This window comes from Nocardia sp. AB354 (assembly GCF_049538315.1).
GTDB classification, from domain to species: Bacteria; Actinomycetota; Actinomycetes; order Mycobacteriales; family Mycobacteriaceae; genus Nocardia; species Nocardia nova.
Genome location: NZ_JBMVFU010000012.1, coordinates 57478 through 226375 on the forward strand (window position 1 = coordinate 57478; position 168898 = coordinate 226375).

The 168898-nt window shown below is 68.4% G+C and carries 153 protein-coding genes and 5 pseudogenes (1 of these 158 cut by a window edge); 97 read left to right on the forward strand and 61 right to left on the reverse strand.

Annotation, left to right across the window (positions count from 1 at the left end; genetic code table 11):
• Nucleotides 1-677, forward strand: the final stretch of a protein-coding gene (locus tag ACPCUW_RS18870; RefSeq protein ID WP_030513940.1) for a type IV secretory system conjugative DNA transfer family protein. Its footprint begins 1159 nt before the window's first position; 677 of the gene's 1836 nt are visible here — the last part of the coding sequence; its start codon lies beyond the left edge, outside the window; it ends in the stop codon at nt 675-677.
• Nucleotides 674-1060, forward strand: coding sequence for a DUF4913 domain-containing protein (locus ACPCUW_RS18875; RefSeq protein WP_227463134.1), 387 nt, complete (start codon nt 674-676; stop codon nt 1058-1060). The genes ACPCUW_RS18870 and ACPCUW_RS18875 overlap by 4 nt, the downstream gene beginning before the upstream one ends.
• Before the next feature lie 91 nt (nt 1061-1151).
• On the opposite strand, the gene ACPCUW_RS18880 is transcribed toward ACPCUW_RS18875, so the two are convergent.
• Together ACPCUW_RS18880 and ACPCUW_RS18885 are read right to left on the reverse strand one after the other, a co-directional pair.
• A complete protein-coding gene (locus ACPCUW_RS18880; RefSeq protein WP_063019267.1) occupies nt 1152-1724 on the reverse strand; it encodes a hypothetical protein in 573 nt (190 codons plus the stop codon).
• Between the two features lie 198 nt (nt 1725-1922).
• Nucleotides 1923-2789, reverse strand: coding sequence for a peptidylprolyl isomerase (locus ACPCUW_RS18885; protein ID WP_030513943.1), 867 nt, complete (start codon nt 2787-2789; stop codon nt 1923-1925).
• Between the two features lie 165 nt (nt 2790-2954).
• Here ACPCUW_RS18885 and hisS point away from each other — a divergent pair, with 165 nt between their 5' ends.
• The 3 genes from hisS (at nt 2955) to ACPCUW_RS18900 (ending at nt 6614) form a co-directional block, all read left to right on the forward strand.
• Nucleotides 2955-4232: a histidine--tRNA ligase gene (gene hisS, locus ACPCUW_RS18890; RefSeq protein WP_064902610.1), complete on the forward strand. Its 1278-nt coding sequence runs from the start codon at nt 2955-2957 to the stop codon at nt 4230-4232.
• A 14-nt stretch (nt 4233-4246) separates the two neighbouring features.
• Nucleotides 4247-4903: a hypothetical protein gene (locus ACPCUW_RS18895; RefSeq protein WP_423426187.1), complete on the forward strand. Its 657-nt coding sequence runs from the start codon at nt 4247-4249 to the stop codon at nt 4901-4903.
• A 703-nt stretch (nt 4904-5606) separates the two neighbouring features.
• Nucleotides 5607-6614 (forward strand): malate dehydrogenase, encoded by a 1008-nt coding sequence (locus ACPCUW_RS18900; RefSeq protein ID WP_063019259.1) that lies wholly within the window; start codon nt 5607-5609, stop codon nt 6612-6614.
• Between the two features lie 25 nt (nt 6615-6639).
• Here the strand turns inward: ACPCUW_RS18900 and ACPCUW_RS18905 are convergent, their stop codons facing one another.
• From ACPCUW_RS18905 to ACPCUW_RS18915, 3 genes are all read right to left on the reverse strand, one after another.
• Nucleotides 6640-7509, reverse strand: a complete 870-nt coding sequence (locus ACPCUW_RS18905; RefSeq protein WP_063014369.1) for a TIGR03619 family F420-dependent LLM class oxidoreductase — start codon at nt 7507-7509, stop codon at nt 6640-6642.
• Nucleotides 7510-7717: 208 nt separating this feature from the next.
• A complete protein-coding gene (locus tag ACPCUW_RS18910; RefSeq protein ID WP_423426189.1) occupies nt 7718-9391 on the reverse strand; it encodes a hypothetical protein in 1674 nt (557 codons plus the stop codon).
• A 3-nt stretch (nt 9392-9394) separates the two neighbouring features.
• Complete coding sequence (locus ACPCUW_RS18915; protein ID WP_030513950.1) at nt 9395-9718, reverse strand: type VII secretion target; 324 nt, start codon at nt 9716-9718, stop codon at nt 9395-9397.
• A 175-nt stretch (nt 9719-9893) separates the two neighbouring features.
• Between ACPCUW_RS18915 and ACPCUW_RS18920 the strand changes: the two genes are divergently transcribed.
• The 4 genes from ACPCUW_RS18920 to ACPCUW_RS18935 all read left to right on the forward strand — a co-directional run bounded on the left by ACPCUW_RS18920 (nt 9894) and on the right by ACPCUW_RS18935 (nt 15220).
• Nucleotides 9894-10886, forward strand: coding sequence for an NAD-dependent epimerase/dehydratase family protein (locus tag ACPCUW_RS18920; protein ID WP_064908893.1), 993 nt, complete (start codon nt 9894-9896; stop codon nt 10884-10886).
• 90 nt (nt 10887-10976) lie between these two features.
• Nucleotides 10977-12020 carry an Rv2578c family radical SAM protein gene (locus ACPCUW_RS18925; protein WP_423426190.1) on the forward strand — a complete coding sequence of 348 codons (1044 nt, stop codon included), beginning with the start codon at nt 10977-10979 and terminating at the stop codon, nt 12018-12020.
• Nucleotides 12021-12191: 171 nt separating this feature from the next.
• Nucleotides 12192-14144 (forward strand): 2-oxoacid:acceptor oxidoreductase subunit alpha, encoded by a 1953-nt coding sequence (locus tag ACPCUW_RS18930; RefSeq protein ID WP_064906034.1) that lies wholly within the window; start codon nt 12192-12194, stop codon nt 14142-14144.
• Entirely contained in the window at nt 14141-15220 is a 1080-nt protein-coding gene (locus ACPCUW_RS18935; RefSeq protein ID WP_423426191.1) for a 2-oxoacid:ferredoxin oxidoreductase subunit beta, read from the forward strand. Before ACPCUW_RS18930 ends, ACPCUW_RS18935 begins: the two co-directional genes overlap by 4 nt.
• A 15-nt stretch (nt 15221-15235) precedes the next feature.
• Here the strand turns inward: ACPCUW_RS18935 and ACPCUW_RS18940 are convergent, their stop codons facing one another.
• Nucleotides 15236-15784 carry a hypothetical protein gene (locus ACPCUW_RS18940; protein ID WP_423426193.1) on the reverse strand — a complete coding sequence of 183 codons (549 nt, stop codon included), beginning with the start codon at nt 15782-15784 and terminating at the stop codon, nt 15236-15238.
• Between the two features lie 98 nt (nt 15785-15882).
• The gene (gene ypfJ / locus ACPCUW_RS18945) at nt 15883-16782 is read right to left on the reverse strand and encodes a KPN_02809 family neutral zinc metallopeptidase (RefSeq protein ID WP_423426194.1); all 900 of its coding nucleotides are present in this window, start codon (nt 16780-16782) and stop codon (nt 15883-15885) included.
• 306 nt (nt 16783-17088) lie between these two features.
• On the opposite strand from ypfJ, the gene aspS reads away from it, so the two are divergent.
• On the forward strand, nt 17089-18873 hold the full coding sequence (aspS, locus tag ACPCUW_RS18950) for an aspartate--tRNA ligase (RefSeq protein WP_423426195.1): 1785 nt from the start codon (nt 17089-17091) through the stop codon (nt 18871-18873).
• 138 nt (nt 18874-19011) lie between these two features.
• Nucleotides 19012-19986, forward strand: a complete 975-nt coding sequence (locus ACPCUW_RS18955; RefSeq protein ID WP_064906038.1) for a DUF389 domain-containing protein — start codon at nt 19012-19014, stop codon at nt 19984-19986.
• 13 nt (nt 19987-19999) lie between these two features.
• On the opposite strand, the gene ACPCUW_RS18960 is transcribed toward ACPCUW_RS18955, so the two are convergent.
• Complete coding sequence (locus tag ACPCUW_RS18960) at nt 20000-21067, reverse strand: hypothetical protein (RefSeq protein WP_423426196.1); 1068 nt, start codon at nt 21065-21067, stop codon at nt 20000-20002.
• 249 nt (nt 21068-21316) lie between these two features.
• Between ACPCUW_RS18960 and ACPCUW_RS18965 the strand changes: the two genes are divergently transcribed.
• Nucleotides 21317-22486 carry a phosphotransferase family protein gene (locus tag ACPCUW_RS18965; protein ID WP_030513960.1) on the forward strand — a complete coding sequence of 390 codons (1170 nt, stop codon included), beginning with the start codon at nt 21317-21319 and terminating at the stop codon, nt 22484-22486.
• Nucleotide 22487: 1 nt separating this feature from the next.
• On the opposite strand, the gene ACPCUW_RS18970 is transcribed toward ACPCUW_RS18965, so the two are convergent.
• Nucleotides 22488-23447, reverse strand: coding sequence for a TauD/TfdA dioxygenase family protein (locus ACPCUW_RS18970; protein WP_423426197.1), 960 nt, complete (start codon nt 23445-23447; stop codon nt 22488-22490).
• A 67-nt stretch (nt 23448-23514) separates the two neighbouring features.
• Here ACPCUW_RS18970 and ACPCUW_RS18975 point away from each other — a divergent pair, with 67 nt between their 5' ends.
• The 7 genes from ACPCUW_RS18975 to ACPCUW_RS19005 all read left to right on the forward strand — a co-directional run bounded on the left by ACPCUW_RS18975 (nt 23515) and on the right by ACPCUW_RS19005 (nt 31911).
• Nucleotides 23515-24105: a helix-turn-helix domain-containing protein gene (locus ACPCUW_RS18975; RefSeq protein ID WP_030513962.1), complete on the forward strand. Its 591-nt coding sequence runs from the start codon at nt 23515-23517 to the stop codon at nt 24103-24105.
• Between the two features lie 29 nt (nt 24106-24134).
• A complete protein-coding gene (locus tag ACPCUW_RS18980; protein WP_423426200.1) occupies nt 24135-25478 on the forward strand; it encodes a replication-associated recombination protein A in 1344 nt (447 codons plus the stop codon).
• Nucleotides 25479-25541: 63 nt separating this feature from the next.
• Nucleotides 25542-28208 (forward strand): alanine--tRNA ligase, encoded by a 2667-nt coding sequence (gene alaS, locus ACPCUW_RS18985; RefSeq protein ID WP_423426202.1) that lies wholly within the window; start codon nt 25542-25544, stop codon nt 28206-28208.
• Nucleotides 28208-28816: a Holliday junction resolvase RuvX gene (ruvX, locus tag ACPCUW_RS18990; protein ID WP_423426204.1), complete on the forward strand. Its 609-nt coding sequence runs from the start codon at nt 28208-28210 to the stop codon at nt 28814-28816. Before alaS ends, ruvX begins: the two co-directional genes overlap by 1 nt.
• Nucleotides 28809-30557, forward strand: coding sequence for an endolytic transglycosylase MltG (locus ACPCUW_RS18995; protein ID WP_423426205.1), 1749 nt, complete (start codon nt 28809-28811; stop codon nt 30555-30557). Before ruvX ends, ACPCUW_RS18995 begins: the two co-directional genes overlap by 8 nt.
• Nucleotides 30547-31389 (forward strand): shikimate dehydrogenase, encoded by an 843-nt coding sequence (locus ACPCUW_RS19000; RefSeq protein WP_305780914.1) that lies wholly within the window; start codon nt 30547-30549, stop codon nt 31387-31389. Before ACPCUW_RS18995 ends, ACPCUW_RS19000 begins: the two co-directional genes overlap by 11 nt.
• A 48-nt stretch (nt 31390-31437) precedes the next feature.
• Nucleotides 31438-31911 (forward strand): B-4DMT family transporter, encoded by a 474-nt coding sequence (locus ACPCUW_RS19005; protein WP_030513968.1) that lies wholly within the window; start codon nt 31438-31440, stop codon nt 31909-31911.
• A gap of 60 nt (nt 31912-31971) precedes the next feature.
• Here the strand turns inward: ACPCUW_RS19005 and aroB are convergent, their stop codons facing one another.
• The 4 genes and pseudogenes from aroB to ACPCUW_RS19025 all read right to left on the reverse strand — a co-directional run bounded on the left by aroB (nt 31972) and on the right by ACPCUW_RS19025 (nt 36177).
• Nucleotides 31972-33108: a 3-dehydroquinate synthase gene (aroB, locus tag ACPCUW_RS19010; protein ID WP_063019644.1), complete on the reverse strand. Its 1137-nt coding sequence runs from the start codon at nt 33106-33108 to the stop codon at nt 31972-31974.
• A 659-nt stretch (nt 33109-33767) separates the two neighbouring features.
• Nucleotides 33768-34283: pseudogene (locus ACPCUW_RS19015) on the reverse strand (shikimate kinase); the annotation flags it as partial.
• Between the two features lie 56 nt (nt 34284-34339).
• A complete protein-coding gene (gene aroC, locus ACPCUW_RS19020) occupies nt 34340-35560 on the reverse strand; it encodes a chorismate synthase (RefSeq protein WP_063019646.1) in 1221 nt (406 codons plus the stop codon).
• Nucleotides 35561-35604: 44 nt separating this feature from the next.
• Entirely contained in the window at nt 35605-36177 is a 573-nt protein-coding gene (locus ACPCUW_RS19025; protein WP_423426208.1) for a prepilin peptidase, read from the reverse strand.
• 172 nt (nt 36178-36349) lie between these two features.
• Here ACPCUW_RS19025 and ACPCUW_RS19030 point away from each other — a divergent pair, with 172 nt between their 5' ends.
• The 5 genes from ACPCUW_RS19030 (at nt 36350) to ACPCUW_RS19050 (ending at nt 39663) form a co-directional block, all read left to right on the forward strand.
• Nucleotides 36350-37486: a M24 family metallopeptidase gene (locus ACPCUW_RS19030; RefSeq protein ID WP_063013415.1), complete on the forward strand. Its 1137-nt coding sequence runs from the start codon at nt 36350-36352 to the stop codon at nt 37484-37486.
• An 80-nt stretch (nt 37487-37566) separates the two neighbouring features.
• Complete coding sequence (efp, locus tag ACPCUW_RS19035; RefSeq protein ID WP_063013413.1) at nt 37567-38130, forward strand: elongation factor P; 564 nt, start codon at nt 37567-37569, stop codon at nt 38128-38130.
• 99 nt (nt 38131-38229) lie between these two features.
• Entirely contained in the window at nt 38230-38739 is a 510-nt protein-coding gene (gene nusB / locus ACPCUW_RS19040) for a transcription antitermination factor NusB (protein ID WP_063013411.1), read from the forward strand.
• A complete protein-coding gene (locus ACPCUW_RS19045; RefSeq protein WP_063013409.1) occupies nt 38739-38996 on the forward strand; it encodes a YciI family protein in 258 nt (85 codons plus the stop codon). Before nusB ends, ACPCUW_RS19045 begins: the two co-directional genes overlap by 1 nt.
• A gap of 109 nt (nt 38997-39105) precedes the next feature.
• Nucleotides 39106-39663 carry an LppU/SCO3897 family protein gene (locus tag ACPCUW_RS19050; protein ID WP_104364371.1) on the forward strand — a complete coding sequence of 186 codons (558 nt, stop codon included), beginning with the start codon at nt 39106-39108 and terminating at the stop codon, nt 39661-39663.
• A gap of 14 nt (nt 39664-39677) precedes the next feature.
• On the opposite strand, the gene ACPCUW_RS19055 is transcribed toward ACPCUW_RS19050, so the two are convergent.
• Nucleotides 39678-40655 (reverse strand): quinone oxidoreductase family protein, encoded by a 978-nt coding sequence (locus ACPCUW_RS19055; protein WP_423426210.1) that lies wholly within the window; start codon nt 40653-40655, stop codon nt 39678-39680.
• Between the two features lie 91 nt (nt 40656-40746).
• On the opposite strand from ACPCUW_RS19055, the gene ACPCUW_RS19060 reads away from it, so the two are divergent.
• Complete coding sequence (locus ACPCUW_RS19060) at nt 40747-41319, forward strand: TetR/AcrR family transcriptional regulator (RefSeq protein WP_030513979.1); 573 nt, start codon at nt 40747-40749, stop codon at nt 41317-41319.
• On the opposite strand, the gene ACPCUW_RS19065 is transcribed toward ACPCUW_RS19060, so the two are convergent.
• The gene (locus ACPCUW_RS19065; RefSeq protein ID WP_423426213.1) at nt 41309-42553 is read right to left on the reverse strand and encodes an SLC13 family permease; all 1245 of its coding nucleotides are present in this window, start codon (nt 42551-42553) and stop codon (nt 41309-41311) included. The two genes, ACPCUW_RS19060 and ACPCUW_RS19065, sit on opposite strands and share 11 nt — an antisense overlap.
• A 62-nt stretch (nt 42554-42615) precedes the next feature.
• Nucleotides 42616-43758, reverse strand: coding sequence for a hypothetical protein (locus tag ACPCUW_RS19070; RefSeq protein ID WP_423426215.1), 1143 nt, complete (start codon nt 43756-43758; stop codon nt 42616-42618).
• Nucleotides 43759-44051: 293 nt separating this feature from the next.
• Between ACPCUW_RS19070 and ACPCUW_RS19075 the strand changes: the two genes are divergently transcribed.
• Nucleotides 44052-44603, forward strand: coding sequence for a DUF4334 domain-containing protein (locus ACPCUW_RS19075; protein WP_423426217.1), 552 nt, complete (start codon nt 44052-44054; stop codon nt 44601-44603).
• Nucleotides 44604-44607: 4 nt separating this feature from the next.
• On the opposite strand, the gene ACPCUW_RS19080 is transcribed toward ACPCUW_RS19075, so the two are convergent.
• The 3 genes from ACPCUW_RS19080 to ACPCUW_RS19090 form a co-directional block, all read right to left on the reverse strand.
• A complete protein-coding gene (locus ACPCUW_RS19080) occupies nt 44608-45348 on the reverse strand; it encodes an HD domain-containing protein (RefSeq protein ID WP_423426219.1) in 741 nt (246 codons plus the stop codon).
• Nucleotides 45349-45395: 47 nt separating this feature from the next.
• Nucleotides 45396-46022, reverse strand: coding sequence for an alpha-ketoglutarate-dependent dioxygenase AlkB (locus ACPCUW_RS19085; protein WP_423426220.1), 627 nt, complete (start codon nt 46020-46022; stop codon nt 45396-45398).
• Nucleotides 46023-46103: 81 nt separating this feature from the next.
• A complete protein-coding gene (locus ACPCUW_RS19090; protein ID WP_423426221.1) occupies nt 46104-46970 on the reverse strand; it encodes an alpha/beta fold hydrolase in 867 nt (288 codons plus the stop codon).
• Between the two features lie 210 nt (nt 46971-47180).
• Here ACPCUW_RS19090 and pyrR point away from each other — a divergent pair, with 210 nt between their 5' ends.
• The 15 genes from pyrR (at nt 47181) to ACPCUW_RS19165 (ending at nt 63554) form a co-directional block, all read left to right on the forward strand.
• Nucleotides 47181-47843, forward strand: a complete 663-nt coding sequence (gene pyrR, locus ACPCUW_RS19095) for a bifunctional pyr operon transcriptional regulator/uracil phosphoribosyltransferase PyrR (protein WP_082856957.1) — start codon at nt 47181-47183, stop codon at nt 47841-47843.
• Entirely contained in the window at nt 47840-48805 is a 966-nt protein-coding gene (locus tag ACPCUW_RS19100; protein WP_064909762.1) for an aspartate carbamoyltransferase catalytic subunit, read from the forward strand. The genes pyrR and ACPCUW_RS19100 overlap by 4 nt, the downstream gene beginning before the upstream one ends.
• Nucleotides 48806-48914: 109 nt before the next feature.
• On the forward strand, nt 48915-50255 hold the full coding sequence (locus ACPCUW_RS19105) for a dihydroorotase (protein ID WP_064906072.1): 1341 nt from the start codon (nt 48915-48917) through the stop codon (nt 50253-50255).
• Complete coding sequence (locus ACPCUW_RS19110) at nt 50255-50770, forward strand: hypothetical protein (RefSeq protein WP_063013389.1); 516 nt, start codon at nt 50255-50257, stop codon at nt 50768-50770. The genes ACPCUW_RS19105 and ACPCUW_RS19110 overlap by 1 nt, the downstream gene beginning before the upstream one ends.
• 37 nt (nt 50771-50807) lie before the next feature.
• A complete protein-coding gene (gene carA, locus ACPCUW_RS19115) occupies nt 50808-51926 on the forward strand; it encodes a glutamine-hydrolyzing carbamoyl-phosphate synthase small subunit (RefSeq protein WP_423426223.1) in 1119 nt (372 codons plus the stop codon).
• Nucleotides 51926-55252, forward strand: a complete 3327-nt coding sequence (gene carB / locus ACPCUW_RS19120; RefSeq protein ID WP_423426224.1) for a carbamoyl-phosphate synthase large subunit — start codon at nt 51926-51928, stop codon at nt 55250-55252. Before carA ends, carB begins: the two co-directional genes overlap by 1 nt.
• Nucleotides 55253-55266: 14 nt before the next feature.
• The gene (locus ACPCUW_RS19125) at nt 55267-55656 is read left to right on the forward strand and encodes a hypothetical protein (RefSeq protein ID WP_063013383.1); all 390 of its coding nucleotides are present in this window, start codon (nt 55267-55269) and stop codon (nt 55654-55656) included.
• Nucleotides 55653-56477 carry an orotidine-5'-phosphate decarboxylase gene (pyrF, locus tag ACPCUW_RS19130; protein WP_423426226.1) on the forward strand — a complete coding sequence of 275 codons (825 nt, stop codon included), beginning with the start codon at nt 55653-55655 and terminating at the stop codon, nt 56475-56477. The genes ACPCUW_RS19125 and pyrF overlap by 4 nt, the downstream gene beginning before the upstream one ends.
• 241 nt (nt 56478-56718) lie before the next feature.
• On the forward strand, nt 56719-56985 hold the full coding sequence (locus tag ACPCUW_RS19135) for a hypothetical protein (RefSeq protein ID WP_423426228.1): 267 nt from the start codon (nt 56719-56721) through the stop codon (nt 56983-56985).
• 103 nt (nt 56986-57088) lie between these two features.
• Nucleotides 57089-57409: an integration host factor, actinobacterial type gene (mihF, locus tag ACPCUW_RS19140; RefSeq protein ID WP_030513994.1), complete on the forward strand. Its 321-nt coding sequence runs from the start codon at nt 57089-57091 to the stop codon at nt 57407-57409.
• A 7-nt stretch (nt 57410-57416) separates the two neighbouring features.
• On the forward strand, nt 57417-57998 hold the full coding sequence (gmk, locus tag ACPCUW_RS19145) for a guanylate kinase (protein ID WP_063013381.1): 582 nt from the start codon (nt 57417-57419) through the stop codon (nt 57996-57998).
• A gap of 64 nt (nt 57999-58062) precedes the next feature.
• Nucleotides 58063-58338: a DNA-directed RNA polymerase subunit omega gene (gene rpoZ / locus ACPCUW_RS19150; RefSeq protein WP_025350704.1), complete on the forward strand. Its 276-nt coding sequence runs from the start codon at nt 58063-58065 to the stop codon at nt 58336-58338.
• A 53-nt stretch (nt 58339-58391) separates the two neighbouring features.
• The gene (gene coaBC, locus ACPCUW_RS19155) at nt 58392-59609 is read left to right on the forward strand and encodes a bifunctional phosphopantothenoylcysteine decarboxylase/phosphopantothenate--cysteine ligase CoaBC (RefSeq protein WP_423426230.1); all 1218 of its coding nucleotides are present in this window, start codon (nt 58392-58394) and stop codon (nt 59607-59609) included.
• Nucleotides 59610-59808: 199 nt separating this feature from the next.
• On the forward strand, nt 59809-61023 hold the full coding sequence (gene metK, locus ACPCUW_RS19160) for a methionine adenosyltransferase (protein WP_063013377.1): 1215 nt from the start codon (nt 59809-59811) through the stop codon (nt 61021-61023).
• 74 nt (nt 61024-61097) lie between these two features.
• Complete coding sequence (locus tag ACPCUW_RS19165) at nt 61098-63554, forward strand: primosomal protein N' (protein WP_423426232.1); 2457 nt, start codon at nt 61098-61100, stop codon at nt 63552-63554.
• Between the two features lie 47 nt (nt 63555-63601).
• Here the strand turns inward: ACPCUW_RS19165 and ACPCUW_RS19170 are convergent, their stop codons facing one another.
• Entirely contained in the window at nt 63602-64441 is an 840-nt protein-coding gene (locus ACPCUW_RS19170; protein ID WP_423426234.1) for an NAD(P)H-binding protein, read from the reverse strand.
• Nucleotides 64442-64514: 73 nt separating this feature from the next.
• On the opposite strand from ACPCUW_RS19170, the gene ACPCUW_RS19175 reads away from it, so the two are divergent.
• The 6 genes from ACPCUW_RS19175 (at nt 64515) to ACPCUW_RS19200 (ending at nt 70242) form a co-directional block, all read left to right on the forward strand.
• Nucleotides 64515-65096, forward strand: a complete 582-nt coding sequence (locus ACPCUW_RS19175; RefSeq protein WP_423426235.1) for a TetR/AcrR family transcriptional regulator — start codon at nt 64515-64517, stop codon at nt 65094-65096.
• 99 nt (nt 65097-65195) lie between these two features.
• Nucleotides 65196-65852: a PadR family transcriptional regulator gene (locus tag ACPCUW_RS19180; protein ID WP_369817501.1), complete on the forward strand. Its 657-nt coding sequence runs from the start codon at nt 65196-65198 to the stop codon at nt 65850-65852.
• Between the two features lie 55 nt (nt 65853-65907).
• Nucleotides 65908-66930 (forward strand): esterase/lipase family protein, encoded by a 1023-nt coding sequence (locus tag ACPCUW_RS19185; protein ID WP_423426236.1) that lies wholly within the window; start codon nt 65908-65910, stop codon nt 66928-66930.
• 67 nt (nt 66931-66997) lie between these two features.
• Entirely contained in the window at nt 66998-67558 is a 561-nt protein-coding gene (gene def, locus ACPCUW_RS19190; RefSeq protein ID WP_036523470.1) for a peptide deformylase, read from the forward strand.
• Nucleotides 67559-68482: a methionyl-tRNA formyltransferase gene (gene fmt, locus ACPCUW_RS19195; RefSeq protein ID WP_423426238.1), complete on the forward strand. Its 924-nt coding sequence runs from the start codon at nt 67559-67561 to the stop codon at nt 68480-68482.
• Nucleotides 68483-68910: 428 nt separating this feature from the next.
• Nucleotides 68911-70242 carry an RsmB/NOP family class I SAM-dependent RNA methyltransferase gene (locus ACPCUW_RS19200; RefSeq protein ID WP_423426240.1) on the forward strand — a complete coding sequence of 444 codons (1332 nt, stop codon included), beginning with the start codon at nt 68911-68913 and terminating at the stop codon, nt 70240-70242.
• Nucleotides 70243-70255: 13 nt separating this feature from the next.
• On the opposite strand, the gene ACPCUW_RS19205 is transcribed toward ACPCUW_RS19200, so the two are convergent.
• A complete protein-coding gene (locus tag ACPCUW_RS19205; RefSeq protein ID WP_082976879.1) occupies nt 70256-71461 on the reverse strand; it encodes a YeiH family protein in 1206 nt (401 codons plus the stop codon).
• 103 nt (nt 71462-71564) lie between these two features.
• Between ACPCUW_RS19205 and ACPCUW_RS19210 the strand changes: the two genes are divergently transcribed.
• Nucleotides 71565-72494: a LysR family transcriptional regulator gene (locus tag ACPCUW_RS19210; RefSeq protein WP_423426241.1), complete on the forward strand. Its 930-nt coding sequence runs from the start codon at nt 71565-71567 to the stop codon at nt 72492-72494.
• Nucleotides 72495-72503: 9 nt separating this feature from the next.
• Here ACPCUW_RS19210 and ACPCUW_RS19215 read toward each other — a convergent pair whose 3' ends face one another.
• Nucleotides 72504-73235, reverse strand: coding sequence for an RNA polymerase sigma factor SigF (locus ACPCUW_RS19215; protein WP_063013420.1), 732 nt, complete (start codon nt 73233-73235; stop codon nt 72504-72506).
• A 194-nt stretch (nt 73236-73429) separates the two neighbouring features.
• On the reverse strand, nt 73430-73843 hold the full coding sequence (locus ACPCUW_RS19220; protein ID WP_227462764.1) for an ATP-binding protein: 414 nt from the start codon (nt 73841-73843) through the stop codon (nt 73430-73432).
• Nucleotides 73844-73975: 132 nt separating this feature from the next.
• Between ACPCUW_RS19220 and rpe the strand changes: the two genes are divergently transcribed.
• On the forward strand, nt 73976-74641 hold the full coding sequence (rpe, locus tag ACPCUW_RS19225; protein WP_030514010.1) for a ribulose-phosphate 3-epimerase: 666 nt from the start codon (nt 73976-73978) through the stop codon (nt 74639-74641).
• Here the strand turns inward: rpe and ACPCUW_RS19230 are convergent.
• The gene (locus ACPCUW_RS19230; RefSeq protein WP_030514011.1) at nt 74610-75080 is read right to left on the reverse strand and encodes a hypothetical protein; all 471 of its coding nucleotides are present in this window, start codon (nt 75078-75080) and stop codon (nt 74610-74612) included. The genes rpe and ACPCUW_RS19230 overlap by 32 nt on opposite strands.
• 506 nt (nt 75081-75586) lie before the next feature.
• Between ACPCUW_RS19230 and ACPCUW_RS19235 the strand changes: the two genes are divergently transcribed.
• From ACPCUW_RS19235 to ACPCUW_RS19250, 4 genes are all read left to right on the forward strand, one after another.
• Nucleotides 75587-76207, forward strand: a complete 621-nt coding sequence (locus tag ACPCUW_RS19235; protein WP_063013367.1) for a riboflavin synthase — start codon at nt 75587-75589, stop codon at nt 76205-76207.
• Between the two features lie 81 nt (nt 76208-76288).
• Complete coding sequence (locus ACPCUW_RS19240; RefSeq protein ID WP_063013364.1) at nt 76289-77539, forward strand: bifunctional 3,4-dihydroxy-2-butanone-4-phosphate synthase/GTP cyclohydrolase II; 1251 nt, start codon at nt 76289-76291, stop codon at nt 77537-77539.
• A gap of 27 nt (nt 77540-77566) precedes the next feature.
• Entirely contained in the window at nt 77567-78046 is a 480-nt protein-coding gene (gene ribH / locus ACPCUW_RS19245) for a 6,7-dimethyl-8-ribityllumazine synthase (RefSeq protein WP_423426242.1), read from the forward strand.
• A gap of 4 nt (nt 78047-78050) precedes the next feature.
• On the forward strand, nt 78051-78554 hold the full coding sequence (locus tag ACPCUW_RS19250; RefSeq protein WP_082940439.1) for a PH domain-containing protein: 504 nt from the start codon (nt 78051-78053) through the stop codon (nt 78552-78554).
• 4 nt (nt 78555-78558) lie between these two features.
• Here ACPCUW_RS19250 and ggt read toward each other — a convergent pair whose 3' ends face one another.
• Nucleotides 78559-80502, reverse strand: coding sequence for a gamma-glutamyltransferase (gene ggt, locus ACPCUW_RS19255; protein ID WP_423426244.1), 1944 nt, complete (start codon nt 80500-80502; stop codon nt 78559-78561).
• Between the two features lie 100 nt (nt 80503-80602).
• On the opposite strand from ggt, the gene ACPCUW_RS19260 reads away from it, so the two are divergent.
• A complete protein-coding gene (locus ACPCUW_RS19260; protein WP_423426245.1) occupies nt 80603-82072 on the forward strand; it encodes an amino acid permease in 1470 nt (489 codons plus the stop codon).
• A gap of 40 nt (nt 82073-82112) precedes the next feature.
• Here ACPCUW_RS19260 and ACPCUW_RS19265 read toward each other — a convergent pair whose 3' ends face one another.
• The gene (locus tag ACPCUW_RS19265; RefSeq protein WP_063013358.1) at nt 82113-82526 is read right to left on the reverse strand and encodes a DUF3291 domain-containing protein; all 414 of its coding nucleotides are present in this window, start codon (nt 82524-82526) and stop codon (nt 82113-82115) included.
• 100 nt (nt 82527-82626) lie between these two features.
• Nucleotides 82627-83430 (reverse strand): ABC transporter ATP-binding protein, encoded by an 804-nt coding sequence (locus ACPCUW_RS19270; RefSeq protein WP_423426247.1) that lies wholly within the window; start codon nt 83428-83430, stop codon nt 82627-82629.
• A 246-nt stretch (nt 83431-83676) separates the two neighbouring features.
• Between ACPCUW_RS19270 and ACPCUW_RS19275 the strand changes: the two genes are divergently transcribed.
• Complete coding sequence (locus ACPCUW_RS19275) at nt 83677-85689, forward strand: MFS transporter (protein WP_423426249.1); 2013 nt, start codon at nt 83677-83679, stop codon at nt 85687-85689.
• A 97-nt stretch (nt 85690-85786) separates the two neighbouring features.
• On the opposite strand, the gene ACPCUW_RS19280 is transcribed toward ACPCUW_RS19275, so the two are convergent.
• The gene (locus ACPCUW_RS19280) at nt 85787-86485 is read right to left on the reverse strand and encodes a haloacid dehalogenase type II (protein ID WP_423426251.1); all 699 of its coding nucleotides are present in this window, start codon (nt 86483-86485) and stop codon (nt 85787-85789) included.
• Nucleotides 86486-86654: 169 nt separating this feature from the next.
• Between ACPCUW_RS19280 and ACPCUW_RS19285 the strand changes: the two genes are divergently transcribed.
• Both ACPCUW_RS19285 and ACPCUW_RS19290 read left to right on the forward strand, forming a co-directional pair.
• Nucleotides 86655-87374, forward strand: coding sequence for a hypothetical protein (locus ACPCUW_RS19285; RefSeq protein ID WP_064902661.1), 720 nt, complete (start codon nt 86655-86657; stop codon nt 87372-87374).
• Between the two features lie 137 nt (nt 87375-87511).
• Entirely contained in the window at nt 87512-88102 is a 591-nt protein-coding gene (locus ACPCUW_RS19290; RefSeq protein WP_063013352.1) for a DUF6069 family protein, read from the forward strand.
• Here ACPCUW_RS19290 and ACPCUW_RS19295 read toward each other — a convergent pair.
• A complete protein-coding gene (locus tag ACPCUW_RS19295) occupies nt 88099-89769 on the reverse strand; it encodes an FAD-binding dehydrogenase (RefSeq protein ID WP_423426254.1) in 1671 nt (556 codons plus the stop codon). The two genes, ACPCUW_RS19290 and ACPCUW_RS19295, sit on opposite strands and share 4 nt — an antisense overlap.
• A 126-nt stretch (nt 89770-89895) precedes the next feature.
• On the opposite strand from ACPCUW_RS19295, the gene ACPCUW_RS19300 reads away from it, so the two are divergent.
• On the forward strand, nt 89896-91185 hold the full coding sequence (locus ACPCUW_RS19300) for a winged helix-turn-helix domain-containing protein (RefSeq protein WP_423426255.1): 1290 nt from the start codon (nt 89896-89898) through the stop codon (nt 91183-91185).
• On the opposite strand, the gene ACPCUW_RS19305 is transcribed toward ACPCUW_RS19300, so the two are convergent.
• Nucleotides 91163-92203, reverse strand: a complete 1041-nt coding sequence (locus tag ACPCUW_RS19305; RefSeq protein ID WP_104365120.1) for a bile acid:sodium symporter family protein — start codon at nt 92201-92203, stop codon at nt 91163-91165. The genes ACPCUW_RS19300 and ACPCUW_RS19305 overlap by 23 nt on opposite strands.
• 71 nt (nt 92204-92274) lie before the next feature.
• Between ACPCUW_RS19305 and ACPCUW_RS19310 the strand changes: the two genes are divergently transcribed.
• From ACPCUW_RS19310 to tpiA, 8 genes are all read left to right on the forward strand, one after another.
• Entirely contained in the window at nt 92275-93129 is an 855-nt protein-coding gene (locus ACPCUW_RS19310; protein WP_423426257.1) for a LysR substrate-binding domain-containing protein, read from the forward strand.
• A gap of 86 nt (nt 93130-93215) precedes the next feature.
• Nucleotides 93216-95336: an excinuclease ABC subunit UvrC gene (gene uvrC / locus ACPCUW_RS19315; protein ID WP_423426259.1), complete on the forward strand. Its 2121-nt coding sequence runs from the start codon at nt 93216-93218 to the stop codon at nt 95334-95336.
• A 104-nt stretch (nt 95337-95440) separates the two neighbouring features.
• Complete coding sequence (gene rapZ, locus ACPCUW_RS19320) at nt 95441-96382, forward strand: RNase adapter RapZ (protein WP_051042714.1); 942 nt, start codon at nt 95441-95443, stop codon at nt 96380-96382.
• Nucleotides 96379-97467 carry a gluconeogenesis factor YvcK family protein gene (locus tag ACPCUW_RS19325; protein ID WP_423426261.1) on the forward strand — a complete coding sequence of 363 codons (1089 nt, stop codon included), beginning with the start codon at nt 96379-96381 and terminating at the stop codon, nt 97465-97467. Before rapZ ends, ACPCUW_RS19325 begins: the two co-directional genes overlap by 4 nt.
• Nucleotides 97458-98441, forward strand: a complete 984-nt coding sequence (gene whiA / locus ACPCUW_RS19330; protein WP_030514031.1) for a DNA-binding protein WhiA — start codon at nt 97458-97460, stop codon at nt 98439-98441. The genes ACPCUW_RS19325 and whiA overlap by 10 nt, the downstream gene beginning before the upstream one ends.
• Nucleotides 98442-98908: 467 nt before the next feature.
• Nucleotides 98909-99928 carry a type I glyceraldehyde-3-phosphate dehydrogenase gene (gene gap, locus ACPCUW_RS19335; protein WP_030514032.1) on the forward strand — a complete coding sequence of 340 codons (1020 nt, stop codon included), beginning with the start codon at nt 98909-98911 and terminating at the stop codon, nt 99926-99928.
• Between the two features lie 4 nt (nt 99929-99932).
• A complete protein-coding gene (locus ACPCUW_RS19340; protein WP_030514033.1) occupies nt 99933-101153 on the forward strand; it encodes a phosphoglycerate kinase in 1221 nt (406 codons plus the stop codon).
• 2 nt (nt 101154-101155) lie between these two features.
• Nucleotides 101156-101941, forward strand: coding sequence for a triose-phosphate isomerase (tpiA, locus tag ACPCUW_RS19345; protein ID WP_423426264.1), 786 nt, complete (start codon nt 101156-101158; stop codon nt 101939-101941).
• A gap of 94 nt (nt 101942-102035) precedes the next feature.
• Here tpiA and ACPCUW_RS19350 read toward each other — a convergent pair whose 3' ends face one another.
• Nucleotides 102036-102878 carry an SAM-dependent methyltransferase gene (locus ACPCUW_RS19350; protein WP_036523471.1) on the reverse strand — a complete coding sequence of 281 codons (843 nt, stop codon included), beginning with the start codon at nt 102876-102878 and terminating at the stop codon, nt 102036-102038.
• Between the two features lie 110 nt (nt 102879-102988).
• On the opposite strand from ACPCUW_RS19350, the gene ACPCUW_RS19355 reads away from it, so the two are divergent.
• Complete coding sequence (locus ACPCUW_RS19355) at nt 102989-104164, forward strand: cytochrome P450 (protein ID WP_423426265.1); 1176 nt, start codon at nt 102989-102991, stop codon at nt 104162-104164.
• A 13-nt stretch (nt 104165-104177) separates the two neighbouring features.
• Here ACPCUW_RS19355 and ACPCUW_RS19360 read toward each other — a convergent pair whose 3' ends face one another.
• From ACPCUW_RS19360 to ACPCUW_RS19370, 3 genes are all read right to left on the reverse strand, one after another.
• Nucleotides 104178-106610, reverse strand: a complete 2433-nt coding sequence (locus ACPCUW_RS19360; RefSeq protein WP_423426266.1) for a thiamine pyrophosphate-dependent enzyme — start codon at nt 106608-106610, stop codon at nt 104178-104180.
• Between the two features lie 136 nt (nt 106611-106746).
• Entirely contained in the window at nt 106747-107427 is a 681-nt protein-coding gene (locus ACPCUW_RS19365; RefSeq protein ID WP_030514038.1) for an FMN reductase, read from the reverse strand.
• Between the two features lie 51 nt (nt 107428-107478).
• Entirely contained in the window at nt 107479-108618 is a 1140-nt protein-coding gene (locus ACPCUW_RS19370; protein ID WP_423426325.1) for an LLM class flavin-dependent oxidoreductase, read from the reverse strand.
• A 166-nt stretch (nt 108619-108784) separates the two neighbouring features.
• Between ACPCUW_RS19370 and ACPCUW_RS19375 the strand changes: the two genes are divergently transcribed.
• The 4 genes from ACPCUW_RS19375 to secG are packed head-to-tail and all read left to right on the forward strand — an operon-like array spanning nt 108785 to nt 111634.
• On the forward strand, nt 108785-109414 hold the full coding sequence (locus ACPCUW_RS19375) for a TetR/AcrR family transcriptional regulator (protein WP_423426268.1): 630 nt from the start codon (nt 108785-108787) through the stop codon (nt 109412-109414).
• A 2-nt stretch (nt 109415-109416) separates the two neighbouring features.
• Nucleotides 109417-110601 (forward strand): NADH:flavin oxidoreductase, encoded by a 1185-nt coding sequence (locus tag ACPCUW_RS19380; RefSeq protein WP_104406917.1) that lies wholly within the window; start codon nt 109417-109419, stop codon nt 110599-110601.
• 32 nt (nt 110602-110633) lie between these two features.
• Nucleotides 110634-111380 (forward strand): SDR family oxidoreductase, encoded by a 747-nt coding sequence (locus ACPCUW_RS19385; protein ID WP_104406916.1) that lies wholly within the window; start codon nt 110634-110636, stop codon nt 111378-111380.
• Nucleotides 111381-111400: 20 nt separating this feature from the next.
• A complete protein-coding gene (gene secG, locus ACPCUW_RS19390) occupies nt 111401-111634 on the forward strand; it encodes a preprotein translocase subunit SecG (RefSeq protein ID WP_030518417.1) in 234 nt (77 codons plus the stop codon).
• On the opposite strand, the gene ACPCUW_RS19395 is transcribed toward secG, so the two are convergent.
• Nucleotides 111621-112772 carry a YbfB/YjiJ family MFS transporter gene (locus tag ACPCUW_RS19395; RefSeq protein WP_423426271.1) on the reverse strand — a complete coding sequence of 384 codons (1152 nt, stop codon included), beginning with the start codon at nt 112770-112772 and terminating at the stop codon, nt 111621-111623. The two genes, secG and ACPCUW_RS19395, sit on opposite strands and share 14 nt — an antisense overlap.
• Nucleotides 112773-112842: 70 nt before the next feature.
• Here ACPCUW_RS19395 and ACPCUW_RS19400 point away from each other — a divergent pair, with 70 nt between their 5' ends.
• Nucleotides 112843-113685: a LysR family transcriptional regulator gene (locus ACPCUW_RS19400; protein WP_064911094.1), complete on the forward strand. Its 843-nt coding sequence runs from the start codon at nt 112843-112845 to the stop codon at nt 113683-113685.
• Nucleotides 113686-113718: 33 nt separating this feature from the next.
• Here ACPCUW_RS19400 and ACPCUW_RS19405 read toward each other — a convergent pair whose 3' ends face one another.
• Both ACPCUW_RS19405 and ACPCUW_RS19410 read right to left on the reverse strand, forming a co-directional pair.
• Nucleotides 113719-114210, reverse strand: a complete 492-nt coding sequence (locus ACPCUW_RS19405; protein ID WP_063013320.1) for a flavin reductase family protein — start codon at nt 114208-114210, stop codon at nt 113719-113721.
• Nucleotides 114211-114276: 66 nt separating this feature from the next.
• Entirely contained in the window at nt 114277-115113 is an 837-nt protein-coding gene (locus tag ACPCUW_RS19410; RefSeq protein WP_423426272.1) for an SDR family NAD(P)-dependent oxidoreductase, read from the reverse strand.
• A 54-nt stretch (nt 115114-115167) separates the two neighbouring features.
• Between ACPCUW_RS19410 and ACPCUW_RS19415 the strand changes: the two genes are divergently transcribed.
• The gene (locus ACPCUW_RS19415; protein WP_063013316.1) at nt 115168-116160 is read left to right on the forward strand and encodes an alpha/beta fold hydrolase; all 993 of its coding nucleotides are present in this window, start codon (nt 115168-115170) and stop codon (nt 116158-116160) included.
• 24 nt (nt 116161-116184) lie between these two features.
• Entirely contained in the window at nt 116185-116322 is a 138-nt protein-coding gene (locus ACPCUW_RS19420; RefSeq protein ID WP_423426275.1) for a hypothetical protein, read from the forward strand.
• An 18-nt stretch (nt 116323-116340) separates the two neighbouring features.
• Here ACPCUW_RS19420 and pgl read toward each other — a convergent pair whose 3' ends face one another.
• From pgl to tkt, 5 genes are read right to left on the reverse strand one after another with little or no spacing between them, the layout of a single operon-like run.
• On the reverse strand, nt 116341-117072 hold the full coding sequence (gene pgl, locus ACPCUW_RS19425) for a 6-phosphogluconolactonase (RefSeq protein WP_423426277.1): 732 nt from the start codon (nt 117070-117072) through the stop codon (nt 116341-116343).
• A complete protein-coding gene (gene opcA, locus ACPCUW_RS19430; RefSeq protein WP_174554966.1) occupies nt 117065-117973 on the reverse strand; it encodes a glucose-6-phosphate dehydrogenase assembly protein OpcA in 909 nt (302 codons plus the stop codon). The genes pgl and opcA overlap by 8 nt, the downstream gene beginning before the upstream one ends.
• Nucleotides 117970-119532: a glucose-6-phosphate dehydrogenase gene (gene zwf / locus ACPCUW_RS19435; RefSeq protein WP_063013310.1), complete on the reverse strand. Its 1563-nt coding sequence runs from the start codon at nt 119530-119532 to the stop codon at nt 117970-117972. Before zwf ends, opcA begins: the two co-directional genes overlap by 4 nt.
• A 5-nt stretch (nt 119533-119537) precedes the next feature.
• The gene (gene tal, locus ACPCUW_RS19440; RefSeq protein WP_063013308.1) at nt 119538-120668 is read right to left on the reverse strand and encodes a transaldolase; all 1131 of its coding nucleotides are present in this window, start codon (nt 120666-120668) and stop codon (nt 119538-119540) included.
• Between the two features lie 3 nt (nt 120669-120671).
• Entirely contained in the window at nt 120672-122816 is a 2145-nt protein-coding gene (gene tkt / locus ACPCUW_RS19445) for a transketolase (protein ID WP_063013306.1), read from the reverse strand.
• A 438-nt stretch (nt 122817-123254) separates the two neighbouring features.
• Between tkt and ACPCUW_RS19450 the strand changes: the two genes are divergently transcribed.
• The gene (locus ACPCUW_RS19450; RefSeq protein ID WP_423426280.1) at nt 123255-124241 is read left to right on the forward strand and encodes a heme o synthase; all 987 of its coding nucleotides are present in this window, start codon (nt 123255-123257) and stop codon (nt 124239-124241) included.
• 170 nt (nt 124242-124411) lie between these two features.
• Here ACPCUW_RS19450 and ACPCUW_RS19455 read toward each other — a convergent pair whose 3' ends face one another.
• Together ACPCUW_RS19455 and ACPCUW_RS19460 are read right to left on the reverse strand one after the other, a co-directional pair.
• On the reverse strand, nt 124412-125566 hold the full coding sequence (locus ACPCUW_RS19455; protein ID WP_423426282.1) for a hypothetical protein: 1155 nt from the start codon (nt 125564-125566) through the stop codon (nt 124412-124414).
• A gap of 145 nt (nt 125567-125711) precedes the next feature.
• Nucleotides 125712-126887, reverse strand: a complete 1176-nt coding sequence (locus ACPCUW_RS19460; RefSeq protein WP_423426284.1) for an FAD-dependent monooxygenase — start codon at nt 126885-126887, stop codon at nt 125712-125714.
• Here ACPCUW_RS19460 and ACPCUW_RS19465 point away from each other — a divergent pair.
• Nucleotides 126825-127049 (forward strand): annotated as a pseudogene (locus ACPCUW_RS19465) (TetR family transcriptional regulator); the annotation flags it as partial. The gene ACPCUW_RS19460 and the pseudogene ACPCUW_RS19465 overlap by 63 nt on opposite strands.
• Nucleotides 127050-127094: 45 nt before the next feature.
• Here ACPCUW_RS19465 and ACPCUW_RS19470 read toward each other — a convergent pair.
• The gene (locus tag ACPCUW_RS19470; RefSeq protein ID WP_423426336.1) at nt 127095-127337 is read right to left on the reverse strand and encodes a hypothetical protein; all 243 of its coding nucleotides are present in this window, start codon (nt 127335-127337) and stop codon (nt 127095-127097) included.
• 193 nt (nt 127338-127530) lie between these two features.
• On the reverse strand, nt 127531-128496 hold the full coding sequence (locus ACPCUW_RS19475) for a quinone oxidoreductase family protein (protein ID WP_218402434.1): 966 nt from the start codon (nt 128494-128496) through the stop codon (nt 127531-127533).
• A gap of 82 nt (nt 128497-128578) precedes the next feature.
• Here ACPCUW_RS19475 and ACPCUW_RS19480 point away from each other — a divergent pair, with 82 nt between their 5' ends.
• Genes ACPCUW_RS19480 through ACPCUW_RS19490 form a run of 3 tightly spaced genes read left to right on the forward strand, consistent with a single transcriptional unit; the run spans nt 128579 to nt 130608 of the window.
• Complete coding sequence (locus ACPCUW_RS19480) at nt 128579-128929, forward strand: hypothetical protein (RefSeq protein ID WP_063013300.1); 351 nt, start codon at nt 128579-128581, stop codon at nt 128927-128929.
• Between the two features lies 1 nt (nt 128930).
• On the forward strand, nt 128931-129710 hold the full coding sequence (locus tag ACPCUW_RS19485; protein ID WP_423426287.1) for a transporter substrate-binding domain-containing protein: 780 nt from the start codon (nt 128931-128933) through the stop codon (nt 129708-129710).
• 25 nt (nt 129711-129735) lie between these two features.
• Complete coding sequence (locus ACPCUW_RS19490; protein ID WP_423426289.1) at nt 129736-130608, forward strand: class I SAM-dependent methyltransferase; 873 nt, start codon at nt 129736-129738, stop codon at nt 130606-130608.
• Between the two features lie 6 nt (nt 130609-130614).
• Here the strand turns inward: ACPCUW_RS19490 and ACPCUW_RS19495 are convergent, their stop codons facing one another.
• On the reverse strand, nt 130615-130833 hold the full coding sequence (locus tag ACPCUW_RS19495; RefSeq protein ID WP_030518435.1) for an FmdB family zinc ribbon protein: 219 nt from the start codon (nt 130831-130833) through the stop codon (nt 130615-130617).
• A 209-nt stretch (nt 130834-131042) separates the two neighbouring features.
• Here ACPCUW_RS19495 and ACPCUW_RS19500 point away from each other — a divergent pair, with 209 nt between their 5' ends.
• Complete coding sequence (locus ACPCUW_RS19500) at nt 131043-132095, forward strand: ecdysteroid 22-kinase family protein (protein WP_245007797.1); 1053 nt, start codon at nt 131043-131045, stop codon at nt 132093-132095.
• Between the two features lie 64 nt (nt 132096-132159).
• Here ACPCUW_RS19500 and ACPCUW_RS19505 read toward each other — a convergent pair whose 3' ends face one another.
• The 4 genes from ACPCUW_RS19505 to mptB form a co-directional block, all read right to left on the reverse strand.
• Nucleotides 132160-133134, reverse strand: a complete 975-nt coding sequence (locus tag ACPCUW_RS19505) for a COX15/CtaA family protein (RefSeq protein ID WP_423426292.1) — start codon at nt 133132-133134, stop codon at nt 132160-132162.
• Nucleotides 133135-133223: 89 nt separating this feature from the next.
• Nucleotides 133224-134012 (reverse strand): ABC transporter permease, encoded by a 789-nt coding sequence (locus tag ACPCUW_RS19510; protein ID WP_063013293.1) that lies wholly within the window; start codon nt 134010-134012, stop codon nt 133224-133226.
• Complete coding sequence (locus tag ACPCUW_RS19515; RefSeq protein WP_423426294.1) at nt 134009-134941, reverse strand: ABC transporter ATP-binding protein; 933 nt, start codon at nt 134939-134941, stop codon at nt 134009-134011. Before ACPCUW_RS19515 ends, ACPCUW_RS19510 begins: the two co-directional genes overlap by 4 nt.
• Nucleotides 134938-136635, reverse strand: coding sequence for a polyprenol phosphomannose-dependent alpha 1,6 mannosyltransferase MptB (gene mptB, locus ACPCUW_RS19520; protein WP_063013336.1), 1698 nt, complete (start codon nt 136633-136635; stop codon nt 134938-134940). Before mptB ends, ACPCUW_RS19515 begins: the two co-directional genes overlap by 4 nt.
• Before the next feature lie 172 nt (nt 136636-136807).
• Here mptB and ACPCUW_RS19525 point away from each other — a divergent pair, with 172 nt between their 5' ends.
• The 9 genes from ACPCUW_RS19525 to ACPCUW_RS19565 all read left to right on the forward strand — a co-directional run bounded on the left by ACPCUW_RS19525 (nt 136808) and on the right by ACPCUW_RS19565 (nt 145263).
• Nucleotides 136808-137620: a helix-turn-helix transcriptional regulator gene (locus ACPCUW_RS19525; protein ID WP_423426327.1), complete on the forward strand. Its 813-nt coding sequence runs from the start codon at nt 136808-136810 to the stop codon at nt 137618-137620.
• Nucleotides 137617-139077, forward strand: a complete 1461-nt coding sequence (gene sufB / locus ACPCUW_RS19530) for a Fe-S cluster assembly protein SufB (RefSeq protein WP_423426296.1) — start codon at nt 137617-137619, stop codon at nt 139075-139077. The genes ACPCUW_RS19525 and sufB overlap by 4 nt, the downstream gene beginning before the upstream one ends.
• The gene (gene sufD / locus ACPCUW_RS19535) at nt 139077-140345 is read left to right on the forward strand and encodes a Fe-S cluster assembly protein SufD (RefSeq protein WP_305780885.1); all 1269 of its coding nucleotides are present in this window, start codon (nt 139077-139079) and stop codon (nt 140343-140345) included. The genes sufB and sufD overlap by 1 nt, the downstream gene beginning before the upstream one ends.
• Before the next feature lie 51 nt (nt 140346-140396).
• Nucleotides 140397-141173 (forward strand): Fe-S cluster assembly ATPase SufC, encoded by a 777-nt coding sequence (sufC, locus tag ACPCUW_RS19540; protein WP_036502483.1) that lies wholly within the window; start codon nt 140397-140399, stop codon nt 141171-141173.
• Nucleotide 141174: 1 nt separating this feature from the next.
• Nucleotides 141175-142434 (forward strand): cysteine desulfurase, encoded by a 1260-nt coding sequence (locus ACPCUW_RS19545; RefSeq protein ID WP_063013286.1) that lies wholly within the window; start codon nt 141175-141177, stop codon nt 142432-142434.
• A gap of 46 nt (nt 142435-142480) precedes the next feature.
• On the forward strand, nt 142481-142978 hold the full coding sequence (gene sufU / locus ACPCUW_RS19550) for a Fe-S cluster assembly sulfur transfer protein SufU (protein ID WP_064902642.1): 498 nt from the start codon (nt 142481-142483) through the stop codon (nt 142976-142978).
• Complete coding sequence (locus ACPCUW_RS19555) at nt 142971-143342, forward strand: metal-sulfur cluster assembly factor (RefSeq protein ID WP_423426299.1); 372 nt, start codon at nt 142971-142973, stop codon at nt 143340-143342. Before sufU ends, ACPCUW_RS19555 begins: the two co-directional genes overlap by 8 nt.
• 108 nt (nt 143343-143450) lie before the next feature.
• Nucleotides 143451-143876, forward strand: coding sequence for a DUF4189 domain-containing protein (locus ACPCUW_RS19560; protein WP_063013279.1), 426 nt, complete (start codon nt 143451-143453; stop codon nt 143874-143876).
• A gap of 124 nt (nt 143877-144000) precedes the next feature.
• The gene (locus ACPCUW_RS19565; protein WP_423426301.1) at nt 144001-145263 is read left to right on the forward strand and encodes an acyl-CoA dehydrogenase family protein; all 1263 of its coding nucleotides are present in this window, start codon (nt 144001-144003) and stop codon (nt 145261-145263) included.
• 66 nt (nt 145264-145329) lie between these two features.
• Here the strand turns inward: ACPCUW_RS19565 and ACPCUW_RS19570 are convergent, their stop codons facing one another.
• The 3 genes from ACPCUW_RS19570 to ACPCUW_RS19580 form a co-directional block, all read right to left on the reverse strand.
• Entirely contained in the window at nt 145330-146082 is a 753-nt protein-coding gene (locus ACPCUW_RS19570; protein ID WP_030518450.1) for an RDD family protein, read from the reverse strand.
• Between the two features lie 194 nt (nt 146083-146276).
• Nucleotides 146277-147233 (reverse strand): Ku protein, encoded by a 957-nt coding sequence (locus tag ACPCUW_RS19575; RefSeq protein WP_064906495.1) that lies wholly within the window; start codon nt 147231-147233, stop codon nt 146277-146279.
• A gap of 1488 nt (nt 147234-148721) precedes the next feature.
• The gene (locus ACPCUW_RS19580) at nt 148722-149033 is read right to left on the reverse strand and encodes a MerR family transcriptional regulator (RefSeq protein ID WP_423426329.1); all 312 of its coding nucleotides are present in this window, start codon (nt 149031-149033) and stop codon (nt 148722-148724) included.
• A gap of 458 nt (nt 149034-149491) precedes the next feature.
• Between ACPCUW_RS19580 and ACPCUW_RS19585 the strand changes: the two are divergent.
• Together ACPCUW_RS19585 and ACPCUW_RS19590 are read left to right on the forward strand one after the other, a co-directional pair.
• Nucleotides 149492-149589: pseudogene (locus ACPCUW_RS19585) on the forward strand (cold-shock protein); the annotation flags it as partial.
• A gap of 1457 nt (nt 149590-151046) precedes the next feature.
• The gene (locus tag ACPCUW_RS19590) at nt 151047-151973 is read left to right on the forward strand and encodes a class I SAM-dependent methyltransferase (RefSeq protein ID WP_423426303.1); all 927 of its coding nucleotides are present in this window, start codon (nt 151047-151049) and stop codon (nt 151971-151973) included.
• A gap of 245 nt (nt 151974-152218) precedes the next feature.
• Here ACPCUW_RS19590 and ACPCUW_RS19595 read toward each other — a convergent pair whose 3' ends face one another.
• Complete coding sequence (locus ACPCUW_RS19595; RefSeq protein ID WP_423426305.1) at nt 152219-154033, reverse strand: glycoside hydrolase family 15 protein; 1815 nt, start codon at nt 154031-154033, stop codon at nt 152219-152221.
• 248 nt (nt 154034-154281) lie between these two features.
• Between ACPCUW_RS19595 and ACPCUW_RS19600 the strand changes: the two genes are divergently transcribed.
• The 4 genes from ACPCUW_RS19600 (at nt 154282) to ACPCUW_RS19615 (ending at nt 159740) form a co-directional block, all read left to right on the forward strand.
• Nucleotides 154282-157206 (forward strand): FAD-binding and (Fe-S)-binding domain-containing protein, encoded by a 2925-nt coding sequence (locus ACPCUW_RS19600; RefSeq protein ID WP_423426331.1) that lies wholly within the window; start codon nt 154282-154284, stop codon nt 157204-157206.
• 75 nt (nt 157207-157281) lie between these two features.
• Nucleotides 157282-158376, forward strand: coding sequence for an enolase C-terminal domain-like protein (locus ACPCUW_RS19605; protein ID WP_423426307.1), 1095 nt, complete (start codon nt 157282-157284; stop codon nt 158374-158376).
• A gap of 381 nt (nt 158377-158757) precedes the next feature.
• Entirely contained in the window at nt 158758-159171 is a 414-nt protein-coding gene (locus ACPCUW_RS19610; protein ID WP_423426308.1) for an SDR family NAD(P)-dependent oxidoreductase, read from the forward strand.
• Between the two features lie 167 nt (nt 159172-159338).
• Nucleotides 159339-159740 (forward strand): DUF421 domain-containing protein, encoded by a 402-nt coding sequence (locus ACPCUW_RS19615; RefSeq protein ID WP_423426332.1) that lies wholly within the window; start codon nt 159339-159341, stop codon nt 159738-159740.
• Nucleotides 159741-160028: 288 nt separating this feature from the next.
• On the opposite strand, the pseudogene ACPCUW_RS19620 reads toward ACPCUW_RS19615, so the two are convergent.
• Nucleotides 160029-160931 (reverse strand): annotated as a pseudogene (locus ACPCUW_RS19620) (phosphatidylserine decarboxylase); the annotation flags it as partial.
• A gap of 296 nt (nt 160932-161227) precedes the next feature.
• On the opposite strand from ACPCUW_RS19620, the gene ACPCUW_RS19625 reads away from it, so the two are divergent.
• Nucleotides 161228-161476, forward strand: coding sequence for a DUF998 domain-containing protein (locus tag ACPCUW_RS19625; RefSeq protein WP_423426333.1), 249 nt, complete (start codon nt 161228-161230; stop codon nt 161474-161476).
• A 439-nt stretch (nt 161477-161915) separates the two neighbouring features.
• On the opposite strand, the gene ACPCUW_RS19630 is transcribed toward ACPCUW_RS19625, so the two are convergent.
• From ACPCUW_RS19630 to ACPCUW_RS19645, 4 genes are all read right to left on the reverse strand, one after another.
• Complete coding sequence (locus tag ACPCUW_RS19630) at nt 161916-162611, reverse strand: DUF4396 domain-containing protein (protein WP_423426310.1); 696 nt, start codon at nt 162609-162611, stop codon at nt 161916-161918.
• A gap of 104 nt (nt 162612-162715) precedes the next feature.
• Nucleotides 162716-163660 (reverse strand): sodium:calcium antiporter, encoded by a 945-nt coding sequence (locus ACPCUW_RS19635; protein ID WP_423426312.1) that lies wholly within the window; start codon nt 163658-163660, stop codon nt 162716-162718.
• Nucleotides 163661-163725: 65 nt separating this feature from the next.
• Complete coding sequence (locus ACPCUW_RS19640) at nt 163726-165018, reverse strand: ArsB/NhaD family transporter (RefSeq protein ID WP_423426313.1); 1293 nt, start codon at nt 165016-165018, stop codon at nt 163726-163728.
• A gap of 28 nt (nt 165019-165046) precedes the next feature.
• Nucleotides 165047-165493: a CBS domain-containing protein gene (locus ACPCUW_RS19645; RefSeq protein ID WP_423426315.1), complete on the reverse strand. Its 447-nt coding sequence runs from the start codon at nt 165491-165493 to the stop codon at nt 165047-165049.
• 445 nt (nt 165494-165938) lie between these two features.
• Between ACPCUW_RS19645 and ACPCUW_RS19650 the strand changes: the two genes are divergently transcribed.
• Entirely contained in the window at nt 165939-168383 is a 2445-nt protein-coding gene (locus ACPCUW_RS19650; RefSeq protein WP_423426334.1) for a plasma-membrane proton-efflux P-type ATPase, read from the forward strand.
• A gap of 319 nt (nt 168384-168702) precedes the next feature.
• Here ACPCUW_RS19650 and ACPCUW_RS19655 read toward each other — a convergent pair.
• A pseudogene (locus tag ACPCUW_RS19655) lies at nt 168703-168898 on the reverse strand (hypothetical protein); the annotation flags it as partial.

Sequence of the window (168898 nt, forward strand, 5' to 3'; positions counted from 1 at the left end):
CCGGCCCGCTGGTCAGTGCCCTCACCGAAGCGGTCGTCGACGTCGCGATGCGTAAGGCGACCCATGAACACATGGGCCGGCTCTCCATTCCGCTGCTCGCGGTGCTCGACGAGGCGGCCAACATCGTGCGCTGGAAGGATCTGCCGAAGCAGTACAGCCACTTCGGATCTCGCGGCATCGTCGTGATGACCGTCCTGCAGTCGTGGGCGCAGGGCGTGCGGTGCTGGGGTCAGGCCGGTATGGAGGCGCTGTGGGCGGCGGCCAATATCAAGGTCCTCGGCCCCGGCGTCGACGATATGGCATTCCTGGCGGCCCGTTCGGAGGCGATCGGCGACTACGACTCCATCTCGTCGTCGGTCTCGGAATCCAAAGGCGGCAAGAGTTATTCGCGTTCGCTGGGCTCCTCGCGGACCCTCAACGCGAACGCGCTGGCAACCCTGCCGCGCGGGCGGGCCGTGGTGTTCTCCTCGGGTGCGCCCGCGGTGCTCGTCCGGACCGTGCCGTGGTGGGAAGGGGAGTACGCTGCCGAGGTGCGCAAGTCGATCGAACAGCATGATCCGCAGCGTCGCACCACGATGAGCGACCTCGTGGGTGAGCGGACCGTCCTCGACGGCGGATCGATGCCCGGTGAGCCGCCCGAGACCTACGGACAGCCCGAGGAGGTTCGCCCGCTGTGAACGACCAGCCCCAGGACATGATCTACTCGAACGTGGTCGAGTTCGTGGAGAACTACCTCAGCCTCGTCTACCGGCGTCAGGTCACCGACCTCACCGATACGGTGTGGTGCCCCGAGTGGTGGAAGCACGCCGAGGCGGCCATGCGCCTCGAAGCACTCTGGCGCGCATGGGAGTACCTGCGCCAGGATCCGCAGACGGGGATGAGTGTGTGGTTCCTCGACCACGCGGACCCGCATATGGGGCGGTTGTTCGATCCGCGCGGGCCGTTCAAATACTGCAGTGTCCGCAACGGCCACAAGGATATGCTCAGCCCCCTCCCGCTCACCCCGCCGCAGCAGGGCATGTTCGGCGAACCCAGCAAGGCCGACCCGAACAAGGGCTGATCCGCGACCCGTCTCCGCGAGAACGACCGTCGCCGAAAACGACTGTGCCGCCACCCGTTCCGGGTCGGCGGCACAGTCGTGAGCGGGTTCGTCAGCGAGAACGATCGCGGCCGCGTTCGCGTTCGCGCATCCGCTCGTCGTGTTCACGCGCGCGGGTGACCCGCGGCGGTTCCTCCGGCCGGGTGCGGACCGCGGCCTGCGGCGGCTGCGCCTGACTGACGTCCATGAGCATGCGCACGGCCGCCAATTCCGGCGCCACCCCGACGCGGGACAGATGAGCGGCCAAGGCCTGGCGCCGCTCGGGGGAGTCGTAGCGGGTCAGTTCGCGTTCACGCGCCTTCTGCCGCTCGGCGGTGCGGGCGCCGCGCGCCACCCGGGAATGTTCCAGGCGGTCCTTCTCCAGCGAGATACCGCGTTCCAGGGCGGGCCGCTCGAGCATCCGGGCCAATTCCAGGTTGCGCGGATCCTTCGCCTTGGCTTCGCGAGCCTCGCGCAGCAACCGCTCCCGGGTCTCCTTGACCCGCTCCTGGGTGACCTTCACGCGCGCTTCGGCTTCTCGCTGACCACGTTCGCGGGTGCGCAGTGCGACCAGTGTCGCAAGCTGCAACATTTGCCTCATCAAAGCCGCTGTCTCGCGGCCGATGTCGTCGAGTTCCTCGGCCATTGCCTGCTCCCCGATGCTGCAGTTGTCTCTGTGGACGATTGTGGTGCTTCGTATCGGACTCCGCCACACGAACGCTCGATCCGTGGTGGCGGCGCCCCACCTTCAGCGCTGTCCGTTCTATGAGGTTACCAGCGCGGAGCAGGGCAGCCTAACCCCGGATCCGGTCCATCGCAGGCGGATCCGGGCCCGCGCCGGGGATCAGCTCAGCTGCATCGTCTTCACCGTGACCGGCTGCTTCGGCGCGCCGTCGCCGGTCGACGGGTCCTCGACGCCGTCCTTGGCGATGGCGTCGAGGGTCTTCAGCCCGGCCTCGTCGACGGTGCCGAAGATGGTGTACTGCGGCGGCAGCTGGGAATCGCCGTAGACGAGGAAGAACTGGCTGCCGTTGGTGTCGGGGCCGCTGTTGGCCATCGCCACCACACCACGCTTGTACTGCACCGGAACCCGCTGGGCGTTGGGGTCGCCGGGCGCGAATTGGTCGGTCGGGTACTCGTTGGGGAAGGCATAACCCGGCCCACCGTTGCCCTGACCGCTCGGATCACCGCACTGCAGCACCTTCAGTCCCTCGCCGGTGGTCAGGCGGTGGCAGGGGGTGCCGTCGTAGAACTTCTGCTGCACCAGGCTGACGAAACTGTTGACCGTGCAGGGCGATTCACCGGCGTTGAGCGAAATGCCGATCGGCCCCCGGTTGGTGTCGACGGCGACCTTCGGCGAGTCCGCGGTCGAGACCTCCGCCTGCTCGGGCTTGTGCACCGGTTTGGCGGCCTGGCCGGCATCGGTGTAGGCGCAGCTCACCGTCGCGGTCTTGGGCTTGGCCTCCGGCGGGGGAGCGGCCTGCGGGGTGGACGAGAGCGAGGCGTCGGGGGTCTTGGCCGCGGCGTTCGCGGTGTCGTCGCCGCGGGTCAGGTAGTAGATCCCGACGCCGGCCGCGACGACCACGACCACACCGAGCGCCGATCCGGCGATCGCCAGCTGCTTACGCTTGCGCGCACGCTGCGCCTGTCGCTCCAGTCGGCGTTCCAGCTTGCGCTTGGCCGCCGCTCGTCGCTGTTCGTTGGTCGGCACTACCCGGTCCTCCCGTGTCGGTTGCGTATCGGCATAAGAGTGTGCCATCACTTCCTGAGACGACCCCTAACTTCCCCGGATCGTTCCGTACAATCGCGCTGCTCGGCCTCGTGCTGGGTGAACCGGTTGGACTTGCCGCGTCCGGGTGGGGGAAACTGGACCATTGTGACCAAGACCAGCAGCTTCACCGCCCCGAAAGGGATTCCGGATTATGTGCCGCCCACCTCGGCGGAGTTCGTCGCCGTACGGGACGGGCTCGTGCACGCCGCGCGACTGGCCGGATACGGACATGTGGAGTTGCCGATCTTCGAGGACACCGCGCTGTTCGCGCGCGGTGTGGGCGAATCGACCGATGTGGTCACCAAGGAGATGTACACCTTCGCCGACCGCGGTGAACGCAGTGTGACCCTGCGGCCGGAGGGTACGGCCGGGGTCATGCGGGCGGTGATCGAACACGGCCTCGACCGCGGTCAGCTGCCGGTCAAGCTGTGCTATTCCGGCCCGTTCTTCCGCTACGAGCGGCCCCAGGCCGGACGTTACCGGCAGTTGCAGCAGGTGGGCGTGGAAGCGATCGGCGTCGACGATCCGGCGCTGGACGCCGAGGTGATCGCCATCGCCGACGCGGGCTTCCGGTCGCTGGGGCTCGAGGGCTTCCGGCTCGAGATCACCTCGCTCGGCGATGAGACCTGCCGGCCGCAGTATCGCGAACTTCTCCAGGAGTTCCTGTTCGCCCTGCCGCTGGACGAGGAGACCCGCCGCCGCGCCGAGATCAACCCGCTGCGGGTGCTCGACGACAAGCGCAAGGAGGTCCGCGCCCTCACCGGCGAGGCGCCGCTGATGCTCGACCACCTCTCCGACTCGGCGAAGGCGCACTTCGAGCAGGTGCTGGGCCACCTGGACGCGCTCGGCGTGCCGTATGTGGTCAACCCCCGCATGGTGCGCGGCCTGGACTACTACACCAAAACCACGTTCGAATTCGTGCACGACGGCCTGGGCGCGCAGTCGGGTATCGGCGGCGGTGGGCGCTACGACGGGCTGATGGCGGAACTGGGCGGCCAGCCGCTGTCCGGGATCGGGTTCGGACTCGGTGTCGACCGCACCATGCTGGCGTTGCAGGCCGAGGGTAAGGCCGCGGGCGAACCCGCGCGGGTCGATGTGTTCGGGGTGCCGCTCGGGGAGGCGGCGATGGCCCGGCTGGTGGTGCTCGCGGCCGACCTGCGCGCGGCCGGGATCCGGGTCGACCTGGCCTATGGCGGGCGTGGCGTGAAGGGCGCGATGAAGGCCGCCGACCGGTCCGGTGCGGCGTTCGCGCTGGTCCTCGGCGACCGGGACCTGGCCGACGAACAGGTGGGCTTGAAGGATCTCGGCTCCGGTGAGCAGCGCCAGATCCCGCTCGCCGAGGTGGTGGCGCAGGTGTCGGCGGCGCTGGGCGCGCAGCGGTAGTACGGCGCGGCCTCGTGAACGACGCGAATTCCGCGGCGCAGCAGCCGGTCGGCCTCGACCTCATCGCACCGGAGCTGTACGCGCCGATGCTGCGGCGGCTGGCGCTGGGTGCCATCGGTGCGGGTGTCGTCGTCGGCGTGGTGGTCGGGCTGGTCGTGAGCTGGCCGGCCGGTGTCGTGGTCGGCGCGGTGCTCGGCGCGCCGACGGCGATCTACGCGCTGGCGGTGCGGCGACGGCGAATGTGGTTGTCGGGCAGCGTGATCGAGGCTCGGACGCTGGTGGGGCGACGGCGACTCGACGTCGCCGCGGCGACGGGTGTCGAGGTGCTCGTGTATCCGGGACGGCTGAGCCGGATAGCGCTGCGGATCACCGCGGGCGGCCGGACCCAGACCGTGCCGCTGGCTATGTACACCGACGCCGGCAGCGGACGTGAACTGCACATCCTGGGATTGCGGAAGCTCGCCGACGCGCTTTCCTCCACCGAGTTGGCCGCCGCGCTGGCGCTGTCCGGATTGCTGGTCGGACAGTTGCGGGCCGAGGCTCGGGACGCCGGACTGGAGGAGCGGCCGCTGTATCGGGCGGTGCAGCTGGTGCGGGCGCGCGATATCGTGCAGCCGGTGCGGCTGAGCGACAGTGACATCGCCACACTGAGCCGAGATATCGCTTCCTGAGCGGCGATCGGTATGAAACGGACATAATTCGTCGGCTCGGAGCGCCGCGCGAACGATATGCCGTCACGGTTCGATAACGAGGTTCCGATCGGGAGCAGCGCGGGGCGAATCGGCATTTGCCCCGGTGGGCAACCTCTCGGCTTACTCCGCCGATTGTGATTCGCAGCTCCAGACCGGGGCTGTGACCACACCGGTATCCGGCAAGTCCGGGGTTTGACTCTTTCATGTCTGGAAATACTTATGCGCGCAGCGAACACTGAGAGTCGCAAGTCTTTCAGGATCGGAAGAGTTCGAACGAAGGGTTCGCCATGCATACCATCAAATTCCGCAAAGCAGCCGCGGTTGCCGCCATTGCAGTGGCCCTCGGTGCTGTCGTCGCCCCCGCCGCGTCTGCCGCGACCCCATCGGGCACCTCTCCGACGGCGAGCGACATCGACGGTTCCGTCGCGATCTGCGTCCCCTTGGGCAGTGTCGTATTCTGCATCTGAGCTACCGCGAGAAGGGGGGCCGCCGGAGGGGCGGCGCCCCTTCTCCGTGCTGTGAGTGGCGGGCGAGACCGCCGGCGGATCATCGAAATCGGTTGCGGGACGGTACCGATGCGCTAGCGCTGTCTGGTTGCTCACGGTGCCGGCTTTCGGCCGGTGAGGGTCGTTAGGGTGAAGATCGAAGCCGACCGTCGAGTTCTCGTGAACAAGGAGTTGTCGTGAGCAATGCCACCCGCACGCCCGTGACCGTCACCGTCACCGGAGCCGCCGGTCAGATCGCCTACGGGTTGCTGTTCCGCATCGCCTCCGGCGCCATGCTCGGCCCGCAGACGCCGGTGCGGCTGCGGTTGCTCGAGATTCCGGCGGCGGTCGGCGCCGTCGAGGGGGTGGCGATGGAGCTCGAGGACGGCGCCTTCCCGCTGCTCGATTCGATCGATATCAGCGACGATCCGTGGGTGGGATTCGACGGCGCCTCGGTCGCCGTTCTGGTCGGCGCCCGCCCGCGCACCGCGGGGATGGAGCGTTCGGATCTGCTGGCGGCCAACGGGCCGATCTTCACCGATCAGGGCGCGGCGATCAATGCCAGCGCGGCCGGCGACGTGAAGGTGCTGGTGGTCGGAAATCCGGCCAACACCAACGCCTTCATCGCGATGAGCAACGCACCCGACGTCCCGGCCGCGCGCTTCACGGCGTTGACCCGGCTCGACCACAACCGGGCCATCGCCCAGCTCGCCGCGCGCAGTGGCGCCCCGGCCGCCTCGATCACGCGAATGACGGTGTGGGGCAACCACTCCGCGACGCAGTATCCGGATATCAGCCACACACTGATCGGCGGCCAGCCCGCCGATCGCGTGGTCGATGATCCGGCCTGGGTGCGCGAGAGCTTCATTCCCACCGTCCAGCAGCGCGGTACGGCGATCATCGCCGCGCGCGGGGCGTCCTCGGCGGCCAGTGCGGCGAGTGCGGCCATCGACCACATTCACGATTGGGTGCTGGGCACGCCGGCCGGTGACTGGGTGTCGATGGCGGTGCCCTCCGACGGCTCGTACGGGGTGCCGGAGGGGCTCATCAGTTCGTTCCCCGTGACGTGCGCCGGCGGCGAGTACTCGATCGTGCCGGATCTCGAGATCGACGAATTCTCGCGCGAGCGTATCGATCTCAGCGTTGCCGAGCTGGCGGCCGAGCGCGAGGCGGTGATCGATCTCGGCTTCGCCAAGCGCGGCTGAGCCGATCGACCGCTCGCGCCGCCGATCACACCTTGGCGATGACCTTCTCCGCGTACTTCTCCAGATGCGCGATCTTGTCCGCGAGCGGCTCGGTGTCGTCGCCGGCGACGTAGGGGTAGCGGAAGCCGACGATCACGTCGGTGACGCCCTTGTCCTCGAGCCGCTTGATGCCGTCGGTGGTGTAGGCGTCCAGCGAGGCCGCATGAATCTCGAACGGCGTGGACGCGTCACGCTCGGAACGCAATTCGTTCAGCCGGGCGAGCATGCGGTCGAGATCCTCCGGATCGCCCCCGGCATGCATCCAGCCGTCGCACAGGCGCACGGCGCGCCGCAACGCGGCATCGCTGTGGCCGCCGACCAGGATCGGCAGCGGTTCGGTGGCACCCGGGGTGATCTTGATCTTCGGGATGTCGTAGAACTCGCCGTGGTATTCGAAGTACTCGCCCCGCGAGAGGCCGCGCACGATTTCGATGCATTCGTCCATGCGCTTGCCGCGCCGCTCGAACGGCACCCCCATGATCTGGAAGTCCTCGGGCCACGGGCTGATGCCGACCCCGAGCGAGAAGCGGTTGCCGCTGAGGTAGGCGAGGGACGCGGCCTGTTTGGCCACCAGCACCGGCGGGCGGATCGGCAGTTTCACCACGAAGGGGGTGAACCGCAGCGTGGTGGTCACCGCCGCCAGCGCGGCGGAGAGGATGAACGCCTCGATGAACGGTTTGCCGTCGAGGAATTCCCGGTTGCCGTCCGGGGTGTACGGGTAGGTCGAATCCGACTCCGCGGGATAGGCGACGCTGTCGGCGATGGTCATACTGTGGAATCCGGCCGCCTCGGCGGCCTGTGCCAGCGGTACGTAGTGCGCCGGATCGGTCATCGCCTCCGCGTAGGTGAAACGCATCGGTGGTCCTCTCGGGTGTTGCCGATATGAAACTAGAACAGATTCTAGTTGTGCTGGCGATCCTAGTGGGATAGGCAGTGCGTTGTCCCGAGTTCGGCCACTGATCGGGCTAATGAACCTGTTCTAAGTACGGCTCCCGACGACGAATGGCCCGGACCGTACGGTCCGGGCCATTCCGGGTGATGATTCGGCCGACGCGCCGCGGCGATCAGAGCTGGTCGTTCTCGTAATCGCTGATGAGCTCGTCGGAGTGGGTCTGGCCGATGACCTCGGGCGCGGTCTCTCCCAGCGGGCCGGTGAGGTCGGTGTTGCCGGTGAGGCTCTGGTAGTTCTGCACCGTGCGGCCGCGCTCGTCATCGGAGTTGCGCTGCCCGGCGGCCGGTGTGCCGCCGCCCATGAAACCCGAACCGGGCGTGCCCTGGCCGGGCATTCCGGGCATGCCCGGACCGAACGGCATCCCGGGGATTCCCGGCCGGGCGCCCGGAACCGAGGAGCCCAGGCCCGGTTTGGCCGCTGCGCCGCCACCGGACGCGGTGCCGCCGAGCCCGCCCATGAGACCGCTCAGCCCGCCGCCGGCACCGCTGCCGCTCATCGAACCCGGGTGCGCGCCGTTACCGCCGAAGGCGCTGGCATGCGTCGAAGCCCCGGGCAGGCCGGAACCGGTCAGGTCACCGAGACCGGCGGCCTGGGTGTCCGCGCTGCCGCCCGACAGCAGATTCTGGGCCTGCTCCACGATCGGCTGCCCGACGTTCTGCGCGACCGCCTGGGCGGCATCGGCCGCCTGCGGCGCGTACTGGCCGGCGAGCTGGTTGACCACATTCGCCAATTGGCCGGTGTAGCCGCCCAATTCGCCGCGGGTGGCGTTGACGATCGTGACCGCCTGGCCGAGATATTCGGTGGCCGTGGCGATCAGCGTGGCCTGACCGGGTGGAGTCAGGGCAACCGGCGCGAGCGCGGTGGCCTGGGTCGCGAACGACTGGGCGACCTGAGTGAGCTGGACGTTGCCGCGCTGCACCACCGACGCTGCCTCGTCGGTGAGTTTCGAGATGTCGAAGCCGCGCTGGCTGGCGTCCTCACCGTGCGCCTGGACCTGTTGGCCCGCCGCCTGGGCGCTACCGGCCGACTGGCCCTGCCAGACCTGCTCGACCGACTTCATCGCGCCCATGCCGATCTGCATGGCGCTCTGGATGACCTGCGAGGACTGGCTGAGCAGATCGGCCGGATTCAGGGCCCCCATCACACCGGTGCCGAAACTCGACAGCAGGTCGAGGAACGGTTTGAACAGCACGTCGAGACCCGGCAGCGCGGGCAGGGCCATACCGTTCATCAGCGCGGCCACCGGATCGGCGGGCATCGGCGGCAGATTCGCCGGCAATGCCGCGGCGACCGGGGCGCCGGCCTGCTGGACCGCGCCGGCGGCACCGTCGAGTGCGGCCGGCGCCTGGTTCAGCGCGGCCTGGGCCCCCTCGAGCACGTGCTGCGCGCCGGGCATTGCGCCGAGCGCTCCGGCGGCCTGATGCAGCGCCTCGTGGCCCGCGCCGAGCAGCGGCGACGCGGCGTCGCCCAGCACACCGGTATGGGCGTCGCCGGCATCGGGGGTGCCGGAACCTCCGCCGGGCAGGTGCGGAGCGCCGATTCCGTGGGAACCGTTGTCCTCGAACTCTTTCCGTGCGGTGGTGAAGGCCGGCGCCGATGCGGGCGCCGTATCCGGCGGCAGCTGTGGCAGCGGGATATCGGTGATCGGGCCCTGCTGTGCGGCCGAGGCCAGCACGGGATCCGGGGTGGATACAGGTGCGGCGGGCGCGATCGGTGAGGTGTCGGCGGCGGGTGCGGCCGGGGCGGCGATGACGCCGGAGTCGGTTCCGGAACCGATGGTGTGCACCGATCAGCCTCCGATCGCGTTGCCGATGGCGCCCAGGGCGCCGGCGGCGGCTCCGTCGTTGTCGCCGAGGATCGCGACGGTGCCGAATGCGGACTGTCCCAAGTGATTACATTTGGCCGACAGGTCGTTGACATCGCTGCAATGCAGTACCTGCGCGGCGGCGAACATCGCCAGATAGTCGGCGCCGATGAGCCCGAAAACGGGCGTCATCGCGGCTACATGCGTCGCGGTGTCCATATCGGCCGCTCCCGCGATTTCGGTTCCGATGCTCTGATGTGTCGCCCCGAACGCGCTGATCGCGCTCTGGTCGGCGGTGAGATCGCTCATCGAACTGCCCCCCAATCATCGTTGGTCAACTGAGTCGTCAACGTCGAACAAGCCTCGCGACCGGGCTTCGACCGGAGGCTGGGCTGGGCTCAATATAACCGACCCGGCCGACGCGATTCGAGTCCGACAAACTAGAACATGTTGCAAATTAGAACGGGTTCTATATTCTCGTCGCATGAAGGTCGCAGTCACCGGCGCAGCCGGCTTCCTTGGCACGAATCTGCTCCACCAGCTGGTGGAGCGCGGTCACGAGGTGACCGCCATCGACCGGGTAAGGCCCTCCGGCGCAACGGATCCGAGTGTGACTTGGGTGAGTGGCGACGTGCTGGATCCGGTGTCGATGCGTTCGGCACTGGCCGGGGCCGAGGTGGTCTACCACCTCGTCGCCGTGATCACCCTCGCGCATCGCAACGATCTGGCCTGGCGGGTGAACACCGAGGGAGTGCGGGTGGTGGCCGAAGCGGCACTCGCGGTCGGCGCCCGGCGCATGGTGCACGCGAGTTCGATCCACGCGTTCGATCAGTACACCTGCGGCGGCCGCATCGACGAGAACGCGCCGCGCTCGGTCGATCCGGGGTTGCCGGTCTACGACCGCTCCAAATTCCAGGGCGAGGTCGAATTGCGCGCGGTCGTCGACCGGGGGCTCGACGCCGTGATCTGCAATCCGACCGGTGTCTACGGCCCGGTCGACCACTCCGACTCCAGGATCAACACGACGCTGTGGGACGCCGCGCGCGGCCGGGTGCCGGTGATGATCGGCGGAGGATTCGATCTGGTCGACGTGCGTGACGTCGCCACCGGCCTGATTCTCGCGGGCGAGCGCGGGCGTACCGGCGAGAACTATCTGCTCTCGGGCGCGATGGTGACGATGCTCGAGGTCACCCAGCTCGCCGCCCAGGTCAACGGAAAGCGGGGCCCGCGCTTCGCCATCCCGGCCAAGGTGATCTCCGGTGCGCTGCCCGTGCTGGAACCGATCGGGAAGATGCTGGGCAGCGATCGGGTGTCGCGGGCGGCGATGGGCGCATTGCTGTCGGCGCCCGTGATCGACGGAACCAAGGCGCGGACCGAACTCGGATACCTGCCTCGGCCGACCGAGGAAACCGTGCGTGACCTGGTGGCTTTCTATAAGGGTGAGTCCGTGCGCACGGTCGCGAGCAGTATGGCCTGAGATCGTTGCGGGGCCGGCGCCGCGGCGTGCGCGGGGTGCGTCCGCGGCGCGGTCCTTGACATCGTATCGAACGGGTGTTCGACTGGATGGGTGCGATGGCAGAACCAGAACCCGGCAGCCGACGACGGCGCGCTTCCAGGGCTGGAGCGTGCCGGTTTCGTCCGCAGCGTGCAGACGCCGGAATTCGAGGGCGTCACCTTTCACGAGGTGCTGTGCAAGAGCGCGCTGAACAAGGTGCCGCAGCGTTCGGCGGTGCCGTTCGAATGGACGATCAATCCGATGCGCGGCTGTTCACACGCTTGCAGATACTGCTTCGCCCGGCCCACCCACGAATATCTGGACCTGGACGCCGGCCGTGATTTCGACACCCAGATCGTGGTCAAGACGAATGTGGCCGCGGTGCTGCGCCAGGAACTGCGCCGTCGCTCGTGGCGGCGCGAGCCGGTCGCGCTGGGCACCAATACCGATCCCTATCAACGGGCCGAGGGGCGCTATCGCCTGATGCCGGGGATCATCGCCGCCCTCACCGACGCGGGTACGCCGTTCTCGATTCTCACCAAGGGCACGTTGTTGCGGCGGGACCTGCCGCTGCTCGTGCAATCGGCCCAGGTGGTCCCGGTGAGTCTGGCAGTGTCGATCGCGACGGTCGATGAAGAACTGCACCGCGCGGTCGAGCCGGGTACGCCCGGCCCGCGGGCGCGGTTGGAACTGGTGCGCGCGCTGGCCGAGGCCGGATTCGACGTGAACGTGATGGTGGCTCCCGTCATTCCGTATCTCACCGACGACGTCGCCCACCTGGACCGGTTGCTCGGCGCGATCGCGGCGTCCGGCGGGGCGCGGGCCACCGTGCTGCCCATGCATCTGCGCGGCAGTACCCGGGGCTGGTTCCTGCAGTGGCTGGCCGACCATCACCCGGCGCTCCTGCGGCGATACCGGCAGTTGTACGGTCGTGGGGCGTACGTCACACCGGAGTATTCTGCGTGGTTACGGCAGCGGGTGGACCCGCTGCTCACCCGGTATCGGCTCGACCGGCACCGGGAACGACCGGCGCGGGGCCGGGCCGCGGGGCCCTCCGAGCCGGGCGATGACATACAGGCAGTACGGTCCGACCCGCAGTTGGCGTTGTTCGGTTGATCGCTCCGCCGGATACCGGCGGACCCACCGGCCCCTGGGGGCCCGGCCGCGTGCGGCCGAAATTCGTTGTACCGCATGCTCGCCGGGTTGTTCGTTCCACGGATTCTCCGGCGAGCCGCGGAGTAACTTGGCGTGTGGTACCTCATCCCTACGAGGAAGTGATGCAGGCGCATGGTGTCGAATCAGGGCGTTGACGGCCCCACCGGCAGCGAAAAATTGGAGAAGGTCGTCATCCGCTTCGCCGGTGATTCCGGCGACGGTATGCAGCTGACCGGAGACCGATTCACCCACGAGGCGGCCGCCTTCGGCAACGACCTCGCCACCCAGCCGAACTTTCCGGCCGAGATCCGAGCACCCCAGGGCACGCTCCCCGGGGTGTCGTCGTTCCAGATCCAGATCGCCGACTACGACATTCTCACCGCGGGCGATCAGCCCGACGTACTGGTCGCCATGAACCCGGCCGCGCTGAAGGCGAACGTCGACGATCTCGCACGGGGCGCGACGGTCATCGTCAATACCGACGAGTTCACCAAACGCACCCTCGCGAAAGTCGGCTACGAGCGAGATCCGCTGACCGACGACAGCCTCGGTGACTTCGTGGTGCACCGGGTGCCGATGACGTCGCTGACACTGGCCGCCACCGAACCGGCCGGAGTCGGCAAGAAGGACGGCCAGCGCGCGAAGAACATGTTCGCCCTGGGGCTGCTGTCGTGGATGTACGGCCGGCCGCTAGGCGGTACCGAGGCCTTCATGCGCGAGAAGTTCGCCGCCACGCCGGAAATCGGCGAGGCGAACGTGCTGGCGTTCCGGGCCGGCTGGAACTACGGCGAAACGACCGAAACCTTCGCCACCACATACGAAGTCGCGCCCGCCGCGTTGCCGCCGGGGACCTACCGGCAGGTCACGGGCAATACCGCCCTGGCCTACGGCGTGATCGCGGCCGGGCAGCTGTCCGGGCTACCGGTATTCCTGGGCACCTATCCGATCACGCCGGCCTCCGACATCCTGCACGAGCTGAGCAAGCACAAGAACTTCGGCGTGACCACCTTCCAGGCCGAGGACGAGATCGCGGGAATCGGTGCGGCACTGGGAGCTTCGATCGGCGGCGCACTCGGCGTGACCAGCACCTCGGGTCCCGGGCTGGCGCTCAAGAGCGAGACCATCGGGCTGGCGGTGATGACGGAACTGCCGCTGGTGATCATCGACGTCCAGCGCGGCGGGCCCTCGACCGGTCTGCCCACCAAGACCGAACAGGCCGATCTGCTGCAGGCGCTGTACGGGCGCAACGGCGAATCGCCCGTCGCCGTCGTGGCTCCCCGCTCACCGGCGGACTGTTTCGCCGCCGCGGTGGACGCGGCGCGGATCGCGCTCACCTATCGCACTCCGGTGCTGCTGCTGTCCGACGGCGCCATCGCCAACGGATCCGAACCCTGGTCGATTCCGCGGGTGTCCGACCTCGAGCCGATCGACCCGGCATTCGAGCCACCGGTGGACGACGGCGCCGCGGCCGGGGCACCGTTCCAGCCCTACGCGCGCGACCCCGAAACCCTCGCCAGGCCGCTGGCCAGGCCCGGCACCGGCGGCCTGGCCCACCGGATCGGTGGGCTCGAGAAGGCGGACGGCAGTGGCAACATCTCCTACGATCCGGCCAACCACGAACTGATGGTCCGCCTGCGTCAGGCGAAGATCGACGGCATCGCGGTGCCCGATCTCGAGGTCGACGACCCCGACGGCACCGCCGAATTGCTGCTGATCGGCTGGGGCAGTTCCTACGGCCCGATCGGTGAGGCGTGCCGGCGGGCGCGCCGCCGCGGCGTGCCGGTCGCGCAAGCACATCTGCGGCACCTCAATCCGCTCCCCGCCAATACCGGCGACGTGTTGCGGCGCTATCGCCGGGTAGTGGCGCCGGAGATGAACGGCGGCCAGCTCGCGCTGCTGCTGCGCGGCAAATACCTGGTCGACGTGCAGCCGTGGACGAAGGTGGCCGGGACCGCCTTCTCCGCCCAGGAGCTGGTCGGCGTCATCGATGCAGCACTGGACGGATCCATCGGCGAGCTGGAACAGAACAAGGCCTTCGATGCCCGGGCCCGGGCGACCTACCGCACGACAGGGGGATACCGATGACCATCCTCGACACCTCGCTCATCGGCGCCGATCTCGGCCTGACCGGCGTGTCCGGAGTACCCGGCGCCGAGGGGCCGCAGAAGGTCAAGGACTTCACGTCCGATCAGGAGGTGCGCTGGTGCCCGGGATGCGGTGACTACGTCATTCTCGCGACCGTCCGCGGCTTCCTCGCCGAGCTGGGTCTGCGGCGGGAAAACCTGATGTTCGTCTCGGGAATCGGATGTTCCAGCCGATTCCCCTACTACCTGGACGCCTACGGCATCCACTCCATCCACGGTCGCGCCCCGGCCATCGCCACCGGACTCGCGGTGACCAGGCCGGATCTGTCGGTCTGGGTGGTCACCGGCGACGGCGACGCCCTCTCGATCGGCGGCAATCACCTGATCCACGCGCTGCGCCGCAACGTGAACATGACGATCCTGCTGTTCAACAACCGGATCTACGGCCTGACCAAGGGCCAGTACTCACCGACCTCCGAATTGGGGAAGGTGACCAAGTCGACGCCGCTCGGTTCGATCGACCATCCGTTCAACACATTGTCGGTGGCGCTGGGAGCGGAGGCGAGTTTCGCCGCGCGCGCCCTCGACTCCGATCGCGCCGGCCTCACCGAGGTGCTGCGCGCCGCGGCCGAACACCGCGGGACTTCGTTCGTGGAGATCCTCCAGGATTGCCCGATCTTCAACGACGGCTCCTTCGACGCGCTGCGCCGCGACAACGCCGAATCGCACCTCATCCGCTTGCGGCACGGGGAACCGATCCGGTTCGGCGCCGACGGTGAATTCGCGGTGGTACGCAACGGTTTCGGGCTCGAGGTCGTCGCGACCGCGGAGGTTGCCGAGAGCGAGATCGTGGTGCACGACGCCCACTGCGAACGATCCGAATACGCCTATGCGCTCTCGCGGTTGACCTCCCAGGACCTGACTCACGTCCCGATCGGCATCTTCCGCGACGTCACCCGCCCCACCTACGACGACGGGGTCCGTGCGCAAACCGCGATGGCCGTCGAGCGCAAACCGGTTGGGCCGCAGTCGCTTCAGGACCTGTTGAACGGCAGGGAAACCTGGACGGTCGGCTGAGCCGGCCGGGCCGGCTCAGCGGTCGGCGACGAAGGCGTCGACCAATTTCTTGCACAGGTCTGCGAAACGGCTGCGGTCGGCCTTCTGTGCGTCGGTGAGTCCGTCGGTGCCGCCGGGGGAGTACACCACCAGATGCACATCCTGGTCGGGTGTGGCTCCCAGGAAGTCGAGCAGGGTGGTTCCGCCGTTGCCGTCCTTGGGCATGCCCAGATCCGCTGCCGCCAGCTTCTTGGCGTCCTCGGCGGCGGCGTGGACGGCGTCGAGGGAGACGTGTCCGTTGCGCTGCCGCGGTGCCTTGTCGGCCGGACGATCCGGATCGGCGGCGTCGGGGCTGTCGACCGCATGCCCGTCGGAATAGACGAGCAGGGTCGGGACCGGGGTCACCCCGGCGTGCTCCCCGCCCGGGATCGTGGTCAGAGCCACCGACAGTCCGGCCGCGGGTTCGTCGGCCACGGCGGTCATCGCGCCGCCGGCGATCGTCAGCGCCGCGGCGCATACCGCCACGGCCGCCCGCACACCCGGCAATCCTCGTCTCGCACCGCCGAATTCCCGCACAGTGTTCACTTCTGCCCTCCACCCGTCTCGGTCTCGCCGACCATTGTGAACCGCACCGCTACCGACATCCGAGCGACCCGCCCGCTCGAAGAGCTGGCCGCCCACGCTCAGCGCAGGGCCGGCGGATTGTTCAGATCCGCTGCCGAGAAGGTGTCACACGCCGCGACCTGGCCGTTCCGGTAGCCGGTCAGGAACCATTTCTGCCGTTCGGTGGACGAACCGTGCGTCCATCCTTCCGGATTCACCCGCCCGGTGGCAGCCTTCTGGATCCGATCGTCGCCGACCGCCGCCGCGGCGGAGAGCGCGTCTTGGATATCGTTGTCGGACAACGGCTTCAGCAGCGGCTGGGATCCGCCGGGCGCCGGTGTCTTGTCCGCGTAGCTCGCCCACAGGCCCGCGTAGCAATCGGCCTGCAATTCCAGGCGAACCGATCCCGAGTCGGGGCCTTTGGGATCGCGCTGGGCACGGCCGCTGTCGCCCAGCAGGTTCTGGATGTGGTGCCCGAACTCGTGCGCCACCACGTACTCCTCGGCCAGCGGACCACCCGCCGCACCGAACTTGTCCCGCAGCTCCTGGAAGAACCCGGTATCGAAATAGGCCTTGCGGTCCGCCGGGCAGTAAAAGGGTCCGACAGCGCTGGTCGCATTGCCGCATCGAGTGTTGACCGAGCCGGTGAACAGCGTCACACCGGGCTTCGTGTACTGCACCCGGGTCTGACGCGGCAGCACCCCGCCCCAGACGCCGTCGAGACTCTGCGCGGTCAGCACCACCCGGCACTGCGCATACCGGTTCGCGTCACCGTTGGTTTTGCAGACGGAGGTGTCGACACCGCCGGTCTGCGTTCCCGATGTCCCGCTGCCGACCAGATTGCCCGGATTCACGCCGAACAGAACCGCCAGAATCAGCACGATCAGGCCACCGCCACCGCCCAGGGCGAGTTTGGGACCCATTCCGCCTCCGGTGGAGACCCGGTCCGGATCGATATCCATACCTTCGTTGAAGGTCATCGTTGCTGCTCCTGTGGATCGAGTGGGCTGCTCGGCGCTCGGTCAGCCGAAACAACCTTTACAGCTTTACATGAGCGCCCGCGGCTCGAGGGCCGAGTGGCTTTCGTGTCCGCCGAGTGCCCCGACGGCGAACCCCGCGGACGCGACGGCGGATCCGCGGGTGCCCGCCGTCGGGGCCGAGGCGTGCGCGACCCGGCGGGACGCGGGAGCCGGATATCGGTTTCCGTCCGCCGAACCTGTCTCACTACCATGGGGGCGCACCAGGTCATCCCGCGCCCGGTGCACCGTGTCGTCGAAAGGAATCCCGTGCTGCGCACCCACTTGGCTGGTTCGCTGCGAAGCGAGCACGCCGGTCTGACCGTCACCCTCACCGGCTGGGTGGCCCGGCGGCGAGACCACGGTGGCGTGATCTTCATCGATCTGCGCGATGCGTCGGGGGTCGCGCAGGTGGTCTTCCGCGAGGGTGAGCCGGCCGAGCAGGCCCACAGGCTGCGCGCGGAGTACTGCGTGCGGGTCACCGGTGTGGTCGAGGCGCGTCCGGACGGCAGTGAGAACCCGAACCTGCCCACGGGTGCGATCGAGGTGAACGTCACCGAACTCGAGGTGCTCAACGAGGCCGCGCCGCTGCCGTTCCAGCTCGACGATCAGCCCGGTGAGGAGGCGCGCCTGAAGTATCGCTACCTCGATCTGCGCCGCGAGGGCCCCGCCCACGCCATCCGGCTGCGGTCGAAGGTCAACGCCGCGGCCCGCGAGGTGCTGGCCCAGCACGCGTTCGTGGAGGTCGAGACTCCGACGATGACGCGGTCCACCCCCGAGGGCGCGCGTGACTTCGTGGTGCCCGCACGCCTGCAGCCCGGCAAGTTCTACGCCCTGCCGCAGAGCCCGCAGCTGTTCAAGCAGTTGCTGATGGTCTCCGGTGTGGAGCGCTACTACCAGATCGCCCGCTGCTACCGCGACGAGGATTTCCGCGCCGACCGCCAGCCCGAGTTCACCCAGCTCGACCTGGAGATGAGCTTCGTGACGCAGGAGGATGTGATCCTGCTGGCCGAGGACATCCTGGTCGCGCTGTGGAAGCTGATCGGCCACGAGATCCCGACCCCTATTCCGCACATGACCTACGCCGAGTCGATGCGCCGCTACGGCACCGACAAGCCCGACCTGCGCTTCGGCATCGAGATCACCGAATGTGCCGAGTACTTCAAGGACACGCCCTTCCGGGTCTTCCAGGCGCCGTATGTCGGCGCGGTGGTGATGCCGGGTGGGGCCAGCCAGCCGAGGCGCCAGCTCGACGCCTGGCAGGAGTGGGCCAAGCAGCGCGGGGCCAAGGGCCTGGCCTATATCCTGGTCGGCGAAGACGGCACCCTCGGCGGCCCGGTCGCCAAGAACCTGTCCGACGCCGAACGCGAGGGGCTGGCAAAGCACGTCGGTGCCGCGCCGGGCGACTGCATCTTCTTCGGCGCCGGAGAGGAGAAGTCGAGCCGGGCGCTGCTGGGCGCGGCGCGTGGCGAGATCGCGCGCAAGTGCGGCCTGATCGACGAGGACGCCTGGGCGTTCGTGTGGATCGTGGACGCGCCGATGTTCGAACCCGCCGCCGACGCCACCGCGAGCGGTGATGTGGCCCTTGGGCATTCGGCCTGGACCGCGGTGCACCATGCGTTCACCTCGCCGAAGCCGGAGTCCATCGACACCTTCGACACCGATCCCGGCTCGGCGCTGGCCTACGCCTACGACATCGTCTGCAACGGCAACGAGATCGGCGGCGGCAGCATCCGCATCCATCGCCGCGACGTGCAGGAGCGGGTGTTCGAGGTCATGGGCATCAGCCACGACGAGGCGCAGGAGAAATTCGGATTCCTGTTGGACGCCTTCGCTTTCGGCGCGCCGCCGCACGGTGGTATCGCCTTCGGCTGGGACCGCATCACCGCACTGCTGGCCGGAGTGGATTCGATCCGCGAGGTCATCGCGTTCCCGAAGTCCGGCGGCGGTGTGGACCCGCTGACCGACGCGCCGGCCCCGATCACCGCGCAGCAGCGCAAGGAAGCCGGGCTCGACGTGGTGCTCGACGAGCACGGCAAGCCGAAGACCACGTAGGTCCGATCCGCGAACCGCTTCGATCCGAACCCGTGAGCGCCGCCGTGGTTGGGGGCAGCCGCGGCCGCGCACCGGTTAGTCTGCAGATCGTCCGGCGCCACTCGGTGCCGGACGATCTGCCGACGACAGGGGATTGAGGTGCTGCACCTGCGGGCGGTGTGCCCACCGGAGTCGACCGACGCCGCGGTGACCGCGCTGCGGTCAGAGCCCGGCGCCACGCTCATCACCGTGCAGCGCGGCGCCTCGGTCGAACCGCCCGGTGATCTCGTCCAAGCCGATATCGCGCGCGAGTCGGCCAACGACGTGCTGGCCGGTCTGCGCGGGCTGGGCATCAACGACTACGGCGGCATCATGCTCTCCCCGGTGGAAACGGTGCTGTCGACCCCGGCCGACCGCGCGGTCGAGGCGGCGCCGGGCGATCCGTCGGATGCGATCGTCTGGGAGGAGCTGCTCGCCCAGACCCACGAGGAATCGACGCTCAGCCCCACATTCCTGTCGTTCATCACGATCGCGTGCCTGCTGGCCGTCGTCGGTGTGGCCACCGATTCGCCGGTGACGGTCGTCGGCGCCATGGTGGTCGGCCCCGAGTTCGGGCCGCTGGCCGCCATCGCGGTCGCGGTGGTGCGCAGGAACTTTCGCCTCGCCCGCCGCTCGATCCTGGCCTTGCTGATCGGCTTCCCGGTGGCGATGGGGATCGCGGCACTGGCCTCACTGGTGTGGGAACAGTTCGGCTGGATCACCGTCGATCGCATCCACGCCATCCGCAACGTGGACTTCATCTACGAGGTGGGGCCGTTTTCACTGGTGGTGGCCCTGCTCGCGGGTGCGGCGGGGATGATGTCGCTGGTGACCGCGAAGTCGGCGGCGCTGGTCGGGGTGTTCATCTCGGTGACGACGATTCCGGCCGCGGGTTTCGCCGCGGTCGCCGCCACCGTCGGCGAATGGCACAAGGCCTTCGAGTCGATCGGCCAGCTGGGCGTGAACATGGTCGGCATCGTCGTGGCGGGCATCATCGTGCTGCAACTGCGTCCCCACCACGGGCACGCGCTGGGCCCGCCACGTCCGAAGCGGCTGAATGTGCTGGCGCGCTGGTGGTCCGGCGACGACCGCTGAGCCGGCGGCCGACTCAGGCGATCAATCCGCCGGTGAGCATCCGGTAGGAGTAGGTGACCGCGATAACAGTGAGCGGTCCCACCACCAGCAGGCCGATGCCGCACAGTGCGGTGGCGACGATGGTCAGCGCGGCGACGGTCAGGGCCAGCAGCAGCGTCGGGACGAAATTCGAGACCACCAGTTGCACACTGGCTTTGATCGCGCTGAACGGATCGAGGTCCTGGTCGATGACGTAGTGCAGCGAGAACATGCACAGATAGCCGACGATGAGTGCCGGCACGATGCACAACACCGCGCCGACGCAGGCCGCCACGAAGACGAGCAGCGCGGTGATCAGCACGTTGCCGGCGTTGACGAAGCCGAAGAACGAGGCGAAATCCGGTGGTGTGCCGTCGGTTTCGTACAACGCGCCGCGAATCATCGCCGCCTGCAGCAGCCAGACCACGACCGCCGCGAGCAAGCCGATCAGCATCACCGGCATCAGCGAGTTCATATGCGTGACGTTCACCACCACCGTCACCATCAGATAGGCGACGAATCCGACGAGCGTGATCGCGACCCAGGGAATCGGATTGGCGCGGAAGCGATCCCACGCGAAGCTGAGCGCCCGGCCGATATTGAGACCCGGTGCCGCGGCGTAGCCCGGTCCGCCGGGGTATCCCTGCGGCGCGCCGTAACCGGGCGCGCCCTGTGGCGGCATGCCGTTATCCGGTGCGCCCCAGGTCGGATCGGCGGGCGGCGGATAGGCGCCCGGCGGGACGCTGCCGGGCGGACCGTAGGTGGGCCCGGGTTGTCCCTGTGCTCCGGACGCCACCGGGGGCACCCCGCCCGGAGTGACCGGCGGCGGCTCGCCCGGCGCCCCGCCGTACCGGGAGGCGCCGTACTGCGGGGCCCCGGTGCCCTCGAACTGCGGATATCCCGTGGCTCCGGCCATTTCGGGCCCGCCCGGCGTTGCGGGATGTTCGCCTGTCCCGGCGCCGGGTCGTCCTGGACCGGTGGGATGCTGCCCGGGCCGGCTCTCCGGTCGCCGTTCACCGCCTTCGCCGGTGTCGCGGGGTGCGGACTGCGGGGAGTCGGTCATCGTCGGACCTTTCGAATCACCTGGGTTCTGGTGCGGCACACTGCAGTTGAGATTTCGACACAACCGGACACGGCCGGGCGTGTCAAGCGACGGGCCGCGGTATCCGGCCGGATCCGCGACCCGGCCGACGATGAGCGTAATGAGCATCTCGGTCCGGTCGCAGCCGCTCGGCGGGGACACGCCGACGACGCGCGAAAGGTTGCCGAACCGCTCGCTGAAAGTGACCTGGAGCGAGTAACTTGGTTGGCGATGACCGCACTATTGGCCGAACGCGCCGCCGAAGTCGTGTCCGCGGCACAACAGTTGCTCACGAAGCGCATGGGTGCTGCGGTGAAGCTGAGCGATCCCATCGAACTCAGCGGCAGTGGCAGGACGACGGTGCTGCGCGTACGCGTAGCGGAGAACTCGTTCTCACTTCCCCGTACCCTGATCGTCAAGCAGGTCCGTGGCGCCGCCCAGGAGCGCCGGATCGGTGGTTTGGCACCCGGGGTCGCGAGTATCGATTCGGCGTTTCTGCGTGAGGCGGTGTCCTATCAGTTCACCACCGCGCTCAGCAGCGAGCACCGTCCCGGCGCCTATCTGCTGGCGCACAGCCTGCCGGATCGGCTGCTGATTCTCAGCGATCTGGGCGAGAACATGTCGCTCACCTCGGTGCTGCAAACCGGCGCCGAACCCGCCACCCGCAACGCCCAGATGGCGTTCGCGCAGGCACTGGGCCGCATGCACGCCGCAACGGTCGGCCGGGAGGCCGATTTCGTGGCGCTGCTGCGGCGGGTGGAGGTGGTGCACCGGGTCGACGGGATCGCCCAGCAGGCCGAGGCCGCGATCGGTGAGGTCCCCGGAATGCTGGCCCGTGAGGTCGGCATCGACGTGCCGGGCGAGATCGCGGAGCGCATCGTGCGGGGCAATCGCCTCTTCTCCGCGGGCCGCTTCCGCGCGTTCAGCCCCTCCGACCTGTGCCCCGACAACGTGATCCTCAACGACGAGGGCGCTCGGTTCCTCGACTACGAATGGGGCGGTTTCCGCGACGCCACGCTTGATATCGCCTACGCGCTGGTGTCGTTCCCCGGCTGCCTGTGCGACTTCGAACTCTCCCGCGAGCGGGCGCATCAGATGGTCGAGGCCTGGCGCTCGGAGGTCGTGGGCGTGTGGCCGGCCCTCGCCGACGACGATCTGCTCGCCGAACGCATCCTCGAGGCCCGGCTCATCTGGGTCTGGCTGACGACGTTCTGGTTCCTGCCCGCCGATCACACCCGCATCGCCGCGGCCCGCGAACACGGACTGTCGGTGCCGCGCTCGGCCGCCCTGATCAATCGCTGGGCAGCCCTCGCCGAGGATGCGCGCTGCACCGGCGACGACACGCTCGGCGACTTCGCCGAGCATGTCTCCGCCACCCTCGAGGAACTCTGGGAAGAGTGACTCAGCGGGCCGGGCGCGGCCCGACGATCGAGGCTCGTTCCATGATCCGGGTCTGCGGCCAATAGTCGCTGGCGGCATAGTGCTGCACGGCCCGGTTGTCCCAGAAGGCGATGGTGTCGGGCTCCCAGTGCAGCCGCACCTGGTGTTCGGGATAGTCGGCCTGGCGGCAGAGCCGGTCCAGCAACTCGCGGCTCGCCTCGGGATCCATGCCGTCGATGCGGTCCACGAAGATCCGGTTGACGTAGAGGTGGCGGCGTCCGGTCGCCTCGTGCGTGCACACCACCGGGTGGCTGACCGGCGGATGCTGTGCTCGCATCGCCTCCTGCGCTTCGGTCGTCTGCCCGCGGCCGAATGCCCGGGTGTAGTCGTGGGTCGCGGTGAGGTCGTCGATCTCGGCGCGGGTGGCGGCATCGAGCGCCTCGTAGGCGGCGTACATATCCGAGAACAGGGTGTCGCCACCGATCTCGGGAACGGCGACGGCGTGCAGGATCGCACCCATGGACGGCTGCGGCCGCCACGTCACGTCGTGATGCCAGATGTTCTCGACCCCCGCGATGGTCGGCGTCTTCTCGAAGCGGACCAGTTCCGGCTGTTCGGTGCTGGACGGAATGAACGGATGCACCTCGAGCGTGCCGAAGCGCGCCGCGAACGCGACATGCTGCCCGGCGGTCAGCGGCTGATCGCGGAAGAACAGCACCTTGTACTCGTGCAGTGCCCGGCGCAGTTCCGCGATCACCTCCGCGGGCAGCTCCCGGGTCAGGTCCACGCCGCTGATCTCCGCGCCGAGGGTGACGCCGGCCTGCCGCGCGTCGAAATGCTGCCAGCGCAGCGCGGCCAGTCGGTCACGCTCGGCGACCAGATGGGTGAACGGGCCCGCGATCAGCGGAAATTCGGGCAGTGGGAACGAGCTCACGCCGTAGTGGGCGACCGGTTCGGTCTCCGCGGCGGTGGTGTGCGTCATGGCGTTTCCTTCGGCGATCGGGCGACTGTAGTCAATTGACTACACCGGTATTCGCTACTGTAGCCCGATGTCCGAGAACCCGCCATCGACTCCGCGTCGCGACGACTCCGGCGCCGGACCGGTCGGTCGTGCGGCGGTCGTCGCGGCGGTCACGGAGGCCGCCGCCGACCTGTTCGCCGAGCGCGGCCCGGCCGCGACCTCGATCCGGGATATCGCCGACCGTGCGGGGGTGAACCACGGCCTGGTGTTCCGGCATCTCGGTGCGAAGGACAAGCTGGTCGGAGCCGTGCTGAGCTATCTCGGCGAACAATCGGGCGCACTGGCCGCCGCCGGACAGCTCACCGCCACCGATCCCCGGCTGCGCCGGCATCTGACCGTGCTGGCCCGCTGCATCCTGGACGGCTATCCGGTCGGTGAGCTGCAAGAACAGTTCCCGGTGATGGCGATGCTGATCGAGAACCTGCGGCCGCAGATGGACAGCGACCGCGCCGCCGGACTGGCGGTGGCACATCTGGCCGCGTTCGCCATGGGCTGGCAACTGCTCGAGCCGTTCCTGCGCAGCGCCGCGGGCCTGCGCGAGCTGACCGACGCCGAACTGCGCGCGTCGATCGAGGCGCAGGCCGCGCGGATTCTGCGTCCCGACCCCACCTCGTCCTGAATGTCGGTGCTCATCGGTACCGTCGAGGCGTGAGCGAAGGGTTGTTCGAGGCGCCGGAGGTGGAGGAGTCGTCCGGCATATCCACCGCACTACCGCCGGCGGGCCGGATGTCCCCGCTGGCGGTGCGCATGCGGCCGGCGAGCCTGGACGAGGTGGTCGGTCAGCAACATCTGCTCGGCCCCGGATCACCGCTGCGCCGGCTGATCGAAGGATCCGGCGCGGCATCGGTGCTGCTCTACGGCCCGCCCGGGACAGGCAAGACGACGTTGGCCGCCCTCATCTCGACCGCCACCGGCCGTCGCTTCGAGGCGCTGTCGGCGTTGTCGGCGGGCGTGAAGGAAGTGCGGGCGGTCATCGAGCTGGCGCGACGGCGGCTGCTCGCGGGGGAGCAGACCGTGCTGTTCATCGACGAGGTGCACCGGTTCTCGAAAACCCAGCAGGACGCCCTGCTGGCCGCGGTGGAGAACCGGGTGGTGCTGCTGGTCGGGGCGACGACGGAGAACCCGTCTTTCTCGGTGGTGTCGCCGCTGCTGTCGCGATCGCTGGTGCTGCAGCTGAAGTCGTTGTCGGACAACGATATTCGCACCGTGCTGCGTCGCGCGATCGACGACGAGCGAGGCTTGGGCGGGCAGTACACCGTCACCGAGGCGGCGCTCGACCACATCGTCCGCATCGCCGGCGGCGACGCGCGCCGATCGCTCACCGCCCTGGAGGCCTCGGCGGAATCGTCGCTCGACGGCACGGTGGACGTGGATCTGGTCGAGGCCAGTGTCGACAAGGCCGCGGTACGCTACGACCGCGCCGGCGACCAGCACTACGACGTGATCAGCGCGTTCATCAAATCGCTGCGCGGGTCGGATGTCGACGCGGCGCTGCACTATCTGGCCCGGATGATCAGCGCGGGGGAGGATCCGCGCTTCATCGCGCGGCGATTGATGATCCAGGCCTCCGAGGACGTCGGCATGGCCGATCCGACCGCCCTGCAGACCGCGGTCGCCGCCGCGCAGGTGGTCCAGCTGGTCGGTATGCCGGAGGCGCAGCTGGCGCTCGCGCACGCGACCATCCACGTCGCTACCGCACCCAAGTCGGGTGCGGTCGCGGCGGCCATCGGCGCGGCCATGTCCGACATCGCGGTGGGTAAGGCCGGCGCGGTGCCGCCCCACCTGCGCGACGGGCATTACGCGGGCGCGGCGAAACTCGGCAACGCGCAGGGCTACAAATACCCGCACGACCACCCGGACGGGATCCTCGCGCAGCAGTACCCGCCCGACGAACTGGTCGGCGCCGACTACTACACCGCGACCGATCACGGCTACGAGCGCGAGATCGGGCCGCGGGTCACCAAGTTGCGCCGCATCGTCCGAGGTCGCTGAGCCGGGTGCGCGCCGCACGACCGCTGAAAACCGGCTGGACCGCGCCCGGTAGGCTGGATATTCGTGCAGACCCACGAGATCCGACGGCGTTTCCTGGACCACTTCGTCCGTGCCGGCCACACCGAGGTACCGAGTGCCTCGTTGATCCTGCCGGACCCGAACCTGCTGTTCGTCAATGCGGGCATGGTGCAGTTCAAGCCGTATTTCCTGGGCCAGGAGGCGCCGCCGTTCTCGCGCGCGACCAGCGTGCAGAAGTGCGTGCGCACCGGCGATATCGAAGAGGTGGGCGTCACCACCCGCCACAACACGTTCTTCCAGATGGCGGGCAACTTCTCCTTCGGTGACTACTTCAAGGAAGGCGCGATCACCTTCGCCTGGGAGCTGATCAGCAGATCTCAGGAAGAAGGCGGATTCGGCTTCGATCCGGAGCGGATCTGGGTCACCGCCTACGAGAGTGATCCCGAGGCCGCCGAGATCTGGCATCGCGTCGCCGGAATCCCGACCGAGCGCATCCAGTTCCGCGACGGCAAGGACAACTACTGGGATATGGGTGTGCCGGGTCCCGGCGGGCCGTGCTCGGAGATCTACTACGACCGCGGGCCGGAATACGGCGCCGAGGGCGGCCCGGTCGCCGACGAGGATCGCTACCTCGAGATCTGGAATCTCGTGTTCATGCAGGACATCCGCGGCGAGCAGAGCCCCAAGCTGGGCTATGCGCCGGTCGGATCGCTGCCGAAGAAGAACATCGACACCGGCATGGGCATCGAACGCGTGGCGATGCTGCTGCAGGGCGTGGACAACGTCTACGAAACCGATCTGCTGCGCCCCATCATCTCCAAGGCCGAGGAGTTGACCGGCAAGAGCTACGGCGTCGAACACGCCGACGATGTGCGCTTCCGGGTCATCGCCGACCACGCCCGCACCTCGGCGATGCTGATCGCCGACGGCGTCAATCCCGGCAACGACGGCCGCGGCTACGTGCTGCGCCGGCTGCTGCGCCGGATCGTGCGCTCGGCCCGGCTGCTGGGTGCCGAGAAGCCGGTGATCGGCGAATTCATGAAGGTCGTCAGCGAGCTGATGTCGCCCTCGTACCCGGAACTGGCCACCGATTTCACCCGCATCGAGACCGTCGCCGTCGGCGAGGAGACCGCCTTCCTCAAGACGCTGAGCACCGGGTCGAAGCTGTTCGACGACGCGGTCGCCGAGGTGAAGGCCACCGGTGGGCGCACGATCGCGGGCAGTGAGGCGTTCACCCTGCACGACACCTACGGTTTCCCGATCGATCTGACCCTGGAGATGGCCGCCGAGGCCGGGCTCGAGGTCGACGAGTCGGGCTTCCGCACGCTCATGGCCGAGCAACGGCAGCGAGCCAAGGACGATGCGCAGGCGCGCAAGCACGCACACGCCGATCTGTCGATCTACAAGGAACTGGTCGACCGCGGCGCCACCGAATTCACCGGCTTCGACGAGCTCGCCACCGAGGCGCGGGTTCTCGCCCTCATCGCCGATGGTGTCCGGGTCCCCACCGCGACCGCCGGGCAGGACGTCGAGGTCATCCTCGATCGCAGTCCCCTCTATGCCGAATCCGGTGGTCAGATCGCCGACCGCGGCACCCTCACGGCGTCGGGCACGGAGTTGCGCGTCAACGACGTGCAGAAGATCGCCAAGAAGCTGTGGGTGCACAAGACCACCGTCGAGCGCGGTCGGATCACCGAGGGCGATGCCGTCCTCGCCCAGGTCGATCCGGCGTGGCGGCGTGGCGCCACCCAGGGACACTCCGGCACGCACATGGTGCATGCCGCGCTGCGGCAGGTGCTGGGCCCGAACGCGGTGCAGGCCGGTTCGCTGAACAAGCCCGGCTATCTGCGCTTCGACTTCAACTGGCAGGGCCAGCTCTCCGAGTCGCAGAAGGCCGATATCGAGGCCGTGTCCAACGATGCGGTGGGCTCGGACTTCCCGGTGAACACCTTCGTCACCGATCTGCCCAAGGCCAAGGCGATGGGCGCGCTGGCGCTGTTCGGCGAGAACTACGGATCCGAGGTGCGCGTCGTCGAGATCGGCGGGCCGTTCTCGATGGAACTGTGCGGCGGTACCCACGTCGAACACTCGTCGCAGATCGGGCCGATCACACTGCTCGGCGAATCGTCGGTCGGTTCCGGCGTGCGCCGCGTGGAGGCTTTCGTCGGGCTGGATTCCTACAAGTACCTGGCCAAGGAGCGAGCCCTGCTGGCCGGTGTAGCCGCCTCGCTCAAGGTGCCGTCCGAAGATGTGCCGGCTCGGGTCGAGCAACTGGTGGAACGGTTGAAGGTCGCCGAGAAGGAACTCGAGCGCACGAAGGCCGCGGCCGTGCTCTCGCAGGCGGGTGCCTACGTCGAGCAGGCGCAGCGGGTCGGCAAGGTGCTGCTGGTCGCGGCCGCCGCCCCCAAGGGCGTCGGCGCGGGCGATCTGCGGACCCTGGCCACCGATATCCGCGGCCGATTCGGCAGTGAGCCGGCGGTGGTCGTTCTGCTCGGCAATGCCGACGGCAAGGTGCCGTTCGTGGTCGCGGTGAACAAGCCCGCCCAGGAGCTCGGCGTCAAGGCCGGTGAGCTGGTCGGCAGTTTCGGCCCGAGTATCGCGGGCCGCGGCGGAGGTAAGCCGGAGATGGCGCAGGGCGCCGGCTCCGACCCGTCCGGTATCGAGGCCGGCCTGGCCGGCGTGCGCGCACGGGTGGCCGAGATCGCCGCCTGATGGACCATTCCGAGAATTCGGAGCCTTCGGAACCGGAGCCGTCCCGATCGGGGGCGGCTCCGGAAGCCGGGGCCGCCCGGCCGGACGACATCCCGGCCGAACGCCCCGACGCGCGGACCGATCCCGGCCGCGGCCGGCGGATCGGCATCGACGTGGGGACCGTGCGCATCGGAGTCGCCGCGAGTGACCCGGACGGGATTCTGGCGACCCCGGTGGAGACGGTGCCGACCGTCAAGGGTGGAAAACGCGGTCCGGCAACCGATCTGCTCCGAGTAGCCGAGATTGTGCGGGAATACGAAGCGGTCGAGGTAATCGTCGGTCTACCACGGACATTACGGGGGGCCAGCGGCTCGTCGGCACACCTGGCCGCGCGGTTCGCGCGACGTTTGCGGAACATGATTCCTGGTGTGCCGATACGACTTTCCGACGAACGTTTGACTACGGTGTCAGCTGCACGTGCATTGCGGGACAGTGGAGTTCGCGCGCGCGGCCGGCGGCAGGTGATCGACCAGGCGGCCGCCGTGTCGATCCTGCAAGGGTGGTTGGACGAACGGAGTGCGGTGTTGAACTCGGCCGGTGCAGACGAGGCCAGGTGGTCGGATGAGTGACCGCTGGTCGCGGGCCGGAGAACGCTCGCGCCGGCGCGCCGACGAGCAGCAGCGGCGCTACCGGCGTGGTGGTGCGCATCGCAGCGCCACCGACGAGTGGGACGACTACGAGGACGACGACACCGCCGTCATCCCGCGCTACGTCGACGAGGACGAGCCGGCCGCGCACTACGCCGACACCGCCGCCGGGTACGGCGCTCACTATGACCACGAGCTCGCCGGCGCCGGATACGCGGATCCCGACTACCCCGACCCCGACTACCCCGACCCCGACTACCCCGACCCCGACTACGCCGAACCGGGGTACGAGCGGACCGGCGGCAGCGGCCATCGGTATCGCCGCGACGAGTACGACTCCGAAACCGATATCGAACCGATCGCCGACGACGAGCCGGAACCCGCGCCCGCGGCCGCCAGGCGCGGTGCCCGGGCGAGCGCGGCCTCGCCGCAGGAGGCGCAGCGGGGAAGCCGCCGCGGTTCCGGCGGCAAGTCCGCGGGGAGAGCGCAGGCTCGTGCCTCGGGCCGACCGGCACGGTCGGGCTCGTCCGGTGGGCGTAGCCGCCGCACTCGCGTGGCCTCCCGCAAGGCGGCCGAGCGGCAGCGTCGCCGCCGGAATCTGCTCGTCCTGGGGTGCGTGTTCGTCGTCCTGTTCGTGGTGGCCGGTGGTTACGCCGGATACAAATTCATCCGCTCGATGGGCGGACCCGAGGATTTCGACGGACCGCCCGGCCCGCTGGCCGTGGTCCAGGTGCACACCGGTGACACCGCCGAACAGATCTCGCAGACCATGGTCGAAAGGGGTGTCGTCCGTAGCAGCGGGGCCTTCTACCAAGCGGCCGTGCGGAATTCGGGCATCACCTCGGTGCAGCCGGGCTATTACGCGGTGCCGACGCACAGCAAGGGTGCCGACGCGGTCGCGGCCCTGCTGAAGAAGACCTCCCGGGTGGGCAACGTGGTGGTCTCCGAAGGACGGCGGCTGCACGATTCCACGGATGTGAACACCGGCGCCCGTAACGAGGGCATCTACCGCAAGATCGCCGACGCCAGCTGCGTCGGGACCGGTGCGGACAAGAAATGCGTCACCTACGAACAACTCGATGCCGCCGGGGCCACGGCCGACGCGACCGCGCTGGGCGTTCCGGCCTGGGCCGTCGACGCGGTGCGCAAGGTCCCCGATCGCACCCGCCAGCTCGAGGGCATGATCGCCGCGGGCACCTGGGATTTCGATCCTTCCGGCACGCCCGAGCAGATTCTGGCGCAGCTGGTGAGCGAGAGTGCCGCCGGCTACGAGACGACCGGACTGCTGCAGTCGGGGGCGACCAACAAACTGAATCCCTATCAGACGCTGATCGCGGCCTCACTGGTCGAACGGGAAGCGCTGCCCCAGGACATGTCGAAGGTGGCCCGGGTGATCGTGAATCGGCTCGCGGTCGATCAGCCGTTGCAGCTGGATTCCACGGTCAACTACACCCTCGACCGCACCGAGGTCGCCACCACGGATGCCGACCGGGCGCGCAAGACACCGTGGAACACCTACGCCATGCCGGGGCTGCCGGCCACGCCGATCTCCTCGCCGTCGCTGGATGCCATGCGCGCGGTGGAGAATCCGGCGCCGGGACCGTGGCTGTACTTCGTCACCGTCGACAAGCAGGGCACCACCATGTTCGCCGAAAGCTACAGCGAACATCTGCGCAATATCCAACGGGCCCAGCAGAGCGGAATTCTCGACAGTGGCCGATAACGGAGCGGGATCGCCGGAATCGGGACGCAAGGCAGCGGTACTGGGCAGTCCGATCGCGCATTCGCGGTCCCCGCAATTGCATCTGGCCGCCTATCGTGCGCTGGGGCTGGACTGGACCTACGAGCGCATCGAATGCACCGGCGAGCAACTGCCCGCCCTCGTCGACGGCTTGGATTCGTCCTGGGTCGGGCTGTCGGTGACGATGCCCGGCAAGGTCGCGGCCCTGAACTACGCCGGCGAACGGACCGAGCGCGCCGTTCTGGCCGGCTCCGCCAACACCTTGGTGCGCACCGCGACCGGGTGGCGAGCCGATTGCACCGATGTGGACGGCGTGCGTGGCGCGCTACAGGGCGGCGGCGTGGAAACGGTGCGCCGATCGGTCGTGCTCGGGGCGGGCGGTACCGCGCGACCGGCACTGCTGGCGCTGGCCGAACTCGGCGCCGAGACGGTCACCGTGGTCGCCCGTGACGCCGAGCGGGCCGAGCCGACCCTCGCGCTGGCTCGCCGGCTGGGAATGGCGACCGAGTTCTCCGACTTCGACGCCGATCGGGTGCACGCGGCATGTGCGCGCGCCGACGCGGTGGTCAGCACGGTGCCGGCCGCCGGTGCGGCGGCGGTGGCCGACGCGGTCGCGGCGGCGCCGGTGGTGCTGGACGCGATCTACGATCCGTGGCCGACGCCGCTCGCGACCGCCGTGCGGCGTGCGGGGCATACCGTCGTCAGCGGATTGCAGATGCTGCTGAATCAGGCCTACGGCCAGGTCGAACAGTTCACGGGCCGGCCCGCGCCACGGGCGGCGATGGCGGCGGCTCTGGATCTCCGTGACTTCTAGAACCGGTTCCAATTCGATGACGTCACAACACAGGCTAAGGTGATCGACATGAATTCGTGGGTGTTGCGCGCCATAGTCCTCGGTGCGCTGACCGTCGTACTGCGAACCCTGCTGGGTTTCGGCATGATCTACTGGCCGACCAACGGCTCGTGGATGCGCATCGTGTGCTTGATCGTGCTGGTCGTCGCGGGCGTCGCCTGGGGGCTGATCGATGGTCGCAGTGATCGGCGGGCCAATCCCGATCCGGAGCGCGGCGGTGCCGACCTCACCATGCGCTGGCTGAAGGCCGGTGTGGTCGGTGGTGTGGGCAGCGGGCTGGTGGCGTGGCTTCTGGATTTCGTGCCGAAGTTCGATCTCGGCGACAACGGTCTGCTGTTCGAACTGACCGCTGGTGCCTCGTTCATCGTGCTGATGATCTTCATTCCGGCGATGGTCGGCGTGGCGATCGGCCGTTTCCTGGTGGGCCGGGATCGGCGCAAGAGCGAATCCTCGGTACCCCCGGCGGCGGCCTCCCCGGCCTGATCGCCGAATGATCCGCTCATCCGGGCCGCGGATCCTGTCCGTGGCCCGGATTTTCGTGTGCTAGAGCAGGATTCCGCCGGCGGGGCTGTCCTCGCGAGCGATGGTCGCATACGCCGCCGCCAGCAGCGACGGATCGGGACCCTCCAGCCGGCCCGGCTTGGCCAGACCGTCGAGAACGACGAATCGAACGATGCCCGAGCGGGTCTTCTTGTCGGTCTGCATGGTTTCGAGCAACTGCGGCAGCGCATCGGCGTCATAGGTGGTCGGCAGGCCGACGCTCTCCAGAATCGCGCGGTGCCGGTCGGCGGTCGCGTCGTCGAGGCGCCCGGCCAGCCGGCCGAGTTCGGCCGCGAAGACGAGGCCGACCGAGACCGCCGCACCGTGGCGCCACCGGTAGCGTTCCCGCCGTTCGATCGCGTGCCCGAGGGTGTGACCGTAGTTGAGGATCTCGCGCAGGCTCGCCTCCTTGAGATCGGCGGCCACCACGTCGGCCTTCACCTGGATCGCCCGGCGGACCAACTCCGGCAACACGTCGCCCTTCGGGTCCAGCGCGGCGGCGGGGTCGCGTTCGATCAGGTCGAGGATCACCGGGTCGGCGATGAATCCGGCCTTGATGATCTCGGCCATTCCGGCGACGATCTCGTTGGGCGGCACCGTTTCGAGGGTGACCAGATCCACCAGCACGGCCGACGGTTCGTGGAAGCAGCCGACCAGGTTCTTCCCGGCCTCGGTGTTGATTCCGGTTTTGCCCCCGACCGCCGCGTCGACCATCGCGAGCAGCGTGGTGGGCACGTGTACGACCTTCACGCCGCGCATCCAGGTGGCGGCGACGAACCCGGCCAGATCGGTGGCCGCACCCCCGCCGAGGCTGATCACGACGTCCTGGCGGGTGAGGCCGATGCGGCCGAGCACCTCCCAGCAGAAGCCGGCGACCGGCAGGTCCTTCCCGGCCTCGGCATCCGGGATTTCGATGCGGTGCGCGTCGAGGGTGTCACCGTGCGAGCCGACGGCCTGCTCGGCGAGCGCCTGCCGCACCACCTCCGCGGTCTCGGTCAGCGGCGGCTGATGGAAGATCGCCACGGTCCGCACGCCGGGATGGCGGGCGACCTGCTCGACCAGTTCGCCCAGCAGCCCCCGGCCGATGATCACCGGATACGGATCGGCGGTTCGGACGTCGATGCGGGTGGGCTCGCTCATGTGTGCTGCTCCGATTCCTCTAGTGCTCGTCGTAGGCGTGCCCGGCGGGCGCGGGCGCGGCGGGACCGACCGGCCCCGGGTGCCGCTTCGTGCGCGGTCTGCGCGGCGTCACCCGCGAGACGTCCAGCGGGCGAAGGTGTTTCGTCGGGTGCGGGCACCGGCAGCGGCTCCGGTCCGGAGCCGACCGGGCGCACCGGCTCCGGATGGGGCGCCGCCGCCGGGCCGGGGTTCCGACTCGCGGCGGGAGGGCCGGCGGCGCGGGTGGCGGTACGCCGGATTCGTCCCGGTCGTGCATTCTGCTGTGCGGCGGATGGTTTCGCGTCGGCGTCGGCCGCCGCCGGTTCGGGCGTGCGGGCGGGACGCTCGGCGGCGGGGTCGATGGGCGGGGTGTCGGCCGAGGTGCCGGTCCGATTGCGGGAGTGACGGCGGCCGCCGCGGCGGGACCGCCGGGCACGGCGGCGCGGCTGGGTACGGTCCGTCTCGATCGAATCCGGTTGCGCGGCTTCGGTTTCACCGGGCTCGGGTGCGGTCCGGGCGGCGCTGTCGGCCGCGGCGCGGGTGCGGCGACGACGCCCACGCGGGCGGGAACGACGGGTGCCCGTGGGTTCGGCACTCGTCGAATCCGGTTGCGGCGCCGGTGTTTCGGCCGGTTCGACGCCGAGTTTGGCGAGGATGGCACGGACGACGCGGCCGGGACTGCGGCCGTCGGTGCGGATCCGGATGGAGGCCACCTCGCGATACAGCGGTCGGCGCACGCGCATGAGTTCGCGATATTTCGCGCTCGGATCGTCGCCGTTGAGCAGCGGCCGATTCGTCGACGCCCCGGTCCGGCGCAGTCCCTCGGACACGCTGATCTCCAGGTACACCACCGTGCGCCCGCGCAACAACTCCCGGGTCGCCGCGGACAGGATCGCGCCGCCGCCGAGGGATACGACCCCGTGTTCGGCGAGGATCGCGCGGCGCACCACGCGTTCCTCGATGCGCCGGAATTCCGGCTCGCCGTCGGTGGCGAAGATGTCGGGGATGCTGCGACCGGTGTCCTGTTCGATCCCGGCGTCGGTGTCGTAGAGCGAGACGCCGAGTTCGCGAGCGAGCTTGCGCCCGATCGTCGACTTACCGGCCCCGGGCGGGCCGATGAGGATCACGCTGGGCCGGCCGGGGTCGCTGCGGACGATCACGACGGCTGTCCCGGGCGCCGGACCCGGGCGGTGCCGCGCGCGGGATCAGCCATTCATGCCTCCGACGCCACGACGCCCGGGATGTGCGGGCGGGTCTGGATGCGCTTCTGGTACGTCGTGAGGTTGTCGACGGTCTCGGCGAGGGAATCGCCGCCGAACTTCTCCAGCACCGCCTGCGCGACGACGAGCGCGACCATGGCCTCGGCGACCACACCGGCGGCAGGGACCGCGCAGACGTCGGAGCGCTGATGGATGGCCACCGCCTCGTCGCCGGTGGCCATATCCACGGTGGACAGCGCGCGCGGAACGGTGGAGATGGGCTTCATCGCCGCGCGCACGCGCAGGGCTTCGCCGTTGGTCATACCGCCCTCGAGGCCGCCGGCGCGGTTGGTGGAGCGCAGCACCCCGTCGGGACCAGGGCGCATTTCGTCGTGGGCGGCGCTGCCGCGCCGCCGCGCGGTCTCGAATCCGTCGCCGACCTCGACACCCTTGATGGCCTGGATCCCCATCAAGGCAGCGGCCAGCCGGGAATCCAGACGCTGTTCACCGCTGACGAACGATCCCAGTCCGACCGGCAGTCCGGTGACCACCACCTCGACGACCCCGCCGAGCGTGTCGCCGTCCTTCTTGGCGGCCTCGATCTCGGCGATCATCGCGGTTTCGGCCTCGGGGTCGAATGCGCGGACCGGGCTGGCGTCGACGGCCTCCAGATCCGCGGCGGACGGCACGAAACCCGGACGCGCGGCCGCGGTGCCGATCGAGACCACGTGGGAGACGACCTCGACGCCGAGGGCCTGGCGCAGGAACTGCCGCGCTACGGTGCCCGCGGCGACCCGAGCGGCGGTTTCGCGGGCACTGGCGCGTTCGAGCACGTTGCGGGCGTCGTCGAAGCCGTATTTGAGCATCCCCGAGTAGTCGGCGTGGCCGGGACGGGGGCGCGTCAGCGGAGCGTTGCGGGCCAGCTCGGCCAGTTCGGCCTCGTCGACCGGGTCGGCGGCCATGACCTCGGTCCACTTCGGCCATTCGGAATTGGCGATCTCGATCGCGACGGGGCCACCCATGGTGCGGCCGTGGCGGATCCCGCCGATCACGGTGACCTTGTCGGCCTCGAACTTCATCCGCGCGCCGCGGCCGTAGCCCAGTCGTCGCCGCGCCAGTTGCGCGGCGATATCGGCCGAGGTCACCTCGACACCGGCCACCATCCCCTCGACGATGGCGACAAGAGCGGGACCATGAGACTCACCAGCAGTAATCCAGCGCAACACGACCTCCATCTTTCCACGTCACAACGCTTCCCCGGACATCGGTGTCCGCGCGGCTACACCGTGGGCCACAGTGCCGCAACGGTAGCCAGGCACATCGCGGGCCCGTGTGGCACCGTGATCGAGGCGCCGAACACACCATGGCGACGGTTCGAATCTCCGGCCGCGGCCGGACGGTCACCGGGATGCGCGGCACGGATCGCGGTGCCGTCTCGGACGTGCGCGATCGGCCTGCCGCCGGCGCCGGCCGCGCCGGAGACGCGGGCGGCGACCTGCATCGCGACCAGCGCACCGAGTCCGGCCGAAGCGGTCAGCAGGGGTGCGCCGATCGCGGCCCACACCCAGCAGGACGGCCCGCCCACCGCCGCGGCGGCGCCGGTGCCGAGCGCCAGCTTCACATCTCCCGCCCCGCACGCCGCCGGCTCGACGAGATGCACCAGTAGGTACGGCACGGCGAGCAGCAGCGCACCGGCGATCGCCGGGCCGGCACGGCCGGTCGATGCCGCGAGCACCGGCACCACCGCCGCACCCGGCAGGGTGAGCACGTCGGGCAGTCGCCCGGTCCGAATGTCGATCACGCTGAGTGCGACGCACCAGACGATCAGTGCGAGATAGGCGGTGGTGGTCATGCACTCATCGTCGCTCGCGGCACGTGCCCGCCCGGCCCCGCGAACCTGAAATGTGGACAACCGCAACAGTTGTGAACACGCGACGAGTAACACCGGCCCGCCGCCGGTCGTGGACGGGGTCGCGGGTGACTGCGTGACGGCCTCGCAATACGACAGCGGTAGCGTGGCAGCCATGTCTGCTGATGACGGTGCCCGGCGCCCCGACCACGCTGCGCGTCGGGCCGGGTTGCGAGACCTGTTGGTGGAGAACGGGGTCGATGCCCTGCTGGTGACCGATCTGGTGAATATCCGGTACCTGACCGGCTTCACCGGCTCCAACGCCGCCCTGCTCGTGCACTCCTGGGACGGCAGCCAGGTGGGCGAGGACGGCGAGCGGACGGTCATCTGCACCGACGGCCGCTACATCACCCAGGTCGGCGACCAGGTACCCGACGTGCACGCCGAGATCGCTCGCGCCAGTGCGCGCCGGTTGGTCGAACTGGCCGGGGAATGGCAGATCGGCCGCGTCGGCTTCGAAAGTCACGTCGTGACCGTCGACCAGCACCGCGGCTTCGTCGAGCAGGGCAGCGGCCTCCAATTCGTCCCCGCGCCCGGTCTGGTCGAACAATTGCGAACGGTCAAAGACGACTACGAGATCGAGCAGCTGCGGGCGGCGTGCGCGGCCGCCGACGCCGCGCTGGCCACCCTGCTGGAACGAGGGGGACTGCGTCCGGGCCGCACCGAGCGCCAGGTCGCCCGCGAGCTGGAATGGCTGATGTTCGAGCACGGCGCCGACGCGATCGCCTTCGAGACCATCGTGGCCGCCGGTGCCAATTCCGCAGTGCCGCATCATCGCCCGACCGACGCGGTGCTGGCCGCGGGCGATTTCGTGAAGCTCGATTTCGGCGCGGTGGTCGGCGGCTACCACTCGGATATGACGCGCACCCTGGTGCTGGGCGAGCCGACAGATTGGCAGCGCGAGATCTATCAGCTCGTATACGAGGCGCAGCGGGCCGGCCGCGAGGCGCTGGCACCCGGTGTGCCGTGCGCGGCGGTCGATGCTGCGGCCCGCTCGGTGATCGCGTCGGCCGGGCACGGCGACCTGTTCGTGCACGGCCTCGGACACGGCGTCGGACTGCAGATCCACGAAGCGCCTCCGGTCGCCAAAACCGCGACCGGTACACTTCTGGATGGCGTGGCGGTGACCGTCGAGCCAGGTGTGTATTTCCCCGGCCGCGGCGGAGTTCGCATCGAGGACACGCTCGTGGTTCGTGCGGGGGGTCCGGAGTTGCTCACCCACACCACCAAAGACCTCACCGTGGTCGACTGACCCCGGCTGCCCCAACGGGCCGGTCCCTACGGCCCGGCCTACAGAACGTCGAACAGTACTAACAAGGAGATCCGAGGACAGTGGCGGACACCAGCGACTTCAAGAACGGCCTCGTGCTGAAGATCGACGGTCAGCTCCAGCAGATCGTCGAGTTCCAGCACGTCAAGCCGGGTAAAGGTCCCGCGTTCGTGCGGACCAAGCTGAAGAACGTGCTGTCCGGCAAGGTGGTCGACAAGACGTTCAACGCCGGCGTGAAGGTGGAGACCGCCACCGTGGACCGCCGGGACATGACCTACCTGTACCACGACGGGTCGGACTACATCTTCATGGACGGCCAGACCTTCGACCAGATCGGTATCGACGAGCAGACCATCGGTAAGGGCGCCGGCTTCCTGCTGGAGAACATGACCGTGCAGGTCGCCACGCACGAGGGCGCGCCGCTGTACGTCGAGCTCCCGGTCACCGTCGAACTCGAGGTCACCCACACCGAGCCCGGCCTGCAGGGCGACCGCTCCAGCGCCGGCACCAAGCCCGCGACGCTGGAGACCGGTGCCGAGGTGCAGGTGCCGCTGTTCATCAACGTCGGCGACAAGCTGAAGATCGACTCGCGCGACGGCGGCTATCTGGGCCGGGTCAACGCCTGATCCTCCGGATCCACCGGCCCGGCGCCGGAACCATGGGCGGCGCGCGCGTATCGGCTTTCCGGTATCGCTCGCGCCGCCGTCGACACTGCGAACGGGATAATGGTGATCGTGGCTGATCAGCCCGTGGACAAGAAGTCCACCCACAAGAAACTCGGAGCCCGGCACAAGGCCCGCCGCCGGGCTGTGGATCTGCTCTTCGAGGCCGAGGCGCGCGACATCGACCCGGCCGACCTGGTCGCGGAGCGCCTGGACCTGGCCGGTCGCGACGAACAGGTCGCCCCGGTGAATCCCTACACCCGCACCCTCGTCGAAGGCGTCGCCGACGATCTGGATCGCGTCGACGGCACCATCGAGTCCTATCTGCAGGACTGGACCCTGGGGCGGCTGCCCGCGGTGGACCGCGCCATTCTGCGGGTGGCGGTGTGGGAGTTGTTCCACGCCAACGATGTTCCGCCGGTGGTGGCGGTCGACGAGGCCGTCGAGCTGGCGAAGGAACTGTCGACCGACGATTCGCCCGCGTTCGTCAACGGCGTCCTCGGCCGCATCGTGACGCTGGCCGACCAGGTGCGCGCCGCCGCGGCCGCCACCCGCCGCGACAGCGGGGCGTGATGATCAAATACCTCGTCCTCGCGATGCGCACCTCGGCGTGGACCGACGCGGTCATCGAACCGCACCGCGAATGGCTGGCCGATGTGCGCGCGCGAGGACAGCTGGACTGCACCGGCCGATTCACCGACGGCAGCGGCGGCGCCTATCTGGTGCTGGCCGAGAACCTCTCGGCCGCACGGGAATTGGTGTTCACCGATCCCATTCACACCACCGGCGCCTCCGAGCTGACGATCCACGAATGGGAGATCACGGGCTGAGTCGTATTCGCGACATGCCCGTCAGATTCGGACAAATCCGTTAAATTTCCCGGATGCCCGCCGCGCCCGCATACTGTTCCGGTCACTTGACCTAGAAAAGGTGGAACGGATGCGGTTCAATTCGGCGACAGTGCGTACGGCACTGCGTCTCGCCCCGGCGATCGTCGCGGCGGCGACCCTGGCCACGACCGGTTGCTCGGCGGTGGAAAAAGGTGTCGACAAGGGTGTTCAGGTCGCCAAGGACCACAACAAATCCGACACCGCACGGGCGAAGGTGGGCGACTGCATCAACGTGATCAACGCCTCGGCCGTCGATTCCGATACCGCACCGGTCGCCTGCACCTCCGACAAAGCCGTCTACAAGGTGGCGCAGGTGCACGACGCCAAGGTCGAGTGCGGGGCAGATTTCACCTCGTACGAGGAAACCCTCAACGGCGGCACGCTGGCGTATCTGTGCCTGGCGCCGAATTTCAAAACGGGACTGTGCTATGCGGATTCGCCGCTCAGCGGCTACAAGTACGCCGACTGCACATCCTCGGAGGCGAGTTTCCGGGTCGCCCAGCGCATCGACGGACAGGCCGACGACACGCTGTGCGGCCCGGAGTCCGACAGTGTGATCACATTGTCGGACCCGCAGACGACATTCTGTCTGGCACAACCGAAGTGAGCCGGGTCCTCCGCTCAGACGGTCCCGGGGCGCAAGACGATCGTGCCGAAGGTCGTGCGCTCGTCGACCCGTCGATGGGCCTCGGCCGCATCCGCCAGCGGTAGCACACTGTCGATCAGCACGGTGAGATCACCGGCGGCGGCGAGTTCGAACGCCGCCGCCCGCTTCGCCGCCACCCCGGCCAGCCACTGCGGCCCGGAGCATCCGGTGAACGTGAGCCCGCGCATGATCAGGTCCATCGTCGTGACCTGGGCGGGTGCGCCGGACAGCCAGCCGTATCCGAGCATACGGCCCCGCAACGGGGTCATGACATCGAGGACGGCCGCGGCGCTCTCGCCGCCGATCGAGTCGAAAACCACGTCCACCGTGGCATTTTCGAGGCGTTCGCCGAGCCGGCGCGGCCAATCCGGATCGCGGTGATCGACGACCGTGTGCGCGCCGAGTTCGCGGGCGCGCTCGGTTTTGGCCGCGCCGCCGGCGGTGGCGATGATGTGTGCGGCGCCGGATCGGGCGGCCAATTGGGTGAGGTAGCCGCCGATTCCGGTGGCCGCGGCTTCGATCAGAACGGTGTCGGTACCGGTGAGTGCCGCGGCCTCGAGCAGGGCCAGTGCCACCGATCCGCTCATCGCCACGGCCGCGGCGGCATCGCTCGCCAATCCGTCCGGTACGCGGACCGCGGATTCGGCGGGGGCGCACATCCATTCCGCGTAACTGCCGAAGTCGTTGCGCGCCACCAGGACCCGCTGCCCTTTCCATTCCGGGTCGACGTCTTCGGCCACGGCGGTGACGACCCCGACCGCCTGGGTTCCGAAGACCGCCGGGGTCGGCGTCGGTGTCGGGAACATGCCCGACCGCAACATCGTCTCCGGGTACAGCACCGGGACCGCCTCCACCCGGATCAGCACCTCGCCGGGCTGGGGGCTGGGCTCGCCCACCTCGCGCGCGACGAGGACCTCCGGTCCACCGACCCCGGTCATTACGATTGCCTGCATATCGACCTCATAACTTGACTAACGGTCCAGATACTTCGTCCGGAAGAATATGGACCGTCGGTCAAGTTTGTCAACGGGACTGGAGTGCACAGTGGCGCAGCAGCGCAGAGAACGAGCCGATGCGGCGCGCAACCGTCGCGCGATCCTCGATGCGACGCGGGCGCTGCTGGCCGAAGGTGGGGCCGAGGCGGTGACCATGGACCGGGTGGCCGCCGCGGCGGGAGTCGGCAAGGGCACGGTATTTCATCGTTTCGGCTCGCGCGCGGGACTGTTGCACGCGATGGTCGCCGAACCGGCCGAAACACTGCGGGCGGCGATCACCGACGGCCCGCCGCCGCTGGGCCCCGGCGCGCCCGCGGGGGAGCGGCTGCTCGCCTTCTTCGATGCGATGGCCACGATGGTCGCCGACAACGTCGAACTGATGGTCGCGGCCTACCGCAGCGTGCCCCCGCATCCGCGCACGTCCGAATTCCACGCCACCTGGGCGGAGCACATCACGAAGCTGCTGACCGAGGCGCGTCCGGATCTCGACGCCGAGGGGGTCGGCCACCTGCTGTTCGGCATGCTGGGCAGCGATTACGCCCTTGCCGCGGTGCGCGAAGGGCAGAGCGAAAGGTTGCGAGAATCCGTGCGGCAGGTGGTGCTCGCGGTGGTCAGCCCGTGAGCAGAACGCCGCCCACCGCACCCGCGGTCGCGATCACGGCCAGCGCCAGCCCGGTGCACACGAACCGGACCGGCGGCACCCGGACCGCGTGGGAACGGCAGAACTCCAGGCACAGCAGCGTGGCCAGCGAGGCCCACGGCGTGGCTATCGCGCCGACGTTCGTGCCGATCAGCAAGGACAGCAACTGGTTTCGGTGGTCGGGCGGTATCACCGCCTCACCGGCGGTGTAGGCGGGCAGGTTGTTGACGATATTCGACAGGCCGAGGCCCGCACCGGCAGCGCGATAGGCCCCGGCCGTGCCGGAATCGGTGCCGATGAGCGCGGCCATCAGATCCGAGAGCCCGTACCGGCCCAGGGTCGGGATGACCAGGAACAGTCCGATCACGAAGATCAGCAGCTGCCACGGGATCAGCGACGGGCGCAGCGCGCTGCGGTCGAACACGGCGAATCCGGCGATCGCGAGGACCGCCGCGGCGAGTGCGGCGTAGCCGATGTGGTCGCCGACGAAGGGAATCGCCAGGACGAACAGCGCGCAGGCGCCCCCGGCCGTCGCGAACAGCGCCCGGTCCCGGGTGTTGCGCAGCCGGATCGGGGCGGGCGCCAGATAGCGATCGGTGCCGCGCCGGCCGCGTCGCCAGTACCAGATCCACAGCGCCGCCATGGTCGCGATGAGCGAGATCAACTGCGGCAGCCACATTCTGGCCGCGAAGCCGGTGGCATCGAGGCCGATCCGGTCGGCGGCGAGCAGATTGGTGAGGTTGGATACGGGCAGCAGCAGACTGGCGGTGTTGGCCAGCCACAATGTGGTCATCGCCAGCGGCAGCGGTGGGATGCGCGCGGGCTTGGCCAGGGCCAGCATGACCGGTGTCAGCAGGACCGCGGTGGTGTCGAGGTTGAGCACCATCGTCGTCAGGGCCGCGAAACCGACGCAGAGCACGAACAGCGCCGGATAGCGTCCCCGCCCGGCGATCGCGATTCGATGGGCGATGACGTCGAAAACCTGTGCGCGCCGGGCCAGGTGGGCCAGCACGATCACACTGCCGAGAAACAGTAGCAGCGGTCCGATCCGGCGCATATTCGCCTCGGCGTCGGCCCGCGGCAGCCATCCGGTCAGCACGCACAGCACCCCGGCCGCGAGGACGGCGATGCGGATCCAGTCCAGCAGACGCGGTGCGACGGCTTCTTCCGGCTCCGTCTCGTGCGCGCTGCGTTCGGGCGCCACCGGTTCGGACATCCGGCCATCATCGCACCGTGGCGCAGACCCGCGCGTGCCGGACCGCCCGCATCTGGGCCGGTTCACGGCGTGGGGGTGGCGACCCAACCGGCCACGATCGCCAGTCCGGTGGGACGGTGGACGCCGAGGAAGCCGAAGGGCCGGTCGAAGTTCACTGCGATCATCAGGGCATCGGCCGGCGCCGGTGGCATGCCGGTCGGTTCCATCAGAACCCCGGTGACGGCTGCGGCCGCGAAGCCGTCGGCGGTGAATCGGGCGCAGACGTCCTGGGCCGCCGCGGTCACCCGGAGCGCGACCGGTGAGAGGCCGGGGAAGGGATTGTCCGTCGCGGTGGTCGCCTCGGTCAGTCCGAACAACTCCGGATCGCGCAGCAGGTCGTGGGTGGATCGAACAGCGAAGGGCGGCACCTGGATTCGCAGGGTGTCCGATACGGCGGTCACCGTCCGCACCTCGAGCCCAGGGGCGGTGGTGCCCAGGCCGGGCCGGTGGGTTTCCACCGAACCGTCGAGTGCCCCCAGCCCCGCGGCCAGTACCACCGGAGCGGTGTCCCCCTCCTCGCCGAGCAGCAGATGCACATCCAGATCGGACGCACCACGCACCACGACGCGTGAAACGGGGGTGCCGGCCGTCAGCACTGCGGCGTCGCCGAGGCCGGTGCTGTACCGGGCGAGGGCAGGCCCGCGGTGTCCACGCCACGGGCCGCTCGGCGGTTCCAGCACATCGGCGTGAAAGCTCTGCCGCCAGGCGGTGCGGGCGACGACGGCGGTCGCCAGCGCGAGCGCCGTCGCCGCGCCGATCCGGGCGGGGAAGCGATCGATCAGGCCGTCGGTATGGCGACGTGCCCACTCGTCGAGTCCGTCCTGTCCGCGCAGCGCGGCGATCGTGCCCGGAGGCAGCGCCCGGATCCACTCGTCGCGCAGCGCGATATCGTCGCGCACCCACACGCCGAGTGCCGCGCGCATTGATTCGGCGGCCTCGATCCGGCGCAGCAGGGTGACCGCGGCGGCGTGAGCGGATGCGGCGGGAAGGCCGGTCGCCGCGGTGAGTTCGCCGCGGGCCGGTTCGCCGGCCGCCGCGGCCAGTAGTGCGAGCAGCGGCCAGATTCCGCATCCGGACAGGACGAAATCCCCCGAACCCGCTGCGGCACACCATTTTCCGGTGAGAGTGTTGGCGGCGGCCACATCGGGTGCGAGGCTCGGCTGCATGGGCGAAAGCCTACCGACGGGTGCCGACAGCAGTGCGCCCCTGCCGGGGTGTACGTGGGCGGCAGGGGCGCGTCCGGATCCTGTGGCCCGGACGATCGGCCGGAACCGATCTGCCGACGAGTCTGGTTCCTCAACCGCACTCGAGGTCCAGGCATGCGGTGCGTGGTCTGCGTCACGCCGGCGCGAACACTGGCCGAAACTACGTCTTCGTGGCCGAACGTGTTGAGGCGTCGCGGCCGGTGTGTGTCATCCTTCCGAGGCGGAACGGTCCGCGAGAGGTCCAGGAGGTAGGGATGGCTGGTGCCGGTACGGCCCGTCTGGCGGAACTGCGCGCGGGTCGCACGACCCCGGAGCAGGCGTGGCAGCTGTACGACAGCCTGCCCGAGGTCGCGGTCACCGAGATCACCACCGGCCGCTGGACCGGCGACGAACTGGACACCGGACATCCGTGGGCCGGTGTGCTGGTCGAATCGGGTTGGTACGGAAAGCAATTCGATTCACCGGACGAGGTGCAGCCGCTGCTGTTCGCCGGGCCGGACGGCCGGGTATTTCCGGTCGACCCCCGCCGGGTGCCGCTGGCGCTGGCCGGAACGCTGCCGTCGGCGGGATTCCGGGCCGCGCGGCGCATGCTGCCGGCGTTGCGCCCGCTGCTGCGGACCCGCACCGCTCGTGCGCGCCTGCGCGAGATCGAATTCCGCGGCAAGGTCAGCGCGGCCATGATCTACGACCACCTGCCCATCATCGACATCTTCCGCCGGGTCGACGAGGACACCCTGCTCGGTGTGATGGATATGCGCGGGCTGGCCGACCCCTACTTCTTCATCCTGCGCCGCGACCGCTCCTGATCGCTCAGTCGTCCCCGGCGGCGAGGATCACCTCGAAGCGGGCGTCGGCAGTGTCGAGTTGCTCGAGAATGTGCTGCTTGACATGCGGCGCCAGCGGCGTATCCGGGCGGGTGATCAGTTCGCGGTAGACCGCGGTGAGCGGCCGGTATTTGGTGGCGAGTTTCGACATGACGGCTTGCTCGTCGGCGTAGAGGATGCCGACGCCGTTGTCGGTGAAATCGGAGATCTTCACCACCCGGGCCCACGGATCGCGGTCCAGGCTCGCGGCGACGTGGTCGCGGTATCGGAGGTGCCGGTCCTCGTCCGAATCGTGTGCCGGGTTGGTCACCGCCGCAACGAGATTCGATACGCGTTCGCCGAACCGCTGGGTGAGCACCGCCAGCGCTGCCGCGGTCAGGTCCTCGTCCGGCTCGGGCACGCCGCGGAGGGTGACCAGGTCGGCGGCGTGATCCTCGACGGCGTCGTGCAGGAGGCCGGCGAGCACCAGGTCCGTGTCGTGCACCTCGTAGTGACTCACGATGCGGATCGCCACCCGCAGTAGATGATTCAGGTACGGCTCGCGGCCGTAGTTGTCGCGACGGTGCAGGTCGGCCACCAATTCGAGTGCCGCCTCGACCCGTTCGGGGTCGGGCAGTTTGCGCTGCGACTCCAGCAGCAGTCGTTGCCGCAGCCCTTCCTCGCCGTGCACATCGCTGAGTGTGTGCAACGGCATGGCCGCCAGAATTCCCGCCCCGATGGACTCCATCCGCCCAATCTAGCGGGACGAGGTGACAATCCGCCGTCGCCGGGTTTTCAGCGAACCCCGCGCGGGCGGAATTGGATGCTGATCCGCGGGCCCACGGGCCGCCGCGTCTTCGGCACCGCATGTTCCCAGGTGCGCTGGCAGGAGCCGCCCATCACGAGAAGATCGCCGTGCCCCACGTGAAAGCGAATGCTCGCGCCGCCGCCGCGCGGACGCAGCAGCAGGGCCCGCGGCGCGCCGATCGACAGGATCGCGACCATGGTGTCGTGGGTGGAACCACGGCCCCCGGTATCACCGTGCCAGGCCACACTGTCCTCGCCGTCGCGGTAGTAACACAGTCCGGCCGTGCGGAACGGTTCGCCGAGTTCCGGGCCGTAATGGCCGCTCAGGGCCGCGCGGGCGTCCTCCAGGATCGGGTCCGGCCAGGCCTCGTTCTCGCCGTAATGGCGCAGCAGTCGCGGTACGTCCACCACGCGGTCGTACATCGGGCGACGGTCGGCTCGCCACGGGACGCGAGTGGCCAGCCGTTCGAACAGTTCGTCGGCCCCGCGCAACCACCCCGGAAGCAGGTCGACCCACGCGCCCTCGGTCAGCTGGGTGCGGCGCACGCCGTCCAACGACCCCAGTTCGATGTCGCCGAAGCCGTCGAACAGCGATCTCTGCAGCGGTGTCGACATGCGTTCGAATCTACGTTCTATCGAACATATGTTCAAGCATCGGGTCGCGATGCTACTCGGGGCCGATCCGGGCGGTTCGGATCAGCTCAGGTGCGCACGCACGAAATCGACCACCGCGTCGGAGAATTCGTCGTTGACATCGCTGGCCGCGGTATGGGCGGCGCCGGAGATCTCGACGTATTCCATCTGCGGCACCAGCGCGCGGAAGTCGGCGACCCCCTGTTCGCTGACCACGTCCGACAACCGTCCGCGCACCAGCAGGACCGGGATCTCCAGCGCGCGGGCGGCATCCTCGAGGTCGCTGGTCTGCAGTTCGATGTCCTCCGGCCGGCTCGACATCATCGCCGGATCCCAATGCCAGTACCAGCGCCCGTCCTCGCGCAGCCGCAGATTGCGCCGCAGGCCCTCCGGGTTGCGGGGCCGGCGGCGGTGCGGCAGGTATTCGGCCACCGCATCGGCGGCTTCCTCGAGGGAGGCGAAGCCCTCGGGATGGCCGCCGAGGAAGTTCATGACCCGTTCCACGCCCTTGTGCTCCGGGCGCGGCACGACGTCGACCAGGACCAGTCCGGCGATGCGCTCCCGGCCGGGACGGGCGGTGGCCAGCAGTGCGGTCAATCCGCCCATGCTCGCACCGACCACGATGGCGGGCCGGTCGAGTTCGGCGAGAATGTCGAGGAGGTCGGCGGTCATCGACGTGCGCGAGTAGTCGCCGTCCGGTGCCCAGTCGCTCTCGCCGTGCCCGCGGGCGTCCAGCAAAATGGCGTGCATTCCCACCTTCGCCAGAGCGGCGCCCGATTCCTTCCACGAGTGCCGGGTCTGGCCGCCGCCGTGCAGGAAGACCGCCAGCGGGCCGTCGGCCGGCCCCCAGCTCTCCCCGGCCAGGGCGATGCCGCCGTGGCCGCGGAAGGTGATCCGGCGGGGCTCGGTGAAGTCGGCTTCGTTGCTCACCCTCCGAGCATCCCACATCCGGTTTACGCTGTATGAAACAGTCCCGGCCAACGGTTGTGTGCCGTTCGCGTGATGTGTCGGCATAGCCGCAGGTGGCGGGGCTCACAGCCGGACCCCCGCCGTCGGGAGGCCACGGCGGCGCTGCTACGCTCAGGCATCGAAAAGACATCCTTTAACGGACCGTCCGGTGAGGCGGGGAAGGAGGTCGGCATGGCCGTGCCCGAAGAGCGCGGCGGCCGCGTCGCGCCCGAAGAACGGGCCGCCAGGTCGAGCGCTGCCGAATATTCGCAGCGGCACGACCCCGAGTGGGTCCGCGCCGGGCGTGAACTGTTGTCCGCCTCCGATGTCGGCCGGACCATCGCGCGCATGGCGCATCAGATCATCGAGAAGACCGCGCTGGATTCGTCGGATCCCGAGGCGCCCCGGGTGGTGCTGATCGGCATTCCCACCCGCGGCACCACCCTCGCCGCGCGGCTGACCGATCGCATCGAGGAATTCTCCGGCGTGCGTCCCGCGCTCGGTTCGCTCGACATCACGCTGTATCGCGACGATCTGCGCAACCGTCCGCATCGCCCGCTGGAACGGACCTCGGTCCCCGAGGGTGGCATCGATGACGCGCTCGTCGTACTTGTCGACGACGTGCTGTTCTCCGGTCGCAGCGTGCGCTCGGCGCTGGACGGCCTGCGCGATCTGGGCCGGCCGCGCGCGGTGCAGCTGGCGGTACTGGTCGATCGCGGCCATCGCGAACTGCCCATCCGCGCCGACTACGTCGGCAAGAACGTGCCGACCTCGCGCAGTGAGGACGTCTCCGTACTGCTCAGCGAACACGACGGTCACGACGGCGTCTATCTGCATCAGGGGGATGAGCGGTGAGGCATCTGCTCTCGGTCACCGATCTCGACCGCACCGCCGCCACCGAACTGCTCGACGACGCCCAGCGCTTCGAACAGGCGCTGCTCGGCCGCGAAGTCCGCAAACTGCCCACGCTGCGCGGCCGCACAGTGATGACGGTGTTCTTCGAGAACTCCACCCGGACCCGGGTCTCGTTCGAGGTCGCCGGCAAATGGATGAGCGCCGACGTGATCAACGTGAGCGCCTCGAGCTCCTCGGTATCGAAGGGCGAATCGCTGCGCGATACCGCGCTGACCCTGCATGCCGCGGGCGCCGACGCGCTGATCGTGCGGCATCCGGCCTCCGGGGCGGCCCATCAGATCGCGCGCTGGTTCGGCGAACTGGACGCCGGCTCGGGTGGATACACCGGAACCGGGCCCGCGATCGTCAATGCCGGCGACGGCACGCACGAACATCCCACCCAGGCCCTGCTGGACGCGCTGACGCTGCGGCAGCGACTGGGTGAGCTGACGGGCAAGCGCATCGTGATCGTCGGCGACATCCTGCACAGCCGCGTCGCGCGGTCCAATGCCTTCCTGCTCGACACCCTCGGCGCCGAAGTGGTGCTGGTCGCGCCGCGCACCCTGCTGCCGGTCGGGGTCGAGCAGTGGCCGGTGCAGGTCTCGCATTCGCTCGACGCCGCGCTGCCCGGCGCGGACGCGGTGATGATGCTGCGCGTGCAGGCCGAGCGGATGAACGGCGGCTTCTTCCCGTCGGCCCGCGAATACTCCATCGCCTATGGACTGAACGAGCGGCGCATGGCGCTGCTCGACGACGACGCGGTCGTCCTGCATCCGGGCCCGATGCTGCGCGGTATGGAAATCGCGTCGGCGGTGGCCGATTCCCCGAAAGCCGCAGTGCTGCAACAGGTCACCAACGGTGTGCACATGCGCATGGCGGTGCTGTTCCGCCTGCTCGTCGGTGCGGGGGAGGCCGTCGCATGAGCGGAACACGGCCAGAGGCGGCAGCCTGCGTAACCCCCCAGGCCCCCGTTCATGCGCGTCGACACCGCATGAGGGTGAGCATGAGCTTCTTCGTGGAAGGTGAGGGCGCGTGAGCGATCTGGTTATCCGGGGCGTGCGGCCCTACGGCGAGGGTGAGCCGGTCGACGTGCTGGTGCGCGACGGCGTGATCGTGGCCCTCGGCGCGCGATCCGGCGACACCGTCGACGGCGTCGAGGTCGCCGCCGATGCCGAGGTGCTGGAGGCAGACGGCCGGATCCTGCTCCCCGGTTTCGTCGATCTGCACACCCACCTGCGCGAGCCCGGCCGTGAGGACACCGAGACCATCGAAAGCGGTTCGGCCGCAGCGGCATTGGGTGGCTACACCGCGGTGTTCGCGATGGCCAACACCAATCCCGTGGCCGACACCTCGGTCGTCACCGATCATGTGTGGCGGCGCGGGCAGGAGGTGGGGCTGGTCGATGTGCATCCGGTCGGCGCGGTGACCGTCGGCTTGGCCGGCAAGCAACTGGCCGAGATGGGCACCATGGCCGCCGGCGAGGGCCGGGTGCGGATCTTCTCCGACGACGGGCACTGCGTCTACGACCCGCTGATCATGCGCCGCGCCCTCGAGTACGCGAAATCGCTCGACGTCCTGATCGCTCAGCACGCCGAGGAGCCGCGGCTCACCCAGGGCGCCGTCGCGCACGAGGGGCCGAACGCCGCCCGTCTGGGCCTGGCCGGCTGGCCGCGCGCGGCCGAGGAGTCGATCGTCGCTCGCGACGCGCTGCTGGCCCGCGACGCCGGAGCCCGGGTGCACATCTGCCACGCGTCCACCGCCGGCACCGTCGAGCTGGTGAAATGGGCCAAGGCGCAAGGGATTTCGATCACCGCCGAGGTCACTCCGCATCATCTGCTGCTCGACGATTCGCGGCTCGAGACCTACGACGCGGTGAACAAGGTCAATCCGCCGCTGCGCGAGGCATCCGACGCCCAGGCGCTGCGCAAGGCCCTGGCCGACGGAGTGATCGACTGTGTGGCCACCGACCACGCCCCGCACGCCGAACAGGAGAAATGCTGCGAGTTCGCCGCCGCCCGTCCCGGCATGCTGGGATTGGAGACCGCGCTGTCGATCATCGTCGAGACCCTGGTGGCTCCGGGCCTGCTCGACTGGCGTGGCGTGGCGAAGGTGATGAGCGAGAATCCGGCCCGCATCGCCGGACTCGACGATCAGGGCCGCCCGATCGCGGTCGGCGAGCCGGCCAACCTGACCCTGATCGACCCGGACGCGTCGTGGACCGTGCGGGCGCGGGAGCTGGCGAGCATTTCCGACAACACGCCGTACGAGGCGATGACCCTGCCCGCCAAGGTCGCCGCCACGATGCTGCGCGGACGGATCACCGCCCGCGACGGCGTGGTGACGACCGCCCTGGCGGGGAGAGTGGGGCAATAATGGAGCGAACACTGTGGGTGATCGGGCTGGCGGCCCTGTTCGTCCTGTTCCTGTGGTTGATGTATCGCTCCTGGCTCGTGCGGGCCAGGAAGCAGGCCTCCTCGGTCGGGGAGTTGCCCACGGTGCCGGCGGATCTGGGCGCGCAGGTGCTCGAGCCGACGACCGGGTTGTACACGGGGACCACGCTGGCTCCGAGCTGGCAGAACCGCATCGTGGTCGGAGATCTGGGTTTCCGGGCCACAGCGGAGCTGACCCGCTTCGAACGCGGGATCCTGCTGGAACGCGACGGCGCGGAGGTGATCTGGATTCCGCAGGAGTCCATCACCGCGGTCCGCACCGAACGCGGCCACGCGGGCAAGGTGATGACCGACAATGGTGTGCTGGTTATTCGCTGGAAACTGCCGACGGGAACCGAAGTCGATACCGGGTTCCGCGGCGACGACAAGACGGTGTATCCGGCCTGGACGGCCATATCCGCGACGGGACAGACCGGCGCGGCGACGGGAGACGAATAAACGTGAAGGCTGGATTTTTCGTGAACGAGGTGAGCGAATGAGCGACCGCGCCGCGGTGATGGTGCTCGAGGACGGACGGGTATTCCGGGGCCGGCGGTTCGGCGCCGAGGGTGAGACGCTGGGCGAAGCGGTGTTCTGCACCGCGATGACCGGCTATCAGGAGACCCTGACCGACCCCAGCTACCACCGCCAGATCGTGGTGGCCACCGCCCCGCAGATCGGCAACACCGGCTGGAACGACGAGGACGACGAGTCGAATCGGATCTGGGTGGCCGGATACGCGGTGCGCGACCCCGCCAAGCGGGCCTCGAACTGGCGCGCCACCACCACCCTGCAGGACGAACTGGAGCGCCAGCACATCGTCGGCATCGCCGGCATCGACACCCGCGCGCTGGTGCGTCATCTGCGCACCCGCGGGTCGATGAAGGCGGGCATCTTCAGCGGTGACGCCGCCGCGGCCTCGACCGAGGAATTGCTGAGCCGGGTCACCGGTCAGGCCTCGATGCTCGGCGCCGATCTGGCCGGCGAGGTCTCCACCGACGGCGTGTACACCATCGAGCCCGCCGGTGAGCATCGGTTCACCGTGGTCGCGGTCGACCTGGGTATCAAGACCAACACCCCGCGCATGTTCGCCGAGCGCGGCATCCGGGTGCACGTGGTGCCCTCCGGCGTCACGCTGGACCAGATCAGGGAGCTGAAGCCGGACGGCGTCTTCCTGTCCAACGGCCCCGGTGACCCGGCCACCCAGGACGACGCGGTCGAGCTGACCAAATCCGTTCTGGGCGAAGGACTTCCGCTGTTCGGAATCTGCTTCGGCAACCAGATCCTGGGCCGCGCGCTGGGCCTGGGCACGTACAAGATGAAGTTCGGCCACCGCGGCATCAACGTCCCGGTCATCGATCACGCCACCGGCGCGGTCTCGATCACCGCGCAGAACCATGGCTTCGCGCTCGAGGGGGAGGCCGGACAGCGCTTCGAGACCCCGTTCGGCACCGCCGAGGTCAGCCACACCTGCGCCAACGACGGCACCGTCGAGGGCGTGCGCCTGGTGGACGGTCGCGCGTTCTCGGTGCAGTACCACCCGGAGGCCGCCGCGGGGCCGCACGATGCCGCCTACCTGTTCGACCGCTTCGCGGGTTTGATGGAGGAAGCCTGATGCCACGTCGTAACGACCTGCACCACATCCTGGTCATCGGCTCCGGGCCGATCGTCATCGGCCAGGCCTGCGAGTTCGACTACTCCGGCACCCAGGCGTGCCGGGTGCTGCGGTCCGAGGGCCTGCGGGTGTCGCTGGTGAACTCCAACCCGGCCACGATCATGACCGACCCGGAATTCGCCGACTCCACCTACGTCGAGCCGATCACCCCGGAATTCGTCGAGAAGGTCATCGCCAAGGAGCGCCCCGACGCCATCCTCGCGACCCTGGGCGGCCAGACCGCGCTCAACACCGCGGTGGCGCTGCACGAGAACGGTGTGCTGGAGAAGTACAACGTCGAATTGATCGGCGCCGACTTCGAGGCCATCCAGCGCGGTGAGGACCGGCAGAAGTTCAAGGACATCGTCGCCAAGGTCGGCGGCGAGTCGGCCCGCTCCAAGGTCTGCTACACCATGGACGAGGTGCGCGAAACCGTTGCCGAACTGGGCTTCCCGGTGGTCGTGCGGCCGTCGTTCACCATGGGTGGCCTGGGCTCGGGCATGGCCTACAACGACGAGGACCTCGACCGCATCGCCGGCGGCGGCCTGGCCGCCTCGCCCACCGCCAACGTCCTCATCGAGGAATCGATCCTCGGGTGGAAGGAATACGAACTCGAGCTGATGCGCGACGGCCGCGACAACGTGGTCATCGTCTGCTCGATCGAGAACGTGGACCCGATGGGCGTGCACACCGGCGATTCGGTGACCGTCGCCCCGGCCATGACCCTCACCGACCGCGAATATCAGAAGATGCGCGATCTGGGTATCGCGATTCTGCGCGAGGTCGGCGTCGACACCGGCGGCTGCAACATCCAGTTCGCGGTGGATCCGCGCGACGGACGCCTGATCGTCATCGAGATGAATCCGCGTGTCTCGCGCTCCTCCGCACTGGCCTCCAAGGCAACCGGTTTCCCGATCGCCAAGATCGCGGCGAAGCTGGCCATCGGCTACACGCTCGACGAGATCGTCAACGACATCACCAAGGAAACCCCGGCCTGTTTCGAGCCCACGCTCGACTACGTGGTCGTGAAGGCGCCGCGGTTCGCGTTCGAGAAGTTCCCGGGCGCCGACCCGACCCTCACCACCACCATGAAGTCGGTCGGTGAGGCGATGAGCCTGGGCCGCAACTTCTCCGAGGCGCTCGGCAAGGTGCTGCGCTCGCTGGAGACCAAGGCGGCCGGGTTCTGGACCCAGCCCGACGGCCGCTGGACCGACGTCGCCGAGATCCTCGACGACCTGCGCGTGCCGACCGAGGGCCGGCTCTACCAGGTGGAGCGGGCGCTGCGCCTGGGCGCGAGCGTCGAAGACGTCGCACAGGCCTCGGGCATCGACCCGTGGTTCGTCGCCGAGATCGCCGGACTCGTCGAGTTGCGCGCCGAGATCGCGCAGGCGCCGGTACTGGACGAGCCGCTGCTGCGCTACGCCAAGCACAACGGCCTGTCCGATCGCCAGATCTCCGCGCTGCGACCGGAACTGGCCGGCGAGAACGGGGTGCGCGAGCTGCGTCACCGCCTCGGCATCCGGCCGGTGTACAAGACGGTCGACACCTGTGCGGCCGAATTCGAGGCCAAGACGCCGTACCACTACTCGAGCTACGAACTCGATCCGGCCGCCGAGTCGGAGGTCGCGCCGCAACCCGAGCGCGAGAAGGTGATCATCCTCGGCTCCGGGCCCAACCGCATCGGCCAGGGCATCGAATTCGACTACTCCTGCGTGCACGCCGCGCAGACGCTGTCGCAGGCCGGGTACGAGACCGTCATGGTCAACTGCAACCCCGAGACCGTATCCACCGACTACGACACCGCCGACCGCCTGTACTTCGAGCCGCTGACCTTCGAGGACGTGCTCGAGGTGTACCACGCCGAATCGGAATCGGGCCGGGTGGCCGGAGTGATCGTGCAGCTCGGCGGCCAGACGCCGCTCGGTCTGGCGCAGCGGCTCACCGATGCCGGAGTGCCCGTGGTCGGCACCTCCGCGGCGGCGATCGACCTGGCCGAGGACCGCGGCGAATTCGGGCACGTGCTGGTCTCGGCCGGACTGCCCGCGCCGAAGTACGGCACGGCCACCACGTTCGAGCAGGCCAAGGAGATCGCGGCCGGAATCGGCTATCCGGTGCTGGTCCGCCCGTCCTACGTGCTGGGCGGGCGCGGTATGGAGATCGTCTACGACGAGAGCTCGCTCGAGGGCTACATCTCCCGCGCCACCGAACTCAGCCCCGAACATCCGGTGCTGGTCGACCGCTTCCTGGAAGACGCCATCGAGATCGATGTCGACGCGCTGTGCGACGGCGAGGAGGTCTACCTCGGCGGCGTGATGGAGCACATCGAGGAGGCGGGTATCCACTCCGGCGACTCGGCGTGCGCGCTGCCGCCGATCACCCTGGGCCGCAGCGATATCGAGGCGGTGCGCCGCTCGACCACCGCACTGGCCAAGGGCATCGGCGTCAAGGGCCTGCTGAATGTGCAGTACGCGCTCAAGGACGACGTGCTGTACGTGCTCGAGGCCAATCCGCGCGCCAGCCGGACCGTACCGTTCGTCTCCAAGGCGACCGGCGTGCAGCTGGCCAAGGCCGCCGCGCGGGTGATGCTGGGGACGAGCATCGCCGAATTGCGCAAGGAGGGCATCCTGCCCGCCGAGGGCGACGGCGGTCACGCGCCGATGGACGCGCCGGTCGCGGTGAAGGAAGCGGTGCTGCCCTTCCACCGGTTCCGCCGTCCGGACGGCACCGGTATCGATTCGCTGCTGTCGCCGGAGATGAAGTCCACCGGCGAGGTGATGGGTATCGACGCCGATTTCGGTACCGCCTTCGCCAAGAGCCAGTCCGCGGCCTACGGTTCGCTGCCGGTCGCGGGCACGGTGTTCGTCTCGATCGCCAACCGCGACAAGCGGGCCATGGTGTTCCCGGTCAAGCGGCTGCACGATCTGGGCTTCCGGATCCTCGCCACCGACGGCACCGCGGAGATGTTGCGGCGCAACGGGATTCCGTGCGAGCGGGTGCGCAAACAGTCCGATCCGGTGCCCGCGTCCGCCAACGGCGACCCGATCGAGCCCTCGATCGTCGATCAGATCAAGGACGGCGAGATCGACATCGTGTTCAACACGCCTTACGGTAACTCCGGGCCCCGCGTGGACGGCTACGAGATTCGTACCGCCGCGGTGGGCGCCAACATTCCGTGCATCACGACGGTTCAGGGTGCGGCTGCAGCCGTACAGGGCATCGAAGCAACCATCAACGGCGGTATCGGGGTGCGCTCGCTGCAGGAGCTGCACGCCGTATTGCGCGGCTAAGAGGAGAGATAACGGTGGGAGCCATCGGTTTCGGCGCGGGAGTCCGGCCCCCGGGGGCCGGACGGGCGACGACTCGGCGGATTCGGGGATTCGGTGCGGCGGAGGCCGCGCCGCCCGGAGGCGGTGACATCCGCCGGATGCGCAACGTCGGCGGCTACAGCACGGTCGGTTTCCGGGCGATCCCGCCGATCGGCCGCAAGCCGGCGCCCGACGCCGAGGCCGAGGCCGAGGCGGACGCGCTGACCGACGCGGTGCTCGCCCGGGCGGACGAGGTGCTCGCCCAGGCCGACGAACTGCTCGCTTACGCCGGTGAGGAGGCATACGCCGAATCCGGGTCCGCCGGTGCGCAGACACCGCCCGCCCATACCGGGGACGAACTGGCGGGCGCCGGGGCGAGCCGGTGACGCCGTTCGGCCTGCGGCTGGCCGACGCGATGGGCCGGCTTGGCCCGTTGTGCGCCGGCATCGACCCCCACCCGCAGTTGCTGCGTGCCTGGGGGCTCAGCGAGGACGTCGAAGGCCTGAAACGGTTCTCCGACATCTGCGTCGAGGTGTTCGCGGGCCGGGTGGCGCTGGTGAAACCCCAGGTGGCGTTCTTCGAGGAGTACGGCTCCGGCGGCATCGTGGTGCTCGAGGACACCATCGCCGCGCTGCGCGCGGCCGGCACGCTGGTGCTGGCCGACGCCAAGCGCGGCGATATCGGCTCCACGATGGCCGCCTACGCGCGGGCCTGGCTGGGCGACGGTCCGCTGGCCAGTGATGCGGTGACGGTATCGCCGTACCTCGGCTTCGGTGCGCTGTCTCCCGCCCTCGATGCCGCGCGCTCGGCCGGTCGCGGCGTCTTCGTGCTGGCAGCCACCTCGAATCCGGAGGCGGCCCAGGTGCAACGCATCACCGCGGCCGACGGTCGCAGTGTCGCGCAGATCATGATCGACGAGGCCGCCTGCTGCAACGCCGGGGCGGAATTCGGATCGGTCGGCGTCGTGGTCGGCGCGACCCTCACCGAACCCGTCGACGTGAGCAAACTCAACGGTCCCGTCCTGATGCCCGGCGTCGGCGCGCAGGGCGGGGGAGCGGAATCGATCCGTGCGCTGATCCCGTCCGACCGGTTCGCGGCGGTGGTACCCAACGTATCCCGGGATCTGCTCGACACCGGGCCTTCAGTGGCGGCGATGCGCACCAAGATGCACAAGCTCGCCGACGAATTCGCCTTCCTGCAGGCCTGATTCATTCCGTCCGGGTTCGCGAGCCGTCGCACCCGGGCGGGATTCGCTCATGTCCACCACGCGCGTCGCGCGGGAGCCGGCCGCCTCTCGGAAAACGACCGGTCTGTTTGCGTTTGCGGCCCGTTCGCGCGCATCCGTGCTCGTTCCCGGGTGGAAGTTACACGCGCGTGTTTTTCCGGCTCAGCGGCCCTTCCGGGCCGTCTTACGGCCCCGTCGCGCACATCGCCGACCGGTGCCGAGAGTGCTCGCCACGCCGCGCCACGCCGCGACACGCTGGGGAAAAATTCGCGACACGCGGAGAATTTTCAGAAAGTTCCAGGTCGCGCGATTACGGGTCGGTTACGGTCGCATCCGGCCGGACTCGAATCCGGCGGGGAAGCCGTCGGAATCGGGATATGCCCAGGTCACCGGCATGGTGAAGAAAATCTCCGGACCGGTGCCACGACGTGGCGCAATCAGCCGCGTGACCTGCCCGGTAACGGGCTCGAATGCCCGAATCGGGCGCTGACCTGGGGGGTGGGTTCGCAATCGGCGCGCCGCGTGGGTACGGTCGCTGAGACCACCGGGTTACCGGAGGTAGATCTAGCAATGAACGATGAGACGGAGGAACCGTGGCCCTTCCCCAGCTGACTGACGAGCAGCGCGCCGCTGCTTTGGAGAAGGCGGCTGCCGCTCGCCGCGCTCGGGCAGAGCTCAAGGAGCGCTTGAAGCGTGGCGGCACTGACCTGAAGACGGTCCTGAAGGACGCCGAGACCGACGAGGTCCTCGGCAAGATGAAGGTATCCGCGCTGCTGGAGGCCCTGCCCAAGGTCGGCAAGGTCAAGGCGGCCGAGATCATGAGCGAGCTGGAGATCGCGCCGACCCGCCGCCTGCGGGGCCTGGGCGACCGGCAGCGCAAGGCGCTGCTGGCGAAGTTCGACTTCGAAGCCTGATCCGAGGGTGGTCGAACACACTCAGAAGGGTCGGCTGGTAGTACTGGTCGGCCCCTCGGCCGTCGGCAAGTCCACCGTGGTCCGTTGCGTCCGGGAACGGCTGCCGGAACTGGTGTTCAGTGTGTCGGCCACCACCCGGGCCCCCCGGCCCGGGGAGGTCGACGGCCGCGACTACCGGTTCGTGACCCGCGCCGACTTCGACGCCATGATCGAAGAAGGCGAACTACTCGAATGGGCCGACATTCACGGCGGCCTGCAACGGTCGGGAACCCCGGCCGCACCGGTGAAGGCGGCACTGGCCGCCGGGAAACCGGTCCTGGTGGAGGTGGACCTCGCCGGCGCCCGCTCGGTCCGAGCGGCGATGCCCGAGGCGCTGCTGGTCTTTCTGGCCCCGCCCAGCTGGGAGGAACTCGTGGCCCGGCTGACCGGCCGCGGCACCGAATCACCCGAGGTGATCGAGCGCCGGCTCGCCACCGCGAAGACCGAACTCGCCGCCTGTGACGAGTTCGACATCGTGATCGTGAACGACGACGTGACCACTGCCTGTGAGCAGTTGGTATCGTTGTTCGTTAGCACAAATTCGAGATGACCGCGGGCGATCCGCGAACTCCTCTCGAACAGCAACTCCCCATCGACCCGCAGGAGCCTCCCTAGTGAGCGACACCAAGACCGTGCCCGCCTACGACACCCCGGTCGGCCTCACCAACCCGCCGATCGACGAGTTGCTCGAGCGCACGTCGTCCAAGTACGCGCTGGTCATCTACGCGGCCAAGCGGGCGCGTCAGATCAACGACTACTACAACCAGCTCGGCGACGGCATCCTCGAGTACGTGGGTCCGCTGGTCGAGCCGGGCCTGCAGGAGAAGCCGCTCTCGGTCGCCATGCGCGAGATCCACTCCGACCTGCTCGAACACACCGAGGGCGAGTGACCCTGCGGTCGTAACCCGCTGTCTCTCCACCGGACCGAAGAGGCTTGATTCAGATGCGAATCGTTGTCGGCGTGGGCGGCGGGATCGCCGCCTACAAGGCGTGCTCGCTGGTGCGCAAGTTCACCGAGACCGGGCACCACGTCCGAGTCATTCCCACCGAGTCCGCGCTGCAGTTCGTCGGTAAGGCCACCTTCGAGGCACTGTCGGGCAATCCGGTGCAGACCGGGGTGTTCGCCGACGTGCCCGAGGTGCCGCATGTGCGCCTCGGCCAGGAGGCCGATCTGGTGGTCATCGCCCCGGCCACCGCCGATCTGATGGCGCGCGCCGCCTCCGGCCGCGCCGACGATCTGCTCACCGCCACACTGCTCACCGCCCGATGTCCGGTGCTGTTCGCTCCCGCGATGCATACCGAAATGTGGGAGCATCCGGCCACGATCGCGAATGTCGCCACGCTGCGCGCCCACGGTTCGACCGTGATGGAACCGGCCTCCGGGCGCCTCACCGGCGCCGACACCGGTCCGGGCCGGCTGCCCGAGCCGGAGGAGATCTTCGCGCTGGCCTCGCTGCTGCTCGAGCGCTCCGACGCGCTGCCGCGCGATCTGGAGGGCCGCCGCGTCGTCGTCTCCGCCGGTGGCACGCGCGAACCGCTGGATCCGGTCCGGTTCCTCGGCAACCGTAGTTCCGGCAAACAGGGCTATGCGATGGCCCGCGTGGCCGCTCAGCGCGGCGCCCAGGTCACCCTGATCGCCGGCAACACCATCGGCCTGGAGCCGCCCGCCGCGGTCGAGGTCGTGCACGTGACGACCGCCGAGCAGATGGGCACGGCCGTCGACAAGCACTCCGTGGGCGCCGACGCGGTCATCATGGCCGCCGCGGTCGCCGATTTCCGGCCGGTCAACGTGGCCGCCGCGAAAATTAAAAAGGGTGCGCACGAGCCGAATTCGATCGAACTGACCAAGAATCGCGACATCCTGGCCGGGCTGGTGCAGGCGCGCCGCGACGGGCAGCTCGGCGGCCTGGCGATCGTCGGTTTCGCCGCCGAGACCGGCGACGAACACGGCGACGTCCTGACCCACGCGCGGGCGAAACTGGCTCGTAAGGGTTGTGACCTGTTGGTGGTCAATGCCGTCGGCGAGGGTAAGGCGTTCGAAGTCGACAACAACGACGGCTGGCTGCTCGGCGCCGACGGCACCGAACAGTCGCTCGATCACGGTTCCAAGGCGCTGCTCGCCAGCCGGGTGCTCGATGCGCTGGGCCCACTGTTGCGTTGAGCCCCAAATGATTCGGCCGCGCCGCCGTGGTGGCGACGCGGTCCGCACAGCCGTGGCGGCCGCCGCGGAGGCCGAACGCCGGTGCTCCGCCCGGCCGTGGCAAGTTTGGAATAGTCTGAGGTAAAGGGTTGTGCGGTGACGCGATGCCGCTACTGTCGCATCCCGACATGAGAAACCCGTTGAGGGAGAGGGAACAACTGTGCGCACGTCCGGTAGCCGGCTATTCACGAGTGAGTCCGTCACAGAGGGTCACCCGGACAAGATCTGTGACGCGATCAGCGATTCCATCCTCGACGCGCTGCTCACCGAGGACCCGCACAGCCGGGTGGCGGTCGAGACCCTGGTGACCACCGGTCAGGTGCACGTCGCCGGTGAGGTCACCACCGAGGCCTATGCCGATATTCCGACCATCGTCCGCGAGAAGGTGCTCGAGATCGGTTACGATTCGTCGGCGAAGGGCTTCGACGGCGCCTCCTGCGGCGTGAACGTCGCCATCGGCGCGCAGTCGCCCGATATCGCCCAGGGTGTCGACCACTCGCACGAGGCGCGTGTCGGCGGCTCCGACGACGAGATCGAACGCCAGGGCGCCGGTGACCAGGGCCTGATGTTCGGGTACGCCACCAAGGAGACCCCCGAGCTGATGCCGCTGCCGATCGCGCTGGCGCACCGGCTCTCGCGGCGGCTGACCGAGGTCCGCAAGTCCGGCGTGCTGCCATACCTGCGCCCGGACGGCAAGACCCAGGTCACCATCGAATACGAGGGCGACCGTCCGGTCCGGCTGGACACGGTCGTGCTCTCGACCCAGCATGCGGCGGATATCGACCTGGACAACCTGCTCGCGCCCGATATCCGCGAGAAGGTCGTCGACGCGGTCCTGGCCGATCTGGAACTGCCCAACCCGCTCGACACCTCCGATATCCGGCTGCTGGTCAACCCCACCGGCAAGTTCGTCCTCGGCGGACCGATGGGCGATGCCGGCCTGACCGGGCGCAAGATCATCGTCGACACCTACGGCGGTATGGCCCGTCACGGTGGTGGCGCCTTCTCCGGTAAGGATCCGTCGAAGGTGGACCGCTCGGCGGCCTACGCCATGCGCTGGGTGGCCAAGAACGTCGTCGCCGCCGGCCTGTCCGACCGGGTCGAGGTCCAGGTGGCCTATGCGATCGGCAAGGCCGCCCCGGTGGGCCTGTTCGTCGAGACCTTCGGCACCGAGCAGGTCGGTCCGGCGCAGATCTCGAAGGCGATCAGCGAGGTCTTCGACCTGCGCCCGGGTGCGATCATCCGTGATCTGGATCTGCTGCGGCCGATCTACGCGCCGACCGCCGCCTACGGCCACTTCGGCCGCACCGACATCGACCTGCCGTGGGAGCGCACCGACCGCGCCGACAAACTGCGCGCGGCCGCCGGTCTCTGACCGGGTCCGCGCCTGCCGTGGCCGAAGCGGTAGCACCGACGGCGCCCTCCGTTCCGACGGAGGGCGCCGTTTGCATGCCCGGCTCGTCGTCCGCGGCGCCGCCATCCTCCGACATCCCCGAGGTTCCGGATATATCGCCGGAAGAGAAGACTCCCGACGTGGCCCGTGAATCACTCCCGGACCCGGAATCCGTTGCGGTGAAGGAGTTATCGCCGCATTCCGAACACGACACAGTGGAGCCGGCGTCGCTCGGCGAACAGGGTTCGGACGCGGTGGACGACGCGGATCCGCTGACCACGGCGAAGGGGGCCGGTGAAACCCGGCTCGACAAACCGATCGCCCGGGTGCTGCCGTTGCTCGAACCCGCCCATCTGGACCGCGATTTCGACTACTCGGTGCCGCAGGAGATGGATGAGCTCGCCCAGCCCGGGGTACGCGTGCGGGTGCGATTCTCCGGCCGCCTGGTCGACGGATACATCCTCGAAAGGCGCGCGCGCACCGAACATTCCGGAAAGATTCAGCCGCTGCAGCGGGTGGTGTCCGGCGAGCGCGTCCTCACCCCGGAGATCGTTCGCCTGGTATCGGCCGTGGCCGCCCGCTACGCCGGAACGCGGGCCGATGTACTGCGGCTGGCGATTCCGCCGCGGCATGCGCGCACCGAGGCGGCCGAACCGAAATCCGTTGATCTGCCCGAGATTCCGCTCGATTTCCCGGCCTGGTCGCACTACGTGCACGGCGGTTCGTTCCTGTCCGCGCTGCGCCGGGGCAGCGGCCCGCGCGCGGCCTGGCAGGCGATGCCCGGGGAGCAGTGGCCGCGCCGGCTCGCGGAATTGGCGGCCACCACGGTCGCGAGCGGGCGCAGTGCGATCGTGATGGTTCCGGATCAACGCGATCTGGACCGGGTCGTCGCGGAATGTGCTGCCCTGCTAGGGGATTCGGTGGTGGGCCTGTCGGCCGGACTGGGGCCCGCGGCCCGGTACCGGCGCTGGCTCGCGGTGCTGCGTGGCACGGCACGGGTCGTGGTCGGAACGCGCAGTGCGGTCTTCGCGCCGGCGCGGGAACTGGGCTTGATCGTGGTGTGGGACGACGGCGACGACACCTATGCCGAACCGCGCGCACCTTATCCGCACGCCCGCGAGGTCGCGATGCTGCGTGCCCACGACACCGGCGCGGCCTTCGTGGTGGCCGGGTTCGCGCGGACCGCGGAGGCGCAGGCCATCGTCGAATCCGGATGGGCGCACGACCTGATCGCCGACCGGAAGACGTTGCGCGCCGGCACTCCTCGAATCCATGCGCCGGGCGACAGCGATATCGCCTTGGAGCGCGATCCGATGGCGCGCGCGATCCGCATCCCCGGCACCGCCTTCGCCGCGGCGCGCCGGGCCTTGGCAGCCGGTGACCCGGTGCTGGTGCAGGTCCCACGGCGCGGATACGTTCCGGCGCTGGCGTGCGCGACATGCCGCACCCCGGCCCGCTGCCGGCACTGCAACGGCCCGCTCTCGCTGCCGGAGAGCGGTACCTGGGGCAGGCGAGACGCCCGGCGGGCCGTCGATTCCCGGGCCGGGGCACAGTCCCGGCGTGGATCGACGCGGTCGGCCGATGATGCGACGGCGGCCGGCCGAGCCGGCGAGACATCCGTCGAGGATCATCGAGCGGAACATACCGGCCCGCGGCATCCGGAGCCCGCACGCTCGGACACGGCTGCGGGCGAACGCCGACCCGCGGCAGTTCCCTTGGGCAGCAAGGGTTCCGGCGATATCGCCCAGAGCCCGAGCTGTCGCTGGTGCGGCAAGGTGGAACCGGCCTTCCGGTGCGGCGCGTGCGGTTCCCGGGTACTGCGGGCGGTGGTGATCGGCGCCCAGCGCACCGCGGAGGAATTGGGCCGTGCCTTTCCCGGGGTGCCGATCCGGGGTTCCGGCGGCGCCGCCGTGCTGGATTTGGTTCCGGAGGGCCCCCAGGTGGTGGTCGCGACCATCGGAGCCGAACCCGACGTGCCGGGTGGGTACGCGGTGGCGCTGCTGCTCGACGGCTGGGCGCTGCTCGGCCGCGCGGACCTGCGTGCCGCCGAGGACGCGCTGCGGCGCTGGATGTCGGCCGCCGCCCTGGTCCGCCCCGCGGGTGAGGTGCTCGTGATGGCCGAACCGTCGCTGCCGACCGTGCAGGCACTGGTGCGCTGGGATCCGATCGGCCACGCCCGCCACGAACTCGCCGCTCGCACCGAGGTTCGCTTCCCGCCCGCGGTGCGCCTGGCCGCCGTCGACGGCACGACCGCCACCATCGGCGAACTCCTCGGTGAGACGGCACTACCGGACGGTGTCGAGGTGCTGGGCCCGGTGCCGCTGCCGCCCGGCGCCCGCACGCCGTTCTCCGGCGATGCGGCGCCCGCCGAGGTCGAACGGATGATTCTCCGGGTCGACCGGCGAGCGGGCTCGGAGTTGTCGCGCTCGCTGGCCGCCGCCCTCGCAGTGCGCAGCAGTCATCGCTCGGACGGTCCGTTGCGGGTACAGATCGATCCGGTCGACATCGGCTGACGCACAAGCGAATTCGGTGTGCCCGGGCCAGGGGCACGGGGTGATGTTCAGCGGAACATGTCGATATTGCGTCGTGCCCACGCCGAGAAGGGCCGCGGTGCACGGCCGAGGACCGCCTCGACATCGTCGCTGACCCGCAGTTCCTCGGGCGTCGGCGCACCGATGATCGCCAGGGTCGTCTCGGCGGCGTCGGCGGGCATCACGGTGAGCAGTTGCGCGCGCGCCTGCTCGGCTGTCTGCTCGACGAAACGCACCGGCTCGCCGAGCGTTTCGGCCAGGGCCCGCGCCCGATCGCGCGGAGATTCGGGCGCGGGACCGGTCAGCACGTAGGTCCGTCCGGTGTGACCGGCCTCGCGCAGGGCGGTGGCGGCCACGGCGGCGATATCGTCGGGGTCCACGAAGGGGATCGCGACATCACCGAACGGCGCGGTGACCGTCCGCTGCGTGCGTACCGCGTCCGCCCACATCGCTACGTTCGATTGAAAACCGCTCGGCCGCAATATGGTCCATTCCAGTCCCGAGTTCTGGACGGCAACTTCGACCTGCTTTCCGAACTGTCCGTGCGAGGCGCTGTCGGGCCGGGTTCCGACGCCCTGTGACGACAACAGGACGATTCGCCGCACACCCGCATCGCGTGCCGCGGTCAGCACTCCCGGCACATCTGCGGCCAGCGATCCCGGCGCGAGTAGCAGGAACAGCTGTTCCGCGCCATCGAGGGCCGCCGCGACCTCGCCCGTATTCGTCAGATCGGCCGCAACGTGCCGCACGCCGTGGGGGAGGTCGTCGGGACGGCGGCGGGATACGGCAGTCACCTTCTCGCCGGCTTCGGCGAGCATCCGCACCAACGGTCGTCCGACGTTGCCGGTCGCTCCGGTTACCACAATCATCTTCGCTCCTGAGTTAGTTGACTGACTAACAGGACGGTACGGCATGAGCTTCGATGTGTATATAGTCAGTTGTGTGACTAACTCAGTCGACAGCAAGCGGTCCGGCGGTAAGCGGGAACGGCTCGCCGCCGCGGCCGCCGAGGTCTTCCACCGGCAGGGGGTGGAGAAGACGACGATCGCCGACATCGCCCGGGCTGCCGAGGTGCCGGTCGGCAACGTGTACTACTACTTCAAGACCAAGGATCAGCTGATCCAGGCGGCAATCGGGGCTCACGCCCACAGCCTGGAGGGCTTCCTTGCCGAACTCGACCGGGAAGCCCGGCCGGCCGATCGGCTGCGGGCGTTGATCCGGTCCTGGGTCGACCGGCGCGATGTCGCGGCCCGATACGGATGTCCGTCCGGCACTCTGGCCACCGAACTCGACAAACGCTCCGACGGTCTGGAGCGTGAGCTGGCCGAGGTGATGGGCGTCCTGCTGGACTGGGTGCAGCGGCAATTCGAGCAGATGGGCCGCACCGATGCGCGCGAACTGGCCGTCGCGCTGATCGCCTCCTATCAAGGAATCTCCTTGCTCACCAACACTTTTCGTGATCCGGAGCTGATGCGCGCGGAGGGCGACCGGCTGGAGCGTTGGATCGGTTCGCTCGCCGCCTGAGCCACCGCACCCGCTGTGGTGCGTTCCATACTTGTCAAAGATGCATTGCCGATATATCGTTGATTGCGTCAACGTAAGACGATGCCCGAGGAGGCAATCATGGAACGCATGGAGAACATGGACAGGTTCGGTCGAGGCCGCCGTCGCGGACCCCGGCCGGACCCGCAGGAACGCGGCGGACACGAACAGTTCCGTCGCCACCCGCGCGGACACGGCTTCGGGCCGTTCGGTCCGGATTTCGGACCCGGATTCGGTCCGGGCGGCCATGTCGGTCGCGGTCGCGGCCGTGGTGGACGCGGACGGCGCGGAGATGTCCGCGCGGCGATTCTGCTGCTGGTGCAGGAACGTCCGATGCACGGCTACGAGCTGATCCAGCAGATCCGCGAGCGCAGCGACGACATCTGGCGGCCCAGCCCCGGCTCGATCTACCCGGCACTGTCCCAGCTCGAGGACGAGGGCCTGGTGATCATCGAGAAGGTGGCCGGTCGCAAAACCGCCAAACTCACCGACGCGGGCGCCGAGTACGTCACCGAACATCGCGACGAACTGGGCGATCCCTGGCAGGACGTCCGCGAGGGCGTCGGCGACCAGGCGCTGGACCTGCGCGAACTGGTCGGCCAGCTGATGGGTGCGGTCGGGCAGGTCGCCCGCGCCGGCACTCCGGAACAGGCCGGTAAGGCGGCCGAGGTCCTCACCGAGGCCCGGCGCTCGATCTACCGGATCCTCGCCGACGACGACACCACCGCGGCCGAGTGAAACGAATACCGTTGGCCCGTCGCATGTACCGGTCCGGACGGCGCACAATCGGAATATGGGACGAGGTCGGAAACATCGAGACGGGGGCCTCGCCTGGCGTAGGGCGTTCGCGGCGGTGGCGACGTGCGGGGCGGTGTTCGGCGGCAGCGCGAATGTCTGGGCCGAACCTCCCGCATCGCCGCCGCCGGACACCCGCCCGGTGGTGGTCCCGACCGAATGGGGACCACCGCAGGGCAACCATCTCACCGCCTCGCGCTATCTGAAAGCGCACCCCGGCGCAACGCCATGGGGCACCAACGATTTCAGCTGCCGGCCCAGCGCCCGGCATCCGCGCCCGGTCATCCTGGCCCACGGGACCGACGCCACCGCCTATACCGACTGGGGCGGTATCGGCCCGCAACTCGTCGCCGCGGGCTTCTGCGTCTTCGCCCCGGACTACGGGGGCAAACCGGATGCGACCAGTTACGGCACCGAGGATCTGTGGGCATCATCGCGACAGTTCGGCGCCTTCGTCGACCGGGTCCTGTCGGCCACCGGCGCAGACAAGGTCGACCTGGTCGGATTTTCCCAGGGCGCCAACATCACTCGGTACTACATCGACAAGCTCGGCGGGGCTCCCGAGGTCGATCAGTGGATCGGGCTCGCCTCGCCCAGCTACGGCGGCCAGATGTACGGGCTGGTTCCGCTCGCCGATGCCGTGCCGAATCTGTGGACCGCCTATCGGCAGGTCACCTCGCTCGCCGCCGTTCAGCAGGCCCAGGGCTCGCCGTTCATACGCGAACTCAACGCGGGCGGCGACACGGTCCCCGGTGTGCGGTACACCACGGTCGGCAGCCGCGTCGACGAGATGATCCAGCCCTACACCAATATCGCCCTGACCGGTCCGGGTGCGCGCAACATCGTGCTCCAGGATCTGTGCCCGATCGACCTGACCGGGCATTTCCACATGGTGTACGACCCGTTCGTCCAGCAACTCCTGCTCACTCTGCTCGCCCCCGAGCAAGCACCGCTGCCGCACTGCGCCTACGTGCCGCTGGGCACCGGAATCGGTGAGGTGATCCTGGGCGCGCATTCCTGACGAAACGGATTTCCGGCCGCCCGTAAAATGGGGCGACCGCAATGTCGTCTCGCCCGGGAGTGTGCCTGTGACAATCCAGCCCGTTCGCCTGTTCGGCGATCCCGTCCTGCGCGCCCGCGCGGACGAGGTCGACGCCTTCGACAGGGAACTCGAGCAGCTGGTCACCGACCTCACCGACACCATGCACGCCAGTCGCGGCGTCGGCATGGCCGCCCCGCAGATCGGGGTCGGCCTGCGGGTGTTCGTCTACGACACCGGCGATGCCGCCGGACACGTGGTGAATCCGGTCTTCGAGGTCCTCGGGACCGACGAGCAGACCGGACCGGAGGGCTGCCTGTCGATTCCGGGGCTGCGCTACGACGTGACCCGTGCCCACCGCGTGGTGGCGCGCGGGCTCGACAGGCATGGTGAGCCGGTGAAATTCGAGGCCGAGGGGCTGCTCGCGCGCTGCGTGCAGCACGAAACCGATCATCTCGACGGCGTGCTGTATCTGCAGCGGCTGGAACCGGCCACCCGCAAACAGGCCATGCGCGCGGTGCGGGAATCGGAGTGGTTCGCCGCCGGTAAGACGGTGATGTCGGCGGCCGAGGTCGCCGGCAGCCGTCCCGAGTCCGGGCGGGGCGAGTAGATGCGCCTGGTGTTCGCGGGGACTCCCGAACCGGCCGTTCCGTCCCTGCGGCGGCTCATCGAATCCGAGCGCCACGAGGTGGTGGCGGTGGTGACGAGGCCGGATGCGGTGGCCGGGCGCGGTCGCAAGGTCACGCGCTCGCCGATCGGGCTGCTGGCCGACGAATACGGCATTCCGGTGCTGATCCCGCGCAAACCCTCGGAGCCGGAATTCGTTGCGGCACTGACGGATCTGTCGCCCGACTGCTGTCCGGTGGTCGCGTACGGCGCGTTGCTGCCGCGGGTGGTGCTCGACATCCCGCGGCACGGCTGGGTCAATCTGCACTTCTCGCTGCTGCCCGCGTGGCGTGGCGCGGCGCCGGTGCAGGCGGCGGTCCTGGCCGGCGACGAAATCACCGGTGCCTCGACCTTCCGTATCGAGGAGGGATTGGACACGGGGCCGGTCTACGGCGTGGTCACCGAACGCATCGGCATCACCGACACCGCCGGATCCCTGTTGGAGCGGCTGTCGATCTCCGGTGCGCAGCTGCTCGAATCCACCCTCGACGGCATCGAGGACGGCACCGTACAGGCCGTGCCGCAATCCGGCGAGGGCATCTCCTATGCGCCCAAGGTGGAGGCCGACGAAGGCCACATCCGCTGGGATCAACCGGCGCTGGCGGTCGGCCGCCGGATTCGCGCCGTTACGCCGGCGCCGGGCGCGTGGACCCAGATCGACGGTAAGCGACTGAAACTCGGGCCGGTCGAACTGGTCGAGGACCAACTGCCCGAGCGGGTGATCGAGGTGCGCAAATCCGGTGTCTACATCGGCACCGCCACCACGGCCGTGCGCTTGGATCAGGTGCAACCCCAGGGCAAGCGGATGATGCCGGCCCTGGACTGGGCCCGCGGTGCCCGCCTGCAGCCCGGCGCGGTGGTCGAGTGACCGGCCCACGTCGAGGAGGCGAACGACCCGACCGCGACGGCCGGACGGCCGACGATGCGCGCCGAGGAAAAGGCCGGGCGGACAACGGCTCTCGGCAGCACGGCGACGCGGGGAGAAGTTCGGGCAGCCATGGCGGTGACGCCCCTCGGGCTCGTCGGGGCGAGGGGCGCGATTCGTCGGACGACCGCGGCCGCCGCTCCGGTGCGAGTGGTGCTCGCGATGCCGGGCGCGCCGACGCCGGATCCGGACGAGCCCACGGTGCCGCCCCCGGAAGGACCGGCGGTGATGCGTCGAAACGGGCCTCCGAGAAGAGATCGGCAAGGAAATCCGCTGCGGGGCAGCAGAAGTCGTCGCGACCAGAAGCCGGCTCCGGTTCCGCGCGCCGGACCGGTGGCTCCGCAGCCCGGACTCGAGGACGCCGTGGTGTGGTGGGTGACGCTCCACGGCTCGTCGCCCGGGACGTGCTCCGGGCGGTTCGCGAGCGTGACGCCTACGCGAATCTCGTGCTGCCCGTCCTGCTGCGGGAATACGGATTGTCCGGGCGCGATGCGGCTTTCGCGACCGAGCTCGCCTACGGATCCTGCCGGGCGATGGGGGTCCTCGACGCCGTGATCGCCGACTGCGCGGGACGTCCCATCACCGAGATCGACGGCCCGCTGCTCGACGTCCTGCGCTTGGGCGTCTATCAACTGCTGCGGACCCGAGTGGGATCACACGCCGCGGTGGATACGTCGGTCGATCTGGTGCGTACCGAATCCGGCAGCGGTAAAGCCGGTTTCGTGAACGCGGTGCTGCGCCGAGCCGCTGCGCGGACACCGGAGCAGTGGGTCGAGGATCTGGCGCCCGCGGATCCGATCGGCCGCATGGCATTCGAATTCGGGCATCCGGTCTGGATCGCGCAGGCCTTCGCCGACGCGCTCGGTGCGCGGGCGGGGGAGCTGCGCGATCTGCTCGCCGCCGACGACCAGCGGCCGATCGTCCACCTGGTGGCACGGCCCGGCGATATCACCGCCGAGGAATTGGCCCTGGTCAGTGGCGGTGAGGAAGGGCGTTGGTCACCGTATGCGGTGTACCTGGACAGTGGCGATCCGGGGCAGCTGGAAGCGGTGCGCGAGGGAATGGCCGCCGTGCAGGACGAGGGCAGCCAGCTCGTCGCATTGTCGCTGACCCGGGCGCCACTGCTGGGCGAGGACGGCGGGCGCTGGCTCGATCTGTGCGCCGGCCCGGGCGGTAAGACCGCGCTGCTCGGCGCCCTGGCCGATATCGATCGGTATCGGGTGGATGCCGTCGAACCCGCCGAACACCGAGCCGATCTGGTGCGCAAGGCGACTCGCGGCCTCCCGGTCACCGTCCATGTGGTCGACGGCCGCGACTCCGGGCTGGAACCCGGCTACGACCGCATCCTGGTCGACGCACCGTGCACCGGACTGGGCGCGCTGCGCAGGCGACCGGAGGCGAGGTGGCGGCGCACCCCGGCCGATGTGCGCGACCTGACCACCCTGCAGAGCCAATTGCTCACCGCCGCATGGGATCTGCTGCGTCCGGGCGGGGTGGTGGTGTATTCCACCTGTTCCCCGCACCTGCCCGAAACCGTCTCCGTCGTCTCCGATTTCGTCCGCCGCTCGAACGCCGAACAACTCGACACCCGAACGCTGCTGCCGGGCGTCACCGATATCGGCGACGGTCACGCCGTCCAGCTCTGGCCGCACCGCCACGGCACCGACGCCATGTTCATGGCCGCGCTGCGCAAACCGCTCTGACACCGCGGGCCGCTCAGCCCGCGAGAACCGCACCGGCGAGGGCGACGCCGGCCACCCAGACAGTCGACAGGAGCGCCAGGATCAGCGGGCGTGGCCCGACTCGGCGCAGGGCGGCCAGGCGTACGCCCGCGCCGAGGGCGAACATGGCGGCGGTGAGCAGAGCGGTCTGAAGCAGTTTGGCCGTGGCGAGTGCCGATTCCGGCAGGAGCCCGGTGGTGCGCAGTGCGGCGCAGGCCAGGAAGGCCACGACGAACAGCGGAATCAGGGGCGGCCTGCGGGTGCCGGGCGCGGCGTCCTCGCGCCGCCGGACCTGCCAGCCGATCACCGCCAGTACCGGTGCCAGCAACACCACGCGCGCGAGTTTCACCACGACCGCGACGGTCAGTGCGGCACCGCCGATGGCGCCTCCGGTCGCGACGACCTGTGCCACCTCGTGCACGGCGCCTCCGGCCCAGATCCCGGCGGTGCGATCGTCGAGGCCCAGCACGCTCGACAGCAGGGGCAGCGCGCCGATCATGATCGTGCCGAAAACGACCACGAGGGCGATCGCGGTGAGCACTTCCTCGTCCTCGGCGTCGACCACGCCGTCCACCGCCGCCGCGGCGGCCGCACCGCAGATGGAGAATCCGCACGCGATCAGCAGTCGCTGGGTCCAGCTCAGACCCAGCAGCCGGCCCATGAACATCGTGCCGCCGATTCCGAGGGCGACGATCGCGACGACCACCGCGATCACCGCGGGCCCGAGCCCGAGGATGTCGGCGAAGGTCAGCTGCAGACCGAGCAGCGCGACGCCGATACGCAGCAGCCGCTTCGCCGAGAACTGCAACCCCGGCTGCACCCGCTGCGGCAAGGGAACGCAATTGGCGAGGACCGCCCCGACGACGATGGCGAGCAGTAGCGGACTGACCGTCGGCGTGAACTGGGCGATGCCCAGCACGAGAGCTGTGATCGCGACGGTCAGGGCCAATCCGGGGACGATGCCGGCCCCGGCCGGCGCACCCGGCCGCTGGGCTCGCCCCGCGAATCCGGTCGGTCCGAGCCACGCTCGCCGGCGGCGTCGTGACGTGCGGGCCGAGGTCTGCGTGCCGGAGGATTCGATGCCGCGCTGCGGACCGGCCGCGCGGTCGGTATCTCCGGTTCGGTCCGGCGCGCCGGGCCCGGTGCTACCAGGCGCTTCGTCGGCGGACCCGGCCGCTCGCGAGGAATCCAGACTTGTCATGACGACAACGGTCTCGCGAATCGGTGCGGTCCGGTAGCGGCCGAAACGGCATCGGACTCATATCGTAGCGATATGGGCTGTGTCCGATGCATATGATTACGGTATGGCCGATATTCGCCCCGACCTGGGTTTCCTGGAGCTGCTGGTCGCCATCGACGACCACGGCAGTCTCGGCGCCGCCGCACGCTCGATCGGCATGGCACAACCGAACGCCAGCCGCGCGGTGCGGCAGTGGGAGCATCGGCTGGGCCTCGCCCTGCTGCGGCGCTCACCGCGCGGCTCCACGCTCACTCCGGCGGGGACCGTCGTCGTGCACTGGGCGCGCGAGGTGCTGGCGGATGTGGACCGGCTACTCGATGCCGCCGCCGCGCTGCGCACCGATCAGGAGGCCGAACTCACCGTCGCTGCCAGCATGACGGTCGCGGAATGTCTGCTGCCGGGGTGGCTCGGCGCGTTCCGCCGCGGCCATCCGGATGTGAAAGTCCATCTCCAGGTGCATAATTCGCGACAAGTGTGCGATCGGCTGGTGGCGGGGGAATGCGATCTGGGATTCGTCGAATCGCCGGCCGTGCCCGAGGGATTGCCGCATGTGACCGTGGCGCACGATCGTCTGCTCGTCGTGGTCGATCCCGGGCATCCGTGGGCGCGGCGCCGCATCCCGCTCACCGTCGCCGAACTGGCCGCGACACCGCTGGTCGTACGTGAACCCGGTTCCGGTACCCGCAGCACGCTCGATGTCGCATTGGCCGAATATCCGCGTGCCGAACCGCTTCTGGAGCTCGGCAGCGCCGCGGCCATCCGCACCAGCGTGCTCGGCGGCGTGGGACCCGCGGTCCTCAGCACCCTCGCGGTCGGCGATCAGCTCGAGCGCGGCGAACTGCGCGCGGTCGCCGTCGAGGGCCTGGACCTGCGGCGCACCCTGCGCGCGGTGTGGCGTCCACCGCGCAAACTCGGCGGCCCGGCCGGGCAACTGGTGTCGGCCATCGTGCACACCCAGCGCGCCGCGCCACCGCGAACGCCCGCTCCGGCGTAACCGCCGGCCTCACTCGCGGGCGCTCTGCTCCCGCAGCCGCGCAAGCGTTTTCGCCAGAATCCGGGATACGTGCATCTGCGATATCCCCATCCGCTGCGCGATCTGGGTCTGCGTCATCGATTCGAAGAACCGCATGGTGAGAATGCGCCGTTCGCGTTCGGGCAGGCCCGCGAGCAGCGGCCGGATCGCCACGTACTCCTCGACCCGGTCGAACTGCGACTCCTCTTCGCCGAGAGTGTCCAGCAGCGAGGCCTCGGTATCGCGGCCCACCGATACCGCGTCGATGGAACTGGGCTGATACGCGTTGCCCGCGATGACGGCCTGGGTCACCTCGTCGGGATGGATGTCGAGTTCGGCGGCGATCTCCTTGGCGGTCGGAGAGCGGCCCAGCGACTGCGAAAGCGAATCGATCGCGGAGCCGATGCGCAGATGGGTCTCCTTGACCCGCCGCGGCACCCGCATCGCCCAGGTGTTGTCGCGGAAGTAGCGCCGCACCTCGCCCATGATGGTGGGCACCGCGAAGGACAGGAAGTTCGAGCCCCGCGAGACGTCGAACCGATCGACCGCGTGGACCAGCCCGACGCGGGCCACCTGCGTCAGATCGTCGAACGGCTCGCCGCGACCGCTGAATTTGCGGGCGATGTGGTCCGCCAGCGGAATACAGCGGTTGATCAACTCGTCGCGCAATTCGGCGCGGCGGTCCTCGCCGGCCTCCGACAGTGCCTGGAACAGCAAATTCACATCGTCGTAGCCGGAGACCGAACCGGTGACCTCGGCGACCTCGTCGCCGTCTTCATCGTCGTCCGGGGTGTTCTCGCCGCCGTGCGCACGGCCGTCGCCGTCCTCGGCGCCGGTGTCGTCAGGGGATCCGCTCGCGGCCGTACCCGCGGTGTCCTCGGCGTCGTCGGCCTCGAACACGCTGTCGTGCTCGGCCACTACGCCTTCCCCCGGACCCGGCGAAATTCCACCACCGTCGGGTATCCGGAAATCGCCGAATCGAAGGGTTCCTGCGCGACCTCGATCCCATCGGTGAGGGTCCGCAGTACATGCCAGCCGAAGCTGCGCTGGTCGGGCAGTTTCGAGGTGGCCGCGATTCCGGCCACCCGGACGAGGAGATCGGTGTCGCCAACGGTGAAGCGGCACTGCAGGGTGCTGCCGGGGACGGCGAGTTCGATCAGCGTCGAGCACGCCTCGTCGACGGCCAGCCGGATGTCGGCGACCTCGTCGAGTGTGAAATCGCTGAGCAGGACCAGTGTTTCGGCCAATCCGCGCACGATGGGCAGTTGCGACACCGTGGCCGCTACTCCGATTTCGACGGGTGTGCTGCGCAGTCCCTCTTCAGCCGACATGTTGATCACCCTACGAAGGCTACCCAACTTCGCGTCGCGCAATCGTCGACAGTGCCGAAAACCGGTGTGATCGACCCAGTACACTCACGCGCTGTGTCCACCTCGAATTCCCACTTTCACCGGCCGTCGCCGATGATCGCACCGTCCATCCTGTCCGCTGATTTCGCTCGTCTGGCGGAGGAGGTACGCGCCGTCGAGGGAGCGGACTGGCTGCACGTCGATGTGATGGACAACCACTTCGTACCGAACCTGACTTTGGGTCTGCCTGTGGTGCAGAGCCTGCTGAAGACCACCGACATCCCGCTGGACTGCCATCTGATGATCGAGGACCCGGCCCGCTGGGCGCCCCCGTACGCGGAGGCCGGTGCCTACAACGTGACCTTCCACGCCGAGGCGACCGACGATCCGGTCGCGGTCGCTCGCGATATCCACGCCGCCGGCGCGAAGGCCGGATTGTCGGTGAAACCGAACACACCCATCGAGCCGTATCTGGAAATTCTCCGCGACTTCGACACCCTGCTGGTGATGAGCGTCGAGCCCGGATTCGGCGGGCAGTCGTTCATTCCGCACGTGCTGGAGAAGGCGCGCGCGGTTCGCCGGCTCGTCGACAGCGGCGAATTGCGTCTGGTCGTCGAAATCGACGGTGGCATCAATATGGACACCATCGAAGCCGCCGCGGAGGCCGGGGTGGACTGCTTCGTCGCCGGTTCCGCGGTCTACGGCACGGACGATCCGGCCGCGACCGTGGAAGCCTTGCGCGAGAAGGTCATCGCGACGGAGCAGGCGGCACGGCGCTGAGCCGCGCGGCCTCCACGACCGCGGCCATGGGGACGACCGCGTCGAGATGGTCGGGCGTCTGCACCCAGATTCGATAGCCTGTCCGTTCGTCCTCGGCCGAGGGCAGCACCACGTGGCTGCCCGTGCACGCGACGGTCGTGTACAGCCGGAACAGTTCGGCCGCAACGGATGTGCTGACGCCGGCGGAGCACGACGGGCCGGTGATGAAGGTCCACCGCCGCGCGCGCGGATGGTGAACCACGGGAGTGACGAGTCCGGACTGGGTGAGCTGGCGCAAGACCCGCTCACCCAGATCGGCCGGCATGGTGACCGCACCGAATTGCTGCCCGACTTCGAGAACGATGTGCCGGGCCGCGTCGTCCACCGTCGCGGGGAGATGGAAAATGCGGCGATACCGCTCGCAACGATCCGTGAGAGACGTATCGATCACTGTGGTCACGCCACACCCCCATGAGGTTGTTGTCCCGAACTGTCGGCATCGAATGAACTGTTGGAATCAACTGCATAACAATATTGCTACCGAATTCGCCCTGGTGCAAGCGCCGGGGTTGAATTCGCTGTCACGTGGGTAACAAATCTAATTCGGCCGCGATCCGGGCCGGTAGAAGCCGGATATTCGACCGGTGAAAACGTGAATCGAATTCCATTTCTCCGGAAATTGCCGACAATTCCTTTTCGGTATCCGGTGTACCCCCGAATCGCGGGGACGCCGATCGGCCTGCTCGGCGCGCCGCCGAGACGGCGTCCGGTTCAGTGCATATTTCCGGTCCGAAAGTCTCGAATGCCCGGACGCGACCGGTCGGTGGGACGGCCGGATGTGCTCTGCTACAGCGCGTCGTTACGCTGATGACACTGCGGCCCACGGGGGAATACCCCGGGCCGCCGGCACCGTTTGCGCTAGCGGACGCCCCGACGCGGTGGGCGCCGGGCTGACAGGAGATACGGATGTTCACAGGCATCGTCGAGGAGCTGGGCGAGATCGTCGCCGCCGAGCGGTCCGCGGACGCGGCCAGGCTCACCATTCGCGGCGCGACCGTCACCTCCGATGCCCGCCACGGTGACTCCATCGCGGTCAACGGCGTCTGCCTGACCGTGGTCGACGTGGTCGACGGTGACAGCTTCACCACTGATGTGATGGGTGAGACGCTCAATCGCTCCGGCATCGGCAAACTCGACATCGGCTCGAAGGTGAACCTGGAGCGCGCCGCGGCGGTGAACAGCCGGCTCGGTGGCCACATCGTGCAGGGGCACGTCGACGGCACCGGGGTCATCCTGTCGCGCACACCCTCCGACAACTGGGAGGTGGTGCGAATCTCGTTGCCCGACAACCTCGCTCGCTATGTAGTCGAGAAGGGGTCGATCACCGTCGACGGCATCTCGCTGACCGTCTCAGGACTCGGCGTGGACGACGCCGGAGAGCCCGGGCACCGCGACTGGTTCGAGGTCTCGCTGATTCCCACCACCCGCGAACTCACCACCCTCGGGTCCGCGCCCGCCGGCACCACCGTGAATCTGGAGGTCGACGTCATCGCCAAATACGTCGAGCGACTCCAGCAGCGTGGCTAGCCGGAGCAACCGCGACGTCGTATCGGCGACCCGACCCAGTAGGCTCGAGTCGCACCTATTCCGAAGTGGAGCACAGCAGACGTGACCAGGTTCGACACCATCGAGCGCGCAGTCGCCGATCTCGCCGCCGGTAAGGCGGTAGTCGTCGTCGACGACGAGGGCCGGGAGAACGAGGGCGACCTCATCTTCGCCGCGGAGAAGGCGACCCCCGAGCTGGTGGCTTTCATGATCCGATACACCTCCGGCTACATCTGTGTGCCGTTGACCGGTGCGGACTGCGATCGGCTGGGCCTGCCGCCCATGTACTCGATGAACCAGGACAAGCACGGCACCGCGTACACGGTCTCGGTGGACGCGCGAGAAGGCATCAGTACCGGCATCTCCGCCGCCGACCGCGCGACGACCATGCGCCTGCTGGCCGATCCGGCCTCGCGCGCCGACGAGTTCACCCGGCCGGGCCACGTCGTGCCGCTGCGCGCCAAGGACGGCGGAGTGCTGCGCCGCCCGGGCCACACCGAGGCGGCCGTGGACCTGGCCCGGATGGCCGGTCTGAGTCCGGCGGGTGTGATCTGCGAGATCGTCAGCCAGAAGAACGAGGGCGATATGGCCCGCACCGAAGAGTTGCGGATCTTCGCCGACGAGCACGAGCTCGCGCTGATTTCGATCGCCGACATGATCGCGTGGCGCCGCAAGCACGAGAAGCAGGTGGAGCGGATCGCCGAGGCGCGCATCCCCACCAAGTACGGCGAGTTCAAGGCCGTCGGCTACAAGAGCATCTACGACGATGTCGAGCATGTGGCGCTGGTGCGCGGCGATCTGAGCGTCGACGCCGGTGACGATGTTCTGGTGCGTGTGCACTCGGAATGCTTGACCGGCGACGTTTTCGGCTCGCTGCGCTGTGACTGCGGCCCGCAGCTGGACGCGGCGATGGAGATGGTCGCCGCCGAGGGCCGCGGTGTGGTGCTCTACATGCGCGGGCACGAGGGCCGCGGCATCGGCCTGATGCACAAGCTGCAGGCCTATCAGCTGCAGGATTCCGGCCACGACACCGTGGACGCGAATATCGAACTCGGCCTGCCCGCCGATGCCCGCGACTACGGCACGGGCGCGCAGATCCTGGTCGATCTCGGGATCAAGTCGATGCGGCTGCTCACCAACAATCCGGCCAAACGGGTCGGTCTGGACGGCTACGGCTTGAGCATCACCGAGCGGGTGCCGATGCCGGTGCGCGCCAATGCCGAGAATCTGCGGTATCTGCGTACCAAGCGCGACCGGATGGGCCACGACCTGGTCGGCTTGGACGACCTGGATCTCGGCGAGACCGCACAGTAGTCGGAATTCGAAGAAGGGTATCGGTCGATGAGCGGTACGGGCGTACCGGAGTTCACGCTGGCGGACGCGAAGGAGCTGACGGTCGGCATCGTCGCCTCGCGCTGGCACACCACCATCTGCGACACGTTGCTCGCCAACGCCGAGCGGGTGGCCCGGGAAGCGGGCGTCGAGCAGATCACCGTGGTGCGCTGTGCCGGGGCGATGGAGTTGCCGGTAGTCGCGCAGGCGCTGGCCCGCACGCACGACGCGGTCGTGGCGCTGGGCGTCGTGATCCGCGGCGAGACACCGCATTTCGAATACGTCTGCGATGCGGTCACCGCCGGTTTGACGCGAGTGTCGCTGGACGAGGGCACACCGGTCACCAACGGAGTGCTCACGGTGAACACCGAGGAGCAGGCCCTCGACCGTGCGGGCCTGCCGGATTCGGCCGAGAACAAGGGCGAGCAGGCGGGTGCGGCGGCATTGGACGCGGCGCTGACCCTGCGCGCGCTGCGCCGGGAAGTCTGAGCCGATGCCGCCGGTCGTTCGCCTGTTCAAACGCGGTCCCCAGCCCCCGGCGGCGGAGGCGCCGCAGTGGGATCTCGAGGTGCGCCCGCGACGGGCGGTGCGCACCGCGCGCATCGTGGCGGCGGTGATCGCGGTGTTGTTCGTCCTGGCCGGGGTGCTGTCGAGTAATTCGGCGACCGGCGTGAACTTCCGCGGGGCCGACCAGGTCGCCATCATCTGCTTCGGGCTGTTGCTGGCAGGTGCCGTGCTGCTGCTGACCCGGCCGCGGGTGCGCGTCGGGCCGCAGGGCGTGGTGGTCCGCAACATCCTGGGCGACAACGAGTTCCGCTGGGCCGATATTCGCGGCGTCGCGATTCCGGACAAGAAGGCCTGGGCACGGCTGGAATTGGCCGGCGACGAATACGTGCCGATGCTGGCGATCCGCGTCAACGACAAGGATCACGCCGCCCGCGCGATGGACCGCTTCCGCGAACTCGGCGCGAAATACACCGCCGCACAGCAGGACTGAGCCGTCAGCGGGTATCGCCCAGGACGATGCCCTCCCGCCGCGGATCGGCCCCGCCGATCCAGCCGCCGTTCTCGCGCTGCAGAGCGCTGAGGCCGCTGGACTGCGGGTCGACCGAGACCTGATGCCCCATCTCGCGCAGCTTCTGCACCAGCGGGTCGTGGGCGCCGTTGTCGGTGGCGTCGATCGCGGGATGTTCTCCGCCGACGCCGGTCACCGGTGTGTTCGCCGCGCCGAAGGCCACCTGGGATACCGCCTGCTGCGGGTCCAGCTGCCAATCCAGCAGCCCCACCAGCGCTTTCACGACGAACTGGATGATCACCGAACCGCCGGGCGAACCGGTCACGTCCACCAGCTGTCCGCGTGACCCGTCCGGCGCCCGATCGAACACCAGCGTGGGACTCATCGAACTGCGCGGTCGCTTTCCCGGCTGTACTCGGTTGGCCAGCGGCGTACCGGTCGCATCGGCGGGTTCGGCGCTGAAGTCGGTGAGCTGGTTGTTCAGCACGAATCCGTCGACCAGATGGAACGATCCGAACGCCGATTCGACGGTGGTGGTCATGGTGGCGGCGTTGCCGTACCGGTCCACGACGGAGATGTGGCTGGTGCCGTGTTCGGGTTGCTGCACGCCGGTGCCGAGCGGGACCGGACCGAAGTCACCGGGCTTCGCGGTGCCCATGGAATGGTTCGGATCGATGAGGGCGGCCCGCTGCTTCAGATAATCCTTGTTCACCAGCGCGGCGGGTGAGCCGCCGGGCAGCGGGACGAAATCGGGGTCGGCGATGTACTTGTCGCGGTCGGCATAGGCCAGCCGCTCGGCCTCCGAGATCAGATGCACCGCTTCGGCTTTCGGGGTGCCGCCGTTGCGGTCGAGACGGTCCGGGGGCAGGCCGGCGAGATCGAAGTTCTCCAGAATCCCGAGGGTCGCGGCGACGGTGATGCCGCCCGAGGACGGATTGGGCATCCCGCAGATCCGGTGGGTGCGGTAGTCGGTGCACAGGGCGGTGCGCTTCTTCGCCTGGTACCGGGCGAGATCGTCGAGCGAGATCTGCCCCGGGGTACGGCCACCACTGGTGGTCGCGGTGGCGTCGACGATGTCGCGGGCGACCGCGCCGGTGTAGAAGGCGTCGGGACCGTCGGAGGCGATGGCGCTCAACGTCTTCGCCATGGCCGGATCGGCGAGGTGGAAGCCTCGCGGTTTGGGGGAGCCGTCGGGCTGCAGGAAGTACTGCCTGGCATTCGCGTCCCGGGCGAGGTCCGGGGCAGACTGCGCGATCTGGCTCGCCATCCGGGCGCTGATGTCGAAACCGTTGTCCGCCAGCGAGATCGCCGGATCGAACAAATCGCGCCAGGACTGCTTGCCGTGGTCGCGATGGGCCGCCTCGAGCAGTCGCAGCACACCCGGCACGCCGATCGACCGGCCGCTGGCGCGCGTATTCGGTTGCGGCACCGAATGATCGGTGTCGCTGATCCAGCGCAGATAGTTCTCGGTCGCGGCGGCGGGCGCGACCTCGCGCCCGTCGTAGGCGTCGACCGATCCGGACGCGGCGTCGTAGTAGAGCAGGAATGCGCCGCCGCCGATGCCGGAGGCCTGGGGTTCGACCAATCCCAGGACTGTCTGCGCGGCGATCAGCGCATCGGCCGCGGTGCCGCCGTCGGCCAGGACCTCGCAGGCGGCGTGGGTGGCCAGCGGGTTCGCGGTGGAGACCGCGAAGGTGTGCGTGCGCACCGGGGTCATACCGCTGCGATAGCCGGTGGCGATCTCGGGATTGGTGGCCAGATTCGTCGCCCCCGCCGCGGGTCCCGCCACCACGGTGATCGGGGTGCCGGCCGGACCCTCGACGCAGCTTCGGCCGGCCTCGGAGGTGGTGGACGAGCAGCCCGTGAGCAGCCCGGTGATCAGCAGCAGGACGACGCTCGCGCCGCCCGGAATCGCTCGCGTGCGCCTCATGCAGGCACTTTAGCCCGCGTCGGCCCCACCACGCGGGGTGTCGTTCCCATACCGGGTAACGTCGAGCCGCCCCGACCTCGACCAAGGGATCCCCCGACCGATGAGCGAGACACCAGCACAGACGCACCTGTCCGCGGAGGACAGTGGCTATCACAAGAGCCTCAAGCCGCGGCAGTTGCAGATGATCGCGATCGGTGGCGCCATCGGCACCGGTCTGTTCCTCGGCGCCGGCGGGCGGCTGGCCCATGCGGGGCCGGGACTGTTTCTCGTGTACGCGGTATGCGGTGTCTTCGTCTTCTTCATCCTGCGGGCGCTGGGCGAATTGGTCCTGCACCGGCCCTCGTCGGGGTCGTTCGTCTCCTATGCGCGCGAGTTCTACGGGGAGAAGGCGGCTTTCGTTGCCGGCTGGACCTATTTCCTGAACTGGTCGATGACCGGCATCGTCGACACCACCGCGATCGCCACCTATCTGCACTACTGGGGCGCGTTCGGCGCGATCCCGCAGTGGGTGCTGGCGCTGATCGCGTTGTGCCTGGTGCTGAGCGTGAACCTGATCTCGGTCAAATGGTTCGGTGAACTCGAGTTCTGGGCGGCGCTGATCAAGGTCGTCGCCCTGGTGTCGTTCCTGATCATCGGTATCGTCTTCCTCGGCGGGCGATTCCGGGTCGACGGGGCCGCGACGGGTCTCGGATTGGTCGCACACTCCGGTGGCTGGTTCCCGACCGGGGTGCTGCCGCTGGTGACGGTCGCCTCGGGCGTGGTGTTCGCCTATGCCGCGGTGGAAATGGTCGGCACCGCGGCGGGGGAGACCGAGAATCCGCAGCAGATCATGCCGCGCGCCATCAACTCGGTGATCCTGCGTATCGCGGTGTTCTATGTCGGCTCGCTGATCCTGCTGGCGCTGCTGCTGCCCTACACCGCCTACCACGCCGACGAGAGCCCGTTCGTCACCTTCTTCACCAAACTGGGTGTGCCGCATGCCGGTTCGGTGATGAACCTGGTCGTGCTCACCGCGGCCTTCTCGAGTCTCAACGCGGGTCTGTATTCGACCGGACGCATTCTGCGCTCGATGGCGGTCAACGGCAGCGCCCCGCGTTTCACCGCGCGGATGAACAGCCGCGGTGTGCCCTACGGCGGCATCGTGCTGACCAGTCTGATCGCCCTGGTCGGCATCTGGCTCAACTACATCGTGCCGGCGCGCGCGTTCGAGATCGTGCTCAACATCGCGTCACTGGGCATCCTGTCCTCGTGGGCGACGATCGTGCTGTGCCAGCTGGCGCTGTACCGGCGCTGGCGGCGCGGTGAGCTGGAACGGCCCGCGTTCCGCATGTTCGGCGCCCCCTATACCGGCATCGCGACCCTGGTGTTCCTGGCCGCGATGCTGGTGCTGATGGCCTTCGACCACCCCGTCGGCACCTGGACGGTGGCAAGTCTGGTGATCCTGATCCCGACGCTGATCATCGGCTGGTTCGCCGCCCGCTCGCGAGTACTGGAGGTGGCGCGGCTGCGGGAACCGCCCGAGGACGAGCAGCCGGCCAGGCGCTCGGAATCGGTCCCCGTCGACGACTGACCGGCCCTCGGACCGTGCCGCCGATCCGAGGCCCGTACGGTCACAACGAGGTTGTGCTGCTTCGCTTTTCGCGCTCCTCGGCGATGCGGCGCTGCGCCTCGGACCATTCGATCGGCAGGTCGGCGGCCGGGACGGACCAGAAGACGAACGTCGATTCGCGCATCACCGTGCGGGCGCGCACGATGGCCGAGGCGTGCGGATCGGTCCGGGCGTAGGCGCTGATCGCCGCCTGGTCCGTCCAGGCCGACAGAGTCCAGAACGTGCGGCGGGTGAGATCGGCCTTCAGGGCGATGCCGAGTGCGCCGGGGGAGCGGCGGGCCTGGCGCCGCAGCACGATCGAGGTCGCGAGGAATCCGGGGACGTGCCGCAGTGACCGGACTTCGAGCCGCGAGGCCATGATCTGGACGGTATCGGTGGTGGGCCGCTCGACAGTGACCCAGGGCAGTGTGGGCATGGCGGTGAACTTTCGACGAGTCGGAGTGTGGTGCTGTCGCCTGCCCAACATCGCACGCCCACGCAATCTTGTCAATGACAAGATTGCGTGGTGAGCCGGCTCAGGCGCGCACGCTGCGCTCCGCACGCACATGCCAGCGGCCGTCCTCGGTGCGGGTCAGCCGGATGGGATGGTCGAAACAGGTGCTGATATTGGTGCTGGTCAGCACCTCGTCCACCGGTCCGCTCGCGACGCAGCGTCCCGCACGCAGCAACAGCACGTGGGTGGTGGCCGGGGGCAACTCCTCGAGGTGATGGGTGACCAGAACCGACGCCAGTTCGGGATGGGTGGCCTGCAGCAGATCGATGCGGTCGATGAGCTGTTCCCGGCCGCCGACGTCGAGTCCGGTGGCCGGTTCGTCGAGCAGGAGCAGCCGCGGTTCGGCGATCAGCGCCCGGGCGATGAGCGCGCGGCCGCGCTCGCCTTGGGACAGCGTGGGCCAGCGAGCGTCGCGGCGATGGGTCAGTCCCATCAGTTCGATGAGCCGATCCGCCTCGGCCTCCTGTTCCGGCGTCGGTGACCAGCGCTGCTTGATGTCGGCGGTATTGGTCAGGCCGGTCACGACCACCTCGTGCGCGGTGAGCGGGTAGGGCGGATTGTGCCGGGGGTCGACATGGCCGATGGCGGTACGCAATTCGCGCATATCCACCCGCCCCAGCCGATGGCCCAGGACGTGCACACTGCCGTGGGTGGGGTGTTCTAACGCCCCCAGCATCTTCAGCAGCGTGGTCTTGCCGGCGCCGTTGGGGCCCAGCAGTGCCCAATGCTCGCCGGCGCGCACGGTGAGCGAGACCGCGGACAGGATCGGATTGCGGTTGCGCACGAAATCTACGGCGTCCACCTGCAGGATGGGGGAGTCGACCATGTGCCCACGGTAGCAAACTCCTCAGACAAGCTGATAGGTCGCGAAGCGCACACGGAACTCCGCGAATATCGGGCAACCGTCGACCGGTCGGTTTGTGCCCACAATCGGGTCGGTCGGTTCGATCGAGTTGCCGGAAAAGTGATGTGGATCACGATTGGCCGCTACCCTTTTCCCACCCGGTGCTCGTGCGGAATCACAAGAGATCATCCCGCGACGAGATGCCGTGGCCAGAAAGGCATCTCGACCATGAGCTCGACCTCGACAGCAGCCGCTCCCACCCTGCTCACCGGATTGTGGCGGCGAAAACTGCCGCACTATCCCGACACTCCCGCCCGCTCCTGGTACCTGACGCTCGTGGTGATCACCTCGATCGTGCTGTACTACCAGCTCTTCGTCGCGGGCGCGGTCGGCAATCAGCTGATCGCGTACTTCCACCTCTCGTTCGCCTATTTCGTGTGGATCTTCATCATCGGCGCGGCCTTCGGCGCCGCGGCCTCGGTGGCGGCGGGCCTGCTCGACCGCTGGGGACGAGCCAATATCGTGGCCTACGGGGTGGTGATCTGTTCGCTGCTCACCCTGTTCGCGCTTCCGGCGACGACCACGAAGATGGCCTATCTCGTCGTCTACTGCGTGGTGAGCGTGGTCGAAGGCGCGGTGCTGGTGGCCACCCCCGCGTTGATCCGGGACTTCTCACCGCAGCTGGGCCGTGCCTCGGCGATGGGATTCTGGACCCTGGGGCCGGTGATCGGCGCACTCGTCACCAGCGAGATCACCGCCCGCACCCTCGACAGTCATCCGGACTGGCAGTTCCACTACCGCCTGTGCGGTGTGATCAGCTGTGCGGTCGCCGTGGTCGCGGTGATCGGATTGCGCGAACTGAGTCCGCGCCTGCGCGATCAGGTGATGGTGAGCCTGCGGGATCGGGCGCTGGTCGAGGCGCGGGCCAAGGGCCTGGACGTCGAGGCGCTCGAACGCGGGCAGTGGCGGCAGATGATGCGGGTCGACGTGGTCGGCTCCGCCCTGGCCATCAGCATCTTCCTGGCATTCTTCTACACCATCGTGTCGTTCCTGCCGGTGTATCTGGCGACCAACTTCGGTTTCACACCGGCCCAGGCCAATGCACTGGGTAACTGGTACTGGATCGCGAACGCGGTGGCGCTGGTGGTGACCGGCATCGTGTCGGACATCCTCAAGGTGCGCAAACCGTTCATGATCCTCGGCGCCCTGATCAGCATCGCGGGGCTGTACGTCTTCCTGGGCTACACCGATCATCCCGATACCGGGTACTACTCGTTCGCGGGGGTGATGACGGTCATCGCGGTCGGCGGCGGCATCGCCTACGCCACCTGGATGGCGAGCTTCACCGAAACCGTGGAGCGCCGCAATCCGGCCGCGACCGCGGTCGGGCTGGCCGTGTGGGGCGGTGTGCTGCGCACGGTGGTGACCTTCACGCTGTTCGGTCTGCTGATGGTGGTCGACGCGGCCGGACCGCTGGTCAACAACGGTCCGCGATTGCAGGAGATCCAGGCGCAGCACGGAGCGCAGCTGGCGACCATCCAGACCGTCGGCGCCGAGACCATGACGCAACTCGGTCGCAATCCCGCCGATCCCGCCGCTCAGATGGCCGCGCTGACCAAGCTGACCGGCGCGTCACCCGCCGACATCCAGGCCACCATCGCGTTGAACGCGCGCTATCCGCAGGAGCTGGCGACACTGCAGGCCGTGGATCCGGCCACGCTCGGTGCTCTGGCGGTGAATCCGAACGATGCGCGGGCCGCGGGCGCCGCGGTCGGTCAGGTGGCGGCGAAATTCGGCATCAGCCCCGCCGAAGCGGTGGGGCGGCTGACCGCGACCCAGCAGATTCCGCGCGATCAACTCGCGGTCGCCAGTACCGTCGGCCCGAAACTCGTGACCGCGCAAGCGCAGTTGCAGGCGGTGGCCACCGTGCCGGCCGATGATCTGGCCTATGTCGCCGAGCACGGCGCCGAGGTGAAGCAGGCGGCCGCCGACTCGCCGGTGCAGTGGCGGCAGTGGTGGTGGATCTGCCTGATCGCCCAGGTGCTGTTCCTGCCGTTCGTCTTCCTGATGGCCGGGCGCTGGAGTCCGAAGCGGGCCGCCGCCGATGCCGCCGAACACGACCTGCGCGTGCGACAGGAACTGGTGGCGCTGGCGGAAACCGAGGCCGGGAAGGAGGCCTCTGCAGCGGAATCGGCGGCGGGGGAAGCGGCGCCGCCTGCCGAGCCGGCGCCTGCGGGGTAGTTCCGCGACGTGAATCGAGGTGCGGAACGCGCCTGCCGCCCGTTCCGGACCTCGAGTTCGCCCAACGGCACAGGCGGATGGCTTCGATCGCCGCGGTTCAGCATCCCAGCTGGTCGGCCAGGTCCTCGAAATCGGTTGCGTTGATATCGAATTCGTCGCTGAACGCGGTGTCGGCCAGGGCCGGATCGCCGAACTCGAGCGGCCGCGCGACGAAGGCGGTGCGGAAGCCCAGGGCGGCGGCGGCCCGGATGTCGTACTTGTGGCTCGCGACCATCATGATCTCGCCCGGCTGCGCGCCGAGATAGTGTGCGGCCATGCGGTAGGTGCGGGGATCGGGTTTGTGCGCACCTGCCATCTCGGCCGTGAACACGGCGTGCCACGGGAAATCGCAGTGCCGGGTGATGCCGACGACCGCGTCGACGTCGGCATTCGACAACGTCGCGAGGGTGTAGCGGCGTCGCAGCCGGGTCAGGCCGGGCGCCGCGTCCGGCCACGGGTCCAGGCGCTTCCAGGCGGAATTCAGTTCGGCGCGGGCATCGGAGGGCGCATCCATACCGCGCTCGGTCAGGAGTTCGTCGAGTGCCGCGCGATAGATCGAATCGACACTCACCCAGTGGTCACCGACCGCGGCGGTGCCGCGGAAATACGCTGCGCGCCAATCGTTCACGAACGCCGACCAGTCCCGGCCGGGATAGCGCTGCCCGAGCGTCGCCGCAGCCGCCGCGACCACGGTGGAGTGAAAATCGGTGGCGGTGCCCTGCACGTCGAACAGCAGCGCCTTCGGCCGGTCGTTCATGATCGCGATGGTAGCTGCGGTCGTCCGGCGAGCCGCGCGGCCGGGCGGCGCTATCGCCCTCGTCGTGTGATCTGGATAACATTTGTTCCGGGGGTCGACGTCGGAGACGTGGGTCCGCGCCGCGGAGAGTGGTGCCGTCGGTGCGCGAGCCTCGGATGGGAGCGAGATCATGCAGACCCGTACCGATGAGATAGCCGATCGGATCTACCGGATATCCACCTTCGTGCCCGAGGTCGGGCCGACCGGGTTCAGCTTCAACCAATTCCTGATCGTCGACGAGGAGCCGCTGCTTTTCCATTGCGGCATGCGCGCGCTGTTCCCGCTGGTGAGCGAGCAGATCTCTGCGATCGTGCCGGTGGAACGGCTGCGCTGGATCACCTTCGGCCACGTCGAGGCCGACGAATGCGGGGCGATGAATCTGTTCCTGGCCGCCGCGCCGCACGCGCAGGTGGCGCACGGAATTCTCGGTTGTCAGGTGTCGATCGACGATCTGGCCGACCGGCCGCCGCGCCCGCTGGCCGACGGTGAGGTCATCGAACTGGGTGAGCGGCGCGTCCGCCACATCGACACTCCGCACGCACCGCACAACTGGGAGTCGCGGGTGCTCTACGAGGAGACCACGGGCGTGCTGTTCTGCGGTGATCTGATGACCCAGGTGGGCGACGGGCCCGCACTCACCGAATCCGATGTGGTCGGTCCGGCCGTACTCGCCGAGGACGTCTTCCGAGCCACGTCACTGGGCCCCGCGGTACCGGCCGCCCTGTACCGACTGGCGGAGTTGAATCCGGCGACGCTCGCGGTGATGCACGGCTCCAGCTTCGCCGGCGACGGCGCCGCCGCACTGCGGGCACTGGCCGCGGATTACGAGAGACGCTTGCTTCCAGCCTGATCGGTTCCGCACCGGATCGGAGCGACCGAAGGCCGCGCACGGGTGTACGCGACCGCGACACCGGGTATGCCGAAGGCGCGCCGAGCGGCGGGTGTGGCCCTAGACTCGGCACACACATTCGACGGAGGTGATCGGCGGTGCATCCCCAGGATCCGCGTGAGCAGCACACCACGCGGTACGAAAGCGGTTATCAGCCGGGCGGCTATCAGGACCCCGCCTACCGGCAGGATCCCGCTTACTACCAGCAGGATCCCGCTTATCAGCCCTACCGGGCGCCGGGCGGGCAGCAGCCCGCGCCGCGGCGGCGGCCCGAGGTCAACGTGGGCATGTTCGCGGGCGGGGTACTCGCCACCGCGATCGTGACCGCGCTGGCGGCCTGGCTGTGCGCGTGGATCATCGACGTCATCGCCACCCGCGCCACCGAGAGCGGCAAGTTCGGGGTCTGGAACCCGATGGCCGAGCAGGGGTACTGGTTCGCGGTGGTGGCCTTCTTCTGCGCCCTGCTCGCTGGCGTGCTCTGGTATCTGCTGCATCTGGGCACGCCGTCGCCGGATATGTTCTTCGCCTGGATCGTCGGGATTCTCATCGCCGCGGCGGTGGTCATCCCGCTGACGCTGTCCAGCGACATCTGGGTGGGAGTGACCACCGCCATCGAACATCTGGTGATCGGCCTGCCGATCTTCAGCCTGACCCGCACCGTCGGGGCGAAGAGCCTGGAACGGCCTTAACGCGGCAGCCGGGCCATCGCGAGCCCGGCCGCGCGGCCGGAGAAGATGCACCCGCCGAGGAAGGTGCCTTCCAGGGCGTTGTAGCCGTGGACGCCGCCGCCGCCGAAGCCGGCGACCTCACCCGCGGCATACAGGCCGGGGAAGGGTGAGCCGTCGGAGCGGATCACCTGCGAGTCCAGATTGGTCTGCAAGCCGCCCAGCGTCTTGCGGGTCAGCACGTTGAGCCTTACCGCGATCAGCGGACCGTGTGCGGGATCGAGAATCCGATGCGGCGCCGCGACCCGGCCCAGTTTGTCGCCGAGTGAGCGACGCGCGTTGGCGATCGCCATCAGCTGCGCGTCCTTGCTGTATTTGTTGTCCAGTTCGCGGTCGCGGGCGACGATCTGGTGTTCCAGCGCGGCGACGTCCAGTTGCGGGCCGCGCGCGATCTCGTTCATGCCGCGCACGAGTTCGGGCAGGGTGTCGGCGACCACGAAGTCCACGCCGTGCCGCTTGAACGCCTCGACCGGGCCGGGCGCGCCCTTGGCGGCGCGGCTCTTGAGCGTGAGTTTGAGGTCCTTACCGGTGATGTCGGGATTCTGCTCGGAACCGGAGAGTGCGAATTCCTTCTCGATGATCGACTGGGTGAGTACGAACCACGAGTAGTCGTAGCCGGTGTCCAGGATCGCCTTCATCGTGGCATTGGTGTCGAAACCGGGGAAACACGGTGCGGGCAAACGCTTTCCGTTCGCGTCGAACCACAGCGACGACGGGCCCGGAATGATGCGGATGGCGTGATCGGGCCAGATCGGATCCCAGTTGTGAATGCCCTCGGTGTAGTGCCACATCCGGTCGCGGTTCACGATTCGCCCGCCGGCCGATTCGGAGATCGCGAGCATGCGGCCGTCGACATGAGCGGGCACGCCGGAGATCATGGTCTGCGGGCAGGGGCCGAGCCGTTCGGTGGGCCAGTTCTTCCGGATCAGTTCGTGGTTGTGGCCGATGCCGCCGGAGGACACCAGGACCGCCGGGGCGCGGAATTCGAACTCGCCCACCGTCGTTCGCGACGAGGCCACGCCACGGTCCAGTCCGCTCGGTTCCAGGACGTTACCTCGCACGCCCACCACCGCGTCGTCCTCCACGATCAGATCGTCGACCCGGTGCCGGAACGCGAATTCCACCAGCCCGCGCTGCTCGGCGGCCAGTACCGGTTCCAGGAAGACGCGCACCAACTCCGGGCCGGTACCCCAGGTGAGGTGGAAGCGCGGCACCGAATTGCCGTGCCCGTCGGCGGTGGCGCCGCCGCGCTCGGCCCAGCCGACCAGGGGAGTGACCCGCAACCCCAGATCGTGCAGGTACCGACGCTTTTCTCCGGCGGCGAACTCGACGTAGGCGCGTGCCCACCGGCGCGCCCAGTGGTCTTCGTCGTCGCGATCGAATCCGGCCGAACCCAGCCAGTCCTGCCAGGCCAGCGCGAAGGAGTCCTTGATGCCGAGGCGTCGCTGCTCGGGACTGTCGACGAGGAACAGTCCACCCAGTGACCAGAAAGCCTGCCCGCCGAGATTGTTGCGATTCTCCTGGTCGAGAACCAGTACCCGCCGTCCTGCCCGGGTCAGTTCATAGGTGGCCACCAGTCCGGCCAGCCCGGCTCCGACGACGATGACATCCGGCTGTTGTGACGGCGCCACGGGTACTCCTCCACGTTCGGGCGATTTGGATACATTCGTGTATCGAACGTGTTCAAGGTAGCAGATTCGAGCCGTCGCGAGCCCGGCTCCGCCATATCTGTCGGTGGCCCATGGCAGATTCGGTGCGTGCGCACCATCACCTCCGCCGCGGCCCGCCGGGCCGCACTCGCCGCCCAGGGATTCGCCACCACCGACCGCGACCGGACGGACGGCGCGGGAGGTCCGTCGACGCGCCGCGCGGTGCTCGGAGTCGTCCGCAATACCAAACTGCTGCAATTGGATTCGGTCGCCGCGGTGGTCCGCGCGCATTACGCGCCGGTGTTCGCCCGGATCGGCGCCTACGATCGTTCGCTGCTCGACGAGGCGATATGGGATCACAGCGCGCGGCGGCCGCGGCGGCTCGTGGAGTACTGGGCACACGAGGCGGCGCTGATTCCGGTGGAGGATTGGCCGCTGCTGCGATGGCGGATGGCCGGGTACGCCCACGGCCGCTGGGGTGGGGCGCGCCGGGTGCTCGACGAGCATCCCGACCTGCCCGGGCGGGTGCTGAGCGTGATCGACCAGGTCGGCGCGTGCAGCGCGGCGGAGGTGGAACGCCGGCTAGAGTTGAATCGCCCTCGGCGCAAGGATCATTGGGGCTGGAACCACAGCGACACCAAGGTGGTGTGCGAGATGTTGTTCGCCACCGGGGAGCTCTCGGTGGACAAGCGCGTGGGTTTTCAGCGGCATTACGACCTCACCGAGCGCGTGCTGCCGCCCGAGGTCGTCGGCCGCCGCGTCGACGAACCGGATGCGGTGCGCGAACTGGTCCTCCGGGCCGCCGACGCCTTGGGTGTGGCCACCGAGACCGATCTGCGCGACTACTACCGGCTGCATCGGCGGCAATGTGAACCCGCGCTGGCCGAGCTGGTCGACGCGGGCGAGCTCGAGCCGGTGCGGGTGGACGGCTGGGACAAGCCGGCTTATCTGCGTACCGGGACGCGGATCCCGCGGCGGGTCGAGGGCGCCGCACTGCTGTGCCCGTTCGACCCGCTGATCTTCTTCCGGCCGCGCACCGAGCGGCTGTTCGATTTCCACTACCGGATCGAGATCTACACCCCGGAACACAAACGGGTGCACGGCTATTACGTCTTCCCGTTCCTGCTCGACGGCGAGCTGGTGGCCCGGGTGGATCTGCGCGCGGACCGTGCGACCGGCCGGCTGCACGTGCTCGGCGCCTTCGCCGAACCCGGTCGGCCGCACGCGCGCATCGCCCACGAGCTGGCCGGGCAGCTGGAGGCGATGGCCGGGTGGCTCGAGCTCGAGACCGTGGTGGTCGGCGAGCGCGGCGATCTGGCCGCGGCGCTGGCCGTCGAGGTGGCTGCCCGCGAACGGGTTTCGGTGCCGGCCGGGGTCAGGTTCGCGGAGCCCGGGTGATCCCGGGGACCGCCGCATCGGGGGAGATGGTCGCGGTCCGGGCCGCCTCGGCCTCGTCCGCCGCGCGCCCCCACCGCCCGGCCAGCGCGGCGCAGGTGATCAGCTGAATCTGGTGGAAGATCATGAGCGGCAACACGATCAGGCCCACCGGATGTCCGGCGAACAGGACCGTCGCCATCGGCAGGCCGGTGGCCAGACTCTTCTTGGACCCGCAGAAGATCACCACGATGCGATCGGCCCGGTCGAATCCGAACAGCCGCGCCACCCCCGCCGTCACGCCCAGCACCACCGCCAGCAGGACGATCGCCACACCCACGACCGCCAACAGACGACCCACGGCCAGCCCCTGCCAGACGTGTTCGACCATGCCCGCGCTGAAGGCCGCGTAGACCACCAGATACACCGAACCGCGGTCGACGATCTTGGTGAGGGTGGTGTGCGCCAGTACGCGATGCAGCTTCGGCCGGAGCAGCTGACCGGCGATGAACGGCAGCAGCAGTTGCACCACGATCTGCACGATCGACATCGGCGAGACGGTGGCGTCGCCGGTGGTCTGCATCAGCAGCATCACCAGCAGCGGTGTCAGGAACACGCCCAGCAGGTTCGACACCGATGCGCTGACCACCGCGGCCGCGACGTTGCCGCGCGCGATGGCGGTGAACGCGATCGAGGACTGCACCGTCGAGGGCAGCAGGCACAGGTAGAGCATTCCCGTGTAGAGCTCGTCGCTGAGCACCGAGGGGACCAGCAGTCGCATCGCCAGGCCGAGCAGCGGGAACAGGATGTAGGTCGCGGCGAGCACCGTCGTGTGCAATCGCCAGTGCCGCAGGCCCGCGAGCGCCTCACGCGGTTCGAGCCGGGCGCCGTACAGCAGGAACAACACCGCGATCGCTACCTTGGTGCCCCACTCCAGTACGTCGGCCGCGCCGCCGCGAGCGGGCAGGATCAGGCCGATCGCCATCGCCGCGAACAAGCCCAGCAGGAACCCGTCGATACGGAGTTTGGCCAGCAACGTCACCTCGCCACGGTACGACGTCCATTACTGATCGCCAAAGTCGATGGAAGCGATATCTATGAACGAGTAGCGTGATGAATGTGTTCGATCCGGAATTACTGCGCACCTTCCTGGCGGTCGAACGCGCCGGCGGGTTCACCGCGGCGGGCCGCATCCTGGGCCTGCGCCAGTCCACGGTCAGCGGGCATATCGCCCGGCTCGAGCAGACCGCCGGCCGCGAACTGATCCGCCGCGACACCCGCAATCTGGCGCTGACCGCCGATGGTGCCGCGATGGTCGGTTTCGCGCGCAACATCCTCGACGCACAGGCCGAGGCCGACTGCTACTTCTCCGATTCCCGGCTCACCGGATTGATCCGGCTGGGCGCCTCCGACGATCTGGTCGCGCGCGAACTGCCCGACGTCCTGCTGGAATTCCAGCGGTCGCATCCGGGGGTGGATCTGGAACTGATCGTCGGGCTCAGCGAGAACCTCAAAACGAGGATGGCGGCGGGCGAACTGGATCTGATGGTGGCCAAGCGGCTGCCGGGCGAGCGGCACGGAGAACTGCTGTGGCGCGACCGGCTGGTGTGGGCCGGGCGTTCGGGTGTCGGCGACATCGTCGACCCGGTCCCCGTGGTGACCTATCCGCCGCCGAGCCTGACCCGCCACGTGGCACTGCGCGCACTCGAGCGGGAAGGACGGACCTGGCGGATCGCCTGCGTCAGCGACAGCCAGCTGGGCCTGCGGGCCGCGGTGCTGGCCGGACTGGGGGTCGTGGCGCACGCCGAAACCCTTCTTCCCCCAGGACTTTTCGCGATCGACGACGAGAAGCTGCCGGAATTGGGCGAGCTGGAGTTCGTGTTGCTGCGCCGACACAGCCGGCTCTCCGAACCCGAACAGGCGCTCTGCGACGCGATCATCGCCGGCGCCCACCGCATGCACCGATGACCACCGCGCGGCGCCTGTCACCGGCCGCACACCGTTCACGGTCACGGCGCGTATCCGCTGTCGGTGCCGGTCGTTAACCTGGTTCCGTGGCAGATCCCGCGACCTATCGGCCCGCACCGGGCACCATTCCCGTCGAACCCGGCGTCTACAAATTCCGGGATTCCTACGGGCAGGTGATCTATGTCGGCAAGGCCAAGAGTCTGCGCAGCCGCCTGAATTCCTACTTCGCCGATGTGTCCTCGCTGCATCCGCGCACCCGGCAGATGGTGACCACCGCCGCGAGCGTCGAGTGGACGGTGGTATCCACCGAGGTGGAGGCGTTGCAGCTGGAGTACAACTGGATCAAGGAATTCGATCCGCGCTTCAACGTGCGCTACCGCGACGACAAAACCTACCCCATGCTCGCGGTGAGTATGAACGAGGAATATCCGCGGGTGTTCGTCTATCGGGGCGCTCGCAAGAAGGGCGTGCGGTATTTCGGGCCTTACGCCCACGCCTGGGCCATCCGCGAGACGGTGGATCTGCTGTTGCGGGTGTTCCCCGTGCGGACTTGTTCGGCCGGAGTGTTCAAGCGCCACAGGCAAATCGGGCGTCCGTGCCTGCTCGGCTACATCGACAAATGTTCGGCGCCCTGTATCGGCCGGGTCGACGCCGACGAGCACCGCCGCATCGCCGAGGATTTCTGCGACTTTCTGTCCGGCCGCACCGATCGCATGGTGCGGGAGCTGGAACGCCGAATGCAGTCCGCCGCAGCGGATCTGGACTTCGAGACCGCCGCACGCCTGCGCGACGATGTGGCCGCGCTCAAACGCGCACTGGAGAAGCAGGCGGTCGTGCTGGGCACCGGCACCGACGCGGACGTGATCGCCTTCGCCTCCGACGAACTCGAGGTCGCGGTGCAGATCTTCCACGTGCGCGACGGGCGGGTGCGCGGCCAGCGCGGCTGGGTGGTCGACAAATCCGGCGACGCCGTCGACCTGAACTGGGCCGGTACCGAAGACGCCGCGGGCGCCGCGCCGATCGACCAGGGTGCCCGGGGGCCGAGTGAGCTGGCCGCGCTGGTGGAACAGTTCGTCACCCAGTTCTACGGCGAACAGGCCGCCTTCGCCGAGCACACCGATACGGAGACTCCCGCCACCGCGGTTCCGCGCGAGGTCCTGGTGCCGGAGCTGCCCGGCGATCCGGAGCAGGTGCAGGGCTGGCTGTCGGGGCTGCGCGGCTCGGCCGTGGCGCTGCGGGTGCCGCAGCGCGGCGACAAGAAGGCGCTGATGGAGACCGTGCAACGCAATGCGCAGGAGGCGCTGGCCCAGCACAAACTCAAGCGCGCCGGCGATCTGACCGCGAGATCGGCCGCGCTGCAAGGTATTCAGGACGCCCTCGACCTCGACAGCGCACCACTGCGCATCGAATGTGTCGACATCAGCCACGTGCAGGGCACCGATGTCGTGGCCTCGCTGGTGGTGTTCGAGGACGGGTTGCCGCGCAAATCGGAATATCGGCACTACACGATCAAGGAGGCCGCGGGCGAGGGCCGCTCCGACGACGTGGCCAGCATCGCCGAGGTCACGCGGCGCCGGTTCTATCGGCTGCGCAAGGAACTCGACGAAATCAGTGCGGCGGCGTCGGCGGAGGCCGATGCGGCCGAGCACGCGGGCGGAACCGGTGCTCCACATCCGCAGGCCGGCGCCGCGGCGATCGCCACCGCCGAGGCCGAACCCGCGGATCTACCGCCCGGCATCGATCCGGCCACGGGGCGGCCGCGCAAATTCTCCTATCCGCCGAATCTGTACGTCGTCGACGGCGGCGCCCCGCAGGTGGCGGCCGCGGCGGAGGTGCTCGACGAACTCGGCATCACCGATGTCGCGGTGATCGGGCTGGCCAAACGCCTGGAGGAGGTGTGGGTGCCGGGCGAGTCCGACCCGGTGATCATGCCGCGCACCAGCGAATCGCTGTTCCTGCTGCAGCGCGTGCGTGACGAGGCGCACCGATTCGCCATCACCTTCCATCGCAGTAAACGCTCGCGCCGGATGACCGCGTCGGCCCTGGATTCGGTGCGGGGGCTGGGCGAGGCGCGTCGCACCGCACTGGTGACCCACTTCGGATCGGTGGCCAAACTCAAGCAGGCTACGGTGGAGGAAATCACGGAGGTGCCCGGTATCGGGGTGGCGACGGCCAAGGCCGTGCTCGCGGCCCTCAACTCCGAATGACGTCTCGGTCACGGCTCGGTTTCGCCGGCGGTGCGCGCTCCGCCGGGGCCGGTCGGGGCGGGCAGGATGATCGAATGGCAGCCACGGACGGAACCCGATAGGACATGACGAGCGTCGAATCGAACCCCAACGCGAGTACCGGCATCCGGCCGCAGCCCGATGCGCATCCGGTCGAGGTCGTCATCGTGACCGGCCTGTCCGGTGCCGGGCGCGGCACCGCCGCCCGAGTCCTCGAAGACCTCGGCTGGTATGTCGCGGACAATCTGCCGCCGGAACTGATCGGCCGGCTGATCGAGCTCGGTGCCGCCGCCGATCCGCCGATCACCAAACTCGCGCTGGTCATGGACGTGCGCAGCCGCTTCTTCACCGGCGACCTGTCCGGGGTCACCGATCAGCTGCGGGCCAACGGGGTCGGCACCCGCCTGTTGTTCCTCGAGGCCTCCGACGATGTGCTGATCCGGCGCTTCGGCTTCGCCCGCCGCCGCCACCCGTTGCAGAGCGAGAGCGCCGACGGCACCCTCTCGGCCGGGATCGCCGCGGAACGCCGGGCCCTGTCGAAGGTCAAGACCGCCGCCGATCTGGTGATCGACACGACCGCGCTGTCGGTGCATCAGTTGCACCGCAAGTTGGAGGAGGCCTACGGCGGCGGCGCACCCGCGGCCCTGCAGGTGACGATCCAATCGTTCGGATTCAAATACGGTGTTCCGCTGGACGCGGACATGGTTTTCGACGTCCGATTTCTGCCGAACCCGCATTGGATCCCGGAATTGCGGGAACATACCGGGCAGGACGCCGTGGTCAGCGAGTACGTATTGTCACGGCCCGGCGCCGACGACTATGTGAATACGTGCCGCCATCTGGTCGACCTGACCACCAGCGGCTACCGCCAGGAGGGTAAGCGATATATGACCGTGGCAGTGGGGTGTACCGGTGGTAAGCACCGCAGCGTGGCGATCGCCGAAGAGCTGGGTGAACTGCTGGGCCGGCCCGACAGTGCCTCAACCGACGTCGTCCGCGTGGTCCACCGGGATCTGGGGCGCGAATGAACGACGCGGACCATAGTGACGACACCTCCGCGTCGGGAAAATACGGCGATTCGGAAGAGCCCACTCTGGTGGCCCTGGGCGGCGGGCACGGTCTCTACGCCACCCTGACCGCCGCCCGCCGGCTCACCGAGCGCATCACCGCGGTCGTGACCGTCGCCGACGACGGGGGATCGTCCGGGCGGCTGCGTGCCGAACTGGGCATGCTGCCGCCGGGTGATCTGCGCATGGCTCTTGCGGCCTTGGCCGAGGATCCCGACGGGGTCTGGGCGCGCACCGCGCAGCACCGCTTCGGCGGCACCGGAGCGCTGGCCGGGCATTCGGTCGGCAACCTCGTGCTGGCCGGGCTGGCCGAGGTGCTCGGCGATCCGGTCGCGGCGCTCGACGAGATGGCCGCGATCCTGCGCTGCGTCGGCCGGGTGCTGCCGATGTCGCCGACCGCGCTGACCATCGAGGCCGACGTCTCCGGCCTCGAGGCCGACCCGCGGGTCAGCCGGTGTATCCGTGGCCAGGTCGCGGTGGCCACCACGCCGGGCAAGGTGCGCCGGGTCCGGCTGATCCCGTCCGACCCGCCGGCCAGCCCCGAGGCCACCTCGGCGATCGAGCACGCCGACGTGGTGGTGCTGGGCCCCGGATCGTGGTTCACCAGCGTCATTCCGCACATGCTCGTGCCGGATCTGCGGGAGGCGCTGATGGATACGCACGCGGTGAAAGTGCTGGTCCTGAACCTGGCGGCGGAGCCCGGAGAGACCACGGGATTCTCCGCCGAACGGCACCTGCATGTATTGTCCCAGCACGCACCGGATTTCGCTGTCGACCATGTGCTGGTGGACTCCGGCTCCGTACCCGAGGGTAGGGAGCGCGAACATGTGGCAAGAGCTGCCGAACAGCTGCGTGCACGAGTAACCTTCGCTGATGTCGCCGAGGCGGGGACGGACCGGCACCACCCTGGAAAGCTAGCCGCCGCACTGGATCAGGTGATCCGCCAACCTCGGCCGGAATTGGCAGGGCTTCGAGTCGAAGGACGGCATCCGGTCCAGCAGGTGCGGTCCGTGTTGGGTGGAAAGGAGCGGGTCTCGTGGCGATGACAGCCGAGGTGAAAGACGAGTTGAGCCGTCTGTCCGTCTCGCAGGTGAGTGCACGCAAGGCGGAACTGTCGGCCCTACTCCGGTTCGCCGGTGGCCTGCACATCGTCGGCGGTCGGGTGATCGTCGAGGCCGAGGTCGATATGGGCTCGATCGCGCGGCGACTACGGCGCGAGATCTTCGAGCTCTACGGCTACGGATCGGATGTGCACGTGCTGGGCGCGGGTGGTTTGCGCAAGACCTCCCGATATGTCGTGCGCGTGTCCAAGGAGGGCGAGGCGCTGGCCCGCCAGACCGGATTGCTCGATGTGCGCGGCCGCCCGGTGCGCGGACTGCCCGCGCAGGTCGTCGGCGGCAGCATCGGCGATTCGGAAGCGGCCTGGCGCGGGGCCTTCCTGGCCCACGGTTCGCTCACCGAACCCGGGCGTTCTTCGGCGCTCGAGGTGAGCTGCCCCGGCCCCGAGGCGGCACTGGCCCTGGTCGGCGCGGCCCGCCGGATGGGCATCTCGGCCAAGGCCCGCGAGGTGCGTGGCACCGATCGCGTCGTGGTCCGTGACGGGGAGGCCATCGGTGCCCTGCTGACCCGGATGGGCGCCCAGGACACGCGGCTGACCTGGGAGGAACGCCGGATGCGGCGGGAGGTCCGCGCGACCGCGAACCGTCTCGCCAACTTCGACGACGCCAATCTGCGCCGCTCGGCCCGGGCCGCCGTCGCCGCCGCGGCCCGCGTGGAACGCGCCCTCGAGATCCTCGGCGAGGACGTGCCCGATCATCTGGCCGCCGCGGGACGGTTGCGCGTGCAGCACCGCCAGGCCTCGCTGGAAGAACTCGGGCAGCTGGCCGACCCGCCCATGACCAAGGACGCCGTCGCCGGGCGTATTCGCCGCCTGTTGTCCATGGCCGACCGCCGCGCCAAGGAATTGGGCATTCCCGATACCGAATCGGCCGTCACCGCCGAACTGCTCGAAGACGCGTGAGCGGGACCGGTCCCGGGTGGTCGGCATCGGCCCGGGACCGTCCTCGTGATGACGGTCCCTCGGCCGATTTCCCGGTCCGAGGGTGAATCGAGCGGTGCCGTGGTCGCGAATCCCCTTGTCCCGCACGAGTGACGGTTTGTCCACAGGTTCGTGGTTGTCCACAAGCTGCGTTCGTGGCGCCTTCGCGGGCGAGCGCGGTGCGATAGGCTCGTGCTACCGAACCCACCGGCACCGAAACAGCTGAGCCGGAACAGGTGAAAACCCTGGCAGATGGGTATCCCCGCCGCGAATGGGCAGGGCCGGCGGCCGCGGCCGCCACGGTTCGGTGCGAGAGGCGTGAACTCACACTCACCGGCGCAGCGTCGGGCCGGTGAGGTCGCGGCAGGGGCGTGTCCGTGATGTTATGGCCGGGCATTAGGGTGGTCTGGCATCGGAATGAATCCGCTTGAAAGCTGAGGAGCGATAACGTGACTGTCCGGGTAGGCATCAACGGCTTCGGTCGTATCGGACGCAACTTCTTCCGGGCGGTGGAGGCGCAGAAAGCGCTCGGCACCACCGATATCGAGATCGTCGCGGTCAACGACCTCACCGACAACGCGACCCTGGCCACGCTGCTGAAGTACGACTCGATCCTCGGCCGGCTGCCGCAGGACGTCTCGCTCGACGGCGACGACACCATCGTGGTCGGCGACCAGCGGATCAAGGCACTGGCCATCAAGGAGGGCCCGTCCGCGCTGCCGTGGGGTGATCTGGGTGTCGACGTGGTCGTCGAGTCGACCGGCATCTTCACCGACGCCACCAAGGCCAAGGGACACCTGGCCGCCGGCGCCAAGAAGGTCATCATCTCCGCGCCCGCCAAGGGTGAGGATCTGACCGTGGTCATGGGTGTCAACGACAGCCAGTACGACGGCAGCCAGAACATCATCTCCAACGCGTCGTGCACCACCAACTGCCTCGGCCCGCTGGCCAAGGTCCTCAACGACGAATTCGGCATCGAGCGTGGTCTGATGACCACGATCCACGCCTACACGCAGGACCAGAACCTGCAGGACGGCCCGCACAGCGACCTGCGTCGCGCCCGCGCCGCCGCCCTGAACATCGTGCCCACCGGCACCGGCGCCGCGAAGGCCATCGGCCTGGTGCTTCCGGAGCTGCAGGGCAAGCTGGACGGCTACGCGCTGCGCGTGCCGGTGCCGACCGGTTCGGTCACCGACCTGACCGCGACGCTGCGCAAGTCGGCGAGCATCGACGAGATCAACGCCGCCTACAAGGCCGCCGCCGAAGGACCGCTGAAGGGCATCCTGAAGTACAACGTCGACCCGATCGTCTCCAGCGACATCGTGACCGACCCGCACTCCTCGATCTACGACGCGCCGCTGACCAAGGTCATCGACGACCAGGTCAAGGTCGTGTCGTGGTACGACAACGAGTGGGGTTACTCCAACCGTCTCGCCGACCTGATCGGCCTCGTCGGCAAGTCGCTGTAAACCCATGGCAGTCAAGACCCTTCAGGATCTCCTTGCCGAGGGCGTGGAGGGGCGGGGCGTACTCGTGCGCTCCGACCTGAACGTTCCCCTCGACAACGGCGTGATCACCGATCCGGGCCGGATCATCGCCTCGGTGCCCACGATCAAGACGCTGGCCGAGGCCGGTGCCAAGGTCGTCGTCACCGCCCACCTGGGCCGCCCCAAGGGCGAACCCGATCCGAAGCTGTCGCTGGCGCCCGTCGCCGCGAAGCTGAGCGAGGAGCTGGGCCGCAACGTACAGCTCGCCGGTGATGTGGTGGGCCAGGACGCGCTCGCGCGGTCCGAGGGCCTCACCGACGGTGATGTGCTGTTGCTGGAGAACATCCGCTTCGATCCGCGCGAGACCAGCAAGGACGACGCCCAGCGCCAGAAGCTGGCCCGGGCGCTGGTGGAGCTGGTCGGCGACGACGGCGCATTCGTCTCCGACGGCTTCGGGGTGGTGCACCGCAAGCAGGCCTCGGTCTACGACGTGGCGCAACTGCTGCCGCACTACGCGGGCACGCTGGTGGCCGCGGAGGTCGACGTGCTGCGCAAGCTCACCACCGACACCGAGCGCCCGTACGCGGTCGTGCTCGGCGGTTCCAAGGTGTCGGACAAGCTCGCCGTGATCGAGGCGCTGGCCCCCAAGGTCGACACCCTCGTCATCGGTGGCGGTATGTGCTTCACCTTCCTTGCCGCCCAAGGTCTTTCGGTCGGCTCCTCGCTGCTTCAGGAGGAGATGATCGATACCTGCAAGGAGCTGCTGGAGCGTTTCGCCGACGTCATCCACCTGCCGGTGGACATCGTGGCCGCGGACAAGTTCGCCGCGGACGCGGAGTCGAAGACGGTGGCCGCAAACGAAATTCCCGAGGGCTGGATGGGCTTGGACATCGGGCCCGAGTCGGCCAAGCGCTTCGCCGCGCTGCTGACCGAGGCCCGGACGGTATTCTGGAACGGCCCGATGGGTGTGTTCGAATTCGACGCCTTCGCCGCGGGGACGCGCGCGGTGGCCGAGGCGCTGGTGAGTGCGACCGGTAAAGGAGCGTTCACCGTGGTCGGCGGCGGCGATTCGGCCGCGGCCGTGCGCACGCTCGGCCTGCCGGAGGACGGGTTCTCCCACATCTCCACCGGCGGCGGCGCCTCGCTGGAATACCTGGAGGGCAAACAGCTTCCGGGTATCAGCGTGCTCGAGGACGGGGAGGGCTGATCATGGCACGCAAACCGTTGGTCGCCGGCAACTGGAAGATGAACCTCAATCACCTCGAGGCCATCGCTCTGGTGCAGAAGATCGCGTTCGCCCTGCCGGACAAGTACTTCGACAAGGTCGATGTCACGGTCATCCCGCCGTTCACCGACATCCGCAGCATCCAGACCCTCATCGAGGGCGACCGGCTGCGGATCACCTTCGGTGCCCAGGATGTGTCGGTGCACGAATCCGGTGCCTACACCGGTGAGATCAGTGCGGCGATGCTGGCGAAGCTGTCGTGCAGCTACGTCGTGGTCGGCCACTCGGAGCGGCGGCAGTACCACAACGAGGACGACGCCACGGTGCTGGCGAAGGCCAAGAAGGTGCTGCAGTACGACATGACGCCGATCGTCTGCATCGGCGAGGGGCTGGGCGTGCGCGAGGCGCAGACCCACGTGCAGTACAACCTCGAGCAGTTGCGAGGTTCGCTCAAGGGGCTGACGCCGGAGCAGATCGCCAAGGTCGTCATCGCCTACGAGCCGGTCTGGGCGATCGGCACCGGTCGCGTCGCCACCCCGGCCGACGCGCAGGAGGTGTGCGGTGCGCTGCGCGCCGAACTGGCGGAGCTGGCCGGCCAGGAGGTCGCGGCGGGTGTGCGCATCCTCTACGGCGGGTCGGTGAACGCCAAGAACGTCGGCGAGCTCATCGCGGCCGCCGATATCGACGGCGCGCTGGTCGGTGGCGCCTCGCTCAAGGGCGACGAATTCGCGACCCTGTCGGCGATCGCCGCGGGCGGTCCGCTGCCCTGATCGCCGCGGGCGGGTAATCGCCTGCAGCACAAAATGATTCGGCCCCGGTTTCCGCGTACTGCGGAACCGGGGCCGACGTCGTGGAGCAACCGGATCAGGGTTTGCGCGCCACCGCACCGAGCATCGACACCGCCTCCGGCCGGGGATGGGCACGCCGGGATTCGGTGGGCCAGTGGATGACCGATCCGATCCCGGGTTCGACGAGTTCGAGGCCGGTGAAGAATCGGCTGAACTCGGCTGTCGAGCGCAGCCGGAACGGGATACCGCTGCGCTTGTTGGCTTGTTCGCTGTCGGCGAGGTCTTCTTCGGAGAGGTGATCGCTGGTGGCATGCGACATGACCAGATAGCTGCCCGGCGCCAGCGCGTCGACCCACTGGCGCACCATGTCGTAGGGACGGTCCTCGTCGGTGAAGAAATGCACGACAGCAAGCATCATCAGCGCCACCGGTTGCGACAGATCCAAGGTGGCGAGCAGCTCCGGATGTGTGAGGATGCGCTCGCGGTCGCGCGCGTCGGCTTCCAGATAGGCGGTCGCCCCCTCGGGGGCGCTGTCTAGCAGGCTGCGGGCGTGCAGGGCGACGATCGGATCGTTGTCGACGTAGACGATGCGGGATTCGGGCGCGGCGGCCTGCGCGATCTCGTGCACGTTTCCGGCGGTCGGCAGGCCGGCCCCGAGGTCCAGGAATTGCCGGATACCGACCTCGGCCGAGAGATAACCGACCACTCGGTGCAGGAATGCCCGATTCTCCAGTGCGGAGATCTGCACGCTGGGAAAAGCCTCGGCGACCGCTTCCGCGGAGGCGCGGTCGGCCTCGAAGTTGTCCTTACCGCCGAGCCAGTAGTCGTAACGCCGGGCCGGATGCGGGGTGGTGACATCGATACCGGGTGGCGCCACGGGATCCGTATGCGGGCCGTGTGATCCGGTCACTGGTTCCATGACACCTCTTCCTTCTGTCGGCGGCGACGAACCATTATCGACTACTGTCATCCTGTCAGCTCGGATGGCGAACCGGCGCGGCCCCCGCCGTGCGGTCGGGGAGGTCGAAGATGTCAGTGCAATTCAGTCCGTACGATTTCGGCATTCACGACGATCCGTATCCGCTCTACGCGCAGTTGCGCGCGCAGGCACCGGTGTTCCGCAACTCCGACGACGACTTCTGGGCGCTGTCGCGCTACGCCGATGTGCTTGCCGCACTGCGTGATTCGGACCGCTTCTCGAGCGCCAACGGGCTGCGGATGGAACCGGCCTTCTGGGGCCCGCAGGCCGAGCAGTTCTTCTCCTTCGTGGCGATGGACCCGCCGAAACACACTCGCACGCGCGGCCTGGTCACGCGCGCGTTCACCGCGCACCGGGTGCAGGCGCTGGCGCCGCGGCTGCGCGAGATCGCCACCGGCCTGCTGGAGCCGCTGCTCGAACGCGGCAGTTTCGACCTGATGACCGAGTTCGCGGGCCCGTATCCGACCGAGGTCATCTCCGAACTGGTCGGCGTGCCGAGCGCGGATCGCGATCTGGTGCGCAAACTCGGCATGGAGATCATGTACACCGAGGAGGAGTCGACCGATCTGCGGCCGGAGGCGATGCAGGCGATCGGCGCCCTGGTCGGCTACTACACCGAGCTGACCATCGAACGCAGTAAGCACCGCACCGACGATCTGCTGTCCGGTCTGCTCGACGCCGCCGACGGGGACGACCGGCTCACCCCGGAGGAAATCGTGGGCGTGCTGATTCTGCTGATCGGCGCGGGGATCGAGACGACCATGCTCACGCTGGGCAATATCTGGTACGCCGGGTGGGCGCATCCGGACCAGCGGGCCGCGGCGCTCGGGCGCGTCGACGACTGGATCGCCGAGGGCATGCGCTACGACCCGGCGACCCAGTCGCAGTTGCGCACGACCACCGAGGCCGTCGAACTGCACGGCGTCACGATTCCGGCGGGTGCGCGGATGCTGTTGCTGACCGGTTCGGCGAACCGCGATCCCGAGGTCTTCGACCGGCCCGATGTCTTCGATCTCGATCGCGACACCTCCGATGCGCTGGTCTTCGGCAGCGGCCGCCACCACTGCCTCGGCTCGAATCTGGGCCTGCTGGAGTTGCGGACCGCGCTCGGGGAGATCACCGCCCGCATCGCCGACTACGACGTCGACCCGTCCGGGCTGCGCCGCATCCACTCCTCGAACAATCGCGGTTTCGCCGCGCTGCCGACAACTGTCACACTGCGCTGATCATCCGCGGCCGCTAATCCTCGTGGCGCGGGCCGGATTTCAGTAACCGATGCGCCGCGGCCTCGATCGACGCTTCGCTCAGCAGCACCAGTTCGGCGGCGGGTCCGAGCGGGACGAAACTGTCGGCGCTGGTGACGCGCGCGAGGCGGCCGTCGAAACCGCCGTCGAGCAGTGCGGTGCACACCGATTCCGAGACCCCGCCGCTGCGGCGGGTCTCGTCGGCGACGAGAACGGCGCCGGTAGCGCGGGCATGGTGCAGCAGATCGTCGACGGGAAGTGGTGTGAGCCAGCGCAGGTCGAGCACTCGCGCGCGAATGCCGTCGTCCGCCAAGCGCTGTGCGACGCGCAGGCTCATCGGCACGCCGTTGGCGAAGGTGACGATCGTGAGATCCGTTCCGTCGCCGTGGATTCGGGCCCGCCCAAGCGATGCCGGATCGTCGTCGGGGGTGGCGAACCAGCCCCCGTCGCCGGGGCGGTGCAGGTCGCGGGTGTGGTACAGGGCGATCGGTTCGAGGTAGAGACACACCCGGCCCTCGTTGCGAGCGGCCTCGACGCACCGGCGCAACATCGCGGCGGCGTCGTCGGCCCGGGCCGGCGCCGCGACCACCACGCCGGGGATATCACGCAGCGCCGCAACGGAATTGTCGTTGTGGAAGTGCCCGCCGAAACCGCGCTGATAGGCGAACGAGGCGATCCGCACCACCATCGGGTTGTGGTACTGCCCTGCGGAGAAGTACGGCAGGGTCGCCGCCTCACCCCGGATCTGATCCAGCGCATTGTGCACGTAGGCGAGATACTGGATCTCCGGAATCGGTACGAATCCGGCGAGTCCGGCGCCCAGCGCGGTACCGAGCACGCTCTGCTCGTCCAGCAGGCTGTCGAACACCCGCCGCGCCCCGAACTGCCGCTGCAGCCCCTTGGTCACGCCGTAGACGCCCCCCTTGCGGCCGACGTCCTCCCCGAAAACCAGCACATCGGGGTCGTGGTCGAGCAACGACGCCAGCGTGTGGTTGATCGCCTGCGCCAGCGTCATCGGCCCGGTGCGGTCGGCGGTCTGCTCCGAGGCCCCGGCATGCGAGCGCGGCGCCGGACTCGTCTCACCGTCCGTCGAGGTGCCGGTGGAATCCGCGGGTACCGCGGGGGAGCCACCGAAGTCGGTGCGGTGTGCCGGTTCGGCGGCCGGCGCGGACTCGGTCCGGGACGCCGGATGCTCGAAAGTATCTGTCCGCGTAGCGCTCTCGGACTGCTGCGGCGAGGCCGTGGTGGCAGCGGCCGGCATGCGGTCTCCGGCGCGGGGGCCCGGCTTCGGATTCGGCGAAGGCTGTCGGGCACGCCCGAATTCCAGGGGCGCCCGGATCGCCTCGGCCGAGTCCAGATGCGGTTCTTCGGCCACCTGCGCCGCCGTCGCTGCCACGCGGGCGCCGATCGCGTCGTAGTGGGCGAGAACTTCTTCGGCGGTGGCGGCACCGATCTCGACGAGCAACCGGGCCGTCGCGGCGACCGGATCGCGGCGGCGGTCGGCCTCGATGTCCTCGGGCCGGCGGTACGCCGACTCCACGTCGGATCCGGCGTGCCCGAGCAGCCGCACCGTGCGCAGCCGCAACAGTGCGGGACGCCGCCGGGCACGCACGGATTCCGCGGCCGCCGACGCCACCGACAGGGCCTGCCGGAGATCGGATCCGTCGGCGTCGAAATACCGCAGCCCCGGTCGCGATCCGAAGGCCGCTTCGATCCAGTCCGGGGGAGTGGGCACGCTGATGCCGAGCCCGTTGTCCTCGCAGACGAACAGCAGCGGCATCGGAATACCCTGGTGCGCGGTATGGATCGCGGCGTTGATCGCACCGGTCGCGGTGGAGTGATTGGCCGAGGCGTCGCCGAATGTGCACAGCACCACCGCATCTCGCGGCCACGGCGTGTCCCGGCCCAGCCGGCGGGCCCGATCGAGCGCGAAGGCCAGACCCATCGCGCGGGGGAGATGGGAGGCGATGGTCGAGGTCTGCGGTATCACCGACGCGGGCGCACTGCCGAACACCTTGTGCCGCCCGCCCGAGATCGGATCGGCGGTCGCCGCGACGACTCCCAGCAGCACGTCACGGATCGGGTCCAGTCCCGGGATCTGCCGGCAGCGGTGCACGAAGAACGCACCGGACCGGTAGTGCAACAGCGCCGGATCGGTGCTGCGCAATGCCTGCGCCAGCACCACATTGCCCTCGTGCCCGCTGGACCCGATGCTGTAGTACCCGCGCTTGCTCGCGCCGAGCCGCCGTGCCGCGAAATCCAGATGCCGGCTCGTGGCCTGAGCGTCGAACAAGTCCAGACACGTCCCGACGGTGATCGGACTGCCGCTGCCGATCGGATCGGTGGCGGCGCGCCGCGGTCCCGGCCGCACCTCTGCCAGGGATACACGCAACCAGTCGTTGAGAAGCTCTTCCGGGCCCGCAGTCACCCCTCCATCATGTCGCGTGCGACCGCCCACGCACCGGATTGGGTGCGCGGGCGGTCGAAGCGAACCCCGCCGGCCTACCGAGCGAGTCGATCAGAGCGTGGGCCGGGCCGGCAGGGGAGAGAAGGGCGGCGGTGTCCTACCGCTGTTCGGCCGGCCGGTGGGGACGTTCGGTGTGTCCCGTGTGGCCCGCGAGCAGTTTGGCGAACGGCGTCACCTCGCCGACGTGGTTACCCGACTGCCGGGTCCGAGCCGGTTCGGGGAGGAACCCGTCCACGCCGGTCGGTACCGCGACCACCAGGGTGGCGAATTCGGCCGCGGCGCGGTGGATCCGCTCACCCAGTCCGGCCGAACCGAAATCCTCGGTCGCGGCGAACACGCCGGTCGGAACGACGACGGCGCGCAGGTAGGTGAACAGCGGCCGCATCGCGTGCTCGAGCACCAGCGCGTGCCGGGCGGTTCCCGCCGTGGCGGCGATGAGCACCGGCATGGCGTTGAGCGCCTCGGTGTCGAGCACGTCGACGAACATCTTGAACAGCCCGGAGTAGCTCGCGGCGAACACCGGGGTGACGGCGATGAGGCCGTCGGCCGCGGACACCTTCTCCCGCGCCGCCGCCACCGCGGGCGTCGGCAGGCCGCCGGAGACCATCGTGGCGGCGAGATCGCTTGCCAGATCCCGCAATTCGATGACCTCGATGGTCACGGCCTCACCACGGGCGCCGACGGCCGAGGCCACCGCATCGGCGAGTTGATCGGCGAGCAGGCGGGTGCTCGACGGCTGCGACAACCCGGCGGTGAGTACGACAACGGTGTGCGACATGGGTTTTCGTCCCTCGTTCGATGCGGTCGGATGAATACGCGGTGGAATTGATCAGGCCTGCTCGGCCGCGGCCAGCAGCCGCTCACGCGCCGGCTCCACCAGATGATGCGGCGCCTCCGGACCGGCGGCCACCAGCGACGCGTGGGTCGGCGGATCGCTGGGCACGTGCGCGGGACGGCGCAATTCGAATTCCTTGCGCAGCACCGGCACCACCTCGCGGCCCAGGATCTCGACCTGTTCCAGGGCGACGTCGATGGGCAGGCCGGCGTGGTCGATCAGGAACAGCTGGCGCTGGTAGTCACCGGCGTAGTCGGCGAAACCGAGGGTGCGCTCGATGACCTGCTCGGGAGTGCCGACGGTCAGCGGCGTCATCTCGCTGAAATCCTCCAGCGACGGACCGTGCCCGTAGACCGGCGCGTTGTCGAAGTACGGCCGGAAGAACTTTTTGGCCTCCGCTTCGGTCTCGGCCATGAACACCTGCCCGCCCAGACCTACGATCGCCTGGTCGGCCGAGCCGTGACCGTAGTGCTCGAACCGCTGCCGGTACAGCCGCACCATCTCCTCGGTGTGTTCCTTGTTCCAGAAGATGTTGTTGTGGAAGAAGCCGTCGCCGTAATAGGCGGCCTGCTCGGCGATCTCCGGCGAACGGATCGAGCCGTGCCACACGAACGGCGGCGTGCCGTCCAGCGGTGCGGGAGTCGCGGTGAATCCCTGCAGCGGCGTGCGGAACTGGCCCTGCCAGTCGACCACCGGTTCGCGCCACAGCCGGCGCAGCAGGTGGTAGTTCTCGATCGCGAGCTCGACGCCCTTGCGGATGTCCTTGCCGAACCACGGGTAGACCGGCCCGGTGTTGCCGCGGCCCATCATCAGGTCGACCCGGCCGCCCGACAGATGTTGCAGCATCGCGTAGTCCCCGGCGATCTTCACCGGGTCGTTGGTGGTGATGAGCGTGGTCGAGGTCGACAACTGCAATTTCTCGGTGCGCGCCGCGACCCAGCCGAGCATGGTGGTCGGCGAGGACGGCACGAACGGCGGATTGTGGTGCTCGCCGGTGGCGAACACGTCCAGCCCGACCTCCTCGGCCTTCAGGGCGAGTCGCATCATCGCGTCGATGCGCTCGCCCTCCGTGGGCGCGATGCCGGTGGTCGGATCGACGGTGACGTCGCCGACGGTGAAGATGCCGAACTGCATGGCCGCCTCCTGAGATCTGATCAAAAGTTCAATCATCTGAACGAGGGCAGATGTCCCAGTATTCCTTGACATGTCCACTACCCGAGAAACGGCCGGTGCGCAGCACTTTGTCTTACTGATTCAATCAGTGATTGAAACCTGTTCTGTGTCGTGGTTCACTAACGGCATGGGCGAGAAGGTGTCAGCCGGGACCCGGGCCAAACTGCTGGCGGCAGCGGAGCGGTTACTGCTGACCGAGCGCTACGAGGACGTCTCGGTGCGGGCGATCTGCGTGGCCGCGGGCGCCAACCCGGCCGCGGTGCACTACCACTTCGGCTCCAAGGAGGCGCTGATCGCCGCGCTCATCGAGGATCGGCTCGGACCGCTGTGGGCCGAGGGGCTGGCCGCGGCCACCGCCACCGAGCCGAGCTCGGTCCCGGCGGTGGTCGACGCGGTGCTCGCGCCGTTCGTCGAGCTCGCCGCCGACCCGATGGGCCGGTTGCATCTGCGGCTGCTGGCCGGATTGATCCTGCGCCGGCGGCCGATGTCCTGGCAGCACCAGTGGTTCCGGATGGAGTCGTGGTCACAGCTGCTGCCGGAGCTGACCTCCGGTGAGGCACGCCGCCGCTGGCAGCTGGCCTTCGACCTGATCATCATGCGCTTCGGCAGCACCGAGGACTACGACATCGCGCCGTCCGCGGTGGCGACGCTGCGCGAATTCGTCATCGCCGGGTTGAGCGCACCGCCGCCCGCTACCGGCGCCCAGCATCCCGCCGTGCCCGCCTCCACCACTTCGCATACCGCCGTACAGGAGTAGTAGTGAACGATATTTTCGAACCCGTCGACCTGGGCCCGATCACCCTGCGCAATCGGGTGATCAAGGCCGCCACCTTCGAGGGGCGGACCCCCGACGCGCTGGTCACCGACGAACTGATCGAGTTCCATCGGGAGATCGCGGCCGGCGGCGTGGGGATGAGCACCATCGCCTACTGTGCCGTCGCCCCGGGCGGGCGCACCGACCGCCACCAGATCTGGATGCGCCCCGAGGCGCTACCGGGACTGCGGCGGCTCACCGACGCCATCCACGCCGAAGGAGCCAAGGTCAGCGCGCAGATCGGCCATGCGGGCCCGGTCGCCAACGCGGCCTCCAACCGGGCACCGGCGCTGGCGCCGACGCGGTTGTGGTCGCCGTTGAGCATGAAGATGATGCGGTCGCCCTCGGTGGCAGAGATCCAGGATGTGGTGGCCGCGCACGTGCGGGCGGTGTTGCTGGCCGAGGAGGCCGGATTCGATGCCGTAGAACTGCATTTCGGCCACAACTATCTGGTCAGCTCGTTCCTCAGTCCGCTGCTGAACCGCCGGAAGGATGCCTACGGCGGGCCCTTGGAACATCGCGCCCGGATGGCCCGTGAGATCGCGCTCGCGGTGCGCGAAGCCGTCGGCGGCCGGCTGGCGATTCTGGCCAAGCTGAATATGGAAGACGGTGTGCGCGGCGGATTTTCGCTGGCCGAGTCACTCCAGGTGGCCTCCTGGCTGGAATCCGACGGCGGACTCGACGCCCTCGAACTGACCGCGGGTAGTTCGCTGCTCAACCCGATGCTGCTGTTCCACGGCGATGCGCCACGGCAGGCTTTCGCCAAGACGCTGCCCGGCCCGACCCGGCTCGGCTTCAAGGTCGTCGGCAAGGCGTTCCTGCGCGAGTACCCGTATCACGGCACCTACCTGCTCGAACGGGCCCGCCAGTTCCGCCGCGAGCTGTCGATGCCGCTGGTACTGCTGGGCGGCATCACCGATATCGACGATATGCGGCGGGCGCGGCGCGAGGGCTTCGAATTCATGGCGATGGGCCGCGCCCTGCTCCGCGAGCCGGATCTGCTGCAGCGCATCGGCTCCGACGCCGAGACCCGTTCGGCCTGCATCCACTGCAACGAATGCATGCCCACCATCTACACCGGCACCCGGTGCGTGCTGCGGCTGGACGGCCCGCCCATTCCCGCATCCTGACCCCCGATAGACGAGAGAAGAGAGACGATGTCATGAGTGGACGTTTGACGGGCCGGGTCGCCCTCATCAGCGGCGGCGCCTCCGGCATGGGCGCCTCGCACGCGCGGGCCTTCGTCGCCGAGGGAGCGCGGGTGATGCTCGGCGACATCGCCGACGACGCGGGCCAGGCGCTGGCCGCGGAACTGGGTGAGCAGGCCGGCTACGTACATCTCGACGTCACCGAGGCCGCCGGCTGGCAGGCCGCGGTCGCCGCCACCGTCGAACGGTTCGGGCTGTTGAATGTGCTGGTCAACAATGCGGGCGTGCTGGACGGCGGCCCGCTGGGCACCTACACCGAGAAGCAGTGGCAGCGGGTCATCGACATCAATCTGACCGGTCCGTTCCTGGGGTTGAGCGCCGCGCGCGACGCCCTGGTCGCCGCCCGCCCGGCCGCGGTGATCAATATTTCCTCCGCGGCCGGTATGCAGGGCGTGAGCGGCATGCACGCCTACACCGCCTCGAAGTTCGGAGTGCGGGGGCTCACCAAGTCGGCCGCGCTGGAACTCGCGCCCGAGGGCGTGCGGGTCAACTCGGTGCATCCCGGCGGAATTCTGACGCCGATGATCGGGGTCACCGAGGAGATCGCGGTCGATCGCGGCGAGAATGTGCGTGCGCGACTCGGCCTGCCCGCCGAGGTGTCGGATCTGGTGGTCTTTCTGGCGAGCGCCGAATCCAGCTACTGCACCGGTGCGGAATTCGTCGTCGACGGCGGGATGACGGCCGGTTCGGTGGTGGGCTGAGCATCCCATAAACTGTCGGCATGCAAATGTTCCTGGATATCCTCCTGGTCATCACCAGCGTCCTGCTGGTGTTGCTGGTGTTGCTGCACCGCGCGAAGGGTGGAGGCTTGTCCAGCCTGTTCGGTGGTGGTGTGCAGTCGAGTCTGTCCGGATCCACGGTGGTCGAGAAGAACCTCGACCGCATCACCATCTTCGTCGGCCTGATCTGGTTCATCGCCATCCTCGGTATCGGCTTCGAGATCAAGTTCGCCTGATCGTCGCGGCGGCGTCACGGCGCCGCCGCGAGCAGATCGCGATCGCCGATACCGCAGCCACGGCCAGGATCGCCGCCGCGATCGTGAACGCGGCGGCGTAGCTGTCGCCGAGCACCGGCGCCACCGCCAGAGGTCCGAGCATCTGGCCGAGCCCGTATCCGGCGGTCAACGTCGCCGCCGCACCCGGACCGGCCAGATCGTCGCCGATCTCGAGGGCGAGCAGGGTGATTCCCATGAAGGTCGCGCCGAACAGCGCGGCCGACGCCACCGCCGGCCAGACACCCGCCGACAGCGTCGGCAACAGGGCTGACAGACATTGCAGCACCAGGGCGGCCACCAGGGCGATCACCGGAGTAGCCCGCCGGGCGATCAGGCTCCACACCACGGTCGCGGGGGCGGCCGCCACTCCCACGACGATCCAGATCGCGGTGCCCGCGGTCCGATGACCGGTGGCGTCCACGGCGGCGACCAGGAACGTTCCCAGGACGATGTAGCCCAGCCCCTCCAGGAAATAGGTCAGCTGAAGCAACCGCCAGGAGCGTGGCGACCGCACTGTCGCCGCGCCGGTACGGCTACCGGCGACGACTTCCAGCCGCAGGGCCGGCCACAGCAGCAGCGCGGTCAGCGCGGCCGCGGCGAGCCACAGCGCCTGCCACGACAGCACCGACTGCGCGACCAGTACCAGCGCACCCGTTGCCGCGATTCCCGTGCCCACTCCGGCGAAGGCGATACCCGCTGCGCGCCTTCGGTTTTCGTGCCGGGCGGCGATCTGCGCGCAGCCGATGAACAGCACCGCGCTCGCGACGCCGGCCACCGTCCGCAGGATGATCGGCAGGATCGCCGGCGCGGGGATCGCCATGGCCGCCTCACTCGCCACCAGCGCGGCGGCCGACAGCCGAAAAGTCGTGCGGCCGTTGTATTCCGGAAACCGCGCCAGCGCGACCGCGCCCAGCAGATAGCCCGCGTAGTTGGCCGCGGCCACGACCGCGCCGGTATGTGCGCCGAAGCGTCCGGCGTTGATCATCACCGGAAGCAGCGGCGTGTAGACGAAGCGACCGATGCCCATGGCGGCGGCCAATCCGGCCGAGGCGCGCAGCGCGGGCGCGAGCGATACCTGTCGAGGAAGTGCGATGGTCACGCCGACCAACGCTACGGATCCGGCGCGGCCCCGTGAAATGCTTCCTGTGCACGATGTATACGCTGAACGTATGGATCTGGAATTGCGGCATCTGCGCGCGTTCCTGGTGCTGTGCGAGGAAGCCAACTACACCCGCGCCGCAGCGCGGCTGCACACCACCCAGCCCTCGCTGACTCGCACCGTGCAACAGGCCGAACGGATTCTGGACTGCCGGCTGGTCGAGCGCAGTGCGCGGCGCTTCGTCCTCACCGCGGAAGGGGAGTATCTGCTCGCGGCCGCGACCCGGATCGTCGCCGATATCGATGCCGTCACCGCCGATCTGCGGCTGCGAGCCCGGGTATCGGTGGGGTTTTCCTGGCTGTTGCCCGACGACTGGTTCACCGAGGTCCGCACGCGCTTCGAGGCGCGCGGGGGGCGGGTCGGCATCCATCGCATCGACGATCCGGTGGCCGCCGTCGCGGCGGGAAGTATCGATATCGCGCTGTATCGCAAGGATATTCGGCTGCCTGCCGCCATGACCGGGCGGATCATCGGCACCGAGCGGCGGGTGGCGGCGGTGTCCATCCGCTCGCCGCTGGCCAACGCGGCGGCGCTGCGGTGGCAGGATCTGGCGGCCTATCCGCTGGTGGTCAATACCGTCTCCGGCACCACCGACGAAACCAGTTGGCCCGCAGCCGAACCCGGCCGCGAGATCGTCACCTGCACGAACTTCGACGAGTGGATCGAGTTGATCGCCGCCGACCGGGGGATCGGTGCCGTTCCCGAGCTGGCACGCACCCGAGCGCCGCATCCCGGCGTGGCCTACCTCGATATCCCGGACGCCCCGCCGTCGGCCCTGCGGCTGGCCTGGCGGACCCGGCCCGCGCCGGCCAGGTCGGTGCGGAGCTTCCTCGACCTCGCCGCGAATGGCTGAGGGTCTCGAACGCCGGAGCCCTAGGGGAAGCCTTCAGGCGGGGTGGCCGGGAGTGAGACCGGCGAGGTCGCTGTAGCGCAGCCCGGTGATGCCCTCCGGCGGGGTCGGGCCGCCCAGCGGTTCCAGCAGCAGACCCACGTGGTCGCCGAAATCGTGGCGCTCGAGGATCCGGCCGGAGAACCAGGCCGCCGCCTCGTCGAGCACCACCACTCCGTCGGGCCCGTGATGCCACCGGCACCAGGTGAACTTGTCGACATCGTCGCCGGTCTCCGCACCGAACAGCTGGGCCAGGGCCCGCGAACCGGAATCTACGAGATGCACCGCGACGTGGGTGGCGCCCGCGGCCACCCGGTAGGTGTAGTTGAGTTCGGACAGGCACACCAGGAATCGGCGCGGTTCGATCCCGACCTGGGACGCGAAGCCCACCACACACCCGGCGCGCTCGGATTCCGTCGCCACCGTCACCACGTAGATCGGTGCGTCCGCCGCCGCCACCAGCGCGTCGAAATTCGCGATCGCGTCCATCCACCCTCCTTCACTGCCGGCGTCGCGGGTGCGAGCCGCCGCCTCAGGCTAAGGGAACAGCGCCTGTCACGTGCGCGGCACGCGACCGTCGATATCGGTGAAGCCGTAGGCCTCGGCCAGATCGGCCACCCGCCACGCCCGGCCGGTGCGTGAGCGCCGGCCCGGATCCGCGGCGAGCGCGACCACCGCGCGCCCGGCGAAATGCGGAGTCTCGGCCTCGTTCAGATCGAAGGTGCCCTCACCGGGCAGCGTGATCAGGCGCCGGCCCTGCGCATCGGCCGGAACCAGCTGCAGCAGTTCGGTATTCACGATCCCCGGCCACAGCGACACGACCGTGACCTCGGTGCCGGCCAGATCGTGCGCCATATCGGCGGTCAGCCGGTCGACGGCGGCCTTGCCCACGCCGTAGACGACGTTGTGGGTGAAATGTTCGGCGCCCGGCGAGGAGATGTCGACGATCAGCCCGCCCGATTCGATCAGCAGCGGCGCCGCGAAATGGGCGGCGGCGTAATGGGAGCGCACGCCGATATCGAAGCCCTCGTCCCAGGCCTTCGGCGGCACCTTCCAGAACGGTTTGCCGAGCCAGCGCGCCGAGGCAGGGGAGTTGTAGACGTTGTTGACAAGCACATCCAACCGGCCGTGATCGGCGCGCACGGTTTCGAACAACCGTGCCACCGCCTCGTCGTCGCGGTGGTCGCAGACGAACGGCACCCCGCGCCCGCCGAGCTCGTCGATCTCGCCGGCGGTCGCGGCCACGGTGCCCGGCAGCTGCCCGGGACTTTCGGAGCGCCCGGTCACGTACACCGTCGCGCCGGACGCACCCAGCTCGAGCGCGATGCCCTTGCCGATACCGCGGCTCGCACCGGTGACGACGGCGACTCGATCGGTCAGTATTCCGTTCACGACTCCGGGACACTACCGTGAAACGAGAACGTGTTCTAGTACCTGGGAGGCGCAGTGGGGCCGACGCATCGGTTCGTGGAGACCAACGGGATTCGGCTGCATATCGCCGAAGCGGGACGCGGGTATCCGGTCATCTTCTGCCACGGATTTCCGCACGGCTGGTACGTGTGGCATCGGCAATTGTCGGCGCTGGCGGCAGCCGGATATCACGCCATCGCCCCGGATCTGCGCGGCTACGGCCGGACCGAGGCGCCCGGCGGGGTGGAGGCGACCACCAATCGGGCCGTGATCGGCGATCTGCTCGGGCTGCTCGACGAGATCGGCGCCGAGCGAGCGGTTTTCGTCGGCCTGGACTTCGGCGCGCAGCTGGTGTGGGAGCTGGCACTGCGGGCGCCGGAACGGGTAGCGGCGATCATGGTGCTGAACAATCCGTACGCGCCCCGGCCGCCGAAGGCGCCGTCGGAGTTCTGGACGCGCGCCGCACAGCGTCATTTCCTGCATCTGTCGTATTTTCAGGAGCCCGGTGTCGCCGACGCCGAACTCGCCGCTCGTCCCCGCGAATTCCTGGCCCGCGTGTACTACGCGCTCAGTGGCGAGTTCCACTACCTCGACACCTGGAAGAATCCGCCCGGTATCGGTTACCTGGACGCACTGCCGCAGGCGCCCGCACTGCCCTGGCCGTGGCTCTCGGAATCCGAATTCGACACCCTGGCAGCCGAATTCGAACGGACCGGCTTCACCGGCGGGCTGACCTGGTACCGAGCGCTGGACCGCAACTGGGAGCTGACCGAGGGCCTGCCGACGACGGTGCCGGTGCCGACCTGCTTCCTCTACGGCGAAAACGACCCGGATATGGAGGGTTTCAGCGGCCGCGACCCACTGGCGGTGCTGCGTGCGCACGTACCGGATCTGCGGGCCGTCGAAAAGGTGCCCGGCGCAGGACATCTCGTCCAACTCGAGCGCACCGATGCGGTGAACGACTTCCTGTTGCGTCACCTCGCCGAACTCGTCGCCGGCGACGCGTCGCGAAATGCGGTGCCGCGGTAAGGATTCGCCCACTCCTCGCGCCGGGTGCGGCCGGAGCGTCTACGCGCCCGCCGGGCGGCCCATATTCACGACGAGGTGGCCCGCATCCTGCCCGCGGGCCACCTCGTCGGTGTGTATCTGAGCCTGCCTGTCGCCGCGTGGGCGCAGACGGAGGACGACTAGCCGAGATTCGGTCCCGGCTCAGGGCAGCTTCGCGGCCGCCGCTTCGTCGACCATCCAGGTCGTTGTTTCGCTGCCGTGCGCGCCGGCCGCCGGGATCTCGAGCGGGGAAGCGCCGCCCACCGCCTGGGCCACCGCCTCGGCCTTGCCCTCGCCGCCGACCACCAGAACCACGTGCCGCGCGCGGGCGACCGCGGGCAGGGTCAGGGTGACACGCACCGGCGGCGGCTTCGGCGAATCGGTTACGGCGAGAACGAGTTCGTGCTCCTCCGCCACGGCCGCGGAATGCGGGAACAGCGAGTTCACATGAGCGTCGCCACCCATGCCGAGCAGATGCAGGTCGAATGCGCCGTGCTCGGCCAGATGCGCGTGCACCGTCGCCGAATACTCGGCGGCGGCCTCGACCGGATCCGGATACTCCCCGTCAGAGGTCGCGACCGGATGCACCCGCGCCGGGTCGACCGCCACGTGATCGAGCAACGCCTCGCGCGCCTGCAATTCGTTGCGTTCGGCATCGCCCGCCGGGACGAACCGCTCGTCGCCCCAGAACACATCCAGGCGACCGAAGTCGATCGCGCCGGGTGCGTGCCGCACCTGCTCCAGCATGGCGATCCCGGTGCCGCCGCCGGTGAGAACCACCGACGCCGAACCACGCTCGGCCTGAGCCCTGGTCACCACCTGCACGAACCGCACGGCTGCCGCCTTCACCAGGTCGTCGTGATCGGCAAAAACCGCGATTTCCGGCTTACTCATAGATCACCTTCCCGATTCCGGCCAGTGCCTCGGCGTAGACCTCGTCGGCATCGAGCCGCCGCAGTTCCTCCGCCAGGCAGTCCTTGGTCTCACGACGGGCGAGCGCGAACCGCTGATCGGGCTCGCCGGTCCGCGTCAGGGTCGCGGTGCGGCCCGTCTGCGGACGTTCGATGCCGACCGACACCGACGCGCGGTGCAGGACGACCTTCAACTCTCCGGTCCGACGGTGGATCGGGCACGCCAATTTGGCCGCCAGCCATCCCGCCAGAATGTCGAGCGCGGGTTCTTCGGCCAGCCCCGAAACCGTCACCGATTCGATCGGGTCGTACGGCGGCACGTCGAGTGCCGAGGCCAGCAGCGCCCGCCAGAACGTGATCCGGCTCCACGCCAGATCGGTGTCGCCCGGCGCGTAGGAATCCAGCCGCCGGGTGATCGCCGCACGTGGGTCCGGGGCATAGGTCGAATCGGTGATCCGGCGAATGGCCAAGCGTCCCACCGAATCCCGCGACGGAAACTCCGGTGCGCCGCGCGGCCACCACGCCACCACCGGAGTGTCCGGCAGCAGGAACGGGATGACCACGCTGCTCTCGTTGTTGACCAGCTCGCCCTGCAGTCGCAGCACTATCACCTCGGCCGCCCCGGCGTCGCCGCCGACCCGGATCTGGGCGTCGAGTTTGGTCTCGGAGAACCGGTCGCCGCGCGCGAGCACGATCACGCGACAGGGGTGTTCGCGGCTGGCGTCGTTGGCCGCGTCGATGGCGTCCTCGGCCTCCGAGGAATCCAGCGTGCACACCACCAGCGTGAGCACCCGGCCCATGGCGATCACACCGTTGGACTCGCGCAGGCTGACCAGTCGTTTGGTCACCTCGCGGGTGCTGGTGTCGGGCATGTCGACGATCATGGCCGCCGCCATTCGCGCCCGGTGCGGGCGAGCATTTCGTCGGCCGAGGCCGGACCCCAGGTGCCGGACTCGTATAACTCGGGCTTACCGCCCTCGGCCCAATGATCGAGTACGGGATCGAGGATGCGCCACGCCAATTCGACCTCCTCGTTGACCGGGAACAGTGACGGCTCGCCCAGCAGCACGTCCAGGATGAGCCGCTCGTAGGCCTCGGGCGAGGATTCGGTGAACGATTCGCCGTAGCTGAAATCCATGTTGACGTCGCGGACTTCCATACTGGATCCGGGCACCTTCGAACCGAACCGCATGGTGATGCCCTCGTCCGGCTGCACCCGGATGACGAGCGCGTTCTGGCCCAGCTCCTCGGTCATGGTCTGATCGAAGGGCAGATGCGGGGCCCGCTTGAACATGACCGCGATCTCGGTGACCCTGCGCCCCAGGCGTTTTCCGGTGCGCAGATAGAACGGCACGCCCGCCCAGCGGCGCGTGTCGACGTTCAGCGTGATCGCGGCGTAGGTCTCGGTGCGCGAATGCGGATCGAAACCCTCCTCCTCGGCCAGGCCCACCACGCGCTCGCTGCCCTGCCAGCCGGCCGCGTACTGGCCGCGGGCGGTGGTCTCCTCCAGCGGTTCGACCAGCTTCGTTGCCGAGAGCACCTTGATCTTCTCGATCTGCAGCTGTCGCGGCTGGAAGTTGACCGGATCCTCCATCGCCGTCAGCGCCAGCAGCTGCAGCAGATGGTTCTGGATGACGTCGCGGGCGGCGCCGATGCCGTCGTAATAGCCTGCGCGCCCGCCCAATCCGATGTCCTCGGCCATCGTGATCTGCACGTGGTCGACGAAGTTGGCGTTCCAGATCGGCTCGAACAGTTCGTTCGCGAACCGCAGCGCCAGCAGGTTCTGCACCGTCTCCTTGCCGAGGTAGTGGTCGATACGGAAGACCGTCTCCTCGGGGAACACCCGGTTGACCAGGGCGTTGAGCTCCTGGGCGCTCTGCAGGTCGTGACCGAAGGGCTTCTCGATCACCACCCGCCGCCACGGCTGCGGTTTACCCGGCCCCGGATCCGGCGGCTTCGCCAGCCCGGTGCGCGAAAGCTGTTCCAGCACAATCGGAAACGCGTTCGGCGGAATCGACAGATAAAAGGCGTGGTTGCCGCCGGTGCCGCGTTCGGCGTCCAGCTTCTTGAGCGTCTGCGCGAGCGTGCCGAAGGCGGCGTCGTCGTCGAAGGTGCCCTGCACGAAGCGGATACCTTCCGACAGCTGTTCCCACACCTCCTGCCGGAACGGGGTGCGCGCATGCTCCTTGACCGCCTGGAGGACGACCTGAGCGAAATCCTCGTCGGCGTAATCGCGCCGGGCGAACCCGACCAGCGCGAAACCCGGGGGCAGCAGCCCCCGGTTCGCGAGGTCGTAGATGGCCGGCATCAGTTTCTTGCGTGACAGGTCCCCTGTCACCCCGAAGATCACCATGCTGCACGGGCCGGCGATCCGGGGAAGCCGCTTGTCGCGCTCCTCGCGCAGCGGATTCCCCGGGGCGGCCGTCTTCTTCTGGCCGGCCATCGCGGTCAGTTGCTTCCGGTGCTCTTCAACTCGGCGGTGGTCGCCGTGAGCAGCTCGTCCCACGACTTCTCGAACTTCTCGACACCTTCGCGCTCGAGGACGGCGAACACGTCGTCGAGATCGACTCCGACGCCGGTGAGCGCGTCGAACACACCCTGCGCGTCGGCCGCCGTGCCCGACACCGTGTCCCCGCGCAGTTCGCCGTGGTCGGCGAACGCCTCGAGGGTCTTCTCCGGCAGCGTGTTGACCGTATTCGGCGCCACCAGCTCGGTGATGTACATGGTGTCGGGGTAGTCCGGGTTCTTCACGCCCGTCGACGCCCACAGCGGCCGCTGCCGATTACCACCGGACGAGGCCAGATGCGAGTAGGTCGAGGTGTGGTCACCCCCGTCGAACACGTCCTGATAGGCGGCATAGGCCAAGCGCGCGTTGGCGATTCCGGCCTTACCGCGCAAGGCCAGCGCCTCGTCCGAACCGATCTGCTCGAGCCGCTTGTCGATCTCGGTGTCCACGCGGGAGACGAAGAACGACGCGACCGAATGGATGCGGGCCAGGTCGTGGCCGGCGATGCGCGCCTTGCGCAGGCCGTCCAGATAGGCGCCCATCACGCTGAGGTAGCGCTGCACCGAGAAGATCAGCGTGACGTTGACGCTGATCCCTTCGGCGATCACGCGCGTGATCGCGGGCAGGCCCTCCTCGGTGGCCGGAATCTTGATGAACAGATTCGGCCGATCGACGATCTTCCACAGCTCGACCGCCTGCGCGACGGTCTTGTCGGTGTCGAAGGCCAGTCGCGGGTCGACCTCGATCGAGATCCGGCCGTCCACGCCGCCGGTCGCGTCGAAGACCTCGGCCAGCACGTCGCAGGCCGAGCGGACGTCGTCGGTGGTGATCGTGCGGATGGCGGCGTCGGCGTCGGCGCCCTGGGCGGCCAGCTCCTTGACCTGGTCGTCGTAGGCGTGGCCCTCGCTCAGGGCCGCCTGGAAGATGGTCGGGTTGGTGGTCACGCCGACGATGCTGCGGGTGGCGACGAGGTCGGCGAGATTGCCCGAGCGGATCCGGTTGCGTGACAGATCGTCGAGCCACACCGACACGCCTGCGCGAGACAGTGCGGCGAGATTCTCGTTCTGTGCCATTGGTTATCCCTTCACCTTGTCGAGTGAGCGCTTCGCGGCATCGACGACGGCTTCGGCGGTGATGCCGAATTCGCGGAACAGGGTCTTGAAGTCGGCCGAAGCACCGAAGTGCTCGATCGAGACGTTCTCACCGTCGCTGCCGGTGAAGCGGTGCCACGGCATCGCGATACCGGCCTCGACCGTGACGCGGGCGGTGATCTGCGGCGGCAGCACCTCGTCGCGGTAGGACTGTTCCTGCGCATCGAACCATTCCACGCACGGCATGGACACCACCCGGGTGCCGATGCCCTGCTCCTCCAGCGTAGTGCGCGCGGCGACGGCGAGCTGAAGTTCGGAACCGGTGGCGATCAGGATCACCTGCGGTGTGCCGGTGGAGGATTCGGCCAGGATGTAGCCGCCGCGGGAGACGCCCTCGTAGCTGGTGCCCTCCAGGGTGGGCACGTCCTGGCGGGTCAGCGCCAGCGCCGACGGGCCGTCGGTGTGCGGGTGGTCGGCCGGCACGAAATGCGAATGCTGCTCGGCGCTTTCGAGCTCCAGGATGGTGCGCCACGCGTACACGGTCTCGTTGGCGTCGCCGGGGCGGACCACGTTCAGGCCCGGGATGGCGCGCAGCGCGGCGAGGTGCTCGATCGGCTGGTGGGTCGGGCCGTCCTCACCCAGGCCGATGGAGTCGTGGGTCCAGACGTAGATGGCCGGCACGCGCATGAGCGCGGCCAGCCGGACCGCCGGGCGCATGTAGTCGGAGAACACCAGGAAGGTGCCGCCGTAGGGCCGGGTCGGGCCGTGCAGGGCGATGCCGTTGAGAATCGAACCCATCGCGTGCTCGCGCACACCGAAGTGCAGGGTGCGGCCGTAGGGCTCGGCCTTCCACATCCCCGTGGAGATCGACGCCGGGCCGAAGCTCGGCACGCCGGGCATGGTGGTGTTGTTCGATTCGGCCAGGTCGGCCGAACCGCCCCACAGCTCCGGGAGCACCGGGGCCAGCGCGGCCAGGACCTTGCCCGAGGCCTTACGGGTGGCCATGCCCTTGGCGTCGGGCTCGAACGAGGGGAGGCCCTCGGTCCAGCCCTTCGGCAGCCGGCGCTCGCGCAGCCGGTCGAACAGCTCCTTGTTCTCCGGGTTGGCCTGCGCCCACGCGTCGAACTGCTCCTGCCAGGCGGCGCGGGCCGACTTGGCGCGTTCGGCGGCGTTGCCGCGGGTGTGGGCGATGACCTCGTCGTCGACGACGAAGCTCTGGCCCGGATCGAAGCCCAGGATCTCCTTGGTGGCGGCGACCTCGTCGGCGCCCAGCGCGGCGCCGTGCGCGGCGCCGGTGTTCATCTTGTTCGGCGCGGGATAGCCGATGATCGTGCGCAGCAGGATGAACGACGGCTTGTCGGTGACGGCCTTGGCGGCCTCGATCGCCTCCAGGATGCCGGTGACGTTCTCACCGCCCTCGACGACCTGCACGTGCCAGCCGTAGGCGCGGTAGCGCTCGGCGGTGTCCTCGGTCAGCGCGATGGACGTGTCGTCCTCGATGGAGATCCGGTTGTCGTCGTAGAAGACGATCAGATTGCCCAGCTGCTGCGTGCCGGCCAGCGAGGAGGCCTCCGAGGTGACGCCCTCTTCGATATCGCCGTCGGAGGCGATGACGTAGACGAAGTGGTCGAACGGGCTGGCGCCGGTCGCGGCGGACGGGTCGTAGAGACCGCGCTCGCGGCGGGCCGCCATCGCCATGCCGACCGCCGAGGCCAGGCCCTGGCCGAGCGGGCCGGTGGTGATCTCCACGCCCCTGGTGTGGCGGAACTCCGGGTGGCCCGGGGTCAGCGAACCCCACTTGCGCAGGTGCCTCAGGTCGTCGAGCTCCAGGCCCAGTCCCGACAGGTACAGCTGGATGTACTGGGTCAGGCTGGAATGCCCGCACGACAGGATGAACCGGTCGCGGCCCGTCCAGTCCGGATCGCTCGGGTCGTAGCGCAGGACCCGCTGGTAGAGGGTGTAGGCCAGCGGCGCCAGGCTCATCGCGGTGCCGGGGTGGCCGTTGCCGGCGGCCTGCACCGCGTCGGCGGCCAGGACACGGACGGTGTCGACGGCTCTGGTGTCCAGTTCGGTCCAGTCGGCCGGATGTGCGGGCTGGGTGAGGGCGCGGATGTCGTCTGTGACTGACACGACCGAGGTTCTCCTGACCTTCTCGTGTGTGTACAACGGCTGCTTGCGGGCTGTACCCACTACCCTAGAGGTCGCCTGATCGCCGCGAGTGGGGAACCCTTCGCCCGCACCCCGTGCGGGTGCGCGGGATTACGGTGAATGATGACAGCCGCCGAGGTGCTGAGCCGAACCTATTCCGCACAGCGGCCGACGGCGGATATGTGACGTGGCACTCGCGTCGGGACCGGCCGGGGCCGATCGCCTGCGGCACGGGCGCTTTCGCGGCGGGTGGGTGCCGGAGCACAACACGCGGGGGTCTACCATCGTCTGTAGTAGAGGCTGCGCCGCCCGCGCCGCGCTCTGCGGTGACAGCGGAAACGGCTGCGCGCGGGAGGCCCGCCACGCCGCCGAAACCGTTGCTTCCCTACCGGATCGATGCACCACCTGCGAGGAGAGACAGTGCGGATTGGGCAACAGCCGGGTGATGCGCATGGCTCCTCCGCGACGGCGCTCGCCGACCGTGTCCAGGGCAGCGGCCCGCTGTCGAAGCTGACCCGCCGGGTACTCGCCTACATCGCGCTGACGAAACCGCGGGTCATCGAACTGCTGCTGGTGGCCACCATCCCGACGATGCTGCTGGCCGACCGTGGCCATGTCGACATCCGGCTGATCGTGGCCACCCTGTTCGGGGGCTGGATGGGTGCGGCCAGTGCCAACACCCTCAACTGTGTCGCCGACGCCGATATCGACAAGGTCATGAAGCGCACGTCGAAGCGTCCGCTGGCGCGCCAGGCGGTGCCGACCCGCAACGCGTTCGTCTTCGGTGTCGCTCTCGGTGCCGGCTCGTTCGCGTGGCTGTGGTGGCAGGCGAATCTGCTCTCGGGCCTGCTCGTGGTCGCGACGATCCTGTTCTACGTCTTCGTCTACACCCTCGGCCTCAAACGCCGGACCTCGCAGAACGTGGTGTGGGGCGGCGCGGCGGGCTGTATGCCCGCACTGGTCGGCTGGTCGGCGGTCACCGGAACCATCGGCTGGCCCGCGGTCGCGCTGTTCGCGGTCATCTTCTTCTGGACGCCGCCGCACACCTGGGCGCTGGCCATGCGCTACAAGGACGACTACCGCGCGGCCGGCGTGCCGATGCTGCCGGTGGTGGCGACCGAACGCGCGGTGACCAAGCAAATCGTCATCTACACCTGGCTGACGGTGCTCGCCACCCTGGCGCTGATTCCGGCGACAGGTGTCGTGTACGCGGCGGTCGCCATCGTCGCCGGTGCCTGGTTCCTGCTGATGGCGCATCAGCTGTACTCCGGCGTGCGCCGGGGGGCGTCGGTCAAGCCGCTGCGGCTGTTCCTGCAGTCCAACAACTACCTCGCCGTGGTGTTCTGCGGTCTGGCCGTGGACTCGGTGCTCGGCTGGCACACCATCGGCTCGACGCTGTTCGGCTGAGATCGCTGCGGGCCCGGCCCTGGGCCCGCAATCCGCCACATCGAATAGACGCGCGCCTCACCGGTAATCCGATCCGGTAGGCGGTCCCTATGCGCCGCGCTTCCGGGGTGGGGAGTCGAGCTGTCGGGCCACCTACGCCCGTAGTGTCCGGCGGCCCGTAGGTTCGCGACTCAGGGGCAGCCGGGCTGGAACGGGTAGCACGCGTGCCCGGGCGTCGAGGGCGGCACGGTGCGCTCCGGCGCCGGGGTGTAATGCGAGGTGGTCGTCGTGGTGGTGCGGCCGGAAGCTGGAGCGTGGCTGGGGCCGGACCCGGACCCGCCGCCCGCGGTACACATGGCCGCCAACGCCAGCACGACGACCAGAACGCCCAGCAGAACCAGTGGCACCAGGCTGCGGTTGCGGTTGCGCCGAGGCGGAGCCGCGGGCGGGCGCGGATCGAAGGGCACCGAATAGGGTTGCTGGTTCTGCCCGTAGGCCGGCGCCGGCCCTGCAGGAACCGGACCGGCCGCGGCGACGGGCTGGGGGACCGGACCGGGCGCGGGCTGCGGCGCCGGATTCGGGCGAGCCATCGATACCGGCGCACCACCCGGCGACATCGGGGCAGCGGCGGCGACCGGGACACCGGCCGGACCCCGCCCGGGAATCGGCGCCCCCGCCGGCGGTGTGGGGCCACGGGACGGGACGGGGGTCGGCGGCGGGGGAGTGCGGTCCAGCCGCGCGGGAAAGCCCTCCGCGGTGAGATCGGAATGGGTTGCGGCCGCGGCGAATCCGATCGCGGCCAATGCCTGGCCGACCTGCGTCGCATCCCAGGTGTCGGGTGCGTCCGCGGGGATCCGGCTGAAGTAGTTGCGCAACGCCGCGGGCCCGTCGCCGAGAACGACATCGATCCCGTCCGGGAGATCACCCTTGTCCAATGCGACCCGGCTGCTCAACTGCGGCATGACCAGCACCATGCCGGTCACCCCGACCCGCTCCCGGCCGGGCGCACCGCGCAGCAGCTCGGCCATCTCACCGGTGCGGGCGCGGATCTCGGTCATCGGTTCGGTGCCGGCCTCGGTTCCGGCCAGCGGCGCGATGCGGTCGTCGATGGTCCAGGGCCGGTAACCGGAGACGGTGAGCGTGCCGCTCGCCCGTTCGGTGAAGTCCTTGATCACGACGACCACGCAGGTCTTCGGCGTCCAGACGATCGCATCGGCGGCACCGGCCGCGACCACCGCGATACCGGGTAACGCGTGCGCGCCGGTCCAGGTCTTCAGCCAGTTCGCCACCGTCCGTTCGGAATTGGACAGCCGCGACGGGTCGTCGTTGCGAACCTTCACCAACATCTGGATCAACCCCTGACCGATGCCTGTTCTGCCGGCCGCCCCGAGCGACCGCCCGACCACCGTACGACGGTACGGCGAAGCGGGCGAATCGGCTTGGGCGGCAGCACAGATCATCCACCATCGGCGTGGCCGGGTCGTCGGCGGGTCACCCCTGCCGATGCCATGCCAGATATCCGTCCGGTCGCACCTGTACCCGGGTGCCCGGGGTGGCCGCGTAGTCGATGAAAGCATGACCGTCGACCGCGATCAATTGGCCGGGGCCTGGACGGTGGCCGGGCGCGACGATCGAATACGCCCGGACCCCGGTATCTTCCGTGGTCTCGACCGGAGCACCGAATGTCAAACGGGTCGCGTGCGGGCCTCGGAACAGGTCGAACAGCCGTAGCGCGCTGCCGTCACCGCGTCGGAGCGGGGCGTCGGGCGCGCGATCGCCGGCAGTGAGTCCGGCGGCCTCGGCCGTGCGCCGATAGCTGATGTCGAGTTGGTGGGTCTCGGCGCCGCGGTGCATCGCGTCCTCGTGTCCCGCCAGGTGTTTGCCGAGCAGCGCCGTACTCAGGCCGAGTACCCGCTGTGCCACACCGCGGCGTTCGGGCTCGTAGGTATCGAGCGGGCCGGGATCGCCGACCAACGCGGCGGCCAGCTTCCAGCCCAGGTTGTAGGCGTCCTGTATGCAGGTGTTCATCCCCTGCCCGCCGGTGGGTGGATGCACGTGCGCGGCATCACCCGCCAAGAACACCCGCCCGGACCGGAACCGCTGCGCCAGCCGGATATTCGGCCGCCACACCGTGGACCACACCGGCTCCCCGACGCTGAGATCGGTGCGCCCGCTCACCCGGTCCAGCTGTTCCTGCAGCACCCCGCGCGTGGGCCGGGGGTCGTCGCCGAGCGGAGCCGCGAACTGGAACAGCCGGCCGCCGGGCAGCAGCGTCAGCGCGACACCCGACGTGGGCGTGTCGGCCGAGGCGAACCAATAGCCGAAATCGTGGTCCAGCGCGTCGACCCGGACGTCGCCGAGCAGCATGCGGATCGACTCGTCGGTGGTCCCCTCGAACGGAATCCCCAGTGTGCGCCGCACCGTTCCGGCGCCACCGTCCGCGCCGATCAGATACTGCGCCGCGACATACTCGGTGCCGCCCGGTCCGGCCAGGGCGGCCCGCACCGCGTCGGTGTCCTGGGTGAAATCGACCAGGGCGGTGCCGAATTCGACCCGGACGCCGAATTCGGCGAGACGTTCCCGCAGCAGTCGCTCGGTGTCGGATTGGCCCAGCACCCACGGATTCGGATACGGCACGGCCGGGCTCGGCTTGCGCGGTTCGCTCATCCGGCGTTCGGCCACCGGCGTGCCGTCGGACGTGAGCAGGCCGGCAGTCCTAAGCAGCGGTCCGCGGACACCGAACAGGCACTCGAGGACGCCGCGCGCCGGCTGTTCGCCGAGCGGGGTTATCTGAACACCAAGATCACCGACATCACCGCGGCGGCCGGGCGGTCGGCGGGATCGTTCTACAACCACTTCGCAGGGAAGGAACAGCTACTTCAGGCGCTGCTGGAAGACTTTGCCGCCGAAGGGGATACGTCGGCCGAGGCGAGTGCGCACGATCCGGATTTCACCAAGCCGAGCGCCGTCGAATTCCATATCGAGCAGTACTGGACCTTCGCTCGCCGGAATTGGCCGGTACTCCGCGCGGTGACGCAGGCGGCGCTGGTTGACGAGGAATTCGCGCGGCTGGCGAGTAGTTTCACGGCCGGCCAGTTCGAGGAGGTCGTCGACCACGTCGACGGTTTCGACGCGGCCGGACTCCGCCTGCCCAGTTCTCCGGACGTCAGCGTGGCGATGATGTTCCTCCTGATCCGCGCGCTGCTGGAGGCGGTCGAGGAGGGCGTGGTCGCCGTCGACGACGAGCAGGCGGTGGCCGGGCTGACCCGATTCGTCTACCGGCGGCTCACCGGCCGCGACTACCGACCGCTCACGGCACCAGCACGATCGACCCGGTGGTCTTGCGGGCCTGCAGATCTCGATGTGCCTGCGCGGCCTCGGCAAGGGGATATTGCGCGCCGATCCGCACCCGCAGCGTCCCGTCCGCGACGGCGTCGAGGACATCGCCTGCGCGCCAAGTCAATTCGGCGCGATCGCGGGTGTAGTGGGCCAGTGTCGGGCGCGTGACGAACAGTGAACCGGCCGGATTGAGCCGCTGCAGATCGAACGGCGGCACCTGACCGCTGGCGGCGCCGAACAGCGCCAGCATGCCGCGGATGCGCAGTGCCGCCAGGCTCGCCTCGAACGTCGCCGCGCCCACTCCGTCGTAGACCGCGGCCACCCCGACCCCGTCGGTGAGGTCGCGTACGCGCTGGGCGAGATCGTCGCCGTAGCGCAGCACATGTGCGGCGCCGGCCTCGCGGGACAACTCTTCCTTCGCGTCGGTGGACACCGTGGTGATCACCCGGATATCGCGGGCGGCGGCCAGCTGGGTCAGCAGGAGCCCGACGCCGCCGGCGCCGGCGTGGACTAGAATCGTCTCGCCCGGCTGCGGCGTGTAGACCGATTCGATCAGGTAGTGCGCGGTCATGCCCTGCAGCAGCGCCGAGGCCGCCACCGCCGGCGGCACCCCGTCCGGCACGGCCACCGCCACCGCCGCATTCACCGCGACCTTCTCCGCATAACTTCCGGGGGCGGCGGCCCACGCGACCCGATCGCCGACGGTGAATTCGGTCACCTCGGAACCGACTTCGGCGACCACACCCGTGCCCTCGGAACCCGGGATGTAGGGCACCTCCTGCGGATAGGTTCCGGTGCGGATATAGGTGTCGATGAAATTGACACCGGCCGCCTCGGTATCGACGAGCAGCTGGTTCGGCCCGATGACCGGATCGTCGACCTCGGTCGCGACGAGAACTTCGGGACCGCCGTGTTCGCTGACCTGAATGGCGCGCATGGCTTTCAGTTCTACACCCCCTCGCGCCACGAACACCGGTAGGGCGGTCGGGCCGTCCCTACCGGACGGTAAACTCCACGCCATGAGCGAAACCGCCACCGCGGCCCCGGTCACGCCGTCGTCCGCCGTCATCGAGTCGGTCAAGAAGTTCGTCGCCGCCCACGGTGGTTCGGGTACGGCCGTACTGCAGCCGATCGGGCGCATCGGGGTCCGCATCACCCTCGTCGGCGCCGACGGCGTGCTCGGCGATCGAGTCGTCGCGGATCTGGCCACCGCCAAGGCGGTCGTCGAGGCCGTCGACGGCCTCGCCGAAACCGAGCACTGGGATCGCGATCTGAGTTCGGTCGCCACCCCGGCGAAGGGACACTGGGCGCGGATGGCCGGCTGGGTCGCCCACCAGGCCCGGTTCCCGAAGGCGCGCAACGAGAACTGAGATGGCTCTGCGGCATCGGCTGATCGCCGCCGCGACGGCCGGTGCGGCCGCGGTCCTGACGATGATCGCCCCGGCGCGCGCCGAGGATCCCGCGGCCCTGCGGGTCTGCACCACCGGTGACTACCCGCCCTATTCGGTGACCGACGGCCACGGCGGCTACCGCGGCATCGACGTCGACCTGGTCCGCGATATGGCGCAGCTGCTGGGGCGCCCGCTGCGATTCGTGCCGACCACTTGGGCCTCGATGGGCAGCGATTTCTCGGCGCACGCCTGCGATCTCGCGGTCGGCGGAATATCCGACGCCGCGGCCCGGCGCGCCTACGCCGACTTCTCGCTGAGCTACGGCACCGACGGCAAGACCCCGATCGTGCGTGCCGCCGACGCCGGGAAGTACGCGACGATCGAGCAGATCGATCAACCCCAGGTGCGGGTGATCGTCAACCGCGGCGGCACCAACGAACAGTTCGCCCGCGCCCGTTTCCCGCATGCGCAGCTGACGGTATGGCCCGACAACGTCACCATTTTCGATCAGATCACCGCCGGTCGCGCGGACGTCTTCGTCACCGATTCGGTGGAGGGTCGCTATCGCGTGCGGCAGCATCCCGACCTGCGGGTCCTGCATCCGGAGACACCGTTCGACTCCTTCGGCAAGGTGTTCCTGCTGCCGAAGAACGATATGCCGACCGCGCTGACGGTGAACGCCTGGCTGGCGAGTCAGCTGGCCACCGGGGGAGTCGACCGGCGTGTCGCGGAATGGATCGGGCCGCACGCCACCGCGTGAGCGACGCCCGACCATAATCGACGGGGTGACGGATAAAGCGGCGAGCCGAACCGCGGTGCTGGTCTGTCAGGGCCGGGCAGTGGCCGACGGGCGACTGGCGGTCGGGCGATTCTCGGATCCCATTGCGGCGCAACTACTTCACGACGACGAACGGGCGGCCGTGCGGCGCGCCCGAGCCGAGCATCCCCCCGGCGGCTGGCGGGAGCGGCTCGAATACGAGATGCTCACCGCCACGGCCGCCGTCCTCGCGACCCGCACCGTCGTCATCGACGAGGCGATCCGCGAGGCGTCCGCCGCGCAGCTGGTGCTTCTCGGCGCCGGACTCGACGGGCGGGCCTGGCGGACCGACGACCCCGCGGCCGACGTATTCGAGGTGGATCATCCTGCCTCGCAACGGGATAAGCGCGAACGGGTGGGCACCCTGGTGCCGGTCGCGAAGTCGCTGACCTATGTGCCGGTGCAATTCGGCCGCGACGACCTGGGAGCGCGACTGACCGAGGCGGGCCATCGCGCGGAGGCGACGACCACGTGGGTGTGGGAGGGGGTCCTGCCGTATCTGACGCAGCCGCAGGTCGAATCGACGCTGGCCGTCGTCGCCGCCCGCAGCGCGCCCGGCAGCCGGCTGATCGCGACCTATCCCACCCCGAACCGCCTCGCCGGACTGGGCCGTGCCGGTATGCGCCTGTTCAGCAAGCTGTCCGGTGGCCGGGATCCGCTCGCGGACGAACCGCACGTATCGGCGTGGTCGCCGGCGGATATGGCCGCGCTGACAACGCGTTACGGGCTCACCGTCACCGCCGATGTGGAGCTGATCGAGGCGGCGCGCCGGCTCGGCGTAACGGCCCGCCAGTCCCGTGCCTACGGATTGGGGCAGGCGCTGATCGCCGACCGCGCCTGACCGCGATCAGCCGCAGCAGCCGCCCCCGCAGCAACCGCCGCCGGTCGGCGCGGGCGGTGCGGCGGCCGACCCCGCGGCCTTACCGGTCAACGCGACCGTGGTGAGCAGTTTGACGGTGTCGCTGTGGCCACCCGGGCAGAGAGCCGGGTCGCCGGATTCGCTCATCGGCCGGGTCAGTTCGAACGATTCCGTACATTCCCGGCAGCGGTAGGCGTAGGTCGGCATGAGGAAATTATGTCGCGTCCCCGGCGGACCGGATCGCCAGGGTCCGGCCAGGTTCGCTCGATATCCGGCCGTGATCGTCGGTGAGCGCCCGGCCTGGGTGGGCCGTGACCGCATCATCTGCCTCCCTCATTCCGGTATCCGAGCCGCCCGGCCGTGTTACTGTCCTGGACACATGTCCGGCATTGTGTCCGGGTGAAGGGAGTCCGCGGATGACGGCAATGGCGGAGGTCGTGGTGGACGCCGAGCGGATCACCCCACAGTGGTTGAGCCGGGCGCTGTCGACGCCGGTGCGCGCGGTCACCGCGACGCCGGTGGGCACCGGGCAGATGGGTTCGGTGTTCCGGCTCGAGATCGACGGCGAATCGGCGCCCGCGCGGTTGATGGCGAAACTGCCCGCCGCCGACCCGGCCGCGCGTGCCATGGTCGCGGGCGCTTATCGGCAGGAGATCCGCTTCTACCGCGAGATCGCACCCACCGTCTCGGTGCGGGTGCCCACCTGCCATTTCGCCGAATTCGCCGGTGACGGAGCGGAATTCACCCTGCTGCTCGACGATCTCGCGCCGGCGCGCCAGGGCGATCAGATCGCGGGATGCACGGTGGCGCAGGCGAACGCGGCGGTCCGGAATCTGGCGGGACTGCACGGTCCCCGCTGGTGCGATCCCGGCCTGTCCGCGATCGAAGGGCTGAACTTCAACGGTGCGGCCGAGGCGCAGGCCCTGTCGGAGTTGTACGGTCCGGCGACGGAGATCTTCCTCGAGCGCCTGGGAGAGCGGCTGTCCCCGGCCGACCGCGACACCTTGCGCGCCTGTGTTCCCGGCATCGCCGACTGGCTGCTGGCGGCGCCCGATCGTTTCGCGCCGGTCCACGGCGACTACCGCTTGGACAATCTGATGTTCTCCGAGGACAGTGGCGAGGTCGAGGTGTGGGCGCTGGACTGGCAGACGCTCGGTCTCGGATTGCCGGCGCGTGATCTGTCGTATTTCGTCGCCACCGGTCTCGAACCGGACCTCCGGCGGGCGCACGAGGACTCCATCATCGAAACCTATTGGCGCGCACTGTGTTCCTACGGCGTCGGCGATTACACACTGGATCAGTGCCGGCGCGACTACGGTTTCGCCCTGGTGCAGGGGCCGCTGGTCGCGGTGTTCGGCGCTGCCTACGGCACGGTCACGCCGCGCGGGGACGAGATGTTCGCCGCGATGGTGCGTCGCAGTTGCGCCGCGATCCGCGATTGGGACGCACTCGATCGGACACCGGCGTAGTGCACTTGCTCAGCGGAGGCGGGAGTTCGCGCGGCCGGGCTTGACGACGGCGGCGCGCCCCGGTTCAGGCGGCGCGGGCGGCTGCTTCGGGGGCGGGCGCGGTGACCTGTTCGCGGGTGCGCATCGAGGCCCACAACGCGGCCGTCGCGACGATGCACGCGGTGGCGCCGCCGACGTGCACGACCACCAGCGCGGCGGGAACGTGTGTGAAGTACTGGACGATGCCGACGAGCGCCTGGGCGCAGACCGTGGCGATCACCACGATCAGGCGTATCCGGATCGCGCGGGTCATCCCCACCGCGGCCAGTCCGAAGCCGAGGCCGACGAGCAGCGCCAGATACGCCACGAGCAATTCGGCGTGGGCGTGCACCAGGGTGACGATCTCGATCTGCAGGCGCGCCACCGGCCGTTCGGTGCTCTTGTCTCCGGCGTGCGGTCCGGCGCCGGTGACCAGGGTGCCCGCGATGAGTGTGCCGGTCATCGCGACCGCGCTCAGTGCGGTCAGCCAGCGCAGGGGTGCCGGGACCTGCACGACGTCGACCCCGTCGTCGGGTTCGCCGACCTTGGCGAACAGCAGCGTCGCCAGCCACACCATCAGCATCGAGGCCAGCAGGTGGACCGACACCGTCCACCACAGCAATCCGCTGCGCACGGTGATTCCGCCGATCACGGCCTGCAGCACGGTGCCGCCGGGCATCAGCCAGGCATAGACGACGACCTCGCGCCGCCGCCGGGCGCGTACCACGGCGAGCACGATCAGCGCCGCGCACAGTGTCACCGCGAAGGTGAGCATGCGATTGGAGAATTCGACCGCCTGGTGGAGCGCCGGAACTTCGGCGTGGGCGGTGGGGGTGAAACTGCCGGGGAAGCACTGCGGCCAGGTCGGGCAGCCCAGGCCGGAGGAGGTGACGCGCACGATCGCGCCCGTCACGGAGATGCCCGCTTGGGACAGGATCACCGCCAACGCGAAGATGCGCTGCACCCGCAGGGAGGGCAGCGGCAGAAAGTCGACCAGTCGCACAAACGCGCGTGACAGCACGAAACGATGGTAGACGCAGCCGGATCCGCGCCCGCACCGGGGCTACTACGTTGTGTCGTTGCCGTCACACCCGGGTCGGGTCCGGTGATTCAGTCGAAGCGGAACCAGCGCGTCGCGAGCCAGCCCGTCACCGCGCCCCACACCACGAGCACCGCGATGCCGTACCAGTCCACGCTGGTGTGCAACGCCTGGTCCAGTGCCTCGGCCAGCGCTCCGGAGGGGATCAGTCGCGCGATCAGCGTCACCGCGTGCGGGAGGTTGTCGGAAGCGAAGACCAGGCTCGCCACTCCCAGCATCACGAACCACAGGATGTTGGCGAGCGCGAGCACGATCTCGGCCTTGAGGGTGCCGCCCAGCAGCAGTCCCATCGCGACGAATGCGGCGGTGCCCAGCATGATGACGAACGCGCCCAGCAGCAGGCCGCCGATCGAGGGCCGCCAGCCCAGTGCGACCCCGATCAGGCCGAGCAGAACCGATTGCAGGACCACCACGATCAGCACCGCCGCGCATTTGCCGCCGACGATGCCCCAGCGCGGTAATGCCGTGGCGCCCAAGCGTTTCAGCGCACCGTAGCGGCGGTCGAAGCCGACCGCGATGGCCTGGCCGGTGAACGCGGTGGACATGATGGCCACCATCATCACCGCCGGCACGATCCGGTCGACCTTGTGGTGTTCGCCGAGGCTCGAGCCCAGCGGCAGCAGAGTCAGCCCGATCAGCAGCGTGATCGGGATGAACATGGTGAGCAGGAGCTGTTCGCCGTTGCGCAGCAACAGGATCAGTTCCATGCGGGTCTGCGCGGTCAGCATCGCCAGGCGCGGGGCCGGCCGCGGTGCGGGGCTGAAGGTGCCGGGGGTGAAACGAGGGGCGGTCCGGGTCATCCGCGCAGCTCCCGTCCGGTCAGTTCGAGGAACACATCCTCCAGGCGGCGCTGGTCGATGCGAATGTCGGTGGGCAGCACGTCGATTCGCGCGCACCAGGCGGTCACGGTGGCCAGCACCTGCGGGGTGATGTCGCCGCACAGCAGATAGGAGCCGGGCGCGGTCTCGCTGGGCGCGAACCCTTCCGGCAGTGCGTTCTCCAGCAGCGACAGGTCGAGTTTCGGCGGCGCGCTGAAACGTAGTTGGCCTTCCGCGCCGGCGGAGGTCACCTCGGCCGGGGTGCCGGCGGCGACGATGCGGCCGTGATCGATGATCACCAGCCGGTCGGCCAGCTGTTCGGCCTCGTCCATCATGTGCGTGGTGAGCAGAATGCCGACGCCGTCGCGGCGCAGCGCATCGATCAGCTCCCACACCAGATGCCGGGCCTGCGCGTCCATTCCGGCCGTGGGCTCGTCGAGGAAGACCAGCTCGGGTCGCCCCACCAGCGCGCACGCGAGCGCGAGGCGCTGCTGCTGACCACCGGAGAGCCGCCGATACGGGGTCCGGCGAGCGTCGCGCAGGCCGAGGGTGTCGAGCAGCCATTGCGGATCGAGCGGATCGGCGGCGTAGGAGGCGACCAGATCGAGCATCTCGCCGGCCCGCGAACCCGGATAGGCCCCGCCGCCCTGCAGCATCACACCGATGCGCGGGCGCAGGCGATCCGAATCGGCGACCGGATCCAGCCCGAGCACTCGCACCGAACCGGCGTCGGGGGAGAGGAACCCCTCACACATTTCGACTGTGGTGGTCTTCCCGGCGCCGTTGGGCCCCAGCAGCGCCAGCACCTCCGCACGTCCGACCTCGAAAGCGATCCCGTCCACGGCGGTGGTGTCGCCGTAGCGTTTCACAACACCGTCGATACAGACAGCGGGTTCCGAGGCTGCGCTCACGATGAGACACCGTATGCCGGGCCCGGCTGTGACGGAGCAGACACCCCTGTCCGGTTACGCCAGGGCAGCAGGTTCCGGGTCACCGCGATGAATCCGAGCGCGACGATGACCACGGCGACCGCCGCCTCGATGATCTGGAAGACCCCGAAATCCGCGCCGCGCGGCATCAGGATCACGCTCACGACCGCGGAGAACACCACGGCGGGGACCCGGAACGCGGGAGTGGTCGCCCACGCCGCGAGCGGCATGATCGCCCACAGCAGATACCACGGCTGTACGACCGGGAACAGCAGCACTATCGCCGCGAGCGACACACCCATCGCGCCGACCGGCTGCAACCGCCCGGTCCACGTGGCGATGAGCATGCGCATGGTGATCAGCGCCGCCACGACCGCGGCGATCGGGCGGGTAATGCTCAGCAGCGCGGTGGTGTGGTCGCCCAGTCCCAGCAGCACGCCGCCGAATCCGGTGACGATGCCGACCGCCGTGGGTAGCGACATCCAGCTGCGCACGGTGCTGGCGGCATTGAGGGTGTGTGTCCAGCCGAAACCGAGCCCGGAGGTGTAACTGACGAACAACGTGGTGACCACGGTGATCGCGCCGAGGACCGCCGCGGCGGCCAGCAACGGCCGCCAGCCGCGCCCCCAGCGCCGGGCCAGGGCCATACCGACGAATCCGAGCGCGATGATCGAGGGGATCTTCACCGCCGACGACAGCGTGATCACCACCGCGCCGAAGGTCAGCAGGAGCCAGCCGCGCTGGTCGAACCCGCCCAGCCCGGATGTGTGCTCGGTGGCCAGCGCGCGCAGGCAGAACTCCACCCCGGCCAGCATCAGGCCCAGCATCAAGGCTTCGTTGTGCACGCCGCCGACCAAATGGAACAGCACCAGCGGATTGGCCGCGCCCAGCCACAGCGCGCTGACCGGCGCGACTCCGCAGCGCCGCGACAGCCGCGGCAGCGCCCAGACGATCAGAGCCACCCCGGCCAATGCCAGCAACCGATGCGCCCATACGCCGACGATGATGTTGTCGCCGGTCACATGGGCGATCCCGCGGCCCATCCAGACGAACAGCGGTCCGTACGGGGCGGGAGTGTCGCGCCAGATGTTGGGCACGTTGTAGGTCAGCACGTTATGAAGGCCCAGGCCGGTGGCCGGGCCGACGGCGTACGGATCGAGGCCGCGGGCCGCGATCTCGCCCTGCGCCAGATACGAATAGACATCGTTGGAGAACAGCGGCGGCGCCACCGACAGCGGGATGATCCACAGCAGCAGCGTGCGATCCAGCTGCGAGCGGCTGAGCCGATGGACGGGGGAGCCGCCGAAACCGCCGACCGCGAAGCGGCCGAGCAGCAGCCACGCCATCACGACGAAGACCGTGCCGATCATGCACAGCGCCAGCGACGAGGTCTGCCAGCGTGCGAAGACGCCGATCACCCGGACACCGGAGACCGGATTCTGCAGTACCGGCTGGGCGGCGACGCCCAGCGCGCTGATCGCCATGAGCACCGAGCCGGTGGCGCCGAGCAGCCGAATTCGTTTGAACTGCGCGGTTTCCCGGCTGTCCAGCCCCGGCGCGTCGGCTTCGACGGTGTGTAGTACCGCGATGGTGTGATCGGCGGGCGGGACGTCCAGGCCCAGGGCCCGGCGTCCGATCTCGATGCTCCTACGCCATGCGCCTTCCACAACCGCCACGGAGGTCAAGCGTAGCCGGGGTGGGAGCCGCGGCCGTCGCAACGTCGCGGCGCGGGCCGTGACATATTGCACCGGCGGTCGATGCCCAGGTCGGAGCCGCATCCGGCTGCGATTCAGGGCACCCTTACTAGAATGCGGGAAATAATTCCGTCACACTGATGTTGTGAAAACCGTGGGTTTGCGGGAGAACGAGGTGAATACCGAGCGTCAGCAGGGCGCCCGGCCTTCCGCTGCGCCCGCGGCCGCCGGTGAGGGGCATACTCGCGCGGCCGTCGTCCAGCTGCTGCTGGAGGAGGGGCCGATCACCGCGACGGCCATCGGGCAGCGGCTGGGTCTGAGCCCGGCCGGCGTGCGTCGTCATCTCGACGCGCTGATCGAATCCGGCGAGGCCCGGGCCATGCGCTCGGCGCCGTGGCAACAGCAGGGCCGCGGTCGTCCCGCCAAGCAGTTCCAGCTGACCGCGGCCGGTCGCGGTCGGCTCGGCCACGCCTACGACGATCTGGCGGGAGCCGCGATGCGGCAGCTGCGCGAGATCGGCGGCGAGAACGCCATCATGGATTTCGCTCGCCGTCGCGTCGGTGTGATCGTCGCCGGTATCGATCGCCTGGCTCAGCACACCCCGGCCGCCACCTCGGAGAAGGCGGAGGAGATCGCCGAGGCGTTCAGCGACGCCGGATTCGCCGCCACCACTCGCAAGGTCGGCTCCGGTGTGCAGATATGCCAGCATCACTGCCCGGTCTCGCATGTGGCCGAGGAGTTCCCGGAACTGTGCGCCGCCGAACTCGAGGCGTTTCGCGAGCTGCTCGGAACCCACGTGCAGCGGCTCGCGACCATCGCCAACGGTGATTGCGCCTGCACCACCCACGTACCCCTGTCCGTTCCCCCGACGAGCAATCCCCCGACGAGCAATGCTCAGCCCGCCACCCGCGCCGTTGCACAGCCCGCAACGGCAGCTCGAAACGACTCCGGAAGGAGTGCCGAATGACGTCGACCACCGCGGCGAGCCGTGAATCCGATGCGCCCCAGAACCAGCCCCTGACCCAAGAGGAGACCATCGCCTCGCTGGGTACCTACGGCTACGGCTGGGCGGATTCGGATATCGCCGGCGCCAGCGCCAAGCGCGGCCTGTCCGAGGACGTCGTGCGCGACATCTCGGCGAAGAAGAACGAGCCCGAGTGGATGCTCAACGCCCGCCTCAAGGCGTTGCGGATCTTCGACCGCAAGCCGATGCCGAGCTGGGGCTCCAACCTCGAGGGCATCGACTTCGACAACATCAAATACTTCGTGCGCTCGACCGAGAAGCAGGCCGAGAGCTGGGAAGATCTGCCCGAGGACATCAAGAACACCTACGACAAGCTGGGCATCCCGGAGGCGGAAAAGCAGCGCCTGGTGGCGGGTGTGGCCGCGCAGTACGAGTCGGAGGTCGTCTACCACCAGATCCGCGAGGATCTCGAGGCCCAGGGCGTGATCTTCCTCGACACCGACACCGGTCTCAAGGAGCATCCGGAGATCTTCCAGAAGTACTTCGGTTCGGTCATTCCCGCCGGCGACAACAAGTTCTCCGCGCTCAACACCGCCGTGTGGTCGGGTGGTTCCTTCATCTATGTGCCGCCGGGCGTGCACGTGGACATCCCGCTGCAGGCATACTTCCGCATCAACACCGAGAACATGGGCCAGTTCGAGCGGACGCTGATCATCGTCGACGAGGGCGCCTATGTGCACTACGTCGAGGGTTGTACCGCGCCGATCTACAAGTCCGACTCGCTGCACTCCGCGGTCGTCGAGATCATCGTGAAGAAGGGCGGCCGCTGCCGCTACACCACCATCCAGAACTGGTCGAACAACGTCTACAACCTGGTCACCAAGCGGGCCAAGGCAGAGGCGGGCGCGACCATGGAATGGATCGACGGCAACATTGGCTCCAAGGTCACCATGAAGTACCCGGCGGTCTGGATGACCGGCGAGTACGCCAAGGGTGAGGTGTTGTCGGTGGCGTTCGCGGGCGAGGGCCAGCACCAGGACACCGGCTCGAAGATGCTGCACCTGGCGCCGCACACCTCCTCGACCATCGTGTCGAAGTCGGTGGCGCGCGGTGGCGGCCGGGCGTCCTACCGTGGCCTGGTTCAGGTCAACAAGGGCGCGCACGGCTCCAAGTCGACCGTGAAATGCGATGCGCTGCTGGTGGATACGATCAGCCGCTCCGACACCTATCCCTACGTCGACATCCGCGAGGACGACGTGACGATGGGCCACGAGGCCACCGTCTCCAAGGTGTCCGAGGATCAGCTGTTCTACCTGATGAGCCGCGGCATGACCGAGGACGAGGCGATGGCGATGGTGGTGCGCGGCTTCGTCGAGCCCATCGCCAAGGAACTGCCGATGGAATACGCGTTGGAGCTGAACCGGCTCATCGAGCTGCAGATGGAAGGAGCGGTCGGCTGATGCCGGTCGAGAATGTGGCTGTCGCGGGCGAGGCCCGCATCCCGGCCGTCAACAAGGGTGAGCTGTTCGCCTCGTTCGACGTGGGCGCCTTCGAGGTGCCCTCGGCCCACGACGAGGCCTGGCGGTTCACCCCGCTGCGCCGGCTGCGTGGCCTGCACGACGGCACCGCGGTGCGCGACGGCCGAGCGGGTATCGAGGTCGCTGTGTCCGATGGCGATGCTCGCGGGGCCTCCGTGGTTACGCAGGCTGCCGCCTCCGGCCCTGACGCGAGCACCGCGGCAGTCGACGGCTCGGTGATCGACGGTGTGACGGTCGAGACTGTCGGCCGTGACGACGCCCGGCTCGGCGAGGGTGGGGTGCCCACCGATCGTGTTGCCGCCCAAGCCTATTCGGGTTTCGAACAGGCCACCGTGGTGTCGGTCGGCGCCGAGACCGAGGTCGGCCGCCCGGTCGTCGTCCGGGTCACCGGCCCCGGCGCGGACAAGACGGCCTTCGGACATCTGCAGATCCGGCTCGGCAACTTCGCGGTCGCGACGGTGGTCATCGATCAGCGCGGCAGCGGAACCTACGCGGAGAACGTGGAATTCGTGCTCGGCGACAGCGCCAAGCTGACCGTGGTCGCGGTCCAGGACTGGGACGACGACGCCGTGCACGTCACCGCCCATCACGCCAAGCTGGGTCGCGATGCCGTGCTGCGGCACACCGATGTGACCCTCGGCGGCGATCTGGTGCGGCTGACCGCGACCGTGCGCTACGACGGTCCCGGCGGCGACGCCGAACTGCTGGGCCTGTACTTCGCCGACGACGGACAGCATTTCGAGCAGCGCCTGCTGGTCGACCACGCGCAGCCGCACTGCAAGTCGAATGTGCTGTACAAGGGTGCGCTGCAGGGCGATCCGAGCTCGGCCAAGCCCGACGCGCACACCGTCTGGGTCGGCGACGTGCTGATCCGCGCGGAGGCCGAGGGCACCGACACCTACGAGGCGAACCGCAATCTGGTCCTCACCGACGGCGCCCGTGCCGATTCGGTGCCGAATCTCGAGATCGAGACCGGTGAGATCCTCGGCGCCGGCCACGCCTCGGCGACCGGCCGATTCGACGACGAGCAACTGTTCTATCTGCGTGCTCGCGGTATTCCGGAGGAGGCCGCCCGCCGTCTGGTGGTGCGTGGTTTCTTCCACGAGATCATCCAGAAGATCGCGGTCGTCGAGATCCGGGAGCGGCTGGAGTCGGCCATCGAGGCCGAACTCGCCGCCATCGGTGCCTAGCACCGACGCGTCCCGGCAGCCCGAAACCTCCACCAGCCCAGAAGGAATGCAATGACCACCCTCGAAATCAAGGACCTGCACGCCGAAGTCGCCAATCCCGACGAGAACGGCGAGCCCATCAAGATCCTCAAGGGCGTGAACCTCACCGTGAAGTCGGGCGAGACCCACGCCATCATGGGCCCGAACGGCTCCGGCAAGTCCACCCTGTCCTACGCCATCGCCGGGCACCCGAAGTACACCGTGACCCAGGGTTCGATCACCCTCGACGGCGAGGACGTGCTGGCCATGTCCGTCGACGAGCGCGCCCGCGCCGGCCTGTTCCTGGCCATGCAGTACCCGGTCGAGGTGCCGGGTGTGTCCATGTCGAACTTCCTGCGCACCGCCGCGACCGCCGTGCGCGGCGAGGCCCCGAAGCTGCGCCACTGGGTCAAGGAAGTCAAGGAGTCGATGGGCGAGCTGGAGATCGACGCCGCCTTCGCCGACCGCAGCGTCAACGAGGGCTTCTCCGGCGGTGAGAAGAAGCGCCACGAAATCCTGCAGCTGGGCCTGCTCAAGCCGAAGATCGCCATCCTCGACGAGACCGACTCCGGTCTGGACGTCGACGCGCTGCGCATCGTCTCCGAGGGCGTCAACCGCTACAAGGAGCGCGAGAACGGCGGCGTCCTGCTGATCACCCACTACACCCGGATCCTGCGCTACATCCAGCCGCAGTTCGTGCACGTGTTCGTGGGCGGCCGCATCGTGGCCGAGGGCGGCTCCGAGCTGGCCGACGAACTCGACGCCAACGGCTACGTCCGCTTCACCCAGACCGCGACCGCGGGAGCCTGATATGACCGCTGTGACACGCACACTCGACGTCGCCAGGATCAGGGCCGATTTCCCGATCCTGAACCGGACGGTGCGTGACGGAAAACCGTTGGTGTACCTGGATTCCGGGGCCACCTCGCAGCGACCGCTGGCCGTCCTGGACGCCGAACGCGAATTCCTCACCCACACCAACGCCGCCGTGCACCGCGGCGCGCATCAGCTCGCCGAGGAGGCGACCGACGCCTACGAGGGCGCCCGGGCCGATATCGCGCGCTTCGTGGGCGTGGAGGCGAACGAGATCGTCTTCACCAAGAACGCCACCGAGTCGCTGAACCTGGTGACGTATTCGTTCTCCGACGACCGCTTCCCGTACCACGTGGGACCGGGCGACGAGATCGTGATCACCGAGCTGGAGCATCACGCGAATCTCGTTCCGTGGCAGGAACTCGCGCGTCGCACCGGCGCCACCCTGAAGTGGTACGGCATCACCGACGACGGGCGCATCGATCTGGATTCGCTGGAATTGTCGCCCGCGACCAAGGTCGTCGCGTTCACCCATCAGTCGAATGTGACCGGTGCGGTCGCCGACGTGCCCGAGATGGTGCGTCGCGCCAAGGCGGTCGGCGCCCTGGTGGTGCTCGATGCCTGCCAGTCGGTCCCGCACATGCCGGTGAACTTCCGTGAGCTCGGCATCGATTTCGCCGCGTTCTCCGGGCACAAGATGCTGGGTCCGTCCGGTGTCGGCGTGCTCTACGGCCGCTACGCCCTGCTCGAGGAGACCCCGCCGTTCATCACCGGCGGATCCATGATCGAGACGGTCACCATGGAAGCCACCACCTACGCGGCGCCGCCGCAGCGGTTCGAGGCCGGCGTGCCGATGACCTCGCAGGTGGTCGGATTGGGCGCGGCCGTGCGGTATCTCGAGGCGATCGGGATGGATGCCGTTGCCGCGCACGAACATACGCTGGTCGGCGCCGCCCTGGAGGGACTCGGCGCGATCGACGGCGTGCACATCGTGGGACCGACCGAGAACGTGGATCGCGGTGGCGCGGTGTCGTTCGTGGTCGACGGAATCCACCCGCACGACGTGGGCCAGATCCTGGACGACGAGGGCGTGGCCATCCGCGTCGGGCACCATTGCGCCTGGCCGCTGATGCGCCGGCTCGGCGTACCCGCCACCGCCCGGGCCTCCTTCGCGGTCTACAACACCCTCGACGAGGTGGAGGCGCTGGTGGCCGCGGTCCGTAAGGCACAGAAATTCTTCGGTGTGGCCGACCGTTGAATCCGGTGAGCGCGAGCGACCAGTGAACGGGGCGTGAGATTTCGCAATGCGTATGGAACAGATGTACCAGGAAGTGATCCTGGACCACTACAAGCATCCGCACCACCGCGGGCTGCGGGAGCCGTTCGGTGCCGAGGTGCATCACGTCAACCCGACCTGCGGTGACGAGGTGACCCTGCGGGTGCACATCGACGACAACGGTGACGTCGCCGATGTGTCCTACGACGGGCAGGGCTGCTCGATCAGCCAGGCCGCCACCTCGATCCTCACCGATCAGGTCATCGGCCAGCCCGTGCAGCAGGCGCTGAAGGTGGTCGACTCCTACAGCGAGATGATCTCGAGCCGCGGCACGGTCGAGGGCGACGAGGACATGATCGGCGACGGCATCGCGCTGGCCGGTGTGTCGAAATATCCGGCCCGGGTGAAATGTGCCCTGCTGGGCTGGATGGCGTTCAAGGACGCCGTGGTGCGGATAACCTCGGCCGAAGAGACCAAGCGGACCATGGGCAACGGGTCCGCCGGAAATGGGGAACGTCATGACTGAGACGCCGGCAACCGACCAGACGGACACCGAGGCCGAACTGTCCCAGGAGCAGATCGCGCTGCTCGAGGATATGGAAGAGGCGATGCGTGACGTCGTCGACCCCGAACTCGGCATCAACGTGGTCGATCTGGGACTGGTCTACGGGATGCGGGTCGAGGAGGACGTAGCCGTCCTCGACATGACCCTCACCTCCGCGGCCTGCCCGCTCACCGACGTCATCGAGGACCAGTCGCGAAACGCGCTGGTACGCAGCGGTTTGGTGGAGGATCTGAAGATCAACTGGGTCTGGATGCCGCCGTGGGGTCCGGACAAGATCACCGACGACGGCCGCGAGCAGCTGCGCGCACTGGGCTTCACGGTCTGATTCTCGTCACCGGGTAGGGGTCGAAGTGGACATCCGGGTCCGCCGTGGAGCAGGATCGCCTGCGTCCAGTACGCAGACTCGAACGGGGTGGATTCACGGATGTCCCATATGTTTACGCGCGTCCGCTCGGCGGCCGTCGCGGTAATGGCCGGTGCGGGTTTCGCGGTGGCCGGTGCCGCCGGTTCGGCTCAGGCCGACGGTGACCTGCACGGTGCGATCGCCTACTCCGACAGCAGCGGAGTGGTCGCCGCGGCCACCAATTTCGCCGACGCGCCCAGCGCGGATGCCGCGGCTCGGGCGCACTGCGGCCGCGGTGACTGCCGCGTCATCTTGGATTTCAGCAACGGCTGCGGTGCTGTCGCCCAGGGAGCGGATGGCCGGATCGCGGTCGGCTGGGGTCCGACCCAGGTGGAGGCGGAGAAGCAGGCGAGGGATTTCCTGGGGCCGAGCGCCCCGCCGTTCCCCGACCTGGGGAGCGCGATCCCGCGCCCGGCGAACATCGCCTTGAGCAGTTGCACCGCGAACGCGCACTGAACGTTTCACACCCGCGGCGGCCGACCTGGTTCCAGGTCGGCCGCCGTGGTTTTCCCCGGGAAGGCCTGCTGCGCGATATCGTGAGGGCCGAATTGCCGGACCGGCCGAAACGCTAGGAGCAGCAGTGGATTTCGACATACCCTCCGAGCTCAGCGACTATCTGGCCGAACTGGATGCCTTCATCGACCGTGAGATCGTGCCGCTCGAACGCGAGAACGACAACATCCGCTTCTTCGACCACCGCCGAGAGGACGCGCGCACCGACTGGGATCGCGGCGGGCTGCCCAGCGCCGAGTGGGAGGAGTTGCTCGCCGAGACACGCCGCCGAGCCGATGCCGCCGGGCACTACCGCTACGCCTTCCCACCCGAATACGGGGGCCGCGGCGGCGACAACCTCGATATGTCCGTCATCCGCGAACACCTCGCCCGCCGGGGACTCGGCCTGCACTGCGATCTGCAGAACGAGCATGCCGTGGTCGCCAACAACGTGGGACTGCTGCTGATGCTGGAATACGGTTCGCCACAACAGCAGGCGGAGTGGGTGGAGGGCCTGGCGGCGGGCACGAAATTCTTCGCCTTCGGCATCACCGAACCCGAACACGGTTCCGACGCCACGCATATGGACACCCGCGCGGTGCGCGACGGCGACGGCTGGGTGATCAACGGCGAAAAGACCTGGAATACCGGCATTCACACCGCCGACGCCGATCTGATCTTCGCGCGCACCGCCGGCGAGGCGGGTGACGGCACCGGTATTACCGCATTCCTGGTGCCACCCGATACCCGCGGATTCACGGTCGAGGAATATCTGTGGACCTTCAACATGCCCACCGATCACGGGCGGGTCACCCTGCGCGATGTGCGCGTCGGCGCCGACGCCGTCTTCGGACCCGAGGGCCGCGGTCTGGCGGTGGTCCAGCACTTCTTCAACGAGAACCGGATTCGCCAGGCGGCGTCGAGTCTCGGAGCGGCGCAATACTGCATCGACCGGGCGGTGGCGTATGCCAAGGAGCGCAAGCCCTTCGGCAAAGCGCTCGCCGAGAATCAGGCGATCCAGTTCCCGCTCGTCGAATTGCACACCCAGTGCGAGATGTTGCGCACGCTGATCCACAAGACCGCCTGGACCATGGATCGTCACGGTACCTTCGCCGCGTCCGAACAGGTGTCGATGTGCAATTACTGGGCCAACCGATTGTGTTGTGAGGCAGCCGATCGCGCCATGCAGGTGTTCGGCGGCCTCGGCTATTCCCGCCACCAGCCCTTCGAACACATCTACCGCCACCACCGCCGCTATCGAATCACCGAGGGGGCGGAGGAGATTCAGATGCGGCGAGTAGCGGGCTACCTGTTCGGATTCATGTCCTCCCGGGCGCCCAAGGGCGTGTGAGCAGCGCGAAACGGCCCCGCGTCCGGTGAGGAAACCACGGGGCCGTGACAGCGCTGGGTAGCGACGTTACTTCTGAGCCTGCACCACGATGGTGCCGACGATCTTGTCGGCGAAGGTCTGGTTCTTCTCGTCCCACAGCGGCCACAGGTAGCCGAGGCCGCACAGGGCGTTGTCGAGAATGTGGCAGAGCTTGCGCACGAAGGCCATGCCGAAACCGAGCACCTGACCGTCGGCTTCCTTGATCACGCGGATGCCGACGACCTTCTTACCGGGCGTCTGACCGGTCGTGCCCTCCTGATGGATGAGCCACAGTCCGAGGCCCACACCCACGGCGATGGCCAGCAGCAACAGGATGATGCCGACCGCGGTCAGACCGCCCCCCGTGCATGTGCTGGAGTAGGAATACGACGAGCTGTACGGGTCGTCGTCGAACGAGCAGTCCACGTCCTTGGTGCCGAGCCCGAACGCGAGCCCGTACAGGATGGCCAGCGGGACGCCGACGATCAGCGCGTCGATGAGGTAGCCGCCGACGCGCGCGAACCAGCTGGCGTACGGTGCGGGCGGGCCGAATCCCGGCTGCTGATAGCCGTATCCGGGTCCGGCCGGCGGGTAACCGGGCGCACCGTAATTCGGTTGTGCCGCACCGTATCCCGGAGGCGGGGTCCCGTAACCCGGAGGGGGAGCGGCATATCCGGGCGGCGGCGCGCCGTAACCCGGCGGGGGTGCGCCGTAGCCCGGCTGCGGGCCGGCGGGCGGATACCCGTAGCCCGGTTGCCCCGGCTGGCCGTACGGGCCGTTCGGGTCCGACGGGTTGGTCATATGTGGTTCCTCCGGAAGCTGGTGGTACGGGGACGATCCGGGCCCCGACCGGGTCGAACTGTGATTGCACCGTACGGTAACCGCCAGGCCCCGCCAAAGTATGGCCGACCCGCGCGCAATGGGCGCGCCGAACAGTCGGATATCTCACGATTGCCTGATTCGGCGAATGTCCCGGAATCGGCGCGGACGGGGCGCTATGCCCCCTTGCGAGTCTGTTTCGTGGCCTTGGGCGCCGCTTTCTTCGCGGTCGACTTGCTCGCCGACTTGCCGGTGGATTTCGACGCGGCCCGCTTCGTGGTCGCCTTCGCGGTCGACTTGGCCGCGGATTTCGAGGCGCGGCCCCGGCTCGACTTCCCGGATTCCCCACCGCGGCCGGTGGCTTCGAGGCTGCGCTGCAGCGCGGCCACCAGATCGACCACCTCGGCATCCATCTGCGCCGGTTCTGCCTCTTCGTGGCGGGTGACGCGGTCGGATCCGGATTCGATGGCCTCGTCGAGCAGCTTCTTCAGCTCGATCTGATACTCGTCGGTGTACTGATCGGGATCGAAATCCTCCGACATGCTGTCGACCAGCGTCTGCGCCATCGCGACCTCTTGCGAGCGCGGCGCGGCGGCATCGTCGAGCGATTCGAATTCGGCGGCCCGCACCTCGTCCGGCCACAGCAGCGTCTGCAACACCAGCACGCCGTCACGCACCCGCAGCGCCGCCAGCCGCGTCTTCTGCCGCAGCGTGAAATGCACCAGCGCGACCCGATCCACCTGATCGAGCGTCTTCGCGAGCAACACGTAGGCCTTGGGTGTCGTGGAGTCGGGCTCCAGGTAGTAACTGCGGTCGAACAGGATCGGATCGATCTGCTCGGAGGGCACGAACTGCAGCACCGGAATCTCGTGCTTCTCGGCCACCGGCAACTTCGCGAAATCCTCGTCGGTGAGAATCACCTTGTCGCCCTCGGGCGACTCGTACGCCTTATCGATATCCGCGAAGGCCACCGACTGCCCGCACACCGTGCAGACACGGTCGTACTTGATCCGTCCGCCGTCCTTGGCGTGGACCTGATGAAACCTGATGTCATGGTCCTCGGTGGCGGTATAAACCTTCACCGGAACATTCACCAGCCCGAACGCGATGGAACCCTTCCAGATCGATCGCATCCTTCGATGCTACTTATGACCGGTTGGTTTTGTCCGGCGAAGCTGCGTGACCTGCGGGTTCGTGGTTGTTGGTGAGTGTTGCCGGTTGCTGTTTGTTGCTGTTTGTGGACCTGTGACGTCCTGTGGACGTCCTGATACAGCCGCCGTTTGCCCACGTCCAGTGCTATTTTCGAGACGTTTCGCGCCGACGGCCGAACCACCCGTCAGGGTTGATTCGCCGTCTTTGCCCGCCTTGGTGGGCGTCAATGTTGGGCTACGAATATATGCGCATCTGAACATTGGTTGTCGGCTGCGTTGTGCACGTCGTCAACGTGCGGCGGCGGGATCGGGTGGGTCTGCGCCGTGGGCGGCTATATGAGAGGTCTGCTTGGTTGTCACTGTGGCGCTGTTGCTTCGGTGGATCCCGCGTGCGGATGAGCGAGTCCACCCGTCTTTGACTGTTGTGTCCCGAGGGGGGGCAATCGGGTTTCGGGTGTGCCGGTGGTTGGTGTCGATCGCGAATCGTCGATCTGTGTGGCGCGTCGCGCCGGCGGAGCAGACGGCTGCCGTTGGACCGAACATGGCCGCCGATCAATCGGCGGGTGTCGTCATCGCCGGAGCATGAACCTGGCGGCCATGCCAGGCATTCGTGTGCGAGGGGGGACTCGTATCCCTCGCTGCGGCAGATTTACCTAAACCATGTGTTCGATGACATCTAATATAGGTAATTCCTGTTTCCGTTTCAATGCTGACCGTGTGTTTCCGCGGCAATAGGTTTAAGTTAGTCGTCTTATACGGCTGCCGCTGAAATTCTCCGTGCTGATTGAGATCGGGTGATTCCTCTAGCAGGTAGCCCGCCCAGTCTTCTCTCGTGAACGACGGTTCGTACTGGTCAGCCTGGGTAGGCGAATTTCCGCTGGCGGTTTATCACCTGGGTGTTTTGCTTGACGGCTCACTGCTTCCGTGTGGCCAACTGTGCGCATTGGGTTCTTGAGCCTCGCCGAGACTTGGGCATGTGGATCCCGGCGAGGCGATGCAGAATCTAGGCCCGGGCCAAACGAAATGCAAACCATGGTGCGACAGTTGAGACGTTTACTTCCCGGAGCTTGAGATAGGCGTGCGGTCGGTCGAACCGGCACTGCGGCCGCGCCGGTGCCGCGGTCTTCCGGTCCTGTCCTACGGGGACAAGTCGAAACGCCGCCAGGTGATACCTGTGATACCTGGCGGCGTCCGTGTACTGAGCCGACGTCCAACATGCGCCTCTCGGCGAGTGGTCGCTCGAAGCGACGAATAGTGCGGCCCGGGGCTGTCCGGACGCCGACAGCGCATACAACCTGGGAGGCCGGCGAAACAGCGGTTTGCCTGCCGGCGGCCGGGTACTGCGTTGGTAGGTCCCCGCATCCGCCCGGGAGTATGCGGCGACCGAGATCGTGCCGGTTCAAACGAGCAGCCGGCGCGATCGCCCGATCATCGTGACAGGCCGAGGGGCAGGGGGTCAGCCGGGTCGGGTCAGTCTTGTTGGGTGAGTTTGGCGTTGAGTGCGAGGGCTTCGGCAAGCTGGTCTTCGAGGATGATGATCCGGCACGCTGCCTCGAGGGGGGTGCCCTGGTCGACGAGTTCGCGGGCGCGGGCGGCGATACGCAGCTGGTAGCGCGAGTAGCGGCGGTGCCCGCCGGCCGAGCGTTGCGGGGTGATCAGTTTCGCGTCGTCCAGGGTGCGCAGAAACGCTTGGGTGGTGCCGAGCATGTCCGCGGCCCGGCCCATCGTGTAGGCGGGGTAGTCGTCGTCGAACTTCTCGTTCGCGGTGGGTGATTCAGAAATCGTGCGGCCTCCATGCGCCGAAGCGCCCCGGTGCCAGGCGGCACCGGGGCGCTGAAAGGGGGAATGTACTTGCGTCTTCCGACATGTAACCAAAACGCCGGCGATCACACGGACCAGACGTGCTTCCGAGTGACCCGACGGGTAACTCCTCCCTTCTCCTCACGGGTTACTTCAACTTCCGTTCCACTTCATTTCTTGCCCGGCGGGCGGCGAGACCGTCGTACTTGCTGGTCCCGCAGCCGCGCCCGCCGTCTTTCCTCTCACGGGCAGTCCATCATCTCCCGTGCCACCTGGATATTTACTTCAATTTCGACACGATAGAAGCTATCGCACCATCCGATGAATGTCTACTGTTGCCACTACAGACTTTTTCATTCAGCCGCATCGGGCCATCACGCTGGGTGACGGGGTGTGGCATGGTGGAGTGCGGGTACGGGTTGTTGCAGTGATCGGATTCCGGCTCCGGCTTCAAGTCCCTGGATGAGGCCAGCGAGTCGAGTTCGGGGTCGGCCAAGGCCAGAAGGGCCCGCAGGCCCAGAGCGTCCGCGCCATCTAGAGCCGACAGACAGTGAAGCCCGCACCGATGGTGCGGGCTTCCTTTGTTTTCCGGTATTTTCCGGACCCATGACCGGCGGCTCCTGGGTGGGCGGATCTGGACTCGGCTGGACGGCGTGTGCGCGTTCGGGCCCGCGGGTATCCCTCGGATACAGGCCATGCCGTACGACGGGCAGGTGGTGGGCGCCGATGACCACACAGGACTCCGACATCCACACGCGATACGAGCGTGCCCGAAACGCGGCCTCGCGAGCGACGACGGGTCTGGACGAAGCCAGCCAAAGACTGGCCGCAGCCCAAACGCGGCTCGATAGCGCACAGACCCAGCTGGCGACAGCCCGCTCCTACAACAACAACCTGGACTCCCACCGGCACGTCGGCCCCCTCCGACGGTGAGACCGACAAGCTCCCGGCTCGAGTTCGCGACCAGAGCGCTGCGAACCTGCCCGAAATCTCACCTACGGCATCCACGCGCTCATCCTCGACACCGCCGCCATCGCCCGTGGCACCATCGCCGCGGCCGAACGCGTCCGCGCCGAACAGGCCTAAACCGCTGTCCTGCAGCGTCAAGCTCTGGCCTACCGTGGCCATCGCCTGCGCGTCGACCTCTGCGATCGCACGGTCCTGGCCACCGGCGATTGCCTGCTCGACACCACCGCCGTTCCCGACGCCTGCCGCATGGTCCGATTGTTGGGCGCGATCCGCACCGTTATCGCCATCCCCATCGGCAGCCGCCGGTCCCTGAGCGCCCTGGCCCCTAACTCGGACAAGATCGTGTGCCCGAACGCCACGCCCGAAATTCCGGACCCCGACTGGTGGTACCGCCACTCAGACGAGACCAGCTGCTCCGTCCCGGCCGCGTTACTCGACAGCGGTAGCGAAGCGTGAGCCTTGCGGAAGAAGAGTCGGAAGCAATCTGGATTGGCCTGAGGGCCAATTCGTGGTCCTTTCCGCCTAGGATGAAGTCGAGAACTGAGGGGCGCGGATCTTCGCGATAACGCGAGATCATCGTTCCGACGAGGAGATGATCGGGATGCCCGTCACCAGCGGCTCCAGAATCCACACCCATCAGCCGCCCCCGCCGCGACCCAACGAGCAGAACCCGGTCGTGTACTGGCCTGACCCGAGCCCGTTGGATGAATGGTGGAGCGAGATCATGGCAGGTGGCGAGGCGGACCCTGACCGTTTCGAGCGTGCCCGCGAGCCGGCTGGAGGAACCGCGCTTGGTACTCGTCGCGCAGAGGCGTCTATCTGACTAGTACGACGGTTACTGCCTGGTTAATTGTTGCTCACGCACCGTTTCCTCGCCTGTGAGATCTGTAGTCTCGGATCCGGATGGCACCCCGACCAAGGGCATGGCACCTCAGCCGCGTGATCGACGACTCGCAGGCACTCGCGCCCCCGAAGGGCGGTCTAACGTCAGCGGTAGGGCGGCAGGGCACCGACACGATTCTGTATATGCAAGGAAAGACCCGCACGATGACCGGTTACGCTCCCGCCGACTGTCGAATCCCGTCCCGCGATCAGTTACCCGACGAGTTCTTCGCGCTGTTCCTCGACCCGACTCGCACCTACAGTTGCGCATACTGGACCCACCCGGACGACACCCTGGAACAGGCCCAGTCCGCCAAGATCGACCTTGCACTGGCCAAATGCGATCTGCGACCGGGGATGACCTTGCTCGACGTCGGCTGCGGCTGGGGTTCGACGATGCTGCGCGCCATGGACACCTACGGTGTCGATGCGATCGGGCTGACGCCGCACCGCAACCAGCACCGGTACGTCCGAGACCGCCTCGTCGACCGGCTCGTCCGCGGCTGTCCCTACGGCGGTGTGCGACGGCAAGGCTGGCAACAGTTCGACCGCCCCGTAGACCGCATCGTCTGCATCGGCGCAGTCGAACACATGCCCCCACAGCGATACCCGGACTTCTTCGACTTCGCCTACCGGGTCATGCCCGACGACGGGGTGCTGCTGGTGCAATCCGTCGTCGCCCACGACCCGCACGCGGCGCAAGCGCCCCGGGAATCCGGCCCGGTGACCGATACCGACGTCGCGTTCCTGCGCGGCACCGTCTTCCCGGCTAGCCGGCTCCCGCGATCAACCAGCCACAACCCCAGGGGAATCACCGAGTGCGCGCAGGGCGCCGGATTCACTCTCACCCGCGTTCAGGAACTGGGGTCCCACTACACCACCACCCTGGACAGGTGGGCCGCCTCTTTGCACGAGCACCGTGACCGGGCGATCGAACTCGCCGGGCAACACACCTACGACGCCTACAGCAGCTATCTGACCGAATGCGCCGACAACTTCCGCCGCGGACACCTCGACGTCATGCAGTTCACCTGCACCAAACTCGGCGCAGTGCCACCCTCACCACTTTGATCCTGTCCGCGACCGATCGAGTGCCTGGAACCGGCAAGACGATATGGCAGCAGGTTCGTGCGCGGTTGGGTCTGTCAACTAGCCGTACCGCGACGGTTTCCGCTCGCCGGCGTCTTTCTGGAGCGAGTGCAGGAGAGGCCCCGACCGGCGAGATCTGGTGCTCGGTCGAGTCGGGCTATTCCGTGCACGGCTGAAGGCGCCTCGATGAGTGAGCGAGTTGAATCCGCATCGCTGGGCTGGTGGCTTCAGAGCCGGGGATGATTGGCGTCTCGGAGCCGAACCGAGGTTTCGAACATCAAAGCGTGAACGAATGCCTGGGGGAGGTTGCCGCGCAGCTGGTTCTGTTGTGCGTCGAATTCCTCGGCGAACAGGCCGGGTGTTCCGCAGGCAGTGCGGTTTCGGTCGTAGTACCGCAAGGCGCGTGGCCGGTCGCCGAGGTGGTCGGCAGCCAGCGCCATTGCGAAGCCGCACAGGAGGAAGGTGCCTTCCGTTCTCGCGAGCGGTTGGTCGTCGTGGCGGAATCGGTAGACCAGGTAGTCGGTAGACAGCTGTTGTTCGATGGCCCGGAAGGTGGCCAGAGTTGCGGGGTCGTCGTGCGGGACGCCGCCGCGAATGATCGGCAGCAGCAGTGCCGCGTCGACCTGCGTCAGGTCGGTTGCTCGTTGCCATCGTCCCGAATGTCGGCAGCTGGCGGCCGTGGCGGCGTATATCCGGTCGGCCAGCGTGGTGCAGACCTGTGCGTCGGCTCCGGTGGCGGGGGCAGCGGCCACCGCTCGCAGTCCGGCGACGCAGATCAGTCGTGAATGGGTCCAGAGCCGGTCGTCGAGCTCCCAGATTCCGGCGTCGGGTTGATGCCAGCATTGCGCGATGACGGACACCGCGACGGAGACGGCTTTCCGGGCGTCGGTGGTGAGGATGTCGTACCGGCCGGCGGCGGCGAACAGGAGTAGGGCCTCGCCGAACGCGTCGAGCTGGAATTGGTCACGCGCCGGGTTCCCTACGGTGGTGGGCGCGCCGGGATAGCCGGGCAGGTCGAGGTCGTGGCGGTGGGGTACCGGCGTGCCGCGGGTGGTGTAGGCGGGCATCAGTGCCGGTCCGTCGGTGAGAAGGCGTTCGCCGACGAATGACACGGCGGCGTCGAGAAGGCGGTGGGGTCCAGCTGCTGCGACGGCTTGTCCTGCCAGACATTGGTCCCGGATCCATACGTAACGGTAGTCGTAGTTTTCACCGCGGTTGGCGTGCTCGGGCAGGCTGGTGGTGGCCGCGGCGACCATGCCGCCGGTCGCGCTGGTCAGCCCGTGCAGCACCGCGAGCGCGCGGTCGGCGCCCTTGCCGGCGGTGTTGTGGCCGTATCCTTCGACGACGGCTGCCCAGACGGATCGTGTTGTGCTCCACATTCTTCCCGCGTCCGGCGTGGTGGCCGGCAGTGAGGTGTCGGATAGCTCCAAGATCAGGTCGTGCGTCTGCCCCGGTCGTAGCCTGATCTGATGAATGAGGCGGCTGGCTCCACCCGATTCATCGACGGCCGCTTCTGCAGCGCCGGTCCAGCGCATGCGCATCGTGCCGAGCCGCGCGTGCCAGCGGCCGTCGGCGTCGCGGTGCAGCTCACGCGCTGCGCGGCGGCCGAACTCGGCGGCTGGTTCCAGTGTGACGCGTACCGCGGCTTCTCCTCGGACGGCACGGATCCGGCGTAGCACGACGGTTCGGTGCGGATCACTCGGTAGGGCCAGGGCTTCTTCACACTCCACGACTGAGGAGCCCACCACCCAGTGCGAGACCCAGATCAGCGACCCGGGCTCGTAGTAGCCGCCCCAGACGTAGCGGCCGACGGGTTCGACCGAATACACGCCGCGCCCGCCGATCAGCGTCGCGAACACCGCGTCGCTGTCCCACTGTGGTGCGCACAGCCAGCACAAGTCGCCACGCGGTCCGATCAATCCGCCGCGCTCGCCGTCGCCGATGAAGGCGTAGTCGCGCAGGACATGCGGGCGTTCGATGTCTCGCGCTACAACATCGGCCCCACCTCGCGTCGACCGTGGCGGTCGCTGCACTGCGCGCATCCGGATTCCTTCCCCGCCGGATCGCGCTGACGTTGCGGGCCCGGTCGAATGGTTTTGGCCCGGCATACCCGGCGGCCGGGCCGGGGAAACGAGAGCTGGGCCGGCCTCGCCGCCTGCGGCGACTGTCTCGGCAGGCGCCGCGGAGAAATGGGATGCGACGTGAGTGCATGACTGGCGTGGTCTCGGGCATGACGCAGAGGACCGGGTTTCCGAAGAAGGGACGAGGCCGGCTTATGACGGCATTGGGAATGCCCTCGGTGAGCGGACACGCTCGCCTGGAGCAGCAATTGCGGGCATCTGTGCGCGGCGAAGTCCGGTTCGATGCGGGCTCGCGGGCGGCGTACTCTACCGACGGATCCAATTATCGGCGCGTGCCCATCGGGGTGGTTGTGCCGCGCACGCCGGAGGACGCCGCGGCAGCGATCGACGTGTGCCGTGCCCATGGGGCACCGGTGCTGTCACGCGGCGGCGGCACGAGTCTGTCCGGCCAGTGCTGCAACGTGGCGGTCGTGCTCGATTGGAGCAAGTACTGTGACCGCCTCGTCTCGGTCGATGAGCAGGCTCGCACCGCCATCGTTGAACCCGGCATCGCGCTCGATCCTCTCAACGATCTGCTCGAACCGTACGGTCTGATGGTCGGGCCGCGTCCGTCGACCCACGTGTCCTGCACGATCGGTGGCATGATCGGCAACAATTCGTGTGGTTCGACCGCTCAGGCGTTCGGCAAAATGGTTGATTCGGTACGCCGACTCGAGATTCTCACCTACGACGGCATGCACGCCTGGGTCGGGCAAACCGGCGAGGAACAGGCCGAGAAGATCATCGCTGAGGGCGGCCGCCTGGGAAAAATCATCGAGGGGTTGCGCGATATCCGCGACCGGTACGCCGACGACATCCGCCAGCGTTATCCCGACATCCCGCGGCGGGTGTCGGGGTACAACCTCGATTCTTTGCTGCCGGAGAAGGGTTTTCATCTCGCACAGGCGCTCGTTGGCAGCGAGTCCACCTTGGTCACCGTGCTGCGCGCCGAGATCGAGCTGGTGCCGCGGCCGGCGGCCGTAGCGCTGGCGGTGCTCGGGTTCTCCGACATCTACGCCGCAGCCGATGCGGTGCCGCACGTACTGCGGCATCAGCCGAAAGCGCTCGAAGGACTCGATGATCGCCTGGTCGGCCTGGAACACAGTCGGCATCTGGCCGAACAAGCGATTCGACAGCTACCGGACGGACGCGGCTGGTTGATGGTGCAGTTCGACGGCGCCGACCAAGACGAGGCCGACAACAAAGCGCACGCGATGATGAACGACCTGAAGAAGCGGACGGGGGCCACTGCGACACTTCTCGACGATCCCCGTCGCCAGAAGGAGATTTGGGCGGCTCGCGAAGCCGGCTTGGGCGCGACCGCCTATCCACCGGACGGTCCGGAAACCCACGAGGGCTGGGAAGACGCGGCGGTACCGCCAGATCGGCTCGGAGACTATCTGCGTGATTTCGACAAGCTGCTGCGTCGCTACCAGTACGGGTCTTCCTCCTTGTACGGACATTTCGGTCAAGGCTGCGTCCACACCCGCATCCCGTTCGACCTGCGGACGGCAGAAGGCATCGCGCACTATCGCCACTTCGTGGAAGAGGCGGCGCGCTTGGTGGTCTCCTACGGAGGGTCCCTTTCCGGCGAGCACGGCGACGGCCAATCGCGAAGCGCTCTACTACCGATCATGTTCGGCGACAACATCATTGAAGCATTCCGGGAACTGAAGACGCTGTTCGACCCGGACAACAGAATGAACCCGGGCGACATCGTGCACCCCAAGGCGCCGACCGAGGACCTGCGGCAGGGCGTCGATTACCGGCCGTGGGAACCGTCGACCCATTTCGCGTTTCCGCACGACGATCACCGCTTCAGCGCGGCGGCGGGCCGATGTGTGGGCGTCGGGAAATGCCGCGGCGACGAATCCGGCGTGATGTGCCCGAGCTACCGAGCGACCCGTGAAGAAGAACATTCCACGAGAGGGCGCGCCCGGCTGCTGTTTGAAATGCTCAACGGGGACGTCCTCGGTGACGGCTGGCGCTCCGACGAGGTGCGTGACGCGCTGGATCTGTGCCTGTCCTGCAAAGGCTGCCGCAGCGACTGCCCGGTCAATGTCGACATGGCGACCTACAAGGCCGAATTTTTGTCGCACTATTACGACAAGCGGCTCCGGCCCATGGCCCACTACTCGATGGGATGGATCCCGTTGTGGGCCCGCTTGGCCACCAGTATGAGCGGGTTCGCCAACGCGGTGACCCAGGCCTCCGCAACCGGACGTCTGCTCAAACGCGTCGGCGGGCTGGCCGTCGAACGCGAAATGCCGAAGTTCGCCGACCGCCGATTCCAAACCGAGTTCCGAAAGCAGCGACCGGCCCGCACAGGCACGCGCGGCACCGTGGTGCTGTGGCCGGATACCTTCACCAACAACTTCGAGCCCGCCATCGCGTACGCCGCGGTGGCCGTACTGACCGACGCCGGTTTCAGCGTGCAGGTGCCGACCCGTGCGGTGTGCTGTGGGCTGACATGGATCTCCACGGGGCAGTTGACCACCGCCCGGCGTGTGCTGGGTCGAACGTTGCGGATTCTGCGCCCCTATCTGCGGGCGGGGACACCGATCGTGGTCCTCGAACCCAGTTGCGCGGCCGTGTTCCGGTCCGATCTGCCCGAACTGCGCTATGGCGATGAGGACGCCAAGCGACTGGCCGCACAGACATATACCTTGCCCGAACTGCTCACCAGCCGAGCCGAGGGATGGCAGCCGCCGCAGCTCGACACCACAGTGATGGCGCAGCCACACTGCCACCACCACGCGATCATGCACTACGACACCGACCGCGACGTGCTGAGCTCGACCGGCGCCGAGATCGACGTACTGGACGCCGGATGTTGTGGTCTCGCAGGCAATTTCGGCTTCGAGGCCGGACACTACGACGTCTCGGTGGCGTGTGCGGAAGACAAGCTGCTGCCCGCCGTGCGGCACCGCAAGCCCGGCACGGTGGTCGTGGCGGATGGATTCAGCTGCCGCACCCAGATCCGTCAGCTGGCACCAGGCACCGATCCCGTTCACTCGGCGCAGGTGCTCGCTTCGGGTCTGGACGACACGGAAACCGAGCGCGGCGTGCGCACGACTGACCGCGGACAGGTGTAGGCCGCGCACCTGGGGTAGAGCCTGGGCATCGGGGCGACACAGGGCGAATCGGTCCGCATGAGGGGAACTACCTTGATGGACAAGACGACGATCGAAGAAGACGTCGCGGTCGCTGTGTATCGCTTTCCGACCCCGCAGCCGGAAGCCGATGCCACGTTGAAATGGGACTCGACCACCGCGGTGGTCGTGCGGGTAGGTGCTGGGGGACAACTCGGGACGGGATGGACGTATGGTTCTCCGGCGGTGGCCGAGGTCATCCATCACCACCTCGCGGGCATCCTCAGCGGCCGGTCACCGTTCGATACAGCCGCGTGTTGGTCGGCGATGCACCGGGCGTGCCGCAATAGCGGAACGAAAGGCATTGCGGCGCATGCGATCAGCGCTGTCGATATCGCGCTCTGGGATCTGCGCGCGCGCCTGCTGGATATACCGGTGACCCAATTGCTGGGCGCCGTTCGCGACCGAGTGCCCGTCTACGGGTCGGGCGGATTCGTTTCTCTCGACGAGGCCGGCCTGACCGAGCAAGTGAGCCTATGGCACTCCGTCGGCTGCCGTGCCATGAAGATCAAGATCGGTGAGGATTGGGGCGGCAACGTCGGGCGAGACCTTGCGCGGGTCGAACAACTGCGCACGCTCGCCGGCGATGAGGTGGAGTTGATGGTGGACGCGAACGGCGGTTACTCGCCGGGTCAGGCCAGGCGCGTCGGTGAAGAGCTGGACGAGCGCGGCGTGACATGGTTCGAAGAACCGGTCACCAGCGACGACGTGCAAGGACTCGGTATCGTCAGGAACGCCGTGCGGTGTGATGTAGCCGCGGGCGAGTACGTCTACGACACCTACGACGCCGCAGACCTCCTCGATGGCGTGGATTGCCTGCAACTCGATGTCACCCGGTGCGGTGGATACACGGGCTTCCTGCGCGGCGCCGCACTCGCGGCCAGTCGCGGTCTGGATGTCTCGGTGCACTGCGCCCCGGCTCCGAGTGCGCCGGTCGCGGCGGCGATTCCGAACCTCCGTCACGTCGAGTGGTTCATCGACCATGTGCGGCTGGAACCGCTTCTGGTGGAAGGTATTTCACAGGTGGTGGACGGCGCGATGGAAGTCGGCCGGGAGGAGCCTGGCCACGGCATGAGCATCCGTTCGACCGCGGGGCAGTACCGAATCGCTTAGTGGTTCCAACGCGCAGCGTCCGATGAATCCGGGCATGTGCTGTCCCCTGCAGGAAAAGCAGTCCTGCAATTCCTGGCGCCGGTCGAGCTCATTCTGCGCGGTCAACTGCGGCCAGCCGGTCCGCCGCAGCGTGGCGAACGCCCTGTGTGCTCGCGTCGACTATCGGCCCGGCCTTCCGCATCGCCCGGCCCGCACCGTCATGCGAACATCGTGCTGTATTCGATCCCGCACTCGCCGGTAAAGCCACCGCAACCACTGACTTTTTCGCGTGGCCATGCACCGCTGACGGCCTATGGTGTCTCCACCGCCTCTGCATGTTCAAGACGGCCCGGGCGGGTACCCGCGCACTGCGAACCTCGAGTCGAAAGGTAGGGCAGCGATATGCCAGATGTTCGGCAGATCCCTACGCCGGACGCCGCGCCGTCGCCGCAGGATCACATGCCGTCGCCACCGTTCCCCGAACAGCGGCAGCAGCATCCTGGACTGGAATCACGCATGTTTCCGTCGCCGCGGTACGCCGCGGAATCGTATCGGCCCGCGGGGAAGCTGGCGGGGCAGCGGGCGGTGATCACCGGCGGGGACTCGGGAATCGGCCGTGCGGTGGCGCTGCTGTTCGCCCGGGAAGGCGCCGACGTCGCGATCGCTTACCTGCCTGCCGAGCAGTCCGACGCCGAACAGGTACGCCGCGAGGAAGAGCTGGCACCGAGTTACGTGTTCCTCGCTTCGGCCGCGGACTCGGGTTTCATCACCGGGGAAACGGTCGCCGTCACCGGAGGCGTGGTCCGCACCCGCTGAGCTCGGCGGCGCGCGTCGCGTGCGGTCGCCAGGAAGGCTGCATCATGGAATGGCTGGTCGGCCAATGGGATTCGGTCTGGATGGTGGCGGCGAAGGCCGCGCTCCTGGCTCTCACGGCACTTGCGGGCTTGCGGGTGAGCGTGCGCCGGCCGCTGGCTCAGATGTCGATGTTCGACTTCATCACCGCTTCGGCGTTGGGTGCGATCATCGGACGATCGGCCACGGCGAGCACGACGTCCTATGTTCAGGGTGCCGTCGCCATCGTGACGATCCTGCTCGTGCATCGGTTGATCTGCGCCGCCCGTTTTCATCCTCGGGTGAGCGCCTTGGTCGACCACCCTGTTCGGGTGCTGGTGGCGGATGGCAGGATTCGTCGCCGCGAGCTGAGCCGCTGCGGCATCACCCCGGCGGATATCGAAGCTGTGCTGCGCGAGCGCGGCGTGTCCGATATGGCCGAGGTGGCGTACCTGCTGTACGAGCACGCCGGTCAGTTCACGGTCGTGCCTCCCGATCGCCGGTCCGGGCCTCTGGTGACCGCCGTCGTAGACGACAGCCGGAATCGGCGGTAACGGGGCGCATCGCCCTGACGTCGCCTGATTCGGCTCTGCGGCTCGGCGGGTGGCCCCGTTTGCGGTCGCGCAGCTCAGGTGTTGTCGCGGCCGGGGATGCGGGTGTGGGCGGTGAGGAGTAGATGATCGAACGCGGTGACCGTTTGCGGGCGTGGAGACGGGAGCTCGGGCGTCTCGGCGATGATGCGGGCGGCTAGATCGCGGATTTTGGTGTTGGTTTCTTGAGAGCGTGTCGACCTGCACGCCCTTCTGGAAGAGCAGGACGATGTCGGAGCCGCCGAAGGTGAAGTAGCCGAATTCGTCTCCCTTGGCCATCTGCTTACCGGGAGTGGAGGTGAGGGTGACCGATGCGACGTTCGACATTCCGACGCACACGACGGCGACTGTTCCGAGATCACCACATGGCGATTCGGTGGTGTCGATGACGACCACGCCGCGGGTCTGGAAAAACTCGAAGCCTGTTTCGGCGTTGTCCTTGCCGCGCAGGCCGTGGTCGGACAGTTCGACCTGCATGAACGCTTGTCCGTGAGTCACGAACGATTCTTTGACCACACCGGCTACAGGTAGGTGGAAGCGGTGGTACGCGTAGGTGGGGAGCATGTAGTGGGCGAACGTCCCGCCCGCGAATTTCTCGGCGTATTTGCTGCCGGTGAGCAGTGTGGCGATATTTCCGTATTTGTGCGTGTCCTTGATCGTGGTGGCCGGGATGTTCGAGGCGTCATCGATGTCGTAGCGGTGCTGGAAGATGCAGTCGGCGGGCGAAGTTATCGTCCGGTTGCTGCCGGGGTCGGCGACCGGGCGTAGGCCTGCGTTCAGTTCGCGTGCGAAGAACTGATTGAATGTCATCCAGCCGCTGGGCGCGTTCGGCTTGCCGGCGATCAGGGAGTCGCCCACATGGTATTCGGGAGCGTTGTCGACGAAAGATTTCAGCACTTCCGGACCGAATGATTCGGCAGTGTCGAGGAAACTGCCCCAGTCGCGGGCGAAGTCGGTGACCCATTCCCGGAATTCATCGGAGCCGTATGCCACGGAGGTGTCTCTGCCGTTCGTCTTTTGGTCGATGATCCAGAAGAAGTGGGAGAGCCGGTCGCTGACTTCCTGGGCGTACCGCTGGTGTGGCGATTGCGCGCGCCAGGCCGGGGAGTCGGTCTCCCGCGGAACCCATCGGGCGAAATCGTTGATGTAGTCCATGTACTCGGCGACGGACTGTGGCCACGGCAGCGCCGCCCGCAATTCGTCGTCCAGCCCGTCTTCAGCTTTCTGGCGCGCCTGCAGCAACGACGCGTGCAGGCCCGCGGCCAGGTCCGGGTCTTTGTCGAGGAGGTCTCGCAGGCGCTGCGTGATCGCCAGTTCTTTCACGTCGAACTCCTATCGCTCGCCACTGCATCACCGATCGACTACCCACATGAGCTCGTCTACACCTCGCGCACGCCGCAGCGGCATCTGGGGACCAATGGGTGCTATTCTCGGCGATCGCAGCGCCTGTGGTGCTCGTGGTATCCGCGACTGCCGCGCGGATGAGCCGAGTCAGGCCCTACGACCCGATCGCTCAGACGATGAGTGTGCTCGCGGCCTCCGGCCGCGGGGAGTGGATCATGACCGGCGGGATCGCGCTCAGCGCGGTGTGTCAGATGTCGACCGGGTGGGGCCTGCACGTGCTGTCCCACTTCCGCGGTCCCTCGTGGTATCAGGGGCTGTGCGGCATGACTGTGGCGGCCTTTCCCGCTTCGTCCTGACTGTGCGCCGGGTCCGTTGGTCGATCACCGTCACGATCGTTCTCGGGTTGTTGGCGGCATGGGTGTATTGGGAGACCAGAACACGAGTGATGCTTGGGCTGGCGGAACGCGTCGCCGCGGTCGTGGGAGATGGAGTGGCCCGCGGGTCGTAGTGTGGTCGGTGCGGCGCGCCGCTCGCCGGTGAGTGCGTAGGAGTATTCGGGCGAGAGCGGATCGGTCGCGGGACAGGTGACTTTGTAGCGGAAACGCGTTCGGGCGGCTGCGCGCGGCGATAACCTCGAGAAGTGTCGGAACTGATGGCAGTCGCGACGATCGCGGTCTTCCTCGGCTTCGTCGTGCTGCTGCGTCGGTGCAACCAAGCCCGCCGCGAAGCGGAAGCCGATGTGTCGGAATCCGACCGCTGACAGTCCCATGTCCTGGGTCGGAGCGCATGCCTTGGTCACATGGCTTCTTTGATACCCGCGTGGACGAGCCAGAGGTTGACCGGATAGGTCGTCAGGAATCCGAGGAGCAATCCGATCTGCATCATGAACCAGAACACCGGTGCGTTGATCGGTAGGGGCTCGTCGAAAATTACCTTCGCGACCAGCGCCATCCACGCGTACATGCCGACCTGGAACGCGACGATCGACAGCGTGTCGGCTTTGATGGCGTTCGCCAGGGCGCGGCGGGCGGGCATGTCGGGGCGCATCGGGGCGATGGAGAAGTATTGGAAGGCGATGCCCAAGCTCCACGCGAGCACGAATTCCACCACGTATTCGGCGAAGAGTCGCTCACCGAACAGGGTCCAGCCGGTGGCGAAAATAAGCCAGCCGCCGATGATGTCGCCGAGGGTGCAGCCGGCACCGCAGTGACTCGCGGACAGAATTCCGGATCGCCACCGCGACGCGGATTCGGGGGTATCTTTCGACACCTCCTGCGCGGGAGTGTCTTTCGGTGCTGCGCGCCCCAACCGTAGGTACCCGAGGATGCCCAGCGGCCCGGAGTACAGTGCGGTGATAGGCCAGACGGCGGTCATGATCGCCATCGACTGCCGGTGCCGGGCAACGGTGATGTCGTAGAGGATGACCGCCGCGCTGACACAGCCTGCGCCGATCGCGATCCATGCCAGCACGGTCAGCCAGGTCGGAACCATCGACGCCTCCTCCTATCGTCGTATCCAACTGGCGGGTGCCCGGAGCCGTGGAGGCGAAACAAGGGCGGAGCCGAGTCACGCTCCGGTAGTCGTGCGGGAGTTCATCAGGTGGTGAGCAGGAGAGGTACCGTCGATGCGTAGGTGATCAGGAGCGCTATCGACCCGGGGCGCCCTATGGACAGGTTGCGGCGCAGGAGAATCCACGCGAATGCGGAGGCCGCGACCATTACCGCGAGGAGTGGCAGGTCGGCCGCCGGGCTCGTGTGGGTTCCGCTGCAGATGCCGACGATTCCACCGCCGGCGAGGCTGTTGAACAGGTTGGAGCCGAAGAGGTTTCCCACCAGCAGGTCGGCTTCACCCCGCCGCTGCGCCTGGATCGCGGTGACCAGTTCGGGCAGTGAGGTGCCCAGTGCTACGAGTGTGCAGCCGATGACCAGTGGCGGAACACCGAAAGCGGTGGCGATCGTCGCCGCATTCGACACCAGCAACTGCGCACCGGCCAGGACTCCGATCAGACCGGCCGCCGCCCGGCCTAGTGATTCCGGCCACGTGTGTGCGGCCGCCGAGGGACGGTCGTCGGAGGCGGTGAGTTCGGTGGTTTGTTCGGCGATGGGACCTGCCGTCCGATCGGAGCGTGACCAGTGGACCAGGGTGGCGAGCGCCGGAACCACGAGGGCCAGCAGCGCGAGCCCTGTCCAAATCGTGAGACCGATCGCTGCGGCCACGGCGAACAGCGCGACCGCGACCACGGAGAGCGTGATCTCGCGCGCGATGACCGTGGCCGTCGTGCATACGCCACCCAACGCCGCCACGGTTCCCAGGACGAGCGTGACGTTGATGATGTTGGAGCCCATCAGGTTTCCGATGGCGATGTCTGCCTGACCGGTGGTGGCGGCGGTACCCGAGACCAGGAATTCCGGCGCCGATGTGCCGAGCCCGATCACCACCACCCCGACCACTGCGGCGGAGATGCGGAGGTGTCGTGCCAGACGCGCCGAGCCCAGTACCAATTGATCTGCCGCGTAGGTCAAGACGAGTAGCCCGGCCACGGCTCCCAGGAGTTGAACGAGCAGGGGTCCTCCACATTTCGGCGGGCGAGGGTTTCCGGGTCGTCTCAGCTGAAGGCGAAGTATCGCAGCCACAGATAGGGCGCGGCGATCGCCACGGTGATCGCGGTGACGACGGCACCCTTGCGGGTGAATTCCCAGAACGAGATCGGGGTGTCGGCGCGGCGGGCGATGCCGAGCATGACGACGTTGGCGCTGGCGCCGACAGCGGTGAGGTTGCCGCCGTAGTCGGCGCCGACGGTCAGCGCCCACCACAGCGCATGGGCGTTGGACTCGTGGTCGAGTTGTCCGACGAGGTCGGCGACCAATGGACTCATCGTCGCCACATAGGGGATGTTGTCGATGATGCCGGACAGCAGCGCCGAAACGATCAGGATCAGCATGGTGGCGGTGAGGGCGTTCCCGCTGGTGGCGTCGACAGCCCAGCGCGAAAGATGCTCTATTACACCGGTTTTCACCAGGGCACCGATCATAACGAACAGTCCGGCGAAGAACAGCAGCGTCTCCCATTCGACAGCGGACAGGTAATCGCTTTGCGACACACCGGAAATCAACACGAGCACACCGGCGCCCAGCAGCGCGACGACGGAGGGATCGATGTGGAACAGCGAATGCCCGATGAAGCCGGCGAATACCGCGGCGAGGACTACGCCGGATTTGATCAGCAGGCCGCGGTCGTGGATCGCTTCGCGCTCGTTCAAGGCCATTACATCGGCGACTCGTGCGGGGTCGACGGTGAAGGAGTGGCGAAACAGTAGCGGCAGGACGAGGGTGAACACGATGAGCGTGAGCACCACCAGCGGTGCGACGTTGAGCAGGAAGTCGTTGAACGACAGGCCGGCTCGGCTGCCGATGATGATGTTGGGTGGGTCGCCGATGAGGGTCGCGGTGCCGCCGATGTTGGAGGCGAGTACTTCGGCGATGAGAAACGGTGCGGGCCCGATATCGAGGCGTTCGCATACCAGCAGTGTCACCGGGGCGATGAGCAGAACGGTGGTGACGTTGTCGAGGAACGCCGACGCCACTGCGGTGATGAGGGTGAGCAGGATCATCACCCGCAGTGGAGATCCTTTGGCGCGCTTGGCCGCCCAGATCGCGGTGTATTCGAAGATGCCGGTCTGTCGCAGGATGCCGACGATGATCATCATGCCGAGCAGAAGGAGGATGACGTTCCAGTCGATGCCGGTGTCGGCGGAGAAGAAGCTGTCCGCCGACCCGACCACGCCGAGGGCCAGGACGACGGCCGCACCGATGAGAGCGGCCTTGGTCTTGTGTATCCGTTCGGTGGCGATCGCGACGTAGGCGACGACGAACACGGCCACCGCGACGAAGGCCGTCATCGGCGCCTCCCGATCGGACGGACGGGATTCAGCAGTTGCGCAGTGTCGCTTCCAACAGCCGTGACGCCGTGATGACGCCGATGAATTCGGTCCCGCTGGTCACCGCGACGAGCGGACTGCGGAACCGCGCCATGGTGGCGGCGACTTCGATCACGGTGTCGTCGGCCTGGGCGGCGGGGATCTTCGTGAGATGTTCGGGGATGACGTCGCGGACCTTCTTGCCGCGCAGCTTGGCGGCGACCCGGTCGCAGATCGGTTCGTCGATCACCGCAGCCAGTTTCGGATCGTCCTGCACATATTGCGGGACGATGAACCGAACCACCTGCGAAGCTGGTAACACCGCCTTCGGTGTGCCCTCGGCGTCGGTGACCACGATGCCGGGCAGGCGATGTTCGGCCAGTAGCCGCGCCGCGTCGAGCGCGTCGGAATCGAGGCCGACCACCGGGTACTGCTCGGCGATCTGGGATGCGTGCACTCCAGCAGGATACGTCGCGGGCACTGGTGATCGGTGCTGCCGTCGCGATCGGTTCGACCGGGCGTTCGCTCATCGCATCTCCAGGGTCGTCCGAGACCGCCGCCCGCGGTCGCGGGTAGCGTTCGCCGACCAGACTTCCCGGCACACCAGGTGTAAAGATGCCGCAAAAACTTGGGCCGGAGCAAATCGAGGAACCCGCCACAATCGTCCATAGGCGCGGCGAAGCCCACCCGGAACAGTGCGCTCAGCTGTAGTAGTCGACGCCTATCGTCGGACCATTGCAGATAGAGGTCGACTGTCACATTCTCGAGGGCCGACCGCCTGTTCCTGGTATCGGCAGAGGGTGCAAATCTGAACTGGACACGTCGGAGCTCTCGGCGGCGTTGTCGCACTACCGCGCATTGCAGAACATCGGCCTTTTGGGGTGCATCCCTTGGCAGCGAGCATCGATGAGTTGACACGACTGCCGTTGTCGCGCCTCCTGGACGAACTGGGCAGTTCCGCAACGGGTTTGACGGCAGCCGAAGCATCGCTGCGGCTGCAGGATTACGGCCCCAACGAGATCGCCGAGCAACACCGCAATCCGGTGCTGGTGTTTCTGGGGTATTTCTGGGCGCCGATCCCGTGGATGATCGAGGCGGCTCTGGTGCTGTCGCTGGCGGCGCGGCACTGGGCGGACGCGGCCATCATCGCGGCGCTGCTGGCGATGAACGGGCTGGTGGCCTTCACCGAGGAACATCAAGCCGCCGGCGCGATCGCCGCCTTGAAGACGCGGCTGGCCGGTACGGCGCGCGTGCTGCGCGAACACAGCTGGACAACCGTGCCGGCTCGGGAACTGGTCCCCGGCGACGTGGTACGCGTGCGGCTCGGTGATGTGGTGCCGGCGGATCTGCGAGTGCTCGACGATGTCTCGCTGCGAGTCGATCAATCGGCGCTGACCGGTGAATCGCTCGCGGTGACCCGCGGCCGGGGGCAGGTGCTGTATTCGGGTTCGGTGCTGGTGCGCGGCGAAGCCGACGCCGTGGTCTACGCGACCGGAGCGGCTTCCTACTTCGGCAGGACAACGTCGCTGGTCGAGACCGCGGGCACGGTGAGTCATTTTCAGCGGGCGGTGCTGCGGATCGGTAACTACCTGATCGTGATGGCGGCGGCACTGGTCGCTTTGACGGTGGCCCTGTCGCTGGCGCGCGGCAATCCTGTCCTGGAGACGTTGGAGTTCGCGTTGGTGGTGACGATCGCGTCGGTGCCGGTGGCGCTGCCTGCCGTGTTGTCGGTGACCATGGCGGTGGGCGCCCGAACACTGGCGCGCCACCAGGCGGTGGTGAGCCACCTGCCCGCGGTGGAGGAACTCGGCGGAGTGGACGTGTTGTGCTCGGACAAGACCGGCACCCTCACCCAGAACCGGCTGGCACTGGCCGCCTGCTGGACCGCGCCCGGCGTCGATGAACGTCAGGTGCTTGTCGCCGCCGCGCAGGCGTCACGCGCTGAAGACCGCGATCAGATCGATGCGGCCGTGCTGGCCGCCGTCGATGATCTCCCCGGCCTCGAGGTCGAGCAGTTCGTCCCGTTCGACCCGGTGAGCAAGCGCACCGAGGCAACTCTGCGGACCGTCGACGGTCAGCGGTTCCGGGTGAGCAAAGGCGCCCCTCAGGTCATTGCCGCGCTCTGTGGTGACACCACGATGACCGGCATCGACGGTGTGGTCCGTGATTTCGCGGCGCGCGGGCATCGTTCGCTCGGGGTCGCCCGCGCCGAAAGCGACCGATCGTGGCGGCTGCTCGGTGTGCTGGCGTTGGCCGATCCGCCCCGGCAGGATTCGGCCGCCACCGTGGCCGCCGCGCGGGAGCAGGGAATTGTGGTGAAGATGGTGACCGGCGATCAGGTCGCCATCGGTCGTGAGATCTCCCGCCAGATCGGGCTCGGCGAGCATATCGTCGACGCGAAGGTGCTCGATGACTCCGGTGAGACCGGTCGGCTGGCGGCTCGGGTCGACGCGGTCGACGGGTTCGCGCAGGTCTTTCCCGAACACAAGTACCGGATCGTCCAGTTGTTGCAGTCGCGCGGCCACATCGTGGCCATGACCGGCGACGGCGTCAACGACGCCCCCGCCCTCAAACAAGCCGACGCCGGCATCGCCGTGGCCGGCGCCACCGATGCCGCGCGCGCAGCCGCCGATGTCGTGCTGCTGGCTCCCGGGTTGTCGGTGATCGTGGATGCGATTCGCCAGGCCCGGGAGATCTTCGCTCGGATGACCAGCTATGCCACCTACCGCATCGCCGAGACCATCCGGGTGCTGCTGCTGATCACCCTCGCGATCGTGTTCATGAACTTCTTCCCGGTCACCGCCATCATGATCGTTTTCCTGGCTCTGCTCAACGACTGCGCGATCCTGGCCATCGCCTACGACCACGTCCGCGGCGCCACCCGGCCCGCTGCCTGGGACATGCGCCGCGTGCTCACCGTTGCCAGTGCGCTGGGCATCATGGGCGTTGCCGAAACTTTCCTGTTGTTCGCATTGGCGCACAACGTCTTCGGGCTGAACCAGGACCTGATCCGCACCCTCATCTACCTGAAACTGTCGGTTTCGGGGCATCTCACAGTGTTCGTCACCCGCACCCGCAGACAGTTCTGGTCCTCGCCAGCTCCCGCGCCGATCCTGCTCGGCGCGGTTATCGGCACCCAGACGATCGCCACTCTCATTGCCGTCTACGGCGCACTCATGACCCCCTTGGGGTGGGGGTGGGCGGCCGTCGTGTGGGGCTATGCCATGTTCTGGTTCCTCGTCGAAGACCGCGTCAAACTCGCCACCCACCAATGGCTCGACCACCACCCTGGTCGAAAACACGGACCGGGCACCGTGCACCGCCTTGCCACGGACATGTCCGGCTGACCGGCTCGGACGAACGACACCGATCACGCGCTGCAACGAACACCGCGACGTGCACGCAGCAGTGCTCGGCGGCAACGAGTAGCGCCGCGGGCGAGTCAGCTGCTCCAGCGTGCGCAGGGCACCAACATCGTTGCCCCATAGCTCAACCCGCAACCACCCCATAGCAAACGAGGCACTTCGTCCGCCGCCCAACATGTACACGACGATGCCCGCACAGCAGTTGCTGTGCGGGCATCGTCGCCGAACCTCGGTTCCGACCGGGCCGCTTGGAAGTAGTGCCGGAATCGGCTCCGGCCGAAGGCCGTGGCGGCGGGTGTGTCTACTTGCTAGGAGTCGCCGGGTGGAACGGGGAGCTGACGGTCGCGAAGTACTGGATCGCGGCGCCGATGGCGACCGGGGCGGTGATGAAGATCTGCCCGGCGAGCACGCCCAGGAAGCCGACGGCGGCGGCGCCGGCGACACAGCCGCCGAGCGGGCCGAGGCCGAACAGGGTGGCCAGCGCACCGGTGGCGACA

What these genes read in the sequence shown, in the direction of transcription:
- ACPCUW_RS18880 (WP_063019267.1), bottom strand. Translation starts at nt 1,724, where the DNA reads ATGGCCGAGGAACTCGACGACATCGGCCGCGAGACAGCGGCTTTGATG.
- ACPCUW_RS18905 (WP_063014369.1), bottom strand. Translation starts at nt 7,509, where the DNA reads ATGCGTTTCACCTACGCGGAGGCGATGACCGATCCGGCGCACTACGTA.
- ACPCUW_RS18915 (WP_030513950.1), bottom strand. Translation starts at nt 9,718, where the DNA reads ATGAGCGATCTCACCGCCGACCAGAGCGCGATCAGCGCGTTCGGGGCG.
- ACPCUW_RS18920 (WP_064908893.1), top strand. Translation starts at nt 9,894, where the DNA reads ATGAAGGTCGCAGTCACCGGCGCAGCCGGCTTCCTTGGCACGAATCTG.
- ACPCUW_RS18930 (WP_064906034.1), top strand. Translation starts at nt 12,192, where the DNA reads ATGGTGTCGAATCAGGGCGTTGACGGCCCCACCGGCAGCGAAAAATTG.
- ACPCUW_RS18935 (WP_423426191.1), top strand. Translation starts at nt 14,141, where the DNA reads ATGACCATCCTCGACACCTCGCTCATCGGCGCCGATCTCGGCCTGACC.
- ypfJ (WP_423426194.1), bottom strand. Translation starts at nt 16,782, where the DNA reads ATGACCTTCAACGAAGGTATGGATATCGATCCGGACCGGGTCTCCACC.
- ACPCUW_RS18960 (WP_423426196.1), bottom strand. Translation starts at nt 21,067, where the DNA reads ATGACCGACTCCCCGCAGTCCGCACCCCGCGACACCGGCGAAGGCGGT.
- ACPCUW_RS18965 (WP_030513960.1), top strand. Translation starts at nt 21,317, where the DNA reads ATGACCGCACTATTGGCCGAACGCGCCGCCGAAGTCGTGTCCGCGGCA.
- ACPCUW_RS18970 (WP_423426197.1), bottom strand. Translation starts at nt 23,447, where the DNA reads ATGACGCACACCACCGCCGCGGAGACCGAACCGGTCGCCCACTACGGC.
- ACPCUW_RS18975 (WP_030513962.1), top strand. Translation starts at nt 23,515, where the DNA reads ATGTCCGAGAACCCGCCATCGACTCCGCGTCGCGACGACTCCGGCGCC.
- ruvX (WP_423426204.1), top strand. Translation starts at nt 28,208, where the DNA reads ATGGACCATTCCGAGAATTCGGAGCCTTCGGAACCGGAGCCGTCCCGA.
- ACPCUW_RS18995 (WP_423426205.1), top strand. Translation starts at nt 28,809, where the DNA reads ATGAGTGACCGCTGGTCGCGGGCCGGAGAACGCTCGCGCCGGCGCGCC.
- ACPCUW_RS19005 (WP_030513968.1), top strand. Translation starts at nt 31,438, where the DNA reads ATGAATTCGTGGGTGTTGCGCGCCATAGTCCTCGGTGCGCTGACCGTC.
- aroB (WP_063019644.1), bottom strand. Translation starts at nt 33,108, where the DNA reads ATGAGCGAGCCCACCCGCATCGACGTCCGAACCGCCGATCCGTATCCG.
- aroC (WP_063019646.1), bottom strand. Translation starts at nt 35,560, where the DNA reads ATGGAGGTCGTGTTGCGCTGGATTACTGCTGGTGAGTCTCATGGTCCC.
- ACPCUW_RS19025 (WP_423426208.1), bottom strand. Translation starts at nt 36,177, where the DNA reads ATGACCACCACCGCCTATCTCGCACTGATCGTCTGGTGCGTCGCACTC.
- ACPCUW_RS19030 (WP_063013415.1), top strand. Translation starts at nt 36,350, where the DNA reads ATGTCTGCTGATGACGGTGCCCGGCGCCCCGACCACGCTGCGCGTCGG.
- nusB (WP_063013411.1), top strand. Translation starts at nt 38,230, where the DNA reads ATGGTGATCGTGGCTGATCAGCCCGTGGACAAGAAGTCCACCCACAAG.
- ACPCUW_RS19045 (WP_063013409.1), top strand. Translation starts at nt 38,739, where the DNA reads ATGATCAAATACCTCGTCCTCGCGATGCGCACCTCGGCGTGGACCGAC.
- ACPCUW_RS19050 (WP_104364371.1), top strand. Translation starts at nt 39,106, where the DNA reads ATGCGGTTCAATTCGGCGACAGTGCGTACGGCACTGCGTCTCGCCCCG.
- ACPCUW_RS19055 (WP_423426210.1), bottom strand. Translation starts at nt 40,655, where the DNA reads ATGCAGGCAATCGTAATGACCGGGGTCGGTGGACCGGAGGTCCTCGTC.
- ACPCUW_RS19065 (WP_423426213.1), bottom strand. Translation starts at nt 42,553, where the DNA reads ATGTCCGAACCGGTGGCGCCCGAACGCAGCGCGCACGAGACGGAGCCG.
- ACPCUW_RS19070 (WP_423426215.1), bottom strand. Translation starts at nt 43,758, where the DNA reads ATGCAGCCGAGCCTCGCACCCGATGTGGCCGCCGCCAACACTCTCACC.
- ACPCUW_RS19075 (WP_423426217.1), top strand. Translation starts at nt 44,052, where the DNA reads ATGGCTGGTGCCGGTACGGCCCGTCTGGCGGAACTGCGCGCGGGTCGC.
- ACPCUW_RS19080 (WP_423426219.1), bottom strand. Translation starts at nt 45,348, where the DNA reads ATGGAGTCCATCGGGGCGGGAATTCTGGCGGCCATGCCGTTGCACACA.
- ACPCUW_RS19085 (WP_423426220.1), bottom strand. Translation starts at nt 46,022, where the DNA reads ATGTCGACACCGCTGCAGAGATCGCTGTTCGACGGCTTCGGCGACATC.
- pyrR (WP_082856957.1), top strand. Translation starts at nt 47,181, where the DNA reads ATGGCCGTGCCCGAAGAGCGCGGCGGCCGCGTCGCGCCCGAAGAACGG.
- ACPCUW_RS19110 (WP_063013389.1), top strand. Translation starts at nt 50,255, where the DNA reads ATGGAGCGAACACTGTGGGTGATCGGGCTGGCGGCCCTGTTCGTCCTG.
- carA (WP_423426223.1), top strand. Translation starts at nt 50,808, where the DNA reads ATGAGCGACCGCGCCGCGGTGATGGTGCTCGAGGACGGACGGGTATTC.
- carB (WP_423426224.1), top strand. Translation starts at nt 51,926, where the DNA reads ATGCCACGTCGTAACGACCTGCACCACATCCTGGTCATCGGCTCCGGG.
- coaBC (WP_423426230.1), top strand. Translation starts at nt 58,392, where the DNA reads ATGCGAATCGTTGTCGGCGTGGGCGGCGGGATCGCCGCCTACAAGGCG.
- ACPCUW_RS19165 (WP_423426232.1), top strand. Translation starts at nt 61,098, where the DNA reads ATGCCCGGCTCGTCGTCCGCGGCGCCGCCATCCTCCGACATCCCCGAG.
- ACPCUW_RS19170 (WP_423426234.1), bottom strand. Translation starts at nt 64,441, where the DNA reads ATGATTGTGGTAACCGGAGCGACCGGCAACGTCGGACGACCGTTGGTG.
- ACPCUW_RS19180 (WP_369817501.1), top strand. Translation starts at nt 65,196, where the DNA reads ATGGAACGCATGGAGAACATGGACAGGTTCGGTCGAGGCCGCCGTCGC.
- ACPCUW_RS19185 (WP_423426236.1), top strand. Translation starts at nt 65,908, where the DNA reads ATGGGACGAGGTCGGAAACATCGAGACGGGGGCCTCGCCTGGCGTAGG.
- fmt (WP_423426238.1), top strand. Translation starts at nt 67,559, where the DNA reads ATGCGCCTGGTGTTCGCGGGGACTCCCGAACCGGCCGTTCCGTCCCTG.
- ACPCUW_RS19205 (WP_082976879.1), bottom strand. Translation starts at nt 71,461, where the DNA reads ATGACAAGTCTGGATTCCTCGCGAGCGGCCGGGTCCGCCGACGAAGCG.
- ACPCUW_RS19210 (WP_423426241.1), top strand. Translation starts at nt 71,565, where the DNA reads ATGGCCGATATTCGCCCCGACCTGGGTTTCCTGGAGCTGCTGGTCGCC.
- ACPCUW_RS19220 (WP_227462764.1), bottom strand. Translation starts at nt 73,843, where the DNA reads ATGTCGGCTGAAGAGGGACTGCGCAGCACACCCGTCGAAATCGGAGTA.
- rpe (WP_030514010.1), top strand. Translation starts at nt 73,976, where the DNA reads ATGATCGCACCGTCCATCCTGTCCGCTGATTTCGCTCGTCTGGCGGAG.
- ACPCUW_RS19235 (WP_063013367.1), top strand. Translation starts at nt 75,587, where the DNA reads ATGTTCACAGGCATCGTCGAGGAGCTGGGCGAGATCGTCGCCGCCGAG.
- ribH (WP_423426242.1), top strand. Translation starts at nt 77,567, where the DNA reads ATGAGCGGTACGGGCGTACCGGAGTTCACGCTGGCGGACGCGAAGGAG.
- ACPCUW_RS19250 (WP_082940439.1), top strand. Translation starts at nt 78,051, where the DNA reads ATGCCGCCGGTCGTTCGCCTGTTCAAACGCGGTCCCCAGCCCCCGGCG.
- ggt (WP_423426244.1), bottom strand. Translation starts at nt 80,502, where the DNA reads ATGAGGCGCACGCGAGCGATTCCGGGCGGCGCGAGCGTCGTCCTGCTG.
- ACPCUW_RS19260 (WP_423426245.1), top strand. Translation starts at nt 80,603, where the DNA reads ATGAGCGAGACACCAGCACAGACGCACCTGTCCGCGGAGGACAGTGGC.
- ACPCUW_RS19265 (WP_063013358.1), bottom strand. Translation starts at nt 82,526, where the DNA reads ATGCCCACACTGCCCTGGGTCACTGTCGAGCGGCCCACCACCGATACC.
- ACPCUW_RS19270 (WP_423426247.1), bottom strand. Translation starts at nt 83,430, where the DNA reads ATGGTCGACTCCCCCATCCTGCAGGTGGACGCCGTAGATTTCGTGCGC.
- ACPCUW_RS19275 (WP_423426249.1), top strand. Translation starts at nt 83,677, where the DNA reads ATGAGCTCGACCTCGACAGCAGCCGCTCCCACCCTGCTCACCGGATTG.
- ACPCUW_RS19280 (WP_423426251.1), bottom strand. Translation starts at nt 86,485, where the DNA reads ATGAACGACCGGCCGAAGGCGCTGCTGTTCGACGTGCAGGGCACCGCC.
- ACPCUW_RS19285 (WP_064902661.1), top strand. Translation starts at nt 86,655, where the DNA reads ATGCAGACCCGTACCGATGAGATAGCCGATCGGATCTACCGGATATCC.
- ACPCUW_RS19310 (WP_423426257.1), top strand. Translation starts at nt 92,275, where the DNA reads ATGAATGTGTTCGATCCGGAATTACTGCGCACCTTCCTGGCGGTCGAA.
- rapZ (WP_051042714.1), top strand. Translation starts at nt 95,441, where the DNA reads ATGACGAGCGTCGAATCGAACCCCAACGCGAGTACCGGCATCCGGCCG.
- ACPCUW_RS19325 (WP_423426261.1), top strand. Translation starts at nt 96,379, where the DNA reads ATGAACGACGCGGACCATAGTGACGACACCTCCGCGTCGGGAAAATAC.
- ACPCUW_RS19340 (WP_030514033.1), top strand. Translation starts at nt 99,933, where the DNA reads ATGGCAGTCAAGACCCTTCAGGATCTCCTTGCCGAGGGCGTGGAGGGG.
- tpiA (WP_423426264.1), top strand. Translation starts at nt 101,156, where the DNA reads ATGGCACGCAAACCGTTGGTCGCCGGCAACTGGAAGATGAACCTCAAT.
- ACPCUW_RS19350 (WP_036523471.1), bottom strand. Translation starts at nt 102,878, where the DNA reads ATGGAACCAGTGACCGGATCACACGGCCCGCATACGGATCCCGTGGCG.
- ACPCUW_RS19355 (WP_423426265.1), top strand. Translation starts at nt 102,989, where the DNA reads ATGTCAGTGCAATTCAGTCCGTACGATTTCGGCATTCACGACGATCCG.
- ACPCUW_RS19365 (WP_030514038.1), bottom strand. Translation starts at nt 107,427, where the DNA reads ATGTCGCACACCGTTGTCGTACTCACCGCCGGGTTGTCGCAGCCGTCG.
- ACPCUW_RS19370 (WP_423426325.1), bottom strand. Translation starts at nt 108,618, where the DNA reads ATGCAGTTCGGCATCTTCACCGTCGGCGACGTCACCGTCGATCCGACC.
- ACPCUW_RS19375 (WP_423426268.1), top strand. Translation starts at nt 108,785, where the DNA reads ATGGGCGAGAAGGTGTCAGCCGGGACCCGGGCCAAACTGCTGGCGGCA.
- ACPCUW_RS19385 (WP_104406916.1), top strand. Translation starts at nt 110,634, where the DNA reads ATGAGTGGACGTTTGACGGGCCGGGTCGCCCTCATCAGCGGCGGCGCC.
- secG (WP_030518417.1), top strand. Translation starts at nt 111,401, where the DNA reads ATGCAAATGTTCCTGGATATCCTCCTGGTCATCACCAGCGTCCTGCTG.
- ACPCUW_RS19400 (WP_064911094.1), top strand. Translation starts at nt 112,843, where the DNA reads ATGGATCTGGAATTGCGGCATCTGCGCGCGTTCCTGGTGCTGTGCGAG.
- ACPCUW_RS19405 (WP_063013320.1), bottom strand. Translation starts at nt 114,210, where the DNA reads ATGGACGCGATCGCGAATTTCGACGCGCTGGTGGCGGCGGCGGACGCA.
- pgl (WP_423426277.1), bottom strand. Translation starts at nt 117,072, where the DNA reads ATGAGTAAGCCGGAAATCGCGGTTTTTGCCGATCACGACGACCTGGTG.
- opcA (WP_174554966.1), bottom strand. Translation starts at nt 117,973, where the DNA reads ATGATCGTCGACATGCCCGACACCAGCACCCGCGAGGTGACCAAACGA.
- zwf (WP_063013310.1), bottom strand. Translation starts at nt 119,532, where the DNA reads ATGGCCGGCCAGAAGAAGACGGCCGCCCCGGGGAATCCGCTGCGCGAG.
- tal (WP_063013308.1), bottom strand. Translation starts at nt 120,668, where the DNA reads ATGGCACAGAACGAGAATCTCGCCGCACTGTCTCGCGCAGGCGTGTCG.
- ACPCUW_RS19455 (WP_423426282.1), bottom strand. Translation starts at nt 125,566, where the DNA reads ATGTTGGTGAAGGTTCGCAACGACGACCCGTCGCGGCTGTCCAATTCC.
- ACPCUW_RS19460 (WP_423426284.1), bottom strand. Translation starts at nt 126,887, where the DNA reads ATGAGCGAACCGCGCAAGCCGAGCCCGGCCGTGCCGTATCCGAATCCG.
- ACPCUW_RS19475 (WP_218402434.1), bottom strand. Translation starts at nt 128,496, where the DNA reads ATGCGCGCCATTCAGGTCAGCGAACACGGCGGTCCCGAAGTTCTCGTC.
- ACPCUW_RS19480 (WP_063013300.1), top strand. Translation starts at nt 128,579, where the DNA reads ATGAGCGAAACCGCCACCGCGGCCCCGGTCACGCCGTCGTCCGCCGTC.
- ACPCUW_RS19485 (WP_423426287.1), top strand. Translation starts at nt 128,931, where the DNA reads ATGGCTCTGCGGCATCGGCTGATCGCCGCCGCGACGGCCGGTGCGGCC.
- ACPCUW_RS19495 (WP_030518435.1), bottom strand. Translation starts at nt 130,833, where the DNA reads ATGCCGACCTACGCCTACCGCTGCCGGGAATGTACGGAATCGTTCGAA.
- ACPCUW_RS19500 (WP_245007797.1), top strand. Translation starts at nt 131,043, where the DNA reads ATGACGGCAATGGCGGAGGTCGTGGTGGACGCCGAGCGGATCACCCCA.
- ACPCUW_RS19510 (WP_063013293.1), bottom strand. Translation starts at nt 134,012, where the DNA reads ATGACCCGGACCGCCCCTCGTTTCACCCCCGGCACCTTCAGCCCCGCA.
- sufB (WP_423426296.1), top strand. Translation starts at nt 137,617, where the DNA reads ATGACGTCGACCACCGCGGCGAGCCGTGAATCCGATGCGCCCCAGAAC.
- sufD (WP_305780885.1), top strand. Translation starts at nt 139,077, where the DNA reads ATGCCGGTCGAGAATGTGGCTGTCGCGGGCGAGGCCCGCATCCCGGCC.
- sufC (WP_036502483.1), top strand. Translation starts at nt 140,397, where the DNA reads ATGACCACCCTCGAAATCAAGGACCTGCACGCCGAAGTCGCCAATCCC.
- ACPCUW_RS19545 (WP_063013286.1), top strand. Translation starts at nt 141,175, where the DNA reads ATGACCGCTGTGACACGCACACTCGACGTCGCCAGGATCAGGGCCGAT.
- sufU (WP_064902642.1), top strand. Translation starts at nt 142,481, where the DNA reads ATGCGTATGGAACAGATGTACCAGGAAGTGATCCTGGACCACTACAAG.
- ACPCUW_RS19555 (WP_423426299.1), top strand. Translation starts at nt 142,971, where the DNA reads ATGACTGAGACGCCGGCAACCGACCAGACGGACACCGAGGCCGAACTG.
- ACPCUW_RS19560 (WP_063013279.1), top strand. Translation starts at nt 143,451, where the DNA reads ATGTTTACGCGCGTCCGCTCGGCGGCCGTCGCGGTAATGGCCGGTGCG.
- ACPCUW_RS19570 (WP_030518450.1), bottom strand. Translation starts at nt 146,082, where the DNA reads ATGACCAACCCGTCGGACCCGAACGGCCCGTACGGCCAGCCGGGGCAA.
- ACPCUW_RS19575 (WP_064906495.1), bottom strand. Translation starts at nt 147,233, where the DNA reads ATGCGATCGATCTGGAAGGGTTCCATCGCGTTCGGGCTGGTGAATGTT.
- ACPCUW_RS19590 (WP_423426303.1), top strand. Translation starts at nt 151,047, where the DNA reads ATGCAAGGAAAGACCCGCACGATGACCGGTTACGCTCCCGCCGACTGT.
- ACPCUW_RS19595 (WP_423426305.1), bottom strand. Translation starts at nt 154,033, where the DNA reads ATGCGCGCAGTGCAGCGACCGCCACGGTCGACGCGAGGTGGGGCCGAT.
- ACPCUW_RS19600 (WP_423426331.1), top strand. Translation starts at nt 154,282, where the DNA reads ATGCCCTCGGTGAGCGGACACGCTCGCCTGGAGCAGCAATTGCGGGCA.
- ACPCUW_RS19605 (WP_423426307.1), top strand. Translation starts at nt 157,282, where the DNA reads ATGGACAAGACGACGATCGAAGAAGACGTCGCGGTCGCTGTGTATCGC.
- ACPCUW_RS19610 (WP_423426308.1), top strand. Translation starts at nt 158,758, where the DNA reads ATGCCAGATGTTCGGCAGATCCCTACGCCGGACGCCGCGCCGTCGCCG.
- ACPCUW_RS19615 (WP_423426332.1), top strand. Translation starts at nt 159,339, where the DNA reads ATGTTCGACTTCATCACCGCTTCGGCGTTGGGTGCGATCATCGGACGA.
- ACPCUW_RS19630 (WP_423426310.1), bottom strand. Translation starts at nt 162,611, where the DNA reads ATGGTTCCGACCTGGCTGACCGTGCTGGCATGGATCGCGATCGGCGCA.
- ACPCUW_RS19640 (WP_423426313.1), bottom strand. Translation starts at nt 165,018, where the DNA reads ATGACGGCCTTCGTCGCGGTGGCCGTGTTCGTCGTCGCCTACGTCGCG.